This is a genomic window from Shimia sp. R9_3 (genome assembly GCF_017743755.1).
In the GTDB taxonomy this organism is placed as follows: domain Bacteria; phylum Pseudomonadota; class Alphaproteobacteria; order Rhodobacterales; family Rhodobacteraceae; genus Shimia.
Map to the genome: position 1 here is coordinate 513045 of NZ_JAGHRP010000001.1, position 230686 is coordinate 743730.

Below are 230686 nucleotides of genomic sequence, written 5' to 3' on the forward strand. Positions count from 1 at the left end.
CGTGCTGGTAGAAGGGCCGATTGAGACCATGACAGATGTCGATCATCCCTGGGTTCAGGAATATTTTACGGGACCACGCGCGCGTGCGGCGCAGGTCAAAGGCAGTAGGAGTTAAGGGCAGATGGAGACACGGGCAAACTACCTCCTGATTGGGGTGTTCGCGCTGGTCGGTTTGATCGGCTCTTTCCTGTTTGTGTTCTGGCTCGCCAAAGTCGATCTGGAGCGGCAGTACGCATATTACGACGTGCTTTTTGACAATGTGTCGGGCCTCGGAATGGCGGGCGGCGTCCGCTACAACGGCTTGCCGGTTGGGCAGGTTGTGATGTTGGAGCTCGACGACGAAGACCCCTCTCGGGTGCGCGTACGCATCGAAGTTGGCGCGGACACCCCCGTGAAGACCGACACGATTGCGAAGCTTCAGGGCCAGGGCGTGACCGGTGTGAGCTTTGTGGCGCTTTCCGGCGGCACTCCCGAGGCGCAGGCCTTGCCTCAGTTTGGCGAAATTCCAACGGAGGCCAGTGCTTTGCAATCCGTTGTGGAAAGCGCGCCAGAGCTGATGGGAAAGGCCATTGAGCTTCTGGAGCGGCTGCAATCGGTCGTGAGTGATGAGAACACAGAGGCCGTGACATCGCTGCTTGAGAACCTCTCAAGCGCGTCAGGACGGCTTGATCGCACGCTGTCTGAGTTTGAAACCCTGTCGACAGATGTAGGAAGTGCCGCGCGTGAGATTGCGGCCTTCACTGGTCGACTTGAGCAACTTTCCGACACGGCGGAGGAAACCTTGGAAGAGGCCACCACAACGCTTGGTAGCATCCGCGTGGCCGCTGATCGCACCGAAGGCACATTGCGCAACGCTGAAAGCGCCTTTGGCACGGCGGATGCGCTGATGAAGGATCAGTTGAGTGATTTCATCACCCGCGGTGCGGACGCCGCCGCCGCCCTCGAAGGCGTTGTGACGGTGCTTGAGCCTTCCGCGCTGGCCACGCTGCAATCAGCACGCAATCTGGTTGAAGAACGCCTGCCTGCACTGGTGCAGCAGGTACAGGACACCGCCTCAGTGCTCGAAACACAGGTGGCTCAGGTGGGGCAAGACGCCTCAAACCTGATGAGCCGTTATGAAGAAGTGGGCAGCAGCATCAAGGCACGGGTCGATCAATCTGAAAGTGCGATTGCGGCTTTTGAGACAGCGACCAACACAGCAACGGATACGCTGAATTCTGTGCGTGTGACCTCAGATACCGCCAACGAGGTGCTGAGCACAGATATCAAACCGCTTGCCAATGAGGCGACGGAAACGCTCAGTTCGGTGCGTTCACTGGCTGACACCAAGCTGCCGCCTCTGTTGGATCAGGCCAATGATACATTGGTTGTGATTGAAACCGGCGTGTCTTCGATTTCCACAGAAGGCGCTCTGTTGATTGCCGAGGCCACAGCGCGCCTTGTTCAGGCGCAGACCACTTTGGCCAATCTGGATGAGGCGCTGGATCTGTCAGATGAGATGCTGCGCTCGGTTGATGCAACCGCAGACAGCGTCACAACTTTGGTTGAAGGTGACGGGGCAACCTTTGTCGCCGAGGCGCGCGCAGCAGCGACCAGCGCGCGTGATGCGCTTGATACCATTCGAACAACTGTGGACACAGAGCTACCTGATCTCGTTGCCGAAATCAGCGCGGCGGCAAAATCTGCCAACACGATGATTGGCAACATCGACGCGCTTGCGGTGGGGGTCGCCGGTGATCTCGATACCCTGTCAGAGCAGGGCAGTGCAGCGCTGCTTGCGGCCACAGACACATTTGCACGCTCCAATGTGACACTTGCGGCGATCACCGAAGCGATGGAAACAGCAGATGACACGCTGGGCACCGCCCGTGAGACATTCACCGGTGTGAATCGCATTCTGGATGAAGAGATTTCTGGCATTCTTACAGATATCAGCGGCGCTGTTTCCGCCGTGTCCGGCACGGTCAACGGTGTGACAGACGACATTGACCGGGCTGCAGATGAGGTGCTTGCTGCCTCGCAATCTGCTTCGGCCCTATTGGGGCGTCTGGATGGTATCGTTGCGCAAAACGAGCGTCAGGTGACGGAGTTCTTCCGCATCGGTCTGCCGCAGGCCACCCGTTTCGTGGAAGAAGCGCGGTTTCTCATAAACAACATGGACCGGTTGGTTGAGCTGATCAGGCGTGATCCAGCTCGGTTCCTTCTGGGCACTCAAGGATCGGAGTTTCGTCGATGATGCGACTGGTATGGGCAGGCATGATGCTGGGCGCGGTGGCGCTTTCTGGGTGCACGGGGATTGAGACCCTCAATCGTGCCACGACGCCAACAGATCTTTATACGCTGACACCCAAAAGCACTTTTGCCTCAGGGCTGCCGCGTATTCGCCAGCAAATCGTGGTGGAAGAGCCGACAGCTTCGTCTGCAGTGAACACCGATCAGATTGCGGTGCAGCCGACACCTTATCAGATCGAATATTTGCCCCGTGCCCGCTGGGTCGACCGCGCGCCGGTGATCGTGCAGAACCTGCTGGTGGAGAGCTATGAGAACAGCGGCAAAGTCCGCTCGGTTGGCCGTTCAAGCGTTGGCTTGCGCCCGGATTATGTCATTGTAACCGACCTGCGTGAGTTTCAGGCGCGACTCCCGGTCGTCGAAATTGAAGGCACCGAAGCCCTCAAGATCGATGTGCGTCTAAACCTGAAAATCGTGGATTCGTTTAACAACCAGATCATCGACTCAAAGTCGTTCGAAGCTGTGGTGCAGACGGCGAGTGATGAGATCGAAGACGTTATTCTGGCGTTTGACACAGCCCTCGGGCGCACAATGCGCAATTCCGTGGAGTGGAGCGTCCGCTCGATTTACAGCCACGCGCAAAAGAACCCGCGACCCGCTTTGCAATAAGCAAACGCTCAAAGAAAAAGGCGCCCGATGAGGCGCCTTTTGTTTTGGTTGTGAAAGCCACGTGATCAGAGGCTGGCGTCCAGTGCCGCGAGCAGGGCGTCGCCCATCTCGGAGGTGGAGACCGGTGTCTCACCTTCGGACTGCATCAGGTCTGCGGTGCGCACACCGTCTGCCAGCACTTTCTCAACAGCCGCTTCCAGACGATCCGCTTCGGCACCTTCATTGAAGGAATAGCGCAGCGCCATCGCGAAGGAGAGCACACAGGCGCATGGGTTCGCTTTGCCCTGGCCTGCGATGTCTGGTGCGGAGCCGTGTACGGGTTCATACAGCGCCTTTGGTCGGCCATTGGCCATCGGTGCACCAAGGGACGCAGAGGGCAGCATACCCAGAGAGCCGGTCAGCATCGCCGCACAGTCAGACAGGATGTCGCCGAACAGGTTGTCGGTGTAGATCACGTCAAACTGTTTGGGGGCGCGCACCAGCTGCATCGCACCGTTGTCGGCATACATGTGGGACAGTTCTACCTCCGGGTAGTCTTTGGCAACTTCGTTCACAACTTCTCGCCACAGGATGCCGCTTTCCATCACGTTGGCTTTTTCCATGGAGCACAGACGCTTGTCGCGCACCATCGCCAGTTCAAACGCTGCGCGTGCGCCACGCTCGATCTCGCTCTCGGTGTAACGCTGGGTGTTGATGCCCACACGCTCGTTGCCTTCTTCAAAGATGCCGCGTGGCTCGCCGAAGTACACACCACCGGTCAGCTCGCGCACGATCATGATATCCAGGCCAGACACGATGTCAGTCTTCAGAGAGGAAAAGTCTGCCAGCGCGTCAAAACACTGTGCCGGGCGCAGGTTGGCAAAAAGGTCCATCTCTTTGCGCAGGCGCAGCAGGCCGCGCTCCGGCTTTACGGAGAAGTCCAAATCGTCGTATTTCGGGCCGCCCACAGCACCCAGCAGTACCGCGTCCACCTCTTGGGCTTTCGCCATGGTGTCGTCATGCAGCGGCACACCGTGTTTGTCGTATGCTGCGCCGCCCACGAGGTCTTCGCTCACGTCAAATTTCAGACCGCGCTTGTCGCCAAACCAGCCGATAACGCGCTGAACTTCGGTCATGACTTCTGGGCCGATGCCGTCGCCGGCGAGGATGAGAAGCGAAGGGTTGCTCATGGGTGTCGTCCTTGATCCTTTGGGTTCGCTACGGGTTAGCGAGACAGGCGCAAAAGATCAAGAAACAAGGGGCTTGAATGCGCTGGAATGCTTGAGAAACCGATCAATATCGGATGTCGGCCCAAACGATATGGTGACGGCTGGCCGGTGTGGTCTTGTGTTCCAGAAGCGCTGCGTCCGGATCAGGCGGTTTGGGCCAGAACACACCTGCATGCTCCACTGTGATGTTTGCCGAAGGTAGGAGGTAGTCGACCCGCAGGTCTCCGGGCGTCGGCTCCTTCCAGTCAACGGTTGCGCCAGCATCTGAAAGCGGGTCTTGCAGTCGGGGATCCGCAAGCAAATCTGCAATCACATGGCGCCGTCCCTCTCCGGAGTACGGATCAAGATTTACGCCGCCCATGATAACGAAAGGGGGCTCAGGGGCGGGGCCGAGCTTTCCATCCAACAGATGTTGCCACAGTCGGATTTCATCGGCATTGCGCCGCCCGTTTCGATCTTCCGGCCCATCAAAGACTGGCGGCCCAGCGGCAAAGAGCATCAGCGTGAACGCACCGTTTGGCGGTATCACCTGCAGTGACCAGTGGCCAACGGTGGAAAGTCGCTGGATCGCCTGCGCCTCCTGCGAAGGAAATGGGGTATCGTCCACCCTTGGCAGTTGAGCCTCTGGCAAATCACGCCACAAAAGCCCGCTGAAATCTCGCACCTCTCCAAAGGGCCAACGCGAGAGGACAGCCATGCCTGATGCACCTTGAAATTGTCCAAATCCCTGTGCGTCCTCTGCATCGTGCTGATAGCCATCACCGTTCATGTCCAAACCCGTGGGTATGCCGGTGTTCGGCTTGAGCGCAAAGAGGTGGGGAAAGGTCAGGCCCGCCTCGGAAAAGCGATCGCGCAGCGCCTTCAGTCCCAGTAGGTCCGCATCATAATCCACGCCTTGCAGAAACAGGATATCTGGCGAGACGTGTGCGACCACCTGGGTGATGGCCTGCATTTGATCGTCGTTGCGCTGAATATCCCGCAGCATGAGGCCGGGGCCTTTGCGCGAAAGCTCCACGTCATAGGTCGCAACACGGATGGTTTCGCCCCAGACAGGCGTGCACAACAGGCCAAATATCCAAAGTGTTTGGATCAGGCGGTGGAGGAAACCCGAGATTGCTGTGCGTGCGCACTGCGAGAGGCCGCATAAGCGCGACGGCGGTTCTCGTTGATCAAGGTCGCAACACGGGTCATGGCCATGCCGCGCATGATCATGCTGGCGGGTACAAATGCCCATGCGCTGATTGTCCAGATCATTGTCTTCGGGTCGCTCAGATAAATCGGGTCAATCAAATCCGACATCATCTGAATGATCGCCGGAATTAAGAATGGCATAAGAAACCCTAACGCAATGTTAAGGCGGCCATCGCGTTGCAAACGGGGCATCACATCTCCGCCCGCTGTCGGGTCGAACAGTGGCAGGTTGACCCAGACATTGAAGGCGCCATTGCGGGCGGGCCATCCCAGAATGCGCAGATAGAAGAAGAACACCACCAGAGTGATCAGCGAGATCAGGTAAGACAGACCCGACGCAGTACGGACCTGATGCACCAATTCCGCTGAGGCATTGTTTGGCAGCATGATCACCATCAAGCGCACCGGCGAATATGGGAAATCAATCGCGTCGCCGACAATGATCCCAAGAGCGTGCAGAAAGGCGGTGAATGCGTTGGGGGCGACTTCGCCACGGGCAATCACAGAGAGTGCAAAAACCGTGAAGAAGATCGCCAGGAAACGGAGCCTATTAAATGGCGGTGCGTAGCGAAACTCAATGATGGAGGGCGCGCTGGATACATATTCGATGAACACAAGGCAGCCAGAAAACAACGCAAAGAGCATCATGATCTGAACCGCGTCAGAGCTGATCGATGGTAAGATTATCGCTGGCAAAGCAAACAGCAACGCAACCAAGCCTGCGCGTGTGCCCGCTCCTATTATTCTGCCTATCACTGCCGTAGTACCCTTCAACCGGACGCCGCGATACATTGCCGCGAACTTATCCCGTCTTTATCCGCACTTAATGGCGGTTTGCCCCATTTCCGCCACAATTTGACGCCGGAATTTGGCGCGGCTCAAGGATTTGTTTGAGAAATGATTAAGATTGGGCGGTGCTCAGGGCCATGTGATGCCCGAATGCATCAATAACGGCCTTAAAAGGCGGTGTTTTGGCGCAGTTCATCGGATAGGCCACTATGGCGTCGGATAACGCACTGAGAATCAACAGAGATATTTTCGCGCGGGAGGGGTTGCCACAATTGCGCCGCAATTGAGTTTTGCGCGAGCCACTTTGGCGAGAGCAGCCTTGGTCGCTCAATCAACCTATGAGATGTTTGGATTCTGCAACTGCCAAAACGCGCACTCTTCGTGGCGTTGTCTGGCGGGGGCCCAGACGCGTTCAACGCCAACGGGCTCCATGCCAAGTTTCTCAAGAAGTCTGAGGGAGGCGTGGTTTTTCACCTGCGCGCCCGCGCGCATTGTTTCCAGCCCGAGAGTGTCAAACCCGAAGTCCAGCGCGCCGCGTGACACTTCAAGTGCATAGCCTTGTCGTTGGAAAGCTTCGCCAATCCAATAACCAAATTCCCCGAACTTGGCACCCGTAGTTTGGGAGGCGTTGGAAAGGTCGATCTTGAGCCAGCCAATAAGCGCGCAGGTTTCCTTATCGATCACGACAGACGCAAAAGTGCTGCCTGACTTTGAGGCCTCAATGGCGCCCTTCAGAAGCGCACGCGCGTTCTCAGCAGTCAGTGATGTTGGCCATGCGGCCACCCATCGGCTGATCGCGGGTGTCATTAGCTGCGCAAGGGCGGCTGCGTCCTCCAGCTCGCAACTGCGGACCAGCAAACGTTCGGTTTCAAAAGACCGCTTGGTCAGATCCATCACGTCCCTCAAGAAAAAAGCGCCGCCCGGGTGGGGCAGCGCCTGAAGTGCGTCAGCGAAGGGTCAAACCCAAGGGCGCTCCGCCCCCGCTTTGGCCTCATATGCGTCGATAGAGGCTTCTTTCTCCATGGTCAGACCAATGTCATCCAGACCATTGAGCAGGCAGTGCTTTTTGAACGCATCCACCTCGAATTTGATCACCTCGCCATCCGAGGTTGTGATCTCCTGAGCTTCCAGATCCACGGTCATACGGGCGTTTTCGCCTTTCTCCGCGTCGGCCATCAGCACGTCGACCTGCTCTTGTGGCAGAACGATCGGCAGCATGCCGTTCTTGAAGCTGTTGTTGAAGAAAATGTCAGCAAAGGAGGTGGATACAATCACCTTGATGCCAAAATCGTCCAACGCCCAAGGCGCGTGTTCACGCGAAGAGCCGCAGCCAAAGTTGTCACCCGCGATCAGGATCTGCGCGCTGCGGTACTGTGGTTTGTTCAGCACGAAATCTGGGATTTCTGTGCCGTCGCGGTTGTAGCGCATCTCATCAAAGAGGTTCTTGCCAAAGCCCGTGCGTTCGATGGACTTCAGGAAGACCTTGGGGATGATCATGTCTGTGTCGATGTTCACCAGCGGCATAGGTGCGGCGATACCGGAGAAAGTTTCGAACTTTTTCATTCTATCGTCCTTTCAGAGCGATTCAAAAACGAGAACACCCAACGGTCGCGCCGACCATCGGGTGTTCGATAGAGATATAAGCTTTGACAGCTTGCGTTACGCAATCACGGTCGCGGTGATGGCCCATAGGCCCATCAGGCTGGCAAAAGCTAAGATAGTCGGCAATACAACACGGATCATTTTCAGTCTCCTTTCCTGCACAAAGCGGGGTGCTCTGCGCGGTGCGCGCCGCGACATTCTGCCGCGGCTTCAACTGAGATGGGGACACGGACAGCCCAGAGAAAGGGGCCGCGCCTACACAGTTGGTCACCATAGGATCAAAGGATGTGAACATGACGTTGCGTGTTGCCTGGTTGAAGAAACTGGGTTGATGCCCCTCATAGCCCTGACGTGTGGGGCGCCAAAGCAGCGCCCGACAGGCCTATGAGAGGATCCGCCTTACATCAGTTCCCGGATGTCCGTCAGCTTGCCGGTGATCGCAGCGGCAGCAGCCATGGCAGGCGACACAAGGTGTGTGCGGCCTTTGTAGCCCTGGCGGCCTTCGAAGTTCCGGTTGGACGTCGAGGCGCAGCGTTCGTTTTCCGACAGCTGGTCAGGGTTCATCGCCAGACACATGGAGCAGCCCGCAAGACGCCATTCAAAGCCGGCGTCCTTGAAGATGTCTGCCAGACCTTCTTCTTCCGCCTGCGCCCGAACAAGACCGGAGCCCGGAACGATCATCGCCCGCATGCCCTCTTTGATCTTCTTGCCTTTGACCACTTCAGCCACGGCGCGCATGTCTTCGATACGACCGTTGGTGCAGGAGCCGATGAAGACTGTGTCGATCTCGATGTCGGTCAGCTTCTGGCCAGGGGTCAGCCCCATGTACTCGATGGAGCGACGTGCCGCTTCAATCTTGCCGCCTTCAAAGTCTTCAGGTGCAGGCACAACACCGGTGATCGGCAGAACATCCTCAGGGCTGGTACCCCAGGTGACAACCGGCTGGATGTCTTCGCCCTTCAGGGTGACGACTTTGTCAAAATGCGCAGCCTCATCGGTGTAGAGCGTACGCCAATAGGCCTCGGCCTGCTCCCATGCTGCGCCTTTTGGCGCGTGCGGACGGCCTTTGCAGTAGTCAAAGGTGGTCTGGTCAGGAGCGATCAGGCCAGCACGTGCGCCGCCTTCAATCGCCATGTTGCAGACGGTCATGCGGCCTTCCATGGACAGCGACTGGATCGCCTCCCCACAGTATTCGATCACATAGCCGGTGCCGCCGCCGGTGCCGGTGGCGCCGATGATGGCCAGCGTCACATCCTTGGCGGTCACGCCCGGGTTCAGCTTGCCGGTGATCTCCACCTTCATGTTCTTGGACTTTTTCTGGATCAGCGTCTGGGTGGCCAGCACGTGCTCTACCTCGGAGGTGCCGATGCCATGGGCCAGCGACCCAAATGCGCCGTGGGTCGCGGTGTGGCTGTCGCCGCAAACCACGGTCATGCCCGGCAGGGTCCAGCCGTTTTCCGGGCCAACGATGTGCACGATGCCCTGACGCACGTCAGACACCGGATAGTAGTGCACACCAAATTCCTTGGCGTTCTTGTCGAGCGCGGCCACCTGAATGCGGCTTTCCTCGGTCATCTGCTCCGGGTTTTCACGGCCCTTGGTTGTTGGCACGTTGTGATCCGGCACAGCGATGGTTTTCTCCGGTGCACGCACTTTGCGGCCGGTCATGCGCAAGCCTTCAAAGGCCTGCGGGCTGGTCACTTCGTGAACGAGGTGACGGTCAATATAAAGCAAGCTGGTGCCGTCTTCGGCTTCGTGTGCCACATGGGCATCCCAGATCTTGTCATAAAGCGTTTTGGGGGACATGGGTCCTCTCCATTCTGATTGTGTAGCTGAAACTTTGGCTGTCAAACAGGCGCGCAAACGCACGCCGCACGTTCATAGGGCGGCGATGACGGATTTGGACTGACCAAAGAAACGCCAAGGCAAAAAGGCGCGGTCGTCGATGTCATAGATGCGTTTCATGTCACCCATCTATACCTGCCAAAAGATTCCTTCAAGCAGAAGCCGCCCAAGGGTGCGCTGTGCAGTCTGCGCGTTGCTGCAAGCGGTTTGGCGTGCAAGACTGGTTTTATGGAAGAAGAGACCATCTCAGGCCCGACTGACAGCGCAGCGCCTTCCGAATTGGATCGCATCGCGGCAGCAGATCGCGCTGTGCACCATCCCGAAACCATCAGCCAAAGCGGCGACGCAGCCGAGACCACGGAAATTGCCTTGGGCATCTGGGATCAGGTGGTGGCTTTTGCCGAAACCCTGTTACGGCCCTGGGCGGCCTATCAGGTGTTGATCGCCTTGATCTTGATGGTGATCGCAGCGGCTTTGGCGATGATCTTCAAACCCAGATTCTATGATTGGCTCAAGACGCGCGAGGGCTGGCCCAAATGGCGCTATCGCTACGCTATGATGGTGCATCGCCGTATGGCGTTGATCTTCTTCACCATTTTGATCTGGTTCACGGTTTGGGTGATGCGTGCGGTGACATGGCCAAGCCGGTCTTATCTCTTGGTTGAGCTCGCCAATCTGGCACTTGCCTTCCTGTTTGTGGTGGTGGTTTTGCGGGTTGTGCAAAACACCACACTGCGGGCGGTTTTGCGATATGGCGCTTGGATCTGGGTGACGCTCATCCTCACGGGCCTGCGCGATGATGCGGTTGAGCTGATGGACAGCATGTCGCTCACCTTTGGTGAAACCCGCGTGTCTCTTTGGATGATGGCGCAGGCGATCCTGATGTTGGCCGCAACCTTTGTGCTGGCCCGCCTTGCTGCGCGTCAGGTGGACAGCCGGCTGAGCCGCAGCGAAGACATCTCCCCCTCCATGCGTGTGCTGTTTGGCAAGCTATTGCAGGTCTTTCTTTATACTGTGGCCTTCTTTGTTGGGCTGAGAATCATCGGCTTTGATCTGCGCGGGCTTGCCTTTCTCACCGGGTTTGTCGGTGTTGGTCTGGGCTTTGGTCTGCAAAAAGTGGTGTCCAATCTTGTCTCTGGCCTCATCATCCTGATGGACAAATCCATCAAGCCAGGGGATGTAATTTCGCTGGGGGAAACCTTCGGTTGGATCAACTCTCTGGGTGCGCGCTATGTGAGTGTGGTCACCCGCGATGGACGAGAATTTCTCATCCCCAACGAGGATTTGATCACCAATCAGGTGGTGAACTGGTCCCATTCTGACACCTTTGTGCGGCTCGATATCTATTTTGGCACCGCCTATGACGATGATCCGCATCTGGTGCGCAAAGTGGCGGTGGAAGCAGCCAAATCCGTGGGGCGCGTGCTGACTTATCCCAACACCCCTGTGTGTCACATCGTGGGTTTTGGCGACAGCAGTGTGGATTACATTCTGCGGTTTTGGATCAAGGACCCAACCGGCGGGCTGACCAATATTCGCGGCAATGTCTATTTGGCGCTCTGGGATGCCTTCAAAGAACACGGCATTTCGCTGCCCTTCCCTCAACGTGAGGTGCGCCTGTTGGAAAATGACGCGGCAGATGCGGATCTCGCCAATCCGCCTTCTCATTCATAAAGTATCCCGGGGGAAGCTTGCGCAACGCGCAAACTGGGGGCTGGCCCCCTCCCTCATTGGCTGATTTTCCTCAAAAACTCCCGGAAACCGCAGCGTTTCTGCGCCAATTGGTCCATGCGCGCCAAATCCTGCTTGCCTTTCGTTGAGAATGAGTCCAACCGGTGCTATCTTGAATTTATGCCCGGCACCGGGGCTTTGCGGTGCGTTGCAAGGAGGGCAGACTTCTGTCTTTGAACACTGACGTGGCAAATGCTGCTGATACCGGACCCGTTCTGACATCGGGCGCCTCGGATGCGACAAGCGAGGATCTGCTTGCCCGCATTCTCACCTCTCTTAGCGAAGACAAAGCCGAAGACGTTGTGCAGATCGATCTGCGCGGCAAGACGTCGATTGGCGATTACATGGTGATTTGCTCCGGGCGCTCCTCGCGTCAGGTTGTGGCCCTCGCTGAGAAACTTGTCGAACGGCTCAAGCATGAGTTTGGGCGCAGCGCCAAAGTTGAAGGCAAGGATTCCGGGGACTGGGTGCTTGTGGATACCGGCGATGTGATCGTGCATATCTTCCGTCCGGAAGTGCGCGAATTCTATCAGCTGGAAAAAATGTGGGTGCCCGGCGGCTCCGCATAAGTCTGCGCGGCGTGTGCGCTTAGCGCTGCGTCGCCACAGCACAAGGCAGCGACATGGCACTCAAAGTGCACATCTGCGCCGTGGGTCGGCTGCGGTCTGGCCCTGAGCGCGACCTACTTGATGATTATCTGACACGGTTTGACCGTACCGGACGCGCTTTGGGGCTCGGTCCGGTTGCGGTGCATGAAGTTGAAGACCGCAAAGGCGGCGGGATGGCGACCGAAGCGGGGCTTCTTGAGGGTGTCATCCCCAAAGGGGCTGTTATCTGCGCGCTGGATGAGCGTGGCAAGCTGATGAGCAGTCCGGATTTTGCGAACATGCTCGGTGGCTGGCGCGATGATGGGCGGGGTGATCTGGCTTTTGTGATCGGCGGCGCGGATGGCATTGATCCCGCGCTGCGTGCGCGCGCAGATGCCAAGCTCAGTTTTGGTAAAATGGTTTGGCCACATATGCTGGCGCGCGTGATGCTGAGTGAACAGCTCTACCGCGCTGCAAGCATTTTGGCTGGCGCACCTTATCATCGGGTCTGATGGGGCACGGTTTTGTGCGGTTTGCTCCGCTTCAAAAAGACCGACAGTGCACGCCCGCTATAACGTCGTGATACAGCCGCGATACCGACGGTGTTTTGGTGGGTTATTTAGCGGGGATCACGCAGCAGGGCGGCGCGGGACTGAGAAGCAAATTCGCGCCGTCCCAGCACGATCACCGTCACGGAAATGCCGACAAGCAACATGATCGGGCCCAAAAGCCAGGCTGCGGAAGCCAATCCAAAATAGATGGCCCGAATCCCCCGGTTGAAGCTGCGCGCTGCTGTGATGTTCACATCCGCAGCTTTGTGGGCCCGAGACATCGCTGCGGGATGGTCTTTGTCATTTGGCACTGCCCCCATCAGTACAGAGCAATAGCCGAAGAGCCTGTGAGACCAGACAAATTTCAGGAATGCGTTGCCAACGAAGAGCAGGACCAACATCAGTTTGATTTCCAGGACAGAGGTGGAATCAGCTTTCTGCGCCAGATCCTGTGTGAGGCCGGCAATTTGGTCAGTATTCCCGATCAAAGCCACCAAACCGCCAATGGCGATCATTGATGAAGAAGCAAAGAACGCCGTGCTCTGACGCAGGTTTCCCATGATCTGCGCATCAAAAATGCGGGCGTTTCGCTCCACATAATGAACCATCCATTCCCTTCGATAAAACGCCATCAGCCGTGACACAGATGGTCTGTTTTTGGGCGGATTTTCAATGAGATGCGTGGCGGCGAACCAAGTCGAAAGGCTCGCCACAACAGCAATGAAATCAAGCGGTGAAAACTGGTTGGCGAGCTGTGTGAAAGTCATGCCTGTACAGTAGCGCCATCGCTTAGCGCTTGCCAGCCTGCAATATTGGTTATATTAATTTACCAATTATTGCGGAGGTCAGCCATGGACATGCCAACCCCTAACCCAGAGGTTCTTGCGAAGAAGGCGCGCATTGTTGCCCGGCTTCAGGAAGTGCTTCCGGCAGATGCTGTCATCTCTGATGAAGCTGAAACGCGGGCCTATGAGTGCGACGCGCTCACCGCCTATCGGTGCCCGCCGCTTGCTGCGGTTCTTCCTGCCTCCACGGAAGAAGTGGTGGCGGTTCTAAAAGTCTGTCACGAAGAAGATGTGCCCGTGGTGCCACGCGGAGCTGGTACTTCTCTTGCGGGTGGGTCAATGCCAACCGCGGACTCGATCATTCTGGGCGTGGCCCGAATGACCGAAGTGCTTGAAACAGATTATGAAAACCGCTTCATCCGCGTGCAAACTGGCCGCACCAATCTGAGCGTTTCCGGCGCTGTGGAAGAGGATGGCTTCTTTTACGCACCAGATCCCTCCAGCCAGCTGGCCTGCGCCATTGCGGGCAACATTGCGACGAATTCCGGCGGTGCCCATTGCCTGAAGTACGGCGTGACAACGAACAATCTGATGGGCGTCACAATGGTGACCATGGAGGGCGAGGTTGTCGAGATTGGCGGTGCCTATTTGGACGCCGGTGGCTTGGATCTGTTGGGGGTGATCTGCGGCAGTGAGGGCCAGCTTGGTGTCGTGACCGAAGCCACATTGCGTATTTTGCACAAACCGGAAGGCGCAAGACCTGTCCTCATGGGGTTTGATAGCAATGAAGTCGCAGGCCAATGCGTGAGCGACATTATCAAGTCGGGCATTCTGCCGGTGGCCATTGAGTTTATGGATCGCCCCTGTATCCGCGCCACAGAGGCATTTGCTGGAGCGGGGTATCCAGACTGTGAGGCGCTGTTGATTGTCGAGGTGGAAGGCTCCGATCAGGAAATCGATGCCCAGCTTGAACGTATTCTGGCGATCGCCCGGACACACAATCCAGTGGAACTGCGCGAAAGCACAAGCGCGGAAGAAAGCGCTCGGATTTGGCTGGGACGAAAATCAGCCTTTGGGGCGATGGGGCAGATCAACGACTACATGTGCTTGGATGGCACCATTCCCGTAAGCCAACTTCCTTATGTGCTCCGCAGAATTGGGGAGCTGAGCAAAGACTACGGACTTGATGTGGGCAATGTTTTCCACGCCGGGGACGGGAACATGCACCCGCTTATTCTGTTTGATGCCAACAAGCCGGGCGATCTGGAGAAGTGCGAAGCCTTTGGCGCTGACATTCTGCGGCTGTGTGTGGAAGTCGGGGGATGTCTCACAGGTGAGCATGGCGTGGGTATCGAGAAACGGGATCTGATGGTGGATCAATATGCGCCGGAAGATCTGGATATCCAGATGGCGGTGAAAGATGTGTTTGACCCGAAGTGGCTTTTGAACCCCGCGAAGGTTTTTCCATTGGCTGCGAGCGAGACGCGTCGCATGGCGGCTGAATAATCTTAGGCAAATCAGGGGTTTTGCCTCTCTGCCACTGCCAGTTTTGGCTTCACCCCAGGATATTTTGGACCAGTAAGACTATGATGACACCTGCAAATGAAGCCGAATTGGCAGAGATGGTGGCGGGCGCGCAAACGGCGTTGCGCATACAGGGCGGGGGCACGCGCGCGATCGGTGCGCCAAGCGACGCGACAGTGTTGTCGACCTCCGCGCTTTCCGGCGTGACACTTTATGAGCCGGGCGCACTGACGATTGTTGCCGGAGCTGGAACGCCAATGGCCGAGATCGAAGCGACTTTGGCGGCGGAAGGGCAACGCTTGGCATTTGAGCCGATGGATCACCGCGGTCTGTTGGGTACTGATGGTGTTCCGACAATAGGCGGCGCAGTCGCCGCCAACGTGAGTGGTCCACGGCGTATTCAGGCAGGTGCTTGTCGCGACAGCCTGTTGGGTGTGCGTTTTGTGGATGGGGCAGGACGTGTCTTGAAGAATGGTGGTCGCGTGATGAAAAACGTCACTGGCTATGACTTGGTGAAACTGATGGGGGGTAGCTGGGGGACTTTGGGTGTGCTCAGCGAAGTCAGCCTAAAGGTCCAAGCGGTGTCTGAAGCGGTCGGCTGTGTGCTGCTACATGGTTTGGATGATCACCAAGCGGTAAAGGCAATGAGCGCGGCGTTGGGCTCTCCTTACGATGTTAGCGGTGCGGCACATGCCCCTGTGGGTGTAGACGGCACACCTGTTACGATGATCCGCATCGAAGGGCTGGAAGCCTCTGTGGGCTATCGTGCCGAGAAACTGACGGCGCTGCTTGCGGATTTTGGCGCAGAAGTTGTTGTTGAGCGCGATGCGGAAAAAGTTTCTGCAGGTTGGTCCTGGGTGCGCGGTGTGGCGCTGTTTCAGGGCGGAACCGGTGATGTGTGGCGCCTCTCTGTGAAACCCACCGACGGGCCGGGTGTCGTTGCAGCTATCAAGCAGAGTCAACCGGAGGCGCAGGTGCTTTACGATTGGGGCGGCGGTTTGATTTGGGTGCAAGTGTCCGAAGGTTCGGATGTGCGCGCAGCCGTTGGTCAAGGTCACGCCACACTGATCCGCGCGGCTGAGGCGACGCGCGCACGGGTGCCCGTGTTCCACCCCGAGCCTGCCGCATTGGCCAACTTGAGCGCGGGGCTTCGTAAAAAATTTGATCCCCGTGGGATCTTGAACCCAGGGCTGATGGGATGAGCACAAAAGGCAAGCGCAGGCAGGTTCGGCGTTGGAGGGCACGGCGAGCGGCACGTCCTGTGCCACATTTGCCTTGCAACTGCTGTGGCTGTCTCACCATACGGGAACGCGGCGGATACGAAATCTGTGGTGTGTGCTTTTGGGAAGACGATCCCGATCAAACACCAGAATTTGACGATGGTGGCGCCAATAATCTGAGCTTGGAGGATGGGCGCAGGAACTACCGCAAAATCGGTGCCTGCGAGCCGCGCTTGCTGCCCCATGTGCGTCCACCCCGCCCAGAGGAGCTTCCAGCAGAGCTCGAGAGCCACCCCACCAACTCAACGTGGCACACGCCAGAACGACCGGAATAGGCAAATGCAGACGACATTCACCAAAGACCAGCTTAAAGATCCTGGCACACAGCGGGCCAATGAAATTCTGCGCGCCTGCGTGCATTGTGGTTTCTGCACTGCGACGTGCCCGACCTATCAGGTGCTTGGCGATGAACTCGACAGCCCGCGCGGACGGATTTACCAGATCAAAGACATGCTGGAAAACGAGCGTGTGCCGGATGAAAAGACGGTCAAACATGTAGACCGTTGTCTGAGCTGCCTGGCATGTATGACCACCTGTCCCAGTGGCGTGCATTATATGCATCTGGTGGATCATGCCCGTGAGTATATCGAAAACAACTACAAGCGCCCCTTCAGTGATCGGGCCTTGCGCTGGATTTTTGCGCAAATTCTGCCTTACCCGATGCGGTTCCGGCTGGCGCTGCTCGGGGCCAAATTGGGCCGCCCTTTCCGGTTTCTGATGCCGGATGCGCGCTTGCGTGCGATGCTGGATATGGCGCCCAAATCAATTCCGCCAGTGAGCCGGAATGACGATCCACAGAGCTTTGCTCCGATGGCTGACAAAAAGATGCGGGTCGCCCTTATGACTGGGTGCGCGCAGAAGGCGCTGAACACCGATATCAATGATGCAACAATTCGTCTTTTGACACGGCTGGGCTGCGAAGTTGTGGTGGCCGAGGGGGCGGGCTGTTGCGGTGCTCTGACCCACCACATGGGTAAAACCAAAGAAAGCCATACGACTGCGGCCAAAAACATCAAAGCCTGGTGTGTGGAGATGGATGGCGAGGGGTTGGATGCGATTGTGATCAACACGTCTGGATGTGGCACGACGGTGAAGGACTATGGCCATATGTTCCGCAATGACGCGCTGGCGGCGGATGCTGCTCGCGTGAGTGGGATTGCGATGGATGTGTCTGAGGTTTTGATGAAGCTCGATCTGCCGCAAGGCGATGATAAGGAGACAGTGGTGGCCTATCACGCTGCATGTTCGCTGCAACATGGTCAGCAGATCAAAACCTTCCCTAAAGATCTCCTCAAAAAGGCGGGCTACACGGTTGTTGAACCGGCGGATAGTCACTTGTGCTGTGGCTCGGCAGGTACTTACAATCTTATGCAGCCGGAGATCTCCGGAAAGTTGAAAGAGCGCAAAGTGCGGACGCTAGAGGCCAAAAATCCCGACATCATCGCCGCGGGAAATATTGGGTGCATGATGCAAATTGGATCTGCGACCGAGGTGCCGATTGTGCATACGGTAGAGCTTTTGGACTGGGCAACCGGTGGTCCGCAGCCGCGCGCGCTCACCGAGCCGGGTAAACGTGCACCGGAGATTCCCATCCTGCGCTGATATCGCCATAATGCTCCGCAAACAGGGCATGTCATGCGCATGCCCTATTTCCGCCTTAGGTCATCGATATGGCTCAGGGGTAGTTTGTGGAGGCGGTATGATCGCGCGGTTTATTGCATGTTTGTTTGCTGTTTGTGTTGCGAGCTTTGCCGTGGCGCAAGACACGGGCTTGCGGCGTCTGGACACCGGCGAGGACAGTCGTGACTGGGGGGCGGTCGGCCGACTGGAGATAGACGGTCGCGGGTTTTGCACCGGGGCGTTAATCGCGCCGGGTTTGGTGCTGACCGCCGCACATTGCCTTTACTCAAAAGAGACAGGCCGCCGTCACGACGTGGGGCAGATCGAATTTCGCGCAGGTTGGCGCAATGGGCGTGCCGAGGCGTATCGCAAGGTGAAGCGTGCCGTCGTGCATCCCAAATACCGTTACAGCGGTCAGACCGAGATCGAGGACGTGCAAAACGACCTCGCACTTCTGGAACTGCATCACCCGATCCGAAATACCAAGATCACTCCGTTTGAAACGGCAGATACCCTTCGAAAAGGGTCCCGCATCGGTGTGGTGTCTTATGCGGTTGGGCGTGCCGAGGCACCGTCATTTCAGGAAATGTGTCGGGTGATGGGCCGTCAGAAGGGTGTGTACGTACTGTCGTGCAACATCGATTTTGGCAGCAGCGGTGCGCCGGTTTTTGTGTTTGAAGACGGCGCGGTGCGTATCGCATCCGTCGTTGCCGCGAAAGCGGAGGTGCGTGGCACCAAAGTGGCGCTGGGGGCAGCGCTGGATCATAGCTTGGATGAGTTGTTTGCAGCGCGGGTGGATGAGTCACCGCCGGTGCGTAGCCTCACACCCTTGCAAGACAGAAATGGCACGGGCGCGAAATTTGTGCGTCCGTAGATGATTGCCCCCAAGAAGCGAGTTTTTTATGCGTTTTACCTATCTGATGTGCTTGATGGCGAGCTTGCTGTCGGCGATGCCCGTAGTTGCGGAAGAGCGATTGCAGCCATTGCGGACGCGCGGGGATTTGTTGGGCTGGGAGGCGATCGGACGGCTCGACATCCAGAACGGCGGTTATTGTTCGGGCGCATTGATTGCATCGGATCAAGTACTGACCGCTGCGCATTGTGTTTTTGACGATGAGGGGCGACCACTTCCTGCAGATCAGATGACATTTCGTGCGGGATATGTAGACGGAGACGCGCTTGCGGAACGCCGCGTGAGCCGTGTGGTTGTTGATGCGAGGTATGAAGATGCCCCCGGGGGCAAAATCAGTAGCAAAATGATACGCCATGATATCGCTCTGCTGCGTCTGTCTGCGCCGATCTCCACCTCAGAAGCCAATCCATTCGCCATTCACGTCGATCCGCAGGAAGGTGAGAAGGTTTCGATCTTGAGTTATGGGCGTGGGCGGAGCGAGTACATTTCCTGGCAGCGTGATTGCGCCATTTTGGAGCGGGCTTGGGGGCTGCTCACTTTTGATTGCAACGTGACCTTCGGATCCTCGGGCGCGCCCGTTTTTGTGCGCTATGGCAATCGGGTGCGGATCCTTTCTTTGGTTTCCGCGGGAGATGATACCACTGACGGCGAGAAAATGTCTTTCGGTATGGAGCTGCCAACGGCGGTTGCGGAGCTCAAACGCCGAATGCGCGTGGGGGATGCGCCGGTCACCAAAGTCAGCAACGGCGCAAAGCGCATTCAGATCGGAAATCGCACGGGAACAGGTGCTAAATTTGTCCGCGCGGGTGGGGGTTGAAACGCTGAAAAGTCTCCCCAAATGAGGTGTAACGAGGCGCCGATGATCGGGTCTCGTTTTACACCGCCTGTCCGAATGGAAGGCACTTACATATTGTTGTCGCTCAATGGAGGATAACCCATGCGCACTTTTGATCTGGCTCCGCTGTACCGGTCGACCGTTGGTTTTGACCAACTTGCAAACATGATGGACCGTGTTTTGTCCAACGATGTCGCCCAGCCGAGTTACCCCCCGTACAACATCGAAAAAACCGCCGGTGACGCTTATCGCATTTCGCTGGCAGTCGCTGGTTTTTCGGCTGACGACCTGAGCATTGAGGTCAAACAGAACGCTCTCATCGTGACCGCCAAAAAAGGCGAAGAGAGCAAAGAGAAAACCTATCTGCATCGTGGTATCGCGACCCGCGCGTTTGAACGTCGTTTCCATCTGGCAGACCATGTTCGGGTAACCGGCGCGAGCCATGAAGATGGAATGCTGCACATCGAACTGCAGCGTGAAATCCCAGAGGCCCTGAAGCCGCGTCGCATCGAAATTTCCACCGGTACCCGAAAAGCCGTGGAGCAGGATGTGGTTGACGCCAAAGCCGTCAACTGACCGCTCAAAAACTGACAAACACTTTCTTCCCTTGTTGTCAGGCGCGCGTCTCTAGTTGAGGCGCGCGTTTTTGCATGTTCGGTTGCAGTTCGCAGGTGAAGCGTCCACAGTCGCCGGGTTCTCAAAAGACTTGGTGGCTGCGTGAATTTAGGCGCTCTGAAATCCGGAAATTTCCGCGCCTATGTGTTTGGCGCGGCCTTTGGGTTGCTTGCGATCTGGATGCAGCGGATCGTTATGAGCTGGCTGGCCTGGGACATGACGGGTTCGCCGAGTTTTGTCGGATTTGTCGCGCTTCTACTGTTCGCACCTGCGATTGTCTTGTCACCGCTGGTGGGCGTCTGGGTGGATCGCGTCAACGTAAAGCGCGCAATGCTCATGGTGCAGGGGGGCAATCTATTCCTATGCGCGGCGCTTTGGGCGATTGTGGCTTTGGGGTGGATCACGCCGTTTCTGTTAGCTCTGTTTGCGTTCTTGATCGGCGTGTTGATCGCGGCGAGCCATCCGGTTCGGATGGCAATGACTCCGCGATTGGTGCGGCGAGAGTATGTGAGTTCGGTGGTCACGATTGTCGCGATCAACTTCAACATCGCGCGGATGGTAGGACCGGCTGTTGGCGGGGTGATGATTGCGCAGATTGGCGCGGCGCATACGCTATTGCTGCAATGGCTTTTGTTTGTACCTTATCTGTTCATCCTTTCTCGTCTTAGCCTGCGACCAAGGCGAGAAAGCGGCGGCGCGCAAGAGCCCTTCTTTAAGGCGCTGGGTGCCGGGCTGAGTTATGCTTGGCAGGTTAAGGCAGTGCGCGAAGCGATGTTTGTGGCTGGTATGCTGGCCCTGGTGGCACGCGGAGCGCTGGAGGTTTTGCCGCCTTTGGCTGATGGCGTGTTCGCGCGCGGCGCGGACGGGCTGGGCGCCTTGATGAGTGTTACTGGGCTTGGTGCCATTCTAGGCGGTTTTTCCAAGGCAGCTCTGCCACCGCAAGAGCCAGGTCGCTTGCCGCTTCTGACCAGATTGGCAATCGTTCTGGGGCTGTTCCTAGTGGCTCTCCTTGGACTAGCGCCGACTTGGGAAATGGCCTTGGCAGTGGCGGCAGGGATGTCCTTTGTCACCACCTTAACCGCGATTTCCACACAAACTGCCATACAGCTCGATCTTGAAGATGACATGCGCGGGCGTGTGATGAGCCTATGGGCGGTGATTGCTGCAGGTGGTGCTGCACTGGGTGCTGGAGGAGTGGGTGTTTTGGCGGATCTTATGGGATTTCAAAATGCTCTGGTTTGGTGTGGAAGCCTGTCGGCGCTGAGCGTGGCGGGATACCTGACGCTCGTCAGCCTGAAAAAGTAAGCCCCGCCGCCTTTAGGCAACAGGGCTCTGCCGTTTCTGACGGGGAGGATCAGATCAGTTGGCAGCCGGTTCGATGTTGCCGATGTTGAGGAACATGGTTTCACCAGAATGATCGTCCACACCGTCGTTGTCGGTGGAGACAAAGGCCGTACCGTCTTCCAAAATGGCCAGGCCTTCGACTTTATCCAGAACGTAGCCGCCGGTGGAGGTCAGATCTGGAAGGAGGTCGCGCACCAAAGTTTTGGTGACTACAGGCAGCTCACCGCCAAGAGGGGCAGGCACCATTTCAGACGCAGGCACGCGGTAGATTTTCTTGGTCACGGCACGGTGGTCATGTTGGTTGTCACGCTCCACGATGTAGACCCAATCGCCATGTGCCACGATTTCTGACAGCCCAACCCAACCAGTCGCGGGTTCGGCTTTTGGGTAATGCACCGCGCCCCACTCTTGGGTTTCCAGATTATAGGCCACCAGTTTCACGTGGTTTTTCGGGTCATCTTTCCACTCCCGCTGCACCGCCATCCAGAGCGTGTCGCCAACTTTGGTGATGCCTTCAAAGCCAAAACGCTTTTCCACCGCCATCAGTTCTGCAGGAAGGCCAATCTCGCCTTTGCGGTCTTTGATCTTACCCTCGGCGGACACATGATAGATCGCATGAGGAATCACGCGCTCTGTGCGGCCTTCGGAAGCCACGTAGAAGCCGCCTATGCCATCCAGCGTGATGCCTTCCATATCGATCTTCTGCGCTGGGTTGCCGTTCTGACGGTGTACGTGGATCACATCAATGATGCGGGCTGGCGTCTGGTTTGTGTCGATTTTAAAGATGGAGGGCTGAAAGCCATAGAAGCTGTCATTCACCGCCCAGACGATGCCGTCTTTGTCAGCGACCATGCCTGAGAGCGCACCCCAGCCGATCAACTCGTCTGCACCTTCAGAGGTGAGATGTGGATAGGTTGCTGGCGCGTCCTGATATTCAAACAGCATCACATGCGCACGTGCGCCGCCATCTTCGATCAGGTCTTTTTCGTTGGCTGAGATCAACAGGTTGCGCTCCGGGATCGCCACATAGCCTTCCGGGCCAACGCCGGAGGGCAGCAGCTGTTTGAGCACGGGTTCAGCTGGATTTGTGACGTCATAGACACCGACAACAGAGGCGCGTTCCGCTCCAACAAACACATATGGCGTGCCGCTGAAGGTTGCGAAAGTCACACTCTCAGGCTCAACGCCTTTGCTGTCAGAGCGTTTGTCTGGGTAGTGGCCGATCTGGATGATGGCACGTTCAAAATCGGTGCCGCTTTCATAGACAACGGTGCCGTCCTTGTGGAAAATCGTCCAGCCACGAGAGCCGCCGTCCATGTCACCTTCGTTGGCTGTCGCAAAGTGATTGTCGTCAATCCACGCCACGGCGTCGGGCTCGCGCAGACGGCCTTTTTGGCTTTCGGTGAAGATCAGCGCACCACGCTCATCGGTCGCATCAATGCCTTCAAGATCAACCGCACCGGCGGAGAAATGGGAGATGATTTCGCCGTCTTTGGAGACAACCACCATGTGGTTGTTTTCTTGAAGGGTCACCACAGTTTCGCCAAGCGTGTTGATGGAAACGTATTCTGGCTCTGGATCTTCTGGCGAGACCTCAGCGAGGCCGGTCATGTCGACCATGCGCAGTGTGTCGCACGCCAATGTACCGTCTTTCAGTTCGACCATGGCCAGCATTCCGGCTGGCATTTGGCCTGTGCGGCCGTCGCCTAGGTCTTCGTCACGCTCGTTTTCAATAGCGACAGAGACAAAGCTTTGATCCGGTGCGATGGCGACGCTGTCGGGTTGCCCAGCCAAATCACAAGAGGCTTTAACTGAGCCGTCTGCGATGTTGATGGCCTGCAGCACGCCGGATGGTTGCGTGTAGCTCTCGGAAGTGTTGACGCCAACAATGGCGAGATCGCCAAGCACGCTAACGGATGTTGGCTCGCCTTCAAGAGCCACATTGCCGAGCGGCTTGGGAGCGGCCGGATTAGTGATATCAATACGGCCCAGAACGCCCAGCGGGCTGTCGGTGTATACAAGCGTCATGCCGTCCGCGGTGGCGGCGATAATTTCCGGGGAAGTCTCACGCTTGGTGTCTTCTCCCTCGGTCATGTTTTTGACCACTGGGAAAGAGGCGATGCGATTGAAGTTCATTTCTGCGGCGGCGTGACCTGCAGTCAGTGCCAAGGCCGACGTCAAACAAAGGCTGCGCAGCAACATTTGGAGTCTCCGTGTTGGTTAACGGCTTGCAGGTCGCACCTCTATATGACGCGGTGGCAACAGATCTGTGACAGATATGCGAAAGCCTGTTTCGAAGATCTCATCTAAAAACCAGTTTGTGGAGGTGTGCGAGATCACGCAGAGTGGTGGCGAACTTGTGAATGAATTCGGGGGAGGGAGAGCGATATGGACTGGGATGATGCCTATGCCAATGCGGCTTATATCGAGGGGGCAGATGCTTATCCGCCACGTTGGGCTGAGGAGGCGGCCGCTTATCGAGCGGAGATGGCGGCGGAAATTGACGTTGCTTATGGGGAAGGCGCGCGGGAGTGCTTTGATCTGATCCGGCCTGAGGGCTCACCCAAAGGGTTGTTTGTCTTTGTGCACGGCGGCTATTGGCTGCGGTTTGACAAATCTTTCTGGAGCCATTTTGCGCGCGCAGCCGTGGCACATGGCTGGGCCGTTGCGCTCCCATCCTATGACTTGGCACCAAATGTGCGGATTTCAGAGATTACAGCGCAAGTTGCACAGGCAGTGAGTCGAGCGGCTGAAATGATTGAAGGTCCGATCATTTTGGCGGGGCATTCGGCTGGCGGGCATCTGGTGGCGCGGATGACCTGTGAAGGTGTGCTTTCAGAGGCTGTAGCAAGTCGGATCACGCGTGTGGTGCCGATTTCACCGGTGTCTGACCTGCGTCCGCTGATGAAGACCGCAATGAATGCGGATTTGAAGTTGGACGCTGCGGAATGCGATACTGAAAGCCCTGTGCTTGGAATACCGCGAGAAGGTATCGATGTGACTGTTTGGGTCGGCGCGGATGAACGGCCCGTGTTCCTAGATCAGGCACGCTGGCTGGCGGAAGCCTGGGGCTGCGATCTCTTCGTGGCGGGTGGCAAACACCACTTTGATGTCATCGACGTTTTGGCGGACCCTCAGAGTGATTTTGCGCGGATGGTGTTTCGCTAGGGTCTAAAGCAGGGCACCGTATCACCCTCGGCGGGACGCGCATGCCAGACGCCTCGCGCAATTGCGCGGGCCAGACAGGTGGCTGCGGCATGGCCCAGCCAGAGGGTGTCGGCAACTTCTGCTTCGAGCCGCTTCGCATTTGTGCTGACGCCAAAAATCAGATCCCCGTCCATTGGGGTATGCGAAGGCACCAAGGCGCGGGCCATTCCATCGTGCGCAGCGGTGGCCATGCGTGTGCATTGTGCTTGGGTGAGGTCTGCGTCGGTCGCGACAATAGCAATGGTGGTGTTGTGGCTGGAAAGCTTGGTGTTTGGCAAGGTGGAGGGAGAAGTGGACACCAGACCCAAATTGCCAAACTCGCCGCCGATTTCCCAAGGGGCCGCCCAGAAGTGTTGGCCGTCTGGAGATGCATCGCCAAGCGCGTTCACAGCCACTAGCGCCCCCACTGTGTGCCCGGACGGCAAGACCATCGATGCAGAACCCAGACCGCCCTTATGTGCGGCCAGTGTGGCTCCGGTCCCTGCGCCAAAAGAGCCCATTGCGAAGTCTTCAGACGCGGCGGAGAGCGCCTCCGCACCTAGGTACTTATAGGGGTTTTCGGCCCAGTTTTTGTCCCCACCGTTGAGCAGGTCAAAGAGAATGGCGCCCGGTACAATGGGGATGTTCTGATCGCCAACGGTAAAGCCACGTCCGGCAGACCTAAGGGCATCCGCAACGCCGGATGAGGCATCCAAACCAAAGGCCGAACCTCCCGAAAGAGCCAGCGCATCAACCTGCTGAACGGTTTTGTCAGGCGCGAGGAGATCGGTTTCGCGTGTGCCCGGTGCGCCACCCATCACGCTGACACCGCAGGTGAAGGGCGTATCGCCAACCAACACGGTGGTGCCGGTCTTGATCACTGCGTTATGCGCATTGCCGACACGAAGCCCGGCTACATCGGTGATCAAATTTCTGGCTCCGGTTTGCATCAGCGCTCTCCTCTTTGCGCTCACAGTAGGCGCCTTGAATTTGGGCGCAAGAGCATCTGCGCGCGTAGGCAGTGGGATTTTTGTTGCGTGAGGCGGTGTTCCTTTGGCATGACTTTCGTAGGCATTGGCGATGGCGTCGCCACATTCTGCGTGAGGAATGCGCCACACTCTTTACAGTCCTGAACGCCGGGACCTCTTTGATCGGAGGTCAACATGACATCACGTCCTGAATTTTATCGGTTTCATAATGGCGAGAAAGCGCCGTTGCAGTTTTCGGAGGCCGAATATGAGGCCCGCGTGGCTGGTCTGCGCGCGATTATGGTGGAGGCTGGCGTAAATGCCGCGGTCTTCACCTCTATGCACAATGTTTCCTACTACTCGGGCTTTACCTATTGCGCATTCGGGCGGCCATATGCCGTGGTGGTGACACCGACAGACTGTGTGACGATTTCAGCGGGTATCGATGCGGGCCAGCCATGGCGGCGCTGCTATGGTGACAATATCACCTACACTGACTGGCAACGGGACAACTACTGGCGGGCGATCCGTTCGATCACTGGCGAGAGCGCAGTGATTGGTTATGAGGGGGATCACCTGACCCTGCTGCAGCAAAACAAGCTGAACAGTTTTCTTAAACCAAAGAGCACGGTCGACCTTTACGAACAAACCATGCGGCAGCGTATGCACAAGAGTGCCGCAGAAATCGAGCTGATCCGCGCGGGCGCTGCGGTTGCGGATGTGGGCGGGTATGCCATTCGTGATGCTGTGAAGGCCGGCGCGCGCGAAATCGATGTTGCCATGGCTGGACGGAACGCTATGGAGCTTGAGATCGCCAAGCGCTTCCCCGGAGCTGAGTATCGGGACACTTGGGTGTGGTTTCAGTCGGGCGTCAACACAGATGGCGCACATAACCCTGTGACGGCGCGTGTTCTTGAGCGTGGCGATATCCTGTCGCTCAACACCTTCCCAATGATCTCCGGCTACTACACAGCGCTGGAGCGCACGATGTTTGTGGAAGAGGTCGATCCAGCGAGCCTTGCAATCTGGGAAGCCAATGTCGGCGCGCATGAGCTGGGGATTTCTCTGCTGAAACCTGGTGCGAGCTGCGCCGAGGTAACCGAGCAGATCAATGCCTTTTTTGCGGAGCGCGATTTGCTGCAATATCGCACCTTTGGCTATGGCCACAGCTTTGGCGTGTTGAGCCACTACTATGGACGCGAAGCCGGTTTGGAATTGCGCGAGGACATCGACACGGTACTGGAGCCGGGCATGGTGATTTCTATGGAGCCGATGCTGACGATTGCCGACGGGAAGCCTGGTGCTGGTGGGTACCGTGAGCATGACATTCTTGTGATCACCGAGGACGGAAACGAGAATATCACCGGCTATCCTTACGGGCCTGAGTTCAACGTGGTTGGATAATCTTGATGTCGCGCCTTACGGGGCGCGACAACTCCAAAGATCTTTGTCGAATTCTTGCTGTTAGGATCGTTGCCGCGGGTGCTTTGTTTGCCCTGGAACTGTATGGCAAGCACTAAAATCAATCGCCTTATAGAGGTATTAGTCGCCCTCTCCTCTTTTAATTGGCGTGCACATTTGCAACAGTTTGCCCGAATTGATTACAGAGGCGATGTAAATGGACGTAACATTACCCATATGCGCTTCAAGATATTAAATAATAAGGGGGTGTTTGATGGCGAATTTTGAAACCCAAGTGCGCGAATCTCAGGCGCAGGTTGCGGCGGCACAGGACAAGATTGCGGAGTTGACTGGTCGCATTGATGCGGCACGTGAAAAGATGAAAACCGGCGGTGATGTAGCGATCGATATCGAGAATGCGACGCTGGACGACGTGCACGCCCATACCGAAGTGATGAACGCCAATATCGCTGAACTGATCATGGGCCTTGACGATGTGACGGCGGCGTTTTCCAAAGACTTTGACCAGATGCGGGACAAAACCGGCTGGGAGAGTTTTGTCGGCATCTTTAGCCGCGGCAAATCAGAATCGATGCGGGCAGAGCGTATCAAGACCGCCAATATTGACGATAAGCTGCAGGATCTGATTGCGAAATCCGATGTAATCACCAAGCTACTAGAAAGTCAGCTGGCCGTGCTGGAAGAGCAGAAGGTGAAGGTTGAAGACAATCTCACCGAGACACTGGATGAGCGTGAATTCACTGTGGGCGAGCTGGAAAACCTGCGTGCGGAGATCCTTGGTATGGATCCCGAGATCATTGCGCTGGAGAACAAGATTGCAGTTGAGCAGGACGCCGCCGCGCGCACGAAGCTTGAGACCGAACTGGCCGATCTGAATAAGGCCTATAATGAGTTGGTGCAACAAGAGCAGGTGAAATTGGCCAAAAGCCAGACGCTGGAGCGTTATATCGAGAAAGGCAAAACCTGGGTCGACAGTCTGCAAAATCAGGCTGCGACACAGATGGTGCTGATCAACAAGCTGCAGACCGACACAAGGCAGCGTGTGGTGCTGTATGACGCGCTGACCAAGTCGCTCAAGACTGCGCAGCAGCAGGACATCGCGCACCGTATCAACGAGATTGGCGTGGAAACCGACAAAGAGGCGCAGGCCTCCATGGCCGCAATTGGCACAGCCACCAACCAGCGCATGGCGGATATGATGGAAGCCCATGAGGAGCATATGGTCTTTGCCCGTGATGTTCTGGCGGCCAAAGCCAAGGCGGATGAACGCTTTGCCCGGCGATTCCAGAAGATCGTCGAGAAGCACGACAAGAATTTGTATGGGGCGTGATGCGGGATCTGTTGTGTACCGTTAGGGCTATCTCGACACCCTTTCTGCGTCTTGCATTTTTTATGGCATTTGGAGTGTGGGGAATCAGGACACTTCACATTCATGAGGTCCTAACAGGACCTTTGATGGGCCTTTTACTTCTAGTGTTCTCAATTTCGTTGTTGCTGCACGCAATCTACGAGTTCGCAAATATGCGAGACCGATTGGAAGCTGAGGAGCGCGAAAGCAACCCCTGGAAATTTGATCGATATGGGCAGCGTAAGCGTGACTGACACAAGCAACGACCACACCGCTCTGATCGAAACACATGCCTCGCGGCGCTACTTTCAGAAGTTTGCGCGGATCACGGAGCATCTGACGCAGGTGGCCGCGACACGTGAGGCCGAGGGCGAGATGCGCGCCGATGAGGTGAAAATCCTCACGCGTTATCTGGCCTCTATTGGCTACACGTTCAAAGCGCTGAGCATGAAGTATCTGTTGGTGGGGCGGCAGACCGGGCAGTTTTTTGGCAGCCTCGCAATGGATGCTGTCGAAAGCGGCTTTCCGATGTTCAATGAGCTTTTGGTGATGGCCAACGATGCCCAGCAGGCAGAAAGCCATCTACGCAATATGCCGGATGCAGAAACGCTGAAGAACGATATGCTGCGCTCCATTATCGGTGATCAGGAGATCCCAACGAAGCTGCAATTCGCGCTGAGCCAGCGGCTCTACTATGAGGAGTTGCTCAAAGGAGAGTTGTTCTGGGCGCAGAACCACCCTGAGGTGCTGTGGCTTGGCAATCTTTCTGAGCGGCGGCGCAAGTTTTTGCTGCATTGGGCGGTTTATGACAGTCAGGTCAATCTGCCGACGGTCTACCTTATGGAGCTTGAGGACACAGGCAAGCGGGCCTTGCCCAAGGATGAGCGGCGCTGGCCAGAGGTGCAGGCGCATCTGATGGCGCAGGCGGTGGCCGGTTTGAAGCTTGTGACCATCGCCAAGGGCTTTGATGAGAGTTTTGACGACCTGCATCCCAAGCGCCTGCAACGCCTGCATGTGGGGCCGATGTATTCCAGCGCTTTCACGCGGCAAAGCGGGCCAATCCGCGATGTGCTGGAAGCGGCGCGGGCACCGGAAGGGGAAGACTGGGCCTTGGCCTGGACCACTGAGGAGTTGCTGAGCGAAGACGTAAAGTCAGAGCGCTCTGGCTGGTTTGGCACGGTGGAACGGCAGGTCTTTGCGCTCGACCCTTTCGCCGGGCGAGGGGCGGACACAGGTGCTACACGAATGGAGCGTTCGATTGTTTTGCCGCAGCGGCCTTTTCAAGCGTTGGAAGAGCTGAACCCGCCGGGTTTTGGCAGCGTGAACAAATATGTGGTGAGCCCGCAGGGGCGGGTGCTCAGGTATTGATTTGGCCTTGCAGGCCAAGCCTGCGGCGCGAGTGTTTTTGGCAGAATGAAGTTTGGGGTGTGACCTAGTATGAGCCTGACAAGTGATCAGATGGAGCTGCGCGAAGAGGATATTCGCAAGCATTATGACGCCGCAGCGCAGATGCTTGCAGGCTTTGACCACACGCCGCGCATCGCCAAAGGCAAAGATGTGGCCCCGGCGGCGGAACGTTCCAGTGGGATCGGCACACGGCGGCGGTTTCGCTCTACCACACCGGGTTTGGTGACACGTTCAACTGCGCGACCCGAGGGGGTGCATTTGGTTGAGCGCATCGAGGGCGCAGGCGTGGAAGACCCGCTTGTGTCGCCTGTGCAGGCCAATGTGTTGCACGGTCTGCGGAGGGCTTTAGCGATTGCCTTGGCGGTTGGCGAGAATTTTTCTGAGGCGGCAGGTCTGGCCGATCTGAAGCGGGACAATCTGGCGGGCAGTCTGAGCGCGGATAAGAAGACGGCGTTCTCTGAGCTCTTGGCAGCAGAGGCGCTGGCCGTGAGCTATGTGTTTGCCAATGCAACATCCTTCCTGCTCGCGCCGCATCTTGCAGAAACGCAGATTGAGGTGGGCGAGGTTGAAGAGATCCTGACCGACAACGCACAGCTGGCGCTGCATGGCGCGCTTTGGGAGCTGGATCAGGACATCGCCGCGCTTGTCAGTAGCGAGGATCGTCTGGTGGCCTGTGTCTGTGCTTTTGCGGAACAGTTGATGGAGAAGCTCGCCCTCCGCGCCCAGAATGCGCCGCGTTTGGACGCCTTTGTCGGGGCACGCTGGAAGGTGGAAGCCGATGATCTGACCATCGACGGTTTCACACCAGCACGCGCGACCAAAGGCACCACGCTCACCATGAGTTTCAAAAAGCCCAACGAAGTTGTGGGCAACCATATCGCCAAATATCAGGCGATGAAGCTCGCCAAGATGCTGATGGCCTATGATTTTGAGCGGCGCATGAATCCCTTTGCCGAAATGGGCGGGTTCATCTTTACCTTCATGGGCGATGGCGCGCCTGGGACGGGGAAAACCACGCTCATTCAGATGATGGCGGGGATGATCCACGATTATTGTCAGGTGGCGGGTTATGCCTTCCGCTACCAGAATTTTGGCATCGACAACATCGACAGCTATCAGGGCAAATCCGGCCAGAATGCCAAATCCTTTGTGTCCAATGTGCTGGACCCGCAGGTGATTGGCTTTGGCACGATTGATGACATTGACCAGATCGCGGGCAAACGCGGAGACCGGCAGAGCTCGGCCGGGTAACAGGAGGTCACAGCTGTCTTTATGGAGGCCTTTGCCGGTGCCAATACGGTGATGCGCGGCAACTGTACCTTCGGGATGTTTTCCAATTACCCCGAAAACGTGGATGACGCGCTGCGCCAGCGGGCTGGGGCGCGGTTTCTGGTGGATGGGCCGCAGACGCGGGAGGATTACATCGACATCCTCGCGCTGCTGATGGGCAAAAACCACGACATTGCGCTGGGCGATCACGATTTGTTTGAAGCGCAGGCCATTCAGAAAGCGGTGGCCGCCAGTTTTAAAGGCCACAATCGACCCCATGAGGAAGGGCTGCTCAAAGTGTTTGAGCGTGTTCAGGGGCAAGTCGGTGATCTGGATACGATTGCCAAGATGGGCACCTATCTGAAGGCCATTCAAGAGGCAGACCCACGCTTTACGGGCCGAGCCATTAAGAATATCACCGATGCGGTGAAAGTGCGGGCGATGGATTTTGAACTGCCCGCCGAATGGATGGAGCAGCCAGATCTTTTCCTGACCAAGGACTACGACACCAAAAAGGCGATGATCGCGGAGCTGCGTGTTCCGATCACCACCGAGATGGTGGTGCAGGAGATCAACCGTTATGCCGATAGCGAGTTCCGCTATGCCGATAAGTCCGACGAGGCCGCGATAGAGGCCATGGTGCGCGACATGGGCCGCACTGAGGCGGCGAAACAGCGCTATCTGAAAGGCAAAACCTGATGTTCGTGATTGATACCATTGGGTTTTGGAACACTTTGGTGCCATTGGCCGTGTTGGGGTTACTGGCCGTACTGTTGCCGCGGGTTCTGGTGGATCGCGAAACGCGCTCACATGGCAAGCTGCTGCATGGCATCGCGCTGACAGCGGCATTTCTGGTGGCAATCGGTTTCATGATCTCCATCGCCGTCACCCAGATGCGCGGGTTTGAGGCCGTGGGGCATTTTGAGATTGATCCGCTGGGCGCAGTCTGGGTGCATCTGCGGCTGTCGCTGATGACAGCAATCGTTTGGGGACCGGTTCTGGGGCTGGTGTGGTTTGGTTTAGCGCAAGGCGTTGAGGCGCGTCGCGGTCAGGATATTGCGAAGGGGGATTGGTGATGGTGGTGATGAAGTATGCATAGACTGATCCAACGCGGGCTGATGTTTGGCAATCTGATTGAGGTGGCCTCCCCGGTTTTGGTGGAGCGCTACAATCGTGCGCTGAAACATCTGACGGGCAAAACCACTAGCCTCATGGATTTCCACATCGACATTTCAGGATATAGCCCTGAGATCGGCGATGAACTTGACGATCATCTCTACCTCAACCACGGCGGCTGCAATCGGCAGTTCATCCTGCTGACCACAGATCAGAAAACCGCACCGCTCCTGAATGCGAAGTTCTCGACCAGCCGCGATATTCTGCGTCACTTTATTGAGGAAAACGAACCACAGCTCTTTGCGCTGACGGCGCGGGATGCGGTGGCGGGCGAACTGGTGAACTCGGTGTTTTCTGTGAGCGAGCCAAGCCGTCTTTTGGACATTCGTCAGGTCACGATTGAGGCGGACACCACCGCGGGCACGCTGCGAGATGCTGCGCAGCTTGGCGCGTTGGCGGATCGGTTCAAACAGGAGGAAGACGGCTGGTTTGATGATGTGCTGATCGCGGATATGATCACGCTGGCCAAACGCACAGGGGACGTGACGCGCAATCCGGTGACGCTCAATCACATGGCGTTTGATCAGCAGGACTATTGGACGGCGCATTTTGGTGGGGTGTATTTATTCCGGGGCGTGGAGCATCCGGCTGTGATCGCCGCGCAGGACAAGTCCTCATTGGGGAAACTGTCTGTCAAATACTGCTTTGATTTCTCCGACCGCAATCAGATTGCCAAATTTCTGGATATGAACGGCTTGGCGGAGCCGATTGTGAAAGCGCGTGGTGTGGATGGCGTTGCAATCTTGCGCCAGAAAATGGATTTTATCGTCGTGGATGCGGCGCAGGATGCGGGCGTTGATCTGACAGGGGCAACCCGCAGTGACATTCGCCGCTTGGCGCGTACACATGCCGAGGCTTTGCCGCCGGAGTATCACGCGCTTCGCGAGATCGTGGCCTGGGCGGAACACAATGGGCCCTGGCCTAAAATCACCAGCGATCACCCAGCCTATTTCTACACCCTGCGTGCCACAGATACGGATCAATCGGATCTTGTGAACATGTTGCTGTCTGAGCTGGCGCCAAAGGACATTCGCCAGCTCTTCATCTGTCACAAAGAAGTATTTTATCGTCTCTATCAGGGTTGGTCAGACACCAAGAAGAGCTTTGTCGCGGATTTTCTGGAACGTGAGTATCAGGTGGACAAGGCGGGGGCGCGTGAGGCGCTCTTTGGGCACGAGCTCCCCTTGGAGATGCCACGCGTGCGGCGGCGCGCAAGCGAGGAGATGATCGCGCGGGTTGGCCCCTGGGGTGCGGTGAGGAGGTAGACAATGGCATTGCTGCGTTTAACGGTTATCGGCTTCATCGTGCTGACGATTATCTATGTCTGCCTGTCGCTCTACAGCCGGGCGGTGCGGCGCTCTAAGCTGCGTGCAGAATGGGACGAAGAGGGGATGACAGGTGACAAAGACGCATTTATCGAGCAGGGGCTGCAAGAGTATGATGGCTCTTTGCGTCGAAAACTGATTTTGGGTGTCTATATTGTACCAGTGACCTGTGTTGCGATCCTTATCTATGTCATCAACTTCATGTAGAGGCGGCTTAAATGGTTTATCTAAAATGGATTTTTCGGATCCTGTTCTGGGGTGGCTTGGCGGCCTGGCTGCATTACACGCTGCCGCAGCATGACGTTGTGCGCCTTGTTGGCACCTATGAAGAACGGCAGGAGTTGGGCGACTGGACACGGATTTTCTGGTCCAAGCCTGACACGCAATCAGAAGGCCTGATCAACCGCGATGTGCAGTTCTTGCAGGGCTTTGATGGCAAGGACAAAGCGCGTGTGTACCGCAATGAGGATACCGGCTGGAGCTGGCCACCATATTTCAAATTTGACACGGCGAACCTTTACACTGAGGCCAATGATGCGGTTTCGACCAAGGATGCCCCGGAGTGGGTGGTGATCACCCATTATGGCTGGCGCAATGAGTTTTTCTCAGCCTTTCCAAACGCGGTGTCTATCAAGCCAGCAACCGGGCCTGACATGCGTATTATTCCTTGGTTTAACATCATATTCTTGACGCTTCTGGCAGCGCTTTTCTGGGCGATCTATGTGCGCTGGCGGCGTTTCCGCGAGGCGCGGATTGATCCGGTGATCGATGATGTGGCGGACAGCTGGGATGCAGCTGGAGACAATATCACTGAAAAACGTGGCCGGTTCCGCGCCTGGCTCGATACCTGGCGCGGGAAGGCGAGTTAGCGCATGCCGTAGTAGAGGCCGACGACGTGCTCGGCCTCTGCAAAAAAGAGCCAGCGAGATGTGGCGACGCCTGCGATGTGGCTGAGCACGGCGATGGCGGCCAGGATGTGGCTGAACGGCAAGAGCGCCAATATCACTAGGGGCAACGCAAAGGTCAGGACAAAGGCGATCACACGCAGCTTCTGGGCATGTTTGCGACCGATGATGTAGATGAATTCCTTGACCAAATAGTTCGGCGCGGTGTGCGGATGCGCCATGGAGCGCACCGTGCCGCGTTCGCCCAAGCCGGTGGCAGTTCCCATGTCTGTGCCACTGTCTTTGAGGGCATTGTCACCGCGCAGCCACCACAGGATTTGGATCGCCGCGGCTGCTGCGAGTAAGGCAATGGCGATCGCCGTGCGGCCTGACAACAATGCCCCGCCAGCCAGCGAAAAGCTGAGGTAAAGCGCGGGTGTCAAAGGGGTCTTCCAACGGGGCACTGTGTCGAGCTGCGCGTAGATCATTGATGTGGTGAAGACTGTTAGCAGCGAGAGCAGCGCTCCGAGCCAGCCCAGAATGGCGATATGGGTGGCGAAGAAGATCAGGCAGAGCGAATATAGGCCCATCACACAGAGCGCGGCGACTGCGCAGACACCTTCGCGGCTGAGCCAGCTGGTCCGCCATTGGCTGAGCGCACGCCAGGCGCGTTCCGGATGGCCAAGGTGGAAAGTGGAAGACAAAAGGCCACCCACAGCAAGAGCAAAGCCTATGAAAAAGAAGGCAAAAGCCACGCCTCCGGTAGTGGGCGTGAGGTCAATGCCAAGCCAGAATAGCAAGCCGAAGCCGAGACCGGAGAGAGTGGAGAAGATGATGACGGATGGGGCGGGATGCATCAGGCAGTGCCTCCGGGTAGTTTATCAAGCGCTTTGTCGAGCCAGCCGAGGAAGCCGGTTGGCTCCTCTGCAACGGGCTCCAAGAGTGGGGCCAGAAGGCTTTGATCGTCCCAAGAATCCTTGAGGCGTGGAGGCAGATATTTGTTGACGGGCTTGGTACCCATTTCAGGCATGAGGTCAAATCCGCCTCTGCTTTCAACAAGTTGGCTGACATCTGAGTTCGGATCAGAGAGGTCGCCAAAGTGGCGGGCGCCGGCGGGGCAGGTGCGCACGCAGGAGGGGATTTGATCCTCTGCCGGCAGGTTTTCGTTGTAGATACGGTCCACGCAAAGGGTGCATTTCTTCATCACCCCTTCTTCTTGGTCCAATTCACGCGCGCCGTAGGGGCAGGCCCAGGCGCAGAGGCCGCAGCCGATACAGTGATCCTCATTGACCAGAACAATGCCATCCTCAACCCGCTTGTAACTCGCACCCGTAGGACAGACGGTCACACAGGGAGCATTTTCGCAATGCAAACAAGACTTTGGGAAGTGTACGGTTTGTGCGCTGCCTTGCTCTGGCTGAACCTCATAGCTGTGCACGCGGTTTAGGAAAGTGCCCATGGGCTCGGTACCATAGGGACGCTGATCGCTGAGGGGCGCTCCGTAATTTTCGGTGTTCCAGCCCTTGCAGGAGATCACGCAGGCATGGCAGCCGACGCAGGTGTCCAGATCGATCACGAGGCCGAGTTTGCGGTCGGTTTGGGTGGGGAGATCAGTCATGTTTTGACCTCTGTATTGCGTCGGTATTGCGGCTGAATCGCGTAGGTGCGGTTTCTCGGTATTTGAAAGGCGGTCATATTCATTTGCCGACCTTCCATGCGAGAGTTTTAGGGCCTTGAGGCACCGGAGATTTGATGGGCGCGAAGGTGGGTTGGGCAGTCACGGGAACCGATGCCTTTTCGATCTTCACACGCAGGTCAAACCATGCGGCCTGTCCGGTGATCGGGTCGGAATTGGCCCACCGAAGGCCGTCTCCTTTGGGTGGTAGTAGCTCGTGGATCAGATGGTTGAGCAGGAAGCCTTTGTTGCTTTCGGGTGCATCGTCAGAGAGCGCCCAAGTGCCCTTACGTTTGCCAATGGCGTTCCATGTCCAGACGGTGTTTTCGTTGAGCGCGGCCTGATGGGCGACAGGTACGGTGATTTCGCCATGAGCAGACGTCACGCGCGCCCAGTCGCCCTCTGCAAAGCCATATTTCTCCCAAAGCTTGGTTGGCAGGTAGAGCGGGTTCTCCCCGTGCAACTGGCGAAGCCAAGCGTTTTGCGTGCCCCAGCTGTGATACATCGCCATGGGGCGTTGGGTGAGGGCGTGGACGTCAAACTCTTCCGGATCGACGCGCGCGTCTTCGAGCGGCGCGTACCAGATCGGAAGCGGGTCCATGACTTGTTTGAGGCGGTCACGCAGGTGATCGGGAGGCTGGGTGTCGCCATGGCCTTCGGCAGCGCGCTGGAATTTGCGCATCGGTTCCACATATAGTTGGAACAGGAAGGGTTGGGGCGCGTCATAGAGGCCGATCTGCACTGCCCAATCTTGGTAGTGCTGGTTCCACGGCTTCATGTAGAGCGCATTGTCAGGCACATGCTCGATGGCAAAGCCGCCATTGTCGATGTAGCGCTGAAGTTGGTCTGGGTTCACTTCGCCGCGGCCAAATTGATCGCGGTCTTCGCCACGGAAGCCTGCAAGCGGGCCAACGCCTGGGCGGCGTTCGTGGTTCACGATGTAGTCGGCGTAGTCTTTCCACTTCGGTGTGCCGTCTTCGTTGAGGAAATGCGGCAGACCGATGCGCGCGCCAAGCTCTATCAGCACAGATTGGAAGCCACGCACATCGCGATCTGGCTCCACCACAGGCCAGCGGATGGCATCGGCGGCGCCGTCGGCCTCACAAATCGGGCGGTCGAGCAGCGAGATACAGTCGTGGCGCTCCAGATAGGTGGTGTCTGGTAGGATCAGATCGGAGTAGGCGACCATCTCTGAGCTGTAGGCATCGGAGTATATGATGCGCGGGATGCGGTAGCCGCCGTCGTCGTTGCGGTCCGTCAGCATCTTGATCACGCCAGAGGTGTTCATCGAGGAGTTCCACGACATGTTCGCCATGTACATGAACAGCGTGTCGATCGGGTAAGGATCTTGAGCGTGGGCGTTTGAGATCACCATATGCATGAGCCCATGCACCGACATGGGATTTTCCCAAGTAAAGGCTTTGTCGATCCGGCAGGCGGTGCCGTCCTCGTTGATCTGCAGATCTTCCGGGCCACGCGGGAAGCCGAGGTGCGGGCCTGCCAGCGGTTTGCCGGGGCGGCCATAGCCATGCGGCGTTGGGTGGGCCGAGACCGGCTTAGGGTAAGGCGGTTTGAAACGGAAGCCGCCGGGGACTTCGACTGTGCCCAGAAGGATTTGCAACACATGCAGAGCGCGGCAGGTCTGGAAGCCGTTGGAATGGGCGGAAATCCCGCGCATGGCGTGAAAGCTGACCGGGCGGCCCGTCATGGTTTTGTGGGTTTCACCCCGGAAGTCTGTCCACTCTTGATCCAGTTCAAAGGCTTCATCAAAGGCAACACGCGCCAGTTCGGCGGCGATGGTTTCGATTTTGGCAGCAGGAATGCCGGTTTTTTCAGCCACCGCTTCGGGGGCGTATTGTGGATCAAGGTACTTCTCCGCCATGAGGTGCATGACGGTTCTATTGCCCTCATATGTGGCGGAGAGGTCCGGGCGCACGCCTTTCTGATCAAAGGGGGTTAGTTTGCCTGTGGCGCGATCCACCACCAGCTCTTTGCCCTCATCGTTGCGCATCAGGAGGCCGGTTTCGGCGTCCACCAGCACAGCGGCATTGGTGTATTGGGCCAGATAGTGCAGATCGATTTTGCCCGCTTTCATCAGCTCGTGAATGAGCGCAAGGATGAAAAGCCCGTCGGTGCCCGGCGTGATGCCGACCCATTCATCGGCCACGGCGTTGTAGCCGGAGCGCACGGGGTTCACACCGATGACCTTTGCACCTCGCGCTTTGATCTTGCCGATGCCAGCTTTGATCGGGTTGCTGTCATGATCTTCGGCCACGCCGAAGATCATGAAGAGCTTGGTATGGTCCCAATCTGGCTGGCCAAATTCCCAGAAGGCCCCGCCCATGGTGTAGATGCCTGCCGCCGCCATGTTGACCGAACAGAAACCGCCGTGGGCCGCGTAGTTGGGGGTGCCGAAATGCTGCGCCCAGAAGCTTGTGAAGCTTTGAGATTGGTCGCGGCCTGTGAAGAAGGCCAGCTTGTGTGGGGCGGTTTCATGCAGTTCAGTAAGCCAGCCCACCGCCGTTGAGAGCGCCTCTTCCCAGCTGATTTCCTCAAACTCGCCAGAGCCGCGTGGGCCAACCCGCTTGAGAGGCTTTTTCAGGCGAGAGGGCGCGTTGACCTGCATGATCCCGGCAGAGCCTTTGGCGCAGAGCACGCCTTTGTTGACGGGGTGGTCGCGGTTGCCCTCAATATAGGCAACTTTGCCGTCTTTCATGTGCACGTTGATGCCGCAGCGGCAGGCGCACATGTAGCAGGTTGTCTGGCGCACCTCGTCAGAGACTTTTGGCGAGGTGTCAAGCTGGGGCTGCTGAAAGGTCATGTGGGGTCTTTCGGTCAGAGTATTCCGGGCAGTCTATCCTTGGCGGGAAAAATTTCCTGCGCAAGAGTGTTTGTGCGAAATCTATCGTGCGCTCATCGGCGTGTAGGGCCGCATCTCTGGGCCGTTGTAAAGCGTGAGCGGGCGGATCAGGATGTTGCTCTCTTGCTGGTCCATGCATTGGATGATCCAGCCAGGCATGCGGCCGATGGCGAAGATCGGCACGTAGAGATCCATGGGGATGCCGTGCAGCTGGTAGATCACGCCGGAGTAGAAATCGACATTAACGTTCAGGCCGTGACGGGCGTAGGGCTTCATCGCCTCCACTACGCCTTGCAGTATTTCGTACCATTCTGGCGCGCCCATCTCTTCGCCGAGCTTTTTCACGCCATCGCGCATGTGGCGGGCGCGGGGGTCCTCGGCGCGGTAGACGCGGTGGCCAAAGCCGGTGACCGCCTCGCGGTTTTTGCGTTTTGATTTGACGTAGGCGGCGGCGTTATCGGGCGTGCCGATTTCCTGCACCATTTTCATCACGTCTTCCGCCGCGCCGCCGTGGGCGGGGCCAGCAAGAGTGGACAGCGCGGTGACAATGCCGCCGTGCAGATTGGTGTCGGTACCGATGGTGACACGGGCAGCAAAAGAAGAGGCGTTGGCGCCATGTTCTGCGTGCAGGATGAAATCGACGTCAGCCAGTTTGGCGGCGTCCTCGGAGGGTTTCTCGCCTTTCAGCATCCAGAGCCAGTTGGCGGCATGGGACAGGGTTTTGTCCGCTGGCACGGGATCGCGGCCGTTGCGGATGTTTTCATGCGCTGCGATGATCATCGGTACCTGAGAGGTGAGGCGCAGACCATTGGCGAGGAAAGCCTCGGGGCCGACGTTTTGGCTGTCGCCTTCCAGAGCAGCGAGGGCAGACACGGCGGTGCGCAGCACGTCCATCGGGTGGCCGTCTTTGGTGGCGCAGATGATGTCGTAGACCTGATCGGGCAACTCGCGAGCAGCTTTCAGGGTTGCGTCAAAATCGGCAAGCTCAGCCTCCGTCGGCAGCTCGCCGTGGATCAGCAAATAGCAGACTTCTTCGAAGGTGGATTGCGTGGCAAGATCGTGGATTGAATAGCCGCGATAGGAGAGTTCGCCTTTGGCGCCATCGATGTGGCTGACGCCGGAGCGTTCGAAGTAAATGCCTTTTAGGCCGCGGTTGATCTTGACGTTCTCTGTCACGAGTGGCTCCTTAGTCGCGAAAATTGGGGAGGTATGATGTCAGCACTTGAGACCGCCATCAGCCGCGCGCAAGTGCGCGGTGCACGGGTTGTGATGCCCGAAATGGAAGACGATCGGATTGCGCAAGCGGCAGAGCGGCTGCGGGCTGACGGGATTTGCGAGCCTGTGGCGCTGGGTGAAGATACGGAGGCGTATGTTGCTGCGCTTGTAGAGGCTCGGGGTTTAAAAGAGGCAGTGGCCCGGCGCATGCTCAGCCGCCCGCTGTACCGCGCCGCTGCGATGGTGGCGGTGGGCGAAGCAGATGCGATGGTTGCCGGTGCAGTGGCCTCCACCAAGAAGGTCATTGAGGCCGCCAGCATCGGGATCGGCTTGGCCGAAGGTGTATCGGTGGCGAGCTCGTTCTTCTTGATGCGCTTCCCGGAGGGGCGTGAGGTGATCTTTGCCGATTGCGGTTTGAACGTGGATCCGGATGCAGAGGCTTTGGCGGCAATTGCGCGCGCTTCAGAGCGCAGCGGGGCCGCGCTTTTGGGGGATGCACGTGTTGCGCTCTTGTCGTTTTCCACCGGCGCGTCTGGCGCAGGGCCAAGTGTCGATAAGGTGCGCGCAGCCGCGGAGGCAACCGGTTTTGTTGGACCGGTACAGGGCGATGCGGCGCTCAATCCAAGAGTGGCGGAGATGAAAGGTTTGGGGGCTGGGGATGCCAATGTGCTGGTCTTCCCGTCGCTGGACGCGGGCAATATTGCATACAAGCTGGCGCAGGAATTGGCCGGTGCGCAGGCACTAGGCCCCATTCTCCAAGGCTTTCGTAAGCCGGTCTGCGACCTAAGTCGTGGAGCAACGGTACAAGACATCGTGGATTCGACGGCGGTGTCGCTCGCGCTTGGCTGAGCAGAGATCATGCGGCCTCCATCAGGGAGGTCGCATCCATTGCTATCATGCGCTCTTCTTGCGCAGGGATCACCCAGATTGCGATTTTGGAGGTTTCCGCGTGTAGGCGAGGCTTGCGCGCGTGATTGGCATCTGGGTTCATGCGTGCGCCAATCCATTCGAGGGAGCGAAGGATACGGGCGCGAACGCCCACGGCATTTTCTCCGATACCGCCTGTGAAAGCGATTGCGTCGAGCCCTTCCATGGCTGCGATCAAAGAACCTGCATGGCGCACCGACCAATAGCAAAAATGCTCGATGGCAAAGGCGCTGTCGGCCGATGGGTCCACCATCAGGTTGCGCATGTCTGATTTGCCCCCCGAAAGTCCCAAAAGGCCGCTCTCATGATTGAGTATTGCTTTAGTGCGCTCCAGTCCGTTTTCTTCGACCAAACGCAAAACGGCGTTGGCGTCGATCCCGCCAGAGCGTGTGCCCATGGTGAGGCCGTCAAGCGGTGAGTAACCCATGGTTGTGGCAATGGATTGACCGTTTTTGATGGCACACAGAGAAGCCCCATTGCCGAGGTGGAAAGCGAGCAGGCGAGAGGGCAATTTTTCGCCGGAAATCTGAGGCAGGTTTTGCACTAGGGAGGCGTAGCTGAGGCCGTGGAAACCATAGCGGCGGATGCCTTTGGTCTCCATCATGCGTGGAATGGCATAGCGGGTTGCGGCGTCAGGATTGGTTGCATGAAAAGAGGTGTCAAAGCTCGCGTATTGCGGCAGCTCTGGCGCGATTTCGGCCAGCGTGTCCACGGCGGCGAGGTTGTGCGGGTTGTGCAGCGGAGCAAGCGGCGTACAGGAGGCGATCTCTGCGCGTACTTCGGCATTTATCTTGACCGGCGCAGTCAGTTTGCGCCCACCATGCACGACGCGGTGGGCAGCCGCGCGCAGGTCGGTGACGGCCACGCCTTGTGCTTTCAGAGCTTCCAATACCGCCTGCAATGCGGCGCGGTGATCAATGAAAGGCAAATCGCGGGATTTCCCGGCAATGGTCAAAGAAGAGGCGCCGCCGATACCCTCGGCGATGCCTGTGATGCGCTCATTCAACTCACCATCAAAGACGGCAAATTTGATAGAGGATGACCCGGCGTTGAGCACCAGAACGGGGCTTGTGATGCCGGGTCGTGCCATATGCTCAGCTCGCTTTCTGCGGAACCATGTCCGCTGGATCGATGCCCGCCACGGAAACTGGTTTTTTCATTGCGTCGCGCCGGAAGGGCTCGCCCAGTTCCTGGTTGATCATGGCTTCAATCAGCGTGGTTTTGCCATGGTTCATCTGATCGTCGATGGCTTTGTTCAGCGCGGCGGTCAGCTCGTCCATGGTGCGGGCCACAACACCTTGCAGGCCGCAAGCTTGGGCGATGCCTGCGTAGGACACCTGTGTGTCGAGCTCCGTGCCAACAAAGTTGTCGTCAAACCAAAGCGTGGAGTTCCGCTTTTCTGCGCCCCACTGGTAGTTGCGGAAAACGATCTGGGTGACCGGAGGCCATTCGCCACGGCCGATGGCTGTGAGTTCGTTCACGGCGATGCCGAAAGCACCGTCACCAGCAAAGCCCACAACAGGTACATCTGGCTGACCGATTTTTGCGCCAACGATGGCGGGCAGGCCGTAACCGCAGGGGCCAAAGAGGCCCGGCGCGAGGTATTTGCGGCCCTGATCAAAGTCCGGGTAGGCGTTGCCGATGGCGCAGTTGTTGCCGATGTCGGAGCTGATGATCGCTTCGCGAGGCAGCGCGGATTGAATCGCGCGCCATGCCATGCGAGGGCTCATCCAGTCTGGTTTGTCTGCACGGGCGCGCTCGTTCCATGTGGTGCCCGGATCGTCGTCTTCATGATCCATGGAGGAGAGCTGTTGCGCCCATGCGGATTTGGTCTTGGCGATGTGGCTCTTGCGTGCGTCGCGGCCGTCGTCACCTGCCGTGTCTGCCAATTGCTCCAGAATGCCGGTGGCGACTTTGGCTGCATCCCCAACGATGCCCACGGAGACCTTCTTGGTGAGGCCGATGCGGTTGGGGTTTATGTCCACCTGAATGATTTTGGCGCCGGCGGGCCAGTATTCCATGCCGTAGCCGGGCAGGGTGGAGAAGGGGTTTAGACGTGTGCCGAGCGCCAGAACAACGTCGGCGTCTTTGATCAACTCCATGGCCGCTTTGGAGCCGTTGTAGCCCAGTGGGCCTGCAAAAAGCGGGTGAGAGCCGGGGAAGGCATCGTTGTGCTGGTAGCCAACGCAAACTGGGGCGTCGAGTTTTTCGGCCAGCTTCATGGAGGCCGGGATACCGCCTTCAGACAGCACCACGCCCGCGCCGTTAAGGATCACAGGGTTCTTTGCAGAGGAAAGCAAGGATGCGGCGTCTGCCACAGAGGACGTTCCGCCAGAAGAAGCTTCGAATTCGATCGGATCAGGGATGTCGATGTCGATCACCTGAGTCCAGAAATCGCGTGGGATGTTGAGCTGCGCGGGGCCACAGAGGCGCTTGGCTTGGCTGATCACACGGGTAAGCACTTCGGCTACACGGGAGGGATCACGCACTTCTTCCTGATAGGCAACCATGTCTTTGAAGAGAGCCATCTGCTCCACTTCCTGGAAGCCACCCTGACCGATGGTCTTGTTTGCGGCTTGCGGGGTCACCAACAGTAGTGGGGTGTGGTTCCAGTAGGCGGTCTTCACGGCGGTCACAAAGTTGGTGATGCCTGGGCCGTTCTGCGCGATCATCATGGACATTTTACCGGTGGCGCGGGTGTAGCCATCGCTCATCATGCCTGCGGAGCCTTCATGCGCGCAGTCCCAGAACATGATCCCTGCCTTAGGGAACAGATCGGAGATCGGCATCATGGCGGAGCCGATGATCCCGAAGGCGTGTTCGATGCCGTGTTTTTGAAGCACTTTTACAAAGGCTTCTTCGGTTGTCATTTTCATGAAGCAAACTCCTATTGCGCCCGGAACGGAGGTTTTGGGCGATCGTTTTGGAAAGAAACTACGGTTTGGGGCGTGTCGGCGTTAGGGCCAGACATGTGCGCCGGATAGCGCCAGATTAGAGGGCGTTCAGAGCCTTGGCAATGCGGGCCACGCCTTCAGGGATGCGCTCGGACGGAATGGAAGAGTATCCTAGGCGATAAAAATTCCGCGGGATGTCCGCGCCTGAGAAAAAGGAGGCGCCGGGTTCGATCAAAACGCCGTCATTTTGCATCTTTTGGGAGAAAATTTCTGTATCGATATGGCTTTTAGCCTGCATCCAGAAACTAGAGCCTCCGAAGGCGCCTTGACCCGCGACATCCAAGCCAGATTGCGTGATCGCCTCCTGCATCACTGCGCGACGGGCCTTTAGAGCTTCGCGAATGCGGCGGATCAAAGCATCGTAATGCCCAAGAGAAAGAAAGTAAGCGGCCGTTCGCTGAATGTGGCCTGGGGGGTGGCGTAGCACAGAGGCGCGCAGGGCGCGAGCCTCTCGAATGAAGGCTTCGCTGCCCACAAGATAGCCAAGACGCAAGCCGGGGAAGAGTGATTTAGAGAAGCTGCCGACATAGATCACCCGTCCTTCTGTATCCAGCGATTTCAGGGCGGGAGAGGGGGCGTCCAAGAAGGACATTTCGAACTCATAGTCGTCCTCCACCACCAGCGCGTCGATTTCGCGAGCGCGCTCCAAGAGCGCGTGGCGGCGGGCCATCGGCATAGTGGCGGTGGTCGGGCATTGGTGGCTGGGTGTGGTGAAAATCACATCCGCCTCAGCCTGGATCAGGCTTGGATCCAGCCCGTCTTTGTCGACATTGATCGGGGCCACGTGGCAGCGGGACTGATTGAGAATATCGCGCAGAGCGTGGTAGCAGGGGTTTTCAATCGCGGCCATGCGGCGCTGAGTCAGCAGGATTTGCGCGGCGATCCAAAGGGCGTTTTGAGCGCCAAGAGTGATGAGAATTTCTTCGGGGCGCGCGATAATACCACGACGGGGGAGTGTATTGCGGGCGATGAATTCGACCAGTTCGGGATCGTCTTGATCGTAGTAGTCTGACGTGAGCGCGGTGAAGTCTTTTTGGCCCAAAGCCTGGAGTGCGCAAAGGCGCCAGTTGGCATGGTCAAAGAGACTTGGATCGGTTTGACCATAAACAAACGGGTAGCGGTAATTGGCCCAATCTTTCGGTTTATCCGGGGTGTCGCCGCCAGTGTAGCGGCGCCCCAGAGCGCGGGTCCAGTCAATGCGGTCCTCGCTTCGCTTTGGGGGCGAGAAACTTGGCGGAACAGGCGCATTTTCAGAGACATAGTATCCCGAGCGCCCACGCGAGGTCAGGTAGTCGTTGGCAAGAAGTTCGGTGTAGGCGAGCGTTACCGTGATACGGCTCACACCCAGATGGCTCGCGAGTTTGCGGGAAGAGGGAAGCTTTTCTCCACGACGGAAGCGGCCCGATAGGATGCCTTCGGCGATCAGCTGCTGGATCTGTGCCTGAAGCGTGCCCTGAAAGCCGGGTGAGAGAAAAAAGGTTTCAACCGAGATAGCCATGCAGGGACGCTATACTGGACCTATCTAGGTTGCAAACTGGACTTTTTCCATTTCTGCTGGATGCTGATGAAATCAGCGGTTTTGGCTTAGTTTATGTTCCAGATTTGCGCGGACTGCAGGCCATTCGTGTTGGCAAATCGAATAGACCGCCGTGTCGCGCAGGGTACCATTCGCCATGAGTGAGTGATTCCGCAGTACACCGTCGAGTTTTGCGCCTAGCCGCTCTATCGCGTTGCGCGATTGGTGGTTCATGAAGTGGGTGTGGAACTCCACAGCGATACAAGATAAATCGTCAAACGCATGGCGCAACATCAAGAGTTTGCACTCGGTGTTGATTGGCGAGCGTTGGGCGGATTTACGGTACCATGTGGATCCGATTTCGACGCGGCGGTTGGCGGGGTCGGTGTTCATATAGGTGGTCATGCCGATGGCGAATTCTGCGGTATCAAGAATCGCGAAGGGCGTCATATTGGGTTGTGCCAAGCGACGGGTGATTTCGGCCGGAACGCCCTCGGGGGCAGGGACGGTTGTGTACCACAGGTTGTGTAGATCGCCATCGGCAGATGCATCGGCCAAATCGGCCGCATGATCAGGAGAGAGCGGCACAAGGCTGGCGTGGATGCCTTTGAGTGTGACGGGAGCGGGCCACATGGGACGTTCCTTTTTGATGTTGGGGTGGGTTGCGGTCATCGACATCATGCGCTGAAACCACAAACGCCGCCCTCCTCTTTTGGGGTTGGGCGGCGCAGTAAGGCGAGGGGAGTGTCTCGCCTTTGGGACAAGTGGTGGCGTTTAGCCGAAGACCTTTGTCAGTGCGTTATCGACCGCATTGGTGATCGCGTCGATATCGGCAGCTGTAGCGATGAGTGCTGGGGAGAAAGCAATCACGTTGTTGCGGCCTGGAACAGAGCGGTTGGCTGCGCCGATGATCACCCCTTGGGCGCCACAGTCAGCAACCACTGCTGCGATGTCGGCTTCGTCCACCGGTTCCTTGCTTTCGCGCTCCTTCACCAGCTCGCAGCCGAGGAACAAGCCTTTGCCGCGCACATCTCCGATGATCTCGTGCTTCTCCATCAACGCTTTGAGGTTGCCCATCATGCGCTCCCCCATGGCTGTGCAGTTTTCAAGAAGGCCTTCCTCCTCGATGATGGCCATATTTTCCAACGCTGCCGCCGGGCCAGCGGTGCAGCCGCCGAAGGTTGAGATATCACGGAAGTGGTCGAGCTTGTCCGATGGATCGGATTTGAAGTGCTCGAAGACTTCCTCGGTGGTCACAAGACAGGAGATCGCGGCGTAGCCAGAGGCGACACCTTTGGCCATGGTCACGAAGTCGGGTTTCACGCCGTAGTGCTGATAGCCGAACCAATGGGTGCCCGTGCGACCGATGCCGCAGACCACTTCGTCGATGTGCAGAAGAATGTCATACTGTTTACAGATCTCCTGCACGCGCTCCCAGTAGCCCTCCGGTGGAGTAATCACGCCACCACCTGCAGTCACAGGTTCCAGACAGAGTGCACCAACGGTGTCTGGACCTTCGCGCAGGATCACCTCTTCGATTTGGTTTGCCGCAGCGATACCGAATTCGCGACCAGAGAGGTGGCCGAGGCCCAGCTCATCTTTGCGATATTCCATGCAGTGTGGCACGCGGACAAATCCCGGGGCGAAGGGGCCATACTGGGCGTTGCGCTCGTCCTGTCCACCGGCGGACATCGCAGCGAGCGTGGAGCCGTGGTAATCGCGATCGCGGTAGAGAATCTTGTGTTTCTTGCCGCCGTATTTCTTGTGCGCGATCTGGCGGATCATTTTGAAGGCTTTCTCATTCGCCTCAGAGCCAGAGTTGCAGTAGTAGACGCGGCTCATGCCAGGCATCTTCTCAATCAGCTTTTCCGCGTAAAGCGCACCTGGCACGTTGCCCGCGGCATTGGCGAAGTAGCACATTTTCATAAGGTTTTCATGGACAGCGTTGGCGATACGCTCGCGGCCATAGCCAACATTGACCGTCCAGACAGCGCCGGACACAGCGTCAATGTATTCTTTGCCGTTTTGGTCCCAGACGCGCATGCCTTTGCCTTCGATAATGATGCGCGGGTCATTGGTTTCAAAAGGTTTGTGCTGAACCAAATGATGCCAGACATGGGCCTTGTCGGCTTTGACGACGTGGCTGATATCGTTTTCTTTCAGAGAGCCGTCCATGGCTTAAGCCTCCTTGAAGTAGTGCAATTAGGGGTGTTGTGTGCGCCCTATTTGGGCAGTTCATGTAAGTTTGCACGACATCCTCGCGACTTTTTCAAGCATGTTTATAGGGCCAAAAGATTTACCTTTATAAGGCCAGATAATCGAATTTTGCCGCTCTGAAATCCCATGGTTGGGCGTCAAATACCTATTTTATATGGTTTTCTACCAATTGGTCAAATAATTTTGAGGGGTGAAAGCCGTGTACCAGAGGCAGGCAATTCCCCAAAAAAACATTGATCGGTGGCCTAAATTCCGGTCGGATCAAGGAGGACGCAGATTGCCGATGATCAAAAAAGAGGCCAAACGCCCGAAGATCTCGAGTACAAACGCGCCATAACGACAACGGGAGAAAATACGATGAGCTTGAAAAAGACGCTGATGGGTGCCACCGCTGCTACCGCTATGATGATGGGCGCGCAGGCTGCGAGCGCAGAGATCACAGTGGCCTACTTCCTCGAATGGCCGATGCCTTTCCAATACGCCAAGCAAATGGGCACCTATGAAGAAGCGCTGGGCACCGAGATCAACTGGGTCAGCTTCGATACAGGCACCGCAATGAGCGCTGCGATGGCGTCCGGCGACGTGCAAATCTCCGTCAGCCAAGGTGTGCCACCATTTGTTGTGGCGGCGTCTGCCGGCCAGGACATCCAGATTGTGGACGTGGCTGTGTCTTACTCAGACAACGACAACTGCGTTGTGGCGTCTGGTCTTGAGATCGATAAAGACAGTGCCGCTGAGCTGGCTGGCAAGAAAGTGGCTGTGCCGCTGGGCACTGCAGCGCACTACGGCTTCCTGAGCCAGATGAACCACTTCGGCGTAGACGTGGGCGGCATGGAAGTTGTCGACATGGCACCGGCGGAAGGCGCGGCTGCGCTGGCGCAGGGTTCGCTGGATATGGCCTGTGGTTGGGGCGGCGCGTTGCGCCGCATGAAAGAGCACGGCAACGTTTTGCTGACTGGTGCAGAGAAAGAAGAGCTGGGTATTCTGGTGTTTGACGCCACCACCGCACCGGCATCTTTCATCGCTGAAGAAAGCGAGATGCTGGCGAAGTTCCTGAAAGTGACCGCCGACGCCAACGCAATGTGGGCAGATGAAGCCAACCAGGCCAAAATGTTGCCGGTGATCGCCAAGGACGCGGGCATGGATGAAGAAGCCACTGCCGCGACACTCGCGACGTTTAAATTCCCAACTGTTGAAGAACAGCTGGGTGATGCTTGGTTTGGCGGAACAGCGCAAAACTTCATGAAAGGCGTTGCAGGCGTCTTCGTTGGCGCAGGCTCTATCCCGAGCGCGCTTGACAGCTATGAGGGCACTGTGAATACCGGTCCTCTGGAAGCGGCCAAAGGCCTGTAATTTCAAATCTTGAAGGCCCGCCTCGTTCTTGGCGGGCCTTTGTTTCACAGCCAGAAGATAGGGCGGGACAACCGCCAGTGCCCAGAAAAATGGGCGAACAAGCAGTTGGGAACCATGACCGGATTATCGATCGAAAACCTGTCCATGCGCTTTGATTTGCCCGATGGCGGGCATGTGCAAGCGCTCAAGGACGTGAGCCTTGATCTCAAGCAGGGCGAATTGCTGAGCGTGCTGGGGCCTTCGGGCTGCGGTAAAACCACGTTGCTGAATATTGTGGCCGGGTTCTTGGCACCCACCGAGGGTCAGATCGTGATGAACGGGCATCAGGTCACGGGCCCGGATGCGGAACGCGGAATGGTGTTCCAACAAGGTGCGCTTTTTGAATGGATGAGCGTGCGGGACAATGTGAGCTTTGGCCCTGATATGAAAGGCATGCCAAAGTCGGAAAGCGCAGAGATCGTGGACCACCTTTTGGATGTGGTTGGTCTGCAGGATTTCAAAGAGAAGATGGTGTATGAGCTGTCAGGCGGCATGCAACAGCGTGTGGCGTTGGCCCGCTGTCTTGCGAATGATCCCGATGTGATCCTGATGGACGAGCCCTTGGGGGCCTTGGACGCCCTCACACGGGAAAAGATGCAGAGTCTTGTGCTCAAATTGTGGAAAGAGACGGGGAAAACGATCATTTTGATCACCCACTCGGTGGAAGAAGCACTCTTGCTGGGCGAGCGCTTGTTGGTGATGGCACCACGCCCTGGGCGCATTCACAAAGAATACCGGCTGCCCTTTGCAGATCTCGGCGTGGGAGCGGATTTGCGTGAGGTGAAAAAGCACCCTGACTACGCGCCGACGCGCGAAGAGATCCTCAACATGATCTGGAACATGGAAGAAGAGATCATGGGCCGTGCAGAGGGAGGCGCATAAGATGGGGCAGATATTTGCTGATCTTGGGGGCGAATTGGCGACCCTGTTTTTGTCGGTCCTTGGCGCGCTGCCGTATCTGGCACTCTACGTTGGGTTGATCCTGTTTGCGCTGTTTGTCTACACGCAGATCAAGCAGCGCCTGTCTTCGCTGCAGGATTATACCTCGCTGAAAACTGTGACTTTTGGCGACGAAAGTGCGGTGATTTCCAACAAAGCGGCTTCCGTGATTTCGGTGGTCTTGATCTTTGTGATCTGGGGGTCGTTTACCGGATCAAACTGGCTGCCGGGTTTCCTTCATGCGCCAGGCCCTTTTGTTGGCGAGGCAAGCTTCACCTACACGCTTGAGGCCGAGGATGGCACGACGGATGAAGCGACTGTCAGCGTCATTGTACATGAGGCTGGTCAGGTGCCTGCAGCACCAGAAGTCGTGCTAGGCGATGGCTTGGCCAAAGATGATGCGCTGGTGGTGCAGGCGTATCGCAGCAAACTGTTGCGCTGGGATGCCAATGATGAGGTGACCCGCAAAGATGGCGCCAAGATTGTTGCCGTAGATGGTGCGCCGATAAGCCGTGACGCGGATGTCGATGTTGGCTTTGGCCGTGTGGCACTGACTGACAAGGGCACGCTGAACTTTGAACCGGCCAAAGGCATGCAGATGGAATCGATCTGGTTGCCTGCGCCGGAAAGCGTCTGGCAGCGTCTGATTTCCGTGAGTCGCGACGGTTATCAGAATGTCACGTTGGCAGAGCATTTGAGCTATTCGCTGTTCCGAGTGATCGTTGGCTTCGCGCTGGGCGCTGCGGTTGGCATTCCGCTGGGTTACGCCATGGGCCTTTCGAACTGGTTCCGTGGTTGGTTTGACCCGATTGTGGAATTCATGCGCCCTGTGCCGCCTTTGGCTTTGATCCCGCTGGTGATCATTTGGGCCGGGATCGGTGAGCAGGGTAAGATCATCCTGCTGTTCCTCGCGGCACTTTGGATTATGGCGATCGGGGCGCGTTCCGGTGTGTCTGGCGTGAAAATTTCCAAGGTGCATGCGGCCTACTCTCTGGGTGCCAACAAACGCCAGATCTTGCGCCACGTAATCATTCCTAATTCTTTGCCCGAGATATTCACCGCCGCGCGTGTGGCGATGGGGGTTTGCTGGGGCACCGTTGTGGCCGCTGAACTGGTGGCCGCTGAGAAGGGTGTCGGTAAGATGATCGTGGCGGCGTCGAAGTTCCAGGATACTGATATTGTTCTGATGGGTATCATCCTGATTGGCATCATCGGATTTGGGATCGACATGCTGATGCGCTGGGGTGAGAAATATCTGGTGCCCTGGAAAGGCAAAGGCTGAATTCGTGGCTTTTCCCCTGCCACATCACAGATGTGGCAGCCCCATGATATTTGCAGAATGAGCAACATGAGGGTCGGCGCGACGTGCGCCGGCCCATTGTGATTCATGTGCCAAGGTTGACAAATGACGCCGAACCTATATGTGAAGCGCGTCGTTGCGCAGCCGCGTGAGCAGGCCGCGCCGCGCCCCACAGAGGGCCGACAGGCGCATCAGCGACAGTTTCGTTCCCATCACGCAGGGTTCTGACGGATAGGCCGGGTTGGCACGGAATGGGTCTGTGCAATGGCGGTGCTGTCAAACCTCTGGGCGGTCTCTGTGAAAGAGGCCGCTATTTGCCGTGCGCCAAAACGGGGTGCGGTGGAAAGGATATATCGTGGCGCAATTTGAAGAACTGGGCCTGTCTTCCACTCTTTTGAAAGGGTTGAAGAAGCACGGCTTTGACGCCCCAACCCCGATTCAGGCCAAGGCGATTCCGCTAGCGCTTGAAGGACATGACATTCTCGGCCTTGCGCAGACAGGCACCGGGAAATCGCTGGCCTTTGGCCTGCCGATGATGGATCGCCTGTTGGAACAGCCGGGCAAGCCCTTGCCCCGGTCGGTGAAAGCGCTGGTGCTGGCACCCACACGGGAGCTGGTCAATCAGATCGCAGACAACCTGCGCCCGCTGGTGCAGGGCACACCGATCAAGGTGATGACCGTTGTGGGCGGCCAGTCAATCAACCGCCAGATTGCGATGCTGTCGCGCGGCACCGATATTTTGGTGGCGACGCCGGGGCGGCTGATTGATCTGCTGGACCGCAAGGAAATCAACCTGTCCACTGTCGCCAATCTGGTGCTGGATGAGGCGGATCAGATGCTGGACATGGGCTTTATCCATGCGCTGCGCAAAATCGCGCCGCATCTGGGCACGCCGCGCCAGACCATGCTGTTTTCGGCCACCATGCCCAAGCAGATGGAAGAGCTGAGCCAGAGCTATCTGACCAAGCCCAAGCGGGTGGAGATCGCGCCTCCGGGCAAGACCGCGGATAAGATCACGCAGAGCGTGGAGTATCTGGAGAAGGGCGAAAAACGTGTGCGCCTGCGGGAGATCCTGTCGGAGAACATGGGCGAGAGCACGCTGATTTTCTCGCGCACCAAACATGGTGCAGAGCGGATGATGAAGCAGCTTGTCGCTGACGGGTTCAACGCGGCGTCGATCCACGGCAACAAGAGCCAGGGGCAGCGGGATCGCGCGATCAAGGCGTTTCGCGATGGTGAGATCGCCGTGCTGGTGGCGACAGATGTGGCGGCGCGCGGGATTGATATTCCGGTGATCTCGCTGGTGATCAACTTTGATCTGCCCAATGTGGCTGAAAGCTATGTGCACCGGATTGGCCGCACCGCGCGGGCGGGCCGCGATGGGCGCGCGATTTCCTTCTGTGCGCTGGATGAGCGCGATTACCTGAAGGACATCGAAAAGCTGATCGGGCGCAAGTTTGACCGCCCGACCGATGAGCTTCGGGAGATGAAGAAAGAATATGGCACCGGGCCACGTTCCGATGGTGGTGGGCGCAAGCGCGGTGGCGGCAAACCCGGCGGTGGAAGGCCCGGCGGTGGTGCCAACAAACCTGCTGGCGGTCAGCCCAAAAGCGCGGCCAATGGCAATGACAAGCCCGGTGGCGGTCGCCCGCGTCGGCGGCGCAACCGCTCGCGCAAGCCAGCGGCATAAATACAGCCTCAATAAAAAAGGCCGCAGCGTGTGCTGCGGCCTTTTGTTTTGTTTAAGCCTTCCGGTCAGCCCATTGGCACGCCGGAGATCGCTTTGGTTTCGCAGAATTCCTCCAGACCCCAGCCGCCGCCTTCGCGGCCGTTGCCGGATTGGCCGTAGCCGCCGAAGGGAGAGCCGTTGACGCGGCCCACGCCGTTGGTTTCCACCATGCCGGAGCGCACCTGACGGGCCACGCGCAGGCGTTTGTCGTCGTCCTGTGTCTGGATGTAGTTGGTGAGGCCATAGACCGTGTCATTGGCCATCTGAACCGCCTGCGCTTCGCTGTCAAAAGACGAGATCGCCAGCACCGGGCCGAAGATTTCTTCGCGGTAGATGGTCATCTCGGGAGTGACATCCGCAAAGACAGTGGGGCGCACATAGTAGCCTTTGTTCACGCCTTCCGGGCGGCCCAGACCACCGGCGACAAGGGTAGCGCCCTCTTTGATGCCGGTTTCAATCAGGCTCTGGATTTTGTTGAACTGCAGCTCGGAGACCACCGGGCCGATGTGGCGGCCTGCCTCGGTGGTGGCACCCACTTGCACGGCCTCGGCGGCGGCTTTGGCCTGATCGACGGCGGCGGCGTAGAAGCTGCTTTCCACCATCATGCGGGTGGGGGCGTTGCAGGATTGGCCGGAGTTCTGCATGCAGTGGATCACACCGCGTTTCACGGCCTTTTCATCCGCATCCGCAAAGACGATGTTGGCGCCTTTGCCGCCCAGTTCGAGGCTAACACGTTTGAGGGTGTCGGCGGCAGCTTTGGAAATGGCGATGCCGGCGCGGGTGGAGCCGGTGAAGCTGATCATATCCACATCGGGATGTGCAGATAGCTGGCTGCCGACGCCGACACCATCGCCGTTGACCATGTTGAACACACCCGCGGGGAAGCCCGCTTCGTCCATCATCTCGGCAAAGACAATCGAGGAGAGCGGCGCGATTTCGGAGGGTTTCAGCACCATGGTGCAGCCCACCAGAAGCGCGGGGATGGCCTTCAGGAAAACCTGATTCATCGGCCAGTTCCAAGGGGTGATCATGCCGCAGACGCCGATGGGCTCTTTTCGCATGCGGTCTGCGCCCATGGCGTACTCAAATTCAAACGTTTCTAGCGCCTGCAGGAAGCCGTCTAGATGCCAGGTGCCGCTACCCCATTGGCTGGTGGTCGCAAGGTCAATCGGCGCACCCATTTCCGCACGCATCGCTTCTGCCATATCTGCTCGGCGGGCGACGTAGATTTCGCGCAGTTTTTTGACCAGCGCGACACGGTCCTCAAGCGGAGTGTCTGCCCAAGCTGGAAAGGCCGCGCGTGCCGCAGCTACGGCGGCTTCAGTGTCCGCTTGATCGCCGAGCGAAATAACGGCGCAAGGTTCTTCGGTGGCCGGGTCAATGACATGGAGATCGTTGGCTTCTACGGGTTCAACCCATTGGCCATTGATATAGAATTTGCGTTTGTCGATCATGGTGCACTCCCTCGCAATCTTGGACGCACTCTGCATGCGGTACATATCCGGTGCAAGTCCGCGGGTATCGAATGCGACGCCGGGTCATCTTTATTTGCTCTGCAAAATAAACACACGTCTACAGGGGTGACGTTCCCAGGAGGTGGATGTACTCTTCGCGCGATCTGAACAATTGATTTAGATGAATTTCAACGCCGCCAAACCCAGCGGGGCTCATTTTTGGGCAGGATGGTGAGATGCGTTTAGAGCCCCATGACCAGGGAGAGACCAATGGGCCTGAGAATTAATGATGTTGTGCCAAACTTTACCGCCGAAACGGATCAGGGCACGATCACTTTCCATGATTGGATTGGAGACAGCTGGGCGATCCTGTTCTCCCATCCGAAAGATTTCACACCTGTCTGCACCACCGAGTTTGGTGCGGTTGCCCAGCTTGCTGATGAATGGGCAAAACGTGGCACGAAGGTGATGGGCGTTTCTGTTGACGGTGTGGAAGATCACAAAGGCTGGAAGAAGGACATCGAGTCCTACGCTGGTGCAGATGCGGGATTCCCGATCATCGCAGATGATGGACTGGCGGTGTCCAAGGCTTTTGACATGCTTCCAGCGGAGGCCTATCTGCCAGACGGGCGCACCCCTGCGGACAGCGCCACCGTGCGGTCGGTATTTATCATCGGCCCGGACAAGCAACTGAAGCTGTCGATGACCTATCCGATGAATGTGGGGCGCAATTTTGCAGAGATTCTGCGGGCACTCGAAGCGCTGCAGACCGCTGCGAAGGAGAATGTTGCGACGCCGGCGAACTGGACGCCGGGTGGTGATGTTGTGATTCCGGTTGCTGTGAGTGATGAGGACGCAACGGCAAAATATGGTGCTTTCACAACGCACTTCCCGTATCTGCGCACAACCAAGCTGCCGGGTTAACCACGGCAAGCTTAAGATGTAAGCCTTTGTGATTAGGCTTTTATTCTGACAAGACTAGCGTCAATCTATTAAGAAGCACCGTCAAATTTTGGCGGTGCTTTTTGCTTGGATAATGCAAATACCCCTTGTCGCTTTATCCTAAAGGTTGTGCGATACGATAAATTCTTAAGCGTTTGCGCGCAGCCCGCTGTGGGGCAGTTAATGTGCTGGAAAGACCTTTCCGCACAGATGTACGCATGACTAAGCCTCTCCAATTCCTCCCAGCGATTCTCGCTTCGGTATTCTGTCTGACAGTGACTCCTGTCCTGGCAGTGGTCGGTGCGCCTTTGACAGAGGGGGGACCGGTGGTGGTTGTGGCAGGTCCGGGAGCGGATCTGGAAGGCATTGTGAAAGCCTCTGGTGGCTGGCTGGTGGGCGTTTCCCGCGCCCCGATGGCTGTAATGGGAATGTCAGATAGCGCGAACTTTGAAGACAGACTGAAAGAAAATGGAGCATGGGCCATTTTGGACGGCAAGGCGCTGTCCTGGCTGTGTGGAGAACAAGCATGATTGAGAATCCAAAACTAATTCATTCGCAGCAAGTTGGTGTAAAAGTCATGGCGATCCTGACTGCGTTTCTGGGCGCTCTCGCCGTGGGAGTCGCAGTTCTGCGTGGTGGCAACATGATCGCGTTGGGCGGATCGTCTGCGGTTTTGGTGGGGCTGGCGCTTTATGCCATGCGGCTAAACGGCAATATGGCGGCACGCCTGAGCGTTGCGGTGGCGAGCTCTGGTCAGATCATGGTGCTGCTTGCGGCCATGGCCGGGCATGCCTGGCAGCTTGATATTCACATGATGTTCTTTGCGATGCTGGCGATCACCACGGTGCTGGTGTGCCCGGTGGCAATTCTGGTGGCGGCCGGGGTGATTGCCGTGCATCACCTTGCGTTGACGTTTCTCTTTCCGGCGCTGGTCTATCCTTCGGTGGATTTGATGGGCAATGTGCAGCGTACGGTAATCCATGCGGTGATCGTTGTGGCGGAAACCGCCATTCTGGTGGTTTCTGTGAACAATTACCGCAAGCAGCTTCAGGAACTGGCCAAAGAGCAGCAGGCACAGCAGGATCTGATGGATACGCTGAATGCTGAAAAGGCCAGCATTGAAGCCAAAGACAAGGTGCAGTCTGACGTGGTGAACACCCTGCACAGCAAACTGACCCTGATCTCAGGGGGCAATCTGGACGCTAGCGTAAATGTGCCGTTTGAGGCAAGCTATGAGGATCTGCGCAAGAGCTTCAACGCGTCTGTGGACTCTCTGAACGGGATTGTGCGCTCTGTGACGACGATTTCCAGCCAGATTGAAACCGACAGCCGTGAGCTGCGTGAAGTGTCCTCCAATGTGGCCCATAGCACGGAGAAACAGGCGGGTGAGCTGGCGCATGTGACCAGTGCCGTGGAGCAGATTGCCGACGCTATGAAGGGCGCTGTTGAGAAGGCGATGGACACGCAGACGCGGTTTGATAACACCACCAAGCTGACCCGTGAGGGCACCGAGGTTGTGCGCAAGGCGGTCACCACGATGGATGAGATCGAGGCGAGCTCGGCGCAGATTGACACGGTTGTGGCGCTGATCGAAGACATCGCTTTCCAGACCAACCTGCTGGCGCTGAATGCGGGCGTGGAGGCGGCGCGCGCCGGGGAAGCGGGCGCAGGGTTTGCGATTGTGGCCTCCGAAGTGCGCGAGCTGGCACATCGCTCCGCAGAGGCGGCGCAGAACATCAACGGGTTGATCAGCCAGAGCAACGGCCATGTGGCCAGCGGTGTGGCGCTGGTGCGTGAAGTGGGCGGTGCGCTGGAGACCATCCTGAGCGATGTGAGCGAAGTGCGCACCAATATCGCTGAAATCTCGGAGATTTCGGACAAGCAGGCGCAATCTGTTTCGCAGATCCGCGACAGTATGCAGACCATCGGTTCCGAGACACAGGCCAATGCGGCACGTTCTGAAGAGGCCTTTGCGGCGACCTCCAGCCTCGATATGTCGGTCGACCGTCTGGTGGATGGCCTGTCCGGCTTTCAGGTGGCTGAAGCAGACTCGACGACAGCTATTGAAGCGAGTGCTGCCGGGGATGTGGTGCTGTTTGACGATGAGGAAGAGGCTGTGGCCGCCGCCTGACGCGCAGCACATCGTTGGAAAGATCAAGCCGTCTCGAGTCTTTCGGGGCGGTTTTTCTGTGTCAGAAAAGGGGCTGTGGGCTGTGTGGCCCAACAAAAAAGCCCCAGCGTGTCCACCGGGGCTTTCTTATGTTAGAGAAGGAAGCGCTTAGTCTTCTTTCTTCTCTTTTTTCTCAAGAACGATCTCTTCGCCGGTTTCCTGATCCACAACTTTCATGGACAGGCGCACCTTGCCGCGGTCGTCAAAGCCAAGCAGTTTGACTTTCACTTCCTGACCTTCTTTCAGAACGTCGGACGGATGGTTCAGGCGGCGGTTCTCGATTTGTGACACGTGCACCAGGCCGTCGCGCTTGCCAAAGAAGTTCACGAAGGCACCGAAGTCGACGATTTTCACAACTTTACCGGTGTAAACCGCGCCTTCTTCCGGCTCTGCCACGATCGCGTGGATCATGTCATAGGCCTTCTGGATCGAGTCACCGTTCGGGCTTGCGATCTTGATCACGCCTTCGTCGTTGATGTCGACTTTAGCGCCGGACACTTCGACGATTTCGCGGATCACTTTACCACCGGAGCCGATCACTTCGCGGATCTTGTCGGTTGGGATGTTCATGGTTTCGATACGCGGTGCGTGGACGGAGAATTCCGATGCGCCGGAGAGAGATTTGTTCATCTCACCCAGGATGTGCATGCGGCCTTCTTTTGCCTGTGCGAGCGCTTTTTCCATGATCTCAGGTGTGATGCCTGCGACTTTGATGTCCATCTGCAGCGAGGTGATGCCGTTTTCGGTACCCGCTACTTTGAAGTCCATGTCGCCGAGGTGGTCTTCGTCACCCAGGATGTCGGTCAGGATCGCGTAGTCACCGCTGTCTTCCAAAATGAGGCCCATGGCCACACCGGCAACGGCGGATTTCAGAGGCACACCTGCGTCCATCATGGACAGCGAGCCACCGCAAACGGACGCCATAGAAGAGGAGCCGTTGGATTCGGTGATCTCAGAGACCACGCGCACGGTGTAAGGGAAGTCGGTTGCCGCCGGCAGAACTGCCTGTAGCGCGCGCCAAGCCAGTTTGCCGTGACCGATTTCACGACGACCCGGGGAGCCCACGCGGCCAACTTCACCCACGGAGTAGGGAGGGAAGTTGTAGTGCAGCAGGAAGTTGGAGCGGAAGTTGCCGTGCAGCGCGTCGATGATCTGCTCGTCGTCGCCGGTGCCCAGAGTGGTCACCACGAGGCCCTGTGTTTCACCACGGGTGAACAGCGCGGAGCCGTGGGTCCGTGGCAGCATGCCGGTTTCACAGACGATGTCGCGGACTTCGTCGGTTTTGCGGCCGTCAATACGGGTGCCGGTTTTCACAACGTCGCCACGCAGGATGCCTGCTTCAAGCTTCTTCAGCGCGGAACCGAGGTTCGCGTCTTCCAGTTGCTCTTCCGTCAGAGCTGTTTTGATCGCGTCACGGGCAGCGGCCACAGCAGCGGTACGCTCCTGCTTGTCACGCAGAGCGAAGGCTGCGCGCATCTGCTCTTCGCCAGCCGCTTTCACCGCGTCAAACAGCTCGGTGTATTCTGGTGGCTGGAAGTCAAACGGCTCTTTGGCAGCTTCTTCGGCCAGATCAATGATCAGGTCGATCACCGGCTGGATCTGCTCGTGTGCGAAGGTCACGGCGCTCAGCATCTCTGCTTCGGTCAGCTCGTAGGCTTCGGATTCAACCATCATGACGGCGTCTTTGGTACCGGCCACAACCAGATCCAGACGCTGGTCTGGATTGGAACGCAGATCCTGCATGTCGTCAACGGTTGGGTTCAGAATGTACTCGCCGTCTTCATAGCCCACACGTGCGCCCGCAATCGGGCCCATGAAGGGTGCGCCGGAGATGGTCAGCGCGGCAGAGGCTGCGATCATCGCCACGATGTCTGGGTCGTTGACCAGATCGTGGGACAGCACGGTGCACATCACCAGAACTTCGTTTTTGAAGCCATCAACAAACAGCGGGCGGATCGGACGGTCGATCAGACGCGCGGTCAGGGTTTCCTTTTCAGTCGGGCGCGCTTCGCGCTTGAAGAAGCCACCCGGTACTTTGCCGGCGGCGTAGTATTTCTCTTGGTAATGTACGGTCAGCGGGAAAAAGTCCTGACCGGGCTTTGGTGCCTTTGCAAAGGTCACGTTGGCCATAACGGAGGTTTCGCCCAGAGTGGCGATCACAGTGCCGTCGGCCTGACGGGCCACTTTGCCCGTTTCCAGTGTGAGCATCTCTTCGCCCCACTGCATGGATTTCTTTGTTACTTCGAACATCATCGTATCCTAGCTGGGAGCCCTCCCGAGCGTATCCCGGGTCTCCCGTTTGAAATAGCGGCCCCATTGCCGCCGATCCCCCTTATCTTGCTTCGAGCGCCGGGATCAGAGCGCAAGCTTTCAGATGACCGGCCCATATCGGAAAATAAGGCCTTTGGAAACCAGATTTTGCGTAGGATAAGTGTTGAAGAAGGCGCTTTTGGCGCGTTTTGCCCCTTGAGGCTTGCGACTATAGCGGGAGCCGCAACACATTGTTCACGAAGCAATCGTGGCAATTAACCATAAATTGAGCGAGATTAAGCTGGACTGTAGCGGCTTGGGGGCTTGCCGTATTCGATTCGAATTTGCGTGGATTAGGCGTGCGTATGAGAGACCATTTGATAAGAGCCCCATATACCCTTTTGTTGGCCATCGGATTTGCGGTGGTGTTCCTTGTTGCGGGGTGCGCGTCAATGCCTCCGCTTGAGGATATAGCCAATGTATCTTCCGAAGAATCTTCGGAAACAGCTGTGCTCTCAAGCACGGCGGATGTTGTGGCCAAAAACGCTGTGGTGCCTCAAGAGAAGGAGGCACGTATCCTGGCGATGGGCGACAGCATGATGGCATGGCACAGTTTGACGCAGAAGTCGGTGTCACATGCCTTGGAAAACGCGCTTGGAGAACCGGTGGCAAGCAACGCAGTCAGCGGGGCACGCGTGCTTTATAAATTGCCGGTCTCGGGAGCCATGGGCATGAAAATCGCCAGTCAGTATCGCAACGGCGCGTGGGATTGGGTGGTGCTTAATGGTGGTGGCAACGATCTTTGGCTTGGCTGTGGTTGCGGGAAGTGTTCCCGCAAGTTGAACAAGCTTATCAGCGAGGATGGAAAACGCGGTGCAATACCTATGCTGGTTCAAGAACTACGTCAGAAAGGCGCGCAGGTGGCATGGGTTGGTTACTTGCGCAGTCCAGGGGTCTGGTCTCCGATTGAAAGCTGTCGCGACAATGGTGAGGCGCTTGAAGCGCGTATCGCCAAGCTTGCTGCACTGGACCGAGGGGTCCATTTTGTCTCTCTCGCGGATCTTGTCCCGCATGGAGATCGCAGTTTTCATAGCGGAGATATGATTCACCCGTCTCTGAAAGGCAGTCGAGAGATCGGCAAGCGTGTGGCGGCCGTGATCTCCACACACGACAAAGTCCAGTAGTCTACTAACGATCTGATTTGAATGGTAAGTCGCCGCGCCCTTGGGGGCGGCGACTTGCCTTTGGGGGGTGTAATGTTACGGCTTGTAATTTCTGACTAAATTTGTCAGATAGTGCGTGCCTAGCCAAGATACCCTTTCGATAGCTCTGGTTTCCAATTCTGCGTGCGCGGTTTGTCGTCGTTTCAAATGACCAATCGCGCACGGTTCATTGTTGAGCTGAAAGGAAACACAATGGTTCATGTATTTCTGGGATTGTTGGCTGCAGATCAAACTGCTCAGGGCTTCGGGAGCGGATTGAAGCCAGAATTGCGTGAGGCAATGGAAGCCAGCTTACGGTTTCCTGCAGCCGCAGCGTCTCCGATGCCAATCACACCAGTTGACCCTGCGGGTTTGCCTCAAAATGTGGTGTCGATTGTTTCTGCTTTAAACGATGGCAGGAAGCAGGCATGAGTAAGATGGATCGAAACGTTGTCAATGCGCACTCCGTAAAAGCGCTGCGCACCATTGGGTGTGACGAGTTTGAGTATGGCCTGTTGCCCGTATTGCGTCACGTCATGCTAGGGCTGTCTGAAAGCGATCCGCGTGGTTGGGTGCGGGGGCAGGATGTCGCGGTGGAACGTTGGGGAGAGGCGATTGGTCTACCCGTCGCGCATTTGCTCAATCGTGTGGCTCTGGCTCTTTTTGATTGCCGAGATGGTGGACCGGAGATGATCGATCCGCTTTGCATCGACACCCGTGAACAGATGACAGATGATGAGATGCAAATCATGTCGATGCTGCATCACATGCGGCGTGACAAAGCCTCGGGCGCGCGCAGTGCGGTCGCCTTTGTCACGCGCGGGCGTATGGATCCAGATTTGATCCGTGCTGGCCTTGGTTTTGCCCACCGTTTTCCCGCGGGCGTCAAGCCGGCAAGTCGCAAACTGGGCAAACCAAAACTCTCAATTGTGGCATAAGCCTGCCAAGCGCAGTTGTTAGGAGGCTTTCTTTGCGCCTGGCCGTTGGGTGATGCCAAAGGCTTTGCGCGCAGTCACCAGCCGCAGATCATCGGGGTCCATCCCCATGGAGAGCAGGGTTTTGCGATCATAGCGCGCACGGGCTTCGGCTTTGTCGTGGGCGGTGCCAAACAGCCGGTCAATCCAGTCAAAGCCGAAGCTGACCTGAAAGGTGGCGTGGTGGTCCTGAAAGTGGTGAGCCAGATGTTTGCGTGTCACATACTGGCCGAATTTGCCTTTATTCACATTCAGATGTGACAGGGTATGGCAGTATTCATAGGTGGCAAAGGCGGTCACCGATCCCACAAAAAGCGCGATATATGAGAAGGTGAAAGCCGTTCCCAAACCGAACAGCGGCCAGAGCAGAAGTGTGTGCAGGGCAATCGATACGAGGCCGAAGCGCACCGGATACCAATGGTCACCGCCAGTGAAATATTCCGGGTCCGACGGGAATTCATGGTGACCGATATGGCTGCGGTAGAGTTCGTTAAACACGCCCTGATCGGTGGGCGGCTCGCGGTGCAGCAGGAAGCGATGCATGGCATATTCGACAAAGAGCTGCGCGATATAGCCATAGACCAGCGCGACGGGAATCCACCACGACAGGTTCTGTGTGATCAACCACAGACCAACAAGCCAGAACGGCAGCAGGCGGTGCAGGCTGCCCATACGGATCAATACCGACAATGCGTCTTTCATGATGTGTTCTCCCTTTGGCCGCACAGTCTGTTTGCTTGTGCCGGGACTGTCAAATTTGACTTGGCGTAAAGCCGTGCGGGCGGCCCAAAGCAAAACGCCTGCTCGTGGGAGCAGGCGTTTCAGATAATCTCGCAGTGAGCGGCGTCTTAGCGACGGATGCCCAGACGCTTGATCAGGTCCTGATAGCGCGCTTCGTCTTTGCCTTTGGTGTAGTCCAGAAGCTTACGACGCTGAGCAACCATTTTCAGAAGACCACGGCGGCCGTGGTTGTCTTTCTTATGGGTTTTGAAGTGCTCGGTCAGGGTGTTGATGCGGGATGTCAGGATCGCAACCTGGACTTCCGGAGAACCGGTGTCGCCCTCTTTGGTCGCGAATTCTTTCATCAGGCGTGCTTTTTCTTCAACAGTGATCGACATCGGGGTCTCCTGTATCAAAGGGTTTCGGGCGCAAGCCGGGATGTCGTCCAGCAAGGTCCATAGAGAAATCCGCCGGAGAATCTCCGGTGGATGGGCGTATTTAGTCCTCAGAGGCCAAAAAGAAAAGGGTTTTGTGCGCCAGACGCCGCCTAATGCGCGGACAGATCCCAAGGCTCGGGCTGTTGGGCGTAGGAGATATAGAGCGGATGGCGGGGGTGGCCTGCTTTGGTCAGGCCCAGCGTGTGCATGGGTTTGTTCAGACCGGCGAGCACGTCGCGCATTTCAAAGCCGCGGTTCAGGTGGTCGCCATGGGCGCCCCATGCGGCAAGGATGACATCGGCCCAGTCACAGCTTTCGGCCACGATGGCGTCATTGTCCGGGCCGGTCGGGGCCGGGTGGGCGCGCATTTTCTTCGGGTCGGTTTCGCGCAGGGCAAAGATATTGACCGCGCGAAAGCCGCCAAACCCCAGCGCGCGGGCGCGGCGTTCGCAGCGCTCGATGGTGGGGTCATTCTGCTGCTCTGTGGCCTTGGAGGGGTTGAGCATGATGAAGAGCACGCGCGGCTGCGTATCGTCCCACACACGGGTCAGCGCATAGCGGTAGGTTTCGCACTCTGAATAGATCGCGGAGGAGGTGGCATCCTCTTTCTGAAAATGGCGCGTGATCATAGAGCAGCGACCGGGGTTATCCGGCTTTCACAAACACCCGGTTGGGGTGCAGCTCGCCCGCCTTGAAGATGCCCACGGCCACGGCCTCGCCCTCATAGCTGGCCCAGCATTCCTCGCCGTATTCCACATCATGGGCAATCACCATGCCGGGGTTGCCGTTGCGCAGACGGGTGGCGCCATCTGGGGTGGCTTTGACCTCGGTGAGCTCCTCAAGACCCTCTTCAAGCGGGCGCAGGTGGGTGTCGAGCTCCGGCTGTTTGGCCATTTCGTCGATCTGTTCGATGGTGAGGCCATCAGCGGCGTCAAACGGGCCGGACCAGATGCGGCGCAGCTCGCGCACGTGGCCGTGACAGCCAAGCGCCGCGCCCAGATCACGGGCAATGGAGCGCACATAGCCGCCTTTGCCACAGGTCATTTCAAGGGTGACGTGGTCTTCGTCTTCGCGGTCTACCATCACCAGCTCTTCGACCCAGAGCGGGCGGGCGGCAAGTTCCACATCCTCGCCATTGCGGGCCAGTTTATAGGCGCGCTGGCCGTCGATTTTCACCGCGGAAAACTTAGGCGGCACCTGCATGATGTCACCCACAAACTGACCCAGCGCAGCTTTGATATCCTCGTCAGCAGGGCGCAGATCGGATTGGGCGATCACTTCGCCTTCGGCATCGTCGGTGTTGGTGGCCTGACCCAGACGCACGGTGAAGGTATAAGCCTTCAGCGCATCGGTGATGAAAGGCACAGTTTTGGTGGCTTCGCCAAGGGCCACGGCAAGCACGCCGGTGGCATCGGGATCAAGGGTACCTGCGTGGCCTGCTTTCTTTGCGTCAAAAGCCCAGCGGATTTTGTTGACCACAGCCGTGGACGTCATGCCTGCGGGCTTGTCGACCACGAGCCAGCCAGAAATATCACGTCCCTTGCGCTTACGTCCCATGACCCAACCTTTGTCTCTCTTGGAAGTGTGGTGAAGGCGGCGGCCTAGCGGATTGGAAGCTGGGTGTCAATTTGACCTCTTGAGCTGAGTTGAGAGAATCAGAGCGCGACTAAAAAAGATCGCAGCCTGAATATGGGGTTTCAAAGTCAATGCATGGTTTTAAACCGCAGACATCAACACGCTCTAGGGTTTAGTTGTGTGTTGAGGGGAAATTGACGAAGCAACTTTGAATTGAGAGTTGAGTCGTTTTCTCTATTCAACCGAAAACCCCATAAGCCTCTGAAATACATATATAGTTTTATAGATGCGTGACTATCAATCCAATCCAGCTCAAATTAGATTGAAAATGAATACCCTTAAGCATCCGAGCCAAAAGCCGATTAACGGAAACTTATGACGGTGATTCAGAGACTGTGAAGATCAGCGAACCGGAGATCTTTACATGTTTTTCAGAAACACGATGCTCGCGGCAGCCACAATTGCCGCTTTGCCTATGTTTGCCAATGCAGAGCAAGGCATAACCGATACAAGCGTGACCTTTGCACAGGTTGCCGCGTTGGACGGGCCAGCTGCCGCACTTGGCACAGGTATGCGCCTTGGCATCCTGGCAGCTTTTGAGGAGGCGAATGCTGCGGGCGGCGTGCATGGTCGCATGTTGAAACTGGAAAGCATGGATGATGGCTATGAGCCGGATCGTTCTGCGACTTTGGTCAAATCTGTCGTGGAGGGGAACAATCATATTGGCTTGATTGGCCCCGTTGGCACGCCAACATCCTCAGCGACACAACCGATCGCCACGGAAGCCAACATGCCTTTCATTGGCCCGTTCACAGGCGCAGGATTTTTGCGCGACGCGAGCCATGGCAATATATTCAATGTGCGCGCAACCTATGCCGCCGAAACAGAAGCGTGGATCGAATACCTGGTTGACCAGCAAGGGCTTAAAAACATCGCGATCCTCTATCAAGACGATGGTTTTGGCCGTGTGGGGTTGGCAGGTGTGAATGCTGCGCTTGAAAAACGCAGTATGAGCCTTGCGGCAGAGGGCACCTATACCCGTAACACAGTTGCCGTGAAAAAGGCGCTTCTGTCGATCCGCAAGGCCAAGCCAGATGCCGTGGTGATGGTTGGAGCTTTCAAGCCGGTCGCCGAATTTATCAAGTTGGCGCGGAAGATGAAGATCGATGCGGAGTTCGTGAATATTTCATTTGTGGGCTCATCGGCGTTGGCCAATGAATTGGGTGCAGATGGTGAGGGCGTGATTATCAGCCAGGTGGTGCCGTTTCCTTGGGATGCCTCCATCCCTGTCGTTGCACAGTACACTGAAGCACTGGCAGCATTGGATGCAGAAGAGAAACCAGGTTTTGTGACACTGGAAGGCTACATGGTCGGACGTCTGGCAATCGAAGGGCTGAATGCAGCTGGCAAATCTTTGACACGCGAAAGTTTTCTGGCGGCGATGGCAGGACTTGAAGCTGTCGATCTAGGTGGTGTGACCATGAATTTCGGCGCGGGCGACAATCAGGGCATGGACGACGTCTTCCTAACCCGTATCGCTGCTGATGGGAGCTTTACACCTATTGTCGCTGCAGGCGGTTCTTAAAACGCAAGTTCGTGAAAATGCCAAATTGCCCCGTCTGTTTTGGCGGGGCACTTCGCCAAAAGATTATCTAGAGGTACGACCATGCTCCGCTCACGAGCGTCTCAGATTCTACGCCGACTGAATGTCCTGTCGAGCATACGCGGTAAAATCACCTTCCTATTGCTTACGCTCATGGCTGTCGCTTTTGGTGCTGGCTATGTGAATTATCAATCCTTTGATCGTGTTGATCAAAGTGTGCGCCAGATGACGGAGAGTGATCTTCCAAAGCTGGCGCAAAGCAACGCTCTGATTATGTCGGCCAACAACACGAAAGATGCGATGATCGCTGTGTTGGTGGCCAATAATGCTGAAGAGCTGGAAGCCGCTTCGCAAAAGGTGCGCGCTTCGAGCGCGGAGCTTACGTCTGCCGTAGATAGCCTGCCGGAAGAAGTGAAAGCCGAATTTGAGGCCGATCTGAAACAAGTGCGTAATACGTTACGTACTTCGATATCAGCCCGCACAACAGCCTTTGAAAGCACAGCCCAATCCAATGCAATGATTGCGGACCTGCAGGCTGCAGGAGCCGCCTTAACCGGTGCATTGCTGGAAATTGCTGACGACGCCTATTTTGACATTGTGGTGCAGGGCGAGGATACGATGACCTCAATTGATGCCACATTGCTTGATTTGGTCGACACACGCTTTGCAACGCTACAGGCACTATTGGACACGCGCGCTGAGATCAATTTTTTGACGGGTGTGTCTTTGGCGATGTCTACGTCCAAAGATCGCTCGATGCGCTCGATACTGTCGGACCTTGGAATCTCGTCGCATAACCGTTTGAAAGAAGCGCTTACCACTCTGGAGGGTTTTGAAGCTGGTGCGCCGGTTGCTGACTCTTTGCAGGAAGTCTCTGCCGGATTGCTCAAAGCGATTTCAGCAGGCCTGATTGGCCGAGGTGTACCACGCGATGAGGTATTGGCTATTCGCCAGCGTGCGGACGCCATTCTTGTGAGCGCCGTGGACGATATGCTATTTGAGCTGACAATCGCGGCTGACGATGCAGCGACCGGGAACCGAGAAGCCATTCAAGGGCTTCTTGATAACGAAGTGGCATTTATGAATGCGCTGCTGGAGATCAATTCCGCGCTTGGCGTTTTCCAGAGTGACGCTCTGAAAGTTGTGACCGCCCATACAGTTGATGCTGCGATGCGCGAAGAAAAGGCTATGTCTGCGGCCGCTCAGAAATTGGTGTCTTATCGGGATTTTGGAGATGGGCGTATCGCTGAGATGATCGACCAAATCACCGCAATTGCAGAGCCTGGGCTGGGGCTTGCCTCGTTCCGTATCGCCTCCATTGAAGCAGATGGTTCAGCGACCGAAGCGGCCAACGAAACGGTGGATGCTGTGCTCAAGATTGCGGGTCAGGCCTCCATGCGTGGTTTGGAAAGCCAAGGCACCATAACCACTCAGGCCAAAGCGCTCGCTGCCGATGCATCGCAGGTCAAAGAACACCTCATGCTCATGGGCTGGGCAGCGCTTGGGTTGGTCGGTGTTGCACTTCTGCTCAGCTACGTGTTGATCAGCCGTCCGTTGAATGCGATCAGCAAAACCACCGAGCGCCTGTCTCAAGGGGATATGAGCCCTGTCGAGGGGTTTGAGCGGGCGAGTGATGAGATTGCACGAATTGCCAATGCGCTAAAGGTTTTCCGTGACGGTCTTGTCGAGAAAGAAGAAAATACGCGGGTTGCCGAAGCGGAGCGTGAAAAGAATCGTGCCGAGCAGATGGCGGCGGTGGATGCGATTGGCACCGGCTTGGCGAAACTGGCCGATGGTGATCTGAGCTATCGTATCGAAGCAGAGTTGACTGCGGGCTATGCCAAGTTGAAAGACGATTTCAACACCACTGCTGAAACGCTGAATGAAACCGTTCAGGAAGTGGTCAGCGTGGCAGAGTCTATCCGCAACGGCTCCGCTGAGATCAGTCAGGCCTCCAACGATTTGGCATATCGCACCGAAAGTCAGGCGGCGACGCTTGAGGAAACAGCATCTTCTATCGAAGCGTTGACCAACAGCGTGCAATCCGCTGCGAGTGGCTCACAGGATGCGGCCATCACGACTGAGAACGCCCGCGATGAAACTGCGGAAAGCCGTAAGGTGGTCGAAGATGCCGTCTTGGCGATGCAGGATATCGAAACCAGCTCCGCACAGATTGCGCAGATCATTGGCGTGATCGACGACATCGCATTCCAAACCAATCTTCTGGCATTGAATGCAGGGGTTGAGGCTGCACGCGCCGGAGATGCCGGACGTGGCTTTGCCGTTGTTGCATCTGAAGTGCGCAGCCTGTCGCATCGTACAACGGATTCAGCGAGCGAAATCAAAGACCTGATTTCCAAGAGCACGCAACAGGTCGAGCACGGAGTGGATTTGGTCGCCAAAACAGGCGAAGCCCTGCGCAGTATTTCTGACCGCGTGAGCCATATCTCAGGGCTCGTTGGTCATATTGCGGAATCCTCGGCGTCTCAGGCGAACGGATTGTCAGAGGCCAACAAATCAGTGTCTCAGCTGGATCAAGTGACGCAGCAAAATGCTGTGATGGTCGAAGAAACAAGCGCTGCGGGCCAACTTTTGAGCCAGAATGCAGAAAGGCTCTCCGGCCTCATGTCGCACTTTGCTGTGTCCAATTTTTCGGAACTGTCCGCAGACGAAGAGGATTGGGAAGAAAATCAAGAACCTCAGTGGGCAGCTGAGTAAAGCCTGCTGTGCTCTTAAAACATAAAGGGCGCTGATATGATCAGCGCCCTTTCGCGTTTTCTATGGACCCGATTACTCGGTTGGACCGAGGGCTGAGAGGCCTTTGAGGATATCGAGCGCATAGGCGAGCTGATAGTCCTCTTCGCGCAGCTTGGCCGCGGCTTCGGCTTTCTCGCGATCTTCTTCGATCTGGCGACGTTCGTCCTCAGTCAGGCTGTCGTTGTTGAGGCTGCCACGCAGATCCGCTTCGCTGCGGATATTGCGGTTGGTTTCCTCTTCATCCTCTGCCTCCGGCGCACGTCGCGGCTGTTCCACAACGATGTCCGGGCTGACGCCGAGGGCTTGGATGGAGCGGCCAGACGGCGTGTAATAGCGCGCGGTCGTGAGACGCATCGCGCCATCACCTCGCAGCGGCATCACAGTCTGCACAGAACCTTTGCCAAAGCTCTTGGTGCCAACAACAATTGCGCGGCGATGGTCCTGAAGGGCGCCAGCCACAATTTCTGATGCAGATGCAGAGCCACCGTTGATCAGCACGACAATCGGTTTACCTTCAGCCAGATCGCCGGGTGTCGCGTTGTAGCGCTCTCCATCTTGCGGATTACGGCCGCGGGTCGAGACGATCTCACCCTTTTCAAGGAAGCTGTCAGACACGCTGATCGCCTGGGTCAGCAAGCCGCCTGGGTTGTTACGCAGATCCAGCACGATGCCGTTGATGTTTTCCATGCCACCAAGTTCTTCAACTTGTTTGGCAAAGCCACTTTCAAGGTTCGGAGTGGTTTGGTCATTAAACGTGGTCACACGCAGAACAACGCTATCACCCTCGGTGCGGGAACGTACGGCGGTGAGCTTGATGGTGTCACGGATGATGGTGACGTCAAACGGTTCGGGTTCGCCCTCTCGCACCACTGTGATCACGATCTCGCTGCCCACCGGGCCGCGCATACGTTCGACCGCCTCATCAAGGTTTAGGCCTAGAACGCTTTCCCCGTCCACATGGGTGATAAAGTCACCTGCTTCGATGCCGGCGGAGGCCGCAGGCGTATCGTCAATCGGAGAGACGACTTTTACAAAGCCCTCCTCCTGCGTGACCTCGATGCCCAGCCCACCAAATTCACCGCGTGTTTGCACGCGCATGTCGCTGGCATCATCCGGAGAGAGGTAGCTGGAGTGGGGGTCGAGCGACGTCAGCATGCCGTTGATTGCGGCTTCGATCAGGTCACCCTCGTCCACTTCTTCAACATATTGAATGCGAATGCGTTCAAAGATGTCGCCAAACAGGTCCAGCTGTTCATAGACGTTGGTCTTGCGCTCGCTTTCTTGCGCAAGGAGCGGCCCGGCCACCTGAGTGGTGACCAAAAGCCCCGCCACGATGCCTCCTGCTGCGGCGGCGACGAATTTCTTCATTGCTTATCCATCCTCATTCGTTTGGAACCAGGTTTCCGGGTCCACGGGCGATTTGCCCTCTCTGACCTCTATATAGAGCGTTTCTGGTCGGGCATTGCCAGAGCCATCACCAGACTGTGAGAGAATTGCACCGGTTTCCAGCCCGTTTCCCCCCATCAGCCCCACTGGAGCGCCCTCCGATAGGACTTGCCCAACATCTCCAAAGACCTGCTCAAGGCCTGCGAATATAAAGAGTACGCCGGGCTGCGGCTCAAGGATCATCACGTTTCCGAAATCCAAAAGCGGCCCGCGATAGCGGATCGTCGCTGGTGTTGGTGTGACGACCAGAGCGCTTGGGCGGGTTGCCAGCACAAGCCCGGGGCGGCGGATGCCAGCTGCGTCTGCTTCCCCTGCGCGGCGCAGCACGGTTGACGCCACGGGGAGTGCGAGCTGGCCTTTACGGTCGTTCACATCCGGCAGTGTGATGTCTTCCAGGCCTTCTATCTGAAGGTCAACGAGCGCGCTGGCAAAGCCTTCTAGGGTTTCTGTAGAGGCTATCAGCAAAGCGGTTTGCACCGGATCCTCAACGAAACGCAGTGGCGGGTCCTTGCGATCCGCAATCGCCTTGCTGAGAGCCGTGCGGGCGTCTTGGGCACCGGTCAATCCGTTCTGAAGCGTTTCAGCTGCTCCCTCCTGCAAGCTGCGCAGAATGGTGACTTCTTCCAGATCGCGACGCACTTGCGCCGCTTTGGCCTCAAGAGCAGGTGTCACTTCTGCGATGATCATGCCTGATCGGGCGGTGCCCATCGGGCCACCTGGATGGACAAGCACCACTGGCGCCGGGCCTGAATTCATGGATTGCAAGACACCCAGCAAGCTGGCGATCTCTGTCTCTTGCGCTTTGAGCTGTTTGGAGAGCTGTGCTTCGCGGATGGACGCGCGCCGCAGCCCTGCGCGCAAGGCTGTTAGGCCGGTCTCATAGGCGTGAACGACCTTGGTCAGAGATTTTACGCGATCGCGGCTGGATTTGGCTTGTGCGAGCGCGACCGAGGCTTCTTCCAGCTGCGTCGCTGCTTCTCGTGCAGCTTCAGAGGGATTGGTTTCTGCCAGCGCTGTTGTTGTGGTGAGCCACAAGCCAAGTGCAGCCGCAAAGATGCTGGGGTGTCTCAAGAGATCAGGCTCTCCCCGGTCATCTCGACAGGTTGTTCCAGTGTCATCAGTTGCAACAGGGTTGGAGCAAGGTCAGCCAGGCGCCCATCGCGCATCACGGCGCCTTCCGGCCCGTTCACGAGCACCACAGGCACCAAGTTGGTAGTGTGGGCTGTGTGCGGACCGCCGGTTTCAGGATCGACCATAGCTTCGCAGTTCCCGTGATCGGCTGTGACGATCATTGTACCGCCGGCTGCTTCCAGCGCGGCGCGCACCTTGCCAAGCCCTTGGTCGACGGCTTCACAGGCCGCGATAGCAGCTTCAAGGCTTCCAGTATGGCCGACCATATCTGGGTTCGCGAAATTGGTAACGATCAGATCGTAGCCATGCTCGATCGCAGCAACGAACTTCTCCGTGACCTCCTCCGCACTCATTTCAGGCTGCAGGTCGTAGGTGGCGACTTTGGGCGATTTCGGCATGAAACGGTCTTCGCCCTTAGAAGGTGTTTCTTCTCCGCCATTTAGGAAGAATGTCACATGGGGGTACTTTTCAGTTTCAGCCAGACGGAATTGGGTTTTACCGTGTTTGGCCACCCATTCGCCAAGCGTGTTGACGATTTCCTGCTTTGGATATGCGGTGGTCATGTAGGCGTTATGGGATTCGGAATAGTCGACCATACCCAGCACCGCCGACCAAGTGGGGCGAGCGGTCACGTCGAAATCGGAGAAGTCCGGTTGCGCCAGCGCGGCAAGAATTTCGCGGGCGCGGTCGGCGCGGAAGTTCAGGCAGAAGAAGCCATCACCGTCTTTTGCTCCTGCGTAGTCACCAATCACCGTAGCTGCGATGAATTCATCGCTTTCATCACGCGCATATGCGTCGTCGATGGCGGCTTTGGCGTCAGCTGCACTGTGCACAGCGATGCCCGAAGTCCACGCTTTATAGGCTTGCGAGACGCGCTCCCAGCGGTTGTCTCGGTCCATCGCGTAGTAGCGGCCTGTAACGGTGCCAATCTGTGCGCCTTCGGGCATTTCGGACAACAATGTGTTGAAATATCCCAGAGCAGATTTGGGTGCCACGTCGCGTCCGTCTGTTATGGCATGCAGTATCACGGGCACACCCGCAGTGGTGATGGCTTTCATTGCTGCCAATACATGCGTGATGTGTCCGTGAACCCCTCCGTCGGAGACAACGCCCATAAGGTGTGCCGTGCCGCCGGTTTCTTTTAGCTTGGCGATAAACGATTGCAGCGCACCATTCTGAAAGAAAGAGCCATCCTCGATGGCAAGGTCGATCTGGCCGAGATCCATCGCCACAACTCGGCCGGCGCCAATGTTGGTATGACCCACCTCGGAATTGCCCATCTGCCCGCCCGGCAACCCTACGTCTGGTCCATGTGTGATCAGCTTGGCATGCGGACCATCGGCCAGCATAGCGTCAAAATTTGGGGTATTGGCCAAATAGGGCGCGTTGGCTTCAGTTTGCTCAGACAGGCCCCAGCCGTCCAAAATGCACAAAACAACGGGCTTGGGTGCCATGCTCTTCTTGCTCCACAGGGTTTGTTGGCCTCAATCACCGCGTTTTACCGTGGTGCAGAGGGTGAAGGAACCTGTTTTTGCCTTTCAATTGTTCTTACGCGATTGGTGACGCAATTCGAATTCAATCGCGGTAAATAGATCCTTAACCGCGGTGGTGGATAAAGAAGAGATCCCATGGTGAGAGACCCGAAAAGTGTCGAACGTAAAATCTTCTGAGCTACGCCCGTTTGGGGAGCTGTCGCAGCAAGGTCTGCGCGTGACGCAGGGTATTGATACACGAGGAAAACACCTGCAGGTGCGGTTTGAAGCGCCAAGCCAACTCAACAATGCCCCAATGTTCTACTATCAGAACCTCGAAATAGGGATGTATTCCTATCTGCGCACCGGGATCGTGCGTTATGTGGATCGGATAGGGCGTTATTGTAGTGTTGGGCCTGGCGTGACGATTGGCGAAGGGGAGCATCCGACCAACTGGTTATCGACATCACCGAGCCAATATACCTTTGAGCAGTTCAAATTTTATCCCCCGGAAAAAGAAGCGACCAAACGGCGGCGTGTGGCGCGTACCGAAACGAATAACAATGCTGCCAAAGGATGTGTGAGCATTGGCCATGATGTTTGGATTGGCGCTGGGGCCACCATTCGGCGGGGCGTGAAAATCGGGCATGGCGCGATCGTGTCGGGCAATGCTTTTGTCACCAAAGACGTACCGCCATACGCGATCGTCGCGGGGCTGCCGGCGGCGCACCTGCGGTTCAGGTTTGATCGTGACGTGATTGAGCGGCTGCTACATCTACGTTGGTGGCGATTTGACATCAACGATCTGGCGGGTGTGGAATTTGACAATATTGAAAGCGCTATGGATGAAATCGATACGCGGGAGGCGGCTGGAGCTATCACCGAAACGCCGCAGTCTTTCAAAAGCGTGCAGGTCTACACCAAGGGGCAGCATTCCTTGGGCGTTGAGGTGAGCGCGCCCCGCGCCTTTCCTGAGCCTGAAGAAGATCCGCTGAGCCTTCCTTTGTTGCTGCGCTATTACACGGAGCAAGAAGCGCGTAAGCGCGAGGCCGGTCTGCTGTCTGTTTTGCGTCGTAAACTTCGTAAGGCTGGCCGCAAACGCGCCTAGCTACGCCCCTCTCGCAGCCAACCGGTCAGTATGAAGCCTGAGGCCAGAAGCAGGACCAGCCATGCTGGCAGGAGCGGTGCTCGGGCCACATCCAGTGTTTCATATGCCTCGCGCGGCGTCAGGCCAATCCAGTTGCGCCCGGCAGCTGGTCGGCCTTCGCGCACGTTGCGCACGCTCGGCACGCCATCTTCCAAACGCAGCACTCCGCCTCGGGTGGCTTCCAAAAGTGGGGCCAAAATTTCCGCGCTGGCGATTGTCTGCTCAAACTCGCGCGGGGCGGCAGGTCCGAGGCCGACAACAGTTTCCTTGTCATCTTGGCTCAGTCGGTAGAGGCCAATTTCCGCACCCTCAAAGCGCGTTTCAAATTGACCTGGGCTAACTTCGCTCATCGAAAGAGTTTCGATGTCACCAGAAGGGGTGGTGATTGTGACCTCACCGACTTCTTCAGATAGGCTTCGGCGGATGATGCGCAGGTTTTGCCCCGTGGGTTCTGCCCAAAGCGTCTCTTCTTCAAGCTCTGGCTCGCCCATCATCCAATGGGCCAAACGGCGCAAAAGCTCTAGCTGCGGCCCGCCGCCTTCAAATCCGCGCGCCCAGAGCCACGCATGATCTGAAGCTAGGAGCGCGACGCGCCCCTCACCCACACGGTTCAGAACCAGAAGGGGGCGGTTGTCGGATCCGGTCATCAAGACATCGCCTTCGTCCGGCGTGACCTCCACCTGCCGAAGCCATCGGCCCCAGTCGCCTTCCATTGGCAAGCCGGTTGTTACGGGGTGACGTTGCCCCAATTCGCTGATTTCGGCTCTAAAAGCTTCTTCAACCACGCGGGCCGTTGGGCTGGCGGGCAACACCTCGGACAAAGGGGATCGGTAGATGCTGTCGGCGCTGGCATAGTCTGGGCCTGCGGCGACAAGGACAGCGCCGCCGTTGCGCACATATTGCGCGACGTTTTCAAGATAAAGCGAAGGCAGAATGCCCCGACGTTGGTAGCGATCAAAGATGATGAGATCGAAGTCTTCGACCTTCTCGAGGAACAGCTCGCGTGTGGGGAAAGCGATCAGGGAAAGCTCGCTGACTGGCACACCGTCCTGTTTTTCCGGAGGCCGCAGAATTGTAAAATGCACAAGGTCTACGGAGGCATCTGATTTCAGAAGATTCCGCCAGGTGCGCCCTCCTGGGTGCGGCTCGCCGGAAACCAGCAACACCCGCAGCCGATCCCGAACGCCGTTGATTTGCACGAGCGCAGCATTGTTGCGGTCTGTCAGCTCCCCATCCGTGACAGGGACGGTGAACTGGATAACATTGCGCCCACCATGAGGCAGCGTGACAGGCAGCTCGATGTCACGATCAATGGGCACCATGAAGCGTTCAGATTCCCCACCATCCACCGAGATGTCCAAAGGAACGCGGTCAACATTTTGAGGCGCTGCCCCGCTATCTTCGATACGAAGCGTGAGGGTGACGGGCTCCCCCAGTATCGCGAAGGCTGGCGCGTTGCGCACGATCAGTCTTCGATCCCAGTCCTCTGACTGCCCAGATAACAAAAGATGGAAAGGTGCTGGCAGTTCCGGCGCCAGGGGCATGTCATGTATTTGGCCGTCACTTAGAGCAACGATCCCGGCAATCCGCCCCTGCGGTTCTTGCGCAAGGGCTTCAGAGAGCGCGGCCATCATTTCGGTGCCACCGTCTCCGTTGGTATCTCGAATGGGAATGCGGCGCACTTCGGTGTTTGAGCGTGCCTCAAGGCGGGATTGCAGCGCCTGCGCCGCGGCGTCGGTTTGTGCTGCGCGAACTGAGAGGCGTTGGCTGGCGGATTGATCAACCAACATCAGAACGATGTCGCTCAATGGAGCGCGGTTTTCTGTTTGCCAGACGGGGCCAGCCAAAGCACCGAGCACGACAATACCAGCTAGGCCGCGCCAGCCCCACCCATTCAGTCCCCGCCAAAGCGCAAACGAAACGGCAACGCCACAAAGCAAAGACAACGCGGCCAGAAGCCAAATTGGGATGATGGGGTCAAACACCATTGTTCCGGTCATACGGCGCCTCGCGTCATTGTCCCAACCGATCCAGCAACGCAGGCACATGGACCTGATCGCTCTTATAATTGCCGGTGAGCACGTGCATTATCAGATTGATTCCGAAGCGATATGATAGCTCTCGTTGGCGTTCTCCGGCTCGGCCTCTTCCAACGGGGAAGAGTGTGTTGCCACGGGTATCAACCGCCCAAGCAGCAGCCCAATCGTTGCCGCCGATAACGACCGGCGTCACCCCGTCGTTCAGGTTACGAAAGGGCATGCCTTCAATTTTCTCCGCATCCGGCGGTGCCGCTTCTACCCAAACATCGCGGTTCATGTAGCGGCCCGGGAAATCCTGCAACAGATAGAATGTCCGGGTCAAAACATGGTCTTCGGGCAGTGGGTCTAGCGGAGGGATGTCGAGGCCCGCGGCCAGGCGTTGCAACATGCGGCCTTCCGGGCTGGAAGTGCCAAAACGCGCGACATCTGCATCACGCGTATCAAACAGGATCATACCACCAGACCGCAGATATGCATTGAGTTTTGCATAGGCTTCACGCGAGGGGATGGGTTGATCTGACGTGATGGGCCAATAGAGAAACGGATAAAACGCCAGCTCATCGGTTTCCAGATCAACCGTGGTTGGTTCCGCCGGTTCGATGGAGGTGCGGAAATACAGCACATTCCCAAGCCCACGCAGCCCTGCCAGAGCAATATCATCCACATCTACATTGCCCGTACGGACATGGCCCAGAACAACCTCATAGCTGTCAATGGCCTGGGCGGGTGGTGGGAGCTCGTCTTGCGCGTAGACCTCTGGCGAGACGCATAGCAGGCCAACGAGGCTCGCTGCAGCACGTGCGCCCCAAAGCCGTCCAGAAACCAACAGCGAAGCCAGGACGTCGATTGCGAGAATGATAAGTGCCGCTGAAAGGAAGAACCCTGCAAGGTCGCGAGTCACCGCACCGCGTAGCCCTTCTACAGGGACGGACGCAGGCCAAATCGCAGGCGCCAAGCTTGCGTCGGTGGGCAATACCGGCAGTGCAAGAATTTTATCTCCATCTCGATAGAGGCCTGGGCGCAGGTCAGGCCCAATTTGTCTCTCAGACAACGCTTCTCCACTGACGCCGGGGAGCGTCTGGGCGTCTTCCAATCGGCCAAAGCCGTCCAGGACCTTCAGGGGTTGCCATGTCGTGCCTGCAAGCCGGGTCTCCGCATCCGTGCCCACAGCACTGAGCACTGCGAGGCGATCTAACATCTGAACAAACAAACCGGAAAGCGGCAGCCCTGACCATTCGGCATTGGCAGTGACATGCATCAAGACAACTTGTCCCTCTCCGACAGCTTTGCGCGTGACCAGAGGTGTGCCGTCGCTCAAGCTTGCAATGACACGGTCTGCAAGCGTCGGATCGGGTTGCGCCATGACTTGGGCGGTCACGGTGACTTCATCTGGCACTTCAAGTCCAAAGAACGGGCTGTCCTGATCGAAAGGCGCGAGCGATTTTGGCTCGCCCCAGCTCATAGAGCCTCCGACGCTGCGGCCTCCTGCGCGCAAGCGGACAGGCAACAGTGGATCCTCTTCTGTTCGGCTGATTTCACTGGCCGCAAGGCGCGGGCCGGCAAAGCGCAGCAAAAGGCCGCCGTCGTTGACCCAGTTCAGCACTGCTTCACTTTCCCCGTCAGACAGAACTGCCACATCTGCCATGACAATAACGTCAGGGTTAGCTGGGAGGATATCTGACAGCGCACCTTCAATGACATCCGCTGTCGGAACCAAAGCTTGGCGCAGGTAGTGTAAGGGTGAAAGCAGTTGCAGGCCTTCGCGATCTTCGCGTCCTGCAATCAGCGCAATTTCACGGCGGCGCAAGCTGTCGTCGCTCAAGGCAACGGCCCCTGCAGAGCGGACGCCGGACAATTCAAACCGCGTCACGCGCGCGCGCAGTTCTGACGGCAATACGATGGCGTTCTCAGCTTCGGTGGAGCCGAGCTCAAAAGTGAGTGGCAGAGCGGCCAGAACGCGTTCGGTGCCACTTGGATCTGTCCCAATAACTTGGGCGGTCACTTCGCGCGCAGGGCCGGCTTGACTGCGGATAGCATTGAGGACCAAGCGCCCGTCATCATAGGCTGCAGGCAGGAGACCGGTTACCGCAAGGCCAGTCTGAATGATGCGAACAGACCCACGCTGTTGCAGTGTTTCCAACAACTCCTTGCGGCCTTCGCGTTCAATTCCATCCGAGAGCCAGACCGTGTCGAAACTCTGATCGCCGAGCGTTGTGGTCAGGTCGGCAGAAAACTCCTCCATGCGGTATTTATCAGGAGCCCATGCCATTGGCATGACGCCTGCGAGGCGACTTTGCAGGGCATCTGCCTGTAGGAAACGGACCTGCTCCGGCATTGTGAGCCGCTGAACGCTTGCGACGCGGCCATTGCGCGCAGCTTCATCCAAAAGGGCCGCCACCATTTCACGGCGCGCGTCCCAATCCGGGGATGAGGCCCAGCTTGCATCCATCAAAATCAGAAGCGGGCCTTTGCCTGCCTCTTTGGGCTGAGGGTTTAGAGCGGGGCCAGCGAGGCCAATGATAAGAGCGGCTACGGCAAGGGTACGCAAAAGAAGGAGCCACCATGGCGTTCGGTCTGTGACGGTGTCTTCATCAGCGAGGCCCAAAAGCAGGACAACGCCTGGAAAGCGGCGCTTGATTGGGGCTGGTGGAATAGCGCGCAAGATCAGCCAAAGGACTGGTAGGGCGATCAATGATGCCAAAAGCCAAGGCGTTGCAAATCCGATGGAGAGTCCGCCGATCATGCGCGTTTCTCCAGGGCACGATGTGCCCAAAGCAGGGCAGACTGTGCGGAGTGCTGCGTTGTGTGATAGCCATAGAGCCAGCCGGTGACACGGCAGAGATCCTTCAGCGCTGCCTGACGTTCGGCGAGGCGTTCCAAATAACGACCTTTCAGATCATCCGCTTTCTTGGTGTCATGTGTGAGACCGCCGCCCATGCTCTCAAAAATCGCACGGCCGCGATATGGAAAACTCTCTTCCGCCGGATCGAGAATTTGCAAGCACACGCCGCGCACGCCACGATCCGAAGCCTTGGCCAGCGCCGCTGCCATAGCGTCAAAGTCTCCCATGAAGTCGGAAACAAATACGGCCCGAGCGTGGGGAAGCATGGCGCGGGCTTCTGGCGTGCCATAGTCGGGCAGTTCTCCTTCAAGATCGTCACGCAGAAACATTTCGGCCAATCGCAGGATCTGTGCTTCGCCGCGGCGGGGCGGCAGATCGGTGCCGGTAAGGCCGACCCGTTCCCCGCTACGGATCAGCAAGATCGCCAAGGCAAGCGCCAAAAGACGTGCGCGATCTGCTTTGTTCGGGAGGGCAGGATCGCTGGCGAATTGCATCGATGGGGCGGTGTCGATCCACATCATGATAGATTGTGCCACCTGCCATTCGCGCTGGCGTACAAATTGCGCGTCTGATTTTGCGGAACGCCGCCAGTCGATCATGCGTAGGCTGTCGCCGGGCTGCACGGGACGGTACTGCCAGAAATCATCCCCCATGCCAGAGCGGCGTCGGCCGTGTTCCCCCAACAGCACGGTGCCTGCCAAATGATCCGCCTGTGCAAGGAGGGGAGGCAGGCGGGCCGCTTCCGCTTCGGCGCGGCTGCGCAGATGGGGGGCTGCATTCACGCGGCTGCTCCCACGCTGTCAAATCGGGTGACTGTTTGCGCGATAAGATCGGCAAGGGACTCGCCGCGGGCACGTGCCGTGAAGGTCAATGCCATGCGGTGGCTGAGCACAGGCGCGGCCATGTCGATCACGTCTTGGGCATTTGGTGCAAGGCGACCCTGTAATAAAGCTTGCGCACGAACCGTCATCATCAGTGCCTGCGCGGCGCGCGGACCCGGCCCCCAAGCAACGCTTTCACGCACAGCCTCGGCGGCTGTCTCATCATCGGGACGGCAGGCACGAACGAGATCGAGGATCAGCTCCATCACGCTTTCTCCGACGGGCATGCGCCGCAACAGAGTCTGAGCATCAATCAGCTCCTGAGCCGTAAAGACTTCATGCGCTTCGTCCTCTTCCACACCCGTGGTGGCCAGAAGGATGTCGCGCTCTGTGTCGCGATCAGGATACGGCACATCGATTTGTACCAGAAAGCGGTCGAGCTGCGCTTCGGGAAGCGGGTAGGTGCCTTCCTGCTCAATGGGGTTTTGGGTGGCGAGCACGTGAAACGGCGCATCGAGGGGGCGGTCTTCGCCAGCAACTGTGACCTGCTTCTCCTGCATCGCCTGCAAAAGAGCAGATTGTGTGCGTGGGCTTGCGCGGTTGATTTCATCGGCCATCAGCAGCTGGCAGAAAATTGGCCCGGGTACGAATCGGAAGGTGCGCGCCCCGCCTTTTGCTTTTTCCAGAACTTCCGAGCCCAAGATGTCTGCTGGCATCAAATCCGGCGTGAATTGCACACGGTTGCCATTGAGCCCCATCACCGTGGAGAGCGTATCTACCAGCCGTGTTTTTCCCAAGCCCGGCAGGCCGATCAAAAGCGCGTGCCCCCCGCAAAGCAGGGCGGAAAGCGTGAGGTCGACCACACGTTCTTGTCCGATAAAGCGTCGCGTGATCGCCTCTCTTGCCGCAGCCAGCTTGGTGCCCAGAGTTTCGATTTCTGCGACAAGATCGCTCTCATCTGCCATGCTGACTCTCCCGTATCTGTGTACTGCTTACGTTGACAGTAGCGCGCTCAGATGAAATGGCAAAACCAATGAGGGGACAATTTCCTGTGAAAGTAACTGCAGACACCATCGCCAGCTCAGCCAATGCCGCCGCCAAAGGACGTGGCCCAGCGCCTGTGCATCTGTGGAACCCACCTCATTGTGGGGATCTTGATATGCGTATCGCGCGCGACGGCACTTGGTACTATCAGGGCAGCCCAATCAATCGACCAGCCATGGTCCGGCTTTTTTCAAACATCTTGCGCAAAGATGGTGACAGCTATTTGCTGGTCACGCCTGTCGAAAAAGTCGGCATCACTGTAGAAGACGTGCCTTTTGTGGCCGAAGATTTTGAAGCCAGTGGTAGCGGTGCCGATCAGACACTCACATTTGAAACCCACGTCGGCGACAAAGTGTTTGCTGGTCCGGACAACCCGATCCGGGTTGAGATCGACCCGGAGAGCGCGGAACCAAGCCCATACGTAACCGTGCGGGCTAACTTGGAGGCTCGGATAACACGTAAGGCGTTTTATCGTCTTATTGAGTTAGCAGAGCATCAGGAAGTGGATGGAGAAAGCCAGTTTGGGGTCATGTCGTCTGGCGTGTTTTTTCCCTTCTTGCCTTCAAGCGCATTGAGCTAAGGCAATATCCTGCCGATACCGCTAAAAAGCGCTTAAATTCAGACTGTTTGATTGGCCTGAAAGCTGGAATACTCCGCGTCAGCAGGAGGAAAACATGCCGAAATTTGCCGCCAATCTGACGATGCTGTTCACCGAGTTTCCGGAGCTTGAGCGGTATGAAGCCGCTGCCGAGGCTGGGTTTGACCGTGTAGAGGTGCTGTTTCCTTATGATGTCCCTGCGCCGGAAACGCGTCGCGAGTTGGTGCGTAACGGGCTCTCACTGGCGCTGATCAACTGCCCTCCGCCCAACTATACCGGTGGAGAACGAGGGTTCGCCGCTGTCCCTGGCCTGTCTGAACGTTTCCAGCGCGATTTTCGCCGAACTCTGCGATATGCGGAGGTGCTTCAGGCAGATGTGGTGCATATTATGGCGGGGGCGGCGAGCGGAGCTCTCGCGCGCGAGACTTTTGTTGAGAACCTGAAATGGGCCTGCGCCTTCGCCCCCAGCCAACAGCTGACGATCGAGCCGATCAACGACGTCGATATGCCGGGCTACTTCTTAAATGATTTTGACCTTGCGGCAGAGATCTTGGACGAAGTGAATGCCCCCAACTTGGCGCTTCAATTCGATACCTACCACGCTCATCGTATCCACGGTGACGCGCTGGCTTGCTGGGAGAAGCACAAGGGGCGCGTGAAGCACATTCAGATAGGTGGATTGCCGGATCGTCACGAGCCGCTCAAAAACAAGCACTTTGATTATCCCGCGTTCTTCGAGATGCTGGACGCAAGCGGGTTTCAGGGCACTGTGAGTGCTGAATATAATCCTCTCAAACGCACCGAGCAGGGCTTGGATTGGCTCGCCTGAAAGAGGCCGGTTTAGAAGAATGGCAGAGCAAGGGCGCTTAATGCGCCTCAGCCCAATTGGTTCCCCGCCCCGCATCTACGATGAGCGGCACATCCAGTTTGATTGCGGGTTCGGTCGCGTTTTGCATGACCTCACGTGCCACAGCAATGGTTTCGTCAACCGCGCTATCGTCCACTTCAAAGATAAGTTCGTCATGCACTTGCAGCAGCATTTTGGCTGGCAAGCCTTGGATCGCGGCGGGCATACGGATCATCGCACGACGTATGATATCGGCGGCAGTACCTTGGATCGGCGCATTGATCGCAGCGCGATAGGCAAAGCTCGCACGCGGGCCTTTTGCGTTGATTTCAGGTGTGTGGATTTTGCGTCCAAATAAGGTCTGCACATAGCCATGAGTTTTGGCAAACTCTTTAGTCTCATCCATATAGGTGCGAATACCAGGGAAGCGTTCAAAATACCGGTTTATGAAATCCTGTGCCTCGCCACGCGGGATGCGCAGATTACGAGCCAGGCCGAAGCCTGAGATGCCGTAAATGACGCCAAAGTTAATGGCCTTGGCGCGGCTACGCACCTCGCTGGTCATCTCTTCCATCGGCACGCCAAAGACCTCCGACGCGGTCATGGCGTGAATGTCGAGACCCTCGCGGAAGGCTGTTTTGAGCGCATCGATGTTCGCGATATGCGCGAGGAGGCGCAGCTCCACCTGAGAGTAGTCGAGCGAGATCAGTGTCTTGCCTTCTTCGGCGACAAAGGCCTCGCGGATGCGGCGGCCTTCCTCGGTGCGGATGGGAATATTCTGCAAGTTAGGATCGGAGGAAGCGAGACGACCGGTGTTGGCTCCGGTCTGTACATAAGAGGTGTGCACACGACCTGTGTCCGCGTTGATATGTTCCTGAAGTGCGTCGGTGTAGGTCGACTTCAACTTGCTGAGCTGGCGCCAATCGAGCACAAGGCCCGGCATAGCGTGTTCCGTAGCAAGATCTTCAAGCACGTCAGCCCCGGTTGCATAAGCACCGGTTTTACCCTTCTTGCCGCCGGGCAATTCCATTTCATCAAACAGGATCTCACCGAGCTGTTTTGGGCTACCAACGTTGAAGCTGCGCCCTGCGAGCTCATGGATTTCGGCCTCAAGTCCAGCCATCTTCTGAGCAAACGCATTGGACATGCGGCTTAGCGTGTCGTGATCCACTTTCACGCCGTGCCGCTCCATTTGTGCAAGCACAGGCACCAAAGGACGCTCCAGCGTCTCGTATACACTTGTGACTTGTCGCTGGTGCAGCTTGGGCTTGAAGAGTTTCCACAGGCGCAGCGTGATGTCGGCATCCTCGGCGGCATATTTGACGGCATCTTCAATCGCGACCTTGTCAAAGGTGGTCGCGCTTTTGCCGGTGCCAAGCAGGGATTTGATCGGGATCGGCTGATGGCTGAGGTAGCGCTCACTCAGTGCATCCATACCGTGGTTGTGCTCGCCTGCGTGCAGAGCGTAGCTGAGCAGCATGGTGTCATCAATCGGGGCGACTGCGATGTTGTAGTTGGCGAAAACCTTGCAGTCGTATTTGGCGTTCTGGAAGATTTTCAGCACAGAGGCGTCTTCCAGCACCGGTTTCAATGCGTCGAGCACCTCATTGATAGGCATTTGCCCCTCTTGCGGCTCATCGCCACCAAAGAGATCATCGGTGGCCCCCTTTTTGTGGCCCACAGGGATGTAGCAGGCCTCGCCCGGCTCAACGGAAAGGCAGATGCCAGCAAGCTCCGCGACCATCTCATTGAGCGAGTTTGTTTCCGTGTCCACAGCGACATAGCCGCGTTTCATAACCGCTGCGATCCAGCGATCCAGTGCTTCTCGATCACGGACCCATTCGTATTTTTCGGCGTCAAACGGCACATCTTCGGCGCTGTCTTCGACAGTAGCGGTCCCCGATGCTGTAGGTTCCGGCAAAACAGGCGCTTCGACGCCGAGCTTGTCTGCCGCGCGTTTCAGAAGGGTGCGCAGCTCCATATCAGCAAGGAAGCCCAGCAGCGTTTCAGGCTCGGCATCCTGCACTTCCAGATCATCGAGTGTGAAATCAAGTGCGATGTCGCAATCTAGTTGCACGAGCTTTTTGGACAGTTCGATCTGGTCGCGTTTCTCGATCAGGGTCTGGCGGCGTTTGGGCTGTTTGATCTCTTCGGCGCGGTCCAGCAGCTCTTCCAGTGAGCCATATTCATTGATCAACAGAGCGGCGGTTTTGATGCCAATGCCAGGCGCGCCGGGGACGTTGTCGACACTGTCGCCCGCCAGTGCCTGCACATCCACCACCCGCTCTGGCCCAACGCCGAATTTCTCATGCACGCCGTCGCGGTCGATGCGTTTGTTTTTCATGGCGTCGAGCATTTCAACGCCATCCCCCACCAGCTGCATCAGGTCTTTGTCAGAGCTGATGATGGTGCAGCGCCCACCGGCGTCGCGGGCCTGACAGGCCAAGGTGGCGATGATGTCGTCAGCTTCAAAGCCTTCGATCTCTTTGCAGGCGATGTTGAAGGCGCGGGTGGCATCACGGGTCAGCGGGAACTGTGGCACCAGATCTTCGGGCGCGGGGGGGCGGCTGGCTTTGTACTGATCATAGAGATCATTGCGGAAGCTTTTGCCGGAATAGTCAAAGATCACCGCGACGTGGGTCGGTGCATCTGGGCCGGAATTGTCCTCAATGTAGCGCTGCAACATGTTGCAGAAACCGGAGACCGCGCCAATTGGCAGGCCGTCTGATTTGCGCGTGAGCGGCGGCAAGGCGTGATAGGCACGAAAAATAAAAGCCGATCCGTCGATCAGATGCAGGTGACATCCTTTGCCAAAACCCATCGCGTGGTCCTCTTTTTGCTTGGCTCCGTTGTGCCATGTGGTCACCGCCACCGCCACCCGGAAATTGCGGGATCTGGCCTGCCTCTTGTCATTGCCGCAGTGGGCTGATCTATGGAAACGCGACTATCAGGGGAGCCGAGATGACACATCTTTGGGTACGGGCCGAGCAACGGCCGAATGAGGAACGGGTCGGGCTGACGCCGGACGGGGCAAAAGCTCTGATCGACAAAGGCATCCGTGTGACTGTCGAGGAAAGCTCAGTTCGTGCAATCGGAATTGAGGGTTACAAAGCCGCAGGCTGCGAAATTGCTGCGGAGAACAGCTGGCCTGAGGCCCCCAAGGACGCCATTATCTTCGGCCTTAAAGAGTTGCCAGAAGACGGCACGCCTTTGCCGCATCGCCACATCATGTTTGGCCATGCTTTCAAAGGACAGCACTCTGGTGTTGCGTTGCTCAAACGCTTTAAGGCTGGTGGCGGCACTTTGTATGACCTTGAATATCTGGTGGATGAGACCGGACGCCGCGTGGCCGCCTTTGGCTATTGGGCGGGGTATGCGGGTGCCGCTGTCACGCTGAAAAGCTGGGCCGCACAGCAGCGGGGCGAGGTTTGCGGGCCGGTTGGGGTTTATGGCGGCAAAGAGGCGTTGCTGGCAGATCTTGGCGCGGAGCTGGATGCGCTGGAAGCGGCGCGCCCCTCTGCGATTGTGATCGGCGCGCTGGGCCGTGTGGGCACCGGGGCGGCGGATCTGCTCACGGCGATGGGCTGTGCGGTGACCAAATGGGATATGGCGGAGACCGCCTCCGGTGGGCCGTTTCCGGAAATTCTGGCGCATGATCTGTTTCTGAACTGTATTTTTGCGCGGCCCGGCACCCCTGTGTTTGTGCCGCAGGATGCCCTGGGCGCGGCGCGGCAGCTCACAGCGATTGGCGATGTGGCCTGTGATCCAGACAGTGATTACAACCCTGTACCGGTCTATGATCGGGCCACGACTTGGGAGGCTCCTGCGCTGCGTGTGGCGCAGGAGCCGGTGCTGGATGTGATGGCGATTGACAATCTGCCCTCCATGCTGCCGGTGGAAAGCTCAGAAGATTACGCGGCGCAGCTGCTTGAGACCTTGATGACATTGGATGATCTGGGCGGTGGCGTGTGGACCCGCGCGGAAGCTGATTTCATCACGCATTCCAAAGATTTGTGAAGAAAAGACCTTTGAGGGGAGAAAAGAGATGACCATTCATTGGTGTGGCACCGGCCTGTCGGCCATTCCCGGCCTGCGCCGTCTGATAGACGCAGGGCGTGAGGTGACTGTTTGGAACCGGACGGTGGAAAAAGCGCAGGAGGCGGTGGGCGATCTGACCCAGGATATCCGCGCGTTTGACATCGAGGCACTTGGCGCCGTGCTGGCCAAAGGCGATGTGGTGGTGTCCATGTTGCCAGGCGACTGGCATGTGCCGCTGGCGGAGCTGTGCATTTCTAAAGACGCGCATTTTGTGAGTTCGTCTTATACTGCGCCGGAGATGAGAGCGCTGGACGCCAAGGCCAAGGCGGCTGGTGTGGCCTGTGTGAATGAGGTGGGGCTCGATCCGGGGATTGACCACCTGATGGCGCATGCGCTGGTGGCGGACTACCGCGGTTCTGAGGCGTTTGATGCCGACAACACCCTGAGCTTTATCAGCTACTGTGGTGGTGTGCCCAAACATGCCAACCCGTTTCGCTATAAATTCAGCTGGTCGCCGCTGGGTGTGCTGAAGGCGCTGCGTTCACCGTCCCGCTCGATCCGCGATGGGCAGCCGTTTGATGTGAACCGCCCGTGGGATGCGATTTCGAGCTATGAGGCGCCGCTGGCGACTCCGGAGAGCTTTGAGGTGTATCCGAACCGCGACAGCATTCCGTTTATGGAAGACTATAAGTTTGATCCGGATTGGAATGTGAAAGAGTTTGTGCGCGGCACGCTGCGCTTGAATGGCTGGGCGGAGGCCTGGGGCGATGTATTCCGCGAGATCGAGACCCTGAGCGGGCCGGAAGGCGATGCGCGTCTGAAAGAGATGTCCGATCAGTTCTGGGCCGAGAATGCCTATGACGAAGGGGAGCCTGATCGGGTGATCCTTTGTGTGGGGCTGAAGGCGGAGAAAGACGGCGCGGAGGTTTATCACAAGACCTATGCGATGGATGCCTGGGGTGATGAACGCGGCACGGCTATGGCGCGGCTTGTGTCTATTCCGGTGTCGCTGGCGATTGAGTCTGTTCTGGAGGGGGCCATTGCGCCGGGCGTGCATGCAGCGCCGTCAGAGCCTGCGCTGTTTGAGAGCTGGCTAGGCCACATCGGCAATTTGGCGCAGCATATGGAAGTCGTCGATCACACGGCGTGATGCTGTCTGATTGAGATTGCGGCGGGCCTGAGGGGAGCACTCTCAGGCCCGTTTGCTTTGTGCGGTCAGGCCGCCTTTGCGCCGATTTTGGCAGCGCGTTTGATCCATTTGTCTGCGACACCGGCCTTGGGGTGGCTGGCGCCGGTGAATTGCGTGACTTTGACCGGTTTGATGCCGACAAACTCCAGAATCTGCTGCTGGATCTGCACAATCAAGGCGTTGCGATAAAACAGGCGGAAGAACCAGCCCGGCGTGTCCGAGAGCAGGAGCACGCGGCCGGTGCGGCCGGTGAGCAGGGGGGCGGGCAGGCCGAGTTTTGTGGTGTTGCGCGTATCGAAGGTGCGGCCCGGCAGGAAGGCGCGGTCAAACACCCCTTTGAGTTTGGCAGGCAGCCCGCCCCACCACATCGGCGTGGCCACCACCACATGTTCGGCCCATTCGATGTCTTGCAGGAGGGTTTCCAGATCCGCCTCCAGCGGCTTTTGGTTCACATAGCCGCCAAAGCCGTAATCCGGATCAAACTCCAGATCATGCAGGTTGGTGAGGCGCACCTCGTGGCCGGCGGTTTTAGCGGCGGTTGCGTAGGATTGTGCCACGGCGCCTGTCAGCGAGGCTTTGGCCGGGTGGCCGTTCAATATGAAAATACGTTTCCGGGTCATGGTGATTCTCCTCAATATTGACCGTGGTCATATTTATGTGTGCAAAACTGACTGCGGTCAATTAAAATTTGACCCTAGTCAGTTTTCGTGCCAGAAAGCCGCATGAGCAGAGCTGTCCAATCCCGCACCCTGAAAACCCGCGCCAAGCTGTTGGCGGCGGCAACTGATATCATTTCAGAGGGGGGCTATGAGGCCATGCGGGTGGAGGAGGTGGTGCTGCGCGCCGGCGTGGCCAAGGGCACGTTTTTTGCGCATTTCAAAGACAAAGACGCCTTGATGGATCAGTTGATCGGCGCGGAGATTGACCGGCATCTGGATCAGCTGGAAGCACTTGCGCCGCCCAATTCGATTGCCGAGATGGTGGATGCGCTTATGCCGCTGACCGCGTTCATGAGCTGTGAACGCTATGTGTTTGATGTGATCCTGCGCCACTCCGGTGCGGCGGCCAACAGTGAGATTGGCGCGATTGCCAGAACATTTGGCCGCCATGCGGAAGTTGTGGCGCACTGGCTCAGGGACCGTCCGTTTCGCAAAGATATCTCCGTGGAGCTACAGGCAGAGGGAGTTCAGGCCTTTGCCATTCAGGCGGTGTCACTGGTGTTTTGTGCGCTGCACAGTGCAACCGCACCTCGGGCGCGGTTGGAAACTTATCTGGAGGCCTGGTTGAAGCCGCAAGCGTCGGTGTGATCAGCCGCGCCGGATCAGATCGTCTTCTTCTGCGCTGAGCGAGAGGCCGAGCTCTTCCATGCCGTTTTCCAAGTGATCGGACACATGTGGCGAGCCGAGCAGGTAATCTGCGGTTGGCACGGTCTTTTCGCTCTTGGCGGTCATGATGGCCTCTTCGAGATCTTCGGCGGAAAAACTGTCCCGGCCGATCCACATCACCGCCACAAGGCTGGCCTGTTCGTCTTCGTTCAAACGGTCGATAAAAGCGCGCAATTCTCCTTCGGCGCGATCAAGCTCGCGCGACATCAGAACCACTTGCGCCACTTTCCAGGCTGAAATTTCAAGCATTTTGCGTCTCCTAACGTGTTGTCAGAAGAATGCGCATACGAAGGGCGTGAGTCTTTGATATGGCGCAAAGTCGTCTTTTCTGGCGGCACCAAGGGCTGGGGGGCAACAGGCTTAGGGATCGGCCTTGGTCAGCGGCACCACTTTGGTGTCCTCGGTCTGGGCCAGTTCTTCAAAGTCGAAATTGTCCAGCCGACGTGCGCGGCGTCCGGCTTTGTCAGCGCTGATCTTGATTTCGCTGATGTCCTTGGCAGCCTGGCCGAAGTGACGATCCAGATTTTCCACCCGCGTGCCCAGTCGATCAACATCGGCATAGAGCATCCCAAGCTCTTTGCGGATCGCACCGGCCTGTTCGCGCATACGGGCGTCTTTGAGGATCGCACGCATGGTGTTGAGCGTGGCCATGCAGGTGGTGGGCGAGACAATCCAGACGCGCGCTGTGAACCCTTCATGCACAAGCTCAGGGAATTTGGCGTGCAACTCTGCGTAAATCGCTTCGCTGGGCAGAAACATCAGCGCCCCATCTGCGGTTTCCCCCTCAAGGATGTATTTTTCCGAAATATCCTTGATGTGTTTGCGCACCGACGTCTTGAACAGCTGGATGCCGGCTTTGAGCTCTGCCTCAGTTTCTGAGCGTAGCATGGCCTCATAGGCTTCCAACGGGAATTTGCTGTCGATCACGATTGGGCCCGGCGGGTTGGGCAGATGGATCAAACAGTCGGCGCGCTTACCATTTGAGAGCGTATGTTGCAGCGCGTAGCTGTCGCTGGGCAGGGCTTTGGAAACGATGTCGTTCAGCTGGATTTCACCAAAGGCGCCGCGGGTCTGTTTGTTGGAGAGAATGTCCTGCAGGCTGAGCACGTCACCAGACAGGCGGGTGATGTTTTCCTGCGCCTTGTCGATGGTTTGCAGCCGTTCCTGAAGCTGGGTCAACGATGTGGCGGTCTGTTTGGCGTTGCCCATGAGGGAGGTGTTGAGCTTCTCCTGCATGTCGTTGAGCGCGGTGCCGGTGCGCATCTGCATGTTGGAGAGGTTTTCCTGCAGTTGCAGCTGTTGGGCGGCCAGCGTATCTGACATTTTCTGCTGCATGGAGGCGAGGTTTTCGCCAGTGCTGCGCTGCACTTTGGCGAGGTTCTCGTGCATGTTGACCTGCACTTCGCCAAGGCGTTGTTCCATCAGCGTGGCGATCTGGCTTTGTGATTGGGCCTGTGCGCGCAGACCGCCATCAAGCTGGGCCTGACCGGTGGCGAGCTGATCCACGCGTTGCGCCATCTGGCCCATATGCTGGGCGATGAAGGCCTCTGTCTGGGCAGCGCGGTTCTGTGCTGTGTTGCGCAGGAGCACAAACAGCAGCACCAGGGCAAAGCCCATGCCGCCCAGAAGATAGAGCAGTGCGGTGTCAGAGTTGGCAAGCAAAGTGGTCAGTTCGGTCATCATGTTCGTCCAAACAGCCGCTCGATGTCGGCCAGTTTCAATTCCACATAGGTGGGGCGCCCGTGGTTGCATTGGCCGGAGTGCGGCGTGGCTTCCATTTCGCGCAAGAGGGCATTCATTTCTTCGGCGCGCATGCGGCGGCCTGAGCGGATTGAGCCGTGACAGGCGACGCGGCTGAGGATTGCCTCGAGCTTGGCCTGCACCAACATGGTTTCGCCGTCTTCGTCCAGCTCGTCCAAGATGTCGAGCACCATTGCGCGCGCGTTGACTTCACCCAGCAGCGCCGGGGTTTCGCGAACCGCCACCGCGCCGCCACCGAAGGCCTCTATGGTGAGGCCAAGCTTGGACAAAGACTCCGACACGGCCAAAATGCGGGCACAGTCGACCTCGGAAAGCTCGATGATCTCGGGGATCAGCAGGGCCTGCGCGGCGACGCCGTTTTCCGCCATCTGGCGTTTGAGTTTTTCATAGACCAGACGTTCGTGAGCGGCGTGTTGATCGACAATCACCATGCCGGTTTCGGTCTGGGCCACGATGTAGTTCTCATGGACCTGCGCGCGGGCTGCACCCAGAGGCAGGCCTTCGGCGGGGGCCTCCTGTGGGGGGGCGAGCGCCTCAACGGGCTCCACACGTGCGCTGTAGGATTCGCTGAGTTCGGCAAAGCCCGGCTCCTGAACCACAGGTGTTTGTGGAAAGGGCGCCTGTGCTTGGTAGGCGGCGGTGCGCGCACCCAGAGAGGGGCGATCCATTTGATAAACGCGCGCCGGGCCTGTGGGCGAAGTTTGTGGTGAAGCGCCCAGTGCGCCCATTGGCTCAGGACGGAAGGCGCCAAGCGTGGCCCCGGCAACGGTGGTGGAGGCGCGGTGTCCCGCTTCGGCCAAGGCATGGCGCAGGCTGGAGACAATCAGGCCGCGGGCCATGCCGGGATCGCGAAAGCGGACTTCGGATTTGGCGGGGTGGACGTTCACATCCACCAGATGCGGGTCGCAGTCGATGAATAGTGCCGCGGCCGGATGACGATCCCGGCTGAGGTAGTCAAAATAGGCCCCCCGGAGCGCACCGACCAGCAGCTTGTCTTTCACCGGGCGGCCATTGACAAAGAGATATTGCGCCACCGCAGAACCACGGGAATAGGTCGGCAGGGCGGCGTAGCCAATCAGCCGCAACCCTTCGCGTTCGGCATCAATCTTGAGTGCGTTTTCGGCAAATTCCTTGCCCAGAATCCGCGCCAATCGGCCATGCAGCGCGTCAAAGAGGTCTCCGCTTTCAGCCTCTGCGCGGAAAGAGATGCGCCCTTCGCCGCCGCCGGTGACGTCACGCAGGGTGAAGCCGATGAAGGGTTCCGCCATGGCCAGACGTTTGACCACATCGGTGATCGCCTGCGCTTCAGCGCGATCGCTGCGCATGAATTTAAGGCGGGCAGGCGTGGCATAAAACAGGTCGCGCAATTCAACGATGGTACCGCTTGAGAGCGCGGCTGGCTTGACGGGCCCCATGGCTCCGCCTTCCACCGTAATACTGGCCGCAGGGGCGCGGCCCACGCGGCTGGTGATGGTCAAGCGTCCAACCGCCCCAAGCGAGGGCAGGGCCTCGCCGCGAAAGCCAAAGGTGTGAATATCCAAGAGGTCACTGCCGTCGATCTTGGAGGTGGCATGGCGTGACAGCGCCAGCGGCAGCTGCGCCTCGGTGATGCCGCAGCCGTCATCGGTGATGCGGATCAGGGTTTTGCCGCCGTCCGCATAGGCAATCTCAATGCGTGTGGCACCGGCATCAATGGCGTTTTCCACGAGTTCTTTGACTGCAGAAGCAGGACGTTCGACAACTTCACCAGCAGCGATCCGGTTGATCGCGGCATCGTCAAGTTGGCGGATTACGGGCTGCGTTGGCGCGTTTGAGGGGCTTATATTGGGGTTATCCACAGGCATGTTACGAAATGTAGCATGTTCTCGTTTGATTCTACCACCGAGATTGCGGGTTTCAGTTGGTCGTTTTTGCTCCACTAAAATCCGTTGAGATGTCGCTCTCTTACTGGACACTCCCCGACCGTGGTTTCATAATTTGATCAAATTATTGAATCGACGCACAGGACACAGCTGTGCCATCAACGGGAGTATCACCATGAAAGACGACAACTTTCTGAAAGAGAACAACGCCCGCCATCTCTGGCATCCGATGGGCGCACCGGGGGACATGCAGAGCCACGCTCCCAAAATCATCAAAAGCGCCGAAGGGGTGAACATCACCGATCTGGAGGGGCATTCCACGGTGGATGCTGTTGGGGGGCTTTGGTGCGTGAACCTCGGCTATTCCAACGACGTGGTGAAAGAGGCGATTGCCAAGCAACTTTATGATCTGCCATATTATTCCGCTTTTGCGGGCACCTCCAATCCGGCGGCGATTGAGGCCGCATATGCGGTGCGCGAATTCTTCGACGCGGATGGCATGACACGGGTGTTTTTCACATCCGGCGGCTCAGACAGTGTGGAGACCGCCCTGCGTCTGGCGCGGCAGTATCACCGCCTGCGCGGCGAGCCGACCCGGACCAAATTCCTGTCTCTGAAGAAAGGCTATCACGGCACGCATTTTGGCGGCGCGTCGGTGAACGGCAACAACCGGTTCCGCATCAATTATGAGCCGCTGCTGCCCGGGTGTTTCCACCTGCCGAGCCCATACACCTATCGCAATCCGTTCAACGAAACCAACCCGGCGCAGCTGGCGCAGAACATCGCAGCGGCCTTTGAAGATGAGATCGCCTTTCAGGGGGCCAACACCATTGCCGCCTTTATCATGGAGCCTATTCAGGGCGCGGGTGGCGTGATTGTGCCGGATGCGAGCTTTATGGGCCTGATGCGCGAGATTTGTGACCGCCACGGCATCCTGCTGATTTCTGATGAGGTGATCACCGGCTTTGGCCGCACGGGCGACTGGTCTGGTGCGCGCCATTGGGGGGTGCAGCCTGATATGATGACCACGGCCAAGGGGATCACATCGGGCTATTTCCCTGTGGGGGCCTGTCTGGTGGGCGACAAGGTTGCGGATGTGTTTGAGAAAGACGAAAGCGGCGAGGCCGGGATTTTCCACGGCTATACCTATTCCGCGCATCCTGTCGGCTCGGCGGCGGTGGTGGCCTGTCTGGCGGAAACCACGCGGCTGGATCTGAAAACCAATGCCGCTGCCCGTGGCACGCAGCTTTATGAGGGCGTCAAGAAGCTGGCGGAGAAACATGACATCATCGGTGACATCCGTGGTGGGCACGGCTTGATGACGGGCATCGAGCTGGTCTCTGATAAAGCGGCGAAGACGCCGATGGATATGCCAACCATGAAGAAAATTCACGAGGTCACCTATCAGGCCGGGACGATGGCGCGGCTGGGGATGCACAATATCCTGATGTCACCGCCGCTGACCATTTCGGAGGCGGAGGTCGACACAATCCTGTCGGCGCTGGATGCGGGCTTCTCCGCTGCGTAACACCCAATGACAACAACAAAGGCCGCCGAAATTCTCGGCGGCCTTTTTTCATTGGGCTGTGTATGGATCAATCCCCGTCTGCGACCCCTTCGGCCCGCAAGCGTGCGCGACGGGCGCGGTAGCTTGGCAGCACCACCAGCAGCGCGGCGATTACCAAGAGGCCAAGTGTCATCGGACGTTCCCAGATGAAGGCGATGCCATCATAGAGCTGCATGGAACGGGCGAAGTTGTCTTCCAGCATGCCCCCAAGGATGAATCCAATCAGCAGTGGGGCAAGCGGGTAATCCGCAAAGCGCAGCGCGGTGGCGCAGACGCCAAAACCCACAAGGATCAGGAGCTCGGTGGCGTTGTTCTGCCCGATATAGGCCCCCATCAAGGTAAAGAACAAAATGAAGGGGATCAGGTAGTTGCGCGGCACCGCGAGCACTTTGGCGATGTAGGGGATCAGCGGCAGGTTCAGGACCAGAAGCACCAGATTGCCAATGAACATCGACATTATCACCGCCCAGAAAACCTGTGGCTCATCGATCATGAGGCGCGGGCCCGGGGTGACGTTGAGCGCGATTAGAGCTCCGAGCAGAATTGCCGTGGTACCTGAGCCGGGAATACCCAGTGTGAGCAATGGCACGAAGGAGCCGGTGCAGGCCGCATTGTTCGCGGTTTCTGGTGCCGCGAGGCCCTTGATCGCGCCTTTGCCGAATTGCTCCTGCTCTTCTTTTGGGGCGATATTGCGCTCCACCGCGTAGCCGAGGAAGCTGGCGATGGTGGCACCTGCGCCAGGCAGAACGCCGATAAAGAAGCCCTGTATTGATTGACGCCCAATCACAGGCGTGATGGCCTTGGCCTCGTCGCGTGAGATGCGCAGATCTTTGATCTCACCCTCACCGCCCTCTTTGGCAACGCGGGGTTTGAGCACAAGGAACAGAGCTTCGGGCAAGGCAAACATCGCCATGGCCAGCGTGATAAAGCCAAATCCCGATTGCAGATCCATAATGCCCATGGTGAAGCGGGGCAGGTTGAACAGCGCACCTTCACCGACGGTGGCCATCATCAGGCCCAACACCGTCATCATCAGGGCTTTGGCAACTTGCCCAGTGCCAGCAAAGGCAGCGATCGCAGAGAGGCCGACGACCATCAGAGCGAAGTACTCCGCAGAGTGGAAGAGCAGCGCGACAGACGACAGCATGGGGGCAAAGACCATCAGCAGGAGCGCGCCAATGGTGCCGCCTGCGAAGCTCGCGATGGCGGCGATGGTCAGCGCCTTGCCCGCTTTGCCTTGCTTGGCCATGGGGTACCCATCGAAGCTTGAGGCAACCGTGCCCGCGACCCCCGGCGCGTTCAGCAGGATAGAGGAGGTCGAGCCGCCGAAGATGGCACCGTAGTAGACGCCCGCAAGCAGGATCAGCGCAGCGGATGGGTCGCCCATCGAGATGGCAACGGGGATCATGATGGCGATGATCGACATGGGGCCAAGGCCCGGCAACATGCCGATGAAGGTGCCGATCAGGCAGCCGCCAATGACCATCAGGAGGTTTTGTAGAGAGAAAGCCGTTTGCAGGCCAATCAGAAGTCCTTCAAGCATGTCAGCCTCCGATAAAGCCCGGCAGCGGGCGCATGTAGATGCCAAGCACTTCTTGGACGAGATACCAGACGATTAGGGTAGCGATGGCCGCGACAGGCACCATGATGTGCCATTTGCGTTCGCCGAGAATGAAAGAACCCAAAATCAGAAAACCGCTCGTGGACAGGATAAACCCTGCAGGGCGCAGCAACAGCGCATAGGCCACCATCAGCGCGAGCAGAATAATTGCCTGGCCGAGTTTATACTCATGCAGGCGGCGGTAATCGATGTCCGCCTCTTTGGCTTCACTTTTTTCAAAGCCCAGGAGGATAATGGACGAGGCGATGATGCCAAAGATGGACAGCAGTTTTGGGAACGTGCTGGGCCAAATGGGGTTGCGTCTCATGAACGGCGCAAGACTGCCATCCATCGTGAACCATGCGGCGTAGCCATAGATCAGGCAAATGCCGAGCAGGATCAGTGCGATCCAACGATCAAGAGCCATTCAGCCCTCCTGCATCTTTTGATGAAAGGAAGGCAGAGCGGCTGACCGCTCTGCCCTATGTAACGTGAAGAGTTGACCTTAGAGGAAGCCGAGCTTCTTCATCAGATCGCCAATGACTTTCTCCTGCTCCTCAAGGAAGCTTTGGAAATCTGCGCCATTGTTGTGGATGTTGACCCAGCCGTTGCGGGCGCGAACGTCTTCCCACTCGCTGGTGTCATACATTTTGCCGATGGCGTCTTGGTACATCGCGAGCTTGTCTTCTGGCAGGCCCGGCGCCGCGAAGAATCCGCGCCAGTTCACAAAGGAGGTGTCGATGCCTTGTTCTTTCATGGTTTTGGCATCCGGGGCTGCCGAAACACGGTCATCAGAGGTCACGCCAATGATTTTGACTTCACCCGCATTTGATAGATCAACCGCTTCAGAGAAACCGGTGGAAAGTGCCGCGATTTCGCCTGACAGCAGTGCAGCCATAGCTTTGCCGCCCGCGTCATAAGGAATATATTTTACCCCCAGTGCGTCTTTTCCGGCCGCTTCCATGACCATGGCTGCAACGAGGTGGTCCATGCCCCCCGGTACAGAGCCGCCGCCGATCGCGGTTGCGGATGGATCCGCGTCAAAAGCCGCCAGCAGGTCATCCATGGAGTTGATGGGGCTGTCTTTGCCCACAACGATGGCGGCATAGTCGCCAATGGTTCCCGCGACGAGGGTCAGGTCACGGAAGTTGTGTGGGAACACGCCGGTCAGTGAGCGGATCACGATTGGGGTCGAGTTGACCATCAGGGTGCCGTGGTTGCTGTCGGCGTTTTCGATCAGGTAGCCGATGGCTTTGCCGCCACCACCACCGGACATGTTCTCATAAGATGCGTTACCGACGATGCCCGCTTTGGTGAGGGCCTCGCCTGTGCCGCGTGCGGTGCCATCCCAGCCGCCACCGGCGCCGCCGGGGATCAGAAAGTGGATGCTGTCCACAACTTTGTGCCCGTCTGCGAGTGCAGGACCGGCAAATGCCATTGCGGCGACCGCCGTCGCCATCAGGGCGCGACGGCCCATGTCAAATTTCAACATATTTTCCTCCCAATTTGACAACTGTCCGAAAGCTGGCTCAGTTGGGGCAACTCAAACATTGCAACCTGTCACAAACCTGTCATGGGCGAAGAAAGGCCGATCTCCGATGAAGTTCCTGTTGGTCGAAGACAACCACGATTTGGCCAATGCTGTTTGCGCGCGGCTGCAGATGGATGGTCATGTCGTTGATCATGCGGATAAAATTGCGGATGCATCGGCTTTTGTGGACACCGGCGACTATGATCTCATTCTGTTGGACATTATGCTGCCGGATGGCGATGGCCGCGCCTTTCTCAAGCAGCACCGCGCAGGAAAAAATGACACACCGGTCATCGTTCTGACAGCGCGCTCGCAAGTGAGTGATCGAATCAGCATGTTGGACTTGGGCGCGGATGACTACATGACCAAACCCTTTGATCATGAGGAGCTGCAAGCACGATGCCGTGCGGTTTTGCGGCGTAATGCCGGTCATGCGCAGCCGTCGGTTCAGCTTGGTGATGTGATGCTTGATCCTGTCGCTGGGCAACTCAAGGTCGGAACGAAAGTGGTCACCCTGCGGAACAGAGAGCTGCGCTTGTTGGAGTTGCTGATCAACGCTCCCGGGCAGATCTTCTCAAAAGCGAAACTCGCCGACAGGCTGTTTTCCTATGACGAAGACGTCTCGGAAAATGCGATAGAGGTTTATATCGGGCGGCTGAGGCGGCATTTGGAGCCCTCCAGTTTGCAAATTACAACCTTGCGTGGCCTCGGATATCGGCTCGACCATGCGTGAGGCGGCAAATGTCTCGGGCTCCTTGCGGGCGAGACTTGCGCTTACTCTGATTGGGGGCGCGGCAGGCTTGGCTGTCCTCCTCTTTCTGGTTGTGCGCAGTTATGCCGCGCAGATCGCTCAACAGGGGCAAGACCGCATCCTGGAAGCTTCCGTCACCTCGATTTTGGATGCAGCGGTTTTGCGCGACGGGTTGGTCGAGGTGGACTTTCCCTATGCTGCCTTTTCCATTCTCAGCACAGATCAGGACGACCGCGTTTTTTACGCCATCCATCAGGACGGCACATTGCTTTCCGGTTATGACACCTTGCCCCAAGCTGAGCAGACCATTGGCGCAGATGTTGTCCATGTGTCAGGGGATATGCGTGGTTCAGATGTTCGGGTCGCTTCAGCGTCGCGCACATTGGTGGGCGCGGATGCGCGCACGCTGGTGACGGTCGCCGTCGCACAAACCCAAGAAGCGTTGCAGGTGACGCTTAATCGGATTTCTTTGAACGTCGCTTATTTCGGGGCAGGGTTCTTTGTTCTGTCGGTCCTTGTCGCCTCTTGGGCCACTTCGACAACCATTCGCCCCTTGGAGCGTTTGACCAACTCCATAACCCGGCGTGGTCCCAAAGATCTGACACCGGTTGCACAGCCCGTGCCTTTGGAGATGGGGCCATTGGTATCTTCGCTCAACAACTTTATGGCGCGTTTGAGTGTGTCTCTATCGCAGTCGGAGGACTTTATCGCCGAAGCGGCCCATCGGGTGCGCACTCCTTTGGCCACGGTGCGCAGCCATGCGGAAACGACCTTGCAGAGGGTGGAGCGAGAAGAGAACCGGCAAGCGCTCCGCTCGATGGTACGCGCGATTGATGAAAGCTCCCGGGCAGCGGGGCAGTTGCTGGATCACGCAATGATCACCTTTCGAGCCGACCATCTGGAGCGTGAAAGTCTGGATCTTGTGGCCTTGGTTCAGGATTTGGTGATCAGGTTGACCCCAATCGCTGAAATGAAAGACATCGCTTTGACGGTGGAGAGCGATCCTGAGGTCATGGTCGCTGCGGATTCCATCCTGCTTCAAAATGCGCTGCGCAATCTGGTGGACAACGCTTTGAAGTATTCGCCGGTCGAGAGTGAAATCATCATCGAAGTGAAATCCGCGCCTCAGCCTCATGTGCAGGTCATGGATGAAGGGCCAGGCTTTCCACCGGATCAAATCGATCGGCTTGCGACCCGGTTTTTGCGCGGCGACAATGCGACGGGGACAATTGGCTCCGGTTTGGGCCTGACCATCGCTCAAGATGTTGCAGAAGCTCATGGCGGAGACCTGCAGCTCGAAAATCGGTCTGAGGGGGGCGCATGCGTTACATTTACTGTTTGATACTGTGCTTCTGTCCAATGTTGGTTGGTGCGCAGACCTGGGAAGATCGTAGTGTTTTTGGCGCTTCGAATCCCGCGCGCACCCTGCGCGTTCTGTCGAGCACGGATACTTCGTTCTTTGCGCCGATCATTGAGTCCTTTCTGCAAAGACAGCCGGGATTGGCGGTCGAGTATTTTGTGATTGGCACCGCACAAATTGATGAGATTTTTCGGGCAGAGCCTTCAGAGTATGACGTGGTCATATCCAGTGCGATGGACCTGCAGCTGAAGCTTGTGAATGATGGCTACGGTCTTCCCATCGCCAATCTGGGTGTGCCGGATTGGGCCCAATGGCGCGACAGTCTGTATGCCTTCACTTCTGAGCCTGCGACGGTTGTCGTAAACCGTTCGGCTTTCCCGAATGGCGACGTTCCAAGGTCGCGGCAGGAGTTGATCCAGGCTTTGCGCGCGCGCCCGGAGTTGTTTGACGGGCGGGTGGGCACCTATGACGTGAGGTTGTCTGGGCTCGGATATCTCTTTGCGACACAGGATGCGCGCGCCTCCGAGAGCTTCTGGCGACTTATGGAGGTCATGGGAGGGCTGAATGCAAAGCTCTATTGCTGCTCTGGTGAGATGATCGAAGACTTGGAAACAGGCAAACTGCTGGTCGCCTATAATGTGCTGGGGAGCTACGTCGACGCGCGCGAAACCGTTTCAGACCAACTCGAGGTCATTTTACCATCAGATTTTCCAACAACCATGATGCGCACGGCTTTTGTGCATGTGGATACCACGCTTCGTGGGGATGCTGAGGCATTTGTGCGGCATCTCGTTAACTTGCAGTCCGCTCTGCCGTCGCCGGAAACTTTTCCGCTTCCGCGGCTTACTTCGAACACGGATGCATCCGGACAATCGGCGATAACACTTGAGCCTGCCTTGATGACATATCTTGATCCGCTCAAGCGGCGTACGTTCATCAAAGAATGGAGCGACGCTGTTATTCAGTAGCGGGTGGTGCTGGCGCAGTTACACCGACGATTGGCCCCATCCAGAAACCCGTATCAGAGCGATCAAGCTGGGGCGCGTGTAGGCGGCTGATTTTGCCGTCAAAATAAAGCGCATTGGGCGTTTTCAGCACGTCTCTGAAAAAACGCCCGAACTCGTGAAATGTGACGGCAGTGTTCGAGATCGCAAAAAATGCAGTCTTGCCATCGGGGCTCGTACCCACGCCATTGCGCAGAAACTTTGAGGTGCTGTCTTTCAAAAAACGAGGGTGCAGCGCGCCATCGATCACCAGCATCGGCCCTGATTGCGTGGCATCTCGGCAGTGTGGTTTTTGCGACGCGAACTTGAGCGTTTCATAGACCCTTGCAGAGTTCTCGGTGATGCAGAATACGCCATTTGGGAGAAGTCCGAAGTTGCCAACGCTCGCCCCTGTTAACAGGCGCATTTCTTCATTCTGGTCTTGAACGTAGTGGCCTACAGGGCTGCGGTCCGCATGATACATGCCTGCATTCATGGCAAACGCGAGGGTTTTTCCTTCGTCCAGCGCGCGCTCTACCGCGCGAAATTGGCCAAGGATCGCGCCTTCATCGTCGCGCAGGAACAGCCTGAGATCATCTTGAGTGGCATCAACAGTGCAAACTGTGATGTCCTTGCCCTCAAAGCTGGTGTCTTCGCAGGTCACGGCACCGACCCATTGGGGCAGTGCGATGATTGCGAGACAGAGCCAGTGCCTGATCACGAGGTTGCGCCATCCTCTTCGCTGTCAGGCTTTGCCACATCAGCCTGCACTCGGTCCTCTGAGAGCATCCGCCGGGTTGCATCCATCTGATCAAATGTGGTGTCGATCCGGAACCGCAGATCCGGAGCATGCTTGAGCTTGGCCTTACGGCCGATGATGCGACGCAGCTCACCTTTGTGACTGGCGAGAAGGCTGATCGCTTCTTCCTGTTTGCCACCGCCAAGAGGCAGGACGAAAGCTGTCGCAATGGAAAGATCAGGTGTCACCCGAACTTCGCCAACCGTGATCGAGAGGCGGCTGAGGTCGGGGTCGTGCAGCTCATCGCGCATCAAGACCTCCGACAGTGTTCGCCGGATCACTTCGCCAACACGCAGCTGGCGCTGGGAGGGGCCGCGGCCCTCAGAAAATGTGTTCTTTGCCATGGCTCCCACTTAGGCTTTCTCTGCCCCTTTGCCAAGCTGGATTGCTTTATGTAAGCAGGGGCGGCGCCGATCCACCGGCCCACAAATGGAGAACGTTATGCAAGATCTGCCCGGAATCGTCATCACTGGAGCCTCTGGCCGTATGGGACAGATGCTGATCAAGACGGTTTGTGAGAGCGATAAGGCAAAGCTGGTCGGCGCTGTGGAGCGCAGCGGACATGATTGGGTCGGACGAGATGTTGGAGAAGCTATGGGGGGCGCTCCACTTGGCGTTACGGTGACCGATCAGCCTCTAGAAGCCTTTGCACAGGCGCAGGCAGTGATTGATTTCACAGCGCCAGCAGCGACGATTGAGTTCGCGAAATTGGCCGCGCAGGCACGTGCTGTGCACGTGATTGGAACCACCGGCATGACAGATGACGATATTGCACAGCTTGAGCCTTGCGGCCGCCATGCGGTGATTGTGCGGGCCGGAAACATGAGTCTTGGTGTCAATCTGTTGACCCGTCTGACGCAAAAGGTTGCTGCAGCGCTGGATGAGGATTTTGATATCGAAATCATTGAGGCGCACCACCATCACAAAGTGGATGCGCCAAGCGGCACCGCCCTGATGCTTGGCGAAGCTGCCGCCGAAGGGCGCGGCGTTGCGCTAGCAGATGTGGCCGACCGTGGCCGTGATGGCATTACAGGTGCCCGCAAACGCGGCGATATTGGCTTTACGGCCATTCGTGGCGGAGACATAGTAGGTGAGCATGACGTATTGTTCGCCGCGGCAGGTGAGCGGATCGTGCTGCGCCATCTCGCGACGGATCGGGCAATCTTCGCCCGCGGTGCGCTCAAAGCGGCGATCTGGGGACAAGGTCAAAAGCCCGGTGAATACGATATGATGGACGTGTTGGGCCTCTGATAAAGTCGGGCGATTCTGAGATTTTGCCTTATTAAATCAGAGTGTCTTGCCCTGAACGTCGCTCAAATTGTCATAGCGCCTTACCGGTGCTCAAAATATGTGTCTAGAAAATACACATATAATTCAGCGTGCTACCGCCGATTTTTTGAGCGTTGGTCACACCACTCGGTGATGTAAACTGAACGGGCGTATTTTTTGTTGGCAGGTCGGTGTTGCTGTGTTTTTATGCCGACAGTCAAAAAATTAAATGACCATTTAAGAAACGACGACAGGGAGATGACGATGAAGACGACAATGAAGGCTGGATTGTCCGCGCTGGCCATAACTGCAGTGGCGATGTCCGCACAGGCAGCAGAGCTGGGCGCGACTGGCGAGCCGATCAAGCTGGCCATCAACGAATGGACCGGCCAGCACGTAACCACCCATGTCGCCGGGGAGATGCTCAAAGCCGCAGGTTACGACGTTGAATATGTTACCGCAGGTATGATGAACCAATTTCAGGCGATTGCAGATGGCGACATCCACGCGACCCTCGAAATCTGGTCCTCCAACGTGTCTGATCAATATGCTGTGCTGAAAGGCGAAGGCAAATTGGAAGAGCTGTCTGATCTCGGCCTGAATGCGCGCGAAGGTATCGCCTATCCGGCACATGTCGCAGACCTTTGCCCCGGCCTGCCAGCATGGGAAGCGCTAAAGGATTGCGCGATCAACTTCGCAACCGCGGAAACGCTGCCAGCCGGCCGCCTCGTGGATTACCCTGCAGATTGGGGCACGCCGGGTGCAGACCGCATGACCGGTCTCGACCTGCCATTTAAGGCCGTACCAGCGGGTTCTGAAGGCGCGCTGATTGCCGAATTGCGTGCCTCCACCGAAAAGAAATCTCCGCTGCTGATCACCTTCTGGCAGCCGCACTGGGCAATGTCTGCCTATGATGTGAAATTTGTGGATCTGCCAGCCGGCGAAGACGCCTGTTTCACCGATCCGGCATGGGGTCCAAACCCCAACGCCATCAACGACTGTGATTTCTCCGCCAGCCGTATCTTCAAGGCGGGTTGGCCGGGCCTGAAAGACAAATGGCCTGCCGCGCACGAAATCCTCGTGAACTATCAGCTGGCTGTCGAAGATCAGCAGCCAATGATGGGGGCCGTAGATGTGGACGGCCAGTCTGTTGAAGAAGTTGTTGCCGCTTGGATGGGTGCAAACGAAGACAAGTGGAAGTCGGTTGTCGACGCCGCAATCAAGTAAGCCTTTATGACTGACCATAACAGCACCGCTCCGGCGATCGCCGTCAAAGACCTCTGGCAGGTCTTTGGCGAGAACGCCAAACCGGCCCTACGTGATGCACGCGGGGCCGGAGACGATAAAGCCATCGCTCAAACCCTCAAGGACAAAGGGCTGATCCCGGCGGTTCGCGCAGCGAACTTCGAGGTGAAATCCGGGGAACTCTTTGTGATTATGGGGCTTTCTGGCTCCGGTAAATCGACCTTGATCCGCTGTATTTCGCGTCTGATCGAGCCAACCTCCGGATCCGTAAGCATCGATGGCGAAGATATTCTTCAAGCCAATGACAAAAGACTGATTGACCTGCGCCGCCACAAGCTTGGCATGGTGTTTCAGCATTTTGGTCTGTTTCCGCATATGACGGTTGCAGACAATGTTGGCTTCCCGCTGAAGATGCAGGGTATGGGCAAGGCCGAGCGCCGGGAACGTGCGCTGGAAGTGCTTGAGCTTGTTGGCCTCAAGGGGCGCGAAGATACCTATCCGCGCAACCTCTCCGGTGGCCAGCGCCAGCGAGTCGGGATTGCCCGCTCTCTCGCGGTGAATCCTGATATCTGGTTCTTGGATGAGCCCTTCTCTGCGCTTGACCCGTTGATCCGGCGGCAGCTGCAAGATGAGTTCCTGAACATTCAGGCCACGCTCAAAAAATCCATTGTTTTCATCACTCACGACATTCAGGAAGCGCTCAAGCTCGCGGATCGCATCGCCATTATGAAAGATGGTGAGGTCGTGCAGATTGGCACGCCGGAAGAGATCGTTCTGCACCCGGTAAACGACTATGTCGCGGAGTTCTCCAAAGATGTGCCCAAAGGCCGGCACGGTTGTGTAGAGAACGTCATGACCAAAGACGTGCCTGCGAATATGCCGGATGATCCCGGTCTGAAAGTTGGCATGACCATCGAAACAGCGCTGGCCAAATGCATGGCGCTTTATGAGCCGGTCCCGGTTCATGATGCCAATGGCGCTCTGGTTGGGGCGGTTGACCCAGCAGATCTTGCCGCGGCATTGCAGGCAGAAGAGACATGAGTATCGCCGAAAACGCTCCGCTCGCTGCGCGTCGTGGCCTGGCGCTCAGCAAAGGCAGTGTGGCCGCGATCTTGGTGGTGATGATCGGTGTGATTTGTCGCCTGTTTGGCGCTCAACTTGAGTGGCTGGTGAGCTGGCCTGAGGCCCTGACCATGCCAATGACCGATTGGGTCGGCGCCGTAGTTGGTGGATTTCTCAATATCTTCAAGCCTGTGGCGCGTGTGTTCTCCTATCTGCTTGAGTTCCCGATGACCTGGGTCGGCGGACTGTTGTCTGGTGCCCCGTGGCCCTTGGTGCTTGGTGCGGTCACTGCGCTGGGCTGGCTCATAGGTGGGGCGCGCATGGCCGCGCTGGCCTTCTTTGGTTTTGGTTTTGTGGTGATCAGCGGATATTGGCTGGAAGGTATGAACACGCTGGCGCTGGTCGCTGTGTCTGTGCCTCTGGCGGCGCTTTTGGGTGCCGGGATTGGCATCCTCGCGTTTGAATACCCCAAACTCAAGGGCGGCGTGAATGTCGTTTTGGATGTCATGCAGACCATGCCGACCTTTGCCTATCTCACACCGCTGCTGGTGCTGTTTGGCTTCGGTCCGGTGGTGGGCCTCATAGCCTCTGCAATTTTTGCAGCACCGCCAATGGCGCGCAATGTGCTGTTGGGGCTGGAGCGCGTTGAGCCTGAAATCCGCGAAGCAGCTGTGATGTCTGGCGGCACCCGTCGGCAGCAGCTCTTTTTGGTCGAACTGCCCGCCGCGTCTCAGCAGATCATGATTGGCTTCAACCAATGTCTGATGGCCGCATTGAGCATGGTGATCATCGCGGCCGTCATTGGCGGCTTTGAGGACATTGGCTGGGAAGTTCTGCTGACCATGCGCAAGGCCCTGTTTGGCCCGGCGTTTCTCGCAGGCTCTGTGATCGTGGTTTTTGCAGTTGTGATTGACCGCATGTCCGCCGCATTGGCGGAACCGCGTCCTGCGCAAGACAAGCGGGTTGCTCTGGCAATCTTCGCCGTCGGCGCAGTCATCGCGATTTGGGCTGCGCTGGCAGGTTGGAACCCGGCAGGTATCGCAGCACTTGATGGCGTTGCTGAGCGGGTGGATCAAGGCGTGGGGCAATTCACCGCAAACCACGGAGCAACGCTCGACACTGTGAAGAACTCCGCGATGTTCTATGGTTTGTTGCCTCTGCGGATCGGCCTGTCAGATGCAGTCTTGCCTTTCACCTGGGGCTTTGCCTGGACCACGACGCACACGCTGGTGTTCTATGCGATCTTTGCTGCTCTCGCTGCTTTGATTGCGCTGCGAGGTCATCTCGCTGGTGCTGGCTTGGTTCTGATTGCGGCAATGGTGCTGGAGATTGGCGTGGCACAACTGCCGTGGCCCATCTTGCTGTTCGGTGTGGCGGCCCTGGGATGGGTCGCCAGCGGTCGGAAGCTCGCCATTCAGGTGACCGTACTATTGGGCCTGATCCTGATTTCGGGGCTTTGGGAGCGCGCCTTGTTGTCGCTTTACCTCAGCGGTGCCGCCGTTGCAGCCTGCGCCTTGGTAGGCGGCATCTTGGGGTTCTGGTCGGCAATGAGCGACCGGGCCTGGATGGTTGTCCGTCCGATCTGTGACACGTTGCAAACCATCCCGCTGTTTGTCTTCCTCATCCCGGTTCTGATGTTCTTCCAGATTGGAGAATTCTCCGCGTTTCTCGCCATTTGCATGTATGCGGTTGTCCCAATGATCCGCTACACGCGGCATGGTTTGATCACCACGCCGGACGAGATGATTGAAGCAGCAACCGCAAGCGGGGCCGGGCGTTGGCAAACCATGTTTGAGGTGCGCGCGCCTTATGCGGCGCCGACCATTCTGCTCGGGCTCAACCAGACCATCCTCTATGCTTTTGCCATGCTGGTGATTGCGGCGCTGATCGGCACGACAGGCCTTGGTCAGTCGATCTATCTGGCACTTGGGCAGGCCGATGTCGGCCTCGGTGTTACCGCAGGCGCAGCCATGGCGATTTTGGCGTTGGTGGCGGATCGGTTGGTGCAGGGGTTTGCTGAGGAGCGGCGTCAGGCTCTGGGGCTGTAAGCGATTGGAGAAAGCGGGAAATTCTCGCTTTCTCTTGCCTTTTTAGGTGTCGGTATCGCATCTGTTTCGCGTCGTTATCGCATAAGTAAAGCCGGTGTGCGATGTCGGTGTTGTAACGCCTCCTGTGCTCAAGGCCATGACATTTGATTTATGTCATATACCTCAAATTCACCTTCTGCTAATCGGAGAATTATGAAGGGTTGCTCACGCTATTGTTGAATGGCGTAAGAAGATTTATGCAACCTTTTTCGATTTAGATGCGTGCAGCGAGTTTAGGGTTGCTTTTCAGTCAGCCCCCAGAGCGGCGCGGGTTGGAGTGAGTAGAGCGCAATGAACGATTTGGAAGCAGATCGCGAAACGTCGGTTGAAATTGCGCCCGAGATTATCCGTGTTGCCGTGGCGCGTGTCTCTGCGAGTGAGGTGTTTGAGAAATCAGGGCGTGCGCGCAGGCTTCTCGAATTTCTCACAGAGGAAGCCTTGGCAGGGCGCGAAACGCAGACCTCATTTCAAACTGTGCAATCTGCCCTATATGAGCCCTATGACCCTTCGGAACGAGAGAAGGTTGCACGGTCTGACAAACGCAGGCTGGCAGAGCTGTTGCAGCGGTACTTCTCGGCGGAGGGGCGAGAGGATGCGCTGCATATTTCCGTGGCGTCTGAAGGGCTGAAGCTGGAGTTTGCCTTTGCGGAGCAGGAGCAGAGGGAGGCCGAGCATAAGGCACGCACGCTGTTTCGGCGAAATTGGGCGCTGCTTGTCGTCATTGCGATGTTGCTTGGCGCAATTTTGGTAAGCAAATTGATGCCAGATCTCTTTAGGGCAAAACAAAGCGACCATGTCTTCTCGCCGCCTTGGCACTCCGGAACAGAAGGGCAATATTCTAACGCCGATTTTCTTCCCGGTACCGAAAACCTCTCTCTTCCGACACCAGAAAAGCTGGATATTTTGGCCCGCAATCACATGTTTTCTTTTATGGACATGGAGCGCCAGAAGCGCGTGGTTGCACATTCCAAGGCGGTGATAGCGCGTTTCCCGGACCACGCAGGCTCCTATGCCACGGCAGCACATAGCCTGAGCAACATGGCGATATTGACGCGAGGTTCTAGTGCCTCTCTCGCCTATCTGGAAGAAGCCTCCGCGATGGTGGAGAGGGCGCAGGTTTTGGCCGCTGATGACCCCTGGACACAGTCTGCTGGAGGGTGGTTGGCCGCTGGCCTACGAGATTGGGACAATGCGCGCGCGTTGAGTGCGCGTGCACATGCGGCAGGGGGTGAGAGCCGCGAAATTCTTGTCTTTCGAGCTCTAATTTTATTGTTTTCAGGTGATTTTCAGACGGCAGCGGATGTAACCGCACCCAAAGAAAATGAGCCCCAAAGCGGTGACATCGGAATCCACGGTTTTGCTAAGTTCTATCTGGAAGATTACGAGGGCGCCGTTGCGGCTTTTGAACAGTCTATGACGCGCGGCGGCGATCCCACGCCCGTTGGCTCCGCCTATGTGGCTGCGGCTTATCAGGCGGTTGGCAGATCAGAGACTGCCGCACGGGTGGTTGCCTCAATCAGAGAAAAGTGGCCAACCTTCCGCCCCGAGCTGGTTCATCAGGTGTTTGCACCGGAAATCAGCGAAATTCACGGTCTGACGTTTCTGAAACTGTTCTGCGACGCGGGCTGGGAGCTAGACGCCTAGTCTGGCTTCAGAAATCAATCGCGATTCCCTTTTTCTCCCAATCGCCGTAGCGCACAGGCTCCGGCCCGTCGCGGCCACCCAATTCGGTTGGAAGCTCCAGATCCTTGGCCTTCTTGCGGCGCTCTTCGGCTTCGGCAAGCGCGCGCTTGGCGGCTTCGGGCAGGTCATCGCGGGTTTCAGGCGTGTCGCTCATCGAAGGGTTCCTTTTGAGGCTTTCCCTTGATATACGCGCCCGTCTGACAACGACAAGCCCCCTGTCTGATCCTCAGCAGTCGCCGCCAAACCATTTTAGAAGGTCTTTCGAATGTCCAAATCCAGCTATCCGACCCGCCGCAGTGCGGTTTATCTCTTGGATCAGGTGCTGGGCGAAGGTCGGTTGCTGTCTGACGTGATTGCGGTAGTTGCCTTGCAGAAGCTGGAGCCCGCAGAACGCGCTCGCGCACAGCGGTTGGCAATAGACACGCTGCGCAATCTGGAACGCGCCGATCGGGTGCTGCAGAAACATCTGAAAAAGCCCCCGACGATGACGGTGCAGAACGTTTTGCGGATGGCGGCCATGGAGATCTGCCAAGGCGGTGCAGCACATGGTGTGGTCAACGATGCGGTTGAAATCGTCAGCAAATCCAAGCGCACCTCAGGCATGAAGGGCCTTGTGAATGCGGTGCTGCGCAAGGTGGACGACAAAGGGCGCGATGAATGGGCCAAGCTGCGCATCCCGCGTTTGCCAAAATGGCTGCGCAAGCCGCTGGCGCAAGCTTATGACAACGAAATCATGCTTGAAATCGAAGCCGCGCATTATGCCGGTGCGCCATTGGATTTGACCCCCAGAGGGGATGCAGAGGCCGTGGCCAAGGCCGTTGGTGGCGAGCTGCTGCCAACAGGCTCAGTGCGGTTGCGTGACGCGGGGCAGGTGACAGCGCTGGAAGGCTTTAAGCAGGGGCACTGGTGGGTGCAGGACGCGGCTGCGGCGCTGCCTGCGCGGGTACTGAATGCACAGCCGGGCGAGCGCGTGCTGGATCTTTGTGCCGCGCCCGGCGGCAAGACCATGCAGATCGCGGCGGCTGGCGCGAAAGTCACCGCGGTGGACGACAACCCAGCCCGAATGGAGCGGCTGCGGGAGAACCTCAAGCGCGTGCAATTGGACGCCGAGGTGGTTGTTGGCGATGTTATGGCGCAGGAGGGGCAGTATGATGCGATCCTTTTGGATGCGCCCTGCTCGGCCACGGGTACGATTCGTAGGCATCCGGATTTGCCGTTTGCCAAAGACGGCAGCGAGTTTGGCGATCTGATCGGGATGCAGGAGGTGTTTCTGGATCACGCATTGGGGTTGCTGAAACCCGGTGGGCGTCTGGTATTCTGTACCTGCTCTTTGCTGCCTGACGAAGGCGAAGTGCAGATTGAAGAGGCTGCAGAGCGCTGGGCCGATGTTACCGTGGCCCGCGACGCCGTGCTGATTGACGGCGTTGATCCGGCATGGGTGACAGAAGAAGGCGGGCTGCGGCTGCGCCCGGATTATTGGGCCGACAAAGGCGGTATGGATGGCTTCTACGTGGCTATGCTGCGCAAAGGCGTCTGAGGAAAGGCCCATTTGAATTGAGGCTGTTCCGCGTGGAGGTCACGCGGATGTGCATCGGCTGATTCAAACGGTGACTTGCGGCGATCCGCTCGCTACACTCACGCCAAACGCCATCAGAGCGTAGAGGCAGAGCAGATGTCCGATACAGACAATTTTACAGCACGGTGGACGCGGCTGATGCACCGCGTGTCTGCGCGCAGGAGTGCGCGGGCGCATCCTGCTACGGGGTTCACCACCACACCTGAGCCTCGCACAATCGGGTTGTTTGCGCGCGGAAAGCAGCTGGTTGCAGGCAATTTCCTTTTTGCAGGTCATCTGGTCAGCGCGCCCAAAACCGCGATCTGGGACATTGATGTGCCGGATGATGTTTTTGCGCAGGAGTTGCAGGGGTTTGCCTGGCTCGATGATCTGGCTGCGGTTGGGGACATGGCTGCCAGAGACCGTGCGCAGGAGTGGGTTTGGCTCTGGATTGAGTTCTATGGCCGCGGCACCGGGCCAGGCTGGACCCCTGATCTCACGGGCCGCCGACTGATCCGCTGGATCAGTCACGCGATTTTTCTGCTGCGGGCACAAGGCTCTGATCAGTCAGATGCGTTTTTTCAGTCGCTGGGTCAGCAAACAATTTTCCTCAGCAAGCGCTGGCACAAAACCGCTCCCGGTTTGCCGCGCTTTGAGGCTTTGACCGGGCTTATATATGCGGGTTTGGCGCTCGAAGGCATGGAGCAGCATGTTGAACCTGCCTGTAAGGCGCTCGACAAAGAATGTGCGCAACAGGTGGATGTGCAGGGCGGGATACCAACGCGCAATCCTGAGGAGTTGCTGGAGGTCTTTACCCTTTTGACTTGGGCCGCAACGGCGCTGCGGGATGCGGACCGCACACCGTCTGACATTCATCTGCGCGCGATTGAGCGGATTGCGCCGACGCTGCGCACGTTGCGCCATGCAGATGGCAGTTTGGCGCGGTTTCATGGCGGCGGGCGCGGTATGGAAGGCCGTTTGGACCACGCGCTTGCGGAAAGCGGCAATAAGACCCGACAGGCGGACGGGCTTGCCATGGGCTATGCGCGGCTGAGTGCGGGCCGCACCAGCGTGGTGATTGATGCCAGCCCACCGCCTTCGGGCATAAGTGCGCTCAACGCTCATGCCTCAACGCTGGCCTTTGAGCTGACAAGTGGCCGGCGCCCCGTGATCGTGAATTGCGGCTCGGGTGCCAGCTTCGGTGAGGATTGGCGCCGCTTTGGGCGGGCGACGCCGTCGCATTCGACGGTCACCATTGATGAGCTCTCCAGTGCGCGGTTGGGTCAAGAAGGTAAGGGCTGGCGCGAAGAGCAACTGGTGGATGCGCCGACAGATGTGCCAATACAGATGAGCAATGCCAGCGACGGTTTGCGCTTTGAGGGCGGGCACGACGGCTATGTGCGCACCCACGGTCTGACCCACGCGCGCACCCTTGAGCTGACCTTTGATGGGCGCGGTATGGTCGGGGAAGATCTTTTGATCACCATGGATGACGCGGCCAAACGCCGGTTTGACAGGGTGATGGACGAGAGCGCTCTACAGGGGGTGCCTTATGAAATCGCCTTTCACCTGCATCCGGAGGCTGACGCCAGTCTCGACATGGGCGGGGCGGCGGTTTCGATTGCCTTAAAAAGTGGCGAGCTGTGGGTGTTTCGACACGATGACGTGGCGAAATTGAGGGTAGATGCCAGCGTTTTCCTCGAAAAAGGGCGATTAAAGCCACGTGCGACCAAACAAATCGTTCTATCCGGCGTGGCAATGGAGTATGCGACCCGCATCCGGTGGTCGTTGAGCAAAGCCCATGAGACCAATGTGGCGATCAGGGACTTGAACCGGGACGAGTTGGATTTGAACACCTGAGCCCAAGGATCATACCTCTATGAGCGACCTGCACCCCACCATCCGCCGCGCCCTGATTTCCGTGTCTGACAAGACCGGGCTGATCGAACTGGCCACCGCGCTGTCTGAACGGGGTGTCGAACTCCTCTCCACTGGTGGCTCTGCCAAAGCGATGCGCGACGCGGGGCTTGCGGTGAAAGACGTTTCTGAGGTGACAGGCTTTCCGGAGATGATGGATGGCCGAGTGAAAACGCTGCATCCAAAGGTGCATGGCGGCCTGCTGGCGCTGCGCGATAACGATGATCACGTCGCCGCAATGGATGAGCACGGCATCGACGCCATCGACCTGCTGGTGGTCAACCTCTATCCGTTTGAGGCCACTGTTGCTGCAGGCGCTGACTATGACACCTGCATTGAGAACATCGACATTGGCGGCCCAGCAATGATCCGTGCAGCGGCCAAGAACCATGGTTTTGTGAATGTGGTTGTGGATGTGGAAGACTATGACGCGCTGCTGGCCGAACTGGACGCCAATGACGGTCAGACTTCTTATGCGTTCCGTCAAAAGCTTGCTCAAACCGCTTATGCGCGCACCGGAGCCTATGATGCGGCTGTATCCAACTGGATGGCCAGCGCTCTGGAGCAGCAGGCGCCACGTCGCCGTGCTTTCGCGGGTGAGATCAAGCAAACTCTGCGCTACGGTGAAAACAGCCACCAGACAGCGGCATTTTATACTGATGGTTCCGGTCGCCCCGGCGTGGCGACGGCTGTGCAGCTGCAGGGCAAAGAGCTGTCTTACAACAACATCAACGACACCGACGCGGCCTTTGAGCTGGTGGCGGAGTTTGATCCGGCAGAGGCGCCTGCTGTGGCGATCATCAAACACGCCAACCCTTGCGGCGTGGCCGTGGGCACGACGCTGGTTGAGGCCTATCAGAAAGCCTTTGATTGTGACCGCACCTCAGCCTTTGGCGGCATTGTGGCGCTGAACCAGCCGCTGGATGCTAAGACAGCCAGCAAAATCGTGGAAATCTTCACCGAAGTGGTGATTGCGCCGGGCGCTTCTGATGAAGCCAAAGAGATCTTTGCCGCGAAGAAAAACCTACGCTTGCTGCTGACAGAAGGTCTGCCTGATCCACGCGCGCCGATCACGGCCTACAAACAGGTGGCCGGTGGTGTTCTGGTGCAAGACAAGGATGTGGGGTCCGTTTCTGCGGACGAGCTGAAGGTGGTGACAAAGGTTGCGCCTAGCGCGGAACAGATGGCGGACCTTCAGTTCGCTTGGAAAGTCGCAAAACACGTTAAGTCCAATGCGATTGTCTATGTGAAAGACGGTGCGACTGTTGGTGTCGGCGCGGGGCAGATGAGCCGCCTGGACAGCGCGAATGTGGCCGCGGCCAAAGCGCAACGTATGGCGGATGAGCTTGGCCTTGAGGAAAGCCCTGCGAAGGGCTCCGCAGTGGCCTCTGATGCTTTCTTCCCTTTTGCGGACGGGCTGTTGGAAGCGGCAGCGGCAGGCGGTACCTGCGTGATCCAGCCGGGCGGGTCCATGCGGGATGAGGAAGTCATCAAGGCGGCCGATGAGGCGGGCCTTGCGATGGTCTTCACCGGTATCCGCCACTTCCGTCACTGATCAACACGCCCTGCGATCGGGTCGCATTCGAACGCAGGTCGCGTCACCTTCAGCGGCTGAAAATACGTCAGCACCCTTGTTACATTGGGCAAACCTGACATACACTGCCGCCCAATGGCAAAATTAGAGATTCTGCGAACAACGCAGAACGCCGGGGCAGATAGGCAGAAAGGGGGCGCAGGTGATGCGTCTTGTATTTTGGGCAGGCTTTTGGGCCTTCATTACCGATCAGGCGAGCAAGTTTCTTGTTCTCAACGCATTGAACCTGCGTGAGGTTTTGCAGATCGACGTTCTGCCTCCTCTGTTGCGGTTCCATATGGCGTGGAATGACGGCATTAATTTTGGCCTGTTCTCTGGCAGCCCCGAAGCGGCCAAGTGGGTGCTGATTGCGCTTGCGATGCTGATTTGCGGCTATGTGCTCTATTGGATGCGCAAAGATCCTCCGGGCAAATGGGGCATGATCAGCGCGGGGCTTCTGATTGGCGGCGCGCTGGGCAATGTTGTGGATCGCCTGCTGTTTGGCGCAGTTGTGGACTTTCTGAACATGTCCTGCTGCGGCATCGACAATCCCTATGCCTTCAATGTCGCAGACATCTGGATCTTCGCGGGGGCGATTGGTCTCATCCTTTTTACCAGCGGTAAAAAAAGAGAGGCGTGACCTCCGTACCGTGATCAGGTAAAGCTGTGCCAATAGCTCTTGGAGAAGTGAATAATGAGCGTGGCACGGCTGAAGATTTTGGGTGTTTTCGCAGCGCTTTTGGTTGCCGGTTGTACCGGCGGCGGCACGTTGCATTCCAATGTATCAAGCGGCAATGGCCCTGATGAATTCGGCATTTTGCCGAGCAAAGAGCTGGTGGTACCCTCTGATCTTTCGGCCTTGCCGCCTCCCAATCCAACGGGCGTGAACCGGACCGATCAGGATCCGCTTGGCGACGCAGTTGCCGCGCTGGGTGGCTCTGCTGCAGCACGCAGTTCCCTTAACACCGCCATCCCAAGTGCAGATACTGCGCTGGTGAATTACGCGTCGCGTCAGGGGCGCGATGCCAATATCCGACAGGTTGTGGCGCAGGAAGACGAAGAATTCCGCGACCGCCGTGGCCGGTTCACAAGCATCCGCGTCTCCAAAAAAGGTCTGTATGAACAGGTTTACCGGCCCCAGACGCTGGACTTCCGCGAAGAATGGTGGCGGTGGAAGCGTGCCGGTGTGCGCACTCCGGCAGCCCCAGGAAACTAAGGGTTTTGCGATTGATGAGAATTGCGGGCGTTGACCCAAGCTGCCTCACAATCGCGTATGATGCCTTGAAGCGCCCCGTTTGGGGCGTAACTCTTTTTACAAAAGATGAGCTGCACCTTGCGCTGTTTGCGTAAGGTTTATGAGTGGCGATTGGTTGGGAGACATTTTGATGTTGCGACGCATTGTCTTGGCATTGGCGATGACTGCGGGGATGACAGCCCCGCTGCAGGCCGCCGATGATTTGGTGAGCACCTACACGCTTGATAACGGCATGCAGGTTGTCGTGGTGGAGGATCACCGAGCCCCGGTTGTGATGCACATGGTCTGGTACAAAGCAGGGTCAGCGGATGAGCGCCCCGGCGTGTCAGGCGTTGCGCATTTCCTGGAGCATTTGCTTTTCAAAGGCACAGAAACGCTTGAACCGGGTGAGTTTTCCGCAACCGTCGCCGCAAACGGCGGGCGGGACAACGCGTTCACAAGCTATGACGTGACAGCCTACCACCAGCGTGTGGCCTCAGACCGACTGGAGTTGATGATGCGTATGGAGAGCGACCGCATGGTCAATCTTCAACTCGACGAAGAGGACATCCTGACCGAACGCGATGTGATCATTGAGGAGCGCAACCAGCGGGTCGAGAACAATCCCGGCGCTCTGTTTCGCGAACAATTGAGCGCGGCGCAGTATCTCAACCACCGCTACGGTGTCCCTGTGATTGGCTGGCGCCACGAGATGGAGGCGCTTGATCTGGAGGATGCGCTGGAGTTCTACGAGGCTTACTATGCGCCCAACAACGCGATCTTGATTGTTGCGGGGGATGTAGAGCCCGATGAGGTCAAAGCGCTGGCGGATCAATACTATGGTGTGATCCCCGCCAATACTGAGCTGCCGCCGCGCGCACGTCCGAGCGAGCCGCCGCAGTCCAGTGCCCGCCGTATGGTGTTTTACGATCCCCGCGTGGCGCAACCCTATGTCACCCGAAGCTATCTGGCCCCGGAGCGTAACAGTGGTGATCAGCACCAAGCTGCGGCGCTGACGCTGTTGGCTGAATTGCTTGGTGGCGGGCAGACCTCTGTCCTGAGCCAGAAACTACAGTTTGAGACCAAGCAATCGGTCTATGCCGGAAGCTGGTATCGCGGGACATCTTTGGATGCGACCACCTTCAACCTGATCATGGTGCCTGCCCCGGGTGTGGAGATGCAAGAGGCTGAAGAAGCCATGGATGGCGCGGTGGCAGAGTTCATGCAGGAAGGCGTGGATGAAGCGCATCTGGAACGTATCAAGATGCAGCTGCGCGCCAGCCAGATTTATGAGCGCGACAATGTTGAGAGCGTGGCCAACCGATATGGGCGCGGGCTGACCTCGGGGTTGACCATCGCGGATATTCAGGAATGGCCAGAGATTTTGAACGCGATCACCAGTGAAGAGATTATGGCCGCGGCCGAGGAAATCTTTGATGGCCGCAAGTCGGTTACAGGCTGGTTGATGACCCAAGAGCAGGAGGTGAGCCAATGATCCGTTTTGTCCTGGCCTTTGTCGCCGTTGTCGTGGCCGTGCCTGCGGCATGGGCTGAAATCAACATCAAGGAAGTCACTTCTCCGGGCGGCATCAAAGCCTGGCTTGTTGAGGAACCCTCGATCCCATTTGTGGCACTTGAGCTGCGGTTCAAAGGGGGCACATCCTTGGATCAACCGGGCAAACGTGGCGCGACCAACCTGATGGTGGGATTGCTTGAAGAGGGCACGGGAGATCTGGATGCGCAGGGTTTTGCCAAGGCGAGTGAGGCGCTGGCTGCGCAGTTTGGCTATGACAGCCATGCCGATGCCGTGTCGATTTCCGCACGCATGCTGACCGAGAACCGCGACGAGGCCATCGACCTTCTGCGCCGCTCTCTGGTTGAGCCAAGTTTCCCACAGACCGCATTGGACCGTGTGCGCGAGCAGGTGCTGTCCGGTATTCGCTCGGATTTGAAAGATCCTGAAAGCATTGCAGGGGCGCGGCTGGCCGCATTGATCTACGGCGACCACCCCTATGGCTCTCCCGGTGAAGGGACGCTTGAGAGCGTCACTGCCTTGAGCCGAGATGACATTGTAGCCGCACATCAGGGCGCGCTGGCGAAGGACCGCTTGTTTGTCGGTGTGGTCGGCGACATCACCGAAACAGAACTTGGTCCGATGCTGGATCGCCTGCTCGGAGATCTGCCTGAAACGGGTGCCCCGATGCCTGAAGATGCCAACGTTGCGATCAACGGCGGTGTGGACATCGTGGACTATGACACGCCGCAATCCGTGGCCCTTTGGGCGCAGGATGGCATCGACCGGGAAGACCCGGATTTCTTTGCCGCTTACGTGCTCAACACCATCCTCGGTGGTGGTGGGTTTGAGAGCCGCCTCATGACCGAGGTGCGCGAAAAGCGCGGTCTGACATATGGGGTCTATAGCTACCTTGTGCTGCGCGATCTCGCCAACGTCTACATGGGGAGCGTATCTTCGGCCAACGACCGTGTGGCACAGGCTGTCGGAGTGGTGAAAGACGAATGGGCACGTATGGCCGAAGAAGGCGCGACTGAAGATGAAGTGGAAAAGGCAAAGGCGCTTCTGACCGGGGCTTATCCGCTGCGCTTTGACGGCAATGGCGCAATCGCCCAGATCATGGTTTCGATGCAGATGGATGGCATGCCCATCGACTATATTGCGACTCGCAATGACAAGGTGAATGCCGTTACTGCTGAGGACGTCTCAAGAGTGGCCGGCGAACTGCTGGACCGTGATGGCCTGCAATTCGTTGTCGTTGGCCAGCCTGAAGGGCTGTAACGGGCAATGCTCCCAATCAGAAGGGCTGTGCGCGATCCTATGCGGCAGCCCTTTTTTGTGGGAAAAGGCAGTTTCCTAAAGATTCGCGGGTTAGCCAAACCGCTCCCTTGCGAAACCTGCGATTTCAAACGTCTCCCAGATCTTTTTGTGAAGTTGTCCGCTGTTGATCGGGATGCATTTCTTCAGGAAATACCAAGCCAGATAGCGCTCCAAATCAGCATCTGACGACAGCGCATTTTCCAGCGCGCTCGAAAATTGGCTCAGATCTGTAACGGTGTGCGCGACGTGGTGAAAGTCGGATTTGCCGCACAAAATTGCAGGCACGCCATGAAGATACCCCTCAAGCGCAACTGTGGAATTTATCGAAACCGTGCAGGCGCTTGCGTTTAGGATGTCGTGGACGTTTGCCTGTGTCAGCGTAATGCGTGGATCGTTCTTCGCGAGGGCTTTCACTTCGGCAATTGTGGCCTCGTCGCTGGAGATTGGGTGCGGCTTGACCACAATAGGTCGATCGCCCGCCGCTTTAAGAGTTGCCTGCAGCACATCTATGTCCGAGTGCTGCGTTGCTCTGGCGTTGATGGGATATTGGCCCTGAAAGAAAACGGCGACCGCATTTCTTTCGAAGACTTGATGGACTTCCGGCTGGTCAGATTTGGATTTCCGCTTCTCCAAATAGCGCCGTTTAATATTGCGGGAAAAAGTCTGAACGCGCTGATCGGCAATCATAGAAGGGCTGTAGGTATCTTCTCCAATCGAGGAGAAGGCCTTTGTTCCATGAGGATCAAGATGCCAGAACTCCCAAAGGTAGGCGACGCCGGCATTCAGAACGCCGGCAGTTCTGACAGAGCGATCATCAAAGATGTGAAGGTTCCCATCGCTGAAGCGGTCATCTGTTATGCTGCGCGTACCAACCCGAATGTCGCTGTCGCGTGCGCGAATCTCAACCGAAATGCCCTCAGCATGCCCTAGGTCTACAATCTCTCGGTAGAGCCGTAGATGCCATCCATTCAGCTCCGGATTGGCGTCATTTGATTTCAGGTGCAGGACAATCTTAGGCATTTGAGTGAGGTGATCTATCGTGCGGGCAGCACGGATTACTCCGGTTTGCTTTCATGTCCGTAAATCGCAGTCAGCTCCGACAACGGCATTGGCTTCGCAAAAAGAAATCCCTGTAGTTCTGAGCAGCCAGACTCTGTGAGAAAATCGCGCTGTTCTTCGGTTTCGACCCCCTCAACCACAACCGTCATACCCAATACCTGACCAAGGTTGATCATGGTCGACAGAAGGCCCTTTGCATCCTCTGTCAGGTCAGGGCCTGAAAGGAAGCTCTTATCGATCTTGAGCGTCTGAAAATCATAGAGATGCAGATAGCTCAGGCTGGAGTAGCCCGTGCCAAAATCATCCAGAGCAAAGCGCACCCCCAGTTCGGTGAGGTCTTCCTGCACGGATTTTGTCTCTTCAATCCGGTCAAGAATTTCAGTTTCCGTAATCTCGATTGTCAGCTGCTCCGGCTGCAGTTTGTTTGTCTTAAGCAGAGTGCGGATCTCGTCTGGAAACCCTTTGTGAAGCAATTGAGAAGTGTTGACGTTTATTGTCACGCCAAAGTCCATCGGCCACTCTGCGGCGTCTCTGATGGCCGTCTGCGTGACCCAGCGGCTGATTTCCGGCATAAGGCCGCTGGCCTCGGCAAGCGGCAGAAACCGATCCGGCGAAATGCGGCCACGGGTTGGGTGATTCCAGCGCAACAGCGCCTCTGCATGGGTGGGTTTGACGTGTTCAGAGCAGATGATCGGTTGATAAAACAGCTCAAGTTCACCGTTGCGCACGGCTTTCTGCAAATCTTCACGCAGATCACGGTTTTCTTTCAGGCTCGCATCCATCGTGGGGTCAAAGACGGCGAGGCCGAAATGGCTGACCTCTTTGGAGCGGTTCAGCGCGACATCAGCGGCGCGCACAAGTTCTTCAATGCTGGTTCCATGATCGGGAAAGTAAGCCAGCCCCGCGCTGGCGGAGGTCTCAATCAGCTGCCCCTCAAAGCGCAGGGGTTGCATGAGCGCCATGAGCACTTCCCTGATCTGTGTTTCGACGTCTGTACGTTGGTTAAATCCACGCACCAAAAGCAGGAACTCATCGCCGCCCACGCGGCCGGCAATCAGATCTGAGCCAAGACGTTCGGTAATACGCTGGGCAACCGCCCCCACCAGCGCGTCACCAGCTGCATGCCCCCAAGCATCGTTCACTTTTTTCAGGTTGTCCAAATCTAGATAAATAAGCGCTGTGAGCTCTGCGCCATCTGACGTCAGGGCCTCTCTGGCACGCGCAAAGAAATGGTCGCGCAGAGAAAACCCGGTCAGACTGTCGTGGTCTGCGTCGTAGCGGGACTGCAGCGCAATTTCTTCGAGTTTTTTGTGGGCTGCAGCGTTGCTGCGCACCACACGCCAGGTGAACCAGGTTATGGTGCCGATCAGCAGTAAGAGCAGCGGCGTGGCAGCCACGATAATCCGTGTGCCTTGCCCCATAGGTTGCCACGCGAAGTAACCAAGGGGCGCCTCGTCGGGCCCTGTGATCAGGAAGGCGTTTCGGCCCCGGCCTAGAGTGTTGGTGTCGTCAATTTCAGCCAAGAACAGATGTGGCGAAATTTGCGCCAGCTTGGTGTCATCCAAAATCTGCAAGGTCGTGAGGATGTATGGCTCTGTATCAATGAGCGCGACCATGCCGGGATCAGGGATAATGGCATAGCTCGCAGCAAGGGCTATCTGGTCTCCCCAGCGCAGAGCATGAATGTCAGACAGCGCGTCAAGCATGCCTGAAAAATTGCTGTCCTCAGGTATGCGGTTGGATGCCTCTTCAAGATAGGTCTGGCGAATTTGTGCTGCGGCTGCCCAGACGCTGGGCAATGTGTCCGCTGTGATTTGCGTGAGGGGGGGGGCGCTTTCTGCGTGTAGAAAGGCCACGCTTTCATCCGGCGCGATCAAAAACGCTGCCTTATAAGTTGTCTCAGCAATCATATCGTCGACAAATCGTGATTCGATCCAAGGTGCGGAGAAGTTGATAGAGATGTTGCGGTAAGCGGCATCTGACGCGGCGTAGGGTTTTAGCGCTGAGAGCATGCTCGCTTTCTCGCGCTCATACATCAAAGATACAAAACGGCTTTCCCGTTCAGCAGCGGTTTGCTCCGATGACCAAATCCTGAAAAAAACCAATGCAAACGCGATAATAACAATGGCAAACGAGAGGAGGACGACCGAACCTACGGGAGGCGAGAAAGGCAGTTTCCCCAATCGCTTCTGCAAAGTGCTGACCCTTCTGGTTCAACGGCTGAAGGAAGGTGTGCCCTTCGCCTAACTATCTCAATCCCTTCGCTCTAGTAGAGCAAAATAGGTGGGTTTTGGCTTGGTCCGTTGCCAGAAAATGTGCGTGAAAACCAGAGGGAGATCAACGAAGAACTGTGTAGTTTTTCTGCCTATTTCTGTTTGTTCTAGTCGTAACGGCCAAAGTGCAAATGCACCCGCAGTCCCGAATTTCCGCTATGTTTACCTAAGGTAACGTCATCGCGACATACCCGATATCCATCGGATGAAAGCAATGCTTTTCAGGGGATTTGGTGGAGCCTAGGAGGAACTCCAGAAAAAGCCTAAGTCACTGTTATTGAACACTATTGAGGTGTGGTGTTTCGCTATGTGTCGCACCTTAGTGTCACACCTATACTGGCTTCAAGTGGTTTCCTAAATGTCCCACCCTTTGGGTATGCGCTTCTGAGGTGTGGCAGGTTGATCGTCTTCTATAAAACTCATCGTAATACTTCCGTCTGGATGGGAGGTAATCCGCGTAGGGTAGAAGCCACAGTTGGTTGCTGCGTTGAGCATTTTCTCTACCTTGCTTTGAGATAGGTTGGCCCGTCTCTTCGATACCTTTGTTGACCGCTCGTACCTTGGCTTGGTGGCATGTGTCCCGCTCCGTGCCATTGCTTCTTCGAGTTTTGCCATGAACTCTTCGCTTCCATAGTCCGAACCCAGAGCAACGTGCACGTTTGCTTTGCGATACCGCCACCGTCGCTTTCCATGCCGATCCTTGAAGCTCGTGACATTGGGGAAGTCATCCGGGTTATGTTGGGAGGCTTTCTTCATTCGGTTTCTTTCCTGTTCCGCCTAATGGGTCATCACTGTTTCCTCACCCGAGTTACATTAACCGCGAGGTTGGACTTGAATGCAGACCACGCCCGCTAGCTGTATGATCATTGACTAGCTGATGAGTTGCGCGCCCTAGCAGTTCTTGAGGTAAATATTTATAATATTGTCAATTGCTTACATGCATATTGGCACTATGGATTTCCTTGAATAACTATCAATGACTTTAGTCAGCATCATTCGATCAAGTTAGAAAACCAGTATAAATACAAGCAGAGACAGATACCAAAATTCGGTACGTCTAGGAACGAAGGGTTAAGTGATCCGGTGCGGACTTGGGCATGGGATGAACTGGTATTCTCTAGGAACGAAGGGTTTCACAAATATTCGTAAAAAACAGATACCAGCGCCATTGCCTCGGAAGAATTCGGCTCCGGGTTGGCACATATGTCTGCCAGTACAGTTCGGTGTGGCTTGTGATCAGTAGAGTTGAATATACAAGTTGACTATAACACTTTCCCATATTTTTGTTATATATCAGACACCTACCACTCTTCCATCGTGCAGTTTTTTGTCCCGTGAGTGCCAAATTAGGGCCTTGGGCTATGACCGGGCGTATTTATGGCTAGCGGCTCTGAGCGAGGCTCTCCGCGCCTCTCAGGGCCATTGCTGCTACAGTACTAGGATGCCGGATTACTCTCCAGTCGCTCTATGACCCTTTTGACCTGAGAGGCTTGCCATTGTCCGCCACGAGCGGTCTCCACACCGGCAGTATTCAGATGATGGGCAATCTCCCTCAACGACTTTCCGGCGGTCCTCAACGGTAAGATCAGTCCCGCGACCTTCTGTGCACGCGCGGCGGCTTTCTCTCGCACCGCTTCATTTCGTTTCAATGTCTTGTCCCGTGCCCCACCGAGTTGGACGCCTCGGGCCTTGGCCTCTGCCAGAGCTGCCTTAGTTCGGGCCGAGATGAACTCGCGCTCTTGTTGGGCAAGGGCTGCATAGATGTGAAGCTGGAAGTTGTCGGCATTGGGCATCTGCGCCACCCGGAACGTGACAGTCTTGTCCTCCATCAAGTTCGCGATGTCGCTTACCTTTCGGGACAACCTGTCCAGCTTGCTCACAAGTAGGGTTGCTCCAGACTTGCGGCAAATGCTCAATGCATCCAGTAGGGCCGGTCTGTCTCCATCGGTGCCGCTTAGAACATCTGTGCAGGTTTCTATGACTTGAAAGGGGCGCGGGCTGAAGCGCTCTAGGTAGATCTCAATGTCTCGGCTTTGTGCATCCAGACCTAGGCCACTGCGTCCCTGCTCCTTGGTGCTTACGCGCTTGTAGATGACGTACTGTTGCATGGCCTGCCTCTTACCTTCGATCCGCATGAGGTAAGAGATAGTAAGGCGTGTTGCAACCGTCAACGATGGTTGTGAGCGTTACAACAATCCTACCTACAGGATGGTTGTGGTCCTGCACCTTTGCACCGTATTGGGTGTTTCTGCTTAACGACTATGGAGATCGTCTGTAATGCCCAAGGTGCAATTCTATTCACGCGTTAAAGGCCCAATGGATAACTACGAAGACTGGTACTACTTGGAGAAGCTCGAGACCGGCGAATACCAAGTCACACATAGCTGGAGCCATGTTACGCCGAAACTGAAATCCAACTCCGGTAGCAAGACATATAGTGTTACCGAGTTTATGGGTAGCCCGGACGTCCACACAGGCGCCAAGACTGAGCTGGATAAGCGGCTTAAGGCCGAGGGATAATGCGGGTTGGCGGGCCCCTATGGGGGCAGTACAAGACCTCTTATACATAGATAAGGGCTCGCAAAAATTTCCCCAAAAACTCTCCTGCCGGTTGCTAATTGCCGCTGTGTCATTACTGATTGGGCCTGACATGGATTGAGCTGGCCGCAGCGCCGCGTCGTCGCTCGGTGTTGGATTGAATGGAGGCAGAATTGCAAGCACAGGACCTAAAACTCGACAGCTTACTGCTTGACCCGAACAACTATCGGCTCCAAGACAACGATACCTTCCAGAGCATTGCCCCCGAAAGGTTCCATCTTGAAAGAGTTCAGAAGGGAACTTTCGACAGGTTGTTACGAGAAGGGGTTAAGGTGCTTCGGGACTCCATTGCCTCCAACGGGTTTCTGCCGATTGAGCGCATTGTGGTGGTTCCCTACGAACACCAAGACGGGAAGTATCTAGTCATTGAAGGCAACCGCAGGGTTGCAGCCCTTAGACAGCTCAGTAGCGAGTACGAAGCTGGCATCGAGTTGTCTCCCGGAGTTGTCGCAGTTTTTGAAGCCGTTCCGTGCATTGTCGTTGAAGAAAACGGGGAAGTCGCGTTCTTCAAAGAAACACTTATGGGTGTTCGGCACGTAGGCGGCATCCAAGAATGGGGCGGCTTTCAGAGAGCCAAGTTGATTGCTGACCTGCGCGACACACATGGTGTTGATTTGAGCGATGTGGCCCAACGGCTAGGCCTCACCCCAAACGAGGTCAATCGCCGATACCGCGCCTTTAAGGCACTTGAGCAGATGCAGGGGGACGATGAATTTTCCGACTTGGCTACTGCAAAGCTCTACCCGATCTTTCATGAGGCAGTATCAGTACCACTGGTCAGAGATTGGCTGGGATGGGACCCCGCGACTTTTTCATTCAACAATGCCGAGACACTTGAGAATTTCTATCGACTGATTACTCCAAGACCTGCGACTGATGAAGGTGCCGAAAAACCTGCAAAGATCGCCACCTACTCTGATGTTCGCAATCTTCGTGAAATATTGGTCAACCCTGACGCGAAGGCGGACCTGCTCGACCTAGAGAGAGGTATCACGGACGCACTTTCCATCGCACGGACAAAGGAAAAGTCCCGGCGCTGGAGAGTCGAGGTCTCGGACGCCAACACTGCGCTTGTAAATATCGGAGCGCTCGAACTGAACGGCTTCACAGAGCAAGATTGGCGGCTCCTAGAAGAGCTACGGGCGACGACCCAAGCACTCTTAGATATACGGCGCGGCGACTAGCAATAACATGTTGAGTGGTCCCGTCGCCGCAGCCAAAGCGATAACGAGCTACATTCAGTTGGAGGCCCCGCCGCGCAGCCTTAATGATGTTCTTCGACAAATCATCGAAGTCGAGAACAGCGTTGATGCGTTAGAGGCCGCTGACATTGCCCAAAGATGGCTGGCACGGTTTGAGAGTCGCGTGCGGCATGAGTTGAATGAAGCCGAACAAGACGGCGTAGCCCTCTGTTACGGGTTCAACTCCGCCAACCCAGATTATGTTCAAGGGGCTTGTTTTGTTGAGGGCGGCGATACCGAGGCTGTCCGCGCAGAGAAAGCTGCCCGTGCCAAGCAGGAGAGGTATCTCGAGTTCTACGAGCAATTGAACCCAGTGCGCTTCGAGCGGCTGTGTGGCAAAGTGCTGGGGTTACTCGCCGTAGAAGAACCCCATGTGACACGTGCTAGCGCGGATCAGGGTGTGGACTTTTTCGGCCGCCTTCCTTTCGGAACTCTGCTGACCCCAAGGCACATCCCCGCCGGTGCCGAGAAGCAACTTTCGGCTTGGCTCGTTGGTCAGGCCAAGCATTACGTTCGAACCTCAGTGTCCACAAAGGACATCAGAGAGCTGGTAGGGTCGGTGCTCCTTGCCCGCTCCAAAACCTATGCCGGGCATGCCGACCCTTTGGCCGAACTAGATATTCGAGTGTGCGATCCGGTCGTCTACTTTTTTGTTACAACGGGAAGGTTCACGCGCGACAGTCGCGACTTACTAAGAAAATCAGGTGTCGTAGCCATGGATGGGCTTCAGCTCAGTGTCTTCCTCGCGGATAACTTGGCCGCGCAAGGAGGAGGAGAGCTTACGGTAGAGGCAATAGCGGACTGGCTCGACAAGTGAATGCGGGGCTTCAAGTTCCTACGGCGAATTTTTCCACTGCATTTCTAGTCTGTTTCAGTGTGTAACCCTCTCTCATGTAGACCTGATGTGTCACTCCTTGTCGCTCGTGCCCAATGATGAACTGAATGCGTTCAGTCTCGACATCGGACTGGGCTAGACGTGTTGCAAAGGTGTGCCTCAAGCCATGGAATACGTGGGCTTCAGACTTGATGCCAAGGTCAGCCGTGAAGGTCCGGTTGAACCACTTGCTGAGCTGGTCGCCGTAGCCAGCTTTCTCAGTGTATTTGAAGTCCGGGAACAGGCGGTTGTGGCTGTGCGCTTGACGTGTTTCGACCAGCTTGAGTAAGCCGAGCCTCAAAAGCTCACTGTGTATTGGCACGCGGCGCTGTGCGGCACTGGTCTTGAGGCGTTTGAGTTCGTGACCGCTATCAGTGAAGTCGAATATCCAGACATCATCGACACGCTTGATGTCGTCGATGTCGAGCTGGCAGACTTCGTTTAGCCGAGCGCCAGAGAACATCGCAATAAGCGTAGCCCACCTGTGGCTGGTCTTTCTGTAGAACTTGCTGTCAGGCTCTGTGAGGGCTCTATAGGCGATCTCCAAAGCATCTTGGCTGAATGGCTCTCGAGCCTTTGATCGGACACTCCTCTTGCTCACGTTCAAGCCGTCGAACTGGACTTCGCTGGCATAGCCGTGTGCTTCAGCCCATTTCCACAAATTCTTGCAGGCGCTCAGGTATGCGTTGATCGTGGCGTTGTCGATCTTCGGGACGCCTTCTACCGCAATGGCGTCGCGCAGTGACAGGGAGCGGGTCTCTCGGTGCTTGCTCTTGTTGGCCGGAAGGTTCAGGAGGACACGGTTCTTGAATTCCGCCGCTTCAGACTTCCCGATGGCGTCCATAGGGGTATCTGACCCAAACCACTCGAGGACAACCTCCAAGATCGCGCGCCGCTTCTTGATTGTTCCCTGTGTCCAGCCTTCAGACTGTGCATGGACCGTCAGAAAGGTCTCTACAGCCTCTAGGAGGGTCGTGGTGCGCTGCAAGACCTCCTGCGGCTCTGGGGCTGTTGTTGGGGCGCTCTGCGGCTCTGAGAAGTCGTATTCTTCAAGAGATTGTCCGTGTTCCAGTAGGGCATTGAATTGCGCTAGTTGAGCCTTCCGGATTTCACCGAGGATCAGCATCGCATCTTCCTTGGTTGTTGGTTGATCCACGCCCGCCCCATCACAAAATTTGTTGAGTTCGGATCGCGCCAAGTCCCTTCCTAACAGTTGCCAATAGTCTTCGTTGTCCATCTCTCGCCAAGAGATTGCGTCTTTGAGCCTCGCCTTCTCCTCGCTGGTAAATGGACCCTTGGCGCTTCTAAGCCGCTTGCCCTCTTCTAGGTTCGCACGGAAGTACCGCTCTGCCTTAGACTTAAGTTCACCGAAGTTCATGATCTTAGCTGCTGTTGGTAGGTCTAATGTCTCGCCGCACACTGCAAGATGTCTTGCTAAAGTACCAGCCTCTCTTGGACATCTCGTATTAAGGGACAATCGAATGGTCCTGCGAGATGAAGTTGGCCCTGTTTTTGGCAATGGCCAGCGGAAGTAAAAAATGCCGTGTCGTGATTTACTAAGATACGCATGTAGCCGCATGATGTGTCACACCTGTGTGTCACACCGCAGTAGTGTCCAGCTAACATGTTGAACTAGAAGGGTTTGGTGGAGCCTAGGAGGATCGAACTCCTGACCTCTACAATGCCATTGTAGCGCTCTCCCAGCTGAGCTAAGGCCCCAAATCTGTCAGGCCACTCAGCCTGTGCGCGCCTAATTAGGCGTATCCCGGGGCAGGTTCAAGCGAAAAATTCCGCCCCGGAGAAGTTTTTTTGCCGTTCGGCTGACGATCAGTTGTCGTCGTCTTCAGAGGCAACGTCCGCGATCTCATCGAGCGAAACGTTGTCGTCCTCGTCGTCATCCAGAACATCATCTTCGAGGTCCAGATCAACGGCGTCGTCGTCATCCAGCACGTCATCTGCATCATCCAGATTGGCGGCTTTGGCTTTCAGTGTTGCGGCATCCTCGGCGTCTGCTGCAATCATGCGGCTCTTGCCCGCATCTACTTCTACGATGTCGCCAGTGTATGGGCTGACAACAGGATCTTTGTTCAGGTCATAAAAACGCTTGCCGGTGGTCGGGCACACGCGTTTGACGCCCCATTCTTCTTTGGGCATGGGTAATCCCCTTCAATCGGTTGAGTCGCTCTCGACGGTTTGCGCCACGTGCCATATCAAGGGCCGCGTGTCAAAGGGTATCACTGCAAACGCGGCCAAGGAGCGTAAATGACGCAACATATCATCCCCGGAACACCACCTGTGACGGTGGCTTTGCGTCAGTCTTCCCGTGCGCGGCGCATCAGCCTGCGTGTGTCGCGACTGGATGGCAAGGTGACACTCACTGTGCCACGCGGGGTGAGCACACGTGAGGCACTCGGCTTTGCTGAGGAAAAGCAAGACTGGCTGCGCAGACAGCTGTCGCAACAGCCAGAGCAGGTTCTGGTCGCGCCGGGTGCCGTGCTTCCGGTGGCTGGTCGGGATCGGCTGGTTGTGGCCGGGCAGGGGCGGTCAGTTGTTTTGGGACAGGATGAACTTGCCGTGCCGGGACGCGCTGATCTGGCTGGGCGCAAAGTGCAGGGTTTTTTGAAAGAGCTTGCACGGCACCGATTGTCGGAGGCCGTCGATCACTATGCGGCGCATTTGAGACTGCCCTACAGCCGGATGACGCTGCGAGACACGCGCTCGCGTTGGGGGTCCTGTTCTTCGGCGGGGGCGCTGATGTTTTCCTGGCGATTGGTGATGGCAGCCCCGGATGTGCTGGACTATGTCGCCGCGCATGAAGTGGCCCATCTTAAAGAAATGAATCACTCTCAAGCATTTTGGAGTGTGGTGACACAACTCTATGGCCCATACGAGGTGCCGCGCCGCTGGCTGCGCACTGATGGGCAGGTTTTGCATCGATATCGCTTTGACGGGGTTTAGCCGTCACTTTTAGTGAAGCCATTGACGTCGCGATGCTTTGTGATCACAACGGCGGAATGATCCCACAACCTCGCCCCTCCCAAGACCAATCCACCTCGGCGCACGACCGCGTTTACCGCGCCTTGCGCACCAAGATCATGTATGGCGAGTTGGCTCCGGCCGAAGCGCTGACCCTGCGCGGCATTGGAAAAGACTATGAGGTCTCCATGACGCCGGCGCGCGAAGCTGTGCGGCGTCTGGTGGCGGAAGGCGCCTTGACTCTTTCCAGTTCGGGCCGCGTTGCCACCCCCGAGCTTTCGAGTGAGCGTCTGGAAGAGTTGGCCGCGTTGCGTGCGCTGATCGAGGTGGAGCTGGCCAGCCGCGCGCTGCCACGGGCTCATATGGCGCTTATCGACCGGCTGGTAACGATCAACGGCACTGTGGCTGAGGCTGTGAGCAAGGGGGACGCGGTGGGCTACATCCGCGCCAATCTGGACTTTCACCGCACGCTTTATTTGCGCGCGCAGGCACCGGCCATGCTGGCGATGGCTGAGACCGTCTGGTTGCAGCTTGGACCAACTATGCGCGCGCTTTATGGGCGGTTGCGGCGCACGGAGCCTCCCCACTATCATCGCCTGATTATTGCGGCGCTCAAGGCCGGAGACGAGCCGGGCCTTCGGCTCGCTGTGCGCTCCGATGTGACGCAGGGATTGCGGCTACTCGCGCGGTAATTAGCCCCGCGACGGCCATGCGTGGTGATAGTCGTCAATGACAATCGCATGCGCATGTTTGCGCGCACCATGCTCTTTGAGGTGGGGGTGATCCGGAGGCAAATCAGGATGTTCATGCGGCATGTCGGCAGGAGATGGCTGCCAAAGGCGCAGGCCGATCCAAACGCTCACAAGGCAGATCAGGCTGAGCGCACCCAATGAAAGCGCCTGAGAGCCAGCTGTGGCTGTCCAGCCCGCCAAAGGATAGGCGATCAGCCAGCAGGCATGGCTGAGGGCAAAATGGGCGGTGAAAACCGCAGTCCGGTCTTCTGAGTGTGCTGACCGTTTCAGGAGCCGCCCGGAAGGCGTCATGACGGCGGAATAAAGCAGGCCCGCGCAGAGCCAAATCGCCAAAAATCCGATCCAGGACAGCGGGCCATTGGCCCAGACCCACGCCGCATGGCACAGTTGGATTACTGCGAGCACTGCGGCTGCTGCGCTCATCAACGCGCGATCAGAGATGTGATGAAGCAAACGAGGCAGCATCAGGGCTGTTATCATACTGCCCGCGCCGAAGGCGCCCATGGCAATCGCCAGCCCATTTTCAGCCATGCCATACGTGTCGCGCACCACGACGACAGTGTTCACCAGCACATAGGCTGTTGTGGCGGCTGCGGCCATGTTGAACGCGAGAAGGCCGCGCAGGCGGGGCGTCGCCAGATAGATCCAGCTGCCACGGGTCAGGCGTGACACAAACGGGCGGTCGGCGCTGGCTTTGCGGGACGGCAGTTTGGTGCTGAGAATCAGCAATGCAGAGAGGAAGAACCCTGCGGCTGTGCCCGCAAACAAACCATGGAAGCTCATAAAAAGCAGCAAGAGACCGGCGAAGGCGGGCGATAAGATGTTTTCCAGATCAGACGCGAGGCGCGATAGAGACAACGCTTGTGTATATTCGTCTTCATCAGGAAGGATCTCGGGGATCGTCGCCTGAAATGTCGGAGTGAAAATACCAGAAGCCACCTGCAGTAGGAAAATTAGCCCAAAAACCTGCGCCACGCTGTCCACAAACGGCAGGCTCAGCGCAACAGCAATGCGGATGGCGTCCGCCCCAACCAGGACTGCCCGTCGCGGAAGCTTGGCCACAAGCGCGCCCATCACAGGGGATAGACCAACATAGGCCACCATTTTGATGGTGTAAGCGATGCCCAACACAGCCCCGGCATTGGCTCCTGCCAGATCATAGGCGAGCAGGCCAAGCGCGATTGTGAGAAGCCCGCTGCCAGCCAGCGCGACGAGTTGCGCGGCAAACAGGCGTGAAAAGGTGGGGTGTTTGAGCAAGTTCAACATGACGCCAGAGTATCGCGTTGGCGTGTCTCAGCAAAGTCATGTTCGTCACGACAAGCAGCTCGGAGGCTGCGGCTTGCGGTCTCAGGCGCAAGCCGTCTTCCCAATCGGTTTTTGAAGGGGGCAGCGCCGATTAGGCTGCCAGCCCTTTGGCTCCGATGTTCAGGAACTTCTTACGGCGGTTGGAGACCAGCTCATCCGCAGGCATTTCCGCCAGTTCGCCAAGCATGTCTTCGATGGCTTTGCGGACGTTTTCCATGGTCGCGACGCGGTCACGATGAGCGCCGCCTTTCGGCTCCGCGATAATCCGGTCTGCCACGCCAAGCTGGTGCAAATCTTGCGCGGTCACGCGCAGAGCTTCTGCCGCTTCACGCATCTTGGTGCTGTCTTTCCAGAGGATAGACGCGCAGCCTTCAGGGCTGATCACTGAATACACCGAATGCTCCAGCATGGCGACGCGGTTCGCCGTGGCAAATGCCACTGCACCGCCGGAGCCGCCTTCGCCAATGATCACAGAGACCAAAGGTACACCAATTTGCAGGCACATTTCAGTGGAGCGCGCGATGGCCTCCGATTGGCCACGTTCTTCTGCGCCTTTGCCAGGATAGGCACCGGCTGTGTCTACCAAGGTGACAACCGGCAGGCCGAATTTTGCCGCCATTTCCATCAGGCGCACAGCTTTGCGGTAGCCCTCTGGGCGCGCCATACCGAAATTATGCGCGATGCGCGATTTGGTGTCGTTGCCTTTTTCCTGGCCGATCACCATCACGGGTTTTCCGTTAAAACGTGCAAGGCCACCCATGACGGCGAGATCGTCCGCAAAGTTCCGGTCGCCCGCCAGCGGGGTGTAATCGGTGAACAGCGTGTCGATATAGTCGCGGCAATGTGGGCGCTCCGGGTGACGTGCCACTTGGCATTTCCGCCATGGTGTCAGGTCTTTGTACAGTTCTTCCAGCAGATCAGCGGCTTTGCGATCCAGCGCTGCGGCTTCGTCAGCCACGTCCATCTCTTCGTTCTGACGCGCCAGCGCGCGCAGCTCTTCGGCTTTGCCCTCGATCTCTGCAAGTGGCTTTTCGAAGTCGAGATAGTTGGTCATTGGGCACTCCCGGCGCATTCCTTACGTTTCCGCTATATGACGCTGACGGAGCGTAATTGCAACGGTGTGCGCCATGTGGCCAATATTGAGACGGGGTGCAGCGCAAGTTAGCAAGATTTGTGATCTGGCTTCATGTCATCAGGGTGAGGTCGGGATCGCTCTGAATCCTGCTTTGTTTTCATACTCCAAACCATTGGGAGACACGCATCATGTCCGCCAGCTACGAAGACCGCATCTTGCGGGTATTGGCCTACATCCATGACAATACGGATGGAGACCTGTCTTTGGACGCGCTGGCAGATGTGGCGGCGATGTCGCGCTTTCATTGGCATCGCGTCTTTCACGCGCTGACCGGGGAAACCTGCGCGCAGGCCGTGCGGCGCATTCGTCTGCATCGCGCGGCGGTCTGGTTGGCACAGGGAGAGATGTCTCTGCCGGAGATCGCGGCGCGCACCGGGTATGGCAAACAAGGCAGTTTCTCACGTGCGTTCTCTGACGCTTATGGCATCAGCCCGTCGGCGTATCGCGCCACAGGGCAGGTGGCATTGCTCAATCCAGATTTAAAAACAGGATGTTACCCTATGCATGACGTAGATATTCGCAATGAACCCAGCCGCCGTCTGGTCGGAGTGCCCCACAAAGGCGCTTATCATGAGATTGGCAAAAGTTTTGAGGCCTTCGGGGCCATGTGTGAAAGCCGCGCCCTCTGGCCCAATGTGCGCGCGGTGATCGCGGTCTATCAAGACAGCCCCGAAGTTGTGCCAGAAGCGGAGCTGCGCAGTCTCGCTGGTGCCGAATTCGTCGGCGAGGGCACGCCGGAAGGGATGGAGGACTTTGCGCTCCCGGGTGGCAGAACCGCCGTGCTGACCTACAAAGGGCCTTATTCCGGCATCTCGGCGGCCTATCATTCTCTCTACGGCAACTGGCTGCCCGCCTCTGGCGAAGAGCCGGCAGATCAGCCTTGTTACGAGATCTATCTCAACGATCCGCGCGAGACAGCACCTGAGGATCTTCTGACGGAAATCTGCATGCCGTTGGCTGCAAAATAACGCGCGGGCCTCAGCCGGAGAACACCACCGGATAAAGCGAGGCAACAAGCAGCGCCGCCATTGTCCAGTTGAACGCCGTAAGGCGGGCAGGAGAGGTCAAGAGGCGGCGCATCTGCTGACCAAGCACGGTCCAGCTCGACACACAAGGCAGGTTCACCGCGCCAAAAGCGCCTGCCACAAGCAGGATCGTGAGCACTGTGCGATCTGGCGCATAGAGCGTGATCGCCGTCAGCGCCATGGTCCAGGCTTTTGGGTTCACCCACTGAAAGATCGCCGCCTGCATGAAGGTCATGGGGGTGCCGCTTGTGCTGCCATCCTGCGGAGCACCGGCGCGTGCTATCTTGAAGGCGAGCCACAAAAGATAGGCGACCGAAGCCACGGAAAGCGCCGTATGTGCGATCGGAAACCGGTCAAAAACCTGCATAAGGCCAAGTCCCACCAGCGCGACCATCACCACAAATCCGATGCCGACACCCAGCATATGCGGGATCGTGCGTGCAAAGCCGAAGTTTGCACCAGAGGCCATGAGCATCAGGTTGTTCGGCCCAGGCGTGATGGAGGACACAAAGGCAAAGATCATGAGGGCGGTGAGGATATCGTAAGTCATGGCGTCAATTTGATGCAAATCACACGCTGTTTGGTTGCGTTTTTGTGTGAGTGGTGCCTATTTTCACAATTAATGGCGAAACTAGATCATATCGACGAACATATATTGCGTGAGCTGTCGCGCGATGGGCGCATGAGCAACCTTGCTTTGGCGGAAAAGGTTGGCTTGTCGCCCTCTGCCTGCTTGCGTCGGGTTGCGGTTTTGGAGAAGGCCGGGATCATCTCCGGCTATCGTGCTGTTCTCAACCGCGCGGCCCTCGGCTCCGGTTTTGTGGCGTATGTGACTGTGGGGCTGAACAAACACACCAAAGACGCCCAAGAGGCCTTTGAGCGGGCTATGGCCATGGCGCCTGAAGTGCGCGAGTGTCACAACATCACCGGTCAGGTGGAGTATTTGCTGCGCGTGGAGGCAGCGGATTTGACCGCTTATAAAGCGTTTCACACCGACGTCCTTGGCACTGTGCCGCAGGTGAATGCGATCACCAGCTATGTGGTGATGGGCTCGCCCAAAGACGAACGCGCCTAAGTGCAGAAACAAAAAAGACCCCGCCGTCAGGCGAGGCCTAATGGTGCAATCATGTCTGCGCTTAGCTGGCCGCGATCAGCTCAGCCTGTGCCACGATAACCTCGGCTTGCTTGATGGAGGCGATATCCACAAGGCGTCCTTTGTAGACGGTCGCGCCTTCGCCATTGGCCTTGGCCTGCTCCATGGCCGCGAGAATTTCGCGTGCCTCAGTGACAGCTTCCTCAGACGGGGTGAACACCTCATTTGCCAACGCGATCTGCTTGGGGTGGATCGCCCATTTGCCAACCATGCCCAGTGTTGCAGAGCGTTTCGCTTGTGCAATATAGCCTTCGTCGTCGGAGAAATCGCCAAACGGGCCGTCCACTGGCAGCACGCCATGGGTGCGGCAGGCCGCGACGATGGCGGCTTGCGCCCAGTGCCATGGATCAGACCAGTGTTTCTGGCCTTCATGCAGCATGTAGTAGTTTTCCTGCGTGCCACCGATGCCCGTGGTCTGCATGCCCATCGAGGCGGCAAAGTCTGCAGCGCCGAGGCTCATGGCCACCATGCGTGGGGAGGCTGCGGCGATTTCTTCCACGTGGGCGATGCCCGCCGCCGATTCGATGATGACTTCAAAATCAATGCGCTTGCTGCGACCTTTGGCGGCTTCGATTGCGGTGACCAGCGCGTCCACGGCGTAGATGTCGCCTGCGCAGCCCACTTTCGGGATCATGATCTGGTCCAGGCGGTCGCCGGTTTGCTCCAGCAGATCGACAACGTCGCGATACCAGAACGGCGTGTCCAGACCATTGATGCGCACGGAAATGGTCTTGTTGCCCCAGTCGATGGTGTTGATCGCTTCAATCGCGTTGGCGCGCGCCATGTCTTTGTCTGTCGGGGCCACAGAGTCTTCGAGGTCGATGTTGATCACATCTGCTGCCGAAGCCGCCATCTTGGCAAAAAGCTTGGTGTTGGAGGCCGGGCCAAACAGCTGGCAGCGGTTGGGGCGGGCAGGTGCGGCAGGCTGGATGCGGAAACTCATATCTATCGGCCTCTCGGTAAGGAAATTACGTTTTTGTCGCCTGTTGTGGTATGAAGTTGCGCGTCGATGCGCAAGGATATTTTGCATCTGCGGCAAGGCGACGCCGCGTTGCGGCGCAAACTGGGGCTGGCGCAGTTTGTTTGCAGCTTTCCGCTTTGGGAAGGGAGAAAAGATCTTCAAATCCGGATAATGCGAAAGAATTTTCGAACCTTTTGCCATTTCGGGCAGGTTTCACAAGGAAATTTCATCATTGCTCGCAGAATATAGGTCAGGAAGACTTACGCGACGATGACAGGGAAGGACGCGCTATGATCGAGACACCGTATCTTTTGTTTCTGGGTGATGCGCCGGACCAGCTGGCGGCCAAAGTGGCTCAGGGCATCAAAGACTGGCGCCCGGAAAACGCCGTGGGCCAGTTCCGCATGGAAGGCTGCAAGGCGGATATGGGTCTGACCGATATGAGCCTTGTTGAGGCACGCGAAGCCGGCGCCAAAACGCTGGTGATCGGTGTGGCCAACCGGGGTGGCGTGATTTCTCAGGAATGGAAAAAAGTGCTGGTGATGGCGCTGGAGGAAGGCTTTGATCTCGCGTCCGGCCTGCACAACCTGCTGCGCGACGAGCCGGACCTGGTGGCTGTTGCCGAAGCAACCGGCCGCACTTTGCATGACGTGCGTGTGCCTGAGGTAGAATACCCAATCGCCAACGGTAAAAAGCGCACCGGCAAGCGTTGTCTGGCCGTGGGCACCGATTGCTCCGTGGGCAAGATGTACACCGCGCTCTGCATGGACGCTGAGATGCGCAAGCGGGGGATGAAATCCACCTTCCGTGCCACCGGGCAGACCGGCATCTTGGTCACCGGTGACGGCGTGCCGCTGGACGCGGTGATTGCCGATTTCATGGCGGGTTCTGTTGAGTGGCTGACACCGGACAATGACGAAGATCACTGGGATCACATCGAAGGGCAGGGCAGCCTGTTCCACGTGTCTTATTCCGGTGTGACCATGGCGCTGATCCATGGCGGTCAGCCGGATGCGCTGATTCTGGCACATGAGCCGACCCGCGACCACATGCGTGGTCTGCCGGAGTATCAGCAGCCCAGCCTTGAAGCGCTTCGCGACATGGCGCTGCCATTGGCACAGGTTGCCAACCCGGCCTGTCAGGTTGTGGGCGTGTCGGTGAACACCCAGCACATGACAGAGGACGAAGCCAAGGCCTATCTGGCGCAAATCGAGGCGGACATGGGGCTGCCAGCCACCGATCCGTTCCGCTTTGGTGCGGGCAAGCTGGTGGACGCGCTGGCGGCATTGTAAACTCATACGGGCCGGTCCGGGGGCGCTGCCCCCGGACCCCCGGGATATTTTTGGCAAGAGGAAGAGGCGCGCCTTGCTGTATGTCGCGCCCTTCGGCCACAGGACTTAGAGGACCGCATGAAAATCACCGTCACCCCCGATGTGTTCAAACTGGCACAGGTGTTCACCATTTCGCGCGGCTCCCGCACTGAGGCCAAAGTGCTGACCGTGCGTGTGGAAGACAATGGCGTCGTGGGGTGGGGCGAATGTGTGCCCTATGCGCGCTATGATGAGACCCTGGAAAGCGTAACGGCTGAGATCGAAGGGCTGCCAGCGCAGATTGACCGCGAGGCGCTTTATGATCTGCTGCCTGCGGGTGCCGCGCGCAATGCGGTGGATTGCGCGCTTTGGGATCTGGAAAGCAAACAGGCGGGCAAACGTGCTTGGGAATTGGCGGGGCTGCCAAAGCCTGGTCCGGAAATCACCGCCTACACGCTGTCACTTGCGGAACCTGCCGAGATGCAGGCGCAGGCCGCCAAAAACGCACATCGCCCGCTGCTGAAGATCAAACTTGGCACGCCGGATGACATGCCACGGCTTGAGGCCGTGCGGGCGGGGGCGCCGAAATCCACGATCATTGTGGATGCCAATGAGGGCTGGAGCGCGGAGGTCTATGCGGATCTGGCACCACATCTGGTACGCCTTGGTGTGGCACTGGTGGAGCAGCCGCTTCCAGCGGGCGAAGATGACGCCTTGATCGGCATGGAGCGTCCGGTACCGGTGTGCGCCGATGAAAGCTGTCATGACCGCACCAGCCTGCCCAAGCTCAAAGGCAAATATGATGTGGTCAACATCAAGCTCGACAAAACCGGCGGGCTGACCGAGGCACTCCGTCTGCGCGAAGCGGCGCTGGCGGAAGGCTACAAAGTGATGGTTGGATGCATGGTCGGCTCAAGCCTTGCCATGGCACCGGCAACCCTGATTGCGCAGGGTGTGATGGTCACCGATCTCGACGGGCCATTGTTGCTGGGCGAAGACCGCGACAGACCGCTGGTGTTTGATGAAAACGGCGTGCACCCACCAAGTGCTGCGCTTTGGGGCTGATTGCCCCTCCGTCGCCTAAATTTTTGTTCCATTGCAGAGGGGCGTGGCGTACACGCATCGCGGTGGAGTTGAAACAACCCGTAAGGAGCATCCAAACATGACCCGCACCGTCTATGTGAACGGCGAATACCTGCCGGAAACCGAAGCCACAGTCTCGATCTTTGACCGGGGGTTCCTGATGGCGGACGCGGTTTATGAGGTGACCAGCGTTCTGGGCGGAAAGCTGATTGATTTTGAAGGTCACGCGGTGCGTCTCAAGCGCTCTCTGGATGAGCTGGACATGGCGGAACCCTGCACCAAGGAAGAGCTGCTGGAGATCCACCGCAAGCTGGTAGAGCTCAACGAAATTGACGAAGGTCTAGTCTATCTGCAGGTCACACGCGGCTCTGACGGTGACCGTGACTTCGTCTTCCCAGGTGAAGATACCCAGCCAACAATCGTGCTCTTCACCCAGAACAAACCCGGTCTGGCAGATAGCCCAGCCGCCAAGAAAGGTGCCAAGATCATCTCCATCGAAGACATTCGCTGGGGCCGTCGCGACATCAAAACCGTGCAGCTGCTTTACCCCTCCATGGGTAAGATGATGGCCAAGAAAGCGGGCTGCGATGATGCCTGGATGATTGAAGACGGCTATGTGACCGAGGGCACCTCTAACAACGCCTATTTTGTCAAAGACGGCGTGATCGTCACCCGTCCTCTGTCCAATGACATCCTGCACGGCATCACCCGTAAGGCGGTGCTGCGCATGGCGGCTGAGGCGCAGCTGAAGATCGAAGAGCGTCTGTTCACGATTGAGGAAGCCAAAGAGGCGGATGAAGCCTTCACCACCTCGGCCTCGGCCTTTGTGATGCCGGTAGTGGAGATCGACGGCGTGGCGCTGGGCGATGGCACACCGGGGCCAATCGCGACTCGTCTGCGTGAGATCTATCTGGAAGAAAGCCGTAAGGCTGCGATCTAAGCTCTGGCGCAATAAGTGGATATTCGGCGCGCCTGATTGGGCGCGCCTTTTTTGTTTGCCTAAGTGCTTTTGGCCAGGTGACTCTGCCAGAGCCAGGCAACCAGGCGGCGCAGGCCGATGCCCGTGCGAATTTCAAATTCCTCATAGAGGAAATTCTTCTGGCCGACGCCTTGCTTTGGCAGATCTTTGGCGAGGCTGCGACGCATCTCAATGGGACCACAAAACAGCACTTTGCGTGTGGCAAGATCCGGGATCTCTGCAGCGAGGGTCGTGGCGGAAAGACGTCCGCGAGTCTGGCTTTGCCAAAGAACCAGATCGAGATTTGGTTTGCTTGCCGCCAGGCTTTCCAGTTCTGCCAGATGCGCGGCGCTGTCCCGATCACGGATGCAGTAGATGAAAGTCACAGGCGGCGCCTCAGCGGGAAGTGCCTGCGCAAGGGCGACAAACGGGGTGACCCCAACCCCGGCCCCGATCCAGACCTGAGAACCTTTTGCGCGGCCGAAATGGCCATAGGGGCCGTCCACTTGCACCGCCTGTCGGGCTTTCAAACTGCGGGCGACATGGCTGGTGAGGTCGCCAAGTGGCGCGACGGTCAGGCGTAGATCGCCCTTTTCATTGGGCGCTGCGGAAATGGTGAAAGGGTGCGGCTCCGTAAATCCGGCCCCGGAAAAGCGGAAAAACGCAAACTGGCCCGCGCGGTGGCGCAGTGGGCGGCCTTTGGGCGCGAGATCCACAGCAACCGCATCCCCTTGCTGGGTGACTTGGGCGATTTCATAGCTGCGGCTGGGACGCAGTCCGCGCGGCGCGGACGTCCAGGCGTAGGCCACTGTGCCAACAGCGCAGACCAACAGCATATAGAGCCCAAGCGGATCGCCGTTGTTAAAGGGTTTGAGGATGAACAGGTAATGAAACGCACCAAAGACAAAGAAAATGCCGATGAAGCGGTGGGTCCATTTCCACAGGTGATAGGGGATGAAAGTGGCGATGGTGATGACCACAAGGATCAGCAGCCCGTAGAGGCTGATTTCCCCCAAGGTTTCGGCAAGCTCCACGAGGGCGGTTTCGCGACCAAGGCCCCGCATTTCCGCGTCAATCGTGTCATGCAGCAGGATCGCGACCATGGCACCGATGCCGAGCCACTTGTGCAGGCGATAGCTTTGATCAAGCGGTCCAAAGAGCATTTCAACGCAGGGCCAGCGGGTGGCGATGAGTTGTGAGAAAGCCATGGCGATCAAAGCGCCCAGGCCCAGATATTGGCTAAAGAGCGCCACACCGTCGCGGCCCTGCGCGATTGACGGCCACCACAAAAATGGCACCGCCAGTGCTACGGCCACCACAAGCAATCCGATTTTTCTCAAGATGTCTTCCCCACTGTGGCTTGGCACATAAATGTGCTTGGCTTTTGTCGCCCTTTTTGCCGGATGGCAGAGAGTTTGAGGAGAGAAAAAATGCAGTGTTTCGGGTGTTTATAACCTGGGTTTAGGCCACTTTCATGACGATTTTGCCGATGTGGCCGCTGCTCTCCATACGTTGGTGCGCCGCGACTGCATCGCTCAAAGCAAATTCGCTGTCCATCACCGGAGCGATGCGCCCGGATGACAGCAAGGGCCATACCTCGCGCAACAGAGCTTCGGCGATTTTGCCTTTGGCCAGATCGCTTTGCGGGCGCAACGTTGAACCGGTGATTGTGAGGCGGCGCATCATCACATGGGCGAAGTTCAACTCGATCTGCGGCCCCTGCAGAAAGGCGATTTGCACAAGGCGGCCATCATCCGCCAGGGATTTGACATTGCGGGGCAGATAGTCGCCCCCCACCATATCCAAAATCAGATTGGCCCCACCTTCGGCGCGCAGAACGCTGACAAAATCCTCGTCCCGGTAGTTGATCGCGCGTTCGGCGCCAAGATCGAGGCAGGCCTTGCATTTTTCGTCAGACCCGGCGGTGGTGAAGACCCGCGCACCAAAGGCGTTGGCAAGTTGGATGGCCGTTGTCCCAATGCCGGAGGAGCCGCCATGTACCAGAAAGCGCTCTCCCGCTTGCAGTCCGCCGCGCTGGAAGACGTTGGAATAGACTGTGAAAAAGGTTTCAGGCAGACAGGCGGCTTCTTTCAGGCCCAATCCTTCTGGAAGGGGCAGGCAATGTGCCGCCGGAGTCAGCGCATATTCGGCATAGCCACCGCCGGGCAGCAGCGCACATACGGCATCCCCTTCAGACCATTGGGTCACACCGGCGCCCACGGCCGCGATGGTGCCTGACGCTTCAAGGCCCGGGAGATCAGAGGCATTTGCAGGTGGGTTGTAAAGCCCGGCACGTTGCAAAATATCCGGGCGATTGACGCCAGCATAGGCAATCTTGATCAGAACTTCGCCAGCGGCGGGTGTCGGGATCGGGCGATCGGTCAGTTTCAGCACATCGGCCGCGCCGGGTTTGGTGATTTCAACGGCGCGCATCGTCTCTGTCATGATCTGTCCCTCTGGGTTCCTGTGTTCGGGAACTGTGTAGCAGAGCGGCTGGCATCGCGCACAGAGGCTTTTGCTGACCTGACGTGAGGGCGTTGTTGCGCCGGGGCATGCAAAAGGGGCGCTGCCCCGGCCATCGCAAGCGATGGCCACCCCGGGATATTTCCCGAATGAGAAGCCTTTTCGGGAAGACGCTTTAGCGCGATGGGGGTGTCCAGCTGCCAGGCATGTTGTTGGGCAGATCGGGGGCGCGAAACTTTGACGCCGCTTCCAGTGGGACTGCCATCAGGCGACCAAGGGGGCTTTTGTTGAACCGGGCTTTGGTCTTTTCAAATTGCATGACGTTCTCGATCCGGCGATCCAGAAATGCCCATGTGGCGGTGTTGCCTTCGCTGTCATCCCCCAGCCAGTAGAGCACTGTGGAGGAATAGACCGCTGAAAGTGTGGCGCGCTTGGTATACCAGTTCAGGTCGCGCGAGGTGTCACCGATGGCATTCCAGATGGCATCTGCCGTGCCCCAGATCAGTTGCGCACCGGTGGCTGCGTGTTGCGGAAGCGCAAAGAGCGTCGAGCCTCGGCGCACCAGTTCGCGATCCGGACAGAGCTCAAGGCGCAGGCGCACCGCATGGGTGATCTTTTCGCGAATTTTCATCTCCGCGACTGCGGCCTCTCCTATGGCTGCGACCATTTGAGAATCACCGCGCTTGTGAAAAGCCACCGCAAGGTCGACCGCGCCACGCGGACAAATTGCGCGTGCCACGGTGGCATCCACACCACTGTCCGCGATGGCGGCGGTAAAAGTGGCCTCAGACCAGCCATCAAAGGGCACATGCATCTCTGCAGCGTCCAAAAGGCGGGATTTCAGGTCGGTGTTGGGGGTCTCCGTCACGGGCTCTCTCCCTGTCGCGAGGTGGCGTTGCACCCATACTAGACAAAGACGGGACGACTTGCTATACGCTGGGCTCCTGCAATTTCATTGCAACTCAAACTTAGAAAGGTGGTGAAAACCACATGCAGGTTAGTGTTCGTGACAACAATGTCGATCAGGCGCTTCGTGCCCTGAAGAAAAAGCTGCAGCGTGAAGGCGTCTTCCGCGAAATGAAGCTCAAGCAACATTTCGAAAAGCCGTCCGAGAAAAAAGCGCGCGAGAAGGCTGAAGCGATCCGCCGTGCCCGTAAACTGGCACGTAAGAAAGCACAGCGTGAAGGTTTGCTCTAAGCACACCTCTCCAGCTTGGACACAAGAATTGACGACCCCCATGGCCCGGCCATGGGGGTTTGTCTTTTGTTGCATCAGGGCATTTTGTGCTTAGATGCGAGACAAAACCGGGGCTCCCATTGCGTTCCCGAAGCAAAGATTGAGGGCAGCCATGCTATCTCGCAACCTAGGATCTTTTCTTTTTGTGCTGACAGTTGGTGCCATTGTTGGCGCGATCTACAGCTATGTGTTGGCCGATATGATGGGCTGGGGGCTGGGCCTACTGGCGCTGTGGCGCGGAGCTGTGCGCGGTGTGATCGTGGCCACCATTGCCGTTGGCCTTGAGGTCTGGATCAGCAACAGCCCGATTGGGCGGTGGCAACGCAGCCTGAAGTTCCGCCGAGGCCTGGCGCTGCGAATGTTGATCACCTGTTGTATCTTGCTCTTTTCGCTGGCGGCCACGCATCTGGTGCTGATCCGGGACAAAGACACTTATGTGATGTGGTTTCAGCAGGGCCTGTTTCCCGATTTCCTGTTTGCCTTCTGCACCGGCATTTTTATTCAGTTCATGCTGCAGGCGCGGCGATTGATCGGCGGGCGGACGCTGACCTATTTCCTGCTCGGGCGGTATGCGCGGCCCACTGAGGAATGCCGGATCTTTGTCTTGGCCGATCTAAAAGGCTCCACGTCGATCACGGAAAAGCTTGGTGATCAGAGGGCGCTTGAGATGATCACGGGCTTCTTTCTCGACATCGATCCGGTGATCAAGAAACATCAGGGCGTGATCCACAACTATGTAGGCGATGAGATTATCATGAGCTGGCGGGATCGCGGGCCGGACGGAAACATGCGGCTCCTCAAGTGCATCGATGAGATTTTTCAGATCGTGGCGGCGCGCCATGACCACTACATGGCCAAATACGGCGTCGCGCCTTCATTGCGCATGGGCGTGGCCGGCGGGCCGGTGGCTGTCGGGGAATGTGGCTGGGAAAAGCGCCAGGTGGTCTATATCGGCGACACGATCAACCGCGCCAAGCGCCTGCAGGAGGCCTGCAAGGCGCATGCGCTTTCGGTGATTTTGGATGCTGAAACCGCCAATGACATCACTTTGCCGATGGGGCTTGGATTGGCCGCAGTGGAGGAGACCACCCTGCGCGGGCGGGCCAGTGCCACGCAAATGCTCACACTGACCGCGCCGGACGGCAGCGCCTTGGAAGCGCTGACGCCAGAGGCTGTTCCGGCTTAACCGCGCGGTTTGCCTTTCGGGGCAGATGCCGCCGCCGCACGACGCGCCTTGTTCTTCTTGCTGTTGGCTTTACCTTTCGGGGGCGGTGGGCCTTTGGGCTTGTCGCCGCCTTTGCGGTGAGGCTTAGCATCGCTCAATGCGCCATCAGCCATTGCGCGCCGACGCGGTGCCGCGTTCCCACCCGGGGCTGCGCCATATGCCGGTTTTGAGGCCGACTTCGGCTTGCCGTCTTTTGGTGCGGATTTGGCGGCACCGGGTTTTGGCTTCTTCTGCCGTGGGGCTGGATCGTCGTTCCAGTCCACCGGAGATGCTGATTTATTTGGTTTTTCTGAGAATTTATCGCGTTTTGGCTTGTGAAAATCCGACTTTTCACCGCGCTCAGGGCGCTGTTCATCCCGGTCATGCCGTGGCTTTTCGAACTTTCCTTTGCCGCGATGCGGTTTTCCACCGTCTTTACGCGGGCCTTTACCAAATGGTTTTTTGCCACCCTCGCGCGCATCACGTGGGCTGCGTTCCAGCACCGGAGCATTCTCCATCTGCGTCAGCTTCGCGCCTTCTTCCAGCGTCATGTTCGGGCCAATGGCGGCGAGGAAGCCTGCCACGCTGGTTTCCAGAACCTGCACATAGCTTTCTTCCGGATTGATGCGGATCGCACCAATGTCGTCTTTGGTCAGGTCGCCCAGTTTGCACAGCATTGGCAGCAGGCGGCGCGGCTCTGCACCTGCCTTGCGGCCACCGGAGATCGAGAACCAGACCGAGGGGCCAAAATCCTTGCGCGGGGCTGGCTTGGCATCGCTTTCTGCAATCTCTTCAGGCGCCGAATGTTTGGAATTGTAAAGTCGCAGATAGGCCGCGGCCACTTGCTCGGGCGAAAATGTTCCAAGCAAAGATTCAATAAGAGGCAATTCTGACTCAGTTGTCTCCACAATCCAGTCCGGATCGGCAAACATCCGCGCCTGATCCTGCGCGCTGACTTCCTCGGCAGAAGGCGCACCAGACCACTCGGCCTCAAGCTTGGCCCACCGCAGCAGACGCTCCGCCTTTTTGCGGGACTTGCGGGTGACGATCAGCGCGGAGACCCCTTTGCGGCCTGCACGGCCGGTCCGGCCAGAGCGGTGCAACAGGGTTTCGTGGTTGTTGGGCAGTTCGGCATGCACCACCAGATCAAGGTTTGGCAGGTCGATGCCGCGCGCCGCCACATCGGTGGCCACACAGACACGCGCACGGCCGTCGCGCATCGCTTGCAGGGCGTGGGTACGCTCTGTCTGAGACAGTTCGCCAGACAGCGAAACCACCTGAAAGCCGCGGTTGGAGAGGCGGGTTGTCAGGCGGGCCACCATGGCGCGGGTGTTGGCAAAGACAATTGCATTTGGCGCTTCATAAAAGCGCAGCGTGTTGATCACGGCGTTTTCCGCATCGCGATCCAGCACCGTCATGGCGCGATAGGTGATGTCGGCGTGCTGCTTTTGCTCGGATTTGGTTTCCACTCGGATCGCATCACGCTGATAGTTCTTGGCCAGTTCCGCGATCATTTTTGGCACGGTGGCGGAGAACAGCAGCGTCTGGCGCTCTTCCGGCACCTGCTCCAGAATGAACTCCAGCTCTTCGCGGAAGCCGAGATCCAGCATTTCGTCCGCTTCATCCAGCACCACGGCGCGGATGTCCAAGAGGTCGATGGAACCACGGTCAATGTGGTCACGCAGACGGCCAGGTGTCGCCACAACAATATGCGCGCCACGTGCCAGGGCACGGCGTTCGTCGCGCATGTCCATGCCGCCCACACAGGAAGCCACACGCGCACCTGCTTCGGCATAAAGCCAGGTCAGTTCGCGTTTTACCTGAAGCGCCAATTCGCGTGTCGGTGCGATGACCAGCGCCAATGGTGCGGCGGCCTCATCAAAAGCCTCTGCCTCGCCCAGCACGGTGGAGGAGATCGCAAGGCCAAAGCCCAGTGTTTTGCCTGAGCCTGTTTGTGCGGAAACAAGAAGGTCTTTGCCTGCCAGTTCCGGGGCCATTACGGCTTCCTGAACTTGGGTGAGCTTGTCATAGCCTTTTGCGTCAAGCGCGGCCTGAAGTGCGGTTTTCACGGTGATGTTCACTTTTCATCTGAGGAGTGCCAGCTGGACGGCGTCGGCGGGCTCCCTCATCATCTGAACCGCTCTCATCATCATTTGTGGCAAGAAGCGCAGCTCATAGACCAAAACTCTGGGCGTGTATAGGTGTCTCGTCTCGCCGCCAAATAGCCGTCAGGCCGGTATGACAAACAATTTACTTCTAGCGCTTTGAAACCCGGGCAAAGTTCTTATGTTAACGAGAATTCGATTTCACACAGGGCGCGATAGCATGACCGATACCTACACCCCCCCGAAAGTCTGGACTTGGGATTCTGAAAGCGGTGGCAAATTTGCCAGCATCAACCGCCCGATCGCAGGGCCGACACATGACAAAGAGCTGCCCCGCGGTGAGCATCCGTTTCAGCTCTATTCACTGGCCACGCCCAACGGCGTGAAAGTCACCGTGATGCTGGAAGAGCTTCTGGCGGCAGGTCACAAAGGCGCGGAATATGACGCCTATCTCATCAACATTGGTGAAGGCGATCAGTTCGGCTCCGGGTTTGTGGGCGTAAACCCGAACTCCAAAATCCCCGCGCTGATGGATCTGAGCGGCGACAAAGAAGTGCGCGTGTTTGAAAGCGGCGCGATCCTTCTGCACCTTGCAGAGAAATTTGACGCCTTCTTGGGGCCAAAGGAAAAGCGCGCTGAGATGATCAGCTGGCTCTTCTGGCAAATGGGCAGCGCGCCGTATCTGGGCGGTGGCTTTGGCCATTTCTACGCCTATGCGCCGGAGAAATGGGAATACCCGATCAACCGCTTTGCCATGGAAACCAAGCGCCAGCTTGATGTGCTGAACCGCCAGCTGGCAGAGAACAAGTACATCGCCGGTGATGAATACACGATTGCCGACATCGCAATCTGGTCCTGGTACGGCGCGCTGGCACTGGGGCGTCTTTATGAGGCGGCCGAGTTCCTTGATGTGGAAAGCTATGAGCACGTGCAGCGCTGGGCCAAGGAAATAAACGACCGCCCCGCCGTGAAACGCGGTGTGATGGTCAACCGCAGCTGGGGCGATCTGGACAAGCAGCTCCACGAACGCCATGCGGCTGAGGATTTTGAAACCCGCACAGCGGATAAGCTTGAGCCTGCGGCAGAATAAAGCGCAGCTTGTACGTAAAAAAAAGAGCGGGCGGTGCGTTGGTGCCGCCCGTTTTGATTCAAAAAGCTACACCGGCAACGCCGTTGTCTTGAAAACCGTCCGTAGTGCAAAAGAGCTCTGCATCTGAGCCACCCCCGGCAGGCGTGCGAGGTGTTGACGGTGGATGCGTGCAAAATCCTCGGTGTTTTCCGCGACGACCTTCAGAATGTAATCCGCCGTTCCCGCCATCAGGTGGCACTCCAGCACATCAGGAATGCGCGCCACTGCCTTCTCAAAGGCATCGAGAACCTCATCTGCTTGACCTGACAGCGTGATTTCCACAAAAACAGTTGTCGGCACATCCAGTTTACGCGGGTCGAGCAGGGCCACGTAGTCCTTGATGTATCCCTCGCTTTCGAGCCGGTGTACCCGGCGGTGACAGGCGGAGGCAGAGAGGTTCACGCGCTCTGAGAGCTCGGCATTGGAAATCCGGCCTTGCTTTTGAAGGACGGTCAGTATGCGACGATCTGTCGGATCAAGAGACATATTGCGAAAGCTCCTTGCGTGTTTCTTCTCTCTATTAGAAGTATCTTGCAAAGGCGAGTTTTCATTCTGCCTAAAAATGAAGCATATTCTTGCGGCCTCACTCTAACCTTCCTTTAGGTAAAGTCAGGAGTGAGACCATGAAAATCGGATGCCCCACCGAAATCAAACCTCAGGAGTTTCGTGTCGGTATGACGCCGGACGCCGCGCGAGAGGCGGTGGCCCACGGCCATGAGGTGATCATTCAGGTGGGTGCCGGGATCGGCGCAGGGTTCACCGATGACGACTATCGCGCTGCCGGCGCGACGATGATCGAGACGGCAGAAGACATTTTTGCCGCCGCCGACATGATCGTGAAAGTCAAAGAGCCCCAAGCCGTTGAACGCAAAATGCTGCGTGAGGGCCAATTGCTGTTCACCTATTTGCACCTCGCGCCGGATCCAGAGCAAACCAAAGATCTCTTGGAGAGCGGCTGCACGGCCATTGCCTATGAAACGGTGACCGATGATCGTGGAGGCCTGCCGCTCCTGGCGCCTATGTCTGAGGTGGCTGGCCGCCTTGCTCCTCAGGTTGGTGCATGGACCTTGCAGAAGGCAAACGGCGGCCGTGGCGTGTTGATGGGCGGTGTCCCGGGCGTGGCCCCTGCCAAGGTTGTTGTGATCGGCGGCGGGGTCGTGGGCACCCATGCCGCCAAGATCGCAGCGGGCATGGGCGCAGATGTCACCGTGCTGGACCGCTCTCTGCCCCGGTTGAAGTATCTGGATGATGTCTTCGGCGGCACGTTCAAAAACCAATATTCTACGGCGGGTGCCACGGCCGAGTTGGTCCGTGAGGCCGACATGGTGATTGGTGCGGTGCTGATCCCCGGCGCAGAGGCGCCCAAACTTGTGTCGCGTGCCCTGCTCTCAGAGATGAAACCGGGCGCGGCGCTGGTGGATGTGGCGATTGATCAAGGTGGTTGTTTTGAAACCTCCCGCGCCACGACCCATGCCGATCCGATCTATGAGGTGGATGGCATCATGCACTATTGTGTGGCCAATATGCCGGGGGCTGTGGCGCGCACCTCGACGCAGGCGCTGGGTAATGCCACGCTGCCGTTCCTGCTGAATTTGGCGGACAAAGGCTGGAAACAGGCCTGCGAGGATGATCCACATCTGCTCAACGGTCTCAATGTGCACGCTGGCCAGCTGACCTATTACGCGGTGGGCAAAGCGCTTGGCATTGATGTGATTTCGCCCTCTCTTGCGCTCAAATCCTGAGGGCAGGCCCCTTCAAACAACGGGCGCAGCGCCTTCAGGCGCTGCGTGACAAAACCGGTGAAAGCGCGCACTCGCGGCACCTGTCTGAGATCGGCATGGGTGAGCACCCAGAGCGGGATTTGCGGAAACAGCGGCAGGCCCGGCACACGCGCAAGTGTAGGATCGCTGTCTCCCAGAAAGCAGGCCATGCGCGTTGCACCGATCCCAGCACGGACAGCCCCCACAGCAGCAGCCATATCGTCCACGGTCAGCCGCGTGCGCAGATTTGGCCGGGCGGCTTTGATCGCTTCGGGTGGCCCGGGCCAATGGGCAAAACGGATCCAATCCAATGGCGCCTCACCGCCTTCGTCCCGCGCCAAAAGCGCGTGGCTCGCATAGACCGCGCCTTTCTGTTCAAATAGCTGAGTGCCAACCAGAGTGTCAGGCGGTGATTTGGCGAACCGTATGGCCACATCCGCATCCCGCTGCGCAAGATTGACGGTCTCATTGGTGGCCACCAGAGACAGCGCGATCTCCGGATGCGTGCCTATGAAATCCGCGAAAATGGGCGACAGGATGCGCTCGATCAGCAGTTCAGGAGCTGTCACCTTGAGCGGCCCTCGAATGGCTGTGTCCCGCGCTGCGATTGTCCGATCCAGCCCTCGCTCCAGATCAGACATGGCTTCGGCTGCGCGGACCGCCTCCCAACCTGCCCCCGTAGGGACATAGCCGCTTGGCAGGCGCTCAAACAGGCGCGTGCCCAGAGAGGCCTCTGCCGCCGCGATCCGTCGCGCCACCGTGGCGTGGTTGACGCCAAGCGCGCGCGCCGCACCGCTTGTGCCGCCATGACGGGCGGTTTCCATAACAAATTTCAGATCATCCCAGTTGTGCATAGGGGTGATCATATTTGCACAGAGTGGTTGCATCAATGATCGTTTTTTCACATCGGACCGGCACCTAAGTATGCGGTAAGACATTAGCATCGGAGATCAAAATGACCGCTTACGCCTTTGTAAATCTGACCATCACCAACCCAGAGAGCTTTGAGGCCTACCGCGAGAAAGCGGGCATGGCGCTGAAAAAGCACGGCGCTGCGCCGCTGCACGTCTCCAAAGAAGCCGAGTTGATCGAAGGGGAGGGCGCTGCACCAACCGTGACGGTCATCCTCACCTTCCCGGATCGGGACGCCGCCAAGGCCTGGATCGAGGATCCCGAATTTGCCGAGGTGCACGCGCTGCGTCGGGTGGCAGGCGTGTCCAACATCATCCTGATGTAAGGCTATGCATTGGCAGTGGCTGCTTAGCCAACTTGCTCAGCAGTCGCAAAAAAGGCGCCCTTTGGGGCGCCTCCTGCAAACACATGGTGAACTGGCGCCGCCCTTAGGCCTCGCGCTTAATCTCCACCGTGTGTGGGTAAGGGATCGAGATGCCACCTTTGTCGAAGGCTTCCTTCACCGCCTGCGTGAGTGCGAACTTCAGCTCCCAATAGTCTTCTGCCTTGCACCAGACACGCATGGTGATGTCGACAGAGCTGTCCCCCAGATTGGTGACACGCACCCAGCCCTCAGGGTCTTTCAAGACACGCGCGTCGGCGTTTGCGGTGTCCAGGATGATCTGCTTGGCTTTCTCTGCATCATCGCCGTAGTCGATGCCAAAGACCACATCCACGCGGCGCGTGTCATGAGCGGAAAAGTTGGTGATGATCGAGCCCCAGGCCTGACCGTTGGGGATGATGATCTGTACATTGTCCGGTGTGACCATCTCGGTCACAAACAGGTTCAGATCCACGACCGTACCCGCCGTGCCGCCAACATCCACATATTGCCCAATTTTGTAAGGGCGGAAGAGGATCAGCATGAAGCCCGCAGCAAGATCACTCAGCGTGCCCTGCAGTGCGAGGCCAATCGCCAAAGTCGCGGCGCCCAACATCGCGACCAGAGAGGTCGCCTCAATGCCAAAGATGCCAAGGATGGCAACCAGCACCATAAGAAGGATCACCCAGCGCACGATGCTGGCGGCAAAATTGCCCAGTGTCTGGTCAATTTCCGGTGTTTTGTTCACGCGATTGCGCACCATACGGCTCACTGCGCCAGCAACCATCCATCCAATGACCAGAACCACCAGTGCTTTCACAGCTGACACAACCAGCGGTGCGTAGCCCTGTGCACTCTCAACAAGCGTTTCCATTTGATGTCTCCCTGTTCGACAACATTTAAGAGGACTTTAACTGCAGTGGCTGCGTCAGGCGCAAGCCATTCCCCCTTAAATTCTCAGATTTCGCTCCTTTCGCATGCCGCGCGCGCTGGTTTCATGGGAAAATCAGCCTATGTATCCCCTCAAAGCCTTATCAGGAGATCTCCAATGACAACTGTCACCGACCATCCAATCAACAGCCGTTGGGCCGCTGACGACGCCACCGTTCTTCAGCTCTATTCCTTCCCAACGCCCAATGGGGTGAAAGTGTCGATCATGCTGGAAGAGACTGGCCTGCCTTATGAGGCGCATTTGGTCACCCTGAGCGACGCGGATGTGAAAAGCCCGGAGTTTCTGGCGCTGAATCCCAACAACAAGATCCCTGCGATCATTGACCCAAACGGACCGGATGGGTCGGCCGTCACCCTGTTTGAGAGCGGCGCCATCCTGATCTATCTGGCGGAGAAAACCGGCAAACTCATCGGCACCACACCTGCCGAGAAATATCAGGCGATCCAGTGGGTGATGTTCCAGATGGGCGGTGTTGGCCCGATGTTTGGCCAGCTGGGCTATTTCACCAAATTTGCCGGGGCAGAGATCGAAGACCCGCGCCCACGTGAGCGCTTCCGCGTAGAGGCAAAACGCCTTTTGTCCGTGCTGGAAAAGCAGCTTGAAGGGCGCGAGTGGATCACGGGAAGCTATTCCATTGCCGATATCGCCATCGCGCCATGGCTCAACGCGCTGGAATATTACCAGACCAAAGAGCTTGTCGGTTTGGCAGAGTACCCGAATGTGAACGCCTATCTGGAGCGGTTCTTAGCCCGACCAGCGGTGCAGGCAGGCATGAATATTCCGCCACGCCCGGAAGCATAAGAAAAAAGGGGGCGCTTGGCCCCCTTTGTTTTGCTTAGGGCAGGGTGCTCGTCAGCACATAGCGCAGGATCTCAACCACCTGCTTTGGCTCCTCAGCCACCGCGAGAGCGGCTGCGTGAACCTCTTTAAGTGCGTGCTGCTGATCCGGCATCGAGAGAACAATGATGGATTTGCCCAATGCGGCTGCATAGCCCGCATCAAAGGCCGCATTCCACTGGCGGTATTTCTCACCAAAGCGCACCACCACCACATCGGCGTCTTCGATGCCTTTGCGGGTGCGGATGGCGTTCACCATCGCGCCCTTGTGGTCGTGCCAGTATTTGTTCTCTTCCGCGCCCAGAATGGCCACGCCGCAATCATCGCTTGCCGCGTGATCCGTCACCGGGCTGTTGAACCGCACATCCAGATCTGCGGCCCCCTCGGTGATTTGTTCGCGCCAATCGGTGTGAATTTCGCCGGACAGATAGACGTTCAATGCCATTGGAAAGCTCCCTCAATGTTTGGCTGTTCTTAGCCTGAGAAACCCCTCTCTCCAATCCCGCATTCCGGCGAAGCAGTTTCAAATCAGTTTGATCAGAGTTTGCGCGCGACCAGATACCGGCTTGACGGGTCCACCGGAAAATTGCCGCTCTCTATGATGTCAAAGCCAGCGTTGGTGATCATGGTTTCCAACTCCGAGATGGAGAAAAACCGCACAAATGGGGCTTTGCCAAAGAACTGCAACAACGGAATGGCGCGTTTCAGGACACGAAACTTCAGTGATTTCATGTTCTCGTTGAGACACGGCGTTTTCGAAATGAACAACCCGCCGGGTTTGAGCCGTTTGGCGACGGCGGAGATCGACGTCTCGGTGTCATCCAAGAGATGCAGCAGGTTATGCGCCAGCACCACATCAAATGGTCCTTCAGGCGCGGTATCCGGAGTGGCCTGCACAAGTCTGATGTTGCGCGCACCTGCTTCTGCCACACGATCGCGTGCAACCTCCAGCATCCCGCCTGACACATCACTTGCCACCATCTCGGTAACGGCATCCGCCAGCTTGATTGCGGTGGAGCCGGTGCCGCAGCCCAACTCCAGCGCCACATCCGTGTCTTTCAGGTAAGAACGTGTGCGCCCCAGCGTGTACTCATAAGCCTCCATGTCCCCAATCGGTGACTTTGCATATTTCTGTGCGATTCCGTCCCAAAACTTTGCGGTTGCTTGCATGGTCATACTCCTTTCGAGCACAAGGTAGTCATGCGGATATGCGAGATAAATTGCCGAAAATCGCAGTTGTGATATACGAAAATGCATGAATGATCCGCTCGCCGCTTTTGATTGGAACCATATCCGCGCGTTTCTCAAGACCGCGGAGACAGGATCGTTGTCCGCAGCGGCGCGAGACTTGGGATTGACTCAGCCAACTTTGGGGCGGCAGGTGACCGCGCTTGAGACAGATCTCGGTGTGATGTTGTTTGAGCGCGTGGGGCGGGGGCTTTCGCTGACCGCAGCCGGGGCGGAACTGCTCGACCATGTGCGTGCAATGGGAGAGGCGGCAGAGCGTGTGGCGCTCGCGGCCTCTGGTCAAAGCCAAACGATTGAGGGGCGCGTGGCCATCACCGCGTCTGATGTCTATTCCGCACATCTTCTACCGCCGATCCTGAAAGAGCTGCAGGCCACGGCGCCCAAGCTGGTGATAGATGTCGTGGCTTCAGATGAGTTGCAGGATTTGATGCGGCGGGAAGCGGATATCGCCATTCGCCATGTACGTCCGGAACAGCCAGACCTGATCGCGCGTTTGGTGCGCGAGGCCGAAGGGTTTTTTTACGCCTCAACGGACTATCTGGACCGGCGCGGTCGTCCAGAAGCCTTGGAGGACCTCAAGGCGCATGACTTTATCGGTTCAGGCGATGTAGGCCGGATGCTGGAATATCTGCATCCTCTGGGATTTCCGATTGCTCACAGCAATTTCCGGATCGGGTCTGAGAGTGGGTTGGTGGCATGGGAGCTTTGCAAACAAGGATTTGGCATCGCCCCTATGGCCGCTGAGGTGGCTGAGGCCACTGAGGGGATCGAAAAGGTCTTGCCCAACATCGCACCCATTGTCTTTCCGATCTGGCTCACGACACATCGCGAATTACACACCAGTCGCCGGATAAGACTGGTGTTTGACACGCTGGCCGCGCATCTGGCGCGGAGTTAGGGCAACGCGCGCAGCATCCTGATACGGACGTCGTCACGCGCACTGATCTGCCAACCGTAGCGCTCATAGAGCGTGATGTTTTGAGGCATCTGCGCATGCGTGGCCAAGGCGATTTCTGCACAGCCTGCGGCTGTGGCTTGGGTGATGGCAAAGCGAATGAGCTGTCCACCGATGCCCTGCCCGCGTGCAGTGGGCGCGACGGCGACATTCATCAGATGGGCTTGCGGTGGAGTGAGCGTGAGCATCAAAACCCCAAGCAGATCTTCGTCTTCAAGAACCCACACTTGGTTTGCAGCGATCGCATTCGGCACGCCGCCGGACACATCCGGCAGCGCGATCCCTGTGTCGCGATAAGGTTGGTAAGCCGCATCAATCAGCCGCGCAATGGCAGGGGCCTCATCGGCCCGTGCCTGTCGCGGCTGAGGTGCATTAGCCACGCAGCGCGCCGCCGGTGGCTTTGCTGACTTTCTCGACGATCTTCGTGGCCACGGCCTCGATATCGGCTTCTTTCAGCGTCTTGTCGGTGGGCTGCAGGCGCACGGTGATCGCGAGGGATTTCTTGCCTTCTCCCAGCGCGCCGCCAATGAACTCGTCAAAGACACGCACGTTTTCAATCAGGGCTTTATCCGCGCCAGCCGCGGCATTCACAAGCGTCAGCGCTTCGACGTCCGCATCCACCACAAAGGCAAAGTCGCGTTCCACCGCCTGAAGATCAGACATGATCACCGCGCCTTTGGAGGCGGATTTCTTACGGGGCAGTGGGATTTCCGTGATGTGGATCGCAAAGGCCACAACCGGGCCTTTCACATTCAGCGCATCCAGCACCTTGGGGTGAATCTCACCAAAGGCCCCAAGGATCTTCTTCGGACCCAGACCAACCTTCGCGCTGCGACCCGGATGCCACCAGCCGTTTACGCCACGATTGTAGGTCAGCTTTGAAGGCGCGCCGAGCGCTTCCATCACCGCTTCCATATCCGCCTTGGCGTCATAGATATCCACGCCACGGCTTTCGCCATGAATGTCTTTGCCAACGGTGCGGCCCACCAGAATACCGGTCAGCAGGTTTTCCTGCTCACCCGGCTCACCACCGTGGAACACGGCACCACATTCAAACAGCGCCATATCCATGAATCCACGTGCCTGATTGCGGGCGGCCGCCTGTAGCAGACCCGGCAACAGGGATGGGCGCATATGGCTCATCTCGCTGGAGATCGGGTTTTCCAGCATGGTCGCATCAGAGCCACCGCCAAACAGCTCTGCCGCTGCTTTGTCGATGAAGCTGTAGGTCACACATTCGTTGTAGCCAAGGCTCGCGGTGGTGCGGCGTGCGATCTGCTCGCGCTTCTGCATCGGCGACAGAATCTGCTCTGGCAGACCAGCGGTGGCGCGCGGCATCGGCTTGCCTTCCAGCTTGGTCAGCGAGGCGATACGGGCAACCTCTTCCACCAAATCGGCAGAGCCACGCACATCCGGGCGCCAGCTTGGCACATGGGCCATGTCGCCCTCGATGGTGAAGCCAAGCGCTTCAAGCGTCGCGCGCTGGGTTTCCGCCGGGATTTCCATGCCAACAAGAGACTGCACACGATCTGTGTCGAGCTTATAGGCGCGGGACACATCCGGCACGGTGCCAGCGGTCACGATCTCTGATGGCTCGCCGCCGCACAGCTCGATGATCATCTGGGTCGCGTCATCCAGCGCCTGCATATTGTAAGCCGGATCAATGCCGCGCTCGTTGCGATAGCGCGCGTCAGTGTTGATCTTCAGACCACGGCCTGTGTAGGCGATCTGAACGTGATCCCAGACTGCGGCTTCGAGGAAGACATTGGTGGTTTCTTCGGTGCAGCCGGTTGCGAGACCACCCATGATGCCGCCGATGGATTCAACGGCGTTGTCATCAGAGATCACCACCATGCCGGGGCCGAAGGTGTATTCTTTTTCATCCAACCCCATCAGGGTCTCACCACCTTGGGTGCGGTGCACACGCAGGTCGCCTTTGACCTTATCGGCGTCAAACACATGCAGCGGGCGGTTGCGGTCGAAGGTGAAGAAATTGGTGATGTCCACCAGCGCGGAAATCGGGCGCAGGCCAATGGCCTTCAGACGGTCCTGCAACCACTGCGGGGAAGGGCCGTTTTTCACGCCTTTGATCAGACGGCCACTAAAGACTTCGCAGCCATCGGTGGCGGTGTCTTCATCGATGGTTACATTGATCGGGCTGGCGTAGGTGCCGGTGATCTCTGCGGTTTTGGCAGGCTTCATCTTGCCCAGCCCGCGCGCGGCGAGATCCAGCGCAATGCCGCGCACACCCAGCGCATCGGGGCGGTTTGGCGTGATCGCGATTTCAATCATCGTGTCGACCTTGGATGGATCATTTTCAGCCAGCCAGTCGATGAACTTGTCGCCCACCTCACCGGAAGGCAGCTCAATGATGCCATCATGCTCGTCAGACAGCTCCAGCTCCCGCTCAGAGGCCATCATGCCATAGCTTTCCACACCGCGGATCTTGCCCACGCTGATGGTGATGTCGAGACCCGGGATATACATACCCGGTTTGCAGACCACCACGGTGATGCCTTCGCGTGCGTTGGGCGCCCCACAGATGATCTGCAGCTCACCTTCATCGGTTTCCACCTTACAAACGCGCAGCTTGTCCGCATCGGGGTGCTTCTCTGCATGCACCACTTTGCCCAGCGTGAAATCCGCCAACCGCTCAGCAGGGTTGAACACATCTTCTACCTCAAGGCCAAGGTCGGTGAGCGCTTCAACAATCTCGTCGACGCTCGCGTCGGTCTCAAGGTGGTCTTTCAGCCAAGAAAGCGTGAATTTCATCTGTCCGGTGTCCTATGGCAAGCCATGTTTGTTGCAGCAGGCAATGACAAAGATTGCCCTCATGTGCAAGCCTTGCTGCAAATGCAGGTCTACGGATAGCTCGGAGCGAGGCCCAAAAGCTCGTCCAGCTGCCGCCCAATCCACCCATGGGGGATAAAATGTCCCCCCGGATGCAGATCCAACGTCACGGGCCCGTCGGCGCAGTCCCAGGCCGTACGCGAGAGTGTCAAAAAACTGCGTGCCTGCCAGTCGCCCTGATCCTCGCCGGGGGTGGTACACCCCAACTCGCGCCGCCAAAGCGCAACCGGATAAGTCACATCGCCACCTGGCCCCATCGGGAAATCCATCACCGTATCTGCCAACCCATGCACATGGCGCACCTCTGCAGGGGCCTCCGGGCAGGTCTCGTCTTGGTCTACGCTGCCCGCGATCGCCAAAAGCGCGGTGACATCATTGCCGCTCTGGCAGGCATAGCGCCACGCCATTGCGGAGCCGAATGAATAGCCCGACACATAGATTTTCTCGCGATCTATGGGATAGCGCTGCGCCACATCTTCCAGCACGGCATCGGCAAATGGTACGTCCTCTGTGCTCGCGCGCCAAAAGCTCCAGGTCTTGTTGCGCCCGTTGGGGGTGACCAACAAAACCCCACGCCGCTTGGCAGAGGCCCCTACCCGGTCCGAGCGTTGCGGGTGAACCCCGTTTCGGGACCAGCCATGAAAATGCAGCAGCACCGGCAGCGGGCTTGCTCCATCCCACCCCTCAGGTTCCATCACATGGTAGGACCGCTCCCCCAGCGGGCAGGCCACATCACCGCCACAGGGTTCCACCTCTCCTTTCCATGGCCCCATGGCAAAAACAGCAGGAGCAAGAAGTGTCGCGGCAAGGGTGAGGGCAAATCGTTTCATGCCGCTGACACTACCCAAGGGAGAGGCGCTGTCACGTCACATATTTGTGGGAGCAGGCTTTTGACCAAAGCCAATGGTCTCAGCCTAGGTGCGGGCACCTATATAGGTGAGCCAGTTGGACAGCTCACGCATCCGCATCTGCGGGGCAAGATCCTCGGGCCGCGCGCCTAGGCGCCGTGCTGCATCCGCATCGACATCGGCTGACAACAGATCCGGCACCATGGCGGCGTGATCTTCTTTCAGGCGCAGAGCATTGGCAATCCGGCCCACATCCAGCGCCGTCATTTCCGGGTGATATTGCACGCCCCAGAAATCCACACCGTTTTGCTGATAGGCCATGGCCTGCACTTCGGAATGCCCGTTTGAAGCCAGCACCAAAGCGCCCTCGGGCAAACGGATCACCTCATGGAAATGCACACAGGGGCTGGCAAGGCCACAGTTGCGACCGGCAAACATCGGGTGCGTTTTGCCCGCGTCGGTGAAGGTCACGCCGGAGGCGAGGCCAAATTCAAGCCCATTGGGGGAGTCATCCACATGCCCGCCCAGCACCGAAGCGGCCAGTTGCATCCCATTGCATGATCCCCAGACCGGCAGTCCGGTGGCAAAAGCCTGCTCCATTGCGGCCCGCAGAGGCGCGGCGCGCGTGTCGCTGGTGGTCCAGTCCACACCGGAGCCGGTGAAAACGATGCCGTCCATCCCGTCAAAGACATCCGCTGCCAAAGGCGCCGCATAGGGGCTCACCACGCGCAGATGCGCATGCGGTGCCAGCGCGAGGAAGGCTTTGAGGAAATACGCCGCCGCGGACCGGCTCTGCGCCAGCAGCTCAGGTGTGTTGCTTTCGACAATCAAAATCCGTGTCACGGCGCGTCTCGTTTCGTCAGTCTTGCATGGGGGCAGAAAGGAAAGAGCGCCCGCAGGCGCTCTGAAGTCGTAGCTGTGTCTGCGTTTAGCGGGTCAAGCCACCATGCAGCGTGGGCTGGTCGAGGCTGGCAAAGCCGTAGTGCCGCAGCCAGCGCAGGTCGCTGTCAAAGAAGGCGCGCAGATCAGGAATGCCGTATTTCAGCATCGCCAGACGGTCGATGCCGATGCCAAAGGCAAAGCCCTGATATTCGTTCGGGTCAATGCCGCCCGCTTCGAGCACTTTGGGGTGCACCATACCGGAACCCAGCACTTCGAGCCAGTCGTCGCCTTCGCCAACCTTCACAGTGCCGCCTTCCCAGCTGCACTGGATGTCCACCTCGGCGGAAGGTTCCGTGAACGGGAAGTGGGACGCGCGGAAACGGGTTTTCACCTCGGTGCCAAAGAAGGCAGAGAAGAATTCTTCCAGCACCCATTTCAGGTTCGCCATGGAGATGTCCTTGCCAATCGCAAGGCCTTCGACCTGGTGGAACATTGGTGTGTGGGTCTGGTCATAGTCCGCGCGGTACACACGACCGGGGCAGATGATGCGGATCGGCGCGCCGGTTTTCTCCATCGAGCGGATCTGCACCGGGCTGGTGTGGGTGCGCAGCACATGTGGCGGGCGCTCGTCCCCTTCGGCGCGATGCGTGTAGAACGTGTCCATCTCGGCGCGAGCAGGGTGGTGGCCGGGAATGTTCAACGCATCAAAGTTGTACCAATCGGTTTCGATCTGCGGGCCTTCAGCCACGGCAAACCCCATATCGGCGAAGATCGCGGTGACCTCTTCGGTCACTTGGCTGATCGGGTGGATGGTGCCCACACGGCGGTTGCGCGCAGGCAGGGTCACGTCCAGCCACTCAGTCGCCAGACGTGCATCCAGCGCCGCATCGGCAAGCGCAACCTTCTTGGCCGCGAGGGCAGAGTTGATCTCGTTCTTCAGCGCGTTCAGCGCGGGGCCAGCCACCTGACGCTCTTCCGGGGTCATCTTACCCAACTCGCGCATTTTCAGACTGACTTCGCCCTTTTTGCCCACGGCCTGCAGGCGCAGCTCTTCCAGCGCGGCTTCATCCGCAGCTGCGGCAATGGCGTCGATATATTTGATGCGCAGATCGTCCATGGCAGGGCCGTCCCAAGTGAAGAAAATACCGCAGACCTCCTACCACAAGGCCTGTTGATTGCAAGCACCGAGGCGCGGGTGCCTCTATAGGCACCCGCCAGAAGGTGTCACTTCCAGATGTCAGCGTCCACACCACGCGCGATTTTGGCGTGCTCAGAGATGCTGAAGTTTGGCGTTTTGCCGGCTTTGCGCTGGGCCTGATAGTCCCGGGCCACACGCACCACGATGGGAGACAGCAGCGCCAGAGCGAACAGGTTCAGCAAGGCCATGATGCCAATCGCCATGTCCGCTGCGTTGAACACCACGGCGACGGACTGGCCTGCGCCCCAGAACACCACAAGCATCACACCCAACCGCAGGAGGTTCAGGCGGGCTTTGCTTGTCTGCTTGAGAAACGCCATGCCGCTCTCCGCGTAGCCGTAGCAGGCGATGATGGTGGTGAAGGCGAAAAGCAGAACCGCAAAGGCGATGAAGTAGATGCCAAATGGCCCAAGGAAGGCGGCGGCGGCCTGCTGGGTCATGGCAATGCCTTCCAGCGCGTTGCCTTCGGCATCCACCATTTTGTGCGCGCCGGAGACGATGATCATCACTGCCGTCGCGGTGCAGACAAGAATGGTGTCGATGAACACGCCAAACGCCTGCACAAAGCCCTGGGAGGCTGGGTGATTTGGCACCGGGGTGGCCGCAGCCGCGATGTTGGGCGCAGAGCCCATGCCCGCTTCATTGGAGAATAGACCACGTTTCACACCGTTCAAAAGCGCTGCGGTCATACCGCCTGCTGCGCCGCCTGCAGCTTCTTCAAGACCAAAGGCGCCGCGCACAATCTGCAGCAATACGCCGGGGATCTCGGCAAAGTTGGTCGCCAGAATGTAAAGCGCTACAATGATATAGGCCCCGGCCATAAACGGCACCAAGACTTCCGCCACGCGGGTGATAGAGCGGATGCCGCCAAAGATGACCACACCTGTTGCGATCGCAAGCAGGATGCCGGTGGTGGTTTTGGGGAGATCGAAGGCTTCGTTCATCGCCTGCGCGATGGAGTTGGACTGCACGCCGTTGACCACAAGGCCAAAGGCAAAGACCAGAAAGATCGAGAAGATCAGACCAAGCCAGCGCATGTTGAGACCGCGCGCCATATAGAACGCTGGGCCGCCGCGATACTGGCCGTCCGGACCGCGGGTTTTGTAGAGCTGCGCGAGTGTTGCCTCAGAGAATGAGGTCGCCATGCCCACCAGCGCCACAACCCACATCCAAAAGATCGCACCGGGTCCACCAAGAGAGATCGCCACAGCCACACCGGCGAGGTTGCCGGTGCCGATGCGGGAGGCGAGGCTGACGGCGAGCGCCTGAAACGGTGAAATGCCCGCGCTGTCTTGGCCGCGGGAGGCCACGGTCAGGCGGAATTGTTCGCGAAAGTTGGTGAACTGGATAAACCCCAGGCGCAGGGTAAAAAATAGTCCGCAGCCGATGAGCAGATATATCAGCAGGTACCCCCACAAGATCCCGTTGGTGGTGTTCACAACGGTTTCAGTTGAGGCCACGAGAGTGTTGGCAAAAGAGGCGAAGGCGCCCCCGGCTTCGGCGGCGTTTGATGTCGGTTCCATAGGCTTCCTGTGTCGTTTTCGCAGCGGGGCTGCGGTGCCGGGCACAAGCGAAGGCGGCCCGACTCAAATTGCGGCGCCTCCTTACGCCTCACAGAAAGAGGGGGAAATGGCTTTTCCCCCATTTGGGCTGATTTTACCCCTAAAACGCTGCGTAAACTGTTTTGATCAACCTGAGCGCACCAAAAGCGGCCCTAAGCTCGCCTTTGAGGTGGGGTGACGGTTGCGCCCAAAGACATGCACCTTGGTCGCCAGCTCGGGAAAATGCGCAAACATTTCCGCGCGTCCTGCTTGCGCGCATAGCGCTTTGGCCTGCGCATCGGGGTGAAAACACTGGCTCAGCACCCCGTCTCCGCTGACGATCTGGGGCGTTTCAAAGGCGAGGTGATAGTAGGTGATCTTGTCTATCTCTGCTGCGCGCACATCGCAATTGTCGACCAGGGCCTTGGCGGGCACCAAGATCTCTTCCTCGCCATAAAGCAGCTCTGCGCGCCAGCCTGTGAGCAGGACCAGATGATCCGGCGCCACCAGATGCGGCCTAAAGGCGCCAAAGGTCTCATGGGCAATCTGAACCGGCGCATATTGTCCCCGCGCGGGCAAAAGGCGCTTTCCGATCCACAAGATCGGCTGAGGCCCGTTGTCTCTGGTCCAGATCAGATCCCCTTCTTTCAGGGTTTCAATCAGCTGATAGCCCACCTCGGTGCGAATGCGGGTGCCTTCCGTGAAACAGGCGAGCCCACCGGTGGTGCGTATTTTGGCGATTGGGGTTGTGGCCTGGGCTGTGGTGGCGTAGGCGGTTGATTGTTCCGACACCAAAGGGGCGGGGTTTGCCCAGGATGTGCTTGCAGAGGAGCCGCATGACATCGCGCCTGCGGCCGCGCCGTCCACGGCCACCACCGGAGCAGAGTTTGCGCGTGTGTCAAAGAAACAGAGCACGCGGCCGCTCGAAAGATCCGTCAGAGCCACCGCCGTGATGCGCGTTTCCCGCGTGCTTTGGGCAAACAGAACCGGAAAGCGGGACGCAGAAATCACAAAGGTCTGCGTGTTTTTCTCTGAATGAATGAACGTCAGAACGCCAGCTTCGGTGAGCGTGATCTCTGTGCTGATATGCCCGTCGATCTGATAACAGGAAACAATGAAACCTGTGGCGTCTTCGTTTGGGTCCAGCGTGACCTCAATAAAATCCTCACCCCCGGTCGGATGGGTAAAGTCATTGGAAAAATGCAGCTCGCTGATACGCGCCATTAAAACCTCCAGATACTAACACTCATGCGGCAACACACGCCGCTGGCGACATCTTAGGGCTGAAATGGTGAATAAATCGTAATTTGTTTTTCTTTTGTTCTCTTATGTTCTGCTTGCTGACCTGATCCGTTCCGGTTTTGGCCGTGTTTCCAATGTGTCAGCTGGGAGAGCGGCCACAATAAAAAAGGCCCGGAGCTTGCGCTCCGAGCCTCTTAATCTTGGTGTCGTCTCGGCTTACGCAGCCAGAGCAGCTTTCGCTTGATCCACGATCGCGGTGAACGCTTCGGGCTCATGCACGGCCAGGTCGGCCAGAACCTTACGGTCCACTTCGATGCCAGCTAGGTTCAGGCCGTTGATGAAGCGGGAGTAGGTCAGCGCTTCGTCGTGTGCGCGGACAGCAGCGTTGATACGCTGGATCCAGAGCGCACGGAAATTACGCTTCCGGTTCTTACGGTCACGAGTTGCGTACTGGTTCGCCTTGTCAACTGCCTGACGTGCCACCTTGAAGGTGTTCTTACGACGGCCGTAGTAGCCTTTTGCGGCCTTGACGACTTTCTTGTGACGGGCGTGGGTTACGGTACCACCTTTAACGCGGGACATATATCAATCTCCTCTTAGCGGTCGTAGGGCATGAAGCCCTTGACGATCTTCGCGTCCGGTGCGGACAGCGTTGTGGTGCCGCGTGCATCACGCAGGAATTTGTTGGTGCGTTTGATCATGCCGTGGCGCTTACCGGCTTGGCCGGCTTTCACTTTGCCAGAGGCAGTGACCTTAAAGCGCTTTTTGGCGCTCGACTTGGTCTTCATCTTAGGCATTTCCGTCTCCTTTGTATTCGGTCGGTGACAAACGCGACTCGGCATGCCATCCAGCCGGTCGCGCGAATAGAGGCGCCGTATAGAGCGCTCATTGCTGTGGCGCAAGGGGTAATTCGCCGATTTCCTGCCGTTTGTCGCTATGACAGCGGCCTGTGGTGTCTCAGTGCAGGATGTCGGCAATCACGCGCACCACAACATTGGGCAACTCCCCAAAGCTGTAGCGCGCCGGATTGAGCAGCACGGCCAGCGTGATCACCGCCGCAGACAGCACAAACGCGGCCATCGGCGCGCGTGGAAAGCGGTCGTCCGCATAGGCGGAAATCATGGCTGGGATGGAAAACACCCCAACCAAAAGTCCGATGGTGATCAGATAGTCCGTGGTCATGCTGTGGTCCGGTTGTTACCGGCCGACGCTACTCCGACTCGACGTTGAAAATCAAACGCTCGTCACAGGGCGATACGCGCAGAATGTTCGTTGTGCCAGGCACATTGAACGGCAGACCTGCGGTCACAACGATCTGATCGCTCTCCTGCGCATAGCCAAGATCGCGCGCGGCGCGGGCCGAGGCCACAACCGCCATTTTAAAGCGGCTGACATTGGAAGTGATCACACAGTTGGTGCCCCAGCTCAGGGCCAGACGCCGCGCGGTGCCGCGCAGGCTGGTCATGGCGATGATCGGCACGCGCGGACGCTCCCGCGCAATCAACAGCGCCGTGGTGCCCGATTGACTGAAACAGCAGATCGCGGCGACCTGCGTTGTTTCCGCAATCTCGCGGGCCGCGGCCACGATCGCATCCGCCACGCCGGAACGCGGCTGCGTGCGGCTGGCTTCGATGATCTCGCGGTATGTCGGGTCGTTCTCCACTTCCACAGCCACGTTGTTCATCGTTGTAACCGCTTCAATCGGATAGCTGCCTGCCGCCGATTCGGCGGACAGCATGATCGCGTCAGAGCCTTCATAGATCGCAGTCGCCACATCCGAGATTTCCGCGCGGGTCGGCATCGGGCTGTCGATCATGCTTTCCAGCATCTGGGTTGCCACAATCACCGGCTTGGCTACATGGCGGCACTTCCGCACCAGTCGTTTCTGGATCGGAGGTACGGCGCTGACCGGCAGTTCCACACCCAGGTCGCCACGCGCCACCATGATCCCGTCAGAGACCGCAAGAATATCGTCAAAGGCTTCCACGGCGGCCGGCTTTTCAATCTTGGACAGGATCGCCGCGCGTCCCTGCGCCAGCTCGCGTGCCTCGGTCACATCTTCCGGGCGCTGCACAAAGGACAGCGCCAGCCAGTCCACGCCAAGACCGCAGACAAATTCCAGATCGTCCCGGTCCTTGTCTGACAGCGCGGCCAGCGGCAGCACCACGTCAGGCACGTTCACGCCCTTACGGTTGGAGATCGTGCCGCCCGTGGTCACGACACAATTGGCAAAATCATCGCCGCAGTCTTCGACCTTCAGGCGGATCTTACCGTCATTCACCAGAAGGTTCGCGCCGGGCTTGAGCGCGGCGAAAATTTCCGGGTGCGGCAGGCAGACGCGATGGATGTCGCCTTCTGCCGTGTCCAGATCGAGGCGGAACTTGGCACCTTCTACGAGGTCTTCAGCGCCATTGGCAAAAACGCCCACACGCAGCTTCGGACCCTGAAGGTCGGCCAGAATGGCAATCGGGCTTTGCAGGTCTTTTTCCACCTGACGGATGATGCGGTGCTTTTCGCGGATTTCTTCGTGACTGCCGTGGCTCATGTTGAGCCGGAAGACATCGGCACCCGCTTCGTGCAGGGCGCGGATCATGTCATAGGTTTCAGAGGATGGGCCCAGAGTGGCCACGATTTTCACGTTTCTCAGTCGTCGCATGATCGGTCTTTCTTTGGCTTTGCCTGTCGGGCGCGCGGTCATTCCGTTTCGGGATGTCTTGCGGTTTGCGCTACATGTTAACGCTAACAAATGCAAGTTTTACCTCTATGGAATTCCTTTTTAGGTCGAACTCTCTTAACTCAGTGCAAATAGCAATGACAGGCCCATGACATACACTCCTTTTTCTATCTATGGCGCGGATCGCCCCGCGCGTTGGCTCATCACCTGTGACCACGCCTCCAACCATGTGCCCAGCGACATCGCGGGCGGCGACCTTGGTTTGCCAGCCGAAGATATGGCGCGCCACATCGCCTATGATGTGGGAGCTCGCGGCACGTCTCTGCGATTGGGGGAGCTGCTTGATGCGCCGGTGATCTGTACCAATTTCTCGCGCCTCTGTATTGATCCCAACCGGGGCATGGATGATCCAACACTTGTGATGCGGCTGTGTGATGGCTCCGTCATTGAGGGCAACCGTCATGTGAATGACGCCGAGATCGCCCGCCGGGTTGAGGCGCACTACAAGCCCTACCACGAAGCGCTGGAGGGACTTGCCGCTGCACGGACGGCCCCTGTGATCATCGCCATGCACAGCTTTACGCCCCAATATAAAGGCCGCGCACCGCGCCCATGGGAAATCGCCGTGTTGCATGCCAAACCCGAAAACCGCTTTGGCCACGCCCTTCTGTCGCACCTTTCCAAAGAGCGCGATCTGACCGTTGGCGACAACGAGCCCTATGACGGCGATTTGCCCGGTGACAGCATCGACCAGCACGCGCTGCAATCTGGCCGCCTGAACGCGCTGATAGAGTTGCGCAACGATGAGATTGAAACAGCTGAGCAGCAAAACCAATGGGCGGAGCGGCTCGCTGTGATCCTGCAGGAAACCCTTGAGGAAAGCGGCCTTTAACCTCTTGCGCTAAGTATCGCCTCCCTTGTTCCAGACCGTTGCCATCCCCATATTTTGGGTAAGGAAACGCTGCTGCCACAAAGGAGGCTCACAATGTCCCATGCAATGCTCACAAGCTTCTTCGGCTGGATGACTGTGCTTCACGTCGCGCTCCTGTTGGTCGCATCCATTGGCATCTATGGGATGCGGGGGCGGGTGACGGCCATTCATGCGCGGCTCACCGGCGTGCCTCAAGACAGCCTGGCGCCGCTCTACTTCCAGTGGCTTGGCGCCTATAAGCTGCTGATTTTTGTCTTCGCATTGGTGCCGTGGATTGCCCTACGGCTCCTCTGACCGGCTTGCTGCGCGTCTCTGCGCTTGTTAGGCCTTGAAAAACACCCTGCTCTGAGGAGAGTGACATGGACGAGCAAACTCAAATCGAACTGGAAGCCGCAGCATTCCGCACGTTGCGCGCGCATCTGATGGAAAAGCGCACCGATGTGCAGAACATCGACATGATGAACCTTGCCGGATTCTGCCGCAACTGCCTGTCGCGCTGGTATCAGGAGGCCGCCAATGAGCGCGGCATCGAAATGGGTAAGGAAGAGGCGCGTGAGCTGTTCTACGGCATGACCATGGCAGAGTGGAAAGCCAACTACCAAACAGACGCCAGCCCGGAAAAGCAGAAGGACTTTGAAAAAGCCTTCGCAGAGAATGTCGGCAGCGAAGGTAAGTAAGCGCCTTTGAGCGGGCCGAGCGTGCGGTAAATCTACATCACGCTTGGCCAACTATCTGAGCACTAGGCGATTTTGCCTGCTTTGGCCACATTGTTGCCCTCTTCCATCCGCACCGTGCAGTGGGGCGTGGAGGAATGAAGCGATGATTACACTGCTGACACTAAGCGCATGTATGGGCCTTGGCCTAATGGCGCGGGGCTTTGACCCCAACGAAAACAGCGACACCCGCTAAAACAAATTCCCGCCAAAACGAGAGACCGTAACCTCAGCCAAACCTCGCCGCAATGAGGCCTATCGGCTGAGCTCATGCTCATAGCGTTGTTTGGCAATCTCTTCGTTTTGTGTGGATTTTTTGTGGTTGGACAAGGCGTTTTCCACGTAATCCAGATGCGCAATCACCGCGTTGCGTGCGCCTTTGGCATCACGCGCCTGCAGCGCTTTGTTGATGGCCCGGTGCTGCTCCAGCAACTCGCCCCGGGTTGTGCGCTGCTTGAACATGATCATGCGGTTATAAAACACACCTTCACGCAGCAACTGATACATCGAACGCATCATATGCAGCATGATCACATTGTGACTCGCCTCAATGATCGCCAGGTGAAAATCCGCATCCAGCTGCGCTTCATCCGTGGGATTGCGCTTGGGGTGGGCGGCTTCCATCTTGTCAAACACCGCCTGAATGACCTGCAGATCCGTATCAGATGCCAGCATCGCGGCGCGTTCTGCGGCCAACCCCTCCATGTCACGGCGGAAAGCGATGTAGTCAAACACCGCCTCATCATGGGCCGAAAACAATTGCACCAAAGCTTGCGAAAACGCGCTGCCCAGAACATCGGCGACAAAAATGCCCGCCCCGGCTTTGGACGTCAGCAGCCCTTTGTCCTGCAGCATCGCAATCGCTTCACGCAGGCTCGGGCGCGAAACACCCAGCCGATCGCTCAGTTCCCGTTCGGCCGGAAGCCGCTCTCCGGGGCGCAAAATCCCCCGCAGGATCAGCAACTCGATCTGTCGCACAACGGAGGTGGAGAGTTTTTCTGGCTGAACCTTTTGAAACGGCATGACTTTCCTTCTGGCCCAAAATGAGCACATCAAACTGGTCAGGTAATTTGACCACGCCATTCCACAGAGGGCAAGCCCCGTTGGATCACTGCTTAGGTGAGGGTCTTTGTCATAAAGATTGAAGAACTGTTGGCTTCATAGTCCCCAAATGGCCCGCAATCTTCAAATCCATGCGTATGATAGAGGCTGTGCGCCTCGCTCAGCTTGTCTCCGGTTTCAAGTTTCAGCTCTGCAAGGCCTTGATCCCGTGCGGCCGTATCAAGCTGCGCCATGAGCTTATGGGCAATGCCTTTGCCGCGGGCCTCTGGGTCAACAAACATGGATTTGATCTCGCCATAGGCGCCTTTGTTCGCAAGCGCGACGCAGCCCAATGTGGTGTCGCCTTCTTTGGCCACAAAGAAGCTGATTTCCGGAACACACAGCTCATCAATCGATAGAAAGTGATTGTCCTCAGCCGCAAACAGGCTCTGCATCAGCGCATGGCTGGCCTGCAGCAGCGCGGTCGCCTGCGGATCGCGTGGATCACCAGGCACGACTGCAATCTGCGATGTGTCTTGTGCCATGTTTGCCCCCTGTCATTGCAAGCTGTCATCTGACCTTGCGGTTGTCTGGCAGCAGTTCTCAGCCAAGTCCAGAAGAGACGTGCCCATAGGGAGGTTTTGTACCACCCTTTCGCTGTCCGGTCCTTGCGATTGCATAGAATCATGGCGCTTTGCGCGATCAGCTTTGTCGAGCTTTTTATGCGCCTGCGCAGGGCTATCTTCACCTAAGTAGCAATATCTCGTGGATAAATCCGCCGCCTTTGCCACATCATGTGGTTTGCCGTTGACTCCCCGCCACAAGCCTTTGCAGACTTCTCAAAATCACGGGAATCATAGGGCCGCAGATAATTTGCGCTTCTCCAAACTCAGACTAACAGGCTTCAAAAGCTTCGTGGATCCCACCGATCTGATCATCGCTGATGGTCTGACCGGCGTTGTGGGACCAAACGGCTGTGGCAAGTCCAATCTGCTGGAGGCCCTGCGCTGGGTCATGGGAGAAAACCGTCCAAAGGCCATGCGCGGTGGCGGCATGGAGGATGTGATTTTTGCCGGTGCGGCCACGCGCCCCGCTCGCAACTTTGCCGAAGTGTCGCTGCAGATCGACAACTCCGAACGGCTGGCTCCGGCAGGCTTTAACGATGATGACGCGCTCGACATTGTGCGCCGCATCACCCGTGACGTGGGCAGCGCCTATAAGGTGAACACCAAAGATGTGCGCGCCCGCGATGTGCAGATGCTTTTTGCCGATGCCTCAACCGGCGCGCATTCTCCGGCCTTGGTGCGGCAGGGGCAGATTGCCGAGCTGATCAACTCCAAGCCCAAGGCCCGCCGCCGCATTCTGGAAGAAGCGGCAGGCATTTCCGGCCTCTATCAGCGCCGCCATGAGGCCGAGTTGAAGCTCAAAGGGGCTGAAACCAATCTCGCGCGTGTCGATGACGTGATCGAGCAATTGGCCAACCAATTGAGCCAGCTGGCGCGTCAGGCCCGACAGGCGGCGCGTTACCGTGCGATCGGGGATGAGCTGCGTCAGGCCGAAGGGCTGTTGCTCTATCGCCGCTGGCGCGAAGCTGATGAGGCCCGTGCGAAGGCGGACGACGAACTGCGTGAACGCACCACCTTGGCCAGTCAGGCGGAAATCGCGGCCCGCGCTGCGGCCAAAGAACGGGTGGCACGCGATGATCTTGTGCCGGGCAAGCGCGAAGAAGAAGCCATCGCCTCTGCGATCCTGCAGCGCCTGCAGGTGCAGCGCGACAGCCTGAACGATCAGGAAGCCCACGCGCTTCAAATCATTGAAACGCTCAAGAATCGCATTCTGCAACTCAGCCGTGATATGGAGCGCGAGGCCGGTCTGAACCGCGATGCCGTTGACACCATTGAGCGGCTGGAATGGGAGCAGCGCGAGCTGGGTAAGGCCAGCGAAGGCCACGCGGAGAAGCTCGAAGCGGCCTCTGATGAATCCCGTGAAGCTGCCAGCGTGTTGCAAGACCGCGAAGCCGAGCTTTCCCAGCTGACCGAAGATGTGGCCCGTTTGGCCGCGCGCCACCAATCCGCGCAGCGTCTGCTGCACGACAGTCAGAAGACGCAGGAAAAAAGCGAAGCGGAAGCCGCCCGCGCCCGCGCTGCGGTTGCGGAGTCCAAAGACGCCCTCAGCCGTGCGGCTGAAGAGCTGGAGACCGCACGCGAGGCCGAAGAAGAGGCGATTGAGGCGGCGCAAGACGCCGAGGAACGGCTCGCAGCCGTCGAAGAAGAGCGCGCGGAAACCCAATCCCGTGAGGCCGAAGCCCGCGCCGAGCGCTCTGAGGCTGAAGGCGAACTCAACGCGCTCAGGGCGGAAACCACGGCTTTGGCCAAGCTCGTAGAGCGCGACACCGCTGAAGGTGGTCAGATTCTGGATCGGCTTCAGGTGCAGCAGGGCTTTGAGAAAGCGCTGGGCGCAGCCTTGGCGGATGACCTGCGCGCGCCGGAGGTGGAAGAAGAGGGGCCATCCGGGTGGTACGTGCTGCCGCAATACGGTGATGTGCAGCCGCTGCCCGATGGGGTCACCTCGCTGACCCAGCACGTTTCCGTGCCTGAGGTGCTTGAGCGCCGTATGAGCCAGATCGGTCTGGTCGCCACCGAAGATGCCTTGCAGCTGCAGCCGCTGTTGAAGCCGGGTCAACGCCTTGTCTCTATCGAAGGCGACCTGTGGCGGTGGGATGGGTACCGCGCCTGGGCCGAAGATGCGCCGAGCGCGGCCGCGCTTCGCCTGCAGCAACTCAACCGCCTTGAGGAACTCAAACAAGCCATGGCCAGCGCCACCGCGTGTACCGATGGGGCCGTGGATGCCCATGAAACGCTGCAAAACCGCTTGCGGGAATTGTCTGACATTGATCAGGCCGCCCGCGAAGCCCGCCGTGCTGCTGACCGGGCCGTGGCGGATGCCAACCGCGCCTTGAGCCGGGCGGAGGCGGATCGCAATCTGGCTGAAGGCAAGCTGGAAAGCCTTGGCCTTGCGGTGACGCGCCACGAAGAAGAGGCCATGGCCGCGCGTGCGCAACTAAATGAGGCGGAACGCGCCTTGGCGGATCTCGGCGATCTGGATGCCGCGCGTCAGGGCGTTGAAGACATCAAAATGACGGTCGAAGCCGCCCGCATCATGATGATGTCACGCCGCTCTGCCCATGATGAGCTGCGCCGTGAGGGCGAGGCGCGACTGAAGCGCTCTCAAGAGGTGATCAAAGAGATCAGCGGCTGGCGCCACCGCCTTGAGACCGCTGAAAAACGCATGAACGAACTCGGGGAGCGCAAAGACAGTTCCGAAGAGGAGTTGATTGATGCAGGTGCCGCTCCTGAAGAGATCGCAGCCAAGCGTGAAGAGCTGACCGATGCCATCGAGGCCGCCGAAGAGCGCCGCCGCACCGCCGCGGATGCCTTGGCAGAGGCGGAAGGTGCGCTGCGTGAGGCGGAGCATGCGGAGCGGGACGCGGAACGCGCGGCCAGTGAGGCCCGTGAGGCCCGCGCGCGATCTGAAGCGCGCGCAGATGCGGCGCGCGAGACCGTGGTCTACGCAGCGGAACGGATCATGGAAGAGCAGGAAGTCACACCTGCGGACCTTCTGGAACGCCTTGCAGTGGAGCCAGACAAAATGCCGGACGCAGGTGACATTGAAGCCGATGTGAACCGCCTCAAGCGACAGCGCGACAGCCTTGGCGCGGTCAACCTGCGCGCCGAAGAAGACGCCAAAGAGGTGCAGGAAGAATATGACGCGCTGACCAGCGAGAAATCCGATCTCGAAGCCGCGATCAGCACCCTGCGCAGCGGCATTGCCAGCCTTAACAAAGAGGGGCGCGAGCGTTTGCTTACAGCCTTTGAGCAGGTCAACAGCAACTTCTCTCTGCTGTTCCGCCATCTGTTTGGCGGGGGCGAGGCCAATCTGGTTCTGGTGGAAAGCGAGGATCCGCTGGAGGCAGGCCTTGAAATCATGTGCCAGCCGCCGGGTAAGAAGCTCTCCACCCTGTCCCTGCTGTCCGGCGGGGAACAGACCCTCACCGCCATGGCACTGATCTTTGCGGTGTTCCTGGCCAATCCGGCCCCGATCTGTGTGCTGGATGAGGTCGACGCACCGCTGGATGACGCCAATGTTACGCGGTTCTGCGACCTCTTGGACGAGATGTGCCGCCGCACCAACACGCGGTTTTTGATCATCACCCACCACGCTGTCACCATGGCGCGGATGGATCGCCTTTTTGGCGTGACCATGGTGGAGCAGGGCGTGAGCCAGCTTGTGTCGGTTGATCTTAAGGCGGCAGAGACGCTGGTGGCGTAACGCTCAGGGGCCAGTCCCCTCTTGGCCTGACGGCCAATTCACCCCGAAGTATTTTTGGCAGAATGAAGAGGCTCACCGCTTTGTGACGCAGCAACTCCGCCCGCTCGGTTTAAGGTTGCGGCATGGAGGATGCGTGATGCGGATGATGATCGGGGTTTTGATGCTGTTGGCCGCGCCAGTGGCCGCACAGGACTGGAAAACCCAGCCCGGCGACACAGCTTTTGACAGCGCAGGCCTGACCGAGCGCCTGTCAGGACAGACCTTGGTTTTCTTTGACAATGGGCGGTCGGTCTTTGAAAGCAATGGCCAGTATCAATACACCTATGGCGGTGGCGGGACCTGGTACGGCCATTGGAAGGCCGCCGCGGACAGCACGTTTTGCGTGACTTTTGTCACCGGCGTGGAGCGCTGTGACCGCATTGTTGAAAACGGCGGCCGCCTCGTGCTGCAGACCAAAGACGGCATGCGCTTTCCAGTGCGCGAGGTTGTCGCGCACTCCTGATCCAGCTTTTAGAGCGCGTTCAGCAATTGCTGCGTGGGCCAGGCATCCGCAGGCAGGCCCAACCGCTGTTGTTCCGCCTGCACCGCACGGCGGGTCAGCTTGCCGAGAATGCCATCCACCTTGCCAACATCATGGCCGCGCGCCTTGAGTTTGGTCTGCAATTGCTTCATTTGCGCGCCGCTCAGACCGGGATCGGCATTGCCCGCGTCATAGCGCGCCGCCCCTTCCAGACGGGTGGCAAAATAGGCCGCAGTGGTCACATAGACAAAGCTTTGGTTCCATTCAAAATACACATTGAAGTTGGGATAGGCGAGGAAGGCCGGTCCCTTGCGCCCTTGTGGCAGCAACAGTGACGCAGGCAGGTTGGCCAGCTGTCCTTCGCGGGGTTTCACCCCCATCTTGGCCCATTGTTTTGCAGGCAATGTGGTGTCCAGCCCGGACTTGGACCAATCCAGATTGGCGGGCACTGTGACTTCCTGCAGCCAAGGCTCGCCCGCGCGCCAGCCGAGATGGGAGAGCATCTTACCGCCAGACATCAGCGCATCCTGCGGCGATGTCTTGAGGCTCACTTTGCCGTCGCCATCACCATCCACGCCGTTCTCGATGATGTCTGCTGGCAGCATCTGCACCATGCCAATCTCACCGGCCCAGGCGCCTGTGGTTTTGGTCGGGATGAAGTTGCCGCGTTTGTACAGCTCCAGCGCCGCAAACACCTGTGGGCGGAACAGCTCCGGGCGACGGCAATCATGGGACAGGGTCACCAGAGAGTTCAACGTGTTGAAATCCCCCTGAAACGCGCCGTAGTCGGTTTCAAATGCCCAGAACGCGAGCAGTACGCCGCGTGACATGCCATATTGGCGCTCGATACGATCAAAGGTGCTGGCATATTGCTGCGCCTTTTTGCGGCCAACATTGATGCGGTTCTGGCTAATCAGGCGCTGGCTGAAATCCAGAAACGGACGTTGAAACACGCCTTGGCTGCGGTCCGCTTTGATGGTGGCCGGGTCTTGGCGCACATTGGCAAAAAACGCGTTCACCGTGCTTTTGTCATAGCCTTTCGCGCGGGCTTCCTGCTTCAGACCGCTGACGAAGCTGTTAAACGACCCGCCGCATTGCGCGATTGCGGTGCTGGCGGTGGTGATGGAAAGAAACGCGGCGGCAAGCGCAGGCAAAAGACGCATCTGAAAGTCCCTGAAGCAAAATTTGCGTTCAGACATAGCCAGAGGCGTCTGGCTGGGCAAGCGCTCAGAGCAGGGCCAGTATCAAGGCTGCCGCGAGCGTGATGCCCCAACTGCGCCACAGCGCGCCACAGGCGGCGTCCACATCATCGGGCCCGAGTTCTTTGCGGCCCTCAGGGTTCACAAAGGGAAAGCTCTGCATCTTGCCGTCATAAGCACGCGGCCCCGCCAGAGAGATGCCGAGCGCGCGGGCCATGGCGGCCTCAGGCCAGCCCGCATTGGGCGAGCGGTGCAGGCGCGCATCCGCTTTGATGGCCTGCCACTGGGACAGCCCTGCATGGCTGGCGGCAATCAGGGCTGCGGTGATGCGGGCAGGCACCCAGTTCAGCACGTCGTCAAGCCGCGCAGCGGCCCAGCCAAAGTGCAGATATTTCTCAGAGCGGTAGCCGATCATGCTGTCTGCGGTGTTCACCACCTTATAGACCAGCAGGCCGGGCAGCCCGCCAATAAGGAACCAGAAGGCCGGGGCAATCACCCCGTCGCTCAGGTTTTCCGCACCGGATTCGATGGCGGAGCGCGCCACCGCACTTTGATCCATATGGGCGGTGTCGCGGCTGACAATCCGCGCCACCATGCGCCGCCCATCCCCGAGCGACAGCCGCAGCCCGTCGCCCACGGCGCGCACATGATCCACCAGTGAGCGCTGCGCCAGCAGGATCGCCGCGATCAGCAGCTCCGGCAGCCAGCCAAACAGCCCAATCACCTTGCCAAGCACCATGGCGCCGATGACCAGACCAACCACCACAAGCGCGCCTTTGACGCGGCCAGCCTCACCGGTGTTGAAGCGTGCATCGGCGAGGCCAATCACTCGGCCCATCAGAACCGCCGGATGGGGCAGGCGTTGCCAAAGCCAGCGTGGCTCCCCAAGCGCGGCATCCAGAAGCATCGCACCAACCAAAACACATGCCGTGCTCATGCGCCTGCCTCCATTGTTGTCAATGCATTCTCAAGCTGTCCCAAGCGATCCGGCGCAGGCAGGCCAAGGCGCAGGAATGTCTCCGAATATGGGAAAACCCGTGTCCAGATGTGGTGTTCAGCGAGTTGTTCCTGCCATTTGGCTGCATCCGGCACGTCATAGAGACGGAACAGCGTGGTGCCGCCCACAACCCGCGCGCCTTTGGCTGCCATCAGCGCATCCAGACGGTCACTGTCTTTGCTCAACCGCGCGCGTGTATCCGCGGCCCAGCTGTGATCCTGCAACGCCGCTGCACCGGTGCGCAACGCCGGGCCGGAGACTGCCCAGGGGCCGCTCAGGGCGTTTAGCTTGGCGATGGTGTCAGGTGTGGCAATCGCAAAGCCGAGCCGCATCCCAGCCAGCCCCCAGAACTTGCCAAAACTTTTGAGCACGATCCGCCCCGGCTGATCGGCCAGATGCACGAGGCTGTCATCCGGGCAGACGTCACAAAAGCTTTCGTCGATCACCACCAACGGCGCATCCACATCTTCTGCCTGCCAGCGTTTGCCGGTGGGGTTGTTGGGATGTACTAGCACCCGCGCATCAGGTGCGCTGTTGCCAAAGGCCCAGCCCTGCGCGGCAAAGGCGGCGGCATGTTCATTGTAGGTTGGGGCAGGGATGTCCACGATGCCCGCTGGCATGAGAGCGGGAATACGTGCGATCAGAGCCGAGGCCCCGGGAGCCGCAAGGATCGCAGCACCCTCCGGCACCTGCCAGAAATCCCGCGCCGCGCGGATCAGCGCATCCTGCGCCGCCTGATCTGGCAGATCATTCCAATCCGCTGCGGTAAACTCTGGCAAAGGATAGGGCACAGGGTTGATCCCGGTGGAGAGATCCAGCCAATTGTCGCGCGTGCCACCCCATCTGGCCACCGCTGCATCAATGCCGCCGCCATGATCGCGCGGCAGCATGACTGAAACCAATTCTCTTCCCGCCTGCATCGCGCCGCGCTCCTCTTCGTTCAGAGCGCGGCTACACCACGAAGGCGGCGTTTGGCAAGCGGTGCTCAGCCGCGCCCGTGCGGTGCGTCAAAATCCAGTACCGGATTGATCGGCACAATACGGTGCGGATTGATGCTTTCATGGCTGCGGTGATAGTGACCCACGATGTGATCCATGTTCACGGTCTCAGCCACACCTTCCACTTGATAGAGCTCGCGTGTGTAGCCCCAGAGGTTCGGGTAATCGATCAGGCGTTTGCGGTTGCATTTGAAATGCAGGTGGTAGACCGGATCAAAACGCACAAGCGTGGTGAAGAGCCGCCAATCCGCTTCGGTGATGTGATCGCCCATCAGATAGCGGTTTTGCGACAAGCGCTCTTCCAGCCAGTCCAGCGTGTCAAACAACGGATGCACAGCGGCGTCATAGGCCGCTTGTGAGGTGGCAAAGCCGCTTTTGTAAACGCCATTGTTGACCGTGTCATAGATCCGCACGTTGACCGCTTCGATCGCGTCACGCTCGGCCTCAGGCCAGAAATCCAGTGTATTGCCGGTCAGCCCGTCAAAGGCGCTGTTGAACATGCGGATGATCTCGGAGCTTTCATTGCTCACAATGGTTTCCCGCTGTTTGTCCCAAAGAATTGGCACGGTCACGCGGCCTGAGTAGCTCGCATCCGCCTTGGAATAGAGACTGTGGGCAAACGGCAGGCCATAAAGCGTGTCGCCTGTCGCGCCGGCATCGTCTTTCTCAAAGGTCCAGCCTTCGCTCAGCATGTCGGGATGCACCGCCGAAATGCTGATGTGATCCTCAAGCCCTTTCAGCTTGCGAAAAATCAGCGTGCGATGCGCCCAAGGGCAGGCATAGGACACATAAAGGTGATAGCGACCGCTCTCGGCCTTGAAGCCATCCGTGCCGCTGGGCCCGGAGCTGCCATCCGCGGTGATCCAGTTGCGAAACTGCGATTGCGAACGCACAAATTTGCCGCCCGTGGACTTGGTGTCATACCATTGATCGGTCCATTTCCCATCAACCAAAAGCCCCATGGCGTGCTCCCTTCCGAGGTGGTGTCGTCATCGATGTTGCTCAGTAATCTAGTGGCCACAGCGGCGTCATAACACCGGCATACCCGCGCGCTGGCTGCGCATTTTTGCACAGAAGAACCGGGTAAGACCGCTTGGGATATCGCGCTTTTACAAGGCGTTGCCTTTCCGAACGGTGGCGTATGTTTACAAAATCTTCGCTTGACCCAGCTCTAATGGGTCGCGACGATGGAGGCCGATTTTGGAGATTCTCGATGAGTACATTCGTTTCCGCTGAAGTGCAGGCTGGCCTGGATGCCGCCCGCAAGAAAGCCCTGAAACAGCGCCATCGCCTTCGTATAGAAGCTGATGGTCAAAGCATTCGTGTGCTGCGTCATTGGGAAACCGGTTTCACGCTGGATGCCGAAACCGCACCACATCTGCGTGGGCTGGTTGATCTCTATGACGGCAGCAAACACCTGTTTCAATGTCTGGTGATTGCCGCAGATGAAGAACACGGCGAAATGCGCTATGAGTTCAAGCGCTCCACCCCGGCAATGGAACGTGCGCCGGTCGATTTTTATCAGGAAGAGCCCTCGCCGGTCGCTCTGCTGGAACAGCAGAGCTGATCCGCACTGCAGTTAGCGCCCGGCCCGTTTGAGTAGCGAGCAGGGCGCTTTTGTTTTACTGCATATCAGCGAATGCCGCGCGCAGACGGCTTGCGGCCTCTTCCACGCGCGCCCGCGGCGTGGCGATATTGAATCGCAGGAAGTTCTCGCCGCCTTTGCCAAAGGTTGGCCCGTGGTTCACCGCGATGCGGGCATCTTGCTCCACCCGTTTGGTGAACTCGGCCCGCGACATGCCGGTGTCGGTGAAATCCACCCAGCTGAGATATGTCGCCTCAAGCGGCATGGAGGCCACGCCCGGAATATCCGCAATTGCCGCATCCAGAATCTTCCGGTTGCCATCCAGATAGGTGATCAGATCATCCACCCAGGCGGCACCATCCGGCGAATAGGCCGCTTCCGCCATGAACAGGCCAAAGCTGTTGGGCGACAGTCCAAGCGCGGCCATGCGGGTGGCAAACTTGGCGCGCAGCGCCGGGTCCGGAATGATCACATTGCCGGAATGGCTGCCCGCGATGTTGAACGTCTTGGTGGTGGCGGTCATCATCACCAACCGGTGCAGAATGCTCTCATCCACGTTGGTCATCGGGATATGGGTGTGCCCCGGGTAGACCAGATCGTGGTGGATTTCATCAGACACCAGAATGAGATCGTGGCGTTTGCAGAAATCGGCCACGCCTTGCAGCTCTTCGCGGGTCCAGACACGGCCACCGGGATTGTGCGGCGAACACAGAATGAACATGGTTTCATGTCCCTGCATCTGCGCATCCCAGGCTGCAAAATCCATCTCATAGCGCCCCTCGTTCAGCGCCAGCGGGCATTCCACCACCTCGCGGCCTGCCGCAGTGATGACCCGCGCAAAGGCGTGATACACAGGCGTGGTCAGCACAACGCCATCGCCCGGCTTGGTAAAGCTGTCCACACACATGCCGGTGCCATTCACCAGCCCATGGGTGGTGAAGACAGATGCCGGATCCACCTCCCAGCCGTGCCGGGTCTTCATCCACCAACAGATCGCTTCGTTATACGCGGTCTCATCGCCGTAATAGCCATAGATGCCCTGCGCTTGCATTTTGGCAATTGCATCCGCCACACATTGCGGCGGGCGGAAATCCATATCCGCAACCCACATGGCGATCCCGTCATCGGCCGGCACGCCATAGATCTGCTCCATCATGTCCCATTTCACAGAGTGGGTGCCAAAACGGTCGATGATTTCGTCAAAACTCATGTGGTGCGTCCTTTGCTTAACATCGCAAGGCACGCTAGCGAAAAGCGGGCGCGGCGCAACCCATCTTGCAAAAAACCCACATCTGCGCTCTTTGGAATTGAGGATATTTTGTCTGATGCCGCTCTAGTGAATTGTAATTGCGCATCTATTGAGGGGCTCGCGGGCGGTCTGTGTCAGAAAAGCCGCTTTCTCCAGCCTTTGGGCGCTATTGCACGGAGCCTAACCCGTTGCGCGCAGGGCGCGTCTGTCCTAGATGAGGGCCATGATTAAGCCCATTCTCATCCACCCCGATCCGCGCCTTAAAAAACTCTGCGCGCCCGTTGCCGATCTGAGCGACGATCTGCGCACATTGGCCGAAGACATGCTGGAAACCATGTATGACGCGCCGGGCATCGGCCTGGCCGCGCCGCAGGTTGGCGTGCTTGAGCGCCTGATCGTGATGGATTGCATCAAAGAGGGCGAGCCGGAACCGGTGGTGATGTTCAATCCTGAGGTGCTGTCCAGCTCTGAGGATCTGAGCGTCTATGAGGAGGGCTGCCTGTCTATCCCGGAGCAGTTTGCCGAAGTCACCCGCCCCGCTGAAGTGCGTGTGGGCTGGATCGATATGGATGGCAATCCGCAGGAGAAAGATTTCGATGGCCTTTGGGCGACCTGCGTGCAGCATGAAATCGACCACCTCAACGGCAAGCTCTTCATCGATTATCTTGGCCCGATGAAGCGCCAGATGATGACCCGCAAGTCTCAAAAGCTGAAGCGCGAGCTGGCACGCGGATGAGCATTCTGCCGCTGGTCTTCTATCCCGACGCGCGGCTGGCGCAGCCCTGCGCCCCGGTAACAGATCCGGTCACCGACGAAGACCTGCGCCCCCTGATCGCAGATATGTTTGACACCATGTATGCTGCTCCCGGTCGCGGCTTGGCCGGGCCACAGGTGGGCGTGATGAAACGTGTCTTTGTGATGGATTGCACCTGGAAAGAGGGCGCAGACACGCCAATGACTTTTCTCAATCCGGAGATCATCGCGCAGAGTGAGGATGAGGATACGCTTGATGAAGGCTGCCTCTCGATCCCTGATCTGATGGTGCCTGTTGTCCGCCCCGCGGCGATCACAGTGCGGTGGATGGATGAGCTTGGCGGCACGCATGAGCGTAATTTTGACGGCTTTGAAGCCCGCTGCATTCAACACGAAATGGATCATCTTGACGGCCGCGTGACGCTTGATCACCTATCCGAGCCCGCCCGCACCGAGATTTTGCAAGGATATACCGCCCCATGACTGTTCGCCCCTGCCTGCCTTGGCCAGACAAACGCTTGCGCACCGTTTCCGAACCCGTGGCAGAGATCACCGATGAGGTTCGTCAGGTCTGGGATGATCTGATTGACACCATGTACGCCATGCCCGGCGTTGGCATGGGCGCCAACCAGATTGGTGTACTCAAGCGCCTGATCGTGGTCGACGCCACCGAAGAGGGCAATCAGCCGATCCGCATGGCCAACCCGGAAATCCTGCACGCCTCGGTTCAGCCGCGCGAGCATGAAGAGGCGAGCCCGAACCTTGTGGGTGTTTCTGCCAAAATCTCCCGCCCCCGCGCGGTGACCGTGCGCTATATGGATGAGTCCGGTCAGACCGTTGAGAAAGACTTTGTCGGCCTCTGGGCCACCTCCGTGCAGCACCAGATCGACCACATCAACGGCAAGATGTACTTTGATCACCTTAGCAAAACCAAACGCGCGATGTTGATCAAAAAAGCTCAGAAACGCCGCTGACGCCCAACTTCCATTCCACGCCCGCAGGAGCCAAACCATGCGCATTCTTTTCATGGGAACCCCCGATTTCTCAGTTTCCGTGCTTGATGCTCTGGTGGAGGCAGGTCACGAGATCGCTGCCGTTTTCTGCCAACCGCCGCGCCCGGCGGGTCGAGGCAAAAAAGACCGCCCAACCCCGGTCCATGCCCGCGCACTGGAACTGGGTCTTGAGGTGCACCATCCCAAAAGCCTGCGCACCGATGAGGTGCAACAGACCATCCGCGATCTGAAGGCGGATGTGGGGGTTGTGGTGGCCTACGGCTTGCTGCTGCCCCAAGCCGTGCTCGACGCGCCGACGCAGGGTTGCCTGAACATCCACGCCAGCCTTTTGCCGCGTTGGCGCGGCGCTGCCCCCATCCATCGCGCCATCATGGCGGGAGATGCGGAAACGGGTGTGTGCATCATGCAAATGGACGCGGGGCTGGACACCGGCCCCGTGCTGCTACGTCGCGACCTCACCATTGGCACCGAGGAAACCACCGCAGAGCTGCATGACCGCCTCGCGGTCTTGGGCTCCGGCGCCATTGTCGACACGCTTGCGGCATTGCCCGAGCTGACAGCCACGCCCCAGCCAGAGGAAGGCGTCACCTACGCCGAAAAGATCGACAAATCCGAAGCGCGCATCGACTGGTCCGCCCCGGCGGCTGAGGTGGACCGCAAAATCCGCGGCCTCTCCCCGTTCCCCGGCGCTTGGACGGAGATTGAAGGGCAACGGGTGAAACTCCTCGCCTCCCGCCTCGCAGAGGGGCAGGGCGACGCCGGCACTTTATTAGATGATGCGCTCACCGTGGCCTGCGGCGACGGCGCTGTGCAACTCCTGCGCCTGCAACGCGCCGGCAAAGGCGCGCAGGATGCCGAAGTGTTTCTCCGAGGCTTCCAGCTCAGCAAGGGTGATGTGATCTAGGAGCGTCGCTCAATTAGGCGCCCGGTGTTTCAGCATTGGTGGACTGCCCAACATCGCCCACACGCCCGCCACTGCGTTTTCTCATTCGTCAAATATCCCGGGGGTGCGGGGGCTGGCCCCCGCGAAATCCAACGTCGCGCATCTTTCCGATGCTCCCGGCCCCAAGGCCATCTCTTGCCCCGCTGCGCGTTTTGCCCAATCGTAGGCCGGTAAATACACCGCTAGCACGCCCATGAGGTCTCATGTTCTTTGCCTTCTTCGGAACCGTCATCATCGCCGGAATCATCGGCTATGCCTCAGAGCGCATCCGCTTCACGCATAATGGCTACATCCCATCGATCATCATTTGCATTGGCGGGGCGTTTTTGTTTTTCATGATCAGCCGCATGTTTCACATCGGTTTTGGCAGCCCGGGCATGAATGCGATCGTGTCTTCCATCGGCGCGCTCATCATCGTGCCAACCCATTACCGCCGCTAAATCCCGGCACACCGGTGCCCCGAAAGACACAAGCGCCTGCGCTACATTAAGAATTTCTTAAAATTGTAGACCGTTGGCCAAAACCTCGATTATGCTCGATTCATATAAGCGGCACCAAAGCCGCATGCTTTATTGAGGCGAGCAAAAATGGCGATTTTGGGTTTTGGCAGCGATTCCGCTGCGCCAAAGGTCACGGTTGTGACCACCATGAAGGACGAAGGTCCTTACATTCTTGATTGGGTTGCGCATTACAAGGCCCTTGGTGCAACTGACATTGTTGTGTTCACCAATGACTGCAGTGACCCCACCGACCAGATTCTGCGAAATCTCAACAGGCTGGGCTATGTCCATCACCGGTTCAACCGTGTGATGCGTCGCGGGCCGCACAAAAGCGCGCTGATGTGGGCGGAACAAGAACCTGTGGTGCGCGATGCGGATTGGCTGCTGGTGGTTGATGTGGACGAATACCTCGACATCAAGGTCGGAGACGGCACTTTCAAAGCGCTGATCGATCATCACAAAGGCGCAGATGCGATCTCTCTTGTGTGGCGCATCTTTGGTAACGCGGGAATTGAGCACATCTCAGACCGCCCTGTGCCGGAAGAGTTCGTGAAGTGCGAAGGGGCCGAAGTTAACCCACAACGCCGCAGCCGCTTTTTTAAGACTCTGTTTCGCAACAACGAGAAATTCAACCGCATGGGGGTGCACCGTCCGTTTCTTGAACGCGGCGCCTCAGATATTGTCTGGATCACCGCTGATGGCACGCGCATTCCCGATGAGAATATGCCCGGCGCGCTCCATGTGAGTGACGGCTATGGCTATGAAGTTGCACAGCTCAATCACTATGCTTTGCGCTCCAAAGATGCGTTTTTGAACAAGCAGCGCCGAGGGCGCGCCAATCATGTCGGCGGGAACCTCAAGCTCGCCTACTGGAAAAAATTTGATCGCAACGAGGTAGAAGATCACAGTCTGGCAGAAGGCTTCGCCAAAGCCCTGCCGATCAAAGAAGCGATGCTAGACGATCCTGTTGTCCGTAGACGGCATGAAGAGGCGATTGAGGGCGCGCGGGCTATGGCCAAAATGGCGCGTAGAAAACGCCCAGGCCGCGCCTTTGTTGTGCATCTGGATCGCATGCTTTCCGGCGGGCACATACCCGATGAGGAGGAGATCGAACTCTCAAGTGATGGCACCGATCAGGCGGCCTAAGACGATAGAAACGCAGTTAGGAGAATATCATGGCAATCCCTGACACGCTCGCCGTGCGACTTATGAATGTCGTAGGCGATCACGAACTTGGCGGCGATTTTTTAATGCTGGGACGTCAGCGCTGGGTTGGGAGCCGTCGCAAGCGTTCCGCCCGACTGTTTCAAGACACGATTAAGGCGCGTTTTCCGGATCTGTCTGAGGAAGATTTCGCCAGCCCGGACAACAAATACTCCGAAACCTTCTTTGAGCGTTTGGGCTTTGATCAGGTGGACAGTATGGATGTCTCTGATTTTGAAAATGCCAGCATCGTGCAGGATCTTGCCGGTAAGCTCCCCAAAAAACTGCGTGGGCGTTTTGATGTGATCTATGATGGCGGCACATGCGAGCATGTCTTTGATCTGCCAACCGCTTATCGCAACATCGACCGGATGCTGAAGCCCGGTGGCGTTTTGATCGGGCACAGCCCGTGCAACAACTGGATAAACCACGGATTTTATCAAATCACGCCGGAAATGGTGTATGGGTTCTGGGAAAAAACGCTCGGCTATGAAGTGCTCGAATGCGAATTGCAGCCGTTGCTCCCCATGTTTGCGCACCGGAGCGTAGGGACAACGAACCCCAACGAAACCGGGGTGCGTCCCCGTTTGCTTGGCAAACTGCCTGATGGCCCGGTCATCTTATCATACGCTGTTCGCAAACCGCTTCAGAAGCGCGCTGATAAAGGCACAAAGGTCTATCAGACGGACTATCAGGCGCGCTGGACTGAGGGCGAAGAACAGCAGGCTGTCGCGGTATAGGGTTGAGCGCTACTTTCCGGCCTTAAACGGGGCCATGCCTTCACGAGCAAGCTCGTCGGCGCGTTCGTTTTCCGGATGGCCGGCATGGCCTTTGACCCATTCCCAGGTCACAGAGTGGCGCGCCTGCGCCGCATCAAGCCGCTGCCACAGCTCAACATTTTTCACCGGCTTCTTGGCGGAAGTCTTCCAGCCGTTCTTCTTCCAGCCAAAGATCCAGCCGGTGACACCGTTCTTCACGTAGGTGCTGTCCGTCACAACCGTGATGGTGCTCGCGCGTTCCAGCGTTTCAAGCGCCATGATCGCGGCCATCAGCTCCATCTTGTTGTTGGTGGTCTCCGGTGCCCCGCCAGACAGATCACGTGACTTGATCACGGTGTCGCCATCCTTGGCCTGCAACAGCACGCCCCAGCCCCCTGGACCCGGGTTTCCAGAACATGCGCCATCGGTATATGCAATCAAATCAGCCATGGGCGGTCAGTATGACAAATGTGTCGTCGCCGCCAGCCAATCCTTGGCCATTGCCCCGCCTTTTTCGGATGACCGTAAAGCCCGCCGCTTCCAGCAGGCCAATCAGCTCTGCCTCGCCGTAGTAGCTGTAAAACCGCCCCAAGCGATCCCGCGCCTCAGCCTCACCCAGCTTCATGCCGATATGAAATGCGCCGCCGGGTTTGAGCGCCCGGTACACCCGAGCCAGATGCATCGGGAAGTCAGCACGGGGCGCATGCAGCAGGCTGAAATTGGCCCAGATGCCATCATATTTGGCCTCTGCCGTCAGATCTTCAAACACGCCCACTGCCACGTCCAGATCAAACCGCTCTTTGGCCAGTTTCGCCATCTCTGGTGAGGCATCCATGGCCTCAACCCGATATCCCGCATCACGGATCTTGGCCGCCCACTGCCCGGGGCCACATCCCAGATCCAGCACCAGCCCGTCGTCGGGCAACAGTTCAAACAGCGCCTTGAGATCGCTGAACTGATCGATGTCGCCCTCTGCGACCTTTGCAAATCGCTCCGCATAGTCCTCGGCGGCTTGCGCATAAACCTGCATGGTTTCCTTGTCGCTCATGCCCGCTCCAGTGCCAGACGTCCGGCCAGCGCCACAAACAGCGTGGCAAAACTGCGGTTAAGCCAAGCCATCACTCGCTCACTGCCCAAGAGTGCATCCCGTGCCTTGGCCGCAAACAATCCATAGAGCACAAAAACGCCGAAGGTCATCGCCATGAAAACCCCGCCGAGCAAGGCCATCTCTGCGGTGGCGCTAGCAGGAATGCCGCTCAAAAAGGGTGGCAGCAGTGCGAGGAAAAACACTGAAAGTTTCGGGTTCAGGATATTGATCAATGCTCCGCGTCGCGCAATCACTGCGCCCTTTTGCACCTCGCGCTCAGCACGCACGCGCAAGGCGCCATCGCTGCGCAGCGCCTGCCAGGCCAGATACAGGAGGTAAGCCACCCCCGCGAATTTCACGACATTGAAGAGCACCGCAGAAGTGTGCAGCACTGCCGCCAACCCCAATGTGGCGGCCAGCAAATGCGGCAAAATACCAGCTGTGCAGCCAAGGGCTGCCCAGATCGCGGCACGCGACCCTTGGCCGAGCCCCATGGCCAACGTGTAAATCACCCCGGTGCCGGGCGCGATCACCACCACAAAAGCGGTGATCAAAAACTGCAATGACATCATCCTAACTCCTCCACTCGGCCACAAGCGCAGCGCGCCATGCGCTCAATAAACTACGCTGATCGCCAGACAGCTGACCACAACCGCTGTCAGGATCAGTCGCAACCGCATCCACCATGGCGGTGTCAGCCCCCATTTGAAAAACGCATAGTCCAGAAGCAGAAGCCCAGCGAACCCAAACAACAGATTGGTCCCTGCACTCACAGGTCCGCCGCCGGTCATAGAAAACGCCCAGAGTGCCGGAACAACCGAGAGCGCATAGCCTGTCGCCGCCCGTCCGCCTTCCGCTTTGGTGGCAAAGCCCCACAACACGCCGGACATGAAGCTTAAAATGATCGCACCGTAGTAGAGCTGGATGTAAGGCCCGACAAACCGCGGTCCCAGAGCCTGCGTTCCCCAAAGCGCCAGATCCGGGTTCAGGTAGGACAGCGCCCCCCAGACAAACGGGATCAATCCGGCCAGCCCCAGTGCCAATGGCGCCTTTGGAATGCCTAACATCTTCACCTCTCTGCATTTTTACTGTTTCGTCACGTCAATATGCACGCGATCTCTTCCGTGCCCATAGGCAATAAACTACCCAAGCGTGATGACGATCAATAGACTAAACACACGCGCGCTGCTGGTGCTGACCATTACGCAGCTCATAGGCGCCACCGTCGCTGCCGCGCAACCTTGCCACCCCAGCTACAAAGGCGCGTGCCTGCCGCCAAATGGTCCGGACGTGGATTGTGCCGGTGGCAGCGGAAATGGCCCGATTTATGTCCAAGGCCCCATTCGGGTTGTCGGGCCTGATCCGTATCGGCTGGACGCTGATAAAGACGGGATCGGTTGCGAGAAATAGTACGCGCAGCGCTGTATGTCGCGGCGCATAGGCACATTCCCCAAGGGGGCAGTTCAGTGTCCGTGCAACAGGTGCTCCCCGCTTCTGCAAGGACGTTAAGAGGCAGATTCCACATCGCGCAGCACGCGCGGCACTTTGAAGTTCACCCGCTCCACCGCGGTTTCCACGATCTCGACCGTCACGTCAAAACGGTCGCGAAAGGCGTCGATCACCTCATTCACCAGCACCTCCGGTGCGCTGGCACCGGCGGTGATGCCAAGAGCAGAGATCCCTTCCAGCGCACGCCAGTCGATATCTGTGCTGCGCTGCACCAACTGGCTGTAATCACAGCCGTTTTTCGCACCCACTTCCACCAGGCGTTTGGAGTTGGAGGAGTTGGGCGCGCCTACAACCAGCATCGCATCCACTTTGGGGGCCACTTCCTTCACCGCTTCCTGACGGTTGGTGGTGGCGTAGCAGATGTCTTCCTTATGTGGGCCCACAATATTGGGGAAGCGCTGGTTGAGCGCGGCCACAATGCCTTTGGTGTCATCCACCGAAAGCGTGGTCTGCGTCACGAACGCGAGCTTGTCAGGATCGCGCACATCCACATCGGCCACATCCGCCTCGGTTTCCACCAGAAGCACCTCACCATCTGGCAATTGCCCCATAGTGCCAATGGTCTCCGGATGCCCGGCGTGGCCAATCATGATGATCTGTAGCCCGCTTTCAGAATGGCGCTCCGCCTCAATGTGGACCTTGCTCACCAACGGGCAGGTGGCGTCCACATAGATCATATTGCGCCTTTCAGCTTCCGCCGGGACCACCTTGGCCACACCATGGGCCGAAAAGATCACCGGACGGTCATCCGGGCATTCGTCCAACTCTTCGACAAACACCGCACCTTTGTCGCGCAGCCCGTCGACCACATATTTGTTGTGCACGATCTCATGGCGGACATAGACCGGCGCACCCCATTTCGTGAGAGCCATCTCTACGATCTTAATGGCCCGGTCCACTCCGGCGCAAAAGCCGCGCGGGGCAGCAAGGTGAATGGTCAGAGGCGGCTTGCTCATCGGCTCAACTCCACATTGGTCGTTTCCCACAGGTAGTGATTTCCCAGCGCGCCGTCCAGTGCTTGACCTTCCAGTGTGGGAGGCTGCTAGCAGCGGGCAAACGACGAATGGAGAGGTCATGTCTTTCAAGCAAGCAACCGTCGCAGCTGCAGCCACTGTCGCTGTCGCCGCGATTGTCTGGCAATTTGCCTTTGGCGCTTCAGACGCGGATGCCGCCGCCTTGCGGCTGCCTTATGACGAGGCCGCGCGCGTTGCGCAGGGCGCAGAACTTTATGCCGAGAATTGCGCGGTCTGCCACGGCGCGGCTTTGCAAGGCGCACCCAATTGGCGCGAGCGCGATGTAGACGGTTTGATGCCAGCCCCGCCGCATGACGCAAGCGGCCACACCTGGCACCATCCAGACGAGGTGCTCTTTAGGATCACCAAATTGGGCACGGAGGCAGTTGTGGGGCAGGGCTATCAAAGCAATATGCCGGGATTCGCTGACAGCATGGCCGATCAGGACATTCTGGATGTGTTGGCCTTTATCAAAAGCACCTGGCCCGACCAGGTGATTGAAATGCACAACAGCATGAACGCGCAATCGGAATGACTGTGTCCATGTGACCGGACAAAGAAAAACCGGGGCGCACAGCACCCCGGTTCGATTCTATCTCTTGTGTGGCAGGCTCAGTTGCCAACCATCTCCGCTTCGCGGCCCGGCTCTGGCATCGGGTCACGCGGTGGGCGTCCGATAACCTCGCGCAGCCCGTCGAGCTCGATAAAATTATCGGCCTGACGACGCAGCTCATCGCTGATCATTGGCGGCTGGCTGCGGATCGTTGACACAACCGATACGCGCACGCCCTGACGCTGCAAGCTTTCCACTAGCGGCCGGAAATCCCCATCTCCCGAAAACAGCACAATGTGGTCCACATGCGGCGCGAGCTCCATAGCATTCACCGCCAGCTCGATATCCATGTTCCCCTTGACCTTACGGCGGCCCTGAGCATCGGTGTACTCCTTGGCAGCTTTGGTCACCATGGTGAAGCCGTTGTAATGCAGCCAATCAACCAGAGGTCGAATTGGCGAATACTCGTCATTTTCTAATAGCGCGGTGTAGTAAAACGCACGCAACAGCTTACCACGGCGCATAAATTCCTGCCGCAGAAGCTTGTAGTCGATATCGAAACCGAGCGACTTGGCGGCCGCGTACAGATTCGAACCGTCTATGAACAGCGCAAGCCGTTCGTCTTTGTAAAACATCAAAATGTCCTTTCTGGCTCTGTCGCGCTTGGCATGTCCCGTGAGTGAAATTATTTGGATAGGCGCGACAGCGTTGTTTAAAATATAGGTATCTTTCCGGGCCTTCAAGCGCTCGCGACATATCGCCCATAACTCGCGTAATTCGGAGCTACTTAAGTGAGCAGATACGGCCTCTTAGCCCTCGGCGGCAACTTGCCATCTAAATTCGGGACTCCCAAAGAAACAATAGTTCAATGTATCAAGGTATTGAGTGGTAATTCCATCCATATTCGCGCAATCAGCCGATTCTATCAAACCCCTTGTTTTCCGGCGGGGGCTGGGCCTGATTTTGTGAATGCGGCAGTTGCCATTCACACGGATTTGAACCCGCGCGAGCTTCTTGTGTGTTTGCATGACATCGAAGCAGAGTTTGGGCGCGAGCGTCTCACACGCTGGGGCACACGTCCACTGGACATTGATCTTATTGCGCTGGACGATCTGGTGCTGCCGGACGCCGATGTGCAGACCCGCTGGCGGCAGCTGGATCTGCAGACACAGGCCACCAAAGCGCCCCAGGAACTGATTCTCCCGCATCCGCGCCTGCAGGACCGCGCCTTCGTTCTGGCCCCGCTTCTGGACGTCGCCCCGCACTGGCGGCACCCGCTTATTGGCCTCACGGTGGCAGAAATGTTTGCCCAATTGCCCGAAACCGAGCGCAATGAGCCGGAGCCTCTGTGAATCTTGCTTGTCAAGGGGTACAATCCCGCTTACATACACGACTTCCGACCCGATCCATAACGAATGGAGTGCCTGATGGCCCGCGTGACCGTTGAAGACTGCGTAGACAAAGTTCAGAACCGCTTTGAGCTGGTGATGCTCGCGTCGCACCGTGCCCGTGAAATTTCGGCTGGCGCCGCAATCACACTGGATCGTGACAACGACAAAAACCCAGTCGTGGCCCTGCGCGAGATCGCGGAAGAGACCCAGACCGCTGACGAGCTGCGTGAGCGCCTGATCGAATCCAACCAGAGCCAGATCGAAGTGGACGAACCAGAAGAAGACCGCATGGCGCTTCTGATGGGTGCCGAAGCCGATACCCCGGCGGAAGACGATATGTCCGAAGAGAAACTCCTGCGTGCCCTTATGGAAGCGCAAGGCCAGGGCTAAGCCCCAGCAACTACGGTAGGCGCTAATGATTCCTGCTGACGAACTTGTCGACCACATTCGCGCCTACAACCCTAAGACCAACGATGATCTTATTCGCGCGGCCTATGAGTTTGGCCGCGAGATGCACGATGGTCAGTTCCGCCATTCCGGCGAACCCTATTTTACCCACCCTATCGAAGTCGCCTGCATCTTGGCAGAGCAGCATTTGGATGATGCCTCCATCATCACGGCGCTGTTGCACGACACGATCGAAGACACCAAAGCCTCCTATGAACTGGTGGCAGAGCGCTTTGGCGAAGAGGTGGCCGGTCTGGTGGATGGCGTCACCAAGCTGACAAATCTGCAGCTGTCTTCTTCCGAGACCAAACAGGCCGAGAACTTCCGCAAGCTCTTCATGGCAATGTCCAAGGATCTGCGGGTGATCTTGGTCAAGCTGGCCGACCGCCTGCACAACATGCGCACGATCAAGGCCATGCGCCCTGAAAAGCAGGCTGTGAAAGCGCGCGAAACCATGGACATCTATGCGCCTCTTGCTGGCCGCATGGGGATGCAGTGGATGCGCGACGAGCTGGAAGATCTGGCTTTCAAGGTGCTCAACTCTGATGGCCGCGCCTCGATCATGCGCCGGTTTGTGACGCTGCAGAAAGAAACCGGCGACGTCATCGAGAAAACCACCGCCGACATGCGCCAGGAACTGGCCGCCGTTAATGTGACCGGCGAGGTCTTTGGCCGCGCCAAGAAACCCTATTCGATCTGGCGCAAGATGCAGGAAAAGGATCAGGGCTTCTCCCGCCTATCCGACATCTACGGCTTCCGCATCATCACCGATACCGAAGACAGCTGCTACCGTGCGCTTGGTGTGATCCACCAGCGTTGGCGCGCGGTGCCGGGGCGCTTCAAAGATTATATCAGCCAGCCGAAATCCAACGGCTACCGCTCGATCCACACCACTGTGTCAGGCCGCAACGGCCGCCGGGTTGAGGTGCAGATTCGCACCCGTCAAATGCATGATGTGGCCGAATCCGGTGTGGCGGCGCATTGGTCCTACAAAGACGGTGTGCGTGGCGAGAACCCTTTTGCCGTTGATCCGGTGAAATGGATCTCCGGGCTGACCGAACAGTTTGACGCCGAGGAGGATCACGAAGACTTCCTCGAAGCTGTGAAGCTTGAGATGTACTCCGATCAGGTCTTCTGTTTCACGCCCAAAGGCGAAGTGGTGAAGCTGCCCCGTGGTGCCACCCCGGTTGATTTTGCCTACGCGATCCACACCCGGATCGGCCACGCCTGTGTTGGTGCCAAAGTGGATCACCGTCGCGTGCCGCTCTGGACCCGCATCAAGAACGGCCAATCGGTGGAGATCATCACCGCGGAAGGGCAGGTCCCGCAGGCGACCTGGCTCGATATGGCCAAAACCGGCAAAGCCCGGACAGCGATTCGCCGCGCCCTGCGGGAAATGGACCGCGAACGCTTTGTGAAGCTCGGCTCGGAGCTGGCGCGCTCCGCCTTTGAGCATGTGGGCAAGAAATCCACCGACAAAGTGCTGGATATGGCCGCCAAACACCTGCGCCTGAAAGAACGCGATGAAGTGCTTGCGCGCCTTGGCTCTGCCGAGCTGACCGCGCAGCAGGTGCTGCAGGCGGTTTACCCCGATCTTGCCCCCTCCGAGGCCGATGAAATTGGTGCGGAACGTGCTGTGATTGGTCTGTCCGCGGATCAGAGCTTTCAGCGCGCACCCTGCTGCCAGCCGCTGCCCGGCGAGCGCATTGTGGGCATCACCTACCGCGGTCAGGGCGTGGTCTTGCACAGCATCGACTGCGATTCGCTGTCCAACTACGAAGACCAGCCCGACCGCTGGCTCGATCTGCATTGGCATGCTGGCAAACACAAACCGATCTATGCGGTGCAGCTCTTTGTCACCATTGGCAATGACGCGGGCGTACTGGGGCGTATTTGCACATTGATTGGCGAGAACAACGCCAATATCTCTGACCTCGAGTTCGTTGACCGGAAACCGGATTTTTACCGCCTCCTGATAAGTGTGGACCTCGGCGATGCTGAGCATCTGCACAAGCTGATGCTGGCTTTGGAAGCGGAAACCGACGTGGCCGAGATTGAACGCTACAGAAACCCGGAGAGGGCCCGCTCCGCGCTGGCGCCCTGACGTAACTGAGGACAGACCCGGTGGTATTCAAACGCCGCGATAGAAGACCCTTCCTCCGAGTGCTCGGAGAGTTTTTCTATCCGCGTGGCGGATGGGGTCGCGCCTTTCGCTATGTCAAATATCGTGTGCACCGTCTGCCCGGTTCGCCGGAAACCATCGGTCGCGGCATCTGGGCCGGGGTGTTCACAACCTTCACGCCGTTTTACACGCTGCACTTTGTTGTGGCTGCCATTCTGGCCCGCATCCTGGGCGGCAACATCCTTGCCGCGCTGCTGGCAACTTTCTTTGGCAACCCGCTGACCTATGTGCCCATCGGCGTGGCCTCTCTGCAAACCGGCCACTTCATTTTGGGTACCGAATTTGAAGCCGGTGACAAAAGCTCGCTGGGCGGCAAATTTGCCAATGCAGGCGCAGATTTGTGGCACAATCTCTTTGCGCTTTTTACCGATGAGGTGCCGGATTGGACGGGCCTGCGTATCTTCTATGACGAGGTGTTCTACCCCTACATGATCGGCGGGATCATCCCGGGCATCATCGCGGCCACCGTCATGTATTACCTCTCTGTGCCGGTGATCCGTGCCTATCAGAAGCGGCGCTCCGCGAAGTTTGCAGAACGCATTGCCAAGGCGCGCGCGCGCGCCGAAGAGCAGGCCGCCAACGTCCAGTCAGACACGTAAATCCTGAAAGACCCTATCACATCTTTTGATCAAAAATCGGTTTTCCTCGCGCGGCACCCGGCATAGGGTCGCCACAGACACATTAGCGAGATGAGGACTGAGATCATGCTGCGTCTTGGGGTGAATATCGACCACGTCGCCACCGTGCGCAATGCGCGCGGTTCTGCTTACCCGGATCCGGTCCGCGCGGCCAAGCTGGCCGAAGAGGCGGGGGCAGATGGCATCACCGCGCACCTGCGCGAAGACCGTCGCCACATTGCCGATGCCGACATCGATGCCTTGATGGAGGCGCTTTCGGTGCCGCTCAACTTCGAGATGGCCGCCACCGATGAAATGCAGGCCATCGCCCTGCGTCACAAGCCTCATGCGGTTTGCATCGTGCCGGAAAAGCGCGAAGAGCGTACCACCGAAGGCGGGCTTGAGGTCGCACGTGAGGAAAACAAACTGGCGCATTTCATCGCGCCGCTGCGCGAGGCGGGCTGCCGGGTGTCGATTTTCATCGCCGCTGATCAGGCCCAGATCGAAGCAGCTAACCGGATTGGCGCACAGGTGATCGAGCTGCATACGGGTGCGTATTGTGACTTCCACTACGAAGGCCGTTTTGAAGAGCGCGATGCAGAGCTTGTGCGCCTTACGGAAATGGCACGTTTTGCGCATTCACTGGGGCTTGAGGTCCACGCGGGTCACGGTCTGACCTATGAAACCGTTGGCCCCATCGCGGCGCTGCCAGAGCTCATGGAGCTCAACATCGGCCACTTCCTGATTGGCGAGTCGATCTTCCGCGGCCTTCAGCCCGCCATCGCGGAAATGCGCCGCCTGATGGATGAGGCACGGGGATGAGACCAGAACACACCTCCATGGAGTTGGACCTACTTCTCTTCGCTCGGTTTTATAGCGTGTGGGTTTTAGGCTTGGTGGTGTGTGAGATGGTGTTGGCGATTTATGGTCGCCTTGATTGGCTCGCGAGTATCAGTCTTTGGCTCCCTGCTGCTACCGCAGCCCAAGATTTGGGGAGGAAGCACGGAAAACGAGCTCGCGCGGCTTTGCCCAAAGGGGCGGCGTGGAAATATGCACTGCCACTGACCGCAGTTGCAATTTGCATACAGGCGTTAGTCGCAGCACTTAAGGCAGCTGTATTGCCTATTTGGGGGCTGTCCGCCTCAGCGGTGTTTGCTATGCTACCGCCTCTGTATTGGCTGTTGTTCTTGGTGTTTTATGTGTCACTTATATATCTGACGATTAGAGTTTTTTTGCCGTCTGGAGTGCGCCACGGCATGAAACTAGCACAGCTGGAAGCAAACAAATCATGATCACTCCTGAGTTCATCGCGATCTGGATTGCATGGCTTATGGCCGGTGGCTCTCCGGGGCCGGCTACCATGGGCATCGCAGGCACCGCCATATCTGCGGGTCGCGGCTCAGCACTGGCCTTTGCGCTCGGCATCCTTGCGGGTTCCGCCAGCTGGGGCATTGCCGCCGCACTTGGCCTCTCTGCTGTAATGCTCGCAAATGTCTGGGTGTTTGAAATCCTGCGCTATGCCGGAGCCGTCTATCTTGGATGGCTGGCTTTCAAGGCGCTCAAACGCGCTGTGGCCAAAGACACAACCGCCGCCGTTGGCACGCCCTTTTCCGGCAGCGCCCGCAGCCTCTTTGCCAAGGGTGCTGCGATCCACATCACCAACCCCAAAGCCATCCTCAGCTGGGCCTCCATATACGCCATCGTTGCCCCTGCGGATGCCACTCCGGCCACGCTCTTTGGCTATTTCGGCCTGCTGTATGTGGGCTCGATCCTGATCTTCATCGGCTATGCATTTCTGTTTTCCTCCCCAGCCATCGTGCGCGGCTACCAACGCGCCAGTCGTATTTTTGATCTCGCATTTGCCGGGTTTTTCGGTTTTGCTGGCTTCAAAATTTTGACCGCAAAACTGGAGGGTTGAAGTGATTGTCAAACCTGCACTGACCGCCGCGGCTCTGTGCTTCGCCAGCGTTGCTGCTGCGCAAGAGGCCTATGAATGCGAATGGCAGGCCCGCGCGGACTCCATTGTGGAGCCTTGGGAAAACAACACCCGTACCTTCGCGAATGGCGACGTCCGCCTTGCACTGCTGGACACCATTGAGCCTGCAGCAGGCGCTTTCCATATACTGGTGCTCTCGCCGCCCTATGATGAAGTCGGTGGTCGACAGTGCCGCACTGTGTCGATGGCGGAGGGTATCGGCTTCTCTGGTGCCGATTTCTCCAGTCTTGAGGCCAGCTATGATCCGGCTGTTGGCTTGGTCTTTGAAATCAACGTGCGTCGCTTTCTGCCGGACAGCGACAGCTTTGGTGGCGCGCGACTGACCTTCACCCTCAACCAAGCCACCGGGCACATAGGCGCAACTCTTCAATGATCCTTGGTATCGGCACCGATCTTGCCAACATCGACCGCATCTCCGGCACCATTGAGCGCTTTGGGGACCGTTTCAAAAACCGTGTTTTCACCGAGGTGGAACAGGCCAAGGCCGAGCGCCGCCGCGACACCGTGGGCACCTATGCCAAACGCTGGGCCGCCAAGGAGGCCTGCTCCAAGGCCTTGGGTACAGGTCTGGCCATGGGCATCAGCTGGAAAGACATGGCGGTCAAAAACATGCGCACGGGGCAGCCCGTGATGGAGGTCACCGGCTGGGCCAAAGAGCGGCTGGCAGAGATGACCCCGCCCGGCCATGAGGCGATCATTCATGTGACATTGACCGATGATCACCCTTGGGCACAGGCCTTTGTGGTGATCGAAGCCCGCCCAATTGCGGCGCCGCAAGGACAGTCTGCTTGACACCTCGCGCCCGCGCCCGCATGTAAACTCAGACCAAAAAACACTGGCAGAACGAGCGGAGAGCATTCCCCATGGCGGAAAAAGCCAAAAGCGAAAGCGGCATTGTCGAGACCATCAAAACGATCTTCTGGGCTTTGCTGATTGCCGGTGTCTTCCGCACCTTGTTCTTTCAGCCCTTCTGGATCCCGTCAGGCTCCATGAAAGACACGCTGCTGATTGGGGATTTCCTCTTCGTCAACAAGATGACCTACGGCTATTCCTACGCCTCCTGCCCGTCGGTGCGCATCCCTGCGGTGGGCGTGAATATCGACGCCGAAGACCTCTGCGGCTGGCTTGGCGGCAACAATGGCCGTCTGCTGGGCGGCGAGCCTGAGCGCGGCGATGTTGTGGTCTTCCGCCATCCGGTGACCGGCTATGACTTCATTAAGCGCCTGATCGGGGTGCCCGGTGACAGGGTGCAGATCAAAAATGGCGTGGTGTACCTCAACGGCGTGCCGGTGAAGCGCAAGGCCGATGGGGTCTTCCGCGAGGAATACGGCCCGCAAGGCCCACAAGGCCACCGCCCGCGCTGTGAAAACGGTCCCGTCGGGGATGGCGGCATCTGCGCCAAATCGCGCTATATCGAGACCCTGCCAAACGGTGTGAGCTACGCCACGCTCAACATCACCAACCAGCAGTCCGACAACACCGGTATCTACACCGTACCCGAAGGCCACTACTTCTTCATGGGGGACAACCGCGACAACTCCACCGACAGCCGCGTGCCGCAATCTGCGCGTGGGGTGGGCTTTGTGCCATATGAAAACCTGATCGGCCGCGCCGACCGGGTGATGTTCTCCTCCGCAGGGCGCTCCATGTTTGCCTTCTGGACATGGCGCGGGGATCGTTTCTTCAAAGGGATTGAGTGAGGGTCACGTGAAACTCGCAGCGGAACTCAAGGCACTTGAAGCGCGACTGGGGCACACATTCTCCCGCCCCGATCTTCTGGTGCGCGCGGTCACCCACTCCTCCATGTCCTCGCCCACACGGCAGGACAACCAGCGGCTGGAGTTTCTGGGTGATCGGGTGCTCGGCCTTGTCATGTCCGAAGCCTTGCTGGAGCACGACAAATCCGCCGCCGAAGGTCAGCTCGCCCCGCGTTTTAACGCGCTTGTGCGCAAGGAAACCTGCGCCGACGTGGCGCGCGAGATTGATCTGGGCGCTGCGCTGAAGCTGGGCCGCTCCGAGATGATGTCCGGAGGCCGCCGCAAACAGGCGCTTCTGGGCGACGCGATGGAGGCGGTGATCGCCGCAGTCTATCGCGACGCGGGTTTTGAAGTCGCCAAGGCGCTGATCCTGCGCCTCTGGGGCAACCGTGTGAAATCGGTCGAGGCCGACGCACGCGACCCCAAGACCTCGTTGCAGGAATGGGCGCAGGCGCGCAAACTGCCGCCGCCGCGCTATGAGCTGGTCAAACGCTCCGGCCCTGACCACGCGCCTGTCTTCACCATTGCCGCCAAGCTAGAGAATGGCGCATCGGCTGAGGCGACAGACAACTCCAAGCGCAAAGCAGAACAGGCCGCCGCAAAGGCACTCTTGGAAAAGGTGAGCGGTTAGGCCCGGAGCCAAGGCGCTTGCGCCGCCGGGCCAGCGCCTGACCGCCCGCAAGGGCAGGCGCTTTTGAAGCGTCACGCCTAAATCCACGTCACAGACATGTCGCAACATAAACTGCCACACACATACGTGGTTTGAGCCCACCCGCGGTTAGGCGCTGCCCTGTTCTTATGCCTCTAGCCCCAGCTCGCAAATTCCGCTACAGACGCCCCTTAACCAGCCACAGCTGACTCACAAAGGCATTCACATGACCACACGCGCCGGATTCGTTGCCCTGATCGGAGAGCCCAATGCGGGCAAATCCACGCTCACCAACCAGATGGTGGGGGCGAAGGTCTCGATCGTGACCCATAAGGTGCAGACCACCCGCGCGCGCATCCGGGGTGTGGCGCTTGAAGGCGACAGCCAGATTGTCTTTGTCGACACGCCCGGCCTCTTCCGCCCGCGCCGCCGTCTCGACCGCGCCATGGTTGCCGCCGCTTGGGGCGGGGCTGCGGATGCCGATGTCATCGTGATGATGGTGGAGGCGCATCGCGGCGTCACCAAAGGTGTCGAAGCCATTCTGGAGCAGCTGGAAGAGATCGCAGAGGGCCGCAAAGTGGCACTGGCGATCAACAAGATCGACCGCGTGAAATCCGATGTGCTTCTGGCCCTGACCAAAGACCTCAACGAGCGCTTCACCTTTGTTGAGACCTTCATGATCTCCGCTGAGAAAGGCCACGGCTGCGCCGATCTGCGCAAATGGCTGGCCGCAGAACTGCCCGAAGGCCCGTGGCTCTATCCCGAAGACCAGATCGCCGATCTGCCCATGCGCATGATCGCCGCCGAAATCACCCGCGAAAAGCTCACCCTGCGTCTGCATCAGGAGCTGCCTTATCAGATGACGGTGGAAACCGAGAACTGGGAAGAGCGCAAAGACGGCTCCGCGCGCGTAGATCAGATGATCTATGTGATGCGTGACGGGCACAAAGGCATCGTTCTGGGCAACAAGGGTGAGACCATCAAGGCGGTTTCCAAAGCCGCTCGCGAAGAGCTTGAAGAGTTCATGGGCCGTCGTATCCACCTGTTCCTGCAGGTGAAAGTGCGCCCGAACTGGCTTGAGGAAAAAGAGCGCTATTCCGAAATGGGTCTCGATTTCAAAGACGGCAACGCCTGAAGGAGCGCCCATGCGCCTGACCGCTGATTTCTGGGTGCACGCCTATATTGCGCGGCTCCGGCTGGCGGACATCCCGGCCTTTGTTGTGGCCCATGGCGATGACACGGCGGGCGCGGTTCTGGTGAAACTCAACACGCTGGATGGCAAAGCTACGGTGTTTCAGCGCAGCTTTGATCTCATGAGCGGGGAGCGCAAATGGGTTGTGCTGTCTGAGGGCGATGAGGCTGAGGTGGATGCGGCGCTGGCCCGTCAGCGCAGCTTTGATCCGGACGCCTGGGTGATCGAGGTTGAGGACCGCCAGGGGCGCCACCTGCTGGATGAGCCGGGTCTGTCGGATTGAGCGTGACAGGGGCTTCGCCCCGCTCACAGCAAAGCTGTGATCTCCCCAGAGTATTTTTGGCAGAATGAAGCTGGAATGGGCTTTCCTTTTTGCCCTCTGCGCGGTTTTCTGAGCCAAAGGATAGGGCGATGGACTGGCGTGATCAGGGCTTTGTGCTCAGCACAAGAAAACACGGGGAAACCTCGGTCATTCTGGAGGCCTTCACCGAGACACAGGGCCGCCATGCAGGCATCGTGCGCGGTGGCATCAGCCGCAAGATGACCCCCATCCTACAACCTGGCGGGCAGGTTGATCTCACATGGCGCGCGCGCCTGTCAGATCATATTGGCACCTATTCGGTAGAGCCGCTGCGCTCCCGCGCGGCGGTGCTGAGTGACCGCTTTTCACTGGCCGGGCTCAATGCGGTGACGGCGCTTTTGTCTTTCTGCCTGCCAGATCGCGAACCGCACCCGGCGCTCTATCATCAAAGCGTGCAGCTACTGGATCTGCTGGGGCAGCACGAGCTCTGGCCGCTGGCCTATCTGCGCTGGGAAATGGCGCTGCTGACGGAGCTCGGCTACGGGCTTGATCTGACCTCATGTGCGGTCACAGGCAGCTCTGACGCGCTGGTCTATGTTTCGCCCAAATCAGGGCGCGCGGTCTCTGCCAAAGGCGCGGGAGAGTGGGCAGACAGGCTGCTGCCTTTGACACCCGTCATGCGCGGGGAAGGCAGCGCACCAGATGAGGAGGTGCTGGCCGCGCTGGCGACCACGGGCTACTTCCTGTCAGAAAAGCTCGCCCCCGATCTGGGGCACAAGCCGCTGCCGGATGCGCGCGCGCGCTTTATTGATCGGTTTGCGCGTCAGCTGTCAGCCCGCTGAACACCATCTCCCGCCCGGCATCATTGCTCAGCACCAGTGTGGGGCCAGAGACCTCCACAAGGCTCATCTCCTGCAGCGCGGTCAGATAGGCCTCTTCGCGGTCGATGTCCGGACAGTAGATCTGTTCTACCACATCCACCTTGATGTTGATCCAAGGGTAGGGCGCGTCCTGCGTTGCCAGAAAGCTGTTGCAGGGCCCTTGGCCCATCACCCGGCCGTTTTCTTCCAGCAAGAGGCTGGCTTCATAGTCAACAGCCATGCCGTCGATCTCTAGCAGCTGCCAAGTGTAGTCGGCGCCACCATATTGTGTCACCGTCTCAGACGCTGCGCAGGCGGCCACGCCCAAACCCGCTGCCAAAACCCAAGCAATCCGCCGCATCATTCCGCCTCGTGCAATGCCAAAATCAAATCAACCAATGTGCCCAGAGCCGGGCCATTCTGCACACCATCATGCGCAGACAGGGTCTCCATGCCAAGGAAGGCGCCATAGAGCAAGCGGGTCAATTCCGGGTTGGTGAGGCCAATCTCCGACAGCAGGGTCTTGATGTGGCCCATGCGTGCCTCATCAACCGCTGTGATCTGAGCGGCCACATCTGCATTGTCCCGTGCCCAGGCCCGCATCGCTGGCTCAAGCAGGGCGGTCTCGCTGTCTGTCTCTTGCTCGGCAATCTGCGCCAGATCGCGCAGCTTCTGCACAGCCGTACCTGTGTCTTCCCGCTGGGTTGTGATCACCGCTTCGGCATAGTCTGCCCAGGCCGCCAGCAATGCGGCGTGAAATCCCGGTACATCGTCAAAGTGCCAGTAGAAGGAACCCTTGGTTGTGCCAAGCCGCCGTGCCAGTGGCTCGGCCTTTAAGGCGGCCGGCCCAGCCTCGGTGAGCGCTTCAAATCCCGCCTGCAGCCAATCCTGCTGTGAAAGTCGCTTTGTCATGATGGAAGCGTAGGAGCGCAAATGCTGCACTGCAACAGGCACAAAGGGAGTGTGACCAAATGTTGCGCCATTTCACGCAACAACGTGCGGTGTGTTTATTGCTGCACCTGCGAAAAGATCACCGAAATCGGCACCTCCGCGATACAGACGCAATACCGACGCGATACCGAACACGCGATTTTTGCGGATTTTGCGAATCAGCGACTTTGTTAACGGGCGCAAAAAAAAGCGCGGCTCCGAGGGAGAGCCGCGCCGGGTCTGCTGTCCAACTGAGAGCGGGTGTCAGCTCAGCAAACGTCTTGCAATCACTTGCGCCTGAATTTCAGCCGCACCTTCAAAGATGTTGAGAATACGCGCATCACACAGGATGCGGCTCACGGTGTATTCCAGCGCAAAGCCGTTACCGCCATGAATTTGCAGCGCATTATCCGCTGCTGCCCAGGCCACACGTGCGCCCAGCAGCTTCGCCATACCCGCTTCAAGGTCACAGCGGTGGCCGTGGTCTTTTTCCCAGGCAGAGAAATAGGTCAGCTGGCGGGCAATCATGATCTCCACGGCCATCATCGCGAGCTTGCCTGCCACACGCGGGAAGGCGATCAGCGATTTGCCAAACTGCTTGCGGTCGATCGCATATTGCATGCCCACGTCCAGCGCGGCCTGTGCCACACCCACTGCGCGGGCCGCAGTCTGAATGCGTGCCGACTCGAAGGTTTCCATCAACTGTTTGAAACCTTTTCCTTCTTCGCCACCCAGAAGGTTCTCGCCTTTGACTTTGAAACCATCAAAGCCCAGCTCATATTCCTTCATGCCACGATAGCCGAGCACCTCGATCTCACCGCCGGTCATGCCTTCGGTCGGGAAGGGATTCTCATCGGTACCAGGGGTCTTTTCCGCCAGGAACATGGAGAGACCGCGGTGGTCGGTGCTGTCAGGATTTGTACGTGCCAGCAGGGTCATCACATGGGTCCGCGCCGCATGGGTGATCCAGGTTTTGTTGCCGGTCACTTCCCAGTTGCCGTCCTCGGTTTTCACCGCGCGGGTGCGCAGGGAGCCGAGGTCAGACCCGGTGTTTGGCTCAGTAAACACAGCGGTTGGCAGGATCTCTGCGCTCGCCAGTTTCGGCAGCCAGTTCTGCTTTTGCTCCTCGGTGCCGCCGCATAGGATCAGCTCAGCCGCGATCTCGGAACGTGTGCCCAGCGAGCCCACACCGATATAGCCGCGAGACAGTTCTTCAGACACCACAACCATGGAAGCTTTGGAAAGGCCAAACCCGCCGTATTCTTCCGGGATGGTCAGGCCAAACACGCCCATTTCGGCAAGCTCTTCAATGATTTCCATTGGAATGAGCTCGTCTTTGAGGTGCCATTCGTGGGCGTTTGGCTCGACGCGATCCACCGCAAAGCGACGGAATTGTTCGCGGATCATTTCCAGCTCTTCATCAAGGCCAGAAGTGCCAACAGTGATGTTTGCCGCCTGCTCCTGCATCAGCTCTACAAGGCGCATACGCGCCGCTTGGCTGTTGCCCTCGGTGCAGAGGGTCATCACATCCGGCGCCATCAGGCCACGCATTTCGTCTTGCGTTAGGCCGAGGTCTTGCAGGCGAATGATCTCGCCCTGGCTCATCGGAATGCCGCCATACACCTGCCAGAGGTATTCGCCAAACGCGATCTGATGAATGATCTGTTCGATCTCGCCAAACTTGCCGTCTGTATTGAGCTTCTCTGCCCAAGCCTGCATCTGTTTCAGCGATTGCGCGTAAGTTGCGAGCCAGCTCAGGCCATGTGCAGCAGTCTGGTTTTCCTCAATCAGCTTGCCGGAAACACGGCCGTCTTCGGAGACAGTTTCCTTCACGCGCGCAACGGCGGTTTCCAAAATGGCTTCAACCGGGGCCACAGCCGCGCCGGTCAATTTCAGAAGATCGGGAAGAATCACCGGAGTCGCCATCGTCAAATCCTGTCCATCATGGGCCATGTTGCAATATCCTCTGTTTCTGCAGTGTGCATATTTGTTTTGCAGGTGCAGCGCAACAAAAATGCCAGAAGACGTTGCGTTTTGATTGTTTATTTCGTGTCAAATCTTTGCCCGACAGGATGTCAGGCACTATAGGAAGATATGGATTTCGACATTCTAACCCTACCGCCCGTTGCGTGGCTACTTTGCGCGGGAATCGCTGTTTTGGCGGGAGTTATCAAAGGGATGGTCGGGTTTGCCATGCCTATGGTCCTGATCTCGGGACTAAGCTCGTTCCTCGCCCCGGAGCTGGCTTTGGCCGGTCTGATCCTGCCCACATTGGCCACCAACAGCATGCAGGCGTTGCGTCAGGGGCGTGCGGCGGCTTGGCGGTCGGTTAAGCGTTTTCGGCGATTTTTGATGGCGGGTGGCGCTGTCATGGTGATCAGCGCGCAGTTTGTCCGCATTCTTCCCGGGGACGTTTTGCTGTTGGTGATCGGTGTGCCGGTGTTTTTGTTTTCTCTGCTGCAACTGATGGGGCGTTCCATCACCATCGCAAAGCCAACAGCACGTGGCGAGATGGTGGTCGGTGGCGTTGCGGGGGCAATTGGCGGCATCTCTGGTGTTTGGGGGCCGCCCACGGTGGCCTATCTGACGGCACTTGGCACCGAGAAATCCGAGCAGATGCGCATTCAGGGCGTGATCTACGGGTTGGGCTCGGTTGTGCTGCTCTTTGCCCATATCGGCTCAGGTGTGCTGACCAGCAAAACCGCCCCCCTGTCGCTCGCACTGGTTTTGCCTGCCATTTTGGGCATGTGGTTTGGGGGGCGTATCTCTGATCGCATCGACCAACGCCGCTTCCGACAGGCCACACTCGTCGTTTTGCTGATCGCCTCGCTCAACCTGATGCGCCGCGCATTGCTCGGTTGAGCGCAGGCGGTTTAAGCGTTTACCTGATCATACCAGGCAAGCAGGTCGTCGATGTTGGGCTCCACTTGCGTGGCCATGCCCCCGGCAAACTCTTCAAACACTGCGGCATTCAGCGGGTTGGTGCCCGCGATCACCGTCGCGCCATTCTCCAACGCTTCTGCCAGCAGATCCCGGAATCCTTTTCCTTCGGCTTCCTGCTTGCCAAATTTGTTCAGGAGGAACACGTCGTAAGGCTCTTCCATGGATTGCGACACAGCGGTGATTGCCGTGGCCATGGCGTCCGGATCAAGACGGCAGCCTTTGGCTTCTTTGCCAAGGTCTTGGGAAATGCGAATGATCGGTCCGCTCGGCAGCACCTGAACGTCCATGTCGCAACGCTGATCGGTCTCACAGCCCGTGTTGGTCTGCACAATACCACGTGCGGTCAAACCGCGATCATTCAGCCGATCTGCCAGCTCCGCGAGCAGCAAATCCAGTTTCCCGCGCCCATGCGCCATCGTGTATGCAATTTTCATCATGATCTAATTTTAGGTTTCAGAGGCCGGATTTCAACTGAGGCATATTGCCTTTGCTCAGTCGAGCGAGCGCGGCAACAGCCGGCTGATCAGGGAAACGAGAAACGCGGTGGAAATGCCAAAGCACAGAATGCCGGTCACGCCGCCAAAGGCCCCAAAGACGCGAAACTGAATGGGCAGCACAACATCGCCATAGCCGACGGTGGTATAGGTCACGAGCGAGAAATAGAGCGCGTCATAAAGGTAATAAAACGCGCCCATATAGATCAGCACATAAGCCCAGAGCCAGACCTGGATTGTGTGAGATCCGACAATCATGGCGAAGGCCGCACCGGTCACCACCGCTGTTCTGAGGAACCTTGATCTCTGCGTCACCCATTTCCCAATTTTCTCAAGCGCTTCGATCATCAGAGACAAAAAGCCGACATGAATGATCGCGCAGGCACTAAGCACCACGGTGCCCCACAACAGCTGTTGCGGCTGACTCATTGGAAACAGATCGGTGATGAGAAGATCCTATCGTTGACTGGAAATCTAAGTATCACGTTTCAAAGCGCGCGCTTACATCGTTTCGACACAGTGACGCCGGAAGGCCCGTTTGAGCATGTCGAGCTCTGCCCGCAGCAAATCGATTTCAGCACGCAGATCATCAGCAAGCGCTTCGCCTGCAACAAAGCTTAAGGTTTCAAGGCGGTCCCCACTCAGCTGATCAGTGATCAGCAGGGTTTGCACGCCATCTGACAGGCTTTCCTTTGGCAGCGGAAAGCGGAGCCGCCAGCTGTCTTGAGTGTCGGTGGCGTCAATCTGCACCCCGTTGACCGGATCCCCAAGGTAGGTGACGTCAACCTTTGGAACCGGTCCCTGACCGTTCTCATATTTCAGGACACCTTCCCAAACACCTTCGAAAAGGCGGGTCTTGGTCAGCGTTAACTCACTCATATCTCGATCCTTTTCACAGCAGGCTTAGAACTCTGCGCGGGGGCGGCGGGCAAATGTCACATCTCTGAGGACAACTTGGTTCATCTCAGGGCCTTCGAAAATCAGGTCGATCCACATCTTTTCGACCCGCTTTTCGTTCAGGTTGGAATAAGCAAGATCGAACTCAACCCGAATGTCCTCGTCATGCAGTGGCAGCTCCCGCACAATTTGCTCGGTGTTTGGCCCGTGCCGGATGTTGAGACGGGCAAAAATTTCAAGCGGCTTTTCCATTTCCACAATGGTATCGAGCCGCAGGACATGCTCCCGGCGGAGACCGGCCACTGACTCCGGTGGCAGGTCGATCACCAGAGAGAGAAACGAGCCGTCAAAACGGAACACATCCATGCGCAGGCCAAACGGTGCGAGATCCTTTTCGCGATGATTGCGTAATTGGCGAAGTGTCAGTTCCGAGATGCGGCAATCATGAAACAGCGTAACCTCGTCGCCGAGTTTTTCTTTGTTTTGAACGCCAGCCAAGCCCTTCGTGGGATTGGGTTCGCGCCACAGGGCCGGACGCCAAGACCAATCGGTTCCGTGGGGTTTAGGAAAGGCGTTGGAGCCGATTATGGGCAACGCCAGCCGGCTCTCGGAAATCGCAATCACCATGTCGAGATGATGGCGCAAAGTCCGTGCGCGCCGTCGCTGACGGCGCAGGCGGGTTAAGTCTTCATGTGCTGCTTTGCTTGCGACACGCGCCCAATAGCGTGCCAGGCCAGCTTGAAAAAACTGCTGAAGAACGCGCTTGCTACGTGCCATATCGATTAGTGAGTCCCGCTCAATTGTTTCTGGCTGCGAAACGATGCGCAGCTCGATTTTCTATTATCTACCCAATTGATTGAGATGAGACAAACGCCCATTCATCAATTGGGGCACACAAATTCACATTTGCTGACAAAGTGTTGCCCCGCCGCCAGCGCGCCCTGGGAGCAGGAAACGCCAATCACAGCAGGCTGGTTTCGACCGTTCCCGCAGGTGAGAGCACGCCATAGATTGCAATTCCTGACGTGGCGTCTTATTTCGGTGCCTGATTGGAAGCCAGAGGACCCTGATCACATGAACTGGATCACAAACTATGTCCGCCCGCGGATCAACTCGATCTTTTCGCGCCGTGAGGTGCCGGACAACCTTTGGACCAAGTGCGACGAATGCGGCACGATGCTGTTTCACCGCGAGCTTAAGGGCAATCAGAACGTTTGCACCCAATGCGGCCACCACATGGCGATCACAGCCCGCGACCGTTTTGAGGCACTTTTTGACGGTGGTGTCTTTGTTGAGGTCGAGGTGCCCGAACCGCTGGCCGATCCTCTGCAGTTCCGCGATCAGAAGAAATATCCGGAACGCATGAAGGCGGCGCAGAAGAAGACCGGCGAGAAAGAAGCGATGCTGGTGGCAGAAGGCGAAATCGGGCGCACACCGATTGTTGCTGCATGTCAGGACTTCTCTTTCATGGGCGGCTCCATGGGCATGTATGTGGGCAATGCGATCATAGCCGCTGCCGAACGTGCGGTTGCCATGAAACGCCCGCTGGTGCTGTTCTCAGCCGCAGGCGGCGCGCGTATGCAAGAAGGTATCCTTTCGCTGATGCAGATGCCGCGCACAACGGTTGCTGTGCAGATGCTGAAAGAAGCCGGTCTGCCTTACATCGTGGTTTTGACCCACCCGACCACAGGTGGTGTGACGGCGTCTTACGCGATGCTCGGCGATGTGCAGATCTCTGAGCCAAACGCATTGATTTGTTTTGCAGGTCCACGGGTCATTCAGCAAACCATCGGTGAACAGCTTCCAGAAGGCTTCCAGCGCGCGGAGTACCTGCTGGATCACGGTATGCTCGATCGCGTCACTAAACGCACCGAAATGAAGGACGAGCTGGTGACGATCATCCGCATGCTGATGGACATGCCTCCGGCCGTCAAAGGAGACCTGCCGGCGCCAACCCAGGAAGAGTTGGGCGAGGCCGAAGAGGACACTGCGCAGGACGCGTAAGTTTTCAGAATTTTATTGAGCTGCGGGCTTTCGGTTTGTTTGACCGGAAGCCCGCTTTCATTTAGGGCGGGCTCACTGTTTCGGAGGCGCAAATGACCCACACTTCAGACACATCAGATGCCATCCTCGCCCGGATGCTGGCGCTGCATCCCAAGATCATTGATCTGACGTTGGATCGCATGTGGCGATTGCTCAATGCGCTTGAAAATCCGGAGAAGAAGATGCCTCCGGTTATCCATCTGGCGGGCACCAACGGCAAGGGCAGCACACAGGCGATGATCCGCGCCGGGTTGGAAGGTGCCGGCAAAACGGTCCATGCCTATACAAGCCCCCATCTCGCCCGGTTTCACGAGCGTATCCGGCTCGCAGGGGAGCTGATTGACGAGGCGCATCTGACACAGGTGCTGGATGAGTGTTGGGAGGCCAACGAGCGCCAGAACATCACTTATTTTGAGATCACGACCTGCGCGGCTCTGCTCGCATTTTCGCGCGTGCAGGCAGATTACACCTTGCTTGAGGTCGGTCTTGGAGGCCGTCTGGATGCGACCAATGTGATCGACGATCCCAAGCTGTGCGTGATCACGCCAATTTCTATCGACCATGAGCAGTTCCTCGGGAACACGCTTGCCAAGATCGCCTCTGAAAAAGCTGGGATCATCAAGCGCGGGATCCCTGTTGTGGTTGGTCCTCAGCCGGAAGAGGCGATGGAGGTGATTGAAGAAACCGCAGCCCGTTTGGGAGCTCCGGTGATCGCCTATGGGCAGCATTGGCATGTTTATGAGGAACACGGCCGCCTGATTTATCAGGATGAAACTGGCCTGCTGGATCTGCCGCTCCCTGCCTTGCCAGGTGCACATCAGATCCAAAACGCCGGTGCGGCCTTGGCGGCGTTGCGCCACCTCGGTTGCGATGCGGAAGCCTGCGAAGCGGCCATGCGGGATGTTTTCTGGCCTGCGCGTATGCAACGCTTGCGCAAGGGGCCATTGGTGGAGGCGGCTGCCTCCGCTGAGCTTTGGCTCGACGGTGGGCACAATGCAGCGGCAGGGCAGGCTTTGGCTTCCCATATCGCAGGGTTGCCCAAGCGTGAAACACATCTCATCTGTGGCATGCTGAACACCAAAGACGTCTCTGGGTACTTGTCACCCTTGGCTAAGGTGTCCGACAGCCTGCACGCGGTTTCCATTCCGGGAGAAGCCAACACGCTCCTGGCAGAAGAAACCGCCGAACATGCGAATGCGGCCGGGCTTACGGCACATGTCGCTGAAAGTGTTGCCAAGGCGATAGCGACCATTTCGGCGCAATCCCCGGAAGCGCGCATCCTGATTTGCGGCTCGCTTTATCTGGCAGGCGCTGTGCTGCGCGAAAACGGCTAATGTTATGCATCTTGCCAAGCTCTGGTTGGCAGATTTGCGATTTGAGATCCCAGACAGTTGACGGGAGCGAATCACCGCTCCTATAGTGAAAGCAACTCCTCGCGCCGCAGAAAATAAGGCAGATGGCGTTTGGGAACAGGGACCGGCAGGTGAAAAGAATGGGGGGCGTTCGGCCCCCTTAATAATGTCAGCTAGATGTGTCGTTGCGCATCAATCTGCGCCATTTGGGGCCACTTGAAAGTCGCTACCTATGATCGACCCGCTTACCCAGTTTGTCACCTTCACAACAATTATCGCGACCGCCGTTATGGCGGCCTCTGCTTCGATCCAAGGGGTGCGACATACGCTGGATCTCTTTGGTGCCACTTTGATCGGTGTCGCCACCGCCGTGGGTGGTGGCACGCTTCGGGATCTGCTGCTTGGCCGCACGCCGGTGTTCTGGATTGAGGATCTGAGTTATCTCGCCACTGCGGTGCCCGTAGCCGTTGCCATGTATTTTGTCGCCACACGCCTTCCGTCAGGCAATGGCAGACGTTTGCGCCTTCTGATGCAACTTGATGCCATAGGGTTGGCACTGTTCACTCTTGTGGGCGTGCGTGTCGCGCTGGATATGAGCACCCATCCCGCCATTGCTGTGGTGATCGGCTGTATCACGGGTATCGTGGGCGGTATCATCCGCGATGTTCTTTGCAATGTGACCCCATCGGTTCTGAAAGAAGATCTCTATGCGACGGTTTCGCTGATTGGCGGCGGTATCTATGTGCTGTCTGCACCGACCATTGGCGGAACGCTCTCCTTCGCTCTCTGTTTTGTGCTGATGTTGATTGCGCGTCTCATCCTCATCAAACAGCTGATCGCTGCAGAAGAGTGAGCTGTCCAGAGGTTGGACCAATCTCGCTTTTTCTTGCGGGGATGCAAATGTTTGTACAGATTGACAAAAAGTTGTGACCGCAAGCACTGGAGTTTGAGATGCAAACGGTGGAAGATTTTCCCTATCAAGTGAATGAGCATCCGCATGTTCAAATTCCAATGCCAGATGGCACCCTGTTGTCCGCCCGGATTTGGCGACCTGAGACCGATGAACCACTGCCCGCAATCCTCGAATTCCTGCCTTACCGCAAACGGGATGGCACTGCTGAACGGGACGCGTTGACCCATCCCTATATGGCTGGACACGGCTATGTCTGTGTTCGCGTGGACATGCGCGGCTGTGGCGACAGCGAAGGCCTGTTTGACGATGAATACTCACCACAAGAGCTTGCAGATGGCGTCTCGGTGGTCGAATGGCTGGCGGCGCAGGAGTGGTGCTCTGGCAGCGTTGGTATGGTGGGTATCAGCTGGGGCGGTTTCAACGGTCTTCAGATCGCGGCTCTAGCACCCGAAGCACTTAAGGCTGTGGTGAGCATATGCTCAACCACTGACCGATATGCCGATGACATCCACTACAAAGGCGGCGTCATGCTTGGCGAAAACACCGGCTGGGCGGCAACCGTCCTGGGGTGGTTTGCCTTGCCTCCTGATCCAGAAATCGTTGGTGAGAGCTGGCGGGAAGTCTGGCTTGAACGGCTGCAAAACACGCCATTCCTTGCGGAGAAATGGGTGCAGGAGCAAGCGCGCAATGGCTATTGGAAGCATGGGTCCGTTTGTGAGGACTATAGTGCGATCAAGGCCGCAGTTTTGAGCGTGGGCGGCTGGCACGATGGCTATCGCAACACCATCGCGCATCTCGTCCAAAACCTCGACGCACCTGTGAAAGGCCTCATCGGGCCTTGGATCCATAAGTATCCTCATTTTGCTGCGCCGGGACCACAGATCGACTTTCTGGGGGAAATGCTGCGGTGGTGGGATCGCTGGCTTAAGGGCATCGACAACGGTGTAGAAGCGCTGCCCGACATGCGCCGATGGGTGATGGACAGCGTGCCACCGGCGACCATCTATGATGAGCGCCCAGGGCGATGGATTACGGACTCCGCAAAAGACGTCAACGCGCCAGCTGAGAGTTTTTTCCTGACCGGAAAGAGACTTTCAGAGACCGAAGGCCCAGCGGAGCGTATCGTTGCGCCCGCTCTGTTCTGCGGACAGGCCACTGGCGAGTATTTCCCGGTTTCACTGGCACCTGCCGGGACAGCGCCGGGGGAATTGCCTGCTGATCAGCGCGAAGACGACGCTTTGTCCTGCTGTTTTGAGACAGAGGTTGTCACCGCTGCCCGCGCGATTGTTGGCGCGCCCACAGTGCGATTGAAGCTCTCGGCGGACAAGCCAAAGGCGCAGTTGATTGCGCGTTTGTGCGATGTGCACCCTGACGGGCAAAGCACTTTGATCACACATGGCGTGCTGAATCTTCGGCATCGTGATGGACACGAGGCTTTTGTCGATCTGCCGATCAATCAGCCCATGGATGTGACGCTGACATTGGACCACTGCGCTTATCAGCTGCCTGCCGGGCATCAGCTCCGACTGGCCTTGTCTTCGAGCTATTGGCCCTATGTCTGGCCAGAGGCAGAAACGGCGGTGCTGACGCTGCAAAGCGGTATTCTCTCATTGCCGGTGCGCGAAGAAATAGCGGAGGAAACATCCGTTTCCTTTGATCTGCCAAAGGCGGCGAAGCCGCGGCGCACACGTCAGGTTTCTGCGTCGGAAAATATGAAGACAGTCACCAAGGATGTGGGTTCCCAACAGCTTACTCTGGAGATTGTGGGTGATACGGGTCTTACAGAGGATCTGGGCACCGGCCTCATATCCGGAGCCCGTGTGGAAGAGCGGTTCTCGATTGTCGAGCGTGATCCGAATTCCGCTGAAAACCACTTCACATGGCGGCGCACTATGGCGCGCGGGGATTGGAAAGTTGAGATCTATGCAGATGTTTCCATGCGCACCGATGGGCAGAACTTCCTGATCACGGCTGATCTGAAAACATCCGAGAATGGCGCAGAGGTGTTTGCCAAACACTGGGAAAGCACTGTGGCACGTCTCTGATCTCAGCACGTGGGCAAAAACAAAAGGCCCGCCGCACTGCGCGACGGGCCTTTTTTGAAAGTGCCGGATCAGCGGATCACAAACACCGATTGTTTGGCGTGCCGCGCGATACGTGCGGCATTGGGGCCAATCAGATAGTCCTTCAGCTGGGATTTGTGGGCGCCAACGATGATCGCATCGGCCTTTACGCTTTTGGCTTCCTTTAGAACGAGATCATAGATTGTACCCTGATCCACATGCAGGCGCAGGTTCTCTACACCTGCCAGCGCGCTTTTGGCCCAATCCTCCAATGCCGCTTTGGCTTCTTTCAGGATCAGCTTGTTGTGATCCTGGCTGAAGAAGGAGCCAACAATTGACATGCCGTAGTCGGGCACGACGTTCATGACGTGCAGTTCAGCCCCATCCGCCATTGCCATCACACGCGCGGCTTCTGCGGGGCGCTCAGAGCCTTTCAGATCGTTGACGTCCACGGTTAGCAAGATTGTCTTAAACATGACTTTCTCTCCTTAGAACGCCGGTTGTGTGGCGCGTGGCCGCTGGATCATCATCAAGCCTGCAAGCAGAAGCAGCGCCGGGATGAAAAACAGCTCTTTTGGCATCCGCTCGTTCTCGACTTGCACCTGCGAGATCACCACAGGCTGATCGCCGTAGTAATCATACTCGGTGCCCAACTGGCCAAAGTAGGGCGTGCCGGGGAAGGGCTCTTCGAGCAGCAGCTTACCGTCTTCCTCAAACACGCTTAGGCCGCCGTCTGACATCGCCGTCAGAGCATCGCCGCCGGGATAGATCATCGTGACGGTGGTGGTGCGGTTATCGCCGGTGTCAAAGTCCGGGCCTTCGACCTTAAAGCGCACCAGCGCACCTTCAGGCTGTGCGCCGACCAATTGCACCGCTTCCGGTCCAACCATGGTCTGATACTTCTCTGACACCTGGTCGAGGAAGAAATCCGGTCGGAAGAGCATGAAAGCGATGAACAGCAGCGCCGCACTTTCCCATTTGCGGGATTTAGCTATGAAATAGCCTTGGGTTGCGGCCGCGAATATCAGCATCGCGATGAGCGAGATAAAGAACACCAGAACAGCTTTTCCAAAGCTCACGTCAATCAGCAGAAGATCTGTGTTGAAGATGAACATGAAGGGCAAAAGTGCCGTCCGGATGTCATAGGCAAAGCCCTGCACACCGGTCTTGATCGGATCGCCTCTTGAGATCGCAGCCGCCGCATAGGCAGCAAGGCCCACAGGTGGCGTGTCGTCCGCCAAAATGCCGAAGTAGAACACAAACATATGGACCGCGATGAGCGGCACAACCAAGCCGGCTTGCGCACCAACGCCCACGATAACAGGTGCCATCAGCGAGCTGACCACAATGTAGTTGGCAGTGGTTGGAAGGCCCATGCCAAGGATCAGGCTCAGAACCGCCACCAGGAGCAACAGGATGATCAGGTTACCGCCAGAGATGACCTCAATCACCTGACCAATCACTTGGTGAGCACCGGTGAGGCTGATGGTGCCAACGATGATGCCTGCAGCACCGGTCGCCACGCCAATCCCGATCATGTTCCGAGCGCCCATGATCAGGCCTTGTACAAAGTCGTTCCAGCCTTGGGTGAAAGCGGCGTTCACGGCCGTTTCGCCACGGAAGAACGCTTTGATCGGGCGGTGTGTCACCGCCACAATGATCATAAAGATCGTCGCCCAGAAGGCCGAGAGCGCCGGGGACAAACGATCCAGGTTCTCGGTTTTCACCATCAGGTTCCAAACCAGAATGAAGATCGGCAGCGCATAGTAAGCCCCACCCAAAAGGGTTGGTGTCAGACGAGGCGCTGCCAATGGGGCGTTTGGATCATCCATTGCGATGTCTGGATATTTTGACGCCACATAGAGCAAACCAAGATACATCACGGCAACCAGTGCGACCGCGATATAGATGCTGTCGCCCACCATTGGCTCCAGCACATTGCGGATCCCGATCATTGCGAAAGTGATTGCGCCAAGGCCGATGAAGCCGGTCAGGAACAACACGAGGATCATGATCGGTCCGATGTGGCGACCGGCCTTCTTCAGACCCTGCATCTGCATTTTCAGCGCTTCGAGATGCACGATGTAGAGCAGCGCGATGTACGAGATCACCGCAGGCAAGAAGGCGTGTTTGACCACGTCGATGTAGGGGATGTTTACATATTCAACCATCAGGAAGGCTGCGGCCCCCATGACAGGCGGGGTCAGCTGACCATTGGTCGAAGAGGCCACCTCAACCGCGCCGGCTTTCTCAGCAGGGAAGCCAATGCGCTTCATCAGCGGGATGGTGAATGTGCCGGTGGTGACGGTGTTCGCAATCGAGCTACCGGAGATCATGCCGGTCATCATGGAGCTAAGCACCGAGGCCTTGGCCGGGCCGCCGCGCAGCGCGCCAAGGAGGGCAATGGCCACTTTGATGAACCAGTTGCCGCCCCCCGCGCGATCCAGCAATGCGCCAAAAAGCACAAAGAGGAAGATCATTGTGGTGGAGACACCCAATGCGACACCAAAGACGCCTTCGGTCTGCATCCAGTAATGGCCAAGCGCCTTGGACAAGGAGGCGCCACCGTAGTTGGTGATCTCGCGCACCCACTCGGAGTTGCCGCCAAAGAAGGCAAAGAGCACAAAGGCCCCAGCAATGATCACAAGTGGCAGGCCGAGCGAGCGATACACGCAGATCATCAAAACGATCATGCCAAGAGCGGACATGGTGATGTCGGTGCTGGTCCAGAGGCCGGGACGATCCGCGATCTGGTAGCGGAAGAAGACAAGGTAAAGACAGGCGCTGACACCGATGATCAGGAGCAGCCAGTCATAAAGCGGGATGCGGTCACGCGGCGATGTTCTAAACATCGGAAAGGCCAGAATCGCCAGTGACATCGCAAATGCGAGGTGGATATAGCGCGCTTGGCTGACCACATTCGCAAAATCAGAAAGCCCGGTGAGTTGGGCGAGCGTGCCGGGGAGTTTGGACGCGATATAGAGCTGAAACAACGACCAGATGATACAGATCGCGATGATGAGTTTTCCTTGAAAACCCGTGGCATTGCGCGCACCGGTGTCGACTTCTGCGACCATAGCATCGGCGGAAGCAGCGCCATCTTTATTGGGGTCCTGAACCATTTTTGTCCTCGTCTAGCCCTTGGCCAAATGCGCCCTCATTTCTGGGGCGCATTTGTAGTTTTTTAGAGATTTGAACCCGAGTTATTTCAGGCCGAGTTCTTTGTATGCTTTTTCCGCACCTGGGTGGATTGGTGCGCTCAGGCCGTCGCTAACCATTTCTTTGGGGTCAAGGTTAGCAAACGCCGGGTGCAGCTTGCGGAAGTCTTCGATGTTTTCCATCACAGACTTCGCCACCACATAGACAACATCGTCAGAGATGTTTGCGGAGGTCACGAATGTTGCGCCCACACCAAAGGTTGTGGTGTCGCCATCGGTGCCTTTGTACATGCCACCTGGGATGGTTGCGACGCGGTAGAACGGGTTGTCGGCAACCAGTTTGTCGATTTCCGGGCCGGTCACGTTCACGAGGTTCGCATCACAAGTGGTGGTGGCCTCTTTGATGGCCGCGGCAGGGTGACCGATGGTGTAGATCATCGCGTCGATGTTGCCGTCACACAGCTGCTTCGCCATCTCAGAACCTTTGTATTCGGTTGCGAGAGCAAAGTCGTCCATGGTGAAGCCATAGGCTTCCATCACAACTTCCATGGTGGCGCGCTGGCCGGAGCCTGGGTTGCCCACGTTTACACGCTTGCCTTTAAGATCCGCAAAGCTGTTCACACCGGCATCAGAGCGTGCAATCACGCTGAACGGTTCCGGGTGTACAGAGAACACCGCGCGCACGTCAGGGAACGGGTTGTCTGCGAACTTGGAAGTGCCGTTATAGGCGTGGTGCTGCCAGTCAGATTGCGCAACACCGAACTCAAGCTCACCGGCTTTGATGGTGTTGATATTGTAAACAGAACCACCGGTGGATTCCACGGCACAGCGGATGCCGTGCTCTTTGCGGCCTTTGTTCACCAGACGGCAGATCGCGCCGCCAGTTGGGTAATAGACGCCGGTCACGCCGCCTGTACCGATGGAGATAAACTCCTGTGCGGATGCACCCGCGGAGATGCCCATGGAGGCAATAATGGCGGCGCCCGCCAGTTTAAGTTTCGAAATCATCTTAGGCTCCCTAGTTGATGATGGTTTGAGTAATTCTAGTGTTGTTGTCAGTCGTTCCAGAATTCGCCCAAGCTTTGGTTCCGGCGTTCTACGTCGCGGATACGGCGGCTTGCGTCTTCGCCTGACTGTGCGACCAACATGGCAATCATGGTCTCCAATAGAGACAGAGTCGCAGCATAGGACGAGAAGAATTGTGGACTATCTGACGGAACAATAAAGGGAAAAGTTGCAAACTCAATCGCGGGACAGGCGTGGCTATCGCTGATAACGATGACCGTCGCGCCCGAAGCGCGGGCAGATTCCGCCACTCGCACCGCTTTTTTGGCGTAAGGCGTTTTGGTGACTATGAGGAGAACATCTTCTTTTGCCAGTGTGGACAACGCTGCGCCAAGAGAAGAGCCCATGCGCCCGGCAAGGGTCCAGTTGGTGGTGAAATAGTTGGCCAAATAAGCCATGTACTCGACGATCCCGGTCGAGCCAAAGGCACCAAACAAAACAACGCTTCTGGCGTGTTTCAGCGCCTCAACGGCAGCTTTCAACCGATCTTGGTTCAGCTCTTCTCTGAGTTTTGAGATGTTCAGCACGCAAGCAGCGGCCTGCCGATCGAGCATGGATTGGTCGGGCTGAGGATCGCTTGTGAGCTGCTCAGCGCGATCCGCAAAAGACAAGGAGCGCTCTCCCACCGCTTCGCGGCACAGCTCGCGCATGTCTTCATAGCTCTCAAAGCTGAGGCTTCGGGCCAGCCGTGAAAGCGTGGCAGGTGAGACGCCGCTTGCCGCCGATACCGATCTGAGAGAGCGTGTGGCGACATCCATCTGATTGTGCACGACGTAATCAGCTGCAGCCTTAAGCTTGACGCTTAAGCCGGCATAGCTTTCAGCAACCCGCTCTTGAAGACGGTTGGCGTTGCTCACGTGTCCCTCCTATTGACTCAGGTTATGCAGTTGTTTTAACGGATGTCAACAATTGGAACACTTGTTTCATGCGTTGCGATCCGTCAGCGTGAAGCAAAACGAGAGACCTCATGACTGTGCACTTGCCTGAAGAAACCTTGAACTGGCAGACAATGGCGCCGCTTAAAATTACCGTCGCCCCCAACGGAGCCCGGCGCGGGCGGGTAGATCATCCACAGCTGCCAATTACAACAGATCAAATTTCCAAAACGGCTAAAAATTGTGCAGATGCGGGCGCTGACGAGATTCATCTCCACGTCCGCGACGACAGCGGAGCCCATTCTCTTGATGCAGGCCGCTATCGTGAGGCGATATCGGCAATTGCGGAGACCGCGCCCGACTTGGGCATTCAAATTACCACGGAAGCTGCTGGCAAGTACAATGTCGAAGAGCAGTTTTCTGCATTGAAAGAGCTGGTTCCGCAGGCCGCGAGTGTGTCGGTACGGGAAATGTCGCGTGATATGGCACTGGCCCCTCGGGTTTATGCTTTTGCCAGAGAAGCAGGCATTCAGGTCCAGCACATTTTGTACGACAGGAAAGATCTGGAACTGCTTGCCCGTTGGCAGAACGCCGCTGTAGTTGAGCGTAGCCAATCTGATGTTCTGCTGGTGCTGGGTCGCTATACCCCGCCGCGATTGGCCGAAGTTGCAGAGCTTGCACCATTTGCCGCTGGTGCCGAACAAATCGCTGATCGCTGGACGGTGTGCGCTTTTGGGCAAAATGAACAGGCGGTTGCTGAAGCTGCGATCAAGCTTGGCGGGCACATACGCATCGGTTTTGAAAACAACATCCAACGCCCTGATGGCACGTTGGCGGAAGACAACGCGGAGAACATTCGCCACGCAGTAGATGCGGCGCAGGCTTTGGGCCGCCCGCTTTTGAAAAAGGTCACAGTCTCATGAGTTTTGTTTTTCCCCGGCACTCAAAGAAAACCTTGCCCACAGTGGCACGAGGTGAGGGGCCATTTTTGTATGACACCACGGGTAAAGCCTATTTCGATGGGTCCGGTGGAGCGGCTGTCTCTTGTCTTGGCCATTCTGATCCAGCTGTGACAGAGGCGATAAAGGCTCAGGTGGATACTGTCGCCTTCGCACACACTGGTTTCTTCACCTCAGAACCGGCGGAAGCTCTGGCAGAAAAGCTCGTGGCGAACGCGCCTGAAGGGCTGGATCGCGTATACCTCGTTTCAGGTGGTTCTGAGGCGATGGAAAGCGCGCTGAAGCTCGCGCGCCAATATGCGTTTGAGAAGGGCGAAGGGCGCCGCCGCCACGTGATTGCCCGGCGTCAGAGCTACCATGGCAATACCCTTGGTGCGCTTGCGACAGGCGGGAACCAATGGCGCCGCGCACCCTTTGCGCCGCTGTTGATGAACACCCACCACATTTCACCTTGCTATGCTTATCGCGGCCAAGAAACCGGTGAAACGGCCTTCGACTATGGCCAGCGCGTGGCCAATGAACTTCAGGAGGCCATAGACGCACTGGGCGCGGAAAACGTATTGGCCTTTGTCGCGGAGCCTGTCGTGGGCGCAACGGCGGGCGCGGTACCGCCGGTTGAGGGCTATTTCAAACGCATCCGAGAGATTTGCGACGCCAACGGCGTTTTGCTGATTTTGGATGAGGTCATGTGTGGCATGGGGCGGACCGGTACGTTGTTTGCATGTGAGCAGGACGACGTCACTCCGGACATTTGCGCGGTCGCAAAAGGGCTCGGGGCGGGCTACCAACCCATCGGTGCGATGCTCTGCTCAGCCGAAATCTATGACACCATCCGGGATGGTTCGGGTTTTTTCCAACATGGTCACACCTACAATGGCCACCCGACCGCTGCGGCTGCATCGCTTGCTGTACTCACGCGCTTGGTGGATGACGGTATTGTTCAGCAGGTTGCCCCTAAGGGGGCCAAACTGCGTTCTGCTCTTGCAGAGCGGTTTGGGCAGCACGCCAACATCGGCGACATCCGAGGCAGAGGGCTTTTCCTTGGTCTTGAAGTGGTGGCGGACCGCGAAACCAAGGCGCCCTTTGATCCCTCCCTTGGCATTGCGGCGAAGCTCAAGGCTGCAGCCTTTGAGGCGGGCCTGATCTGCTATCCGATGGGGGGAACAATCGATGGGCAAAACGGGGCGCATGTGCTGCTTGCGCCGCCGTTCATTTTGGAAGACGCCCATATCCCATTGATCTGTGATTCGCTTGAGGCAGCGTTTAGTGCGGTGCTGCCCTCAGCCTAGGAAGGGGGCAGCCCTCATGGTCTCCGGGATCTCAGCGCCAAGGCGCGACAGGATTGTGGGGGCCAGCTGCAGCTGATCGAGAACCGTATCCGTCTCGGGACCTTTTGCATCTCCGAAGTAGTAGAGCGCGAACTCCTGCTGCAGTGGGTCGCGACCGCCGTGATGCCCCCGTGCATCTTGTCCGTGATCCGCCGTCACGATCACCTCATACCCAAGAGCACGCCACTTCGGAATGAACGGCGCAAGCATCTCGTCCATCACAAAACAGGCGTGATCCATTTCGTGGCTGTCGTGTTGGAAGCGATGCCCCATGCTATCAAGCGTGCAGGTGTGCAACATGCCGTAGTTCAGGCCGCGCTTCAGGCAGAGGTTCGTCAGCGTCGCGAAAAGGTCCACATCCGAAGGTGTCATCTGATTGGCCATGCCGTAGCCCGTCATGGAGTGGAAACGGCCGTGGTTGATCGTTTCGCTTTCGGGCTCGTCATATTCCACATCCCGCACATAGTCGAAAGGATGCCGGTTGAAGAATTCCGACCAGAACGAATGCGCGACTGCGCCGGTTACGCCACCTGACTTGCGCACCTGTCCAAAGACATCTGGCTGTTTGATCCGGAATACGTTGCCATTGCCTGTGCAGCCGTGTTCCTGCGGCGTAACGCCTGTATGGATCGACGCGTAACAGCTTGCAGATGTAGAGGGCAGAACCGAACGCATTTTCCATTTTTGGGCGGTGCCGTCTGCAACCCAACCTTCAAGATTGCCAAACAGGCGTTCCCAATTGCGCCAAGGCACGCCGTCCAGAATGATAAGCAAGAGTTTCCGGTCCATCTGAGTCTCCCTTTCCGTCCGGTCCACGGTCGCCGGTTCCGCTTTCAAGAACTATTGCAAATGCGACAATCTAGGTCCGGCTAATAAAAATGGGCGACGTCTTGATGACATCGCCCAACTTTTTCATTTTGGCGTTTGGAATTAGTTCCCGGCGCTTTCCATTTTGCGGTGCGCGATGACGTCTTCCAGCCAGCCGAGTTTCATTTCCGGTACAGAGCTCAGCAAAAGATCGGTGTAGTCGTCAAATGGCGGGCTCAACACGTCGGTCTTGCCGCCGTATCTGACAACTTCGCCCTGATACATCACGGATATCGAGTCTGCGATCGCCTTCACCGTGGCCAGATCGTGGGTGATGAAGAGATACGCGACGTCCTCGATCTTTTGCAGATCCAAAAGCAATTTCAGGATGCCATCCGCCACCAGCGGATCGAGCGCGCTTGTCACCTCGTCACAGATGATCATCTTGGGCTTTGCAGCCAAAGCGCGGGCAATACACACACGTTGTTTCTGGCCGCCAGAAAGCTCCGCTGGATACCGATCAATGAACTTCTCGCCCATTTCGATCTCATCGAGAAGCTCGATGATGCGCTTGCGCTTCTCTGCGCCTTTGAGACCGAAGTAGAACTCCAACGGTCGTCCGATGATCGTTCCCACGGTTTGGCGCGGGTTCATCGCGACATCCGCCATCTGGTAAATCATCTGGAGCTCACGCAAATCCTCGCGCGAACGCCCATCAAGATCAGGGGAAAGATCGCGGCCAGCAAAATGGATGGTCCCATTTTGGGGCGGCAAAAGCCCTGTGATCACCCGGGCCAGCGTTGATTTGCCGGACCCGCTTTCCCCCACAACCGCGAGGGTTTGACCGGGGTGAAGCTCGACGTTGATGTTCTTGAGAACGTCAAAGTTGGTGCCTTTGTAGCGCGCGGTGATGTTCTGAACTTTAAGTACCGGCTCAGGGGTCGCCTCTTTCTCCTGATGGTCGATCGAGCGAACCGAGACGAGCGCTTTGGTGTAATCCTCCTGAGGGTCGTTGATGATCTGATCAACGGGGCCATATTCGACCATGTCGCCCATCTTGAGCACAAGGATATCGTCGCTCACCTGCGCCACAACCGCGAGGTCGTGCGTGATATAAAGCGCGGCGACGCCCGTGTCTCGGATGGCTTCTTTGATCGCCATAAGCACGTCGATCTGCGTGGTCACATCCAACGCGGTGGTTGGTTCATCAAACACAACCAGATCCGGCTCGGGACAGAGCGCAAGCGCTGTCATACAGCGTTGCAGCTGCCCCCCGGAAACCTGGTGGGGGTAGCGATTGCCGATGTTCTCCGGGTCCGGCAGGCCAAGCTTGCGGAAGAGTTCAACGGCGCGTGCCTCAGCTTCCTTCTTGGAGAACTTGCCTTGAACCACGGCAGCTTCAATCACCTGATCCATGATCTGTTTGGCTGGGTTGAAAGAGGCTGCAGCGGATTGGCTGACATAGGTGACCTCACCGCCACGCAGGCTGCGAATGTCGCCGTGCCCGGATTTCAGGATGTCGCGGCCATTAACCCAGACTTCCCCACCGGTGATTTTGACGCCGCCACGGCCGTAAGCCATAGAGGCTAGGCCAATGGTGGACTTGCCTGCACCGGATTCTCCGATGAGGCCAAGCACCTTGCCTTTTTCCAGCTCAAAGCTCACCCCGTGCACGATTTCAATATCGTGTGGCTTTTCGCCGGGAGGGTACACCGTCGCGCCAATCTTGAGGTCTTGGACTTTTAGAAGCTTGTCGCTCATCCGCGGCCTCCTTTCAGCGATGTGGTGCGGTTCAGGATCCAGTCCGCAACGAGGTTGACGGAGATCGCGAGTGTGGCGATCGCCACAGCCGGATAAAGGGCTGCGCCGATGCCATATACGATGCCGTCAGCGTTCTCTTTCACGATACCGCCCCAGTCCGCTTGCGGCGGTTGCACACCGAGACCAAGGAAGGACAGCGTGGAGACGAAAAGCACCATGAAGATAAAGCGCAGGCCCATTTCCGCGATCAGCGGGGAGAGCGCGTTTGGCAGGATTTCGCGGAAGATGATCCAGCCGCGGCCCTCGCCACGGAGTTTGGCGGCTTCCACATAGTCCATGACGTTGATGTCGACGGCCACAGCACGTGCCAAACGATAGACGCGCGTGGAGTCCAAGAGACCCATGACGATGATCAGAACAGGAACGGTCACAGGTGTAACTGACAGCACCACAAGTGCGAAGATCAGCGATGGGATCGACATGATCAGATCGACAAACCGGCTCATGGCCTGATCTGCCCAACCACCAAGAACAGCGGCAAGGAAGCCGAGGACGGAGCCAGTGGTGAAGCTCAGAATGGTGGCTGCGGTCGCGATAAAGATTGTGGTGCGCCCGCCGTAGATCATACGGCTCAGCAGGTCGCGGCCGAGGTTATCCGTGCCCAGCAGGAACTCGCTGGAAGGTGGCAACCACACATCTCGGCTGACAATTTCAGCCATACCATAAGGCGCGATCCATGGGGCGAAGATGGCCACCAGGAAATACAGCGCGGTGAAGAAAAGCCCGATCAGGGCGGCGATGGGTATTCTCATCTGGAGACCTCCCTATTTCGGATGCCGCAAACGCGGATTTGTGACGATGGAGACAATGTCGGCGATCATGTTCATGCCGATGTAGACCGCTGCGAAAATCAAGCCGCAGGCCTGCACCACAGGAATGTCGCGTTTGGACACGTGGTCCACCAGGTATTGCCCCATGCCGGGATATGTGAAGACCACCTCGATCACCACAACGCCAACCACAAGGTAAGCCAGGTTGAGCATGACAACATTCACAACCGGCGCGATGGAGTTGGGGAAGGCATGTTTCCAGATGATGGTGAACATGCGCAGGCCTTTCAGCTCAGCCGTCTCAATATAGGCGGATTGCATCACATTGAGGATCGCCGCGCGGGTCATGCGCATCATATGGGCCAAGACAACAAGGGTCAGAACGGCAATGGGAATGCTGATGGTGTGCAGCTTCTCACCAAGGCTCATACTGTCGTTGATCGTTGTCACCGATGGCGCCCATCTCAGGCGAACTGAAATGAAGAAGATGGCCACATAAGCGATCAGAAACTCAGGGACGGAGATCGAAGCCAGTGTAACAGCGGAGATCATCTTGTCTGGCCAGCGTTCGCGGTAGCGCACGGCCAACAGGCCCAGCAAAATCGCGAGAGGCACAGCAATGATGGCTGCCCAGAACGCAAGGAACAATGTGTTCCCAAGGCGTCTGCCAATGGATTCTGTAATGGCCTTTCCGCTGGTCAAAGAGGTCCCGAGGTCGCCTTGGACAAGGCCGCCGAGCCAGTCAAAATAGCGTTGTACGGGTGGGTCATTCACGCCGAGCTCTTCGCGCAGGTTGGCGAGTGCCTCAGGCGTAGCGGATTGACCGAGAATTTGTTGTGCCACGTCCCCTGGCAAAATCAGCGTGCCAGCAAAGATCAGGATCGAGACGAGGAAGAGCAGAAGGAGGCCCAGCGCGATGCGCTGGGCCAAAAGTTTCAAAAGGAGCGACATATCAGGCGGTCACCCACATACGCTGTGCCGCGTAGCCGTTCATGAGCGAGAAGCCTGCAACGCCTTCGACCCAGCCGCCGAGCTTGTCGGTGTAGGCGTCAATGAAGTCGTTGAACATCGGGCAGATCAGGCCGCTTTCGTTGCGCACCATGGTGCCCATGTCTGCATACATCTGCTTACGCTTGGTCTGGTCAAGCTCCGCACGTGCGGCGATCAGCAGCTGGTCAAACTGTTCGTTGTTGAAGCGTGTGTCGTTCCAGTCCGCGGTGGACAGATACGCTGTGGTGAACATCTGATCCTGCGTGGAGCGGCCACCCCAGTAACTGGTGCAGAACGGTTTGCTGTTCCAGACTTCAGACCAGTAACCGTCGTTTGGCTCACGCTTGATTTCCAGCTCGATACCAGCAGCTTTCAGAGACTGCTGGAACAGAGCCGCAGCATCCGGCGCGCCGGGGAAAGAGTTGTCGGAGGTGCGCAGGAGAACCGGACCGGAGTGGCCGGATTTCTTGAAGTATTCCGCGGCTTTCTCCGGGTCATACTCGCGCTGCTCGATTTCCTGATACATCGGATACGCGGCGTTGATGGGCGTATCGTTGCCAACAGAGCCGTAGCCGAACAGGATCTTGTCGACCATTTCCTGACGGTTGATGCCGTGCTTCAGCGCCATCATCAGGTCTGGGTTGTCAAATGGCGCTGTGTTTGTGTGTGCGATAAACACATAGTGGCCGGGGCCTGCGGTGGAGGCGACGGTGATGTTTGGCGCGCGTGCCACAAGACCGGCGGTGCGCGGAGGCACACGGTCAATGATGTCAACCTGACCGGATTGCAGCGCAGCAACACGTGCAGTGTTGTCGTTGATCACCAGCATTTCGATGGTCTGCGCGTGGCCGAGGTCACCCCAATAGTTCGGGTTCTTCTCAGCAACAAAGCGCACGCCCATATCAATCTCTTTCATGATATATGGGCCGGTACCGATGGCCGCGTCTGGCGCATCTTTGCCGCCGTTTGGCTGAATGATCAGGTGATAGTCGCTCATCAGATACGGCAGGTCAGCGTTGCCGTTGTTGAGTTCGATGATCACGTTGCGGCCGTCGGCGCGGACGCCTTTGATGTCACGCAACAGGCCAAGCGCACCGGATTTGGTGTCCTCGCCGGAGTGACGATCAATGGTCGCTGCCACATCTTCTGCGGTCACGGATTGACCGTTGGAGAAGGTGATGCCGTTGCGAACGGTGAAGGTCCAGGTCTTGGCGTCGGCAGAAGCTTCAAAGCTCTCTGCGACTTTGCCCTGCAGGCCGCCATCGTCGGTCAATTCAACCAGTGGCTCGCCCCACATGCGAATCAGGTTCACGGCAACGGTGTTGGTCGCCAGTGCGGGATCCATGCTGTCCGTGGTGGAGCCGCCCTGCAGACCGATGCGCAATGTGCCGCCCTTTTGAGGACCTGCTGCATGAACTGCGGTGGACATCATTGTGTTGGCTGCGGCAGCGGATACACCAAGCGCGCCAGCACGACCCAGGAAGGTGCGGCGTGACAGTTTCCCCAACGCCGCCTGGCGGCTCAGGTACTTAAGTTCGTTGTTCATTTGGAGACTCCCATGCTGATTTTGTCGTTTTCTGACATGCTGCGATCCGAACGCGACTCAAAGCAAGGAAAATGTGGCAGGGCTGACAAAGTTTTTAGAGGGGCAAAACGCCCGCTAACTCTGTGAAATGGGGGTATTCGAAAACCGGCCTTTTGCGCACTGAAACCGACATATTAAATGGCCATTTAAAAAATTGTAGGGTTCAGAGAGGTATGCGCGTCAGGCAATGTATCGCCGGTTTGGCCCTCGTTTGCACTCAAAACAGGCGAGTGTCGCCCCTGAAGTGTTGCTTTGTAGCCACAAAGCCTGCGATCAACGCCTTTCGAGTTGACCGCAGATCGTGGATTTTTGGCGCGCGAAGGTGGCTACTCCGCCGCCACACTCCGTTGGGCCGATTGCAGCAGCGCGGCGAGTTCCGGCTTGCACGAACCACAGTTTGTGCCCGCCGAAAGCGCTGCACCAATCGCGTCGACCGACATCAGGTTCTGCGTTTCGATCGCGCTCAGAATGGTGTTCACCCCGACACTGAAACACGCACAAACAGTTGGACCGGGATCGGGTTGTCCCGCGCTTGGCCGGCCAAGCAACACAGTTTCGCTTGTGGTGCCCAGCTGACTTCCCGCGAAACCTCGGGAGACCGAAACGGGGCGGTCACTAACAAACAAAGCGCCGATCAGGACGCCATCTTTGTGAAGCGCAATGCGCGCTGAAACACGGGATGTGTCCAAAACGCTGGAGATTTCCGCATCCGGTGCCTCAAACAGCGCACGGGCGTAGCTTTCCCAGCACTCTGGTGTGTCTTGATGCGCCAGCTCATATTGCCAGCCAGCTTCGACGCGCGATTTGGCCCAGTAGTCTGAATTTGGCTGAAGCTCGCGCTGAGACACCGCAAACCCATACCATTTGGGCGCGAAGGGATGAATGGCCACTTTGGCGGCCTTGCTGTCGGGCTGCCCGGAAAACGGATCTGTTTTGGGCGTCACAACATCAGAAATGCGCCCGCTTGGAGCGGTTGTGGCGGTCCAATGTATCGGAGCAAAGACATCTCCCTTTGCCACACGATCCGTGATCAAAACGCGCAGGATTGAGTGTCCGTGTTCATTGCTAACCTTGGCCAAATCCGCAGCCCTCAAACCAAGCGCAAGCGCGTCTTCTGGATGTATCTCCAGAAACGGCTCGCCATAGTGCTGGTTCAGGCGCGACGCCCGCGCGGTGCGGGTCATTGTGTGCCACTGATCGCGAATGCGGCCTGTATTGAGACGGAATGGCGCGTCTTTTGATGGCTCTTGTAAAGCCGGTTGCGCGATAGGGAGCATATTGGCCCGCCGCGTTGGGGTGAAGAAATCACCATGTTCAAACATGCGCTCTGAAGACGTCTTATTTGCCGGATACGGCCAGCGCGTGGGCTGCAGAGCGTCGTAGCCTGCGTCGGACAAATCCGCGAAGCCAGAAATATCGAAGTCTTTGCCTTGTGCCGCGGCAACTCCTGATAGGGCTGCGTGTTCGCGGAAGATTTGTGCCGGTGTTTCAAAATTGAACGCCTCAGCAAACCCCATGCGTTGGGCCACGCCGCAGATCGCCTGCCAGTCGTGACGGGATTCTCCTGCAGGTGGCAGGAAGCCGCGTTGGCGGCTGATTGTGCGATCGGAGTTGGTGACGGTGCCGTCCTTTTCGCCCCATCCCGTCGCGGGTAACACCACGTCCGCCAGTTCGGCGGTATCAGTGTCCCCAAACATATCGGAGACCACGACAAAGTCGCATCCGGAAATAGCGGCGCGCACTGCTTTGGCATCAGGCATGCTGACGGCGGGATTTGTACACATCACCCAGAGTGCCTTCACCTTGCCATCGCCAGTCGCACGGAACAGATCGACGGCCTTAAAGCCGACTTTTTCCGGAAGTGTTGGCGACTGCCAGAAGTTTTGTACGGCTGCGCGATGATCGGCGTTTTCGATGTCGAGATGGGCCGCGAGCATGTTTGCCAAACCGCCCACTTCGCGCCCACCCATAGCATTGGGCTGCCCGGTGACAGAAAGCGGCCCCATGCCAGCTTTACCAATGCGTCCGGTGGCTAGGTGACAGTTCAGGATCGCATTGACCTTGTCGGTGCCGTGATCTGATTGATTTACACCCTGACTAAAGACGGTGACGGTTTTTTCGTTTGTCAGCCAGAGCTTGACGAAGGTTTCAATGTCATGCGCAGACAGGCCTGTTGCCTCAACAGATGAACCGCTCGCCGCATCCAGTGCTTTGTCAAAGCCAGCAACGTGCTGCCCAACGAAGGACGTGTCTACTACGCCCTGTTCGTGGGACTTCTGAAGAAGGTGATTGAACAGCGCCACGTCTGTGCCCGGGCGCAAGGCGAGATGCAGATCGGCAATGTCACAGGTGGCTGTGCGACGCGGATCGACCACCACGACTTTCATCTCGGGACGTTCTGCCTTCGCGGCCGCAATCCGTTGGTAGAGAACCGGGTGACACCACGCCAGGTTTGAGCCGGTCAGAATAATCAGATCTGCAAGTTCCAGATCCTCATACGTGCCAGGAACGGTGTCTGTGCCAAAGACGCGCTTATGGCCTGCCACGGTCGAGGCCATGCAGAGCCGCGAATTCGTGTCGATATTGGCTGTGCCCATGTAGCCTTTGATGAGTTTGTTGGCGACGTAGTAATCCTCGGTCAGCAACTGCCCGGATACATAAAACGCCACGGAGTCAGGACCATGCTCGGCGATGGTTTTGCGGAATTTCTCTGCGACCAGATCCAGTGCGCTGTCCCAGCTTGCCGCCTCTTTGTCGATCAGGGGCGTTAGCAGCCTACCTTCGTTGGAAACGGTTTCTCCCAAAGCAGAGCCCTTTGAGCACAAACGCCCGAAATTGGCGGGATGCTCAGGGTCACCCTTGACCGTGAGCGCCCCATCCTCCGTTGGTGTCGCCAAGACCCCACAGCCTGTGCCGCAGTAAGGGCAGGTGGTGCAGACAGTCTGGCTCATTCCGCAGCCACACCTGTTGTCAGCGCGCTGGCATCCAGCAAGACACGTCCCTCAACAACCTGCGTTGCATAGGTGGCGATCTGACCTTCGTCCGCCCCCTGCGCTTCACCGGTTTCCAAGGAAAACACCCAGTTGTGCAGCGGGCATGTGACTTTCTTGCCGTGCACGATGCCTTCCGACAAGGGGCCGCCTTTGTGTGGGCAGCGATCGGAGGTGGCAAAGACCTCGGCGTCATCGGTGCGGAACACCGCAACACAGCCCACGGCCGTTTTGACAATGCGTGCCCCGCGCAAGGGAATGTCGGTCACGTCACAAATGTCGATCCAGCTCATTCCGCAGCCTCCAGTGTCAGGTTTGCAATCGGTTGATAGGTTTCCGCCTTCTCACGCGCATGTTCTGCCCACGGGTCGGTGCGGTAGACGGATTGGGAAATCTCGAACCGTTCGGCCAGCGCCTTGCGGTTCTCCAGATCATCCACAATCTGCTCCTTGACCCAATCAAGCCCGACCTTGTCGACCCATTTCCAGATACGATCGAGATATTTGGCGTTCTCGCGGTAGATCTGCGTCATGGCAGAGATCACCTCGATGGCGTCTTCCTCTGAGGCCACCTTGCAAAGCAGTTGGGTTTCTTTGACTTCCATGCCTGCAGCACCGGCAACGGAGACCTCATAGCCAGAGTCCACACAAATCACGCCAATGTCCTTGCAGGTCGCCTCCGCGCAGTTGCGCGGGCAGCCAGAGACAGCGAGCTTGAGTTTATGCGGCGTCCAAGATCCCCAAAGGTGCTTTTCAAGCTTGATGCCAAGCCCTGTGCTGTCCTGTGTGCCAAAGCGGCAGTGGTCGGTGCCGACGCAGGTTTTCACCGTACGCAGGCCTTTGGAGTAGGCATGACCGGACACAAGCCCCGCTTGGTTCAAATCAAACCAGATTGCGGGCAGGTCTTCTTTCTTCACGCCAAGCAGGTCGATACGCTGGCCACCGGTGACTTTGACCGTTGGCACGTCAAACTTATCCGCCGCGTCTGCAATCGCGCGCAGCTCGTCTGGGGTGGTGATCCCGCCCCACATGCGCGGCACAACCGAATAAGTGCCATCTTTCTGAATGTTGGCGTGGTTGCGCTCGTTCACAAAACGGCTTTGTGGATCGTCCGCATAGTCCAGCGGCCAATCCGCCAGAAGGTAGTAGTTGATCGCCGGACGGCACACGTGGCAGCCGTTTGGCGTGCTCCAACCCAGTTCCTGCCAGACAGCCGGCTGGGATTTCAACTCGCGGGACTTGATCAGACGCCGCACATCCTCATGTGTGAGGTCGGTGCAGCCGCATACAGATTTGGCCGTTGGCATGACAAAATCATCACCCAGAGTGACCGAAAGCACTTGCTCCACAAGCCCGGTGCAGGTTCCGCAGGACCCGGAGGCCTTTGTCACTACCCGAACATCTTCCAAAGTGGTCGCGCCATTGCCGATGGCGTCCACGATCTGACCTTTAAATACGCCGTTGCAGCCGCAGATTTCTGCGTCAGCCGGTAAGGCTGCAACGGCCGCCATAGGGTCCAGGGAGTCGCCCCCCTGATAGGCTGGGCCAAAGATCAACGTGTCGCGCATCTCAGAAATGTCTTCGCGGTCTTTGATCAGCCCGAAGAACCAGTTTCCATCTGCTGTATCGCCGTACATCACCGCGCCAACGATGCGGTTTTCTTCAATCACCAGACGCTTGTAGACGCCGCGGGCCGGATCGCGGAACACGATGTCTTCGCGCCCCTCGCCATCGGCAAAATCACCGGCGGAGAAGAGATCGCAGCCGGTCACCTTGAGCTTGGTTGCCACCTCTTTGTTCACAAATGCGGCCTCTTCTCCAAGCAGTGTTTTTGCAAGCACCTTGGCCTGATCGAAGATCGGCGCCACGAGGCCAAAGACATCGCCGTTGTGCTCAACACATTCTCCAAGCGAGAGAATATTTTCATCGGAGGTGATCATCTGATCATCCACGTGGATGCCACGTCCGGTTGCGAGTCCGGCGTTAGAGGCCAGTGCAACGGAGGGGCGGATGCCCACCGCCATCACCAGAAGATCACAGGGCAATTCGGTGCCGTCATCCAGCAGAAGTGCTTTGACTTTGCCGTTTTCGCCAAGGATTTCCTTGGAGTTGGCAGAGCATTTGACGGTGATGCCTTTGTCCACCAGCGCCTTGCGCAGCAGGTAACCTGCCGCCTCATCAAGCTGGCGTTCCATCAGGTGGCCCATGATGTGCACGACGGTTACAGCCACGCCGCGCAGCGCAAGGCCAGCCGCGGCTTCAAGGCCCAGCAGGCCGCCGCCGATCACCACGGCTTTGGCGCCTGGCTTGTCGCCCAGGGCGATCATGGCGTTGGTGTCTTCCAGATCGCGGTAGGCAATCACGCCGTCCAGATCATGACCGGGAAGCGGGATGATGAACGGGTTCGAACCAGTGGCAATGACCAGCTTGTCATAAGGCAGCACATCGCCGGTGTCTGAGGTCACGGTTTTGGCTGCGCGATCAATGTTCACAACCTTCTCGCCAAAGCGGCAGGTCACACCCTTTTCTTCATACCACTCCGCGGTATGGGTGACGATTTGCTCAAAGCTCTTGTCTCCGGAGAGGACGGGAGAGAGCATGATGCGGTTGTAGGTTCCGCGTGGTTCGGCGTTGAACAAGGTGACGTCATAGGCGTCCGGCGCTTGTTCAAACAGGTGCTCAAGAGCGCGGCCAGCGGCCATGCCTGCACCGATGATGATAAGTTTCTGTGTCATATTCACTCCGCAGCGATGGCTTTGGCAACTTTGGGCTTTGGCTTCGCGCCGTGTTCATATTCCTCAAGGAAATCAAGAACGTCCTGGCGGTAACGGTAATAGTCTGGATGCTCGAGCAGCGCCTGACGGCTGCGCGGGCGGGGCAGATCCACATCGACGATTTTGCCGATGGTGGCCTGCGGGCCGTTGGTCATCATCACCACGCGGTCCGCCAGAAGGATGGCTTCGTCCACATCATGGGTCACGCAGATGGCGGTCACCTTGGTGCGGTCCCAGACTTCCATCAGAACCTCCTGCAGCTCCCAGCGGGTGAGACTGTCAAGCATCCCGAAAGGCTCATCCAAGAGCAGCAGTTTGGGGGAGAGGGCAAAGGCGCGGGCGATGCCGACGCGTTGTTTCATGCCGTTGGACATCGAATGCGCCGGGCGGTCCATGGCGTCGGCCAGTCCAACACGCTCCAGATAGTATTCCACCACGTCCTGACGTTCGCCCTGACTTGCTTTGGGGTAGACCTTATCCACGCCAATCGCGACGTTCTCTTTGGCGGAGAGCCAAGGGAAGAGGTTGGGGGATTGGAACACCACCGCGCGTTCCGGATCTGCGCCTTCAACGTGGCGGCCGTCCAGACGGATACCGCCTTTGGAAATGGCGTTCAGACCGGCGGCCATGGTCAGCACTGTGGACTTGCCGCAGCCGGAGTGGCCAATCAGCGAAATGAACTCACCGCGTTGAATTTTAAGGTCGAAATCCTCTACTACGGTCAGTGGACCTTTGGGGGTGGGGTAGATTTTATGCAGCTGGG

213 protein-coding genes, 1 tRNA gene and 1 pseudogene (2 of these 215 only partly in view) are annotated in these 230686 nt (G+C 57.8%); 109 read left to right on the plus strand and 106 right to left on the minus strand.

All coding sequences use genetic code 11. The features are described 5' to 3' along the window. The 3 genes in view from J7412_RS02355 to J7412_RS02365 are tightly spaced (at most 6 nt apart) and all read left to right on the plus strand, a layout consistent with a single transcriptional unit that may run on beyond the window. Positions 1-115: the final stretch of an ATP-binding cassette domain-containing protein gene (locus J7412_RS02355; protein ID WP_209076658.1), read on the plus strand. The gene continues 701 nt to the left of window position 1, outside the view; 115 of the gene's 816 nt are visible here — the last part of the coding sequence; the start codon falls outside the window, past its left edge; its stop codon occupies positions 113-115. 6 nt (positions 116-121) lie between these two features. Next, positions 122-2236, plus strand: coding sequence for an MlaD family protein (locus J7412_RS02360; RefSeq protein ID WP_209076661.1), 2115 nt, complete (start codon positions 122-124; stop codon positions 2234-2236). Next, the gene (locus J7412_RS02365) at positions 2233-2898 is read left to right on the plus strand and encodes an ABC-type transport auxiliary lipoprotein family protein (RefSeq protein ID WP_209076663.1); all 666 of its coding nucleotides are present in this window, start codon (positions 2233-2235) and stop codon (positions 2896-2898) included. Before J7412_RS02360 ends, J7412_RS02365 begins: the two co-directional genes overlap by 4 nt. A gap of 65 nt (positions 2899-2963) precedes the next feature. Here J7412_RS02365 and leuB read toward each other — a convergent pair whose 3' ends face one another. The 6 genes from leuB to leuC all read right to left on the minus strand — a co-directional run bounded on the left by leuB (position 2964) and on the right by leuC (position 9494). After that, entirely contained in the window at positions 2964-4067 is a 1104-nt protein-coding gene (gene leuB / locus J7412_RS02370) for a 3-isopropylmalate dehydrogenase (RefSeq protein WP_209058627.1), read from the minus strand. 103 nt (positions 4068-4170) lie between these two features. Further along, positions 4171-5169: an endonuclease/exonuclease/phosphatase family protein gene (locus tag J7412_RS02375; RefSeq protein WP_247743723.1), complete on the minus strand. Its 999-nt coding sequence runs from the start codon at positions 5167-5169 to the stop codon at positions 4171-4173. Between the two features lie 26 nt (positions 5170-5195). Beyond that, positions 5196-5945: a hypothetical protein gene (locus tag J7412_RS02380; protein WP_348540453.1), complete on the minus strand. Its 750-nt coding sequence runs from the start codon at positions 5943-5945 to the stop codon at positions 5196-5198. A 477-nt stretch (positions 5946-6422) separates the two neighbouring features. After that, entirely contained in the window at positions 6423-6980 is a 558-nt protein-coding gene (locus tag J7412_RS02385; protein WP_209076667.1) for a GNAT family N-acetyltransferase, read from the minus strand. Between the two features lie 63 nt (positions 6981-7043). Further along, positions 7044-7649, minus strand: a complete 606-nt coding sequence (gene leuD, locus J7412_RS02390; RefSeq protein WP_209058634.1) for a 3-isopropylmalate dehydratase small subunit — start codon at positions 7647-7649, stop codon at positions 7044-7046. 438 nt (positions 7650-8087) lie between these two features. Then, positions 8088-9494 (minus strand): 3-isopropylmalate dehydratase large subunit, encoded by a 1407-nt coding sequence (leuC, locus tag J7412_RS02395; protein ID WP_209076668.1) that lies wholly within the window; start codon positions 9492-9494, stop codon positions 8088-8090. A gap of 267 nt (positions 9495-9761) precedes the next feature. Between leuC and J7412_RS02400 the strand changes: the two genes are divergently transcribed. From J7412_RS02400 to rlmH, 3 genes are all read left to right on the plus strand, one after another. Beyond that, positions 9762-11207 (plus strand): mechanosensitive ion channel domain-containing protein, encoded by a 1446-nt coding sequence (locus J7412_RS02400; protein ID WP_209076669.1) that lies wholly within the window; start codon positions 9762-9764, stop codon positions 11205-11207. 272 nt (positions 11208-11479) lie between these two features. Then, positions 11480-11833, plus strand: coding sequence for a ribosome silencing factor (gene rsfS, locus J7412_RS02405; protein ID WP_247738612.1), 354 nt, complete (start codon positions 11480-11482; stop codon positions 11831-11833). 53 nt (positions 11834-11886) lie between these two features. Further along, positions 11887-12363, plus strand: coding sequence for a 23S rRNA (pseudouridine(1915)-N(3))-methyltransferase RlmH (gene rlmH, locus J7412_RS02410; RefSeq protein WP_209076670.1), 477 nt, complete (start codon positions 11887-11889; stop codon positions 12361-12363). A gap of 107 nt (positions 12364-12470) precedes the next feature. Here the strand turns inward: rlmH and J7412_RS02415 are convergent, their stop codons facing one another. Further along, positions 12471-13169: a DUF599 domain-containing protein gene (locus J7412_RS02415; protein WP_209076671.1), complete on the minus strand. Its 699-nt coding sequence runs from the start codon at positions 13167-13169 to the stop codon at positions 12471-12473. A gap of 84 nt (positions 13170-13253) precedes the next feature. On the opposite strand from J7412_RS02415, the gene J7412_RS02420 reads away from it, so the two are divergent. From J7412_RS02420 to J7412_RS02455, 7 genes are all read left to right on the plus strand, one after another. Continuing rightward, the gene (locus J7412_RS02420) at positions 13254-14693 is read left to right on the plus strand and encodes an FAD-linked oxidase C-terminal domain-containing protein (protein ID WP_209076672.1); all 1440 of its coding nucleotides are present in this window, start codon (positions 13254-13256) and stop codon (positions 14691-14693) included. 83 nt (positions 14694-14776) lie between these two features. Beyond that, the gene (locus J7412_RS02425) at positions 14777-15913 is read left to right on the plus strand and encodes an FAD-binding protein (RefSeq protein WP_209077522.1); all 1137 of its coding nucleotides are present in this window, start codon (positions 14777-14779) and stop codon (positions 15911-15913) included. 357 nt (positions 15914-16270) lie between these two features. Beyond that, positions 16271-17593, plus strand: coding sequence for a glycolate oxidase subunit GlcF (gene glcF, locus J7412_RS02435; protein ID WP_209076675.1), 1323 nt, complete (start codon positions 16271-16273; stop codon positions 17591-17593). Positions 17594-17690: 97 nt separating this feature from the next. Further along, positions 17691-18485 (plus strand): trypsin-like serine protease, encoded by a 795-nt coding sequence (locus J7412_RS02440; protein ID WP_209076676.1) that lies wholly within the window; start codon positions 17691-17693, stop codon positions 18483-18485. Positions 18486-18513: 28 nt separating this feature from the next. Beyond that, the gene (locus tag J7412_RS02445) at positions 18514-19341 is read left to right on the plus strand and encodes a trypsin-like peptidase domain-containing protein (protein ID WP_247743725.1); all 828 of its coding nucleotides are present in this window, start codon (positions 18514-18516) and stop codon (positions 19339-19341) included. Between the two features lie 120 nt (positions 19342-19461). Beyond that, positions 19462-19935, plus strand: coding sequence for an Hsp20 family protein (locus tag J7412_RS02450; RefSeq protein ID WP_209076681.1), 474 nt, complete (start codon positions 19462-19464; stop codon positions 19933-19935). Between the two features lie 141 nt (positions 19936-20076). Continuing rightward, complete coding sequence (locus tag J7412_RS02455) at positions 20077-21279, plus strand: MFS transporter (protein ID WP_209076683.1); 1203 nt, start codon at positions 20077-20079, stop codon at positions 21277-21279. 54 nt (positions 21280-21333) lie between these two features. Here the strand turns inward: J7412_RS02455 and J7412_RS02460 are convergent, their stop codons facing one another. Next, on the minus strand, positions 21334-23520 hold the full coding sequence (locus tag J7412_RS02460) for an esterase-like activity of phytase family protein (protein ID WP_209076686.1): 2187 nt from the start codon (positions 23518-23520) through the stop codon (positions 21334-21336). A gap of 186 nt (positions 23521-23706) precedes the next feature. On the opposite strand from J7412_RS02460, the gene J7412_RS02465 reads away from it, so the two are divergent. After that, complete coding sequence (locus J7412_RS02465) at positions 23707-24486, plus strand: alpha/beta hydrolase (protein WP_209076687.1); 780 nt, start codon at positions 23707-23709, stop codon at positions 24484-24486. Here J7412_RS02465 and J7412_RS02470 read toward each other — a convergent pair. Then, entirely contained in the window at positions 24483-25454 is a 972-nt protein-coding gene (locus J7412_RS02470) for a P1 family peptidase (RefSeq protein WP_209076689.1), read from the minus strand. The genes J7412_RS02465 and J7412_RS02470 overlap by 4 nt on opposite strands. A gap of 213 nt (positions 25455-25667) precedes the next feature. Between J7412_RS02470 and J7412_RS02475 the strand changes: the two genes are divergently transcribed. The 8 genes and pseudogenes from J7412_RS02475 to J7412_RS02510 all read left to right on the plus strand — a co-directional run bounded on the left by J7412_RS02475 (position 25668) and on the right by J7412_RS02510 (position 34288). After that, the gene (locus J7412_RS02475; RefSeq protein WP_209076691.1) at positions 25668-26876 is read left to right on the plus strand and encodes an aminopeptidase P family protein; all 1209 of its coding nucleotides are present in this window, start codon (positions 25668-25670) and stop codon (positions 26874-26876) included. Between the two features lie 271 nt (positions 26877-27147). Then, positions 27148-28224, plus strand: coding sequence for a hypothetical protein (locus tag J7412_RS02480; protein ID WP_209076697.1), 1077 nt, complete (start codon positions 27148-27150; stop codon positions 28222-28224). Positions 28225-28488: 264 nt separating this feature from the next. Continuing rightward, on the plus strand, positions 28489-29610 hold the full coding sequence (locus J7412_RS02485) for a hypothetical protein (protein ID WP_209076698.1): 1122 nt from the start codon (positions 28489-28491) through the stop codon (positions 29608-29610). Positions 29611-29679: 69 nt separating this feature from the next. Continuing rightward, positions 29680-31617 (plus strand): annotated as a pseudogene (locus J7412_RS02490) (ATP-binding protein). Next, complete coding sequence (locus tag J7412_RS02495) at positions 31617-31994, plus strand: hypothetical protein (RefSeq protein WP_209076699.1); 378 nt, start codon at positions 31617-31619, stop codon at positions 31992-31994. The pseudogene J7412_RS02490 and the gene J7412_RS02495 overlap by 1 nt, the downstream one beginning before the upstream one ends. Before the next feature lie 15 nt (positions 31995-32009). Then, positions 32010-33359 (plus strand): DUF6638 family protein, encoded by a 1350-nt coding sequence (locus tag J7412_RS02500; RefSeq protein ID WP_209076700.1) that lies wholly within the window; start codon positions 32010-32012, stop codon positions 33357-33359. A 3-nt stretch (positions 33360-33362) separates the two neighbouring features. Continuing rightward, positions 33363-33626 carry a hypothetical protein gene (locus J7412_RS02505; protein ID WP_209076703.1) on the plus strand — a complete coding sequence of 88 codons (264 nt, stop codon included), beginning with the start codon at positions 33363-33365 and terminating at the stop codon, positions 33624-33626. A gap of 11 nt (positions 33627-33637) precedes the next feature. Then, the gene (locus tag J7412_RS02510; RefSeq protein ID WP_209076707.1) at positions 33638-34288 is read left to right on the plus strand and encodes a DUF1523 family protein; all 651 of its coding nucleotides are present in this window, start codon (positions 33638-33640) and stop codon (positions 34286-34288) included. Here the strand turns inward: J7412_RS02510 and J7412_RS02515 are convergent. From J7412_RS02515 to J7412_RS02530, 4 genes are all read right to left on the minus strand, one after another. Beyond that, positions 34285-35160: a DmsC/YnfH family molybdoenzyme membrane anchor subunit gene (locus tag J7412_RS02515; RefSeq protein ID WP_209076709.1), complete on the minus strand. Its 876-nt coding sequence runs from the start codon at positions 35158-35160 to the stop codon at positions 34285-34287. The two genes, J7412_RS02510 and J7412_RS02515, sit on opposite strands and share 4 nt — an antisense overlap. Then, positions 35160-35921 carry a 4Fe-4S dicluster domain-containing protein gene (locus J7412_RS02520; RefSeq protein ID WP_209076711.1) on the minus strand — a complete coding sequence of 254 codons (762 nt, stop codon included), beginning with the start codon at positions 35919-35921 and terminating at the stop codon, positions 35160-35162. Before J7412_RS02520 ends, J7412_RS02515 begins: the two co-directional genes overlap by 1 nt. A 79-nt stretch (positions 35922-36000) precedes the next feature. After that, positions 36001-38799 (minus strand): molybdopterin oxidoreductase family protein, encoded by a 2799-nt coding sequence (locus J7412_RS02525; RefSeq protein ID WP_209076713.1) that lies wholly within the window; start codon positions 38797-38799, stop codon positions 36001-36003. 81 nt (positions 38800-38880) lie between these two features. Then, on the minus strand, positions 38881-40014 hold the full coding sequence (locus J7412_RS02530; protein ID WP_209076716.1) for a citrate/2-methylcitrate synthase: 1134 nt from the start codon (positions 40012-40014) through the stop codon (positions 38881-38883). Between the two features lie 36 nt (positions 40015-40050). Between J7412_RS02530 and J7412_RS02535 the strand changes: the two genes are divergently transcribed. Further along, positions 40051-40902 carry a phosphate acyltransferase gene (locus J7412_RS02535; protein WP_209076719.1) on the plus strand — a complete coding sequence of 284 codons (852 nt, stop codon included), beginning with the start codon at positions 40051-40053 and terminating at the stop codon, positions 40900-40902. Positions 40903-40909: 7 nt separating this feature from the next. On the opposite strand, the gene J7412_RS02540 is transcribed toward J7412_RS02535, so the two are convergent. The 5 genes from J7412_RS02540 to J7412_RS02560 all read right to left on the minus strand — a co-directional run bounded on the left by J7412_RS02540 (position 40910) and on the right by J7412_RS02560 (position 47625). Continuing rightward, positions 40910-42070, minus strand: a complete 1161-nt coding sequence (locus J7412_RS02540) for an acetate/propionate family kinase (RefSeq protein ID WP_209076722.1) — start codon at positions 42068-42070, stop codon at positions 40910-40912. 4 nt (positions 42071-42074) lie between these two features. Further along, positions 42075-43856, minus strand: coding sequence for a sulfoacetaldehyde acetyltransferase (gene xsc / locus J7412_RS02545; RefSeq protein ID WP_209076726.1), 1782 nt, complete (start codon positions 43854-43856; stop codon positions 42075-42077). Positions 43857-43971: 115 nt separating this feature from the next. Then, on the minus strand, positions 43972-45432 hold the full coding sequence (locus tag J7412_RS02550) for a PLP-dependent aminotransferase family protein (RefSeq protein ID WP_209076728.1): 1461 nt from the start codon (positions 45430-45432) through the stop codon (positions 43972-43974). A 72-nt stretch (positions 45433-45504) separates the two neighbouring features. Then, the gene (locus tag J7412_RS02555) at positions 45505-46083 is read right to left on the minus strand and encodes a GNAT family protein (RefSeq protein ID WP_209077526.1); all 579 of its coding nucleotides are present in this window, start codon (positions 46081-46083) and stop codon (positions 45505-45507) included. A 141-nt stretch (positions 46084-46224) separates the two neighbouring features. After that, positions 46225-47625 carry an aminotransferase class III-fold pyridoxal phosphate-dependent enzyme gene (locus tag J7412_RS02560; RefSeq protein WP_209076731.1) on the minus strand — a complete coding sequence of 467 codons (1401 nt, stop codon included), beginning with the start codon at positions 47623-47625 and terminating at the stop codon, positions 46225-46227. A 399-nt stretch (positions 47626-48024) separates the two neighbouring features. Here J7412_RS02560 and J7412_RS02565 point away from each other — a divergent pair, with 399 nt between their 5' ends. From J7412_RS02565 to J7412_RS02580, 4 genes are all read left to right on the plus strand, one after another. After that, a complete protein-coding gene (locus tag J7412_RS02565; RefSeq protein WP_209058734.1) occupies positions 48025-49020 on the plus strand; it encodes an ABC transporter substrate-binding protein in 996 nt (331 codons plus the stop codon). Between the two features lie 114 nt (positions 49021-49134). Beyond that, positions 49135-49941, plus strand: a complete 807-nt coding sequence (locus tag J7412_RS02570) for an ABC transporter ATP-binding protein (protein ID WP_209076734.1) — start codon at positions 49135-49137, stop codon at positions 49939-49941. A gap of 1 nt (position 49942) precedes the next feature. Beyond that, entirely contained in the window at positions 49943-51280 is a 1338-nt protein-coding gene (locus J7412_RS02575; protein WP_209076738.1) for an ABC transporter permease, read from the plus strand. A 373-nt stretch (positions 51281-51653) separates the two neighbouring features. Next, positions 51654-52988, plus strand: coding sequence for a DEAD/DEAH box helicase (locus J7412_RS02580; protein ID WP_209076741.1), 1335 nt, complete (start codon positions 51654-51656; stop codon positions 52986-52988). A gap of 65 nt (positions 52989-53053) precedes the next feature. Here J7412_RS02580 and J7412_RS02585 read toward each other — a convergent pair whose 3' ends face one another. Further along, on the minus strand, positions 53054-54481 hold the full coding sequence (locus J7412_RS02585) for an aldehyde dehydrogenase family protein (RefSeq protein ID WP_209076744.1): 1428 nt from the start codon (positions 54479-54481) through the stop codon (positions 53054-53056). 270 nt (positions 54482-54751) lie between these two features. Here J7412_RS02585 and J7412_RS02590 point away from each other — a divergent pair, with 270 nt between their 5' ends. The 3 genes from J7412_RS02590 (at position 54752) to J7412_RS02600 (ending at position 57554) form a co-directional block, all read left to right on the plus strand. Continuing rightward, entirely contained in the window at positions 54752-55405 is a 654-nt protein-coding gene (locus tag J7412_RS02590) for a peroxiredoxin (RefSeq protein ID WP_209076747.1), read from the plus strand. Between the two features lie 236 nt (positions 55406-55641). Continuing rightward, positions 55642-55953, plus strand: a complete 312-nt coding sequence (locus J7412_RS02595) for a hypothetical protein (protein WP_209076750.1) — start codon at positions 55642-55644, stop codon at positions 55951-55953. Then, complete coding sequence (locus J7412_RS02600; protein ID WP_209076753.1) at positions 55950-57554, plus strand: methyl-accepting chemotaxis protein; 1605 nt, start codon at positions 55950-55952, stop codon at positions 57552-57554. Before J7412_RS02595 ends, J7412_RS02600 begins: the two co-directional genes overlap by 4 nt. A gap of 147 nt (positions 57555-57701) precedes the next feature. Here J7412_RS02600 and pnp read toward each other — a convergent pair whose 3' ends face one another. Beyond that, a complete protein-coding gene (gene pnp / locus J7412_RS02605) occupies positions 57702-59843 on the minus strand; it encodes a polyribonucleotide nucleotidyltransferase (protein WP_209076757.1) in 2142 nt (713 codons plus the stop codon). 452 nt (positions 59844-60295) lie between these two features. Between pnp and J7412_RS02610 the strand changes: the two genes are divergently transcribed. From J7412_RS02610 to J7412_RS02620, 3 genes are all read left to right on the plus strand, one after another. After that, entirely contained in the window at positions 60296-61027 is a 732-nt protein-coding gene (locus J7412_RS02610; protein WP_247743727.1) for an SGNH/GDSL hydrolase family protein, read from the plus strand. 231 nt (positions 61028-61258) lie between these two features. Then, entirely contained in the window at positions 61259-61477 is a 219-nt protein-coding gene (locus tag J7412_RS02615) for a hypothetical protein (protein WP_209076760.1), read from the plus strand. Next, positions 61474-61983, plus strand: coding sequence for a hypothetical protein (locus tag J7412_RS02620; RefSeq protein ID WP_247742817.1), 510 nt, complete (start codon positions 61474-61476; stop codon positions 61981-61983). The genes J7412_RS02615 and J7412_RS02620 overlap by 4 nt, the downstream gene beginning before the upstream one ends. An 18-nt stretch (positions 61984-62001) precedes the next feature. Here J7412_RS02620 and J7412_RS02625 read toward each other — a convergent pair whose 3' ends face one another. The 4 genes from J7412_RS02625 to truB form a co-directional block, all read right to left on the minus strand. Continuing rightward, positions 62002-62721: a sterol desaturase family protein gene (locus tag J7412_RS02625; protein WP_209076763.1), complete on the minus strand. Its 720-nt coding sequence runs from the start codon at positions 62719-62721 to the stop codon at positions 62002-62004. A gap of 146 nt (positions 62722-62867) precedes the next feature. Further along, on the minus strand, positions 62868-63137 hold the full coding sequence (gene rpsO / locus J7412_RS02630; RefSeq protein ID WP_058241030.1) for a 30S ribosomal protein S15: 270 nt from the start codon (positions 63135-63137) through the stop codon (positions 62868-62870). A 149-nt stretch (positions 63138-63286) separates the two neighbouring features. After that, positions 63287-63805 (minus strand): DUF1643 domain-containing protein, encoded by a 519-nt coding sequence (locus tag J7412_RS02635; protein ID WP_209076766.1) that lies wholly within the window; start codon positions 63803-63805, stop codon positions 63287-63289. A gap of 16 nt (positions 63806-63821) precedes the next feature. Further along, positions 63822-64733 carry a tRNA pseudouridine(55) synthase TruB gene (gene truB / locus J7412_RS02640; RefSeq protein ID WP_209076769.1) on the minus strand — a complete coding sequence of 304 codons (912 nt, stop codon included), beginning with the start codon at positions 64731-64733 and terminating at the stop codon, positions 63822-63824. Between the two features lie 442 nt (positions 64734-65175). Here truB and J7412_RS02645 point away from each other — a divergent pair, with 442 nt between their 5' ends. Beyond that, positions 65176-66336, plus strand: a complete 1161-nt coding sequence (locus J7412_RS02645) for an ABC transporter substrate-binding protein (protein WP_209076772.1) — start codon at positions 65176-65178, stop codon at positions 66334-66336. An 81-nt stretch (positions 66337-66417) separates the two neighbouring features. Further along, the gene (locus tag J7412_RS02650; RefSeq protein ID WP_209076775.1) at positions 66418-69072 is read left to right on the plus strand and encodes a methyl-accepting chemotaxis protein; all 2655 of its coding nucleotides are present in this window, start codon (positions 66418-66420) and stop codon (positions 69070-69072) included. 72 nt (positions 69073-69144) lie between these two features. Here J7412_RS02650 and J7412_RS02655 read toward each other — a convergent pair whose 3' ends face one another. The 3 genes from J7412_RS02655 to gpmI are packed head-to-tail and all read right to left on the minus strand — an operon-like array spanning position 69145 to position 73142. Further along, entirely contained in the window at positions 69145-70479 is a 1335-nt protein-coding gene (locus tag J7412_RS02655; protein WP_209076778.1) for a S41 family peptidase, read from the minus strand. A 3-nt stretch (positions 70480-70482) separates the two neighbouring features. Next, positions 70483-71628 carry a peptidoglycan DD-metalloendopeptidase family protein gene (locus tag J7412_RS02660; RefSeq protein WP_209076781.1) on the minus strand — a complete coding sequence of 382 codons (1146 nt, stop codon included), beginning with the start codon at positions 71626-71628 and terminating at the stop codon, positions 70483-70485. Next, entirely contained in the window at positions 71625-73142 is a 1518-nt protein-coding gene (gene gpmI, locus J7412_RS02665; protein WP_209076784.1) for a 2,3-bisphosphoglycerate-independent phosphoglycerate mutase, read from the minus strand. Before gpmI ends, J7412_RS02660 begins: the two co-directional genes overlap by 4 nt. A gap of 193 nt (positions 73143-73335) precedes the next feature. Here gpmI and J7412_RS22000 point away from each other — a divergent pair, with 193 nt between their 5' ends. Beyond that, entirely contained in the window at positions 73336-74268 is a 933-nt protein-coding gene (locus tag J7412_RS22000; RefSeq protein WP_348540454.1) for a CatB-related O-acetyltransferase, read from the plus strand. On the opposite strand, the gene J7412_RS02675 is transcribed toward J7412_RS22000, so the two are convergent. Genes J7412_RS02675 through J7412_RS02690 form a run of 4 tightly spaced genes read right to left on the minus strand, consistent with a single transcriptional unit; the run spans position 74265 to position 80974 of the window. Continuing rightward, positions 74265-76307 (minus strand): glutamine amidotransferase, encoded by a 2043-nt coding sequence (locus J7412_RS02675; protein WP_209076788.1) that lies wholly within the window; start codon positions 76305-76307, stop codon positions 74265-74267. The two genes, J7412_RS22000 and J7412_RS02675, sit on opposite strands and share 4 nt — an antisense overlap. Before the next feature lie 13 nt (positions 76308-76320). Next, on the minus strand, positions 76321-79089 hold the full coding sequence (locus J7412_RS02680; RefSeq protein WP_209076791.1) for a DUF4159 domain-containing protein: 2769 nt from the start codon (positions 79087-79089) through the stop codon (positions 76321-76323). Next, positions 79086-79970 carry a DUF58 domain-containing protein gene (locus J7412_RS02685; protein ID WP_209076794.1) on the minus strand — a complete coding sequence of 295 codons (885 nt, stop codon included), beginning with the start codon at positions 79968-79970 and terminating at the stop codon, positions 79086-79088. Before J7412_RS02685 ends, J7412_RS02680 begins: the two co-directional genes overlap by 4 nt. Further along, positions 79967-80974 carry a MoxR family ATPase gene (locus J7412_RS02690; protein ID WP_209076797.1) on the minus strand — a complete coding sequence of 336 codons (1008 nt, stop codon included), beginning with the start codon at positions 80972-80974 and terminating at the stop codon, positions 79967-79969. Before J7412_RS02690 ends, J7412_RS02685 begins: the two co-directional genes overlap by 4 nt. Before the next feature lie 56 nt (positions 80975-81030). On the opposite strand from J7412_RS02690, the gene J7412_RS02695 reads away from it, so the two are divergent. After that, positions 81031-81633 carry a DUF1285 domain-containing protein gene (locus tag J7412_RS02695; RefSeq protein ID WP_209076801.1) on the plus strand — a complete coding sequence of 201 codons (603 nt, stop codon included), beginning with the start codon at positions 81031-81033 and terminating at the stop codon, positions 81631-81633. Positions 81634-81727: 94 nt separating this feature from the next. Continuing rightward, positions 81728-82480, plus strand: coding sequence for a TIM barrel protein (locus J7412_RS02700; protein ID WP_209076804.1), 753 nt, complete (start codon positions 81728-81730; stop codon positions 82478-82480). 37 nt (positions 82481-82517) lie between these two features. On the opposite strand, the gene polA is transcribed toward J7412_RS02700, so the two are convergent. Then, a complete protein-coding gene (gene polA, locus J7412_RS02705; protein WP_209076807.1) occupies positions 82518-85319 on the minus strand; it encodes a DNA polymerase I in 2802 nt (933 codons plus the stop codon). A gap of 140 nt (positions 85320-85459) precedes the next feature. Here polA and J7412_RS02710 point away from each other — a divergent pair, with 140 nt between their 5' ends. Both J7412_RS02710 and J7412_RS02715 read left to right on the plus strand, forming a co-directional pair. After that, on the plus strand, positions 85460-86515 hold the full coding sequence (locus tag J7412_RS02710; RefSeq protein ID WP_209076810.1) for a saccharopine dehydrogenase: 1056 nt from the start codon (positions 85460-85462) through the stop codon (positions 86513-86515). Positions 86516-86543: 28 nt separating this feature from the next. After that, on the plus strand, positions 86544-87686 hold the full coding sequence (locus J7412_RS02715) for a saccharopine dehydrogenase C-terminal domain-containing protein (RefSeq protein ID WP_209076813.1): 1143 nt from the start codon (positions 86544-86546) through the stop codon (positions 87684-87686). 65 nt (positions 87687-87751) lie between these two features. Here the strand turns inward: J7412_RS02715 and J7412_RS02720 are convergent, their stop codons facing one another. Further along, positions 87752-88345 (minus strand): NAD(P)H-dependent oxidoreductase, encoded by a 594-nt coding sequence (locus tag J7412_RS02720; RefSeq protein ID WP_209076816.1) that lies wholly within the window; start codon positions 88343-88345, stop codon positions 87752-87754. A 102-nt stretch (positions 88346-88447) separates the two neighbouring features. Between J7412_RS02720 and J7412_RS02725 the strand changes: the two genes are divergently transcribed. Next, entirely contained in the window at positions 88448-89032 is a 585-nt protein-coding gene (locus tag J7412_RS02725; RefSeq protein ID WP_209076819.1) for a TetR/AcrR family transcriptional regulator, read from the plus strand. Here the strand turns inward: J7412_RS02725 and J7412_RS02730 are convergent, their stop codons facing one another. From J7412_RS02730 to mutL, 3 genes are all read right to left on the minus strand, one after another. Further along, positions 89033-89359: a DUF3775 domain-containing protein gene (locus J7412_RS02730; RefSeq protein WP_209076823.1), complete on the minus strand. Its 327-nt coding sequence runs from the start codon at positions 89357-89359 to the stop codon at positions 89033-89035. Between the two features lie 111 nt (positions 89360-89470). Then, the gene (rmuC, locus tag J7412_RS02735) at positions 89471-90790 is read right to left on the minus strand and encodes a DNA recombination protein RmuC (RefSeq protein ID WP_209076826.1); all 1320 of its coding nucleotides are present in this window, start codon (positions 90788-90790) and stop codon (positions 89471-89473) included. Beyond that, positions 90790-92715 (minus strand): DNA mismatch repair endonuclease MutL, encoded by a 1926-nt coding sequence (mutL, locus tag J7412_RS02740; protein WP_209076829.1) that lies wholly within the window; start codon positions 92713-92715, stop codon positions 90790-90792. Before mutL ends, rmuC begins: the two co-directional genes overlap by 1 nt. Before the next feature lie 193 nt (positions 92716-92908). On the opposite strand from mutL, the gene J7412_RS02745 reads away from it, so the two are divergent. Next, positions 92909-94261: an aminotransferase class III-fold pyridoxal phosphate-dependent enzyme gene (locus J7412_RS02745; RefSeq protein WP_209076832.1), complete on the plus strand. Its 1353-nt coding sequence runs from the start codon at positions 92909-92911 to the stop codon at positions 94259-94261. A 67-nt stretch (positions 94262-94328) separates the two neighbouring features. Here the strand turns inward: J7412_RS02745 and J7412_RS02750 are convergent, their stop codons facing one another. The 3 genes from J7412_RS02750 to J7412_RS02760 all read right to left on the minus strand — a co-directional run bounded on the left by J7412_RS02750 (position 94329) and on the right by J7412_RS02760 (position 97392). After that, positions 94329-95843, minus strand: a complete 1515-nt coding sequence (locus J7412_RS02750; protein WP_209076836.1) for a tripartite tricarboxylate transporter permease — start codon at positions 95841-95843, stop codon at positions 94329-94331. 1 nt (position 95844) lies between these two features. Beyond that, positions 95845-96327: a tripartite tricarboxylate transporter TctB family protein gene (locus J7412_RS02755; protein ID WP_209058871.1), complete on the minus strand. Its 483-nt coding sequence runs from the start codon at positions 96325-96327 to the stop codon at positions 95845-95847. Between the two features lie 78 nt (positions 96328-96405). Further along, positions 96406-97392 carry a tripartite tricarboxylate transporter substrate-binding protein gene (locus J7412_RS02760; RefSeq protein ID WP_209076838.1) on the minus strand — a complete coding sequence of 329 codons (987 nt, stop codon included), beginning with the start codon at positions 97390-97392 and terminating at the stop codon, positions 96406-96408. 106 nt (positions 97393-97498) lie between these two features. On the opposite strand from J7412_RS02760, the gene J7412_RS02765 reads away from it, so the two are divergent. From J7412_RS02765 to J7412_RS02775, 3 genes are read left to right on the plus strand one after another with little or no spacing between them, the layout of a single operon-like run. Then, entirely contained in the window at positions 97499-98164 is a 666-nt protein-coding gene (locus J7412_RS02765) for a response regulator transcription factor (protein WP_209058876.1), read from the plus strand. After that, on the plus strand, positions 98157-99524 hold the full coding sequence (locus J7412_RS02770; RefSeq protein ID WP_209076841.1) for a sensor histidine kinase: 1368 nt from the start codon (positions 98157-98159) through the stop codon (positions 99522-99524). The genes J7412_RS02765 and J7412_RS02770 overlap by 8 nt, the downstream gene beginning before the upstream one ends. Further along, positions 99503-100510: an ABC transporter substrate-binding protein gene (locus J7412_RS02775; protein WP_209076843.1), complete on the plus strand. Its 1008-nt coding sequence runs from the start codon at positions 99503-99505 to the stop codon at positions 100508-100510. Before J7412_RS02770 ends, J7412_RS02775 begins: the two co-directional genes overlap by 22 nt. Here the strand turns inward: J7412_RS02775 and J7412_RS02780 are convergent. Together J7412_RS02780 and rbfA are read right to left on the minus strand one after the other, a co-directional pair. Continuing rightward, positions 100500-101243, minus strand: a complete 744-nt coding sequence (locus tag J7412_RS02780; RefSeq protein ID WP_209077534.1) for a phosphodiester glycosidase family protein — start codon at positions 101241-101243, stop codon at positions 100500-100502. The two genes, J7412_RS02775 and J7412_RS02780, sit on opposite strands and share 11 nt — an antisense overlap. Continuing rightward, the gene (gene rbfA, locus J7412_RS02785; RefSeq protein ID WP_209076845.1) at positions 101243-101668 is read right to left on the minus strand and encodes a 30S ribosome-binding factor RbfA; all 426 of its coding nucleotides are present in this window, start codon (positions 101666-101668) and stop codon (positions 101243-101245) included. The genes J7412_RS02780 and rbfA overlap by 1 nt, the downstream gene beginning before the upstream one ends. 97 nt (positions 101669-101765) lie before the next feature. Here rbfA and dapB point away from each other — a divergent pair, with 97 nt between their 5' ends. The 5 genes from dapB (at position 101766) to J7412_RS02810 (ending at position 108631) form a co-directional block, all read left to right on the plus strand. After that, entirely contained in the window at positions 101766-102575 is an 810-nt protein-coding gene (gene dapB, locus J7412_RS02790) for a 4-hydroxy-tetrahydrodipicolinate reductase (protein WP_209076847.1), read from the plus strand. A gap of 294 nt (positions 102576-102869) precedes the next feature. Next, the gene (locus tag J7412_RS02795) at positions 102870-103820 is read left to right on the plus strand and encodes an ABC transporter substrate-binding protein (RefSeq protein ID WP_209077535.1); all 951 of its coding nucleotides are present in this window, start codon (positions 102870-102872) and stop codon (positions 103818-103820) included. A gap of 6 nt (positions 103821-103826) precedes the next feature. Then, the gene (locus J7412_RS02800; RefSeq protein WP_209076849.1) at positions 103827-104879 is read left to right on the plus strand and encodes a glycine betaine/L-proline ABC transporter ATP-binding protein; all 1053 of its coding nucleotides are present in this window, start codon (positions 103827-103829) and stop codon (positions 104877-104879) included. Continuing rightward, positions 104876-106948: an ABC transporter permease subunit gene (locus J7412_RS02805; RefSeq protein ID WP_209076851.1), complete on the plus strand. Its 2073-nt coding sequence runs from the start codon at positions 104876-104878 to the stop codon at positions 106946-106948. The genes J7412_RS02800 and J7412_RS02805 overlap by 4 nt, the downstream gene beginning before the upstream one ends. 330 nt (positions 106949-107278) lie before the next feature. Next, the gene (locus J7412_RS02810; RefSeq protein ID WP_209076853.1) at positions 107279-108631 is read left to right on the plus strand and encodes a hypothetical protein; all 1353 of its coding nucleotides are present in this window, start codon (positions 107279-107281) and stop codon (positions 108629-108631) included. A gap of 7 nt (positions 108632-108638) precedes the next feature. Here J7412_RS02810 and J7412_RS02815 read toward each other — a convergent pair whose 3' ends face one another. Continuing rightward, positions 108639-108824, minus strand: coding sequence for a DUF1674 domain-containing protein (locus J7412_RS02815; RefSeq protein ID WP_209076855.1), 186 nt, complete (start codon positions 108822-108824; stop codon positions 108639-108641). 111 nt (positions 108825-108935) lie between these two features. Between J7412_RS02815 and J7412_RS02820 the strand changes: the two genes are divergently transcribed. The 7 genes from J7412_RS02820 to J7412_RS02850 all read left to right on the plus strand — a co-directional run bounded on the left by J7412_RS02820 (position 108936) and on the right by J7412_RS02850 (position 117742). Continuing rightward, the gene (locus J7412_RS02820) at positions 108936-110207 is read left to right on the plus strand and encodes a transcription antitermination factor NusB (RefSeq protein WP_209076858.1); all 1272 of its coding nucleotides are present in this window, start codon (positions 108936-108938) and stop codon (positions 110205-110207) included. Positions 110208-110342: 135 nt separating this feature from the next. Beyond that, positions 110343-112085, plus strand: a complete 1743-nt coding sequence (locus J7412_RS02825; RefSeq protein WP_209076860.1) for a heparinase II/III family protein — start codon at positions 110343-110345, stop codon at positions 112083-112085. Between the two features lie 19 nt (positions 112086-112104). Next, the gene (purH, locus tag J7412_RS02830) at positions 112105-113697 is read left to right on the plus strand and encodes a bifunctional phosphoribosylaminoimidazolecarboxamide formyltransferase/IMP cyclohydrolase (RefSeq protein WP_209076862.1); all 1593 of its coding nucleotides are present in this window, start codon (positions 112105-112107) and stop codon (positions 113695-113697) included. 184 nt (positions 113698-113881) lie between these two features. Next, on the plus strand, positions 113882-114355 hold the full coding sequence (lspA, locus tag J7412_RS02835; protein ID WP_209076867.1) for a signal peptidase II: 474 nt from the start codon (positions 113882-113884) through the stop codon (positions 114353-114355). 54 nt (positions 114356-114409) lie between these two features. Continuing rightward, on the plus strand, positions 114410-114931 hold the full coding sequence (locus J7412_RS02840; RefSeq protein ID WP_209058946.1) for a DUF3035 domain-containing protein: 522 nt from the start codon (positions 114410-114412) through the stop codon (positions 114929-114931). Positions 114932-115100: 169 nt separating this feature from the next. Next, positions 115101-116444, plus strand: coding sequence for a pitrilysin family protein (locus J7412_RS02845; protein ID WP_209076870.1), 1344 nt, complete (start codon positions 115101-115103; stop codon positions 116442-116444). Beyond that, positions 116441-117742, plus strand: coding sequence for a pitrilysin family protein (locus J7412_RS02850; RefSeq protein ID WP_209076873.1), 1302 nt, complete (start codon positions 116441-116443; stop codon positions 117740-117742). The genes J7412_RS02845 and J7412_RS02850 overlap by 4 nt, the downstream gene beginning before the upstream one ends. 90 nt (positions 117743-117832) lie before the next feature. Here J7412_RS02850 and J7412_RS02855 read toward each other — a convergent pair whose 3' ends face one another. The 4 genes from J7412_RS02855 to J7412_RS02870 form a co-directional block, all read right to left on the minus strand. Then, the gene (locus J7412_RS02855; protein WP_209076877.1) at positions 117833-118468 is read right to left on the minus strand and encodes a hypothetical protein; all 636 of its coding nucleotides are present in this window, start codon (positions 118466-118468) and stop codon (positions 117833-117835) included. 368 nt (positions 118469-118836) lie between these two features. Then, on the minus strand, positions 118837-120852 hold the full coding sequence (locus J7412_RS02860; RefSeq protein ID WP_209076880.1) for an EAL domain-containing protein: 2016 nt from the start codon (positions 120850-120852) through the stop codon (positions 118837-118839). A 615-nt stretch (positions 120853-121467) separates the two neighbouring features. Further along, on the minus strand, positions 121468-121869 hold the full coding sequence (locus tag J7412_RS02865; RefSeq protein WP_209076883.1) for a hypothetical protein: 402 nt from the start codon (positions 121867-121869) through the stop codon (positions 121468-121470). Positions 121870-122549: 680 nt separating this feature from the next. Continuing rightward, the gene (locus J7412_RS02870) at positions 122550-123221 is read right to left on the minus strand and encodes a recombinase family protein (RefSeq protein ID WP_209076886.1); all 672 of its coding nucleotides are present in this window, start codon (positions 123219-123221) and stop codon (positions 122550-122552) included. Positions 123222-123812: 591 nt separating this feature from the next. On the opposite strand from J7412_RS02870, the gene J7412_RS02875 reads away from it, so the two are divergent. Both J7412_RS02875 and J7412_RS02880 read left to right on the plus strand, forming a co-directional pair. After that, a complete protein-coding gene (locus J7412_RS02875) occupies positions 123813-124895 on the plus strand; it encodes a ParB N-terminal domain-containing protein (protein ID WP_209076889.1) in 1083 nt (360 codons plus the stop codon). Positions 124896-124905: 10 nt separating this feature from the next. Beyond that, positions 124906-125769: a restriction endonuclease gene (locus tag J7412_RS02880; protein ID WP_209076893.1), complete on the plus strand. Its 864-nt coding sequence runs from the start codon at positions 124906-124908 to the stop codon at positions 125767-125769. A 10-nt stretch (positions 125770-125779) separates the two neighbouring features. On the opposite strand, the gene J7412_RS02885 is transcribed toward J7412_RS02880, so the two are convergent. The 3 genes from J7412_RS02885 to J7412_RS02895 form a co-directional block, all read right to left on the minus strand. Next, a complete protein-coding gene (locus J7412_RS02885; RefSeq protein ID WP_209076896.1) occupies positions 125780-127204 on the minus strand; it encodes a site-specific integrase in 1425 nt (474 codons plus the stop codon). A gap of 265 nt (positions 127205-127469) precedes the next feature. Continuing rightward, positions 127470-127545, minus strand: a tRNA-Ala gene (locus J7412_RS02890). Positions 127546-127653: 108 nt separating this feature from the next. Next, positions 127654-127980, minus strand: coding sequence for a TIGR02300 family protein (locus tag J7412_RS02895; protein ID WP_209076898.1), 327 nt, complete (start codon positions 127978-127980; stop codon positions 127654-127656). Positions 127981-128088: 108 nt separating this feature from the next. Here J7412_RS02895 and J7412_RS02900 point away from each other — a divergent pair, with 108 nt between their 5' ends. Together J7412_RS02900 and J7412_RS02905 are read left to right on the plus strand one after the other, a co-directional pair. Next, positions 128089-128784: a SprT family zinc-dependent metalloprotease gene (locus J7412_RS02900; protein ID WP_209076901.1), complete on the plus strand. Its 696-nt coding sequence runs from the start codon at positions 128089-128091 to the stop codon at positions 128782-128784. Positions 128785-128840: 56 nt separating this feature from the next. After that, positions 128841-129494: a GntR family transcriptional regulator gene (locus tag J7412_RS02905; RefSeq protein ID WP_209076904.1), complete on the plus strand. Its 654-nt coding sequence runs from the start codon at positions 128841-128843 to the stop codon at positions 129492-129494. On the opposite strand, the gene J7412_RS02910 is transcribed toward J7412_RS02905, so the two are convergent. Further along, positions 129495-130820 carry an MFS transporter gene (locus J7412_RS02910; protein ID WP_209076906.1) on the minus strand — a complete coding sequence of 442 codons (1326 nt, stop codon included), beginning with the start codon at positions 130818-130820 and terminating at the stop codon, positions 129495-129497. It lies immediately after the preceding gene. Between the two features lie 130 nt (positions 130821-130950). After that, entirely contained in the window at positions 130951-131913 is a 963-nt protein-coding gene (locus J7412_RS02915) for an acetyl-CoA carboxylase carboxyltransferase subunit alpha (RefSeq protein ID WP_209076909.1), read from the minus strand. 209 nt (positions 131914-132122) lie between these two features. Here J7412_RS02915 and J7412_RS02920 point away from each other — a divergent pair, with 209 nt between their 5' ends. Next, complete coding sequence (locus J7412_RS02920) at positions 132123-132962, plus strand: AraC family transcriptional regulator (protein WP_209076913.1); 840 nt, start codon at positions 132123-132125, stop codon at positions 132960-132962. A 10-nt stretch (positions 132963-132972) separates the two neighbouring features. On the opposite strand, the gene J7412_RS02925 is transcribed toward J7412_RS02920, so the two are convergent. After that, on the minus strand, positions 132973-133569 hold the full coding sequence (locus J7412_RS02925) for a LysE family translocator (protein ID WP_209076916.1): 597 nt from the start codon (positions 133567-133569) through the stop codon (positions 132973-132975). A gap of 72 nt (positions 133570-133641) precedes the next feature. Between J7412_RS02925 and J7412_RS02930 the strand changes: the two genes are divergently transcribed. After that, positions 133642-134094, plus strand: coding sequence for an Lrp/AsnC family transcriptional regulator (locus tag J7412_RS02930; protein ID WP_209058999.1), 453 nt, complete (start codon positions 133642-133644; stop codon positions 134092-134094). Positions 134095-134155: 61 nt separating this feature from the next. Here the strand turns inward: J7412_RS02930 and J7412_RS02935 are convergent, their stop codons facing one another. Further along, positions 134156-135115: a CoA ester lyase gene (locus J7412_RS02935; RefSeq protein WP_209059006.1), complete on the minus strand. Its 960-nt coding sequence runs from the start codon at positions 135113-135115 to the stop codon at positions 134156-134158. A gap of 308 nt (positions 135116-135423) precedes the next feature. On the opposite strand from J7412_RS02935, the gene dgcN reads away from it, so the two are divergent. The 3 genes from dgcN to J7412_RS02950 all read left to right on the plus strand — a co-directional run bounded on the left by dgcN (position 135424) and on the right by J7412_RS02950 (position 138466). Continuing rightward, positions 135424-136425 (plus strand): N-acetyltransferase DgcN, encoded by a 1002-nt coding sequence (dgcN, locus tag J7412_RS02940; protein WP_209076918.1) that lies wholly within the window; start codon positions 135424-135426, stop codon positions 136423-136425. Between the two features lie 117 nt (positions 136426-136542). Continuing rightward, positions 136543-137508 carry an N-acetyl-D-Glu racemase DgcA gene (dgcA, locus tag J7412_RS02945; RefSeq protein WP_209076921.1) on the plus strand — a complete coding sequence of 322 codons (966 nt, stop codon included), beginning with the start codon at positions 136543-136545 and terminating at the stop codon, positions 137506-137508. A 97-nt stretch (positions 137509-137605) separates the two neighbouring features. Next, entirely contained in the window at positions 137606-138466 is an 861-nt protein-coding gene (locus J7412_RS02950; protein WP_209076923.1) for a D-amino-acid transaminase, read from the plus strand. A 59-nt stretch (positions 138467-138525) separates the two neighbouring features. On the opposite strand, the gene J7412_RS02955 is transcribed toward J7412_RS02950, so the two are convergent. From J7412_RS02955 to J7412_RS02965, 3 genes are all read right to left on the minus strand, one after another. Then, positions 138526-139824, minus strand: coding sequence for a ferredoxin reductase family protein (locus J7412_RS02955; RefSeq protein ID WP_209076926.1), 1299 nt, complete (start codon positions 139822-139824; stop codon positions 138526-138528). Between the two features lie 121 nt (positions 139825-139945). Beyond that, the gene (locus J7412_RS02960; RefSeq protein WP_209076928.1) at positions 139946-140929 is read right to left on the minus strand and encodes an NAD(P)H-quinone oxidoreductase; all 984 of its coding nucleotides are present in this window, start codon (positions 140927-140929) and stop codon (positions 139946-139948) included. A 193-nt stretch (positions 140930-141122) separates the two neighbouring features. Next, positions 141123-141815: a COQ9 family protein gene (locus J7412_RS02965; protein ID WP_209076931.1), complete on the minus strand. Its 693-nt coding sequence runs from the start codon at positions 141813-141815 to the stop codon at positions 141123-141125. Positions 141816-141937: 122 nt separating this feature from the next. On the opposite strand from J7412_RS02965, the gene rpsU reads away from it, so the two are divergent. After that, positions 141938-142144, plus strand: a complete 207-nt coding sequence (gene rpsU, locus J7412_RS02970; protein WP_005614280.1) for a 30S ribosomal protein S21 — start codon at positions 141938-141940, stop codon at positions 142142-142144. A gap of 151 nt (positions 142145-142295) precedes the next feature. Further along, positions 142296-143369, plus strand: coding sequence for an adenylate/guanylate cyclase domain-containing protein (locus tag J7412_RS02975; RefSeq protein ID WP_209076934.1), 1074 nt, complete (start codon positions 142296-142298; stop codon positions 143367-143369). Here the strand turns inward: J7412_RS02975 and J7412_RS02980 are convergent. After that, positions 143366-145456 (minus strand): DEAD/DEAH box helicase, encoded by a 2091-nt coding sequence (locus J7412_RS02980; RefSeq protein WP_209076937.1) that lies wholly within the window; start codon positions 145454-145456, stop codon positions 143366-143368. The two genes, J7412_RS02975 and J7412_RS02980, sit on opposite strands and share 4 nt — an antisense overlap. Before the next feature lie 256 nt (positions 145457-145712). Here J7412_RS02980 and yghU point away from each other — a divergent pair, with 256 nt between their 5' ends. After that, positions 145713-146582, plus strand: coding sequence for a glutathione-dependent disulfide-bond oxidoreductase (yghU, locus tag J7412_RS02985; RefSeq protein WP_209076940.1), 870 nt, complete (start codon positions 145713-145715; stop codon positions 146580-146582). A gap of 66 nt (positions 146583-146648) precedes the next feature. Here the strand turns inward: yghU and J7412_RS02990 are convergent, their stop codons facing one another. Next, complete coding sequence (locus J7412_RS02990; RefSeq protein ID WP_209059062.1) at positions 146649-147107, minus strand: Lrp/AsnC family transcriptional regulator; 459 nt, start codon at positions 147105-147107, stop codon at positions 146649-146651. Positions 147108-147244: 137 nt separating this feature from the next. Between J7412_RS02990 and ald the strand changes: the two genes are divergently transcribed. Beyond that, on the plus strand, positions 147245-148363 hold the full coding sequence (gene ald, locus J7412_RS02995; protein WP_209076943.1) for an alanine dehydrogenase: 1119 nt from the start codon (positions 147245-147247) through the stop codon (positions 148361-148363). Here ald and J7412_RS03000 read toward each other — a convergent pair. Then, positions 148300-149235, minus strand: a complete 936-nt coding sequence (locus J7412_RS03000) for a LysR family transcriptional regulator (RefSeq protein ID WP_209076945.1) — start codon at positions 149233-149235, stop codon at positions 148300-148302. The genes ald and J7412_RS03000 overlap by 64 nt on opposite strands. 101 nt (positions 149236-149336) lie before the next feature. Here J7412_RS03000 and J7412_RS03005 point away from each other — a divergent pair, with 101 nt between their 5' ends. After that, positions 149337-149618 (plus strand): DUF1330 domain-containing protein, encoded by a 282-nt coding sequence (locus tag J7412_RS03005; protein WP_209076948.1) that lies wholly within the window; start codon positions 149337-149339, stop codon positions 149616-149618. A gap of 103 nt (positions 149619-149721) precedes the next feature. On the opposite strand, the gene J7412_RS03010 is transcribed toward J7412_RS03005, so the two are convergent. Beyond that, positions 149722-150528, minus strand: coding sequence for a mechanosensitive ion channel domain-containing protein (locus J7412_RS03010; protein ID WP_209076951.1), 807 nt, complete (start codon positions 150526-150528; stop codon positions 149722-149724). Between the two features lie 174 nt (positions 150529-150702). On the opposite strand from J7412_RS03010, the gene J7412_RS03015 reads away from it, so the two are divergent. After that, positions 150703-151407: a glutathione S-transferase N-terminal domain-containing protein gene (locus J7412_RS03015; RefSeq protein WP_209076955.1), complete on the plus strand. Its 705-nt coding sequence runs from the start codon at positions 150703-150705 to the stop codon at positions 151405-151407. A 34-nt stretch (positions 151408-151441) separates the two neighbouring features. Here J7412_RS03015 and J7412_RS03020 read toward each other — a convergent pair whose 3' ends face one another. Continuing rightward, a complete protein-coding gene (locus J7412_RS03020; protein WP_209059091.1) occupies positions 151442-151888 on the minus strand; it encodes a YtoQ family protein in 447 nt (148 codons plus the stop codon). A 92-nt stretch (positions 151889-151980) separates the two neighbouring features. Then, the gene (locus J7412_RS03025) at positions 151981-152613 is read right to left on the minus strand and encodes a class I SAM-dependent methyltransferase (protein ID WP_209076958.1); all 633 of its coding nucleotides are present in this window, start codon (positions 152611-152613) and stop codon (positions 151981-151983) included. An 85-nt stretch (positions 152614-152698) separates the two neighbouring features. On the opposite strand from J7412_RS03025, the gene J7412_RS03030 reads away from it, so the two are divergent. Continuing rightward, a complete protein-coding gene (locus J7412_RS03030) occupies positions 152699-153589 on the plus strand; it encodes a LysR family transcriptional regulator (protein ID WP_209076961.1) in 891 nt (296 codons plus the stop codon). Here the strand turns inward: J7412_RS03030 and J7412_RS03035 are convergent. From J7412_RS03035 to pyk, 11 genes are all read right to left on the minus strand, one after another. Continuing rightward, positions 153586-154026, minus strand: coding sequence for a GNAT family N-acetyltransferase (locus tag J7412_RS03035; RefSeq protein WP_209076964.1), 441 nt, complete (start codon positions 154024-154026; stop codon positions 153586-153588). The genes J7412_RS03030 and J7412_RS03035 overlap by 4 nt on opposite strands. Then, on the minus strand, positions 154019-156418 hold the full coding sequence (gene pheT, locus J7412_RS03040; RefSeq protein ID WP_209076967.1) for a phenylalanine--tRNA ligase subunit beta: 2400 nt from the start codon (positions 156416-156418) through the stop codon (positions 154019-154021). Before pheT ends, J7412_RS03035 begins: the two co-directional genes overlap by 8 nt. Positions 156419-156507: 89 nt before the next feature. Then, positions 156508-157326 carry a polyhydroxybutyrate depolymerase gene (locus J7412_RS03045; RefSeq protein ID WP_209076970.1) on the minus strand — a complete coding sequence of 273 codons (819 nt, stop codon included), beginning with the start codon at positions 157324-157326 and terminating at the stop codon, positions 156508-156510. A gap of 84 nt (positions 157327-157410) precedes the next feature. Further along, positions 157411-158187, minus strand: a complete 777-nt coding sequence (locus J7412_RS03050; RefSeq protein WP_209076974.1) for a type 1 glutamine amidotransferase — start codon at positions 158185-158187, stop codon at positions 157411-157413. Positions 158188-158272: 85 nt separating this feature from the next. After that, entirely contained in the window at positions 158273-159343 is a 1071-nt protein-coding gene (gene pheS / locus J7412_RS03055; RefSeq protein WP_209059112.1) for a phenylalanine--tRNA ligase subunit alpha, read from the minus strand. Positions 159344-159450: 107 nt separating this feature from the next. Continuing rightward, positions 159451-160947 carry an alanine/glycine:cation symporter family protein gene (locus J7412_RS03060; RefSeq protein ID WP_209076978.1) on the minus strand — a complete coding sequence of 499 codons (1497 nt, stop codon included), beginning with the start codon at positions 160945-160947 and terminating at the stop codon, positions 159451-159453. A 165-nt stretch (positions 160948-161112) separates the two neighbouring features. Continuing rightward, entirely contained in the window at positions 161113-162189 is a 1077-nt protein-coding gene (locus J7412_RS03065; RefSeq protein WP_209076980.1) for a Hint domain-containing protein, read from the minus strand. A gap of 234 nt (positions 162190-162423) precedes the next feature. Beyond that, entirely contained in the window at positions 162424-162789 is a 366-nt protein-coding gene (rplT, locus tag J7412_RS03070; protein ID WP_132861339.1) for a 50S ribosomal protein L20, read from the minus strand. A 14-nt stretch (positions 162790-162803) separates the two neighbouring features. Continuing rightward, positions 162804-163004 (minus strand): 50S ribosomal protein L35, encoded by a 201-nt coding sequence (rpmI, locus tag J7412_RS03075; RefSeq protein WP_058241085.1) that lies wholly within the window; start codon positions 163002-163004, stop codon positions 162804-162806. 160 nt (positions 163005-163164) lie between these two features. Continuing rightward, positions 163165-163389 carry a hypothetical protein gene (locus tag J7412_RS03080; protein ID WP_209059119.1) on the minus strand — a complete coding sequence of 75 codons (225 nt, stop codon included), beginning with the start codon at positions 163387-163389 and terminating at the stop codon, positions 163165-163167. Between the two features lie 28 nt (positions 163390-163417). Next, positions 163418-164863: a pyruvate kinase gene (gene pyk / locus J7412_RS03085; protein WP_209076982.1), complete on the minus strand. Its 1446-nt coding sequence runs from the start codon at positions 164861-164863 to the stop codon at positions 163418-163420. 166 nt (positions 164864-165029) lie between these two features. On the opposite strand from pyk, the gene J7412_RS03090 reads away from it, so the two are divergent. The 3 genes from J7412_RS03090 (at position 165030) to J7412_RS03100 (ending at position 166489) form a co-directional block, all read left to right on the plus strand. Then, positions 165030-165773 (plus strand): N-formylglutamate amidohydrolase, encoded by a 744-nt coding sequence (locus tag J7412_RS03090; protein WP_209076985.1) that lies wholly within the window; start codon positions 165030-165032, stop codon positions 165771-165773. 93 nt (positions 165774-165866) lie between these two features. Further along, a complete protein-coding gene (locus tag J7412_RS03095) occupies positions 165867-166106 on the plus strand; it encodes a DUF6868 family protein (RefSeq protein ID WP_209076988.1) in 240 nt (79 codons plus the stop codon). A gap of 65 nt (positions 166107-166171) precedes the next feature. Beyond that, the gene (locus J7412_RS03100) at positions 166172-166489 is read left to right on the plus strand and encodes a DUF1244 domain-containing protein (RefSeq protein ID WP_209076991.1); all 318 of its coding nucleotides are present in this window, start codon (positions 166172-166174) and stop codon (positions 166487-166489) included. Between the two features lie 291 nt (positions 166490-166780). Here the strand turns inward: J7412_RS03100 and J7412_RS03105 are convergent, their stop codons facing one another. Both J7412_RS03105 and J7412_RS03110 read right to left on the minus strand, forming a co-directional pair. Beyond that, complete coding sequence (locus tag J7412_RS03105; RefSeq protein ID WP_209059142.1) at positions 166781-167548, minus strand: FCD domain-containing protein; 768 nt, start codon at positions 167546-167548, stop codon at positions 166781-166783. Positions 167549-167640: 92 nt separating this feature from the next. After that, positions 167641-168111, minus strand: a complete 471-nt coding sequence (locus J7412_RS03110; protein ID WP_209076994.1) for a GNAT family N-acetyltransferase — start codon at positions 168109-168111, stop codon at positions 167641-167643. 328 nt (positions 168112-168439) lie between these two features. Between J7412_RS03110 and smc the strand changes: the two genes are divergently transcribed. Further along, complete coding sequence (smc, locus tag J7412_RS03115) at positions 168440-171895, plus strand: chromosome segregation protein SMC (protein WP_209076997.1); 3456 nt, start codon at positions 168440-168442, stop codon at positions 171893-171895. A gap of 136 nt (positions 171896-172031) precedes the next feature. Continuing rightward, positions 172032-172397 (plus strand): hypothetical protein, encoded by a 366-nt coding sequence (locus J7412_RS03120; protein ID WP_209077000.1) that lies wholly within the window; start codon positions 172032-172034, stop codon positions 172395-172397. An 8-nt stretch (positions 172398-172405) separates the two neighbouring features. On the opposite strand, the gene J7412_RS03125 is transcribed toward J7412_RS03120, so the two are convergent. The 4 genes from J7412_RS03125 to J7412_RS03140 form a co-directional block, all read right to left on the minus strand. Next, the gene (locus J7412_RS03125) at positions 172406-173578 is read right to left on the minus strand and encodes a lytic murein transglycosylase (RefSeq protein ID WP_209077003.1); all 1173 of its coding nucleotides are present in this window, start codon (positions 173576-173578) and stop codon (positions 172406-172408) included. A gap of 64 nt (positions 173579-173642) precedes the next feature. After that, on the minus strand, positions 173643-174551 hold the full coding sequence (cbiB, locus tag J7412_RS03130) for an adenosylcobinamide-phosphate synthase CbiB (protein WP_209077006.1): 909 nt from the start codon (positions 174549-174551) through the stop codon (positions 173643-173645). Next, positions 174548-175531 carry a threonine-phosphate decarboxylase gene (locus tag J7412_RS03135; RefSeq protein WP_209077009.1) on the minus strand — a complete coding sequence of 328 codons (984 nt, stop codon included), beginning with the start codon at positions 175529-175531 and terminating at the stop codon, positions 174548-174550. The genes cbiB and J7412_RS03135 overlap by 4 nt, the downstream gene beginning before the upstream one ends. Before the next feature lie 65 nt (positions 175532-175596). Beyond that, positions 175597-176571, minus strand: a complete 975-nt coding sequence (locus tag J7412_RS03140) for a glutathione S-transferase family protein (RefSeq protein WP_209077012.1) — start codon at positions 176569-176571, stop codon at positions 175597-175599. A gap of 251 nt (positions 176572-176822) precedes the next feature. On the opposite strand from J7412_RS03140, the gene J7412_RS03145 reads away from it, so the two are divergent. Continuing rightward, complete coding sequence (locus J7412_RS03145) at positions 176823-177176, plus strand: hypothetical protein (protein ID WP_209077016.1); 354 nt, start codon at positions 176823-176825, stop codon at positions 177174-177176. A 55-nt stretch (positions 177177-177231) separates the two neighbouring features. Here J7412_RS03145 and J7412_RS03150 read toward each other — a convergent pair whose 3' ends face one another. Further along, entirely contained in the window at positions 177232-178404 is a 1173-nt protein-coding gene (locus tag J7412_RS03150; protein ID WP_209077019.1) for a MalY/PatB family protein, read from the minus strand. Between the two features lie 262 nt (positions 178405-178666). Here J7412_RS03150 and def (J7412_RS03155) point away from each other — a divergent pair, with 262 nt between their 5' ends. The 7 genes from def (J7412_RS03155) (at position 178667) to J7412_RS03185 (ending at position 183595) form a co-directional block, all read left to right on the plus strand. Continuing rightward, on the plus strand, positions 178667-179179 hold the full coding sequence (gene def / locus J7412_RS03155) for a peptide deformylase (RefSeq protein ID WP_209077022.1): 513 nt from the start codon (positions 178667-178669) through the stop codon (positions 179177-179179). After that, positions 179176-179679, plus strand: coding sequence for a peptide deformylase (gene def, locus J7412_RS03160; RefSeq protein ID WP_209077024.1), 504 nt, complete (start codon positions 179176-179178; stop codon positions 179677-179679). The genes def (J7412_RS03155) and def (J7412_RS03160) overlap by 4 nt, the downstream gene beginning before the upstream one ends. Continuing rightward, a complete protein-coding gene (gene def / locus J7412_RS03165) occupies positions 179676-180170 on the plus strand; it encodes a peptide deformylase (protein ID WP_209077027.1) in 495 nt (164 codons plus the stop codon). Before def (J7412_RS03160) ends, def (J7412_RS03165) begins: the two co-directional genes overlap by 4 nt. 37 nt (positions 180171-180207) lie before the next feature. After that, a complete protein-coding gene (gene fmt, locus J7412_RS03170; protein ID WP_209077029.1) occupies positions 180208-181113 on the plus strand; it encodes a methionyl-tRNA formyltransferase in 906 nt (301 codons plus the stop codon). 242 nt (positions 181114-181355) lie between these two features. After that, positions 181356-181592, plus strand: a complete 237-nt coding sequence (locus tag J7412_RS03175; protein ID WP_209059180.1) for a hypothetical protein — start codon at positions 181356-181358, stop codon at positions 181590-181592. A 147-nt stretch (positions 181593-181739) separates the two neighbouring features. Then, positions 181740-182798, plus strand: a complete 1059-nt coding sequence (locus J7412_RS03180; RefSeq protein WP_209077031.1) for a glycosyltransferase family 2 protein — start codon at positions 181740-181742, stop codon at positions 182796-182798. Positions 182799-182827: 29 nt separating this feature from the next. Next, positions 182828-183595: a class I SAM-dependent methyltransferase gene (locus tag J7412_RS03185; protein ID WP_209077033.1), complete on the plus strand. Its 768-nt coding sequence runs from the start codon at positions 182828-182830 to the stop codon at positions 183593-183595. 9 nt (positions 183596-183604) lie between these two features. Here the strand turns inward: J7412_RS03185 and rnhA are convergent, their stop codons facing one another. The 4 genes from rnhA to J7412_RS03205 are packed head-to-tail and all read right to left on the minus strand — an operon-like array spanning position 183605 to position 185767. Then, positions 183605-184063 (minus strand): ribonuclease HI, encoded by a 459-nt coding sequence (gene rnhA, locus J7412_RS03190; protein WP_209077035.1) that lies wholly within the window; start codon positions 184061-184063, stop codon positions 183605-183607. Then, the gene (locus tag J7412_RS03195; RefSeq protein WP_209077037.1) at positions 184056-184661 is read right to left on the minus strand and encodes a class I SAM-dependent methyltransferase; all 606 of its coding nucleotides are present in this window, start codon (positions 184659-184661) and stop codon (positions 184056-184058) included. Before J7412_RS03195 ends, rnhA begins: the two co-directional genes overlap by 8 nt. Next, positions 184658-185272, minus strand: coding sequence for a LysE family translocator (locus J7412_RS03200; protein ID WP_209077039.1), 615 nt, complete (start codon positions 185270-185272; stop codon positions 184658-184660). The genes J7412_RS03195 and J7412_RS03200 overlap by 4 nt, the downstream gene beginning before the upstream one ends. Before the next feature lie 42 nt (positions 185273-185314). Further along, positions 185315-185767 carry a DUF3429 domain-containing protein gene (locus J7412_RS03205; RefSeq protein WP_209077041.1) on the minus strand — a complete coding sequence of 151 codons (453 nt, stop codon included), beginning with the start codon at positions 185765-185767 and terminating at the stop codon, positions 185315-185317. A gap of 88 nt (positions 185768-185855) precedes the next feature. Here J7412_RS03205 and J7412_RS03210 point away from each other — a divergent pair, with 88 nt between their 5' ends. Continuing rightward, entirely contained in the window at positions 185856-186110 is a 255-nt protein-coding gene (locus tag J7412_RS03210; protein ID WP_247743728.1) for a hypothetical protein, read from the plus strand. A gap of 95 nt (positions 186111-186205) precedes the next feature. On the opposite strand, the gene ispH is transcribed toward J7412_RS03210, so the two are convergent. Continuing rightward, positions 186206-187165, minus strand: coding sequence for a 4-hydroxy-3-methylbut-2-enyl diphosphate reductase (ispH, locus tag J7412_RS03215; protein ID WP_209077043.1), 960 nt, complete (start codon positions 187163-187165; stop codon positions 186206-186208). 118 nt (positions 187166-187283) lie between these two features. Here ispH and J7412_RS03220 point away from each other — a divergent pair, with 118 nt between their 5' ends. After that, positions 187284-187757, plus strand: coding sequence for a cytochrome c (locus J7412_RS03220; protein ID WP_209077045.1), 474 nt, complete (start codon positions 187284-187286; stop codon positions 187755-187757). A gap of 77 nt (positions 187758-187834) precedes the next feature. On the opposite strand, the gene J7412_RS03225 is transcribed toward J7412_RS03220, so the two are convergent. After that, positions 187835-188410 (minus strand): NYN domain-containing protein, encoded by a 576-nt coding sequence (locus tag J7412_RS03225; RefSeq protein ID WP_209059248.1) that lies wholly within the window; start codon positions 188408-188410, stop codon positions 187835-187837. Positions 188411-188566: 156 nt separating this feature from the next. On the opposite strand from J7412_RS03225, the gene folK reads away from it, so the two are divergent. From folK to recO, 14 genes are all read left to right on the plus strand, one after another. After that, on the plus strand, positions 188567-189127 hold the full coding sequence (folK, locus tag J7412_RS03230; protein ID WP_209077047.1) for a 2-amino-4-hydroxy-6-hydroxymethyldihydropteridine diphosphokinase: 561 nt from the start codon (positions 188567-188569) through the stop codon (positions 189125-189127). 75 nt (positions 189128-189202) lie between these two features. Then, the gene (gene rpoZ / locus J7412_RS03235) at positions 189203-189556 is read left to right on the plus strand and encodes a DNA-directed RNA polymerase subunit omega (protein ID WP_209059254.1); all 354 of its coding nucleotides are present in this window, start codon (positions 189203-189205) and stop codon (positions 189554-189556) included. Between the two features lie 25 nt (positions 189557-189581). Next, a complete protein-coding gene (locus J7412_RS03240; protein WP_209077049.1) occupies positions 189582-191717 on the plus strand; it encodes a bifunctional (p)ppGpp synthetase/guanosine-3',5'-bis(diphosphate) 3'-pyrophosphohydrolase in 2136 nt (711 codons plus the stop codon). 20 nt (positions 191718-191737) lie between these two features. Beyond that, positions 191738-192394: a DUF2062 domain-containing protein gene (locus J7412_RS03245; RefSeq protein WP_209059271.1), complete on the plus strand. Its 657-nt coding sequence runs from the start codon at positions 191738-191740 to the stop codon at positions 192392-192394. A 105-nt stretch (positions 192395-192499) separates the two neighbouring features. Beyond that, positions 192500-193234: a pyridoxine 5'-phosphate synthase gene (locus tag J7412_RS03250; protein ID WP_247742819.1), complete on the plus strand. Its 735-nt coding sequence runs from the start codon at positions 192500-192502 to the stop codon at positions 193232-193234. After that, the gene (locus tag J7412_RS03255; RefSeq protein ID WP_209077054.1) at positions 193231-193704 is read left to right on the plus strand and encodes an ABZJ_00895 family protein; all 474 of its coding nucleotides are present in this window, start codon (positions 193231-193233) and stop codon (positions 193702-193704) included. Before J7412_RS03250 ends, J7412_RS03255 begins: the two co-directional genes overlap by 4 nt. After that, on the plus strand, positions 193701-194330 hold the full coding sequence (locus J7412_RS03260; RefSeq protein WP_209077056.1) for a LysE family translocator: 630 nt from the start codon (positions 193701-193703) through the stop codon (positions 194328-194330). The genes J7412_RS03255 and J7412_RS03260 overlap by 4 nt, the downstream gene beginning before the upstream one ends. Before the next feature lies 1 nt (position 194331). Continuing rightward, entirely contained in the window at positions 194332-194781 is a 450-nt protein-coding gene (locus tag J7412_RS03265) for a hypothetical protein (RefSeq protein ID WP_348540455.1), read from the plus strand. Then, positions 194778-195200: a holo-ACP synthase gene (gene acpS / locus J7412_RS03270; RefSeq protein ID WP_209059287.1), complete on the plus strand. Its 423-nt coding sequence runs from the start codon at positions 194778-194780 to the stop codon at positions 195198-195200. The genes J7412_RS03265 and acpS overlap by 4 nt, the downstream gene beginning before the upstream one ends. Positions 195201-195271: 71 nt before the next feature. Then, complete coding sequence (gene lepB, locus J7412_RS03275; protein WP_209059289.1) at positions 195272-196108, plus strand: signal peptidase I; 837 nt, start codon at positions 195272-195274, stop codon at positions 196106-196108. 7 nt (positions 196109-196115) lie between these two features. Next, on the plus strand, positions 196116-196796 hold the full coding sequence (rnc, locus tag J7412_RS03280) for a ribonuclease III (RefSeq protein WP_209077058.1): 681 nt from the start codon (positions 196116-196118) through the stop codon (positions 196794-196796). A 244-nt stretch (positions 196797-197040) separates the two neighbouring features. Next, positions 197041-197949, plus strand: a complete 909-nt coding sequence (gene era, locus J7412_RS03285; RefSeq protein ID WP_209077060.1) for a GTPase Era — start codon at positions 197041-197043, stop codon at positions 197947-197949. A 10-nt stretch (positions 197950-197959) separates the two neighbouring features. Then, positions 197960-198289, plus strand: a complete 330-nt coding sequence (locus J7412_RS03290) for a DUF1491 family protein (protein ID WP_209077062.1) — start codon at positions 197960-197962, stop codon at positions 198287-198289. A gap of 128 nt (positions 198290-198417) precedes the next feature. Further along, positions 198418-199149, plus strand: coding sequence for a DNA repair protein RecO (gene recO / locus J7412_RS03295; protein WP_209077064.1), 732 nt, complete (start codon positions 198418-198420; stop codon positions 199147-199149). Here recO and J7412_RS03300 read toward each other — a convergent pair. The 3 genes from J7412_RS03300 to J7412_RS03310 form a co-directional block, all read right to left on the minus strand. Continuing rightward, complete coding sequence (locus J7412_RS03300) at positions 199112-199528, minus strand: META domain-containing protein (protein ID WP_209077066.1); 417 nt, start codon at positions 199526-199528, stop codon at positions 199112-199114. The genes recO and J7412_RS03300 overlap by 38 nt on opposite strands. Then, positions 199528-200079, minus strand: coding sequence for a TetR/AcrR family transcriptional regulator (locus tag J7412_RS03305; RefSeq protein WP_209077068.1), 552 nt, complete (start codon positions 200077-200079; stop codon positions 199528-199530). Before J7412_RS03305 ends, J7412_RS03300 begins: the two co-directional genes overlap by 1 nt. A gap of 282 nt (positions 200080-200361) precedes the next feature. Further along, positions 200362-202050 (minus strand): acyl-CoA dehydrogenase family protein, encoded by a 1689-nt coding sequence (locus J7412_RS03310; protein ID WP_209077070.1) that lies wholly within the window; start codon positions 202048-202050, stop codon positions 200362-200364. 141 nt (positions 202051-202191) lie between these two features. Here J7412_RS03310 and J7412_RS03315 point away from each other — a divergent pair, with 141 nt between their 5' ends. Next, on the plus strand, positions 202192-202959 hold the full coding sequence (locus tag J7412_RS03315) for a sulfite exporter TauE/SafE family protein (RefSeq protein ID WP_209077073.1): 768 nt from the start codon (positions 202192-202194) through the stop codon (positions 202957-202959). 11 nt (positions 202960-202970) lie between these two features. Here J7412_RS03315 and J7412_RS03320 read toward each other — a convergent pair whose 3' ends face one another. The 4 genes from J7412_RS03320 to J7412_RS03335 all read right to left on the minus strand — a co-directional run bounded on the left by J7412_RS03320 (position 202971) and on the right by J7412_RS03335 (position 205208). Then, positions 202971-203477, minus strand: coding sequence for a DUF2478 domain-containing protein (locus tag J7412_RS03320; protein ID WP_247743730.1), 507 nt, complete (start codon positions 203475-203477; stop codon positions 202971-202973). Positions 203478-203531: 54 nt separating this feature from the next. Beyond that, a complete protein-coding gene (locus J7412_RS03325; protein ID WP_209077075.1) occupies positions 203532-203963 on the minus strand; it encodes a potassium channel family protein in 432 nt (143 codons plus the stop codon). A 72-nt stretch (positions 203964-204035) separates the two neighbouring features. After that, complete coding sequence (locus J7412_RS03330) at positions 204036-204413, minus strand: hypothetical protein (protein WP_209077077.1); 378 nt, start codon at positions 204411-204413, stop codon at positions 204036-204038. Between the two features lie 24 nt (positions 204414-204437). Next, a complete protein-coding gene (locus tag J7412_RS03335; protein ID WP_209077079.1) occupies positions 204438-205208 on the minus strand; it encodes a DUF6478 family protein in 771 nt (256 codons plus the stop codon). 297 nt (positions 205209-205505) lie between these two features. Between J7412_RS03335 and accD the strand changes: the two genes are divergently transcribed. From accD to J7412_RS03355, 4 genes are all read left to right on the plus strand, one after another. Then, positions 205506-206435 (plus strand): acetyl-CoA carboxylase, carboxyltransferase subunit beta, encoded by a 930-nt coding sequence (gene accD / locus J7412_RS03340; RefSeq protein WP_209077081.1) that lies wholly within the window; start codon positions 205506-205508, stop codon positions 206433-206435. A 92-nt stretch (positions 206436-206527) separates the two neighbouring features. Continuing rightward, positions 206528-207808 (plus strand): folylpolyglutamate synthase/dihydrofolate synthase family protein, encoded by a 1281-nt coding sequence (locus tag J7412_RS03345; RefSeq protein WP_209077083.1) that lies wholly within the window; start codon positions 206528-206530, stop codon positions 207806-207808. Between the two features lie 250 nt (positions 207809-208058). Beyond that, positions 208059-208679 carry a trimeric intracellular cation channel family protein gene (locus J7412_RS03350; RefSeq protein ID WP_209077085.1) on the plus strand — a complete coding sequence of 207 codons (621 nt, stop codon included), beginning with the start codon at positions 208059-208061 and terminating at the stop codon, positions 208677-208679. Positions 208680-208777: 98 nt separating this feature from the next. Further along, on the plus strand, positions 208778-210784 hold the full coding sequence (locus J7412_RS03355) for a CocE/NonD family hydrolase (protein ID WP_209077087.1): 2007 nt from the start codon (positions 208778-208780) through the stop codon (positions 210782-210784). Between the two features lie 68 nt (positions 210785-210852). Here J7412_RS03355 and J7412_RS03360 read toward each other — a convergent pair whose 3' ends face one another. The 4 genes from J7412_RS03360 to J7412_RS03375 all read right to left on the minus strand — a co-directional run bounded on the left by J7412_RS03360 (position 210853) and on the right by J7412_RS03375 (position 215882). Further along, the gene (locus J7412_RS03360) at positions 210853-211278 is read right to left on the minus strand and encodes a universal stress protein (protein WP_209059379.1); all 426 of its coding nucleotides are present in this window, start codon (positions 211276-211278) and stop codon (positions 210853-210855) included. Positions 211279-211290: 12 nt separating this feature from the next. Beyond that, positions 211291-213924, minus strand: a complete 2634-nt coding sequence (locus J7412_RS03365) for a TRAP transporter permease (RefSeq protein WP_209077089.1) — start codon at positions 213922-213924, stop codon at positions 211291-211293. Positions 213925-214005: 81 nt separating this feature from the next. Further along, complete coding sequence (locus tag J7412_RS03370; RefSeq protein WP_209077091.1) at positions 214006-214968, minus strand: TAXI family TRAP transporter solute-binding subunit; 963 nt, start codon at positions 214966-214968, stop codon at positions 214006-214008. A gap of 47 nt (positions 214969-215015) precedes the next feature. Next, positions 215016-215882 (minus strand): MurR/RpiR family transcriptional regulator, encoded by an 867-nt coding sequence (locus J7412_RS03375; protein ID WP_209077093.1) that lies wholly within the window; start codon positions 215880-215882, stop codon positions 215016-215018. A gap of 110 nt (positions 215883-215992) precedes the next feature. Between J7412_RS03375 and J7412_RS03380 the strand changes: the two genes are divergently transcribed. Together J7412_RS03380 and J7412_RS03385 are read left to right on the plus strand one after the other, a co-directional pair. Continuing rightward, positions 215993-216823: a 3-keto-5-aminohexanoate cleavage protein gene (locus tag J7412_RS03380; protein ID WP_247743731.1), complete on the plus strand. Its 831-nt coding sequence runs from the start codon at positions 215993-215995 to the stop codon at positions 216821-216823. Next, positions 216820-218148 carry an aspartate aminotransferase family protein gene (locus J7412_RS03385; RefSeq protein ID WP_209077096.1) on the plus strand — a complete coding sequence of 443 codons (1329 nt, stop codon included), beginning with the start codon at positions 216820-216822 and terminating at the stop codon, positions 218146-218148. Before J7412_RS03380 ends, J7412_RS03385 begins: the two co-directional genes overlap by 4 nt. Here J7412_RS03385 and J7412_RS03390 read toward each other — a convergent pair. The 9 genes from J7412_RS03390 to J7412_RS03430 all read right to left on the minus strand — a co-directional run. Continuing rightward, positions 218140-218976 (minus strand): alkaline phosphatase family protein, encoded by an 837-nt coding sequence (locus tag J7412_RS03390; protein WP_209077099.1) that lies wholly within the window; start codon positions 218974-218976, stop codon positions 218140-218142. The genes J7412_RS03385 and J7412_RS03390 overlap by 9 nt on opposite strands. Positions 218977-219117: 141 nt before the next feature. Then, complete coding sequence (locus J7412_RS03395) at positions 219118-220755, minus strand: ABC transporter ATP-binding protein (protein WP_209077101.1); 1638 nt, start codon at positions 220753-220755, stop codon at positions 219118-219120. Then, positions 220752-221567, minus strand: coding sequence for an ABC transporter permease (locus tag J7412_RS03400; RefSeq protein ID WP_209077103.1), 816 nt, complete (start codon positions 221565-221567; stop codon positions 220752-220754). The genes J7412_RS03395 and J7412_RS03400 overlap by 4 nt, the downstream gene beginning before the upstream one ends. A 12-nt stretch (positions 221568-221579) precedes the next feature. Further along, the gene (locus J7412_RS03405; protein ID WP_209059410.1) at positions 221580-222536 is read right to left on the minus strand and encodes an ABC transporter permease; all 957 of its coding nucleotides are present in this window, start codon (positions 222534-222536) and stop codon (positions 221580-221582) included. Between the two features lies 1 nt (position 222537). Continuing rightward, the gene (locus tag J7412_RS03410) at positions 222538-224121 is read right to left on the minus strand and encodes an ABC transporter substrate-binding protein (protein ID WP_209077105.1); all 1584 of its coding nucleotides are present in this window, start codon (positions 224119-224121) and stop codon (positions 222538-222540) included. A gap of 365 nt (positions 224122-224486) precedes the next feature. After that, positions 224487-227111: a nitrate reductase gene (locus tag J7412_RS03415; protein WP_209077107.1), complete on the minus strand. Its 2625-nt coding sequence runs from the start codon at positions 227109-227111 to the stop codon at positions 224487-224489. Further along, positions 227108-227443, minus strand: coding sequence for a nitrite reductase small subunit NirD (gene nirD, locus J7412_RS03420; RefSeq protein WP_209077109.1), 336 nt, complete (start codon positions 227441-227443; stop codon positions 227108-227110). The genes J7412_RS03415 and nirD overlap by 4 nt, the downstream gene beginning before the upstream one ends. Continuing rightward, the gene (gene nirB, locus J7412_RS03425) at positions 227440-229884 is read right to left on the minus strand and encodes a nitrite reductase large subunit NirB (protein ID WP_209077111.1); all 2445 of its coding nucleotides are present in this window, start codon (positions 229882-229884) and stop codon (positions 227440-227442) included. Before nirB ends, nirD begins: the two co-directional genes overlap by 4 nt. A 2-nt stretch (positions 229885-229886) precedes the next feature. Beyond that, positions 229887-230686, minus strand: the end of a protein-coding gene (locus tag J7412_RS03430) for an ABC transporter ATP-binding protein (RefSeq protein ID WP_209077113.1). The gene runs 880 nt beyond the window's last position; only the last 800 of its 1680 coding nucleotides appear in the window; its start codon lies beyond the right edge, outside the window; it ends in the stop codon at positions 229887-229889.

Coding starts and splice junctions, on each gene's coding strand:
- rpsU (WP_005614280.1), top strand. CDS start 141,938: ATGCAGGTTAGTGTTCGTGACAACAATGTCGATCAGGCGCTTCGTGCC.
- J7412_RS02510 (WP_209076707.1), top strand. CDS start 33,638: ATGGTTTATCTAAAATGGATTTTTCGGATCCTGTTCTGGGGTGGCTTG.
- leuB (WP_209058627.1), bottom strand. CDS start 4,067: ATGAGCAACCCTTCGCTTCTCATCCTCGCCGGCGACGGCATCGGCCCA.
- J7412_RS02420 (WP_209076672.1), top strand. CDS start 13,254: ATGGACATGCCAACCCCTAACCCAGAGGTTCTTGCGAAGAAGGCGCGC.
- J7412_RS02515 (WP_209076709.1), bottom strand. CDS start 35,160: ATGCATCCCGCCCCATCCGTCATCATCTTCTCCACTCTCTCCGGTCTC.
- pnp (WP_209076757.1), bottom strand. CDS start 59,843: ATGTTCGAAGTAACAAAGAAATCCATGCAGTGGGGCGAAGAGATGCTC.
- J7412_RS02645 (WP_209076772.1), top strand. CDS start 65,176: ATGTTTTTCAGAAACACGATGCTCGCGGCAGCCACAATTGCCGCTTTG.
- J7412_RS03205 (WP_209077041.1), bottom strand. CDS start 185,767: ATGTTAGGCATTCCAAAGGCGCCATTGGCACTGGGGCTGGCCGGATTG.
- J7412_RS02655 (WP_209076778.1), bottom strand. CDS start 70,479: ATGAAGAAATTCGTCGCCGCCGCAGCAGGAGGCATCGTGGCGGGGCTT.
- J7412_RS03015 (WP_209076955.1), top strand. CDS start 150,703: ATGACAACTGTCACCGACCATCCAATCAACAGCCGTTGGGCCGCTGAC.
- J7412_RS03255 (WP_209077054.1), top strand. CDS start 193,231: ATGAGACCAGAACACACCTCCATGGAGTTGGACCTACTTCTCTTCGCT.
- truB (WP_209076769.1), bottom strand. CDS start 64,733: ATGGGACGTAAGCGCAAGGGACGTGATATTTCTGGCTGGCTCGTGGTC.
- def (WP_209077027.1), top strand. CDS start 179,676: ATGACTGTTCGCCCCTGCCTGCCTTGGCCAGACAAACGCTTGCGCACC.
- def (WP_209077024.1), top strand. CDS start 179,176: ATGAGCATTCTGCCGCTGGTCTTCTATCCCGACGCGCGGCTGGCGCAG.
- J7412_RS02555 (WP_209077526.1), bottom strand. CDS start 46,083: ATGTGGCCCGCTCCCGTCACACTCAAAGGCATCCACGCCAGCCTTGTG.
- J7412_RS03110 (WP_209076994.1), bottom strand. CDS start 168,111: ATGGCACAAGACACATCGCAGATTGCAGTCGTGCCTGGTGATCCACGC.
- J7412_RS02385 (WP_209076667.1), bottom strand. CDS start 6,980: ATGGATCTGACCAAGCGGTCTTTTGAAACCGAACGTTTGCTGGTCCGC.
- J7412_RS03335 (WP_209077079.1), bottom strand. CDS start 205,208: ATGGCACGTAGCAAGCGCGTTCTTCAGCAGTTTTTTCAAGCTGGCCTG.
- J7412_RS02400 (WP_209076669.1), top strand. CDS start 9,762: ATGGAAGAAGAGACCATCTCAGGCCCGACTGACAGCGCAGCGCCTTCC.
- J7412_RS03210 (WP_247743728.1), top strand. CDS start 185,856: ATGACGATCAATAGACTAAACACACGCGCGCTGCTGGTGCTGACCATT.
- J7412_RS02795 (WP_209077535.1), top strand. CDS start 102,870: ATGAAGGCTGGATTGTCCGCGCTGGCCATAACTGCAGTGGCGATGTCC.
- J7412_RS03345 (WP_209077083.1), top strand. CDS start 206,528: ATGACCCACACTTCAGACACATCAGATGCCATCCTCGCCCGGATGCTG.
- J7412_RS03300 (WP_209077066.1), bottom strand. CDS start 199,528: ATGCGGCGGATTGCTTGGGTTTTGGCAGCGGGTTTGGGCGTGGCCGCC.
- J7412_RS02540 (WP_209076722.1), bottom strand. CDS start 42,070: ATGGCACGACCCGGCATCACAAGCCCCGTTCTGGTGCTCAACGCCGGG.
- J7412_RS03030 (WP_209076961.1), top strand. CDS start 152,699: ATGAATGATCCGCTCGCCGCTTTTGATTGGAACCATATCCGCGCGTTT.
- era (WP_209077060.1), top strand. CDS start 197,041: ATGACCACACGCGCCGGATTCGTTGCCCTGATCGGAGAGCCCAATGCG.
- J7412_RS03010 (WP_209076951.1), bottom strand. CDS start 150,528: ATGGAAACGCTTGTTGAGAGTGCACAGGGCTACGCACCGCTGGTTGTG.
- J7412_RS02470 (WP_209076689.1), bottom strand. CDS start 25,454: ATGCAAACCGGAGCCAGAAATTTGATCACCGATGTAGCCGGGCTTCGT.
- J7412_RS02565 (WP_209058734.1), top strand. CDS start 48,025: ATGAGCTTGAAAAAGACGCTGATGGGTGCCACCGCTGCTACCGCTATG.
- xsc (WP_209076726.1), bottom strand. CDS start 43,856: ATGAAAATGACAACCGAAGAAGCCTTTGTAAAAGTGCTTCAAAAACAC.
- J7412_RS02450 (WP_209076681.1), top strand. CDS start 19,462: ATGCGCACTTTTGATCTGGCTCCGCTGTACCGGTCGACCGTTGGTTTT.
- J7412_RS03350 (WP_209077085.1), top strand. CDS start 208,059: ATGATCGACCCGCTTACCCAGTTTGTCACCTTCACAACAATTATCGCG.
- J7412_RS02715 (WP_209076813.1), top strand. CDS start 86,544: ATGACCATTCATTGGTGTGGCACCGGCCTGTCGGCCATTCCCGGCCTG.
- pheS (WP_209059112.1), bottom strand. CDS start 159,343: ATGGACGATCTGCGCATCAAATATATCGACGCCATTGCCGCAGCTGCG.
- nirB (WP_209077111.1), bottom strand. CDS start 229,884: ATGACACAGAAACTTATCATCATCGGTGCAGGCATGGCCGCTGGCCGC.
- J7412_RS02380 (WP_348540453.1), bottom strand. CDS start 5,945: ATGATGCTCTTTGCGTTGTTTTCTGGCTGCCTTGTGTTCATCGAATAT.
- J7412_RS03325 (WP_209077075.1), bottom strand. CDS start 203,963: ATGAGTCAGCCGCAACAGCTGTTGTGGGGCACCGTGGTGCTTAGTGCC.
- cbiB (WP_209077006.1), bottom strand. CDS start 174,551: ATGAGCACGGCATGTGTTTTGGTTGGTGCGATGCTTCTGGATGCCGCG.
- rlmH (WP_209076670.1), top strand. CDS start 11,887: ATGGCACTCAAAGTGCACATCTGCGCCGTGGGTCGGCTGCGGTCTGGC.
- J7412_RS02760 (WP_209076838.1), bottom strand. CDS start 97,392: ATGTTGAAATTTGACATGGGCCGTCGCGCCCTGATGGCGACGGCGGTC.
- J7412_RS02595 (WP_209076750.1), top strand. CDS start 55,642: ATGACTAAGCCTCTCCAATTCCTCCCAGCGATTCTCGCTTCGGTATTC.
- J7412_RS03060 (WP_209076978.1), bottom strand. CDS start 160,947: ATGGAACCGACATCAAACGCCGCCGAAGCCGGGGGCGCCTTCGCCTCT.
- J7412_RS02730 (WP_209076823.1), bottom strand. CDS start 89,359: ATGCTTGAAATTTCAGCCTGGAAAGTGGCGCAAGTGGTTCTGATGTCG.
- J7412_RS02680 (WP_209076791.1), bottom strand. CDS start 79,089: ATGATCGGCGGACTCTCCATCGGATTTGCAACGCCTTGGCTTTTGGCA.
- rpoZ (WP_209059254.1), top strand. CDS start 189,203: ATGGCCCGCGTGACCGTTGAAGACTGCGTAGACAAAGTTCAGAACCGC.
- J7412_RS02610 (WP_247743727.1), top strand. CDS start 60,296: ATGCCTCCGCTTGAGGATATAGCCAATGTATCTTCCGAAGAATCTTCG.
- rbfA (WP_209076845.1), bottom strand. CDS start 101,668: ATGGCAAAGAACACATTTTCTGAGGGCCGCGGCCCCTCCCAGCGCCAG.
- rmuC (WP_209076826.1), bottom strand. CDS start 90,790: ATGACCGAACTGACCACTTTGCTTGCCAACTCTGACACCGCACTGCTC.
- ispH (WP_209077043.1), bottom strand. CDS start 187,165: ATGAGCAAGCCGCCTCTGACCATTCACCTTGCTGCCCCGCGCGGCTTT.
- J7412_RS02975 (WP_209076934.1), top strand. CDS start 142,296: ATGCTATCTCGCAACCTAGGATCTTTTCTTTTTGTGCTGACAGTTGGT.
- dapB (WP_209076847.1), top strand. CDS start 101,766: ATGCAAGATCTGCCCGGAATCGTCATCACTGGAGCCTCTGGCCGTATG.
- J7412_RS02535 (WP_209076719.1), top strand. CDS start 40,051: ATGTCAGCACTTGAGACCGCCATCAGCCGCGCGCAAGTGCGCGGTGCA.
- J7412_RS02800 (WP_209076849.1), top strand. CDS start 103,827: ATGACTGACCATAACAGCACCGCTCCGGCGATCGCCGTCAAAGACCTC.
- J7412_RS03180 (WP_209077031.1), top strand. CDS start 181,740: ATGGCGATTTTGGGTTTTGGCAGCGATTCCGCTGCGCCAAAGGTCACG.
- J7412_RS02600 (WP_209076753.1), top strand. CDS start 55,950: ATGATTGAGAATCCAAAACTAATTCATTCGCAGCAAGTTGGTGTAAAA.
- J7412_RS02930 (WP_209058999.1), top strand. CDS start 133,642: ATGGCGAAACTAGATCATATCGACGAACATATATTGCGTGAGCTGTCG.
- J7412_RS03200 (WP_209077039.1), bottom strand. CDS start 185,272: ATGATGTCATTGCAGTTTTTGATCACCGCTTTTGTGGTGGTGATCGCG.
- J7412_RS02575 (WP_209076738.1), top strand. CDS start 49,943: ATGGGGCAGATATTTGCTGATCTTGGGGGCGAATTGGCGACCCTGTTT.
- J7412_RS02590 (WP_209076747.1), top strand. CDS start 54,752: ATGGGCCTGAGAATTAATGATGTTGTGCCAAACTTTACCGCCGAAACG.
- J7412_RS02690 (WP_209076797.1), bottom strand. CDS start 80,974: ATGGCAGATGAGAGCGATCTTGTCGCAGAAATCGAAACTCTGGGCACC.
- J7412_RS02915 (WP_209076909.1), bottom strand. CDS start 131,913: ATGACCAACTATCTCGACTTCGAAAAGCCACTTGCAGAGATCGAGGGC.
- J7412_RS02820 (WP_209076858.1), top strand. CDS start 108,936: ATGTCCAAATCCAGCTATCCGACCCGCCGCAGTGCGGTTTATCTCTTG.
- J7412_RS02675 (WP_209076788.1), bottom strand. CDS start 76,307: ATGACCGGAACAATGGTGTTTGACCCCATCATCCCAATTTGGCTTCTG.
- J7412_RS02415 (WP_209076671.1), bottom strand. CDS start 13,169: ATGACTTTCACACAGCTCGCCAACCAGTTTTCACCGCTTGATTTCATT.
- J7412_RS03090 (WP_209076985.1), top strand. CDS start 165,030: ATGACATACACTCCTTTTTCTATCTATGGCGCGGATCGCCCCGCGCGT.
- recO (WP_209077064.1), top strand. CDS start 198,418: ATGGACTGGCGTGATCAGGGCTTTGTGCTCAGCACAAGAAAACACGGG.
- acpS (WP_209059287.1), top strand. CDS start 194,778: ATGATCCTTGGTATCGGCACCGATCTTGCCAACATCGACCGCATCTCC.
- J7412_RS03355 (WP_209077087.1), top strand. CDS start 208,778: ATGCAAACGGTGGAAGATTTTCCCTATCAAGTGAATGAGCATCCGCAT.
- J7412_RS02465 (WP_209076687.1), top strand. CDS start 23,707: ATGGACTGGGATGATGCCTATGCCAATGCGGCTTATATCGAGGGGGCA.
- J7412_RS02750 (WP_209076836.1), bottom strand. CDS start 95,843: ATGCTTGAAGGACTTCTGATTGGCCTGCAAACGGCTTTCTCTCTACAA.
- J7412_RS03320 (WP_247743730.1), bottom strand. CDS start 203,477: ATGATGAAAATTGCATACACGATGGCGCATGGGCGCGGGAAACTGGAT.
- gpmI (WP_209076784.1), bottom strand. CDS start 73,142: ATGGCACCCAAGCCCGTTGTTTTGTGCATTTTGGACGGCTGGGGCCTG.
- J7412_RS03260 (WP_209077056.1), top strand. CDS start 193,701: ATGATCACTCCTGAGTTCATCGCGATCTGGATTGCATGGCTTATGGCC.
- J7412_RS03100 (WP_209076991.1), top strand. CDS start 166,172: ATGGACGAGCAAACTCAAATCGAACTGGAAGCCGCAGCATTCCGCACG.
- J7412_RS02635 (WP_209076766.1), bottom strand. CDS start 63,805: ATGATCACGCGCCATTTTCAGAAAGAGGATGCCACCTCCTCCGCGATC.
- J7412_RS03185 (WP_209077033.1), top strand. CDS start 182,828: ATGGCAATCCCTGACACGCTCGCCGTGCGACTTATGAATGTCGTAGGC.
- J7412_RS03000 (WP_209076945.1), bottom strand. CDS start 149,235: ATGCACAACTGGGATGATCTGAAATTTGTTATGGAAACCGCCCGTCAT.
- purH (WP_209076862.1), top strand. CDS start 112,105: ATGAGCGACCTGCACCCCACCATCCGCCGCGCCCTGATTTCCGTGTCT.
- J7412_RS02765 (WP_209058876.1), top strand. CDS start 97,499: ATGAAGTTCCTGTTGGTCGAAGACAACCACGATTTGGCCAATGCTGTT.
- J7412_RS03005 (WP_209076948.1), top strand. CDS start 149,337: ATGACCGCTTACGCCTTTGTAAATCTGACCATCACCAACCCAGAGAGC.
- J7412_RS03385 (WP_209077096.1), top strand. CDS start 216,820: ATGAGTTTTGTTTTTCCCCGGCACTCAAAGAAAACCTTGCCCACAGTG.
- J7412_RS03065 (WP_209076980.1), bottom strand. CDS start 162,189: ATGGCGCGTATCAGCGAGCTGCATTTTTCCAATGACTTTACCCATCCG.
- J7412_RS02585 (WP_209076744.1), bottom strand. CDS start 54,481: ATGATCGACAAACGCAAATTCTATATCAATGGCCAATGGGTTGAACCC.
- J7412_RS02460 (WP_209076686.1), bottom strand. CDS start 23,520: ATGTTGCTGCGCAGCCTTTGTTTGACGTCGGCCTTGGCACTGACTGCA.
- J7412_RS02525 (WP_209076713.1), bottom strand. CDS start 38,799: ATGACCTTTCAGCAGCCCCAGCTTGACACCTCGCCAAAAGTCTCTGAC.
- J7412_RS03290 (WP_209077062.1), top strand. CDS start 197,960: ATGCGCCTGACCGCTGATTTCTGGGTGCACGCCTATATTGCGCGGCTC.
- J7412_RS03120 (WP_209077000.1), top strand. CDS start 172,032: ATGCGGATGATGATCGGGGTTTTGATGCTGTTGGCCGCGCCAGTGGCC.
- yghU (WP_209076940.1), top strand. CDS start 145,713: ATGACCGATACCTACACCCCCCCGAAAGTCTGGACTTGGGATTCTGAA.
- J7412_RS02775 (WP_209076843.1), top strand. CDS start 99,503: ATGCGTTACATTTACTGTTTGATACTGTGCTTCTGTCCAATGTTGGTT.
- J7412_RS02615 (WP_209076760.1), top strand. CDS start 61,259: ATGGTTCATGTATTTCTGGGATTGTTGGCTGCAGATCAAACTGCTCAG.
- rpmI (WP_058241085.1), bottom strand. CDS start 163,004: ATGCCTAAGATGAAGACCAAGTCGAGCGCCAAAAAGCGCTTTAAGGTC.
- J7412_RS02440 (WP_209076676.1), top strand. CDS start 17,691: ATGATCGCGCGGTTTATTGCATGTTTGTTTGCTGTTTGTGTTGCGAGC.
- J7412_RS02870 (WP_209076886.1), bottom strand. CDS start 123,221: ATGCAACAGTACGTCATCTACAAGCGCGTAAGCACCAAGGAGCAGGGA.
- J7412_RS02865 (WP_209076883.1), bottom strand. CDS start 121,869: ATGAAGAAAGCCTCCCAACATAACCCGGATGACTTCCCCAATGTCACG.
- J7412_RS02495 (WP_209076699.1), top strand. CDS start 31,617: ATGTTCGTGATTGATACCATTGGGTTTTGGAACACTTTGGTGCCATTG.
- J7412_RS02950 (WP_209076923.1), top strand. CDS start 137,606: ATGACCCGCACCGTCTATGTGAACGGCGAATACCTGCCGGAAACCGAA.
- J7412_RS02845 (WP_209076870.1), top strand. CDS start 115,101: ATGTTGCGACGCATTGTCTTGGCATTGGCGATGACTGCGGGGATGACA.
- glcF (WP_209076675.1), top strand. CDS start 16,271: ATGCAGACGACATTCACCAAAGACCAGCTTAAAGATCCTGGCACACAG.
- J7412_RS03405 (WP_209059410.1), bottom strand. CDS start 222,536: ATGTCGCTCCTTTTGAAACTTTTGGCCCAGCGCATCGCGCTGGGCCTC.
- rnhA (WP_209077035.1), bottom strand. CDS start 184,063: ATGGCTGATTTGATTGCATATACCGATGGCGCATGTTCTGGAAACCCG.
- J7412_RS03150 (WP_209077019.1), bottom strand. CDS start 178,404: ATGAGTTTTGACGAAATCATCGACCGTTTTGGCACCCACTCTGTGAAA.
- J7412_RS02815 (WP_209076855.1), bottom strand. CDS start 108,824: ATGAGCGACACGCCTGAAACCCGCGATGACCTGCCCGAAGCCGCCAAG.
- J7412_RS03315 (WP_209077073.1), top strand. CDS start 202,192: ATGGATTTCGACATTCTAACCCTACCGCCCGTTGCGTGGCTACTTTGC.
- J7412_RS03175 (WP_209059180.1), top strand. CDS start 181,356: ATGTTCTTTGCCTTCTTCGGAACCGTCATCATCGCCGGAATCATCGGC.
- J7412_RS02755 (WP_209058871.1), bottom strand. CDS start 96,327: ATGGCTCTTGATCGTTGGATCGCACTGATCCTGCTCGGCATTTGCCTG.
- J7412_RS03360 (WP_209059379.1), bottom strand. CDS start 211,278: ATGTTTAAGACAATCTTGCTAACCGTGGACGTCAACGATCTGAAAGGC.
- J7412_RS03400 (WP_209077103.1), bottom strand. CDS start 221,567: ATGAGAATACCCATCGCCGCCCTGATCGGGCTTTTCTTCACCGCGCTG.
- J7412_RS02900 (WP_209076901.1), top strand. CDS start 128,089: ATGACGCAACATATCATCCCCGGAACACCACCTGTGACGGTGGCTTTG.
- J7412_RS03410 (WP_209077105.1), bottom strand. CDS start 224,121: ATGAACAACGAACTTAAGTACCTGAGCCGCCAGGCGGCGTTGGGGAAA.
- J7412_RS02905 (WP_209076904.1), top strand. CDS start 128,841: ATGATCCCACAACCTCGCCCCTCCCAAGACCAATCCACCTCGGCGCAC.
- J7412_RS02935 (WP_209059006.1), bottom strand. CDS start 135,115: ATGAGTTTCCGCATCCAGCCTGCCGCACCTGCCCGCCCCAACCGCTGC.
- J7412_RS02840 (WP_209058946.1), top strand. CDS start 114,410: ATGAGCGTGGCACGGCTGAAGATTTTGGGTGTTTTCGCAGCGCTTTTG.
- pheT (WP_209076967.1), bottom strand. CDS start 156,418: ATGAAATTCACGCTTTCTTGGCTGAAAGACCACCTTGAGACCGACGCG.
- dgcA (WP_209076921.1), top strand. CDS start 136,543: ATGAAAATCACCGTCACCCCCGATGTGTTCAAACTGGCACAGGTGTTC.
- J7412_RS03095 (WP_209076988.1), top strand. CDS start 165,867: ATGTCCCATGCAATGCTCACAAGCTTCTTCGGCTGGATGACTGTGCTT.
- J7412_RS02475 (WP_209076691.1), top strand. CDS start 25,668: ATGACATCACGTCCTGAATTTTATCGGTTTCATAATGGCGAGAAAGCG.
- J7412_RS02825 (WP_209076860.1), top strand. CDS start 110,343: ATGTCCGATACAGACAATTTTACAGCACGGTGGACGCGGCTGATGCAC.
- J7412_RS02805 (WP_209076851.1), top strand. CDS start 104,876: ATGAGTATCGCCGAAAACGCTCCGCTCGCTGCGCGTCGTGGCCTGGCG.
- lepB (WP_209059289.1), top strand. CDS start 195,272: ATGGCGGAAAAAGCCAAAAGCGAAAGCGGCATTGTCGAGACCATCAAA.
- J7412_RS03195 (WP_209077037.1), bottom strand. CDS start 184,661: ATGAGCGACAAGGAAACCATGCAGGTTTATGCGCAAGCCGCCGAGGAC.
- dgcN (WP_209076918.1), top strand. CDS start 135,424: ATGATCGAGACACCGTATCTTTTGTTTCTGGGTGATGCGCCGGACCAG.
- ald (WP_209076943.1), top strand. CDS start 147,245: ATGAAAATCGGATGCCCCACCGAAATCAAACCTCAGGAGTTTCGTGTC.
- J7412_RS02570 (WP_209076734.1), top strand. CDS start 49,135: ATGACCGGATTATCGATCGAAAACCTGTCCATGCGCTTTGATTTGCCC.
- J7412_RS02550 (WP_209076728.1), bottom strand. CDS start 45,432: ATGGCTATCTCGGTTGAAACCTTTTTTCTCTCACCCGGCTTTCAGGGC.
- J7412_RS02725 (WP_209076819.1), top strand. CDS start 88,448: ATGAGCAGAGCTGTCCAATCCCGCACCCTGAAAACCCGCGCCAAGCTG.
- J7412_RS03080 (WP_209059119.1), bottom strand. CDS start 163,389: ATGACCACGGACTATCTGATCACCATCGGACTTTTGGTTGGGGTGTTT.
- nirD (WP_209077109.1), bottom strand. CDS start 227,443: ATGAGCTGGATCGACATTTGTGACGTGACCGACATTCCCTTGCGCGGG.
- J7412_RS02925 (WP_209076916.1), bottom strand. CDS start 133,569: ATGACTTACGATATCCTCACCGCCCTCATGATCTTTGCCTTTGTGTCC.
- leuD (WP_209058634.1), bottom strand. CDS start 7,649: ATGAAAAAGTTCGAAACTTTCTCCGGTATCGCCGCACCTATGCCGCTG.
- J7412_RS03415 (WP_209077107.1), bottom strand. CDS start 227,111: ATGAGCCAGACTGTCTGCACCACCTGCCCTTACTGCGGCACAGGCTGT.
- J7412_RS02920 (WP_209076913.1), top strand. CDS start 132,123: ATGTCCGCCAGCTACGAAGACCGCATCTTGCGGGTATTGGCCTACATC.
- J7412_RS02365 (WP_209076663.1), top strand. CDS start 2,233: ATGATGCGACTGGTATGGGCAGGCATGATGCTGGGCGCGGTGGCGCTT.
- J7412_RS03390 (WP_209077099.1), bottom strand. CDS start 218,976: ATGGACCGGAAACTCTTGCTTATCATTCTGGACGGCGTGCCTTGGCGC.
- J7412_RS03025 (WP_209076958.1), bottom strand. CDS start 152,613: ATGCAAGCAACCGCAAAGTTTTGGGACGGAATCGCACAGAAATATGCA.
- J7412_RS02810 (WP_209076853.1), top strand. CDS start 107,279: ATGAACGATTTGGAAGCAGATCGCGAAACGTCGGTTGAAATTGCGCCC.
- J7412_RS02360 (WP_209076661.1), top strand. CDS start 122: ATGGAGACACGGGCAAACTACCTCCTGATTGGGGTGTTCGCGCTGGTC.
- J7412_RS03305 (WP_209077068.1), bottom strand. CDS start 200,079: ATGACAAAGCGACTTTCACAGCAGGATTGGCTGCAGGCGGGATTTGAA.
- J7412_RS02960 (WP_209076928.1), bottom strand. CDS start 140,929: ATGACAGAGACGATGCGCGCCGTTGAAATCACCAAACCCGGCGCGGCC.
- J7412_RS03240 (WP_209077049.1), top strand. CDS start 189,582: ATGATTCCTGCTGACGAACTTGTCGACCACATTCGCGCCTACAACCCT.
- J7412_RS03310 (WP_209077070.1), bottom strand. CDS start 202,050: ATGGCCCATGATGGACAGGATTTGACGATGGCGACTCCGGTGATTCTT.
- J7412_RS03370 (WP_209077091.1), bottom strand. CDS start 214,968: ATGATTTCGAAACTTAAACTGGCGGGCGCCGCCATTATTGCCTCCATG.
- J7412_RS03250 (WP_247742819.1), top strand. CDS start 192,500: ATGCTGCGTCTTGGGGTGAATATCGACCACGTCGCCACCGTGCGCAAT.
- J7412_RS02895 (WP_209076898.1), bottom strand. CDS start 127,980: ATGCCCAAAGAAGAATGGGGCGTCAAACGCGTGTGCCCGACCACCGGC.
- fmt (WP_209077029.1), top strand. CDS start 180,208: ATGCGCATTCTTTTCATGGGAACCCCCGATTTCTCAGTTTCCGTGCTT.
- pyk (WP_209076982.1), bottom strand. CDS start 164,863: ATGCGACGACTGAGAAACGTGAAAATCGTGGCCACTCTGGGCCCATCC.
- J7412_RS03220 (WP_209077045.1), top strand. CDS start 187,284: ATGTCTTTCAAGCAAGCAACCGTCGCAGCTGCAGCCACTGTCGCTGTC.
- J7412_RS03365 (WP_209077089.1), bottom strand. CDS start 213,924: ATGGTTCAGGACCCCAATAAAGATGGCGCTGCTTCCGCCGATGCTATG.
- J7412_RS02500 (WP_209076700.1), top strand. CDS start 32,010: ATGCATAGACTGATCCAACGCGGGCTGATGTTTGGCAATCTGATTGAG.
- J7412_RS02770 (WP_209076841.1), top strand. CDS start 98,157: ATGCGTGAGGCGGCAAATGTCTCGGGCTCCTTGCGGGCGAGACTTGCG.
- J7412_RS03380 (WP_247743731.1), top strand. CDS start 215,993: ATGACTGTGCACTTGCCTGAAGAAACCTTGAACTGGCAGACAATGGCG.
- J7412_RS02620 (WP_247742817.1), top strand. CDS start 61,474: ATGAGTAAGATGGATCGAAACGTTGTCAATGCGCACTCCGTAAAAGCG.
- J7412_RS03145 (WP_209077016.1), top strand. CDS start 176,823: ATGAGTACATTCGTTTCCGCTGAAGTGCAGGCTGGCCTGGATGCCGCC.
- J7412_RS03135 (WP_209077009.1), bottom strand. CDS start 175,531: ATGCAGGCGGGAAGAGAATTGGTTTCAGTCATGCTGCCGCGCGATCAT.
- J7412_RS02860 (WP_209076880.1), bottom strand. CDS start 120,852: ATGCTCTCAGCGCTAAAACCCTACGCCGCGTCAGATGCCGCTTACCGC.
- J7412_RS02855 (WP_209076877.1), bottom strand. CDS start 118,468: ATGATTGCCGATCAGCGCGTTCAGACTTTTTCCCGCAATATTAAACGG.
- J7412_RS03020 (WP_209059091.1), bottom strand. CDS start 151,888: ATGGCATTGAACGTCTATCTGTCCGGCGAAATTCACACCGATTGGCGC.
- leuC (WP_209076668.1), bottom strand. CDS start 9,494: ATGTCCCCCAAAACGCTTTATGACAAGATCTGGGATGCCCATGTGGCA.
- J7412_RS03125 (WP_209077003.1), bottom strand. CDS start 173,578: ATGCGTCTTTTGCCTGCGCTTGCCGCCGCGTTTCTTTCCATCACCACC.
- J7412_RS02910 (WP_209076906.1), bottom strand. CDS start 130,820: ATGTTGAACTTGCTCAAACACCCCACCTTTTCACGCCTGTTTGCCGCG.
- rpsO (WP_058241030.1), bottom strand. CDS start 63,137: ATGTCGATCACTGTTGAAGAAAAAGCACGCCTGATGAAAGAATTCGCG.
- J7412_RS02695 (WP_209076801.1), top strand. CDS start 81,031: ATGGCAAAACCAATGAGGGGACAATTTCCTGTGAAAGTAACTGCAGAC.
- J7412_RS03395 (WP_209077101.1), bottom strand. CDS start 220,755: ATGAGCGACAAGCTTCTAAAAGTCCAAGACCTCAAGATTGGCGCGACG.
- J7412_RS02720 (WP_209076816.1), bottom strand. CDS start 88,345: ATGACCCGGAAACGTATTTTCATATTGAACGGCCACCCGGCCAAAGCC.
- J7412_RS03330 (WP_209077077.1), bottom strand. CDS start 204,413: ATGAGTGAGTTAACGCTGACCAAGACCCGCCTTTTCGAAGGTGTTTGG.
- J7412_RS03045 (WP_209076970.1), bottom strand. CDS start 157,326: ATGAAACGATTTGCCCTCACCCTTGCCGCGACACTTCTTGCTCCTGCT.
- accD (WP_209077081.1), top strand. CDS start 205,506: ATGAACTGGATCACAAACTATGTCCGCCCGCGGATCAACTCGATCTTT.
- J7412_RS03105 (WP_209059142.1), bottom strand. CDS start 167,548: ATGCCGTTTCAAAAGGTTCAGCCAGAAAAACTCTCCACCTCCGTTGTG.
- J7412_RS03225 (WP_209059248.1), bottom strand. CDS start 188,410: ATGTTTTACAAAGACGAACGGCTTGCGCTGTTCATAGACGGTTCGAAT.
- polA (WP_209076807.1), bottom strand. CDS start 85,319: ATGGGTTTTGGCAAAGGATGTCACCTGCATCTGATCGACGGATCGGCT.
- J7412_RS02425 (WP_209077522.1), top strand. CDS start 14,777: ATGACACCTGCAAATGAAGCCGAATTGGCAGAGATGGTGGCGGGCGCG.
- J7412_RS02445 (WP_247743725.1), top strand. CDS start 18,514: ATGCGTTTTACCTATCTGATGTGCTTGATGGCGAGCTTGCTGTCGGCG.
- J7412_RS02990 (WP_209059062.1), bottom strand. CDS start 147,107: ATGTCTCTTGATCCGACAGATCGTCGCATACTGACCGTCCTTCAAAAG.
- J7412_RS02710 (WP_209076810.1), top strand. CDS start 85,460: ATGACACATCTTTGGGTACGGGCCGAGCAACGGCCGAATGAGGAACGG.
- J7412_RS02480 (WP_209076697.1), top strand. CDS start 27,148: ATGGCGAATTTTGAAACCCAAGTGCGCGAATCTCAGGCGCAGGTTGCG.
- J7412_RS02875 (WP_209076889.1), top strand. CDS start 123,813: ATGGAGGCAGAATTGCAAGCACAGGACCTAAAACTCGACAGCTTACTG.
- lspA (WP_209076867.1), top strand. CDS start 113,882: ATGCGTCTTGTATTTTGGGCAGGCTTTTGGGCCTTCATTACCGATCAG.
- rplT (WP_132861339.1), bottom strand. CDS start 162,789: ATGTCCCGCGTTAAAGGTGGTACCGTAACCCACGCCCGTCACAAGAAA.
- J7412_RS02625 (WP_209076763.1), bottom strand. CDS start 62,721: ATGAAAGACGCATTGTCGGTATTGATCCGTATGGGCAGCCTGCACCGC.
- J7412_RS02520 (WP_209076711.1), bottom strand. CDS start 35,921: ATGACTGATCTCCCCACCCAAACCGACCGCAAACTCGGCCTCGTGATC.
- J7412_RS02885 (WP_209076896.1), bottom strand. CDS start 127,204: ATGAACTTCGGTGAACTTAAGTCTAAGGCAGAGCGGTACTTCCGTGCG.
- J7412_RS02505 (WP_209076703.1), top strand. CDS start 33,363: ATGGCATTGCTGCGTTTAACGGTTATCGGCTTCATCGTGCTGACGATT.
- J7412_RS02700 (WP_209076804.1), top strand. CDS start 81,728: ATGCCGAAATTTGCCGCCAATCTGACGATGCTGTTCACCGAGTTTCCG.
- J7412_RS03140 (WP_209077012.1), bottom strand. CDS start 176,571: ATGGGGCTTTTGGTTGATGGGAAATGGACCGATCAATGGTATGACACC.
- mutL (WP_209076829.1), bottom strand. CDS start 92,715: ATGCCTGTGGATAACCCCAATATAAGCCCCTCAAACGCGCCAACGCAG.
- J7412_RS02745 (WP_209076832.1), top strand. CDS start 92,909: ATGAAAGACGACAACTTTCTGAAAGAGAACAACGCCCGCCATCTCTGG.
- J7412_RS02560 (WP_209076731.1), bottom strand. CDS start 47,625: ATGGACGGCTCTCTGAAAGAAAACGATATCAGCCACGTCGTCAAAGCC.
- def (WP_209077022.1), top strand. CDS start 178,667: ATGATTAAGCCCATTCTCATCCACCCCGATCCGCGCCTTAAAAAACTC.
- J7412_RS02850 (WP_209076873.1), top strand. CDS start 116,441: ATGATCCGTTTTGTCCTGGCCTTTGTCGCCGTTGTCGTGGCCGTGCCT.
- J7412_RS02650 (WP_209076775.1), top strand. CDS start 66,418: ATGCTCCGCTCACGAGCGTCTCAGATTCTACGCCGACTGAATGTCCTG.